This is a genomic window from Halobacteriovorax sp. DA5, assembly GCF_002903145.1.
In the GTDB taxonomy this organism is placed as follows: Bacteria; Bdellovibrionota; Bacteriovoracia; order Bacteriovoracales; family Bacteriovoracaceae; genus Halobacteriovorax_A.
On the sequence record NZ_PPDJ01000001.1, the window covers coordinates 230,687 to 457,304 of the forward strand.

The 226,618-nt window shown below is 36.3% G+C and carries 234 protein-coding genes, 1 tRNA gene and 1 riboswitch (2 of these 236 cut by a window edge); of the genes, 140 read left to right on the plus strand and 95 right to left on the minus strand.

Annotation, left to right across the window (positions count from 1 at the left end; translation table 11 throughout):
- Both lon and C0Z22_RS01135 read left to right on the plus strand, forming a co-directional pair.
- A protein-coding gene (lon, locus tag C0Z22_RS01130) for an endopeptidase La (protein WP_103216490.1) crosses the window boundary here: on the plus strand, positions 1–1,407 show its 3' portion. It extends 1,002 nt beyond the left edge of the window; 1,407 of the gene's 2,409 nt are visible here — the last part of the coding sequence; its start codon lies off the left edge, out of view; its stop codon occupies positions 1,405–1,407.
- A 128-nt stretch (positions 1,408–1,535) separates the two neighbouring features.
- Entirely contained in the window at positions 1,536–1,760 is a 225-nt protein-coding gene (locus tag C0Z22_RS01135) for a hypothetical protein (protein WP_103216491.1), read from the plus strand.
- A gap of 25 nt (positions 1,761–1,785) precedes the next feature.
- Here the strand turns inward: C0Z22_RS01135 and asnB are convergent, their stop codons facing one another.
- On the minus strand, positions 1,786–3,366 hold the full coding sequence (gene asnB / locus C0Z22_RS01140) for an asparagine synthase B (protein WP_103216492.1): 1,581 nt from the start codon (positions 3,364–3,366) through the stop codon (positions 1,786–1,788).
- Positions 3,367–3,494: 128 nt separating this feature from the next.
- Between asnB and C0Z22_RS01145 the strand changes: the two genes are divergently transcribed.
- Complete coding sequence (locus C0Z22_RS01145) at positions 3,495–3,956, plus strand: Lrp/AsnC ligand binding domain-containing protein (RefSeq protein WP_103216493.1); 462 nt, start codon at positions 3,495–3,497, stop codon at positions 3,954–3,956.
- On the opposite strand, the gene C0Z22_RS01150 is transcribed toward C0Z22_RS01145, so the two are convergent.
- The 11 genes from C0Z22_RS01150 to folE2 form a co-directional block, all read right to left on the minus strand.
- Positions 3,953–4,747: a sulfite exporter TauE/SafE family protein gene (locus C0Z22_RS01150; RefSeq protein WP_103216494.1), complete on the minus strand. Its 795-nt coding sequence runs from the start codon at positions 4,745–4,747 to the stop codon at positions 3,953–3,955. The genes C0Z22_RS01145 and C0Z22_RS01150 overlap by 4 nt on opposite strands.
- Before the next feature lie 854 nt (positions 4,748–5,601).
- Positions 5,602–5,670: a CRISPR-associated protein Cas5 gene (cas5, locus tag C0Z22_RS16350; protein WP_146037776.1), complete on the minus strand. Its 69-nt coding sequence runs from the start codon at positions 5,668–5,670 to the stop codon at positions 5,602–5,604.
- Positions 5,671–8,414: 2,744 nt separating this feature from the next.
- Positions 8,415–8,996: a hypothetical protein gene (locus C0Z22_RS01160; RefSeq protein WP_233189676.1), complete on the minus strand. Its 582-nt coding sequence runs from the start codon at positions 8,994–8,996 to the stop codon at positions 8,415–8,417.
- A gap of 9 nt (positions 8,997–9,005) precedes the next feature.
- The gene (locus tag C0Z22_RS01165; RefSeq protein WP_103216497.1) at positions 9,006–9,809 is read right to left on the minus strand and encodes a hypothetical protein; all 804 of its coding nucleotides are present in this window, start codon (positions 9,807–9,809) and stop codon (positions 9,006–9,008) included.
- Between the two features lie 154 nt (positions 9,810–9,963).
- Positions 9,964–10,458 (minus strand): hypothetical protein, encoded by a 495-nt coding sequence (locus C0Z22_RS01170; protein WP_103216498.1) that lies wholly within the window; start codon positions 10,456–10,458, stop codon positions 9,964–9,966.
- 255 nt (positions 10,459–10,713) lie between these two features.
- Positions 10,714–11,274, minus strand: coding sequence for a hypothetical protein (locus C0Z22_RS01175; protein WP_146037745.1), 561 nt, complete (start codon positions 11,272–11,274; stop codon positions 10,714–10,716).
- An 8-nt stretch (positions 11,275–11,282) separates the two neighbouring features.
- Entirely contained in the window at positions 11,283–12,068 is a 786-nt protein-coding gene (locus C0Z22_RS01180) for a hypothetical protein (protein WP_146037746.1), read from the minus strand.
- Between the two features lie 97 nt (positions 12,069–12,165).
- Positions 12,166–12,666, minus strand: coding sequence for a hypothetical protein (locus C0Z22_RS01185; protein WP_103216501.1), 501 nt, complete (start codon positions 12,664–12,666; stop codon positions 12,166–12,168).
- Between the two features lie 241 nt (positions 12,667–12,907).
- Entirely contained in the window at positions 12,908–13,402 is a 495-nt protein-coding gene (locus C0Z22_RS01190; RefSeq protein ID WP_146037747.1) for a hypothetical protein, read from the minus strand.
- Positions 13,403–13,744: 342 nt separating this feature from the next.
- A tRNA-Val gene (locus C0Z22_RS01195) sits at positions 13,745–13,820 on the minus strand.
- Between the two features lie 131 nt (positions 13,821–13,951).
- Complete coding sequence (gene folE2 / locus C0Z22_RS01200) at positions 13,952–14,890, minus strand: GTP cyclohydrolase FolE2 (protein WP_103216503.1); 939 nt, start codon at positions 14,888–14,890, stop codon at positions 13,952–13,954.
- A 240-nt stretch (positions 14,891–15,130) separates the two neighbouring features.
- On the opposite strand from folE2, the gene C0Z22_RS01205 reads away from it, so the two are divergent.
- The 3 genes from C0Z22_RS01205 to C0Z22_RS01215 are packed head-to-tail and all read left to right on the plus strand — an operon-like array spanning position 15,131 to position 16,761.
- Positions 15,131–15,340, plus strand: a complete 210-nt coding sequence (locus tag C0Z22_RS01205; protein WP_021266029.1) for a hypothetical protein — start codon at positions 15,131–15,133, stop codon at positions 15,338–15,340.
- A gap of 19 nt (positions 15,341–15,359) precedes the next feature.
- Complete coding sequence (locus C0Z22_RS01210) at positions 15,360–16,199, plus strand: hypothetical protein (protein WP_103216504.1); 840 nt, start codon at positions 15,360–15,362, stop codon at positions 16,197–16,199.
- Position 16,200: 1 nt separating this feature from the next.
- Positions 16,201–16,761: an AAA family ATPase gene (locus C0Z22_RS01215; RefSeq protein ID WP_103216505.1), complete on the plus strand. Its 561-nt coding sequence runs from the start codon at positions 16,201–16,203 to the stop codon at positions 16,759–16,761.
- Position 16,762: 1 nt separating this feature from the next.
- Here the strand turns inward: C0Z22_RS01215 and arsB are convergent, their stop codons facing one another.
- The 3 genes from arsB to C0Z22_RS01230 form a co-directional block, all read right to left on the minus strand.
- Entirely contained in the window at positions 16,763–17,773 is a 1,011-nt protein-coding gene (gene arsB / locus C0Z22_RS01220) for an ACR3 family arsenite efflux transporter (RefSeq protein WP_103216506.1), read from the minus strand.
- Position 17,774: 1 nt separating this feature from the next.
- Positions 17,775–18,191: an arsenate reductase ArsC gene (locus C0Z22_RS01225; protein ID WP_103216507.1), complete on the minus strand. Its 417-nt coding sequence runs from the start codon at positions 18,189–18,191 to the stop codon at positions 17,775–17,777.
- Between the two features lie 87 nt (positions 18,192–18,278).
- The gene (locus tag C0Z22_RS01230) at positions 18,279–19,613 is read right to left on the minus strand and encodes a dihydroorotase (RefSeq protein WP_103216508.1); all 1,335 of its coding nucleotides are present in this window, start codon (positions 19,611–19,613) and stop codon (positions 18,279–18,281) included.
- Between the two features lie 56 nt (positions 19,614–19,669).
- On the opposite strand from C0Z22_RS01230, the gene cysS reads away from it, so the two are divergent.
- The 3 genes from cysS to C0Z22_RS01245 all read left to right on the plus strand — a co-directional run bounded on the left by cysS (position 19,670) and on the right by C0Z22_RS01245 (position 23,899).
- The gene (gene cysS / locus C0Z22_RS01235) at positions 19,670–21,130 is read left to right on the plus strand and encodes a cysteine--tRNA ligase (RefSeq protein WP_103216509.1); all 1,461 of its coding nucleotides are present in this window, start codon (positions 19,670–19,672) and stop codon (positions 21,128–21,130) included.
- A 99-nt stretch (positions 21,131–21,229) separates the two neighbouring features.
- Positions 21,230–21,730, plus strand: coding sequence for a hypothetical protein (locus C0Z22_RS01240; RefSeq protein WP_103216510.1), 501 nt, complete (start codon positions 21,230–21,232; stop codon positions 21,728–21,730).
- A 48-nt stretch (positions 21,731–21,778) separates the two neighbouring features.
- Complete coding sequence (locus tag C0Z22_RS01245; RefSeq protein ID WP_103216511.1) at positions 21,779–23,899, plus strand: patatin-like phospholipase family protein; 2,121 nt, start codon at positions 21,779–21,781, stop codon at positions 23,897–23,899.
- Here C0Z22_RS01245 and lgt (C0Z22_RS01250) read toward each other — a convergent pair.
- Positions 23,889–24,668 (minus strand): prolipoprotein diacylglyceryl transferase, encoded by a 780-nt coding sequence (gene lgt, locus C0Z22_RS01250; protein ID WP_103216512.1) that lies wholly within the window; start codon positions 24,666–24,668, stop codon positions 23,889–23,891. The genes C0Z22_RS01245 and lgt (C0Z22_RS01250) overlap by 11 nt on opposite strands.
- Positions 24,669–24,725: 57 nt before the next feature.
- On the opposite strand from lgt (C0Z22_RS01250), the gene priA reads away from it, so the two are divergent.
- The 4 genes from priA to C0Z22_RS01270 all read left to right on the plus strand — a co-directional run bounded on the left by priA (position 24,726) and on the right by C0Z22_RS01270 (position 29,649).
- Entirely contained in the window at positions 24,726–26,762 is a 2,037-nt protein-coding gene (gene priA, locus C0Z22_RS01255) for a primosomal protein N' (RefSeq protein ID WP_103216513.1), read from the plus strand.
- 3 nt (positions 26,763–26,765) lie between these two features.
- A complete protein-coding gene (locus C0Z22_RS01260) occupies positions 26,766–27,365 on the plus strand; it encodes a LysE family translocator (protein WP_103216514.1) in 600 nt (199 codons plus the stop codon).
- A 99-nt stretch (positions 27,366–27,464) separates the two neighbouring features.
- Complete coding sequence (locus tag C0Z22_RS01265; RefSeq protein WP_103216515.1) at positions 27,465–28,931, plus strand: sensor histidine kinase; 1,467 nt, start codon at positions 27,465–27,467, stop codon at positions 28,929–28,931.
- Positions 28,915–29,649, plus strand: coding sequence for an ABC transporter substrate-binding protein (locus C0Z22_RS01270; RefSeq protein ID WP_158246761.1), 735 nt, complete (start codon positions 28,915–28,917; stop codon positions 29,647–29,649). The genes C0Z22_RS01265 and C0Z22_RS01270 overlap by 17 nt, the downstream gene beginning before the upstream one ends.
- Here C0Z22_RS01270 and C0Z22_RS01275 read toward each other — a convergent pair.
- A complete protein-coding gene (locus C0Z22_RS01275) occupies positions 29,646–30,992 on the minus strand; it encodes a D-alanyl-D-alanine carboxypeptidase (RefSeq protein WP_103216517.1) in 1,347 nt (448 codons plus the stop codon). The genes C0Z22_RS01270 and C0Z22_RS01275 overlap by 4 nt on opposite strands.
- Complete coding sequence (gene yidD, locus C0Z22_RS01280; protein WP_103216518.1) at positions 30,989–31,228, minus strand: membrane protein insertion efficiency factor YidD; 240 nt, start codon at positions 31,226–31,228, stop codon at positions 30,989–30,991. The genes C0Z22_RS01275 and yidD overlap by 4 nt, the downstream gene beginning before the upstream one ends.
- Positions 31,229–31,297: 69 nt before the next feature.
- On the opposite strand from yidD, the gene nth reads away from it, so the two are divergent.
- From nth to C0Z22_RS01295, 3 genes are read left to right on the plus strand one after another with little or no spacing between them, the layout of a single operon-like run.
- Positions 31,298–31,948: an endonuclease III gene (gene nth / locus C0Z22_RS01285; protein WP_103216519.1), complete on the plus strand. Its 651-nt coding sequence runs from the start codon at positions 31,298–31,300 to the stop codon at positions 31,946–31,948.
- Positions 31,945–32,622 (plus strand): alpha/beta hydrolase, encoded by a 678-nt coding sequence (locus C0Z22_RS01290; protein ID WP_103216520.1) that lies wholly within the window; start codon positions 31,945–31,947, stop codon positions 32,620–32,622. The genes nth and C0Z22_RS01290 overlap by 4 nt, the downstream gene beginning before the upstream one ends.
- A 4-nt stretch (positions 32,623–32,626) precedes the next feature.
- A complete protein-coding gene (locus tag C0Z22_RS01295) occupies positions 32,627–33,430 on the plus strand; it encodes a DUF2797 domain-containing protein (RefSeq protein WP_199177501.1) in 804 nt (267 codons plus the stop codon).
- Here the strand turns inward: C0Z22_RS01295 and C0Z22_RS01300 are convergent.
- Positions 33,407–33,775: a hypothetical protein gene (locus tag C0Z22_RS01300; protein ID WP_103216521.1), complete on the minus strand. Its 369-nt coding sequence runs from the start codon at positions 33,773–33,775 to the stop codon at positions 33,407–33,409. The two genes, C0Z22_RS01295 and C0Z22_RS01300, sit on opposite strands and share 24 nt — an antisense overlap.
- A gap of 63 nt (positions 33,776–33,838) precedes the next feature.
- Here C0Z22_RS01300 and C0Z22_RS01305 point away from each other — a divergent pair, with 63 nt between their 5' ends.
- Positions 33,839–34,690 (plus strand): alpha/beta fold hydrolase, encoded by an 852-nt coding sequence (locus C0Z22_RS01305; RefSeq protein WP_103216522.1) that lies wholly within the window; start codon positions 33,839–33,841, stop codon positions 34,688–34,690.
- Here the strand turns inward: C0Z22_RS01305 and C0Z22_RS01310 are convergent.
- Positions 34,687–35,352, minus strand: a complete 666-nt coding sequence (locus C0Z22_RS01310; protein ID WP_103216523.1) for a type 1 glutamine amidotransferase — start codon at positions 35,350–35,352, stop codon at positions 34,687–34,689. The genes C0Z22_RS01305 and C0Z22_RS01310 overlap by 4 nt on opposite strands.
- A gap of 425 nt (positions 35,353–35,777) precedes the next feature.
- On the opposite strand from C0Z22_RS01310, the gene C0Z22_RS01315 reads away from it, so the two are divergent.
- A complete protein-coding gene (locus tag C0Z22_RS01315) occupies positions 35,778–36,254 on the plus strand; it encodes a hypothetical protein (RefSeq protein ID WP_103216524.1) in 477 nt (158 codons plus the stop codon).
- Between the two features lie 7 nt (positions 36,255–36,261).
- On the opposite strand, the gene C0Z22_RS01320 is transcribed toward C0Z22_RS01315, so the two are convergent.
- Positions 36,262–36,450, minus strand: a complete 189-nt coding sequence (locus C0Z22_RS01320) for a hypothetical protein (RefSeq protein WP_103216525.1) — start codon at positions 36,448–36,450, stop codon at positions 36,262–36,264.
- Between the two features lie 182 nt (positions 36,451–36,632).
- Positions 36,633–37,889, minus strand: coding sequence for a M48 family metallopeptidase (locus tag C0Z22_RS01325; RefSeq protein WP_103216526.1), 1,257 nt, complete (start codon positions 37,887–37,889; stop codon positions 36,633–36,635).
- Between the two features lie 71 nt (positions 37,890–37,960).
- On the opposite strand from C0Z22_RS01325, the gene C0Z22_RS01330 reads away from it, so the two are divergent.
- The 3 genes from C0Z22_RS01330 to C0Z22_RS01340 are packed head-to-tail and all read left to right on the plus strand — an operon-like array spanning position 37,961 to position 40,343.
- Positions 37,961–38,680, plus strand: coding sequence for an MBL fold metallo-hydrolase (locus tag C0Z22_RS01330; protein ID WP_103216527.1), 720 nt, complete (start codon positions 37,961–37,963; stop codon positions 38,678–38,680).
- Positions 38,681–38,705: 25 nt separating this feature from the next.
- The gene (bcp, locus tag C0Z22_RS01335) at positions 38,706–39,179 is read left to right on the plus strand and encodes a thioredoxin-dependent thiol peroxidase (protein ID WP_103216528.1); all 474 of its coding nucleotides are present in this window, start codon (positions 38,706–38,708) and stop codon (positions 39,177–39,179) included.
- Between the two features lie 33 nt (positions 39,180–39,212).
- Positions 39,213–40,343, plus strand: a complete 1,131-nt coding sequence (locus C0Z22_RS01340; protein WP_103216529.1) for an endonuclease/exonuclease/phosphatase family protein — start codon at positions 39,213–39,215, stop codon at positions 40,341–40,343.
- Positions 40,344–40,374: 31 nt separating this feature from the next.
- Here the strand turns inward: C0Z22_RS01340 and C0Z22_RS01345 are convergent, their stop codons facing one another.
- Entirely contained in the window at positions 40,375–41,385 is a 1,011-nt protein-coding gene (locus C0Z22_RS01345; protein ID WP_103216530.1) for a phosphatase PAP2 family protein, read from the minus strand.
- A 163-nt stretch (positions 41,386–41,548) separates the two neighbouring features.
- Between C0Z22_RS01345 and C0Z22_RS01350 the strand changes: the two genes are divergently transcribed.
- Positions 41,549–42,646 carry a hypothetical protein gene (locus C0Z22_RS01350; RefSeq protein ID WP_103216531.1) on the plus strand — a complete coding sequence of 366 codons (1,098 nt, stop codon included), beginning with the start codon at positions 41,549–41,551 and terminating at the stop codon, positions 42,644–42,646.
- The gene (locus C0Z22_RS01355; protein WP_103216532.1) at positions 42,634–43,227 is read left to right on the plus strand and encodes a hypothetical protein; all 594 of its coding nucleotides are present in this window, start codon (positions 42,634–42,636) and stop codon (positions 43,225–43,227) included. The genes C0Z22_RS01350 and C0Z22_RS01355 overlap by 13 nt, the downstream gene beginning before the upstream one ends.
- Here the strand turns inward: C0Z22_RS01355 and C0Z22_RS01360 are convergent.
- The 3 genes from C0Z22_RS01360 to C0Z22_RS01370 all read right to left on the minus strand — a co-directional run bounded on the left by C0Z22_RS01360 (position 43,217) and on the right by C0Z22_RS01370 (position 45,966).
- Positions 43,217–44,170 (minus strand): thrombospondin type 3 repeat-containing protein, encoded by a 954-nt coding sequence (locus tag C0Z22_RS01360; RefSeq protein ID WP_103216533.1) that lies wholly within the window; start codon positions 44,168–44,170, stop codon positions 43,217–43,219. The genes C0Z22_RS01355 and C0Z22_RS01360 overlap by 11 nt on opposite strands.
- Before the next feature lie 98 nt (positions 44,171–44,268).
- Positions 44,269–45,639, minus strand: a complete 1,371-nt coding sequence (locus C0Z22_RS01365) for a hypothetical protein (RefSeq protein ID WP_103216534.1) — start codon at positions 45,637–45,639, stop codon at positions 44,269–44,271.
- A 99-nt stretch (positions 45,640–45,738) separates the two neighbouring features.
- Positions 45,739–45,966 (minus strand): DUF4911 domain-containing protein, encoded by a 228-nt coding sequence (locus C0Z22_RS01370; RefSeq protein WP_103216535.1) that lies wholly within the window; start codon positions 45,964–45,966, stop codon positions 45,739–45,741.
- Between the two features lie 142 nt (positions 45,967–46,108).
- Between C0Z22_RS01370 and C0Z22_RS01375 the strand changes: the two genes are divergently transcribed.
- From C0Z22_RS01375 to C0Z22_RS01405, 7 genes are all read left to right on the plus strand, one after another.
- A complete protein-coding gene (locus tag C0Z22_RS01375; protein WP_103216536.1) occupies positions 46,109–46,837 on the plus strand; it encodes a tetratricopeptide repeat protein in 729 nt (242 codons plus the stop codon).
- Between the two features lie 8 nt (positions 46,838–46,845).
- Entirely contained in the window at positions 46,846–49,056 is a 2,211-nt protein-coding gene (locus C0Z22_RS01380) for a LysM peptidoglycan-binding domain-containing protein (protein WP_103216537.1), read from the plus strand.
- A gap of 87 nt (positions 49,057–49,143) precedes the next feature.
- On the plus strand, positions 49,144–51,657 hold the full coding sequence (topA, locus tag C0Z22_RS01385) for a type I DNA topoisomerase (RefSeq protein WP_103216538.1): 2,514 nt from the start codon (positions 49,144–49,146) through the stop codon (positions 51,655–51,657).
- 5 nt (positions 51,658–51,662) lie between these two features.
- Entirely contained in the window at positions 51,663–52,583 is a 921-nt protein-coding gene (locus C0Z22_RS01390; RefSeq protein WP_103216539.1) for a DUF368 domain-containing protein, read from the plus strand.
- Between the two features lie 91 nt (positions 52,584–52,674).
- Positions 52,675–53,787, plus strand: a complete 1,113-nt coding sequence (locus C0Z22_RS01395; RefSeq protein WP_103216540.1) for a hypothetical protein — start codon at positions 52,675–52,677, stop codon at positions 53,785–53,787.
- On the plus strand, positions 53,775–54,299 hold the full coding sequence (locus tag C0Z22_RS01400; RefSeq protein ID WP_103216541.1) for an FMN-binding protein: 525 nt from the start codon (positions 53,775–53,777) through the stop codon (positions 54,297–54,299). The genes C0Z22_RS01395 and C0Z22_RS01400 overlap by 13 nt, the downstream gene beginning before the upstream one ends.
- Before the next feature lie 8 nt (positions 54,300–54,307).
- Positions 54,308–54,724, plus strand: a complete 417-nt coding sequence (locus C0Z22_RS01405; protein ID WP_103216542.1) for a hypothetical protein — start codon at positions 54,308–54,310, stop codon at positions 54,722–54,724.
- 6 nt (positions 54,725–54,730) lie between these two features.
- Here the strand turns inward: C0Z22_RS01405 and C0Z22_RS01410 are convergent, their stop codons facing one another.
- The 3 genes from C0Z22_RS01410 to C0Z22_RS01420 are packed head-to-tail and all read right to left on the minus strand — an operon-like array spanning position 54,731 to position 56,566.
- Positions 54,731–55,222, minus strand: coding sequence for a DUF501 domain-containing protein (locus tag C0Z22_RS01410; protein WP_158246763.1), 492 nt, complete (start codon positions 55,220–55,222; stop codon positions 54,731–54,733).
- Complete coding sequence (locus C0Z22_RS01415; protein ID WP_103216544.1) at positions 55,219–55,944, minus strand: hypothetical protein; 726 nt, start codon at positions 55,942–55,944, stop codon at positions 55,219–55,221. Before C0Z22_RS01415 ends, C0Z22_RS01410 begins: the two co-directional genes overlap by 4 nt.
- Positions 55,931–56,566 carry a DUF3943 domain-containing protein gene (locus C0Z22_RS01420; RefSeq protein ID WP_103216545.1) on the minus strand — a complete coding sequence of 212 codons (636 nt, stop codon included), beginning with the start codon at positions 56,564–56,566 and terminating at the stop codon, positions 55,931–55,933. The genes C0Z22_RS01415 and C0Z22_RS01420 overlap by 14 nt, the downstream gene beginning before the upstream one ends.
- Before the next feature lie 75 nt (positions 56,567–56,641).
- On the opposite strand from C0Z22_RS01420, the gene C0Z22_RS01425 reads away from it, so the two are divergent.
- Entirely contained in the window at positions 56,642–57,652 is a 1,011-nt protein-coding gene (locus tag C0Z22_RS01425) for a hypothetical protein (RefSeq protein WP_103216546.1), read from the plus strand.
- Between the two features lie 64 nt (positions 57,653–57,716).
- Positions 57,717–59,309 (plus strand): glutamate--cysteine ligase, encoded by a 1,593-nt coding sequence (gene gshA, locus C0Z22_RS01430; protein ID WP_158246764.1) that lies wholly within the window; start codon positions 57,717–57,719, stop codon positions 59,307–59,309.
- Here gshA and C0Z22_RS01435 read toward each other — a convergent pair.
- Positions 59,301–60,296 (minus strand): aspartyl/asparaginyl beta-hydroxylase domain-containing protein, encoded by a 996-nt coding sequence (locus C0Z22_RS01435; RefSeq protein WP_199177502.1) that lies wholly within the window; start codon positions 60,294–60,296, stop codon positions 59,301–59,303. The genes gshA and C0Z22_RS01435 overlap by 9 nt on opposite strands.
- A gap of 96 nt (positions 60,297–60,392) precedes the next feature.
- Positions 60,393–61,511 (minus strand): hypothetical protein, encoded by a 1,119-nt coding sequence (locus C0Z22_RS01440; RefSeq protein WP_146037748.1) that lies wholly within the window; start codon positions 61,509–61,511, stop codon positions 60,393–60,395.
- 140 nt (positions 61,512–61,651) lie between these two features.
- Between C0Z22_RS01440 and C0Z22_RS01445 the strand changes: the two genes are divergently transcribed.
- The 3 genes from C0Z22_RS01445 to C0Z22_RS01455 are packed head-to-tail and all read left to right on the plus strand — an operon-like array spanning position 61,652 to position 64,103.
- The gene (locus C0Z22_RS01445; protein ID WP_103216549.1) at positions 61,652–62,290 is read left to right on the plus strand and encodes a GNAT family N-acetyltransferase; all 639 of its coding nucleotides are present in this window, start codon (positions 61,652–61,654) and stop codon (positions 62,288–62,290) included.
- Position 62,291: 1 nt separating this feature from the next.
- Positions 62,292–63,539, plus strand: coding sequence for a diaminopimelate decarboxylase (gene lysA / locus C0Z22_RS01450; RefSeq protein WP_103216550.1), 1,248 nt, complete (start codon positions 62,292–62,294; stop codon positions 63,537–63,539).
- A gap of 9 nt (positions 63,540–63,548) precedes the next feature.
- Entirely contained in the window at positions 63,549–64,103 is a 555-nt protein-coding gene (locus tag C0Z22_RS01455; protein WP_103216551.1) for a hypothetical protein, read from the plus strand.
- A 15-nt stretch (positions 64,104–64,118) separates the two neighbouring features.
- Here the strand turns inward: C0Z22_RS01455 and C0Z22_RS01460 are convergent, their stop codons facing one another.
- Positions 64,119–65,006, minus strand: a complete 888-nt coding sequence (locus tag C0Z22_RS01460) for an IS1 family transposase (RefSeq protein ID WP_146037749.1) — start codon at positions 65,004–65,006, stop codon at positions 64,119–64,121.
- A 197-nt stretch (positions 65,007–65,203) separates the two neighbouring features.
- Here C0Z22_RS01460 and C0Z22_RS01465 point away from each other — a divergent pair, with 197 nt between their 5' ends.
- The 4 genes from C0Z22_RS01465 to C0Z22_RS01480 all read left to right on the plus strand — a co-directional run bounded on the left by C0Z22_RS01465 (position 65,204) and on the right by C0Z22_RS01480 (position 71,547).
- A complete protein-coding gene (locus C0Z22_RS01465; RefSeq protein ID WP_103216553.1) occupies positions 65,204–65,482 on the plus strand; it encodes a metal/formaldehyde-sensitive transcriptional repressor in 279 nt (92 codons plus the stop codon).
- Positions 65,483–65,485: 3 nt separating this feature from the next.
- Positions 65,486–66,433 (plus strand): CDF family Co(II)/Ni(II) efflux transporter DmeF, encoded by a 948-nt coding sequence (gene dmeF, locus C0Z22_RS01470; protein ID WP_103216554.1) that lies wholly within the window; start codon positions 65,486–65,488, stop codon positions 66,431–66,433.
- 152 nt (positions 66,434–66,585) lie between these two features.
- Complete coding sequence (locus C0Z22_RS01475) at positions 66,586–70,656, plus strand: tail fiber domain-containing protein (protein WP_103216555.1); 4,071 nt, start codon at positions 66,586–66,588, stop codon at positions 70,654–70,656.
- 111 nt (positions 70,657–70,767) lie between these two features.
- Positions 70,768–71,547, plus strand: a complete 780-nt coding sequence (locus C0Z22_RS01480) for a hypothetical protein (RefSeq protein ID WP_103216556.1) — start codon at positions 70,768–70,770, stop codon at positions 71,545–71,547.
- A gap of 50 nt (positions 71,548–71,597) precedes the next feature.
- On the opposite strand, the gene acnB is transcribed toward C0Z22_RS01480, so the two are convergent.
- On the minus strand, positions 71,598–74,159 hold the full coding sequence (acnB, locus tag C0Z22_RS01485) for a bifunctional aconitate hydratase 2/2-methylisocitrate dehydratase (RefSeq protein WP_103216557.1): 2,562 nt from the start codon (positions 74,157–74,159) through the stop codon (positions 71,598–71,600).
- A 166-nt stretch (positions 74,160–74,325) separates the two neighbouring features.
- Here acnB and C0Z22_RS01490 point away from each other — a divergent pair, with 166 nt between their 5' ends.
- The 4 genes from C0Z22_RS01490 to C0Z22_RS01505 all read left to right on the plus strand — a co-directional run bounded on the left by C0Z22_RS01490 (position 74,326) and on the right by C0Z22_RS01505 (position 79,253).
- Complete coding sequence (locus C0Z22_RS01490) at positions 74,326–75,219, plus strand: hypothetical protein (RefSeq protein ID WP_103216558.1); 894 nt, start codon at positions 74,326–74,328, stop codon at positions 75,217–75,219.
- 67 nt (positions 75,220–75,286) lie between these two features.
- Positions 75,287–76,717, plus strand: a complete 1,431-nt coding sequence (pepD, locus tag C0Z22_RS01495; RefSeq protein ID WP_103216559.1) for a beta-Ala-His dipeptidase — start codon at positions 75,287–75,289, stop codon at positions 76,715–76,717.
- The gene (locus C0Z22_RS01500; protein ID WP_103216560.1) at positions 76,717–77,070 is read left to right on the plus strand and encodes a hypothetical protein; all 354 of its coding nucleotides are present in this window, start codon (positions 76,717–76,719) and stop codon (positions 77,068–77,070) included. The genes pepD and C0Z22_RS01500 overlap by 1 nt, the downstream gene beginning before the upstream one ends.
- Positions 77,071–77,105: 35 nt before the next feature.
- The gene (locus C0Z22_RS01505) at positions 77,106–79,253 is read left to right on the plus strand and encodes a hypothetical protein (protein ID WP_103216561.1); all 2,148 of its coding nucleotides are present in this window, start codon (positions 77,106–77,108) and stop codon (positions 79,251–79,253) included.
- Positions 79,254–79,288: 35 nt separating this feature from the next.
- Here the strand turns inward: C0Z22_RS01505 and C0Z22_RS01510 are convergent, their stop codons facing one another.
- Entirely contained in the window at positions 79,289–80,182 is an 894-nt protein-coding gene (locus tag C0Z22_RS01510; protein WP_103216562.1) for a 1,4-dihydroxy-2-naphthoyl-CoA synthase, read from the minus strand.
- A 111-nt stretch (positions 80,183–80,293) separates the two neighbouring features.
- Between C0Z22_RS01510 and C0Z22_RS01515 the strand changes: the two genes are divergently transcribed.
- Positions 80,294–80,590, plus strand: coding sequence for a hypothetical protein (locus C0Z22_RS01515; RefSeq protein ID WP_103216563.1), 297 nt, complete (start codon positions 80,294–80,296; stop codon positions 80,588–80,590).
- A 15-nt stretch (positions 80,591–80,605) separates the two neighbouring features.
- Here C0Z22_RS01515 and C0Z22_RS01520 read toward each other — a convergent pair whose 3' ends face one another.
- Complete coding sequence (locus C0Z22_RS01520; protein ID WP_103216564.1) at positions 80,606–80,956, minus strand: NirD/YgiW/YdeI family stress tolerance protein; 351 nt, start codon at positions 80,954–80,956, stop codon at positions 80,606–80,608.
- 64 nt (positions 80,957–81,020) lie between these two features.
- Between C0Z22_RS01520 and C0Z22_RS01525 the strand changes: the two genes are divergently transcribed.
- Positions 81,021–81,431, plus strand: a complete 411-nt coding sequence (locus C0Z22_RS01525; protein WP_103216565.1) for a hypothetical protein — start codon at positions 81,021–81,023, stop codon at positions 81,429–81,431.
- Here C0Z22_RS01525 and C0Z22_RS01530 read toward each other — a convergent pair whose 3' ends face one another.
- Entirely contained in the window at positions 81,432–81,911 is a 480-nt protein-coding gene (locus C0Z22_RS01530; RefSeq protein ID WP_103216566.1) for a globin domain-containing protein, read from the minus strand.
- A gap of 124 nt (positions 81,912–82,035) precedes the next feature.
- Between C0Z22_RS01530 and C0Z22_RS01535 the strand changes: the two genes are divergently transcribed.
- The 3 genes from C0Z22_RS01535 (at position 82,036) to C0Z22_RS01545 (ending at position 83,966) form a co-directional block, all read left to right on the plus strand.
- Complete coding sequence (locus C0Z22_RS01535) at positions 82,036–83,055, plus strand: ABC transporter ATP-binding protein (RefSeq protein ID WP_103216567.1); 1,020 nt, start codon at positions 82,036–82,038, stop codon at positions 83,053–83,055.
- Between the two features lie 93 nt (positions 83,056–83,148).
- The gene (locus C0Z22_RS01540) at positions 83,149–83,694 is read left to right on the plus strand and encodes a YceI family protein (protein ID WP_103216568.1); all 546 of its coding nucleotides are present in this window, start codon (positions 83,149–83,151) and stop codon (positions 83,692–83,694) included.
- Positions 83,695–83,744: 50 nt separating this feature from the next.
- Positions 83,745–83,966 (plus strand): hypothetical protein, encoded by a 222-nt coding sequence (locus tag C0Z22_RS01545; protein ID WP_103216569.1) that lies wholly within the window; start codon positions 83,745–83,747, stop codon positions 83,964–83,966.
- Here the strand turns inward: C0Z22_RS01545 and C0Z22_RS01550 are convergent, their stop codons facing one another.
- Together C0Z22_RS01550 and C0Z22_RS01555 are read right to left on the minus strand one after the other, a co-directional pair.
- Positions 83,967–84,791, minus strand: coding sequence for an RluA family pseudouridine synthase (locus tag C0Z22_RS01550; RefSeq protein ID WP_103216570.1), 825 nt, complete (start codon positions 84,789–84,791; stop codon positions 83,967–83,969).
- A 3-nt stretch (positions 84,792–84,794) separates the two neighbouring features.
- The gene (locus tag C0Z22_RS01555) at positions 84,795–85,181 is read right to left on the minus strand and encodes a hypothetical protein (RefSeq protein ID WP_103216571.1); all 387 of its coding nucleotides are present in this window, start codon (positions 85,179–85,181) and stop codon (positions 84,795–84,797) included.
- On the opposite strand from C0Z22_RS01555, the gene C0Z22_RS01560 reads away from it, so the two are divergent.
- The 3 genes from C0Z22_RS01560 to lgt (C0Z22_RS01570) are packed head-to-tail and all read left to right on the plus strand — an operon-like array spanning position 85,130 to position 87,316.
- Positions 85,130–86,029, plus strand: coding sequence for a radical SAM protein (locus C0Z22_RS01560; protein WP_103216572.1), 900 nt, complete (start codon positions 85,130–85,132; stop codon positions 86,027–86,029). The genes C0Z22_RS01555 and C0Z22_RS01560 overlap by 52 nt on opposite strands.
- Positions 86,030–86,051: 22 nt before the next feature.
- Positions 86,052–86,519, plus strand: coding sequence for a DUF2489 domain-containing protein (locus C0Z22_RS01565; RefSeq protein ID WP_103216573.1), 468 nt, complete (start codon positions 86,052–86,054; stop codon positions 86,517–86,519).
- The gene (gene lgt, locus C0Z22_RS01570) at positions 86,519–87,316 is read left to right on the plus strand and encodes a prolipoprotein diacylglyceryl transferase (protein ID WP_103216574.1); all 798 of its coding nucleotides are present in this window, start codon (positions 86,519–86,521) and stop codon (positions 87,314–87,316) included. The genes C0Z22_RS01565 and lgt (C0Z22_RS01570) overlap by 1 nt, the downstream gene beginning before the upstream one ends.
- Here the strand turns inward: lgt (C0Z22_RS01570) and C0Z22_RS01575 are convergent.
- Positions 87,273–87,479, minus strand: a complete 207-nt coding sequence (locus tag C0Z22_RS01575; protein WP_103216575.1) for a hypothetical protein — start codon at positions 87,477–87,479, stop codon at positions 87,273–87,275. The two genes, lgt (C0Z22_RS01570) and C0Z22_RS01575, sit on opposite strands and share 44 nt — an antisense overlap.
- A 91-nt stretch (positions 87,480–87,570) precedes the next feature.
- Between C0Z22_RS01575 and serS the strand changes: the two genes are divergently transcribed.
- Positions 87,571–88,851 (plus strand): serine--tRNA ligase, encoded by a 1,281-nt coding sequence (gene serS, locus C0Z22_RS01580; RefSeq protein WP_103216576.1) that lies wholly within the window; start codon positions 87,571–87,573, stop codon positions 88,849–88,851.
- 4 nt (positions 88,852–88,855) lie between these two features.
- On the opposite strand, the gene C0Z22_RS01585 is transcribed toward serS, so the two are convergent.
- Positions 88,856–89,392 (minus strand): GNAT family N-acetyltransferase, encoded by a 537-nt coding sequence (locus C0Z22_RS01585; protein WP_146037751.1) that lies wholly within the window; start codon positions 89,390–89,392, stop codon positions 88,856–88,858.
- Positions 89,393–89,496: 104 nt separating this feature from the next.
- Between C0Z22_RS01585 and C0Z22_RS01590 the strand changes: the two genes are divergently transcribed.
- Together C0Z22_RS01590 and C0Z22_RS01595 are read left to right on the plus strand one after the other, a co-directional pair.
- The gene (locus C0Z22_RS01590) at positions 89,497–90,606 is read left to right on the plus strand and encodes a ParA family protein (protein WP_103216578.1); all 1,110 of its coding nucleotides are present in this window, start codon (positions 89,497–89,499) and stop codon (positions 90,604–90,606) included.
- A gap of 2 nt (positions 90,607–90,608) precedes the next feature.
- A complete protein-coding gene (locus C0Z22_RS01595; RefSeq protein WP_103216579.1) occupies positions 90,609–90,983 on the plus strand; it encodes a hypothetical protein in 375 nt (124 codons plus the stop codon).
- On the opposite strand, the gene C0Z22_RS01600 is transcribed toward C0Z22_RS01595, so the two are convergent.
- From C0Z22_RS01600 to C0Z22_RS01610, 3 genes are all read right to left on the minus strand, one after another.
- Positions 90,966–91,289 (minus strand): hypothetical protein, encoded by a 324-nt coding sequence (locus C0Z22_RS01600; RefSeq protein ID WP_146037752.1) that lies wholly within the window; start codon positions 91,287–91,289, stop codon positions 90,966–90,968. The genes C0Z22_RS01595 and C0Z22_RS01600 overlap by 18 nt on opposite strands.
- Positions 91,270–92,208: an HD-GYP domain-containing protein gene (locus C0Z22_RS01605; protein WP_103216581.1), complete on the minus strand. Its 939-nt coding sequence runs from the start codon at positions 92,206–92,208 to the stop codon at positions 91,270–91,272. Before C0Z22_RS01605 ends, C0Z22_RS01600 begins: the two co-directional genes overlap by 20 nt.
- A gap of 82 nt (positions 92,209–92,290) precedes the next feature.
- Entirely contained in the window at positions 92,291–94,177 is a 1,887-nt protein-coding gene (locus C0Z22_RS01610; RefSeq protein WP_158246766.1) for a 7TM diverse intracellular signaling domain-containing protein, read from the minus strand.
- Between the two features lie 53 nt (positions 94,178–94,230).
- On the opposite strand from C0Z22_RS01610, the gene C0Z22_RS01615 reads away from it, so the two are divergent.
- The 4 genes from C0Z22_RS01615 to C0Z22_RS01630 all read left to right on the plus strand — a co-directional run bounded on the left by C0Z22_RS01615 (position 94,231) and on the right by C0Z22_RS01630 (position 98,052).
- Complete coding sequence (locus C0Z22_RS01615) at positions 94,231–94,878, plus strand: DsbA family protein (protein WP_103216583.1); 648 nt, start codon at positions 94,231–94,233, stop codon at positions 94,876–94,878.
- Complete coding sequence (locus C0Z22_RS01620; RefSeq protein WP_103216584.1) at positions 94,875–95,432, plus strand: peptidylprolyl isomerase; 558 nt, start codon at positions 94,875–94,877, stop codon at positions 95,430–95,432. Before C0Z22_RS01615 ends, C0Z22_RS01620 begins: the two co-directional genes overlap by 4 nt.
- A 97-nt stretch (positions 95,433–95,529) precedes the next feature.
- A complete protein-coding gene (locus C0Z22_RS01625; protein WP_103216585.1) occupies positions 95,530–97,389 on the plus strand; it encodes a hypothetical protein in 1,860 nt (619 codons plus the stop codon).
- Positions 97,390–97,392: 3 nt separating this feature from the next.
- Positions 97,393–98,052 carry a Type 1 glutamine amidotransferase-like domain-containing protein gene (locus C0Z22_RS01630; protein ID WP_103216586.1) on the plus strand — a complete coding sequence of 220 codons (660 nt, stop codon included), beginning with the start codon at positions 97,393–97,395 and terminating at the stop codon, positions 98,050–98,052.
- On the opposite strand, the gene C0Z22_RS01635 is transcribed toward C0Z22_RS01630, so the two are convergent.
- The 3 genes from C0Z22_RS01635 to cmoA are packed head-to-tail and all read right to left on the minus strand — an operon-like array spanning position 98,047 to position 100,116.
- On the minus strand, positions 98,047–98,427 hold the full coding sequence (locus C0Z22_RS01635) for a YbaN family protein (RefSeq protein ID WP_103216587.1): 381 nt from the start codon (positions 98,425–98,427) through the stop codon (positions 98,047–98,049). The two genes, C0Z22_RS01630 and C0Z22_RS01635, sit on opposite strands and share 6 nt — an antisense overlap.
- Complete coding sequence (cmoB, locus tag C0Z22_RS01640; RefSeq protein WP_103216588.1) at positions 98,427–99,356, minus strand: tRNA 5-methoxyuridine(34)/uridine 5-oxyacetic acid(34) synthase CmoB; 930 nt, start codon at positions 99,354–99,356, stop codon at positions 98,427–98,429. Before cmoB ends, C0Z22_RS01635 begins: the two co-directional genes overlap by 1 nt.
- A gap of 7 nt (positions 99,357–99,363) precedes the next feature.
- On the minus strand, positions 99,364–100,116 hold the full coding sequence (cmoA, locus tag C0Z22_RS01645) for a carboxy-S-adenosyl-L-methionine synthase CmoA (RefSeq protein ID WP_103216589.1): 753 nt from the start codon (positions 100,114–100,116) through the stop codon (positions 99,364–99,366).
- A 168-nt stretch (positions 100,117–100,284) separates the two neighbouring features.
- On the opposite strand from cmoA, the gene C0Z22_RS01650 reads away from it, so the two are divergent.
- The 3 genes from C0Z22_RS01650 to C0Z22_RS01660 all read left to right on the plus strand — a co-directional run bounded on the left by C0Z22_RS01650 (position 100,285) and on the right by C0Z22_RS01660 (position 103,240).
- Entirely contained in the window at positions 100,285–100,929 is a 645-nt protein-coding gene (locus C0Z22_RS01650) for a hypothetical protein (protein ID WP_146037753.1), read from the plus strand.
- Positions 100,926–101,678: a response regulator transcription factor gene (locus C0Z22_RS01655; protein WP_103216591.1), complete on the plus strand. Its 753-nt coding sequence runs from the start codon at positions 100,926–100,928 to the stop codon at positions 101,676–101,678. The genes C0Z22_RS01650 and C0Z22_RS01655 overlap by 4 nt, the downstream gene beginning before the upstream one ends.
- A gap of 104 nt (positions 101,679–101,782) precedes the next feature.
- Positions 101,783–103,240, plus strand: coding sequence for a nitrogen regulation protein NR(II) (locus tag C0Z22_RS01660; RefSeq protein WP_158246767.1), 1,458 nt, complete (start codon positions 101,783–101,785; stop codon positions 103,238–103,240).
- An 8-nt stretch (positions 103,241–103,248) separates the two neighbouring features.
- On the opposite strand, the gene grxD is transcribed toward C0Z22_RS01660, so the two are convergent.
- Both grxD and C0Z22_RS01670 read right to left on the minus strand, forming a co-directional pair.
- On the minus strand, positions 103,249–103,638 hold the full coding sequence (gene grxD / locus C0Z22_RS01665; RefSeq protein WP_103216593.1) for a Grx4 family monothiol glutaredoxin: 390 nt from the start codon (positions 103,636–103,638) through the stop codon (positions 103,249–103,251).
- Between the two features lie 88 nt (positions 103,639–103,726).
- Positions 103,727–104,380, minus strand: coding sequence for an alpha/beta hydrolase (locus C0Z22_RS01670; protein ID WP_103216594.1), 654 nt, complete (start codon positions 104,378–104,380; stop codon positions 103,727–103,729).
- Between the two features lie 109 nt (positions 104,381–104,489).
- Between C0Z22_RS01670 and C0Z22_RS01675 the strand changes: the two genes are divergently transcribed.
- Together C0Z22_RS01675 and C0Z22_RS01680 are read left to right on the plus strand one after the other, a co-directional pair.
- Positions 104,490–105,119: a 50S ribosomal protein L25 gene (locus tag C0Z22_RS01675; RefSeq protein WP_103216595.1), complete on the plus strand. Its 630-nt coding sequence runs from the start codon at positions 104,490–104,492 to the stop codon at positions 105,117–105,119.
- Between the two features lie 69 nt (positions 105,120–105,188).
- Entirely contained in the window at positions 105,189–105,635 is a 447-nt protein-coding gene (locus C0Z22_RS01680) for a DUF962 domain-containing protein (RefSeq protein ID WP_103216596.1), read from the plus strand.
- A gap of 2 nt (positions 105,636–105,637) precedes the next feature.
- Here C0Z22_RS01680 and grxB read toward each other — a convergent pair whose 3' ends face one another.
- Entirely contained in the window at positions 105,638–106,285 is a 648-nt protein-coding gene (gene grxB / locus C0Z22_RS01685) for a glutaredoxin 2 (protein ID WP_103216597.1), read from the minus strand.
- Positions 106,286–106,367: 82 nt separating this feature from the next.
- Between grxB and C0Z22_RS01690 the strand changes: the two genes are divergently transcribed.
- Complete coding sequence (locus C0Z22_RS01690) at positions 106,368–108,254, plus strand: MFS transporter (RefSeq protein ID WP_103216598.1); 1,887 nt, start codon at positions 106,368–106,370, stop codon at positions 108,252–108,254.
- A gap of 16 nt (positions 108,255–108,270) precedes the next feature.
- Here the strand turns inward: C0Z22_RS01690 and C0Z22_RS01695 are convergent, their stop codons facing one another.
- Together C0Z22_RS01695 and C0Z22_RS01700 are read right to left on the minus strand one after the other, a co-directional pair.
- A complete protein-coding gene (locus tag C0Z22_RS01695; protein ID WP_158246768.1) occupies positions 108,271–110,271 on the minus strand; it encodes an alkyl/aryl-sulfatase in 2,001 nt (666 codons plus the stop codon).
- Positions 110,272–110,386: 115 nt separating this feature from the next.
- A complete protein-coding gene (locus C0Z22_RS01700; protein ID WP_103216600.1) occupies positions 110,387–112,378 on the minus strand; it encodes a transketolase C-terminal domain-containing protein in 1,992 nt (663 codons plus the stop codon).
- Positions 112,379–112,621: 243 nt separating this feature from the next.
- Between C0Z22_RS01700 and C0Z22_RS01705 the strand changes: the two genes are divergently transcribed.
- From C0Z22_RS01705 to C0Z22_RS01730, 6 genes are all read left to right on the plus strand, one after another.
- The gene (locus C0Z22_RS01705) at positions 112,622–112,861 is read left to right on the plus strand and encodes a hypothetical protein (RefSeq protein ID WP_103216601.1); all 240 of its coding nucleotides are present in this window, start codon (positions 112,622–112,624) and stop codon (positions 112,859–112,861) included.
- Between the two features lie 65 nt (positions 112,862–112,926).
- Positions 112,927–114,357: an aldehyde dehydrogenase family protein gene (locus C0Z22_RS01710; protein WP_103216602.1), complete on the plus strand. Its 1,431-nt coding sequence runs from the start codon at positions 112,927–112,929 to the stop codon at positions 114,355–114,357.
- 20 nt (positions 114,358–114,377) lie between these two features.
- A complete protein-coding gene (locus C0Z22_RS01715; protein WP_103216603.1) occupies positions 114,378–116,048 on the plus strand; it encodes a hypothetical protein in 1,671 nt (556 codons plus the stop codon).
- Entirely contained in the window at positions 116,048–116,767 is a 720-nt protein-coding gene (locus tag C0Z22_RS01720; RefSeq protein ID WP_103216604.1) for a glycerophosphodiester phosphodiesterase family protein, read from the plus strand. The genes C0Z22_RS01715 and C0Z22_RS01720 overlap by 1 nt, the downstream gene beginning before the upstream one ends.
- An 8-nt stretch (positions 116,768–116,775) precedes the next feature.
- Positions 116,776–117,429 carry a hypothetical protein gene (locus C0Z22_RS01725; protein WP_103216605.1) on the plus strand — a complete coding sequence of 218 codons (654 nt, stop codon included), beginning with the start codon at positions 116,776–116,778 and terminating at the stop codon, positions 117,427–117,429.
- An 8-nt stretch (positions 117,430–117,437) separates the two neighbouring features.
- Positions 117,438–117,968: an NUDIX hydrolase gene (locus tag C0Z22_RS01730; RefSeq protein WP_103216606.1), complete on the plus strand. Its 531-nt coding sequence runs from the start codon at positions 117,438–117,440 to the stop codon at positions 117,966–117,968.
- Here the strand turns inward: C0Z22_RS01730 and C0Z22_RS01735 are convergent.
- Positions 117,965–118,486, minus strand: coding sequence for an NYN domain-containing protein (locus C0Z22_RS01735; protein WP_103216607.1), 522 nt, complete (start codon positions 118,484–118,486; stop codon positions 117,965–117,967). The genes C0Z22_RS01730 and C0Z22_RS01735 overlap by 4 nt on opposite strands.
- Positions 118,470–122,426: a hypothetical protein gene (locus C0Z22_RS01740; protein WP_103216608.1), complete on the minus strand. Its 3,957-nt coding sequence runs from the start codon at positions 122,424–122,426 to the stop codon at positions 118,470–118,472. Before C0Z22_RS01740 ends, C0Z22_RS01735 begins: the two co-directional genes overlap by 17 nt.
- Before the next feature lie 203 nt (positions 122,427–122,629).
- Here C0Z22_RS01740 and C0Z22_RS01745 point away from each other — a divergent pair, with 203 nt between their 5' ends.
- Positions 122,630–123,982, plus strand: a complete 1,353-nt coding sequence (locus C0Z22_RS01745; protein WP_146037754.1) for a hypothetical protein — start codon at positions 122,630–122,632, stop codon at positions 123,980–123,982.
- 10 nt (positions 123,983–123,992) lie between these two features.
- On the opposite strand, the gene C0Z22_RS01750 is transcribed toward C0Z22_RS01745, so the two are convergent.
- Both C0Z22_RS01750 and C0Z22_RS01755 read right to left on the minus strand, forming a co-directional pair.
- A complete protein-coding gene (locus C0Z22_RS01750; protein ID WP_103216610.1) occupies positions 123,993–125,756 on the minus strand; it encodes an ABC transporter ATP-binding protein in 1,764 nt (587 codons plus the stop codon).
- A gap of 154 nt (positions 125,757–125,910) precedes the next feature.
- The gene (locus C0Z22_RS01755; RefSeq protein WP_103216611.1) at positions 125,911–126,282 is read right to left on the minus strand and encodes a hypothetical protein; all 372 of its coding nucleotides are present in this window, start codon (positions 126,280–126,282) and stop codon (positions 125,911–125,913) included.
- Positions 126,283–126,385: 103 nt separating this feature from the next.
- On the opposite strand from C0Z22_RS01755, the gene C0Z22_RS01760 reads away from it, so the two are divergent.
- A complete protein-coding gene (locus C0Z22_RS01760) occupies positions 126,386–127,012 on the plus strand; it encodes a helix-turn-helix domain-containing protein (protein ID WP_103216612.1) in 627 nt (208 codons plus the stop codon).
- Positions 127,013–127,043: 31 nt separating this feature from the next.
- A complete protein-coding gene (locus tag C0Z22_RS01765; RefSeq protein WP_103216613.1) occupies positions 127,044–127,649 on the plus strand; it encodes a helix-turn-helix domain-containing protein in 606 nt (201 codons plus the stop codon).
- Positions 127,650–127,652: 3 nt separating this feature from the next.
- On the opposite strand, the gene C0Z22_RS01770 is transcribed toward C0Z22_RS01765, so the two are convergent.
- Positions 127,653–128,480, minus strand: a complete 828-nt coding sequence (locus C0Z22_RS01770) for an Fpg/Nei family DNA glycosylase (protein WP_103216614.1) — start codon at positions 128,478–128,480, stop codon at positions 127,653–127,655.
- Between the two features lie 247 nt (positions 128,481–128,727).
- Between C0Z22_RS01770 and C0Z22_RS01775 the strand changes: the two genes are divergently transcribed.
- The 8 genes from C0Z22_RS01775 (at position 128,728) to C0Z22_RS01805 (ending at position 136,175) form a co-directional block, all read left to right on the plus strand.
- Positions 128,728–130,845, plus strand: a complete 2,118-nt coding sequence (locus C0Z22_RS01775) for an AAA family ATPase (protein ID WP_103216615.1) — start codon at positions 128,728–128,730, stop codon at positions 130,843–130,845.
- A 14-nt stretch (positions 130,846–130,859) separates the two neighbouring features.
- On the plus strand, positions 130,860–132,956 hold the full coding sequence (locus C0Z22_RS01780; RefSeq protein ID WP_103216616.1) for a UvrD-helicase domain-containing protein: 2,097 nt from the start codon (positions 130,860–130,862) through the stop codon (positions 132,954–132,956).
- Between the two features lie 72 nt (positions 132,957–133,028).
- Entirely contained in the window at positions 133,029–133,223 is a 195-nt protein-coding gene (locus C0Z22_RS01785; RefSeq protein WP_103216617.1) for a hypothetical protein, read from the plus strand.
- A 296-nt stretch (positions 133,224–133,519) separates the two neighbouring features.
- Positions 133,520–134,413, plus strand: coding sequence for a hypothetical protein (locus C0Z22_RS01790; RefSeq protein WP_103216618.1), 894 nt, complete (start codon positions 133,520–133,522; stop codon positions 134,411–134,413).
- Positions 134,410–135,015, plus strand: a complete 606-nt coding sequence (locus C0Z22_RS01795; RefSeq protein ID WP_103216619.1) for a DUF2441 domain-containing protein — start codon at positions 134,410–134,412, stop codon at positions 135,013–135,015. The genes C0Z22_RS01790 and C0Z22_RS01795 overlap by 4 nt, the downstream gene beginning before the upstream one ends.
- Positions 135,016–135,155: 140 nt before the next feature.
- Positions 135,156–135,578, plus strand: coding sequence for an HIT family protein (locus C0Z22_RS01800; protein WP_103216620.1), 423 nt, complete (start codon positions 135,156–135,158; stop codon positions 135,576–135,578).
- A 148-nt stretch (positions 135,579–135,726) separates the two neighbouring features.
- Positions 135,727–135,867 (plus strand): hypothetical protein, encoded by a 141-nt coding sequence (locus tag C0Z22_RS15955; RefSeq protein ID WP_158246769.1) that lies wholly within the window; start codon positions 135,727–135,729, stop codon positions 135,865–135,867.
- An 8-nt stretch (positions 135,868–135,875) separates the two neighbouring features.
- A complete protein-coding gene (locus tag C0Z22_RS01805) occupies positions 135,876–136,175 on the plus strand; it encodes a hypothetical protein (RefSeq protein ID WP_103216621.1) in 300 nt (99 codons plus the stop codon).
- A gap of 125 nt (positions 136,176–136,300) precedes the next feature.
- On the opposite strand, the gene C0Z22_RS01810 is transcribed toward C0Z22_RS01805, so the two are convergent.
- Positions 136,301–137,266 (minus strand): tRNA-dihydrouridine synthase family protein, encoded by a 966-nt coding sequence (locus tag C0Z22_RS01810; RefSeq protein ID WP_103216622.1) that lies wholly within the window; start codon positions 137,264–137,266, stop codon positions 136,301–136,303.
- 23 nt (positions 137,267–137,289) lie between these two features.
- The gene (locus tag C0Z22_RS01815) at positions 137,290–138,282 is read right to left on the minus strand and encodes a hypothetical protein (RefSeq protein ID WP_103216623.1); all 993 of its coding nucleotides are present in this window, start codon (positions 138,280–138,282) and stop codon (positions 137,290–137,292) included.
- A 197-nt stretch (positions 138,283–138,479) separates the two neighbouring features.
- Here C0Z22_RS01815 and C0Z22_RS01820 point away from each other — a divergent pair, with 197 nt between their 5' ends.
- The 3 genes from C0Z22_RS01820 (at position 138,480) to C0Z22_RS01830 (ending at position 140,641) form a co-directional block, all read left to right on the plus strand.
- Positions 138,480–138,779: a hypothetical protein gene (locus C0Z22_RS01820; RefSeq protein ID WP_103216624.1), complete on the plus strand. Its 300-nt coding sequence runs from the start codon at positions 138,480–138,482 to the stop codon at positions 138,777–138,779.
- Between the two features lie 52 nt (positions 138,780–138,831).
- Positions 138,832–139,800, plus strand: coding sequence for a cupin domain-containing protein (locus tag C0Z22_RS01825; protein ID WP_103216625.1), 969 nt, complete (start codon positions 138,832–138,834; stop codon positions 139,798–139,800).
- 91 nt (positions 139,801–139,891) lie between these two features.
- A complete protein-coding gene (locus tag C0Z22_RS01830) occupies positions 139,892–140,641 on the plus strand; it encodes a type 1 glutamine amidotransferase domain-containing protein (RefSeq protein WP_199177503.1) in 750 nt (249 codons plus the stop codon).
- Positions 140,642–140,657: 16 nt separating this feature from the next.
- Here C0Z22_RS01830 and C0Z22_RS01835 read toward each other — a convergent pair whose 3' ends face one another.
- Positions 140,658–140,951, minus strand: a complete 294-nt coding sequence (locus tag C0Z22_RS01835; protein WP_103216626.1) for a hypothetical protein — start codon at positions 140,949–140,951, stop codon at positions 140,658–140,660.
- A 202-nt stretch (positions 140,952–141,153) separates the two neighbouring features.
- On the opposite strand from C0Z22_RS01835, the gene C0Z22_RS16400 reads away from it, so the two are divergent.
- The 4 genes from C0Z22_RS16400 (at position 141,154) to C0Z22_RS01850 (ending at position 143,314) form a co-directional block, all read left to right on the plus strand.
- Positions 141,154–141,333: a MerR family DNA-binding transcriptional regulator gene (locus tag C0Z22_RS16400; protein ID WP_103216944.1), complete on the plus strand. Its 180-nt coding sequence runs from the start codon at positions 141,154–141,156 to the stop codon at positions 141,331–141,333.
- A gap of 17 nt (positions 141,334–141,350) precedes the next feature.
- Entirely contained in the window at positions 141,351–141,491 is a 141-nt protein-coding gene (locus C0Z22_RS15960) for a hypothetical protein (RefSeq protein ID WP_158246770.1), read from the plus strand.
- Between the two features lie 83 nt (positions 141,492–141,574).
- Positions 141,575–142,324: an ABC transporter substrate-binding protein gene (locus C0Z22_RS01845; RefSeq protein WP_103216627.1), complete on the plus strand. Its 750-nt coding sequence runs from the start codon at positions 141,575–141,577 to the stop codon at positions 142,322–142,324.
- Between the two features lie 69 nt (positions 142,325–142,393).
- Complete coding sequence (locus C0Z22_RS01850) at positions 142,394–143,314, plus strand: glutaminase (protein WP_103216628.1); 921 nt, start codon at positions 142,394–142,396, stop codon at positions 143,312–143,314.
- 4 nt (positions 143,315–143,318) lie between these two features.
- Here the strand turns inward: C0Z22_RS01850 and C0Z22_RS01855 are convergent, their stop codons facing one another.
- Both C0Z22_RS01855 and C0Z22_RS01860 read right to left on the minus strand, forming a co-directional pair.
- On the minus strand, positions 143,319–143,963 hold the full coding sequence (locus C0Z22_RS01855) for a hypothetical protein (protein ID WP_103216629.1): 645 nt from the start codon (positions 143,961–143,963) through the stop codon (positions 143,319–143,321).
- A gap of 99 nt (positions 143,964–144,062) precedes the next feature.
- Complete coding sequence (locus C0Z22_RS01860; protein ID WP_103216630.1) at positions 144,063–144,653, minus strand: HAD-IB family hydrolase; 591 nt, start codon at positions 144,651–144,653, stop codon at positions 144,063–144,065.
- 298 nt (positions 144,654–144,951) lie between these two features.
- Between C0Z22_RS01860 and C0Z22_RS01865 the strand changes: the two genes are divergently transcribed.
- A complete protein-coding gene (locus C0Z22_RS01865; RefSeq protein WP_103216631.1) occupies positions 144,952–146,316 on the plus strand; it encodes a HAMP domain-containing sensor histidine kinase in 1,365 nt (454 codons plus the stop codon).
- 8 nt (positions 146,317–146,324) lie between these two features.
- On the opposite strand, the gene C0Z22_RS01870 is transcribed toward C0Z22_RS01865, so the two are convergent.
- The gene (locus C0Z22_RS01870) at positions 146,325–147,161 is read right to left on the minus strand and encodes a protein-L-isoaspartate O-methyltransferase (RefSeq protein ID WP_103216632.1); all 837 of its coding nucleotides are present in this window, start codon (positions 147,159–147,161) and stop codon (positions 146,325–146,327) included.
- Positions 147,162–147,275: 114 nt separating this feature from the next.
- Here C0Z22_RS01870 and C0Z22_RS01875 point away from each other — a divergent pair, with 114 nt between their 5' ends.
- On the plus strand, positions 147,276–147,824 hold the full coding sequence (locus tag C0Z22_RS01875) for a GNAT family N-acetyltransferase (protein ID WP_158246771.1): 549 nt from the start codon (positions 147,276–147,278) through the stop codon (positions 147,822–147,824).
- Positions 147,825–147,829: 5 nt separating this feature from the next.
- Here C0Z22_RS01875 and C0Z22_RS01880 read toward each other — a convergent pair whose 3' ends face one another.
- Positions 147,830–148,837, minus strand: a complete 1,008-nt coding sequence (locus C0Z22_RS01880) for a cytochrome-c peroxidase (RefSeq protein ID WP_103216634.1) — start codon at positions 148,835–148,837, stop codon at positions 147,830–147,832.
- A gap of 160 nt (positions 148,838–148,997) precedes the next feature.
- Between C0Z22_RS01880 and C0Z22_RS01885 the strand changes: the two genes are divergently transcribed.
- The 5 genes from C0Z22_RS01885 to C0Z22_RS01905 all read left to right on the plus strand — a co-directional run bounded on the left by C0Z22_RS01885 (position 148,998) and on the right by C0Z22_RS01905 (position 153,556).
- The gene (locus tag C0Z22_RS01885; protein WP_103216635.1) at positions 148,998–149,609 is read left to right on the plus strand and encodes a hypothetical protein; all 612 of its coding nucleotides are present in this window, start codon (positions 148,998–149,000) and stop codon (positions 149,607–149,609) included.
- 40 nt (positions 149,610–149,649) lie between these two features.
- Entirely contained in the window at positions 149,650–150,843 is a 1,194-nt protein-coding gene (locus tag C0Z22_RS01890) for a DEAD/DEAH box helicase (RefSeq protein WP_103216636.1), read from the plus strand.
- Positions 150,844–150,930: 87 nt separating this feature from the next.
- A complete protein-coding gene (locus C0Z22_RS01895) occupies positions 150,931–152,241 on the plus strand; it encodes a sensor histidine kinase (RefSeq protein WP_103216637.1) in 1,311 nt (436 codons plus the stop codon).
- Positions 152,238–152,633 carry a response regulator gene (locus tag C0Z22_RS01900; RefSeq protein ID WP_103216638.1) on the plus strand — a complete coding sequence of 132 codons (396 nt, stop codon included), beginning with the start codon at positions 152,238–152,240 and terminating at the stop codon, positions 152,631–152,633. The genes C0Z22_RS01895 and C0Z22_RS01900 overlap by 4 nt, the downstream gene beginning before the upstream one ends.
- Positions 152,634–152,716: 83 nt before the next feature.
- Complete coding sequence (locus C0Z22_RS01905) at positions 152,717–153,556, plus strand: methyltransferase domain-containing protein (protein WP_103216639.1); 840 nt, start codon at positions 152,717–152,719, stop codon at positions 153,554–153,556.
- On the opposite strand, the gene C0Z22_RS01910 is transcribed toward C0Z22_RS01905, so the two are convergent.
- Positions 153,553–154,953, minus strand: a complete 1,401-nt coding sequence (locus tag C0Z22_RS01910) for a hypothetical protein (protein WP_146037755.1) — start codon at positions 154,951–154,953, stop codon at positions 153,553–153,555. The two genes, C0Z22_RS01905 and C0Z22_RS01910, sit on opposite strands and share 4 nt — an antisense overlap.
- A 137-nt stretch (positions 154,954–155,090) precedes the next feature.
- On the opposite strand from C0Z22_RS01910, the gene C0Z22_RS01915 reads away from it, so the two are divergent.
- Positions 155,091–156,005, plus strand: coding sequence for a universal stress protein (locus tag C0Z22_RS01915; protein WP_103216641.1), 915 nt, complete (start codon positions 155,091–155,093; stop codon positions 156,003–156,005).
- Here the strand turns inward: C0Z22_RS01915 and C0Z22_RS01920 are convergent.
- Together C0Z22_RS01920 and C0Z22_RS01925 are read right to left on the minus strand one after the other, a co-directional pair.
- Positions 156,002–156,382, minus strand: coding sequence for a response regulator (locus tag C0Z22_RS01920; RefSeq protein ID WP_103216642.1), 381 nt, complete (start codon positions 156,380–156,382; stop codon positions 156,002–156,004). The genes C0Z22_RS01915 and C0Z22_RS01920 overlap by 4 nt on opposite strands.
- A complete protein-coding gene (locus C0Z22_RS01925) occupies positions 156,372–157,547 on the minus strand; it encodes a PAS domain-containing protein (RefSeq protein ID WP_103216643.1) in 1,176 nt (391 codons plus the stop codon). The genes C0Z22_RS01920 and C0Z22_RS01925 overlap by 11 nt, the downstream gene beginning before the upstream one ends.
- A 262-nt stretch (positions 157,548–157,809) precedes the next feature.
- On the opposite strand from C0Z22_RS01925, the gene C0Z22_RS01930 reads away from it, so the two are divergent.
- The 3 genes from C0Z22_RS01930 to C0Z22_RS01940 are packed head-to-tail and all read left to right on the plus strand — an operon-like array spanning position 157,810 to position 160,377.
- Positions 157,810–158,385: a hypothetical protein gene (locus tag C0Z22_RS01930; protein ID WP_103216644.1), complete on the plus strand. Its 576-nt coding sequence runs from the start codon at positions 157,810–157,812 to the stop codon at positions 158,383–158,385.
- The gene (locus tag C0Z22_RS01935; protein WP_103216645.1) at positions 158,375–159,502 is read left to right on the plus strand and encodes a serine protease; all 1,128 of its coding nucleotides are present in this window, start codon (positions 158,375–158,377) and stop codon (positions 159,500–159,502) included. The genes C0Z22_RS01930 and C0Z22_RS01935 overlap by 11 nt, the downstream gene beginning before the upstream one ends.
- On the plus strand, positions 159,502–160,377 hold the full coding sequence (locus tag C0Z22_RS01940; protein ID WP_103216646.1) for a GNAT family N-acetyltransferase: 876 nt from the start codon (positions 159,502–159,504) through the stop codon (positions 160,375–160,377). Before C0Z22_RS01935 ends, C0Z22_RS01940 begins: the two co-directional genes overlap by 1 nt.
- Before the next feature lie 27 nt (positions 160,378–160,404).
- Here C0Z22_RS01940 and C0Z22_RS01945 read toward each other — a convergent pair whose 3' ends face one another.
- Entirely contained in the window at positions 160,405–160,878 is a 474-nt protein-coding gene (locus tag C0Z22_RS01945) for a hypothetical protein (protein WP_103216647.1), read from the minus strand.
- Between the two features lie 388 nt (positions 160,879–161,266).
- On the opposite strand from C0Z22_RS01945, the gene C0Z22_RS15965 reads away from it, so the two are divergent.
- Together C0Z22_RS15965 and C0Z22_RS01955 are read left to right on the plus strand one after the other, a co-directional pair.
- A complete protein-coding gene (locus C0Z22_RS15965) occupies positions 161,267–161,461 on the plus strand; it encodes a response regulator transcription factor (RefSeq protein ID WP_158246772.1) in 195 nt (64 codons plus the stop codon).
- 70 nt (positions 161,462–161,531) lie between these two features.
- Positions 161,532–162,455: an ATPase, T2SS/T4P/T4SS family gene (locus tag C0Z22_RS01955; protein WP_103216649.1), complete on the plus strand. Its 924-nt coding sequence runs from the start codon at positions 161,532–161,534 to the stop codon at positions 162,453–162,455.
- Between the two features lie 35 nt (positions 162,456–162,490).
- On the opposite strand, the gene C0Z22_RS01960 is transcribed toward C0Z22_RS01955, so the two are convergent.
- The 4 genes from C0Z22_RS01960 to C0Z22_RS01975 all read right to left on the minus strand — a co-directional run bounded on the left by C0Z22_RS01960 (position 162,491) and on the right by C0Z22_RS01975 (position 165,495).
- Positions 162,491–163,120 (minus strand): transposase, encoded by a 630-nt coding sequence (locus C0Z22_RS01960; protein ID WP_103216650.1) that lies wholly within the window; start codon positions 163,118–163,120, stop codon positions 162,491–162,493.
- A gap of 44 nt (positions 163,121–163,164) precedes the next feature.
- On the minus strand, positions 163,165–163,770 hold the full coding sequence (locus tag C0Z22_RS01965) for a hypothetical protein (protein WP_103216651.1): 606 nt from the start codon (positions 163,768–163,770) through the stop codon (positions 163,165–163,167).
- A gap of 160 nt (positions 163,771–163,930) precedes the next feature.
- Positions 163,931–164,713 carry a PfkB family carbohydrate kinase gene (locus tag C0Z22_RS01970; protein WP_103216652.1) on the minus strand — a complete coding sequence of 261 codons (783 nt, stop codon included), beginning with the start codon at positions 164,711–164,713 and terminating at the stop codon, positions 163,931–163,933.
- A complete protein-coding gene (locus C0Z22_RS01975; protein ID WP_103216653.1) occupies positions 164,713–165,495 on the minus strand; it encodes a BtpA/SgcQ family protein in 783 nt (260 codons plus the stop codon). The genes C0Z22_RS01970 and C0Z22_RS01975 overlap by 1 nt, the downstream gene beginning before the upstream one ends.
- Before the next feature lie 76 nt (positions 165,496–165,571).
- On the opposite strand from C0Z22_RS01975, the gene C0Z22_RS01980 reads away from it, so the two are divergent.
- Positions 165,572–166,504 carry a hypothetical protein gene (locus C0Z22_RS01980; RefSeq protein WP_103216654.1) on the plus strand — a complete coding sequence of 311 codons (933 nt, stop codon included), beginning with the start codon at positions 165,572–165,574 and terminating at the stop codon, positions 166,502–166,504.
- Here C0Z22_RS01980 and C0Z22_RS01985 read toward each other — a convergent pair whose 3' ends face one another.
- Complete coding sequence (locus C0Z22_RS01985; RefSeq protein WP_103216655.1) at positions 166,505–167,155, minus strand: thermonuclease family protein; 651 nt, start codon at positions 167,153–167,155, stop codon at positions 166,505–166,507.
- 175 nt (positions 167,156–167,330) lie between these two features.
- Between C0Z22_RS01985 and C0Z22_RS01990 the strand changes: the two genes are divergently transcribed.
- On the plus strand, positions 167,331–168,650 hold the full coding sequence (locus C0Z22_RS01990) for a trypsin-like serine protease (RefSeq protein WP_103216656.1): 1,320 nt from the start codon (positions 167,331–167,333) through the stop codon (positions 168,648–168,650).
- Here the strand turns inward: C0Z22_RS01990 and C0Z22_RS01995 are convergent.
- Positions 168,634–169,995, minus strand: coding sequence for a family 14 glycosylhydrolase (locus tag C0Z22_RS01995; protein ID WP_103216657.1), 1,362 nt, complete (start codon positions 169,993–169,995; stop codon positions 168,634–168,636). The genes C0Z22_RS01990 and C0Z22_RS01995 overlap by 17 nt on opposite strands.
- Before the next feature lie 163 nt (positions 169,996–170,158).
- Here C0Z22_RS01995 and C0Z22_RS02000 point away from each other — a divergent pair, with 163 nt between their 5' ends.
- The gene (locus C0Z22_RS02000; RefSeq protein WP_103216658.1) at positions 170,159–170,746 is read left to right on the plus strand and encodes a YkgJ family cysteine cluster protein; all 588 of its coding nucleotides are present in this window, start codon (positions 170,159–170,161) and stop codon (positions 170,744–170,746) included.
- Here the strand turns inward: C0Z22_RS02000 and C0Z22_RS02005 are convergent.
- Entirely contained in the window at positions 170,730–172,217 is a 1,488-nt protein-coding gene (locus C0Z22_RS02005; protein ID WP_103216659.1) for a RimK family protein, read from the minus strand. The two genes, C0Z22_RS02000 and C0Z22_RS02005, sit on opposite strands and share 17 nt — an antisense overlap.
- 82 nt (positions 172,218–172,299) lie before the next feature.
- Here C0Z22_RS02005 and C0Z22_RS02010 point away from each other — a divergent pair, with 82 nt between their 5' ends.
- Together C0Z22_RS02010 and C0Z22_RS02015 are read left to right on the plus strand one after the other, a co-directional pair.
- The gene (locus C0Z22_RS02010; RefSeq protein ID WP_103216660.1) at positions 172,300–173,388 is read left to right on the plus strand and encodes a GNAT family N-acetyltransferase/peptidase C39 family protein; all 1,089 of its coding nucleotides are present in this window, start codon (positions 172,300–172,302) and stop codon (positions 173,386–173,388) included.
- An 18-nt stretch (positions 173,389–173,406) separates the two neighbouring features.
- Positions 173,407–174,486 carry a hypothetical protein gene (locus C0Z22_RS02015; RefSeq protein ID WP_103216661.1) on the plus strand — a complete coding sequence of 360 codons (1,080 nt, stop codon included), beginning with the start codon at positions 173,407–173,409 and terminating at the stop codon, positions 174,484–174,486.
- On the opposite strand, the gene C0Z22_RS02020 is transcribed toward C0Z22_RS02015, so the two are convergent.
- From C0Z22_RS02020 to C0Z22_RS02030, 3 genes are read right to left on the minus strand one after another with little or no spacing between them, the layout of a single operon-like run.
- Entirely contained in the window at positions 174,472–174,819 is a 348-nt protein-coding gene (locus C0Z22_RS02020) for a 4a-hydroxytetrahydrobiopterin dehydratase (RefSeq protein WP_103216662.1), read from the minus strand. The genes C0Z22_RS02015 and C0Z22_RS02020 overlap by 15 nt on opposite strands.
- Positions 174,820–174,841: 22 nt before the next feature.
- Positions 174,842–175,153 (minus strand): NGG1p interacting factor NIF3, encoded by a 312-nt coding sequence (locus tag C0Z22_RS02025; protein WP_103216663.1) that lies wholly within the window; start codon positions 175,151–175,153, stop codon positions 174,842–174,844.
- 32 nt (positions 175,154–175,185) lie between these two features.
- Positions 175,186–176,076 carry a LysR family transcriptional regulator gene (locus C0Z22_RS02030; RefSeq protein WP_103216664.1) on the minus strand — a complete coding sequence of 297 codons (891 nt, stop codon included), beginning with the start codon at positions 176,074–176,076 and terminating at the stop codon, positions 175,186–175,188.
- Between the two features lie 82 nt (positions 176,077–176,158).
- Between C0Z22_RS02030 and C0Z22_RS02035 the strand changes: the two genes are divergently transcribed.
- From C0Z22_RS02035 to C0Z22_RS02050, 4 genes are all read left to right on the plus strand, one after another.
- On the plus strand, positions 176,159–176,572 hold the full coding sequence (locus C0Z22_RS02035; RefSeq protein WP_146037756.1) for a hypothetical protein: 414 nt from the start codon (positions 176,159–176,161) through the stop codon (positions 176,570–176,572).
- A 98-nt stretch (positions 176,573–176,670) separates the two neighbouring features.
- Positions 176,671–178,248 carry a methyl-accepting chemotaxis protein gene (locus C0Z22_RS02040; protein WP_103216666.1) on the plus strand — a complete coding sequence of 526 codons (1,578 nt, stop codon included), beginning with the start codon at positions 176,671–176,673 and terminating at the stop codon, positions 178,246–178,248.
- A 40-nt stretch (positions 178,249–178,288) separates the two neighbouring features.
- Positions 178,289–178,975 (plus strand): AraC family transcriptional regulator, encoded by a 687-nt coding sequence (locus tag C0Z22_RS02045; RefSeq protein ID WP_103216667.1) that lies wholly within the window; start codon positions 178,289–178,291, stop codon positions 178,973–178,975.
- Between the two features lie 38 nt (positions 178,976–179,013).
- Positions 179,014–179,706, plus strand: coding sequence for a transglutaminase family protein (locus tag C0Z22_RS02050; protein WP_103216668.1), 693 nt, complete (start codon positions 179,014–179,016; stop codon positions 179,704–179,706).
- Positions 179,707–179,718: 12 nt separating this feature from the next.
- Here C0Z22_RS02050 and C0Z22_RS02055 read toward each other — a convergent pair whose 3' ends face one another.
- Positions 179,719–180,264 carry a glutathione peroxidase gene (locus tag C0Z22_RS02055; RefSeq protein WP_103216669.1) on the minus strand — a complete coding sequence of 182 codons (546 nt, stop codon included), beginning with the start codon at positions 180,262–180,264 and terminating at the stop codon, positions 179,719–179,721.
- Positions 180,265–180,310: 46 nt separating this feature from the next.
- A complete protein-coding gene (locus C0Z22_RS02060) occupies positions 180,311–182,485 on the minus strand; it encodes an OsmC domain/YcaO domain-containing protein (RefSeq protein WP_103216670.1) in 2,175 nt (724 codons plus the stop codon).
- Positions 182,486–182,670: 185 nt separating this feature from the next.
- Here C0Z22_RS02060 and C0Z22_RS02065 point away from each other — a divergent pair, with 185 nt between their 5' ends.
- The 3 genes from C0Z22_RS02065 (at position 182,671) to C0Z22_RS02075 (ending at position 184,509) form a co-directional block, all read left to right on the plus strand.
- Positions 182,671–183,126 carry a hypothetical protein gene (locus C0Z22_RS02065; RefSeq protein ID WP_103216671.1) on the plus strand — a complete coding sequence of 152 codons (456 nt, stop codon included), beginning with the start codon at positions 182,671–182,673 and terminating at the stop codon, positions 183,124–183,126.
- 129 nt (positions 183,127–183,255) lie between these two features.
- Positions 183,256–183,849, plus strand: a complete 594-nt coding sequence (locus tag C0Z22_RS02070) for an OmpW family protein (RefSeq protein ID WP_199177504.1) — start codon at positions 183,256–183,258, stop codon at positions 183,847–183,849.
- A 93-nt stretch (positions 183,850–183,942) separates the two neighbouring features.
- On the plus strand, positions 183,943–184,509 hold the full coding sequence (locus tag C0Z22_RS02075; RefSeq protein ID WP_103216672.1) for a GNAT family N-acetyltransferase: 567 nt from the start codon (positions 183,943–183,945) through the stop codon (positions 184,507–184,509).
- On the opposite strand, the gene C0Z22_RS02080 is transcribed toward C0Z22_RS02075, so the two are convergent.
- Complete coding sequence (locus C0Z22_RS02080) at positions 184,506–185,453, minus strand: hypothetical protein (RefSeq protein WP_103216673.1); 948 nt, start codon at positions 185,451–185,453, stop codon at positions 184,506–184,508. The two genes, C0Z22_RS02075 and C0Z22_RS02080, sit on opposite strands and share 4 nt — an antisense overlap.
- A 99-nt stretch (positions 185,454–185,552) precedes the next feature.
- Positions 185,553–186,707 (minus strand): phosphatase PAP2 family protein, encoded by a 1,155-nt coding sequence (locus C0Z22_RS02085; protein WP_103216674.1) that lies wholly within the window; start codon positions 186,705–186,707, stop codon positions 185,553–185,555.
- A gap of 184 nt (positions 186,708–186,891) precedes the next feature.
- Between C0Z22_RS02085 and C0Z22_RS02090 the strand changes: the two genes are divergently transcribed.
- Entirely contained in the window at positions 186,892–187,218 is a 327-nt protein-coding gene (locus tag C0Z22_RS02090) for a hypothetical protein (RefSeq protein ID WP_103216675.1), read from the plus strand.
- Between the two features lie 36 nt (positions 187,219–187,254).
- Here C0Z22_RS02090 and C0Z22_RS02095 read toward each other — a convergent pair whose 3' ends face one another.
- Positions 187,255–188,028, minus strand: coding sequence for a hypothetical protein (locus tag C0Z22_RS02095; protein ID WP_103216676.1), 774 nt, complete (start codon positions 188,026–188,028; stop codon positions 187,255–187,257).
- 101 nt (positions 188,029–188,129) lie between these two features.
- Here C0Z22_RS02095 and C0Z22_RS02100 point away from each other — a divergent pair, with 101 nt between their 5' ends.
- The 8 genes from C0Z22_RS02100 (at position 188,130) to C0Z22_RS02135 (ending at position 196,730) form a co-directional block, all read left to right on the plus strand.
- On the plus strand, positions 188,130–188,966 hold the full coding sequence (locus tag C0Z22_RS02100; RefSeq protein WP_103216677.1) for a LysR family transcriptional regulator: 837 nt from the start codon (positions 188,130–188,132) through the stop codon (positions 188,964–188,966).
- A 78-nt stretch (positions 188,967–189,044) separates the two neighbouring features.
- Positions 189,045–189,647: a DUF899 family protein gene (locus tag C0Z22_RS02105; RefSeq protein WP_103216678.1), complete on the plus strand. Its 603-nt coding sequence runs from the start codon at positions 189,045–189,047 to the stop codon at positions 189,645–189,647.
- A 62-nt stretch (positions 189,648–189,709) separates the two neighbouring features.
- Complete coding sequence (locus tag C0Z22_RS02110) at positions 189,710–191,116, plus strand: HAMP domain-containing sensor histidine kinase (protein WP_103216679.1); 1,407 nt, start codon at positions 189,710–189,712, stop codon at positions 191,114–191,116.
- A gap of 118 nt (positions 191,117–191,234) precedes the next feature.
- Complete coding sequence (locus C0Z22_RS02115) at positions 191,235–192,638, plus strand: HAMP domain-containing sensor histidine kinase (RefSeq protein ID WP_103216680.1); 1,404 nt, start codon at positions 191,235–191,237, stop codon at positions 192,636–192,638.
- A 92-nt stretch (positions 192,639–192,730) separates the two neighbouring features.
- On the plus strand, positions 192,731–193,183 hold the full coding sequence (locus C0Z22_RS02120) for a hypothetical protein (protein ID WP_103216681.1): 453 nt from the start codon (positions 192,731–192,733) through the stop codon (positions 193,181–193,183).
- Between the two features lie 79 nt (positions 193,184–193,262).
- On the plus strand, positions 193,263–194,783 hold the full coding sequence (locus C0Z22_RS02125) for a S8 family serine peptidase (RefSeq protein ID WP_103216682.1): 1,521 nt from the start codon (positions 193,263–193,265) through the stop codon (positions 194,781–194,783).
- Between the two features lie 61 nt (positions 194,784–194,844).
- Positions 194,845–196,239, plus strand: coding sequence for a sensor histidine kinase (locus C0Z22_RS02130; RefSeq protein ID WP_103216683.1), 1,395 nt, complete (start codon positions 194,845–194,847; stop codon positions 196,237–196,239).
- 86 nt (positions 196,240–196,325) lie between these two features.
- Positions 196,326–196,730, plus strand: coding sequence for a hypothetical protein (locus C0Z22_RS02135; RefSeq protein ID WP_103216684.1), 405 nt, complete (start codon positions 196,326–196,328; stop codon positions 196,728–196,730).
- 7 nt (positions 196,731–196,737) lie between these two features.
- Here C0Z22_RS02135 and C0Z22_RS02140 read toward each other — a convergent pair whose 3' ends face one another.
- The 4 genes from C0Z22_RS02140 to C0Z22_RS02155 are packed head-to-tail and all read right to left on the minus strand — an operon-like array spanning position 196,738 to position 200,962.
- Positions 196,738–198,045 (minus strand): deoxyribodipyrimidine photo-lyase, encoded by a 1,308-nt coding sequence (locus C0Z22_RS02140; protein WP_103216685.1) that lies wholly within the window; start codon positions 198,043–198,045, stop codon positions 196,738–196,740.
- A gap of 1 nt (position 198,046) precedes the next feature.
- Positions 198,047–199,003: a DUF523 and DUF1722 domain-containing protein gene (locus C0Z22_RS02145; protein WP_103216686.1), complete on the minus strand. Its 957-nt coding sequence runs from the start codon at positions 199,001–199,003 to the stop codon at positions 198,047–198,049.
- A 21-nt stretch (positions 199,004–199,024) separates the two neighbouring features.
- On the minus strand, positions 199,025–199,558 hold the full coding sequence (locus C0Z22_RS02150; RefSeq protein ID WP_103216687.1) for a lipocalin family protein: 534 nt from the start codon (positions 199,556–199,558) through the stop codon (positions 199,025–199,027).
- Positions 199,559–199,576: 18 nt separating this feature from the next.
- Positions 199,577–200,962, minus strand: coding sequence for a TIGR01777 family oxidoreductase (locus tag C0Z22_RS02155; protein WP_103216688.1), 1,386 nt, complete (start codon positions 200,960–200,962; stop codon positions 199,577–199,579).
- Positions 200,963–201,044: 82 nt separating this feature from the next.
- Here C0Z22_RS02155 and C0Z22_RS02160 point away from each other — a divergent pair, with 82 nt between their 5' ends.
- The 4 genes from C0Z22_RS02160 to C0Z22_RS02175 all read left to right on the plus strand — a co-directional run bounded on the left by C0Z22_RS02160 (position 201,045) and on the right by C0Z22_RS02175 (position 204,454).
- Positions 201,045–201,950 (plus strand): MerR family transcriptional regulator, encoded by a 906-nt coding sequence (locus C0Z22_RS02160; RefSeq protein WP_103216689.1) that lies wholly within the window; start codon positions 201,045–201,047, stop codon positions 201,948–201,950.
- 69 nt (positions 201,951–202,019) lie between these two features.
- A complete protein-coding gene (locus tag C0Z22_RS02165) occupies positions 202,020–202,361 on the plus strand; it encodes a hypothetical protein (protein ID WP_103216690.1) in 342 nt (113 codons plus the stop codon).
- Between the two features lie 89 nt (positions 202,362–202,450).
- The gene (locus C0Z22_RS02170) at positions 202,451–203,953 is read left to right on the plus strand and encodes a hypothetical protein (protein ID WP_146037757.1); all 1,503 of its coding nucleotides are present in this window, start codon (positions 202,451–202,453) and stop codon (positions 203,951–203,953) included.
- Positions 203,954–204,052: 99 nt separating this feature from the next.
- Positions 204,053–204,454: a hypothetical protein gene (locus C0Z22_RS02175; RefSeq protein WP_103216692.1), complete on the plus strand. Its 402-nt coding sequence runs from the start codon at positions 204,053–204,055 to the stop codon at positions 204,452–204,454.
- A 30-nt stretch (positions 204,455–204,484) separates the two neighbouring features.
- Here the strand turns inward: C0Z22_RS02175 and C0Z22_RS02180 are convergent, their stop codons facing one another.
- A complete protein-coding gene (locus C0Z22_RS02180) occupies positions 204,485–205,117 on the minus strand; it encodes a hypothetical protein (RefSeq protein WP_103216693.1) in 633 nt (210 codons plus the stop codon).
- Between the two features lie 85 nt (positions 205,118–205,202).
- Positions 205,203–205,307, plus strand: a riboswitch (cobalamin riboswitch).
- 17 nt (positions 205,308–205,324) lie between these two features.
- Here C0Z22_RS02180 and C0Z22_RS02185 point away from each other — a divergent pair.
- The 5 genes from C0Z22_RS02185 to C0Z22_RS02205 all read left to right on the plus strand — a co-directional run bounded on the left by C0Z22_RS02185 (position 205,325) and on the right by C0Z22_RS02205 (position 210,135).
- Positions 205,325–205,720, plus strand: coding sequence for an acyl-CoA thioesterase (locus tag C0Z22_RS02185; protein WP_103216694.1), 396 nt, complete (start codon positions 205,325–205,327; stop codon positions 205,718–205,720).
- Between the two features lie 44 nt (positions 205,721–205,764).
- The gene (locus C0Z22_RS02190; RefSeq protein WP_103216695.1) at positions 205,765–206,331 is read left to right on the plus strand and encodes a pentapeptide repeat-containing protein; all 567 of its coding nucleotides are present in this window, start codon (positions 205,765–205,767) and stop codon (positions 206,329–206,331) included.
- Positions 206,332–206,356: 25 nt separating this feature from the next.
- On the plus strand, positions 206,357–207,847 hold the full coding sequence (locus tag C0Z22_RS02195) for a hypothetical protein (protein ID WP_103216696.1): 1,491 nt from the start codon (positions 206,357–206,359) through the stop codon (positions 207,845–207,847).
- 163 nt (positions 207,848–208,010) lie between these two features.
- Entirely contained in the window at positions 208,011–209,333 is a 1,323-nt protein-coding gene (locus C0Z22_RS02200; protein WP_158246773.1) for a HAMP domain-containing sensor histidine kinase, read from the plus strand.
- Between the two features lie 55 nt (positions 209,334–209,388).
- A complete protein-coding gene (locus C0Z22_RS02205; RefSeq protein ID WP_103216698.1) occupies positions 209,389–210,135 on the plus strand; it encodes a Bax inhibitor-1/YccA family protein in 747 nt (248 codons plus the stop codon).
- On the opposite strand, the gene C0Z22_RS02210 is transcribed toward C0Z22_RS02205, so the two are convergent.
- Positions 210,132–210,800 (minus strand): hypothetical protein, encoded by a 669-nt coding sequence (locus tag C0Z22_RS02210; protein ID WP_103216699.1) that lies wholly within the window; start codon positions 210,798–210,800, stop codon positions 210,132–210,134. The genes C0Z22_RS02205 and C0Z22_RS02210 overlap by 4 nt on opposite strands.
- A gap of 249 nt (positions 210,801–211,049) precedes the next feature.
- Between C0Z22_RS02210 and C0Z22_RS02215 the strand changes: the two genes are divergently transcribed.
- From C0Z22_RS02215 to C0Z22_RS02225, 3 genes are all read left to right on the plus strand, one after another.
- Positions 211,050–214,076, plus strand: a complete 3,027-nt coding sequence (locus C0Z22_RS02215) for a hypothetical protein (RefSeq protein ID WP_103216700.1) — start codon at positions 211,050–211,052, stop codon at positions 214,074–214,076.
- Positions 214,066–214,545, plus strand: a complete 480-nt coding sequence (locus tag C0Z22_RS02220) for a hypothetical protein (protein ID WP_146037758.1) — start codon at positions 214,066–214,068, stop codon at positions 214,543–214,545. The genes C0Z22_RS02215 and C0Z22_RS02220 overlap by 11 nt, the downstream gene beginning before the upstream one ends.
- A gap of 73 nt (positions 214,546–214,618) precedes the next feature.
- Positions 214,619–215,062: a hypothetical protein gene (locus tag C0Z22_RS02225; protein ID WP_103216702.1), complete on the plus strand. Its 444-nt coding sequence runs from the start codon at positions 214,619–214,621 to the stop codon at positions 215,060–215,062.
- Here C0Z22_RS02225 and C0Z22_RS02230 read toward each other — a convergent pair.
- Positions 215,059–215,277 (minus strand): DUF3820 family protein, encoded by a 219-nt coding sequence (locus tag C0Z22_RS02230; protein ID WP_103216703.1) that lies wholly within the window; start codon positions 215,275–215,277, stop codon positions 215,059–215,061. The genes C0Z22_RS02225 and C0Z22_RS02230 overlap by 4 nt on opposite strands.
- 60 nt (positions 215,278–215,337) lie before the next feature.
- Here C0Z22_RS02230 and C0Z22_RS02235 point away from each other — a divergent pair, with 60 nt between their 5' ends.
- A complete protein-coding gene (locus C0Z22_RS02235) occupies positions 215,338–216,465 on the plus strand; it encodes a DEAD/DEAH box helicase (RefSeq protein WP_103216704.1) in 1,128 nt (375 codons plus the stop codon).
- A gap of 28 nt (positions 216,466–216,493) precedes the next feature.
- On the opposite strand, the gene C0Z22_RS02240 is transcribed toward C0Z22_RS02235, so the two are convergent.
- Together C0Z22_RS02240 and C0Z22_RS02245 are read right to left on the minus strand one after the other, a co-directional pair.
- The gene (locus C0Z22_RS02240) at positions 216,494–216,823 is read right to left on the minus strand and encodes an SWIB/MDM2 domain-containing protein (protein WP_103216705.1); all 330 of its coding nucleotides are present in this window, start codon (positions 216,821–216,823) and stop codon (positions 216,494–216,496) included.
- 69 nt (positions 216,824–216,892) lie between these two features.
- Positions 216,893–218,551, minus strand: coding sequence for a SulP family inorganic anion transporter (locus tag C0Z22_RS02245; protein WP_103216706.1), 1,659 nt, complete (start codon positions 218,549–218,551; stop codon positions 216,893–216,895).
- 211 nt (positions 218,552–218,762) lie between these two features.
- On the opposite strand from C0Z22_RS02245, the gene C0Z22_RS02250 reads away from it, so the two are divergent.
- Positions 218,763–219,743 carry an alcohol dehydrogenase catalytic domain-containing protein gene (locus C0Z22_RS02250; RefSeq protein ID WP_103216707.1) on the plus strand — a complete coding sequence of 327 codons (981 nt, stop codon included), beginning with the start codon at positions 218,763–218,765 and terminating at the stop codon, positions 219,741–219,743.
- A gap of 112 nt (positions 219,744–219,855) precedes the next feature.
- A complete protein-coding gene (cdd, locus tag C0Z22_RS02255) occupies positions 219,856–220,278 on the plus strand; it encodes a cytidine deaminase (protein ID WP_103216946.1) in 423 nt (140 codons plus the stop codon).
- Between the two features lie 2 nt (positions 220,279–220,280).
- Here the strand turns inward: cdd and purB are convergent, their stop codons facing one another.
- The 4 genes from purB to C0Z22_RS02275 all read right to left on the minus strand — a co-directional run bounded on the left by purB (position 220,281) and on the right by C0Z22_RS02275 (position 224,119).
- A complete protein-coding gene (gene purB / locus C0Z22_RS02260; RefSeq protein ID WP_103216708.1) occupies positions 220,281–221,567 on the minus strand; it encodes an adenylosuccinate lyase in 1,287 nt (428 codons plus the stop codon).
- 15 nt (positions 221,568–221,582) lie between these two features.
- On the minus strand, positions 221,583–222,227 hold the full coding sequence (locus tag C0Z22_RS02265; protein ID WP_103216709.1) for a hypothetical protein: 645 nt from the start codon (positions 222,225–222,227) through the stop codon (positions 221,583–221,585).
- On the minus strand, positions 222,227–223,669 hold the full coding sequence (locus tag C0Z22_RS02270; protein ID WP_158246774.1) for a TolC family protein: 1,443 nt from the start codon (positions 223,667–223,669) through the stop codon (positions 222,227–222,229). The genes C0Z22_RS02265 and C0Z22_RS02270 overlap by 1 nt, the downstream gene beginning before the upstream one ends.
- A gap of 90 nt (positions 223,670–223,759) precedes the next feature.
- A complete protein-coding gene (locus tag C0Z22_RS02275; protein WP_103216711.1) occupies positions 223,760–224,119 on the minus strand; it encodes a hypothetical protein in 360 nt (119 codons plus the stop codon).
- 70 nt (positions 224,120–224,189) lie between these two features.
- Here C0Z22_RS02275 and C0Z22_RS02280 point away from each other — a divergent pair, with 70 nt between their 5' ends.
- The 3 genes in view from C0Z22_RS02280 to kdsA are tightly spaced (each overlapping or abutting the next) and all read left to right on the plus strand, a layout consistent with a single transcriptional unit that may run on beyond the window.
- A complete protein-coding gene (locus tag C0Z22_RS02280; protein WP_103216712.1) occupies positions 224,190–224,954 on the plus strand; it encodes a 3-deoxy-manno-octulosonate cytidylyltransferase in 765 nt (254 codons plus the stop codon).
- Positions 224,944–226,548: a CTP synthase gene (locus tag C0Z22_RS02285; RefSeq protein ID WP_103216713.1), complete on the plus strand. Its 1,605-nt coding sequence runs from the start codon at positions 224,944–224,946 to the stop codon at positions 226,546–226,548. The genes C0Z22_RS02280 and C0Z22_RS02285 overlap by 11 nt, the downstream gene beginning before the upstream one ends.
- On the plus strand, positions 226,538–226,618 hold the beginning of the coding sequence (gene kdsA, locus C0Z22_RS02290) for a 3-deoxy-8-phosphooctulonate synthase (protein ID WP_103216714.1). The gene runs 726 nt beyond the window's last position; 81 of the gene's 807 nt are visible here — the first part of the coding sequence; the start codon lies at positions 226,538–226,540; the stop codon falls past the right edge of the window. Before C0Z22_RS02285 ends, kdsA begins: the two co-directional genes overlap by 11 nt.

Sequence of the window (226,618 nt, forward strand, 5' to 3'; positions counted from 1 at the left end):
CTTGAATATCTTGCGGTAAGAAGTCTTGTTGGTGCAGAAGGAAAGGGAACGATCCTTTGTTTAGCAGGTCCTCCAGGTGTTGGTAAGACATCAATTTGTCAGTCACTTGCAGAATCACTAGGTAGAAAGTTTGAAAGAGTTTCACTTGGTGGTGTAAGAGATGAATCTGAAATTCGCGGACACCGTCGTACTTACGTAGGTGCAATGCCAGGTAAAATCATCTCTGCACTTAAGAAAGCAGGAACATCAAATCCAGTTATTCTTTTAGATGAAATTGATAAAATGACATCTGATATGAGAGGGGATCCAGCAGCAGCAATGCTAGAAGTTCTAGATCCAGCTCAAAATAAAAACTTTGGTGATCACTATATTGAAGTTGAGTACGATCTATCAAAAGTAATGTTTGTTATGACTGCAAATGATCTAGGACAAATCCCTGGACCGCTTAGAGATAGAATGGAGATCATTAACCTTGCAGGTTATACTCCAATTGAAAAAACTCAGATCGCTAAGAAGTACCTTGCACCACGTGCATGGAAAGATAACGGACTTAAAGATTACGAATACACAATTACTGATAACACAATCATGGAAGTTGTTCGTGGTTATACAAAAGAAGCTGGTGTACGTGGGCTTGAAAGACAGTTCAATACAATTGCTAGAAAGATTGCTACAGACGTTGTTACGAAAGATGTTGAGAAAGGTAAGAAGTTCTCAATCACTTCGAAACTAGTTCAAAAGTATCTAGGTCCAGTTAAATTTGATGATAATGTAATTGAAGAACAACCAGAAGTAGGTTTAGTAAATGGTCTAGCTTATACTTCAGTTGGTGGCTGTCTTCTACATATCGAAGTTATTGCAGTTCCTGGTAAAGGTGGTATCCAAATCACTGGTAAGCTAGGTGAGGTTATGACTGAATCAGCGAAGGCAGCAATGAGCTACGTTCGTTCAATTTCAGGTCGCTTAGGAATTGATTCTGAGTGGTTTGATAAGCATGATATCCATATTCATGCACCAGAAGGAGCAACACCTAAAGATGGTCCTTCTGCGGGGATTACAATGGTTACAGCGATTACTTCAGCAATCTCTGGAATTCCTGTAAGGCAAGATGTTGCAATGACAGGTGAGGTGACAATTAGAGGACGTGTTCTTCCAATTGGTGGCCTAAAAGAGAAGATGCTAGCTGCTAAGCAAGCAGGAGTAAAAACAGTTGTTATTCCTGAAAAGAATAAGAAAGACCTTCTTGAGATTCCACCGGAAATCAAGCAAGGACTATCAATTCACCCTGTTTCACATGTTGAGGATGTACTAAAGCTTGCTCTAAATCTATCTGAGCCAGAAAAGTTCATGCAGCATGTAGGGCTGAAGGTTATTGACTCTGGGAAAGGGATGGAAGTAGCTAACTAAGCTGCTTGCCTCCTATTAAAAAAATTAATACTTGTTAAATTTGGCCCTGCTTATGCGGGGCCTTTTTTATTTCAAGAAGTTATAGAAATAGCGAAATATCGCGTATAATAGGTGGAATAGGAGTTGATATGAATAAGAAGCTTTTAATTATTATTTTTCTAGTGACCACTAGTAATGCTTTTAGCTTACCTAAGAATTTCGGTTATCGTTCTAGGTTAAAAGCTTGCCTTGATAAGTCAGTGAACTCAGCCTGTACTTATCAAGTAAAAGAAAAATCTATAAGTGGAGAGTGCCAAGAGGCAAAGAAAGGCGATCGATTAATTTGTGTTAGCTTAGAAAAACTTAATAAATAAAAAACACCTCTTTTGAGGTGTTTTTTTATTCTCCAGATGCACCATAGTTAGGTAAAACTCGAGCTGATGGATCATCAACCTGGCAGTTCTCCCATTCCTTATTAGGCATCCAAAAGTCTGTAATAAGGCCGCAAAGCCCTGGAAAGTGCCCTTCAAAGAGGTCACGATACATAAGAGACTCTTTCGTAAATGGAGTTGCATATGGGTATTTTTCACTCGCTTTTGATAGCTCTTCTTCACTATATTTTTCTTCAGCAAGCGCCTTAAGCCAATCAACCATATCGTGCCCAACAGCGTCTGAGAAGGCCGCTTTTTCACGCCATAGGATTTCATCAGGAAGGTAGCCACTGTGGTCAAATGCTTTTCTAAGAAGGTATTTACCCTCTCCTGACCAGTTCATTTTAAGCTCAGGAGCGATTCCCATGACGTACTCGATAAAGGCCTTATCACTGAAAGGAACACGGGCCTCAAGTGAGTGAGAACTAATCGAGCGATCAGCTCTTAAAACATCGTAAATATATAATTCGTGAACTCGTTTTTGTGCTTCTTTTTGAAACTCTAATGGGCTTGGTGCAAAGTCAGTATACTTATAGCCAAAGAGCTCATCACTAACTTCTCCTGTTAGGACAACCTTAACATCAGTTTTCTCTTTGATGTATTTACAAACTAGAGACATTCCCATTGATGCTCTAATTGTCGTGATATCCCATGTTTCAAGTTTGTGAACAAGTTCTCCAAGATGCTCAAAGGCTTCTTCTTTTGTAAAGATGACTTCGTGGTGCTCACTGCCAAGGTAGTCTGCAACAATTCGTGCATACTTTAAATCAATTGGGTTTGTGTCAATTCCAACGGCAAATGTTTTAATAGGTCGATCACTAAGTTTGGCCGCAATGGCACATACTAGTGACGAATCGAGTCCGCCTGAAAGAAGGAAACCTACTGGTGCATCTGCATCAAGGCGTTTCTTTACTCCTTCAACTAAGTGATCATGAATACCTTGATACACAAGTTCTAAATCTTCTTTTGCACGAGACTTAATTTTTCGAACATCAAAGTATGGTGTAAATTCACCATCAGCATAGTAGTGTCCTGGAGGAAAAGGTTTAATGTCCTTACATAGACCTTGTAGTGCTTTTACTTCACTAGCAAATGCTATCTTTCCATCTTCAAGGCCATATCCATAGAAGAGGGGACGGATACCAATTGGATCACGGCCAGCATAGAATTTACCATCTTGTTCAATTGCAAATGCAAACTCCCCATCAAGTGATGTGAGAAGCTTTTCAATGCCATACTCCTCAAATATTGGAATTATAACTTCGCAGTCTGAATCAGACTTAAAGTCATAGCGGTCAATATAGTCAGTTCTTAAAGTGCGGTGATTGTATATTTCTCCATTAGAAACAAGGTGTGTTTTAGATTTTGAGATAAAAGGTTGTGAGCCGGCTTCACTTAAGTCCATAATTGCAAGACGATGAAAGCCCATTGTTCCTTCCGATAACCTATGGATTGCTCTTTGATCTGGCCCTCGGTGAGAGATTAGATCAAATTTCTCTTCAAATTCTTTTTCTTCAACTTTTCCCGTAAATACACTAAATCCGCACATGAAAACCTCCATATTTTTAGTAATATTCGGCTTTTTTTAATAAATTCTCAATATTGAACATGTAAAACTATGAGTTATTTAATAAATACTATAAAATGGTGATAAATTGATAGTTTTAGAGGTGAGATATGGCCAATAATTATGAAATTGATAGTATTGATAAGAAGATAATCAAATTGATGGAAAAGGATGCCCGTATGCCATTTCTTGAAATGGCCAGGAAAATAGGGGTTTCCGGCGGTACAATTCATCAACGAGTTGAAAAACTGAGAGAGGCCGGTGTAATCGTCGGAAGTACAATTAAGGTCGATTATACAAAATTAGGACATAATGTAGTTGTTTTACTTGGCCTTCACCTAGTGAATGCACGTGATATTCACAAGGTTATTGAGAAGCTAGAGAAGATGGATGAAATCGTTGAAGCTTATTATACGACAGGGGATTATGCTCTAATTGTGAAGATCATCGTTAAGGATATAAATCATTTTCACGAGTTTCTTATCGGTAAGATTCAAATGATTAAAGAAATTCAATCAACAGAATCTTTCATTAGTTTAAAACAAGTGATTAACAAGAGCTTAAACGTTTAGTGACCTAAATAAGTCAATGTCTTCTTCAGGGCTATTCCGATTAAGAGAAGAGCAAAGAGCTTTTTTAGTATTGATTGGTTGGCAACACTTGATATTCTTGCTCCAAGCTTAGTAAAAAAGAAGCTTGCGATTGAGATCCCAAGGAAGGCCGGTAAGTAAACATAGCCAAGTGAGTATTGTGGAGTAGGTTTACTAAGACCGTTATAAATATAAAATGAAGTACTAAAAAGAGCGATCGGAACCCCAATTGAAGCCGAGATAGCAACTGCATTTTTCATTTGGTAGCCTCTCCAAGTTAGAAATGGAACACTTATCGTACCACCACCAATTCCAAGGATTGCTGATTTGAGACCAATAATAAAGCCAGTAAAGTTAAAAAGCATATTAGAAGTTTCTTTTGGCTCTTCCACTTTAGATTTATAAAAAATCATCTTTAATGAAACAAGATAAAGGTAGCAGATAAAGATGAGCTCAAGTGTTTGGGCCTCGACTATATTGACCAAATAAGCTCCAGTACTGATACCGACAACAATTGGTAAAATAAATCTCTTTGTTACATCAGTAAGTAGATTTCCCATATTATAGTGTCTAAGTGTTGAAGAGGCGGCAGTGATAACAATTGTCGCAAGCGATGTTCCTAGGGCCATATACATTCTAATATCTGGTGAGAAACCTTGTTTATGAAATAAGAATAAGAGAGTAGGGACAATAACAACTCCTCCTCCGATACCAAAAAGGCCAGAAAGAGTTCCAACAAATGCACCAACAAGTAAGTATAGTAAGAAAATCATGCTATCAATATGCACTCATATATTGGGTAAGACAAGAAGTATACTTGTTCATTATTGTCAGAGATTGAGGAGAAATTATTGATTCTTCGAAACATATTTTTACTTAGGTCTGCGTCAACGCAAAAGTTGCCACATGCTTATTTTAAAGGCTTTTAATGAGAAAATAGAGGTTAGTGAGGACCTTATGAATCTATTTAAAAGTAAAACTAAAAATAACCAATCTCAAATAAACTCTATTGTTGATATTAAAACAACACAGGCCAATTTAGATATTCAAGTTAGTGAAGAGAAGAAGCTAATTGGAGAGTATGAAGAGATTAATAAATCTCTAAGAAAAGAAGTTGAATTACAAAAGATAAAGCTTCAAAAAACTGAAGTAGAGCTTAAGAGATTACAGAGTGCTTTAACTGATGAGCACGCTGATAAGGAAATCCTAGAAAAGAGAATTGTAAAAATTCAACAATTGAATGATAACCAGGAATCGAACTTAAAAGAACTAGTTGAAGAGAAGCAACTCATTTTAAGTTCAATTGTTCAGTTGAAAAAGAAGATTACAGATCTTAATAAATCACATTCCTCAAACTTAGATGAACTTGGTCGCATTAGAGTAGAATTAGGTAATTTAAGAGGTGAAGAGCTTGCACTGAAGAATAAGGCATCAGTTATTAACGGTGATAAAGCCTATCATCTAGATTCTCGTACTCACTTGAAGGTGGAGATTGAAGAAGCTAATAAGCGTATTTCAAAATTAAGACAGTCCATTGAAGAAGATAGTAACACAATTAAAAAATGTGATATGAATATTTCAGAATTAGAATCAGAAAGAATAAAACTAGATACTGAAATTAGTAAGCTTATTGAAAAAACTCAAGAGGTTGTCGAAAAGAAGCATAAGGAAACTCAAAGACTAGAAGAATTATCAGTTAAAGTTAAAGACGTTCGACAAGATAAGCAAAATTTAGAAAAGGATTTAGAATTACAGATTCTTGATCTTAAAATGATCTCTTCTAAGCAAGCAAAGATAAATCAAGATATTATTGCAGTTGAAACTAATATTAAAAAGCTAGAAAGAGAATCTGAAACACTACGCACACAAGAGATGAGTGAGCTCGAGATAGTTGCTAGCCTCGAATCAGAAATAGCTTCTCGAGAAAAGAAGAAGCAAGAATTAATTCAGGATATTCAACTTCTTAAAATTGAATCACAAAACTTTAAAGATAAGATCGAAGAAAATACGACAAAGTCTGAGAAATTAGAAGCTCAGATAAGTGAGCTTAGAGAAAAAGAAAGTATTTCATTAATTGAAATAGATCGTCTTGATAGAGAGTATAAAAAAACTAAGAAAGAACATGATGCTGTTCTTACTCAATCTCTTGCGCTTGAAAAAAGTGTTCAAAATTATCAGAGCGAAGTTGACCGCTTAGATGCGAGTGTTGAAGAACTTTTAACTAAAAAACAAAAAGCAATTCTTAATAATGAAAATCGTGAGATGAAAATTATCACGCTTCAAAAACAAATTGAAGAGGGGAGTTCTCAATTAAGTGAGATTCGTCTTGAGATTCAAGAATTAAATGGACGTGATGTTGAAGCAAGACAAACTTTAATCGATCTTGGTCTAGAGCAAAAAAATGTAGAGTACCAAAAGCAAGTACTTCAAGATCAGGCCGATAATTTAAGAAAAAGTATTGAACTTTTAAATGTGAAAATTGAAAAGTCTCAAGCAGCATATGAGTTATTAAACTCTGACTGTGAAGCCCAAAATAATCTTATTAAAGAACTTGCTGATGATGAGAATTCATTAAGTGATACTAATAATGAATTACTTTTAAAAATTGGAAGTCTTAAAGGGCGTATTCAAATTGGTGAGAATCGAATTGAAGCCAAGGGACTTGAAATTGAAGAGCTCGCTAAAGAAAACCAACGCCTAAATAATATTTCAGAGAGTCTATGTGATAAATTGAATAAAACGGTAAGAATGATTGAGTCATTGGATTCGAAAATATCAACATTTGAAAGTCAGATTAAAGCGTTAGACTTTCAGATAAAAACTAATCAAACATCATACGACGATGCTCTATTGAAAATAAAAGAGATGGATGCCATAACTTTAGACCTTAAGGATAGTGTTATTCGTAAAACGGATAGACTTAAGGCCATCTCATCTTCACGAAAGAAATATGAGCGATTGGCCAATAAGAAAGTATCATTAGTAGAGAATATGAAAATTGAGTTGAGTGAACTTAATTCTGGTATCGAAACTGAAACGAATCTTTACAATAATGCCCTATCAAGAAAGAGAGAGCTTGATGATGAGCTATCTTCATTAAATTTGGAAGTATCTCAGAGACAAGAAAAATCTACTAAACTTCAAGCTGAAATCTCTTCGATAGATGCAATGATTGAAAGTGATGAAAAAACAATTAAGCAGTTAGAGAGTTCAATTGTTGACCAAGGCATAGTTTTAGATAGATTAGAAAAGTCTAGATTAAGTCTATTGGAACAACATAAAGACTTAAATAATCAGCAAATTGTAAGCAATGAGGAATTAACAAAAGTTGAAAATGATTGCTACTCTTTAAGAGTATCACTGTCTGATTTAGAAAAAGAAATTAATACAATTGAAGAGAATTTAGAATCAAATATCTTACGCAAAGTTCAACTAAGTGAGGAAGCAAAGAAACTTGAAAATGATACTCGAATTGCTAAAGCAGATATTGTAAAGCTTAACTCAGAAATCGAGCAAAGTGTTAATGAACTTAAGCTTGTTGAAGAAGAACATAAAGTAAAACAAGACATATTACAGAAAGAATTAGCTGAAAAAGAGCTTGTCACTAAAGAACACTCAACTCGTCAAAATAAGCTAAATGTAGCTAAAACACTTTTAGGTGAAGTTGAGAGTAAACTGAGTAGTGCTATATCTGAAAAAGAGATGCTTGAAGAGGGAATTGAGAACTCAACTAAGTTTAAAGGTGAACTGTTACTAAAGAAAGATCAATTGTCTGAGGAAATCTCTAAGATCCGAGATGCAAATAGAGAAAGTCGTAATACACTAACAGGTTTATCTCTAGAAATTTCAAGTCTTAAGAATGAGTGCAGCCAACTTGAGATCAGCTATAATGAAGAACTGGAGAAGTCTAAGTCGATTGTTAGTTCAATTGATATTCTTAGAAGTCAGGCGAGAGACTTAAAAACTAGACAATTAAATGAGCAACAACAGCTAGAGAATTTAAAAGAGAATATTAAGCCAGCTGTTGATGAATTGGCATATGTTGAAAGACAAGTTGAAGCAGGAAATCTTTTAAATAAATTAGAGATGGCCCTTACTCGTGTTGAATTTGATGCAAATCTATTTGCTGAAGATGATGCTTTGATTTTAATTCGTGATGAGAATATTCTTGTTAAAGTTGCTGCTTATATAGAATCACTACCATTTGTTTTCTCGAAAATTAATGAAGTTAAAATAAATGTAACTTCAGAAAATGCTATTGGAATTAGTACTCTTGGTGATCTTCGCTGTGATACGGAGCTAACAAAAGAATTGTTAAGAGATAATGTTAAAGGGAAGTTTAAGAAAGGACTTCGTTTTAAAATTTCTAATGGGCAAATAAAAGTAGAGATTCTTACTCAGGAAAAAAGCCTAGGCGCAAGGGCCTAGGCTTAACACACACTACTGACAATATGGGATGTCATATTTTTTTGTGAATATCTCTTTGTATTCTCTGTCACCGCGTCTTCCGTTGCGGCTAACTTCTTTTTTAAGAGCGATCTCTGGAGTAGGATTTTGCCTATGAACAGTCTTTACCATTCGACAGTTTCTATCCTTGCGCCCGTAACAGATCTTCTCTTCTTTTTCGACTTCTAGAGGGTAAGTTAGAATTTCTTTTCCTACAACGATATCTTTATAGCGATCAGACTCTTTACTTCCACCAAGCCAAACTCTTTTATAAACTGGATACTTTGAAATCGATTGAATTTGATCATTGTTAATACAAACATCGAATACAGAAATATTTCTTCCTACATAAGCAATATCTCCATATAACTCTAGATCGTAGTTTTTCTTAACGTACTTTCTAATCGTTTTCCAGTCGTATTGTTTTAAATCTTTTAAATCATCAACTCCGCCAACAATTCCACCTGTACCAGCATCAACGCCACCATTATTTCCAGTAAATGCGCTAATTCCGCCTGTTCCTGCGAATGCATTAATTGCAAGGGCCAGAAATAATATAGTCATTATTGATTTCATTATAAAACCTTATTCCTTTCTCATTGTGTCTGTGGCCATGAAAGTGAATGTTTTTATATCACCTAACATGCCTTCTTTTTTTGTTACTTCAATCTTCTTGTAAAAAGCTTCTTGATCGATTTTTAACCATGCACGATATCCTTCAGGACTTAGTCCTTCTGCATAGAATGCAATAAGGTTCTTTTCTGCAAGATCGACATCTTGAGTTTTCACATATTTTTCAACTAAATTAAGTCCAAGTCTTTTTACAAGTTTCGGAGAGAATTCAATTTGTTTGTCACCAGTAGTGAACATATTTGTCTTTGTAAGCTTGAGAACGCCAAGGTCTAACATACGATCTGCAGTTTCAGCTCCACTTAAGCCATAACGATATTGAATATATTCGCTAGTTATAGGAGACATCGAGGCCAGACAATAGATCTCAGCAAAAACTTTATCGTAAAGCATTTCCTTGTTAGCTTCTTCACTATATTCAAGTTTTCCTGCTGTTGAAGTAGGAGATTTCTTTTGAATTTCGTTAGCAACTTTTTCAGGAAGGTTCTTTAAGAGAAGGCCACCATTTGGACTATCAACTAAGCATGAATAAAGTCTTACAAGAGTTTGATAACCAGGTCTATTTTCTTGGGCCAAAAGACGCTTAAGTGTTCTTTGGTGAATACCAGATTTTTCAGAAAGTTTACGAAGACCAATAGATTCACTTCTAAATTGCTTTAGATGCGATTCTAAATCTAGAGCTACTTGCTCTTTGAGACCAAGTGTAGGGGATGCCTTCTTTGGTAACTCATTGATTATATTGGAGTTCTCTTCTCTCATTATGCCTCAGTATTTTTTGGCGAGTTTAGCACTATTCATAATTTTATGCAGTTAAGCAGTAAAAATTACAAAGGCCGAAGCAATGCCTCGGCCAATCGTTCTATAAAGTAAGCGTCCCTTAGGGAAAGACGCTTACCAAGTCCCTGGCTTATAATTAGTTACAAGCTGGGATTTCGAAAGTTTTTGAGAAAAGCTCAACTTTCTTGTCATCTCTGTCACGTCCCGCAACACGAGTGATTTTTGAAACAGTGATATCTCTAACAACTTGTTGAGTTTCAGTTGAAGTAACTGTTTTACAGTTTCTGTCTTCTTTACCACGACATACTTTTCTTGTTACTTCTCTTGAGATTGGGAATGATAGGTACTCGTAACCAACTACGATATCTTCGTATCTGTCACTTTCTTTGCTTCCACCGATCCACTTTCTTTCGTAGATTGGGTACTGGCTTAGTGTATTGAAGTTATCACCGTCAACACATACATCAAATGCTGTAACGATACGACCAACAAATACTGAGTATCCTGAAGAGATTTCTAGGCTTGGGTTAGCTTTTACTTCAGCTCTGATTGTATCCCATGAATCATTTGCAGATAGTGCAAAAGATGAAACGCTTAGTAGTGCAGCAGCAAGTGCGATAATTTTTTTCATAAATTCCTCCGTTTGTTTGTTATCAAAAAATTGATTTATCAATTTCAATACTTTTTTATGTTGTTTTGATGGAATGAAATTAATTTGATTGATATGAGGTGACAATTTTTTCTAATTCACATGAGGATTTTGTCCGACATTGTCCAAATTAGTGGCCTTTGTCATGACAAATGGACAAATTTGTTGAGGTTTAGCAATCTCTTATAAAACAAGAAAGGCCGCATTAGCGGCCCTCTTATTTATTTAATCTGAATTTTACTGGCAATATGGAATGATGTATTCCTTGCTAAAAGAGTCTTGCTCGACCTCTCTTGGTCGATCACTATTTGGTTTATAGACAACTACTTTCTTTACTTTAACGTTTTTGATTGTCTCAGTAGATACATCTTTCATTACTTCACGACAGCGCTTACCATGGTTATTACATACCTTTTCGCGTGTTTTGTAGTTAATTGGATACGTTAGGTACTTGCTTCCTACTAGTTCAGTTTTAAAGCCATCTTTATCGGCTCCCATCTGATTTTTACCAACGTATTTTGTCTTATAGATAGGAAATTTTCTAGTTGTTTGAATTTCGTCTCCATTAATACATGTCTCAAAAGCGCTAACTGGTCTTGATACAAAAACAGTTGTTCCTTCAAGCTTAACGTCATCATTTCTCTTTGTGACATCGATAATTTTTTGCCACGAAGTTTGTGGTCCAAGCTTTGAGAAGTCGTCTTTAGTTGGTTTAGGGCCACCTGAAACACCTCCAACTCCTGCGTAAATCGAAAGAGTCGAAACTATTACTATAAATTTCTTAATATTGTTCTTCATATTATTTTTCATTTTTCATTCAAAGTGTCCGTTACCATAAAGGTAAAGGCCCTCTTTGTTCCTTTTGATTTGTCTTCATTTGCAATTGCAACTTTTTCTTCGAATGCCTTTGCATCTACTTGTAGCCATCGATCATAAGCTTCTTCACTTAAGCCTTCTGCAAAGAATGCGATGATATTTTCACCATATGATTCTGCATTCTGTACCTTACTATATTTTTCTACTAGTGATAGACCCATACGCTTTAGGGTCTTAGCACTAAAATTAGCTTGGTTTTCCCCTAAACTATAGTGACCACTCTTTGTGACTCTAAGGGCCTTCATTTCAAGCATCTTTTCCACTGTTAACATGCCACTCATTCCGTAACGATATTGAATTAATTCGTTAGTTATAGGTGCACATGCCGCCAGTATATAAATCTCTGCAAAAGTACGATCGTAACTCATTTGAGTTTCGATATCTTGGTGATACTGTATTTTTTCTGAGACTTTATTCGGATTACACTTTTCAATTTCCTTTCGAATAACATCTGGAACAAGATTTAAGAGGAGAGACTCGTTACTTGTGTTGTGAATGACTCGATAGATTTTATAAAGTGTTTGATATGTAGGCTTATTCTCTTTGGCCAGGATTCGATAGAGTGTTCTTTCACTAACTCCTGTTTTTTCAGATAAAAGACGAACTCCAATTTTTACGCTCTTATACTCATCTAGCTTTTTAGCTAGGTCTAAGCTTACTTGCTCAATAGGCCCAAGAGGCGCTTGAGATAGTTGTGGAGTGTTCATTTTATCCATAGATGGCTTGAATAGCATGAGTAGATGCCGTTATCTACTCATACTATAAAAAGTATAGCTTAAGTACCTTAGGGAAATACTTAAGCTATTGAATTTATTAGTTACAAGCTGGGATTACATATTCTTTAGAGAATAGTGTTTTCTCGATCGTACGATCGTTTTTACCAACGTTTCTTCTAACAACTTCTTTTACAGATACGTTCTTAACAAGATCTTGGTTTACAGTATAAGCAACTCTTTTACAGTTTTTGTCATCATTTCTACAAACTTCTTTGTATGAAGTGTAAGTAGTTGGGAAAGAAAGGATTTCGTAACCAACGATTACAGATGCATATCCATCTTCATCAGCTTCTGGGTGACCTTTACCAACTTTTACGATTTCGTAAATTGGGAATTCTCTAGTAGTAACAAATTGGTCACCATCTAGACATACGTCAAATGCGCTAACTGGACGTCCAACGAATACAGCTGTTCCAGTGAATGAAAGATCCCAATCAGCAGATACTTCAGCTTTGATTGTATCCCATGAATCGTTTGCAGATAGTGCAAAAGATGAAACGCTTAGTAGTGCAGCAGCAAGTGCGATAATTTTTTTCATAAATTCCTCCGGTTTATTAGACATTCAGTTTTAGTTTGAAGCCTTTAATTAATTAAGTTGTTTTGATGTAGAGGTTATATTTTTGATGAAATAAGATGTCTAAAAAACACAAAGGATATTTATTTTTTTTGTGACAACGGCAGTAGAAGTAGGGTTTTTAACTGTCATCCAAGGAGGATGTCAGTAGAAAATAAAAAAGGCCGAGCATAAACTCGGCCTCAAACTTTATATATACTTGAAATTATAGACAAGCTGGGATTTCGAAAGTTTTTGAGAAAAGCTCAACTTTCTTGTCATCTCTGTCACGTCCCGCAACACGAGTGATTTTTGAAACAGTGATATCTCTAACAACTTGTTGAGTTTCAGTTGAAGTAACTGTTTTACAGTTTCTGTCTTCTTTACCACGACATACTTTTCTTGTTACTTCTCTTGAGATTGGGAAAGTTAGTGTTTCGTAACCAACTACGATGTCTTTATATCTGTCACCTTCTTTACTTCCACCGATCCACTTTCTTTCGTAAATTGGGTATTGGCTTAGTGTAACAAAGTTGTCACCGTCAACACATACATCAAACGCAGTTACGATACGACCAACAAATACTGAGTATCCTGAAGAGATTTCTAGGCTTGGGTTAGCTTTTACCTCAGCTCTGATTGTATCCCATGAATCGTTTGCAGATAGTGCAAAAGATGAAACGCTTAGTAGTGCAGCAGCAAGTGCGATAATTTTTTTCATAAATTCCTCCGTTAGTTTGTTATCAAAAATTGATTTATCAATTTCTATATTTTTTAGTTGTTTTGATGAGGAAAAATTAAAATAGTTATTATTGGCCGTAAATTTTTTCTCTGTTTGAATGTTATTTCGTTCGACAATGTCCAATTGTGACAAATTCTTTATGACAAATTGGCTCGAAAGAAGACAAATGGATTGTATTGAGTTTGTTTTTGTAAAAATACTAAGTCGATAGTAATTAGGTTATCTATTTTTCGAGGCTGAATATTTAAGGAAGAAAAAAGGCAAAAAAAAAGAACTCTGTAGAGTTCCGATTTTTTTCTTTTGAATGTACCACAAAAAAAGTGGTGGGCGATGACAGGATCGAACTGCCGACATCTACCTTGTAAGGGTAGCGCTCTCCCAGCTGAGCTAATCGCCCTCCGATTTGAAGTGGAGTTAGAATAAGGATTTCACTCTCACTTGTCAATACTAAAATTTAAAAAGTTTTAAAAAAAATTAATTTTTTTTGAAATATAAAGGCCTCTTATTTAGAGGCCTTTGTTTTTATGATTAAATTTTTGGATTTTCTTTTCTGATATAACCAACAGCATTGTGGCTGTGAAGACTTTCTAAGTGCTCAACCTTTGCTTGCCAGTCTAGAATCTCTTCTGCTGAGTTTAGAACTTCTGAGATACGTCTTGTTGAGTGCTCAACAAACATTGGATTATCGCCATTGAGAATAGCAAATGCTTGCTCATCAAGTCTCTTAACAAGAGACTGAGTTTCAGTTGGAAGAGCAATTCTCATTAGATCTACTAAATCTTCTAAGTGAAACTTTGACTCTGCCTTATAAGTTACAGTAATCGTCGCTACAGATCTTTGTGAGTGAGCAGAAGCAATACCACTTCCTTCAGTTGTCTCTCCATTTCTATACTGTTCTTCGTACTGCTTCGACATTGAAAGAGAACATGGACAAGTTGATGAGTATTCGTATTCCATTGTTAGGTTGATTAGAGGAATACCATCACGTCCTTCAACACCTTCCATTGATACTTTATAGTATTGCCATCCCCAGTTTCCTGACTTTAGTGACTGTTGTTTAACAGGGTAGTTAAAGTCTAGAGTTAGGTGGGCCTGTGGAATTAGTGGTTCAGTATCGTAGTCGCGAAGATCTGTACGGTATCTTCTAAGTACTGTCGCAAAGAATTCATTGTTAACATTTTTCTCTAAGCCTTCCGCTTGAAGAATATTACAGAAGCGAGACATGTTTGCACCTGTCTTATGTGCTTCAAGAAATACGAACATCGACGCTTGTGCATCTGTTGATCTAACAGTTCCATCTCTGTGCTCAAAATTTAGAGGGATGCGAAATCTTTCAATACCAACTTTTGGAATGGCGATATGAACTTCATTAGCTGTCTTTTGAAAGTCATTTAAACCTGTTTCATCTTTGATTTGGCAATTAAGGATATCTTCGCGGCTATTTCTAAGTGCTTCAATATTTTTCATGTGAGTCCTTTTGTTCCTTATACAGAGGTAGGTGTGGTCCAACCCTTGGTTTCATTAATAATAGCACGTTTTAACGTGTTCAAGCACTTTTGGCAAACGAACTCCGTAGTAATTATAAGGCTATACACTACTTGTATAGGTTCTTTATGAACGTAAGTTATTGATTTCTGGGAAATAACCTCATTTAATAAGCTTATTTTTTTTAAATAAGGTAAAATGGAATGTGACGAGGAGCTTGATATGAAGGAAAGATCCCTAAGAGTCGAAAATTTCATCAGATACTTTGGTGAGATTGAGGACGTCAAAAAACAGATTGAGTGTTGCCCTAAATGTGGGGCCAAGTTCACTGTTACTCATTTGGCCGATCACGACAACCTCTATATCCATGAAGAGGTGACTTGTGAGAACTGCACTTATGGAACTGAGGAAACACTCCACATACTGAACTAATTTAATTAAGGAAGATTAAGTGAAGTACACATTAATTATTGCTGTCATCGCCAGCCTTACGGTTGGTTTTTTTGTTGGAAAATCCCAAAGACAAAATCCTGAAATTCAAATCAAAGAAGTCGAAGTCATCAAAGAAAAGAAAGTTGAAGTCATTAAGGAAGTTCCTGTCATTGATAAGGCCGGGGATGAAGCCTTGGCACAGGCCTTTACTTTATTCTTAGCGGCCCTTGGTCTTGAAAAAATTAAGGTAGATAAAGATGAAGTAAATGAGATCATGAAAGATCCAACGGGCTTTATTGCTCGAAATTCAATAAAAGAAAAATTAGCACCTAAAAAAAATAAGCCTGTGTTTCAGAATGAATCACGTTGGAGAAGAGAAAAAGAAAAAGCTGAGGTAAAACCAAAAGTCGCTGATTCAATATATAAGAATGTAAAATTCTCTCCGATCCCGGCAATTAAAGAGCCCCTTGTCTATTTAGCGCGAACTAAAGTCATTGAAGATGAAAAAAGATTCAAACGTATGAATGGTTCATATGCAGGAAATATTAAAATTTTAGAAGGCAAGTACAAAGGTCAAAACCACCGTATTGTCATCAATATTGAATATTTCAAAGATAGTGAAGGAAAGGGAACAGATGGCCAGTCAGAGATTCTTTTGTATGATGAAGATGGAAAGAATTACTCTCACTCTCGCGGTACCGGTGGCAATCGCAATATATTAGAAGGTAGCGATGGTTCATTTGTTATTCGTATCGTCGATAATACATTCCTTCACTTCATTAATGATCGTGGAATGAAGATGGCAAATTATTACGATGATGGAAAGCTCGTAGGAGTTGCCAAGCTTGTTGAGAATTAAAATGAATAGTCCTCTTCTCATTATCGTCTCAGGCTTACCTGCAACAGGAAAGACGACGATTTCAAAAGAACTCGCAAAAGAGTTCTCATTACCATTGATTGGAAAAGATATAATCAAAGAAAGCCTATTTAATAGCTTGGGAGTGAAGGATAGGGCCTGGTCAAAAGAACTTGGAAAAGCAAGTTACCCAATTTTATATTCTTTTATTAAAGCACAGCTTAATGCCAATAAAAGCTTGTTGGTAGAAAGTAATTTTTCGAATCAATTCGATACACCAATTTTAAAAGACTTTATCTCAAAGTATGATGCAAGGGTGCTTGCGATTTATTGTGAGTGTGATGGCTCCGTCTTATTTGAACGTTTTAAGACTAGGGCCTTGTCTGGGAAAAGACATCCAGGGCATCAAGATCACTTAAACTTCGATGAATTCAAAGACTCACTTTCAAAAGGTAAGATTGAAAAGTTAGAATTAGATTGTAAAAGCCTCACTGTTAATACGACTAATATTGATGATCTTGACTTAACTGAAGTGAAAGTAGAAATAAAATCTCTACTTTCTTAAATTAATAGCGCCACTTATTTGCAATCTTAACAAGACTAAGCATAACCGGAACTTCAATAAGAACCCCCACAACAGTTGTTAGGGCCGCTCCTGAATTAAGGCCAAAAAGGGCGATGGCAACGGCCACAGCAAGTTCAAAAAAGTTACTGGCACCAATCATAGAGCCTGGTGATAAAATATTATGTGGTAAGCACATCTTGCGGCCAATTCCCCAGCTTACAAAGAAGATAAAGTAAGTCTGAATTGTAAGAGGAATTGCTATCAGGACAATGTGAAGTGGATTAGCTAAAATCTTCTCGCCTTGAAAAGCAAAGAGTAGAACAAGAGTTGTAAGAAGGGCCACAATTGAAATTGGCTTAAGTCTGGCCATGAAAACTTCACTAAACCATTTCATACCAAATTTATTGATTAAGACTTTATTTGCGATATAACCTGCAAGTAGAGGAATCACGACAAAGATCACGACTGAACTTATGAGTGTATCGTATGGAATTGAAATACTTGTGACACCTAGTAAGAATTGAACGATAGGGATGAAGGCCACTAAAAGAATTAAGTCATTAATGGCCACTTGAACAAGTGTGTACTCTGGATCACCCTTTGTAAGGTAAGACCAAACAAAGACCATAGCGGTACATGGTGCAGCACCTAAGAGAATTGCTCCTGCAATATACTCTTGTGCGAGCTCTGGTGATAAAAAACCTGCATAGATTTTAGAAAAGAAAATCCAAGCAAAGAAGGCCATGGTAAAAGGTTTTATTAACCAGTTGATAATAACCGTAAGGCTTAGACCTTTTGGATTCTTTCCAACGTCAGCAATGGAATTAAAATCAATTTGTACCATCATTGGAAAGATCATAAGCCAAACAAGAATAGCAACAGGGATATTAACTGTGGCAATATTCATCTCACTTAGAACTGTGATCGATGTTCCAAGAACTTTTCCTAAAACGATTCCTGCGACGATACAAATCGTTACCCAAATACTTAAGTAGCGCTCAAAAAATCCCATCTTATATTCTCTCTTCTAAATTTATTATCATCGATTTAATTTCATCTCTTACTCGGCGATAAACCTGAAGTATTTCTTCTTCATCGCTAAAGTCTTTAGTGAGACGAGGAGGATCATCGAAACCAATATGAATGATCTTACCTCCAGGAAAGTAGGGACAGTTCTCATTGGCGTCACTACAAACTGTGATGACAATATCCATCTTTGCTTCAATTTCGTCCGTTGTATTTGATTCGTGATTTGAGATATCGACACCAACTTCTTTCATAACGGCCACGGCATAAGGATTAAGCCCATGCTTCTTTGTGCCAGCAGAGTAGAAGTTATACTTGTCGCCTTTTAGGGCCTTACCCCAGCCTTCGGCCATTTGCGAGCGACACGAGTTTCCTGTACATAGAAAGAGGATATTCTTCTTCATTACATTCCTATATTTTAAATAATATCCTATTATGACAAACTTCGTAATGAATCGAGTAGTTCTTAATTGTTAAGATTTGGTTATCGCTTACTTTGTCCTTACAATCGGCTGGGCCTGAACTTTAATGGCCTTTCCATGCTCCATAGCAACTTGTCCGCTAACGATTGTATAAGTAGGGCATCCTTTTACTTCCATTCCATCAAAAGGAGTCCAACCGACTTTAGATGCCTGGTCTTCGTTTCTGATAGTAAAGCGCTTGTTCATATCAAGGATTGTCAGATCACCATCCATTCCTTCTTGAATAAAGCCTTTGTTAAGCTTGAAAAGTTTGGCCGGATTCTCTGCTAAATACTTAACAATATCTTCTAGAGTTAGTCGTCCAGCTTCAACGTGAGTAAGCATTACTGGAAGCATTGTTTGCACACCAGGCATTCCCGAAGGAGAAGCTGGGTAGGGTTGAGCTTTTTCTTCTAGAGTGTGAGGAGCGTGATCACTTCCAAAAACATCAATCACACCACTTTTAAGTCCTTCCCAAAGTCCATCTGTGTGATCCTTTGTGCGAATTGGTGGATTCATCTGCGCAAGAGTTCCGATCTTGTCATAGATATCTGGAGCAAAGAGAGTTAAGTGTTGAGGAGTGACCTCAATTGTACAATGCTCTTTTTGATCCTTTAAAAATTCAATTTCATCTTTTGTTGTTAAGTGAAGGATGTGAACCTTACGTCCTGCTTTCTTTGCAACTTCGATAATCATCTTTGTCGATTCAAGGGCCGTCTGAGCATCACGCCACTTATAATGAGCGTGAACGTCTCCATTTGCATTATCACGGATGGCAACATTGGCATGAAGCCTTTCCTCACTCTCACTATGAACTGAAATATGGCAGTCTAAAGTCTTGAAGATTTCAACTAGTTTGTCAGTATCATAAAGGAGAAGGTCGCCTGTTGAGCTACCTAGAAAGATTTTTACTCCTGAGCATCCAACCATATCCTGTGACTTTACAAGCTCGTCGAGATTCTTTCCACTTGCTCCAATGAAGAAGCCAAAATTTGCATATGAAGTTTCTTTTGCAATATCAACTTTAACTTGGGTTGCCTCAATAGTTGTTGTTGCAGGTTTTGTATTTGGCATTTCAAAGAAAGTACAAATTCCACCAAGAACGGCGGCCTTTGAGCCATGAGCGATATCTTCTTTATGTGTTAGACCTGGCTCGCGGAAGTGGACTTGTGAATCGATAAGTCCTGGAAGAATATCGAGTCCCTGTGCGTCAATAACTTCGGCAGCGCTTTTTAGATCAGAATCATTAAATTTAGCTAATTTTACTATCTTACCGTCCTTTATTCCGATATCTTCTTGCCAGCTTTTTTGTGAAGAGTGTAGAGTGCCGTTTTTGATGATTAGGTCGAATTCACGGATATTCATGACAGTTTTCCCTTTTTCGGTTATTCTATCTGCATAAAAAAATAGAGGAGTTGATAGTGTCACTAGTAGTTTACAATACTTTAACAAAGAAGAAAGAAACTTTTACGCCATTAGAAGAAGGCAAAGTTAAGCTTTATCTTTGTGGACCAACTGTTTATGGACCGCTTCATATTGGAAACTTTCGTGGGCCTATCTTTTTTAACTTCGCAAGAAATTGGATGGAGCATATCGGTTACGATGTGAACTTCGTTTATAATTACACTGACGTTGATGATAAAATTATTAATAAAGCAAATGAGGAAGGTGTTGATTCCCTTGAAATCTCAGAGCGCTATATTAAATACTTTCAAGAAGACTTTGGGCGCCTAGGACTTCGTCCTCATACGCATAATCCAAAAGTAACGGATTATATTCCTGAAATTATTGAATACGTTCAAGGTATCATCGATAATGGCATGGCCTATGTTGTGGACGGAGAAGTTTTCTACGAAACAACAAAGCTTGAATCATATGGTGAGCTTTCAGGTGTAAATCTAGAGGAACTCAACTCGGGAGAGCGAGTCGAAGTTGATGAGCGCAAAAAAGATCCTAAGGACTTTGTTCTTTGGAAGCCTGCTAAACCAGGTGAGCCGTCTTGGGATTCTCCATGGGGTAAGGGGCGTCCAGGTTGGCACATTGAATGTTCGGCGATGATCAAGTCGATTCTTGGAAAATCTATTGATATCCACGGCGGTGGAATTGATTTAATTTTCCCACATCATGAAAACGAAATAGCTCAAGGTGTAGGATGTAATTCTTGTAAATACGTAAACTATTGGATGCATAATAACTTCATCAATATGAGTGGAGAGAAGATGAGTAAGTCCCTTGGCAATATCATCACTGCTCGCGCTTTCATGGATGAGTATCATCCAGAAATTTTAAAATATATTATGCTTTCAACTCACTACCGTTCAATGCTTGATGTGACTGATGAAAAAATTGATCAGGCTTTTGGTGGTGCAATTCGTGTTTACCGCGCACTTCAAGTGGCCAAACATGCAGCTACTTTTGAAGCTAATGAAAGTGCAAAAGTTAATAAGAAACTTGCAGAAGACCTAAAGCGTTTAGATGCAAAGATTGAGAAAGCATGTAATGACGATTTCAATACAAGTGAGATGATGTCTGCGGTTTATGAAGCAGTTAAAACTTTCAATACATTAAATCTTGAAAAGAAAGCAAAGGATGTAAACTCTGCACCTACTGCAATTGCATTTTCACAGTGGATTGCAAAGTATGGAAAGATGAGTGCTCTTTTTGCAATGGATCCTGAGATATTCTTAAATGAAATTAAGGAAGTTCAAATCAGAAGAAAGGGGATTGCCCTTGATAAAGTTAATGAGCTTCTGGCAAAGCGAGCGGATGCACGTGCTGCTAAGGATTGGGATGCAGCAGATGCGGCCCGTGACGAATTAAACGCTTTAGGAATTGATTTCCAAGAAAGTGGTGATGAAGTGACGTGGTCTGTTCGTGTCTAATGTCCGAACACCTATTGTAATTGTTTCTTAAAAGACCTTTATATTCTCTCCTTGTGGTAATTTTATTTATATACGCAATTGACACGAGGAGAGATTTTCATGAAAAATCTAGTAATTTCAACAGCTTTAGTACTTATTTCATCAAGTTCAATGGCCCAAATTAACTCAAAACAATTTGTAGACTGCTTTGTTAAGGCCACAAATGAAGTGATTGCAGACCTTCATGTGAATGGGTCAAAGAGTAAGAAGAAGAGGCTTTGTAAAGAGCTCTCGCAAGAGATGGTCGATCGCCTAATTGAAAAGTTCACTGTAATTGAAGGTGGAGAACTTAAGTATTACTCAGCAGATAGTATGGGTAAAGAGCGTATGATCGATATCTACGACTATATTAAAGATGATATGAATTGCTATGGTAACGCAGTCGAAGGACAAGGCGGATCTCTATTTGGAGCTCTGGCAAATACATTTGCTTATAATAAAAACTTAAAATTAACAGATCTGGCGCTGGATAAAATGGCCGGCCAAGATCTTTGGGATAAAGCATTTAGTCCAAGTATTTACAAAAATTTGAATGACTTAGATCTATCATATTGCAAGTAAGCTTAAGCTTTACTTGGCACAAATAGAGGAAGCAAATACAATACTAGAATGAAACGTTTTATCCTACTATTGAGCTTCCTCTTTTGTTTTCAACCTTTCGCAAAACGAGTCAATACGGCCCTTGTTGTAAGTGGTGGTGTTTCACTAGGCTCTTATGAGGGCGGATTCTTAAGTTATCTAACTGAATTTGAAAAATTAAATTATCAAGTACAGCGTACGCCACAAATTTATGCTGGAGCATCTGCTGGTAGTATGAACGCTTTGATTACTTTTCTTGAAGCCGGAAGAGTTCACGGTGGAGAGTATATTGTAAAGGACTCACTCTTTTGGCGACTTTGGGTGCCTTTAGGAATTGATCGACTAGCGGATAATAAGCAAATGTCCATGACTAACTTTTTATCTAAAAAGCCGATTCAATCAATGTATAAAGATGCACGCCAAATCTGGAATGAAGGCTTACGAGCTGATATCGATATTGTTTTTGGAATCACTCTTACTCAAAAGAAGCCTGAGATTATTGAAGTATACAAAGGTGGAAGAAAATTTCCTCAAATGCTAAATGAGGCCATTTTTAGAATTCGTGGTCAAGGTGAGGGGAAGCCTCCTATCATCGAAAACTATCCAATTGCCACAAATTCGACGAGACAAATCTACTTACCATTCACTAAGAATCAAAATGATAACTTAACAAAACTCTTACAGGTAATCGAGGCTTCTGGAGCCTTTCCTTTGGCCTTTAAACCGGTTGATATTGAGTATTGTAAGTACGAGGACTTTAAATCGAAGAAAAAGTGTCCATTGAGTTCAATTACAAAAAGAACATTTATCGATGGTGGGATGTTTAATAATATTCCATTAACAATCGTTAATAAGGTATCTAGGCACAAAGTCGCTAAGGATAATTTGCTTTTAATTATTGATCCAAGCGATGAACACTTACTTTATGAAACTCGTGAGTTTCAAGAGAATGGAAAGGAAGTCGCAAAGTATGTTCTTGATATTTTTGATAGCTTTATAGGAACGGCCCGTTCTCGTGAAACAATTGCTTTTTATGAGTCTCCTAGTTTTTCTAATTCTATGAGCTCAACTGTATCACTGCCTCTGGCCTCTTCTCCGATGTATGCCTTCTTTGGTTTCTTTGAAGAAGATTTTAGACGTTTTGATTTCTTAGTTGGTTATGCGGATTCTAAAAAGTTTACTAGTGACTATATTGCAAAGAATCACTTGGGACGAAAATTTAAGATGCCTAAAAGAATCCAATTTGATCAAGATGAAGCTTGTATTGTTGAAGTTGTTGAAAGAAAGGACTTTAATCATATCTGTCTTGAAGGACTTAATAAGAATTTAAAGACAATTTTAAAAATCTCTGTAGCAAAGGTTATTGAAAACTGTGAGCAAGAGCTAGAGCTAAAATTGTGTCATCGAACGGAATCATTTAAAAAGAGTCGTTTATATGAAAATCGATATGGGGAATTTAGATTCAAAGAAAAAGAAAATATAACTCAATACACACTTAGAAAACTAAAGGATGAAGACTTTCTCTTTAATGAGCTTCATAAAACAGAGAAGAGAATAAATCGAAGTGATGCGCCATATTTGGTTATAAACAAACTACATACATCTATTGAGTCTTATACTGATAAACTCAACGCTACCGAAAAATTTGTCGCAAAATTAGGTTCAAAAGCCTATCTTGATTCTATTTACTACATTCCTTATGAGTCGTACTTCTCAATTGATTTAGGAACTCTTGCAGAAATTTCGTACACTCGTGCAATTGACGACTTTTCAAGATCGATAAAGAGTTGGCGCTGGGGTGTTGGATTGATGCTAAATTCTGTTATGGACTTTCAAGAATCTAAAGATGATGACAATGTTTTTATTCCTAATATTGGAATTGAAAAGACAATGCTTAGCTGGTCTGATGAGAGTTTACAAATAAGCCTAGGTGTACGAGGAGGCTATATGTTTTCTAGTACCGATAAGTATGGCTCTGTCGAATGTAGTAGCTTCCGTGCAAATTTTAAATCTTGCTCTGGAGTTTATGGCCAATTCTATCCACTTTTTACCTTATATGAAAAAGTACGTATTAAGCCATTTGTTCACTACATTCATGCAACAGAAAATAAAGAAATTGGTACTGGTTTAGAACTTGGGCTTAACCTTTAGTAACAGGTTTATAAAGAACTAAGATAATACCAACGATAATAAGTGGGATACTTAGAATTTGTCCCATATTTAGGGCCATACCTTGTTCAAATGCCACTTGGTTTTCTTTAAAGAATTCCACAAAGAATCGCCATGCAAAACCACCAATAAAGATAATTCCTAAAAAGCGTCCAGATTGCCACTTATTGTGAAATTTTGAATAGAGGTAGTAAACAAGTCCTGAAACTGCAAAGAAGCCAAGTGCTTCGTAGAGCTGAGTAGGGTGGCGAGCAATATTATCTGCACGAACAAATTTAAACGCCCATGGAAGATTTGTAGGATGACCAAAGATCTCAGAATTCATTAGGTTTCCAAGTCTAATAAATCCACCTGTCATAAGGGCCGGTGCTGCAACAAGATCAAGAAGCCACATCAGTGGGACATCTTTAACTCTTTTCTTAAAGGCGTATATTGAAACGATAACACCAAGGAATCCACCGTGACTTGCAAGTCCACCTTTCCATACATAGAGAATCTCAAGGGGATTACTTAAGTAATAACCTGGCTCATAGAAGAGACAATGACCTAGACGTGCACCAACGACACAACCTACAATCATATAGTTTAATAATGAGCTCACTTCGTCTTTAGTAAAGTTTTTTTCTTTGATTAGGTAGCGGCGACAATAGCGCTCACCAATAAAGAAACCAACGATAAACATTAGTGAGTAATAACGAACGGCAATAGGTCCGATTCTAAATATTTCTGGATCAACATTCCATGTAATCATATACTTATTGTATGATGATAGTGTAGGTTTTACACTTACTTTTTACTTTAAAATCTTATGCAAGACGTTAATACACTAAACGCTCAACATTATTGCCAAGTCGCGGTTGATTATCCAAAACTACCAAGTGTTCTTACTTATAAGACGTTAGGAGAGGAGATTCCTGTTGGTACCCTTGTGGAAGTCCCTCTTGGTAGAAGGAAGGCTAAAGGTGTTGTCGTACCATTTACAATTACGCAAAAAGAATTAGAAGAAACGATTACTAAGTATAAGCTTAGGCCAATCAACGAAGTTCTCGCGCCAGAGTTTTCATTATCACAAAGTGAGATGAAGCTCTACGATTGGATGTCTCGTTACTATCACTACAATCTTGGGCAACTTGCTTGGGACTGCTTGCCAAAAATTTTAAAACGTCCTCGCGAAGTTGAAACTCAATTTGGTGATAACCAAGATTTTGAACATGAACTATCTCCGCTACAAAAGCCCATATATGAAAGTATCAATGCTAAGCTTGATAATGGATTTGATCGCTTTCTCGTTCATGGTGTTACAGGATCAGGAAAAACATTAATTTATCTTCACTTGATAAAGAATGTATTAAAGAAGGGAAAGAGTGTACTTTTCTTGCTACCTGAAATTAACTTAACGCCTCAGTTTATGGAGACGTTTAAAAAATATTTGAATTGTCCAATTCTTCCGTATCACTCGGGTGTAACACCTTCTCACAAGAATGCTATTTGGAAGTTTTTAAAGAAATCTGATCGACCAGTTCTTTTAATGGGAGTGCGCTCTAGTGTTTTCTTGCCTGTTGAAAACCTAGGCCTTGTGATCGTTGACGAAGAACATGATAGCTCATTTAAGCAAACAGATCGTTGTCCTTATAATGGGCGCGATGTTGCCATTAAGAAAGCACAGCTATTCAATGCACCTGTCGTTCTTGGTAGTGCGACGCCTTCATTAGAAAATTACTTCACTTTTTCAAAGCTTAAACCAGAGAATTACTTTTCATTGGAAAAGAGAGTTGCCGGCGGCTTTCCGGAGATTGAATTATTAGACTCTCGCTCTCATGGTGCTAAGAAAGATATGGATGCCTTATCGATTTGGCCATTTGAAAAGAAGTCTTTAGATATGATTAGTGAAGCTTTAGATAGAGACGAGCAAGTTCTCGTTTTTGTAAATCGCCTAGGTTTTTCAAATTATCTTCAGTGTCGAGGTTGTGGTTATAAATTCGAAGATCCTAATACTGGTGTACCACTAAGGTATTTTAAAAATAAAAATATTCTTTCAAGCTCTCATTCAGACTATCAAATTCCAAGACCAGAAATTTGTCCTGAATGTGGAAATATGAATCTGCTACAAAAGGGATTCGGTACAGAAAGACTGCAAGAAGTTTTACAAGAGTTTTATCCTACTAAGAAGATTGAGCGCTTTGATCGCGATGAGATCACAAATCTTGATAAGCTAGAAGATAAGCTTGAGCGTTTCCATAAAGGTGATATTGATATCTTTGTGGGAACACAAATGCTTTCTAAAGGTCACAACTTTAAAAAAGTTAATCTCGTTTTAATTTTAGGAACTGATTCAATGCTAAACTTCCCTGACTTTAGGGCCATGGAAAAAGCTTACCAAATGATTGTTCAAATTTTAGGACGAGCAGGGCGATATTCAAATCACGCTAAGGTTGCAATTCAAACGATGCTTCCAGATAATACAATGTTCGATTTTATCAAATCACATAGTTTTTCTGGTTTTTATGATTTCGAATTAACAACGCGTGAGTTTGGTCTATTTCCTCCTTATACAAAGATGGCAAATATTCACGTCTCTGGTAGAGATCGCGACAAAATAATTGGCAATCTCTCAAGTGAAATTCAAAAGCTTCGTGGGCTAATGGATCAGTTGGGAATCGATGGCCAAGTATGGGGTCCTACTCCTGCTATGATTGAAAGGCGTGCGAATATGTTCACATGGAGCATGTCTTTAATGTGTAAGAATGGGGGCGAGCTCAATCAAGTATTGCAGATTTTTCGCGCTCAAAATAAGATCGACTATTCTTTCTCTGTAAAAATCGATGTCGATCCAATGGATACTTAATTTATGCTTTCAAAAATAATTACTAGCTTCTTCTTTATCGTGGCCCCTCTTTGTTATTCACCTGGCCCTGCAAATATAACTTTGGCCGGCCTTGGGGGAACTTATAGTTTTAAGAAAACTCTACCTTTCATACTTGGGTTATGGCTTTCAACTATTTCAGGACTTCTACTTTGTCTATATGGTGCAACAGACTTCATCATGAAACATGAGAAGCTCATGAGATACCTTCCTGTTTTTGGAGCTTTATACTTATTCTTTATGGCCTATAAAAGCCTTACTAATGTAAAGAAAGTAGAGGTGAAGAATGAGGAAGAAAATAATAAAGGTCCTTCATTTCTAGAAGGGGCTATTTTTCAGGCCCTAAATCCCAAATTCCTAGTTTTCACAATTAGTGTTTACTCACCATTTTTAAATGAAGGGAAACTCTTTCTAACACTTTTTAGTGCCGTGCTTTTTTTTGGTGGAGCTAGTGCTCATCTGCTCTGGTTTTTTATGGGCAATCGTCTGGCCCACGTTTTAGGCGGGAAAAAGGCCCAGTACTTTTTTAGTATCCTGTTAATCGCAGTAGGGATTTGGATGATTTCAACTTCTATCTCTAAGTAGTTAATATTATTAGCTATGTTAGTCTAAGCTAATTGTCTTAAAACGATTTCTATTTACAAAGTACTTGCTAAATCTAAATAACGCATGTAGATATTGGACATGCACAAGTCACCTGTTCGCTTTTCATTTATTATTCCGATTGTTATGGGGGTAGTACTAACAATAAGCTTCTTTGTCATGGGCGCAGCTACTTACAGTATTCATAGTAATCAGGAAAGGGTTCGTTTTGAGAATGATAGAGAAATCATTTCAAGACAGATTGTAAATTCTCTAAAACTTCCTATCTGGAACTTAAATAAAGAATATATTCAGAAAATTTCTAATGTCTTTGTTAACTCAAGCGACCAGGCCGTTACTGCTATTACTGTTAGAGATGAGAATGAAAGTCTTTTGAGTCAGATTTCATTAGTTGAAGCAGCGGCCCCAAAATATGTAAGCCCTGAAATAGTCATTGAAAATTTTGAAGTTATATATGAGGGCAAGAAGATAGGAAGTGTTGAAATTAGATTTTCGAATCAATTAAATGCTATCTATGTTCACAATATCATGAAGATGATTGGGGTATGGTTTATATCGGGACTTGTTCTATCTTTGATTGTGACATCAATTGCTTACTATTATTTATTCTTTAATCCTCTAAAGCACTTTGTAAATAGAACAAGCCGTATTGCCAGTGGTGACTTCCGCCCAATACGTGAAAAATTTGTTCTTAATGAATTATCATTCTTTGCAAAAACACTTAATAAAACTCTAACCGAAATTATTTTAAGAGACGTAAAGCTAAAGAGATATAATGAAGAGCTTGAGGCGATAGTTACGACAAGAACTCAGGAATTATATGAGCAAAGAGAAAGAAGTCACGAATCAGAGAGACTCGCTGCCCTAGGGCAAATGGCCGCTGGGATCGCTCACGAGATTAATAACCCATTATTTGTCATTCTTGGAAATCTAAATCGATTAAAGAAATGTGTTAATGGCGAAAAGTGTGAATACATTCTTGAAAAGGTTGAGCTTGCTGCTGATCGAATTACTGATATTGTTAAGAGTATGTCGACAATGTCTCGTGATGGTCAAAAGGATTTAAAAACGATTATTAGGTGTGAAGAATTAGAATCAATTGTTTCATCTATTTGTCGAGGACGTTTGGCGGAAAAAGATATCCGTTTAGAATTCTCTTACGATAAATCTTCTATTGATAATTTAATTTATGCTAATAAAACTCAAATTAGCCAAGTTCTTGTTAATTTAATTAATAACTCGATTGATGCGATTGAGGAATTAGACGAACGATTAATTATCGTTTCTATAAAACAAGATTTCGAAAATCTTTATATCGAAGTCATTGATAGTGGAAAAGGGATTGATCCAAGAATCGAAAGCCGTATTATGGAGCCTTTTTACACGACTAAAGATGTAAATAAGGGAACAGGATTAGGACTTAGTTTATCTTATGAGATGATGTTAAATAATGATGGCTATCTTAGATATGATTCGAAGTCTGAAAATACGAAGTTTATCTTATCGTTACCTAGATATAGTGGAGAAGCTAGTGAATTACTTCACTAAGTACGCTTTAATATTTGCTTTTTCTACTTCTCTCTTTGCTGCCAAGGAAGTTCAGGTTGGTGCTTATCAATTCCCACCATTTTATATTTCTAAAAATGGAAAGAAGTCTGGACTCGTTTATGAGGTTATAAAAGAGCTTAATAAGGTTCAGAGTGAATATCGATTTAAGATTGTGGAAACATCTGCAAGACGTCGCTATCGAGACTTTACAACGAAGCGCTTTGATTTGATTTTATTTGAAAGTCCTAAGTGGGGATGGGAAGAACGTGGCATAAAATATGATATGACTCCTTCTTTTTTAAAAGGAGGGGAAAAATTTATCGCTAAAAAAGATAAGAATAGAACTCATGCTTACTTAAGGGATTTAAAAAAGAAGAGCATTTTGCTTTATGATGGTTATCACTATGGTTTTCTAGATTTTGATATTGATCAGAAATACGATGCGAAATTAATCTATACCAACTCACATGAAGGAAATATTTTAAGTGTCTTAAAGGGACGTGGAGATATTGCCGTCGTAACAGAGTCTTATCTAACTCAATTTTTGGAAGATAATAAAAATTTAAAAGATAAACTCATTATCTCTACTCACTACGATCAAGAGTATTCTCACCGAGCATTAGTCACTCAAGATTCTATTATCACAAGCGAAAAATTTTATCATTTCTTGAAACTAATTAAAGATCGCCCTTGTTGTCGTCAGTTTTCAAATCTTTAGTTTAACTCATACATTAATAGCTCACTAAAGCGTTCTTTAGAACGTCTCCAAGCTTTTGCTTCTTGTCTTAACTTCTCATTCTTTGCAGAGTTTGGACCCATTAGAAGTTGTCTCTTTTTTGGATTATTGATCATGACACAAAAAGTAACAGGATCTGCTTCAAAGCTTCTTCCGCAAATATTATAAACGAAGTCGAGGCTTCCTGTTTTATAGCGGTACTTCTCAAACCCTTCATTAGTTAAGTACTTGCGATGTAGAGAACCACTGTGACCAGTAATTGAAAGTAGATTAATGAAGTAGTTATTTCCAAATTTCTTATAAGCGTTCTTATTGATGAAATTAACAATATCTTGAGCTAACATTTCTATGTTAACACTCAGTCCAGAACTATTAGTAAGCTCGCCTTTAACAGGTAGCTTTAAGTCGCTAACCATTTTTTGAGCAGCATCTTTCAAATTATCTTTTTTTGTCGCTTTTAAGACTAGTGTTTCAATAAATAAGTTATTTGAGTACTCGAGAGATAATTTTACCATATCTAAAGAAGGCACAGAGTAGACAGTGTTTAAAATTTTAGACTTAGTAAAACTTTCTTCAAACGCCACGCCTTTTGTTTCAATGCCCGCAATCTTTAAGTGATGATTAAAATAATTAGCATTAAACTGTAGAGAGTCTCTTATAGGTACTTCTAGAAAGTAATCTTTGGAATTTGTATAAACCCATGATTCCTTTTCATTATTTTTGATATGACGAAAAACTTCTCCAGGCCCTAGTGGCTTAGGTGACTTTTTAATTTCTAGGCCATTGTGAGTTGGGAAAATATTTTTATCGTCACGTCCGATCGACTTGAAACGGTTAAAATTTATGTTAAGGCCTGAAATACTTTGGTTATATGGTTGGTCATCTAGTCCAACATTTCCTATACGATTTAGATCGACAAAATTATTAACAACAATGAGTTTTCCTTCAACTTTCTTTATTCCAGCTGCCTTTACTGCATCAATGAGATCATAGGCTTGTGCTGTTAGAAAGTAGGGGTCACCTGAAGTACTTAGGATAAGGTCTCCCTTTAGTGTCCCGTTTGAAATATGTCCTCTTGAGGCAATCGATGTTTTAAAACGATAGTCTGTACCTAATTTATCGAGGATGTAATAAGCCGAAAATATTTTAAAAATCGAAGCGGGGATAAAAGAGTTTTTTGAATCGAGGGATCTTGATTTACCACTATCCCATTGTAAGAAGTAACTTAATTCGTCACCCTTATCTAAAAATTCTTTCTTTAAATTGTCGATTGATGTTGTGGCAAGAGATGCTAGAGAAAAAAATATTAAAACTAAAAACTTCATTTGTGCTTATCCTTATGGCAACAGTCTAGAGTTACAGGATCATATCCGCCTTTTGACCATGGGTGGCAACTCGCAATACGTTTTGTTGTTTTCCAAAATGCTATGTGAAATGGCAGTTTGGAAAAGGCCTCAATGCCATATTGAGAGCATGTTGGAGTATAGCGACAATTTGCCCCGAGAAATGGGGAGATTGCTATTTGGTAAAAGCGGATTAATTTGATGAAAATGTATCTCATTACGCGTTATTTTAGCATTTTCATGGATAATTTGCTAAATTTTTATGGTTCAAATTAATAGGAAAGAAGATGTTAAAACAAGAAAGAGCAGACTATATTGTCGAGGCACTTGAGGAGCTTTATCCAGAGACTCCAACGCCTCTAGATCATACGAATGAGTTCACCTTACTGATAGCTGTCTTATTATCAGCACAATGTACAGATGAACGAGTTAATCAGGTGACGCCGGCACTTTTTGCAAAGGCCGATAACGCACGCGACATGATGAAGTTAACACAAGAAGAAATTAAAGAAATCATTAAACCTTGTGGACTTTCTCCAAGAAAGTCTAAGGCCATTTATGATCTCTCAAGAATTCTTGTTAATGAACATGATGGAGAAGTTCCGGCAAGTTTTGAAGATCTTGAAAAGCTTCCTGGTGTCGGTCATAAAACGGCCTCTGTTGTTATGGCCCAGGCCTTTGATGTACCAGCTTTTCCTGTGGACACTCATATTCACAGGCTTGCTCAGCGTTGGGGCCTAACAAAGGGAAAGAATGTCGAACAAACAGAAGAGGATTGTAAGAAACTCTTTCCAAGAGATCTTTGGAATAAACTTCACTTGCAAATTATCTTCTATGGCCGTGAATATTGTAAGGCGAGATCATGTTTTGGACTTGAATGTCCAATCTGCCGCTATGTATATCCAAATCGTAAATCAAAAGTAGAGACAAAGAAATGAGAGTAACAAGAATTAATGATTTTGATATTTTACTACAAGAAGGAAGTACAAATAAGTCAATCGTAGTACTTCATGGATATGGAGCAAGTTTTCAAGATTTAGCTCCTCTATATCAGTATCTAGATCCAAAGGATGAATTCAATTGGTATTTTGTCGATGGACCGATGAAAGTTGATATTGGAATGGGGATGAAGGGAAGTGCCTGGTTTCCAATCGATATGATGGGACTTCAACAAGCTTCGATGGAAGGACGAATCGAAGATTTCTTCTCTCAGAGTGTTCCTGATGGAATCGAAGATATGCGTGATCGCTTAGTTCATTTGATCAAAGAGATTAAAAAGAATAGCACAGAAGTATTCCTAGGGGGATTCTCACAAGGCTCAATGCTAAGTCTTGCCGTTGCATATAAAGAACCTCATTTAATTGAGCGTCTCTTCTTACTTTCATCTACTTTATTTGATGAAGCGCATATTGCAGAAAATACAAAGCATATTAAGCATATTCCAATTTTTCAATCGCATGGAAGTGTTGATCCTATTCTTCCATATTTTCTGAGTGAGAAGCTTAAGAGTTATCTTGAGAAGGTTAATGAATATGAATTCCATCCATTCCAAGGTGGCCATGAAATACCAATGCCAGTTATTCAAAAGTTAAAAGATTTTTTAGGAAAGTAGAAATATGTTAAGTGGAAATATTCGCAAAATGAAAACGTCTCTTGAGGACGGACTAGCTCACTATCATTTACCTTTAGGTGATGAGCTTCTTTATATGAATGATCTTCTTGAAAAGAAGATCAAGCTAAGTTTTGATGGTCAGATAAACTCTGTCTATTCTGGTGAGTTAATTAAGAAATCATATTCCCAAGGCTACTCTTATAAAGAAATGATTACACTTGCACAATGTGACACGTGTATCGTAAAGCCTGAGCTATGCCATTTTCATAAAGGAACATGTCGCGAGCCAGAGTGGGGAGAGAAGAATTGTATGATTCCTCACTATGTTTATCTTGCTGTATCATCTCATGTGAAAGTAGGGATCACACGTCACACGCAAATTCCTACTCGTTGGATTGATCAAGGAGCATCGTATGCTCTACCTATTTTAGAGGTACCTGATCGAAAAACTTCTGGAGAGATCGAGGTTGAGATTGCAAAGGCATTTTCGGATAAGACTAATTGGCGCAAAATGCTTATGAATGAAGTTGCAGATGAAGATTTAGAAATGCTTCGCGATCAGATCTATGATGACTTTGCAGACTTAATTGATAGTTTTGGTCTTGATGATATTGAAGAAGAGGTGACTCATATTGAATATCCAGTAATTGAATTTCCAAAGAAGGTTAAGTCTCTTGGTTTCGATAAGAATCCTGTTATTGAGGGGACTTTAATGGGAATAAAAGGTCAGTATCTTATTTTAGATACAGGTTGTGTGAATATGCGAAAGCATGGTGGTTACTTTTTAAATGTCGAGGTCGACGTCTAGGCCACATTCTTTAGCGTGGAGCTGAACCATATTCCTCACTTCTTTTGTTGAAACTAAATGGTCAAGAAGCGAAAACTTCTGCGTTAGAGGAATCGCACAACCATTGTCGCATTTAGCATCAGAAGTGATGATATTCACATGTTCTACTGGCTTCGTATTTTGAAAGCTTGCCATCCATTTGAAATGCTCAAGAATCTTATCTGAAATATTCTGAGCTATTTCACTACGTCTTTCTAAGTTGTATAGAAAGCGGCCAGTATCTTTTTGGCGGCCATTAACTAATATATGAATGACGCCTTTTTCTTTTAGATGTACACTGTTACTTAAACACTTTGGACAAAACATTACTTTTCCTTAAATTTAAGTATAATTATAAAAGCTAAATAAAAATTAATCAAAGGGTAAAATATGGAGCCAATTAAAAGAGCGATTCCTATGCGTGACGGTGTCAAATTGTATACCGAAGTCGTTGAGCACGGTGCTAAGTACTGGCTAATAGCGACTCATGGAATAGGTGAGCATTTAGGTCGACATAAATACCTACAAGAAATTTTTGGCTTTGATGTAAACGTTTTTCAATATGATCTTCGTGGTCATGGCCGAAGTGGTGGAGAAAAAGCATATATCGATCCATTTGAGCAGTATATGTTAGACCTTGAAGATTGCCTTAAGCATTTAAGAGAGAATTATAAAATGGAAGATTATATTCTCTATGGGCATTCGATGGGTGCTCTAATCACTTGTGGCTTCACTCAGAATAACTTAAAAGATGGCCCAAAACCTAGAGCTATAATTGTAAACGCTCCTCCTGTTGGAGTAGGTGGTCCCTTCGCAAAGTTTGTTAATAAAGTGAAAGGCAAGTTCTTTAGCAAGCTGGCCTCGATTAAAATGTCGATACCACTTGGTGGCCTTGTTGACTTAAATACATTATCTCACCGTAATCAAGTTGTTGAAGAATTTAAGAACGATCCGTTTAATCTTCAAAAGCTTCACACTAAACTTCTACTTGAAATGGTTTCCTGTAGTAAGAAGGTATTTTCAAAGCCTATTAATGATGAAGTGGAGAAATATATTTCTTATGGAACTGCTGATGAGCTAGTTAGTGTTCCTGAACTTGAAAGGTACTTAAAGGAAGTAGACACAAGTTTTACGATTACAAAGATAGAAGGCGCACGACACGAACAATATCAAGAAATTGAAAAGTATCGTACACCTTATTTTAACTATCTTAGGGAAATAGTTAAAAAACTAATTTTCTAACGAGTTTGAATATAGTCGATAAAATTTTTGATTACTTTACGTCCACCTTCGTAACCTGACTTTAGCTCTTCATCTGAAAGAGTCATCTCAATATGACTATCGACAAAATCTTGCGATGCCTCAGGGTGGCCTTGGAAGCTAAAGAATGGAAGAGTCTCATGAGCGATCCCATCAAGGAAGCAATCATTTGAAGTTGCTAGGTGAACAAAACCTTTTGGAAGCTCTTTCACTTCGTAGTGATGGGTAATAAAGAGACTAAATTCTTCACCCTTATTAAAACCAAATTTATCCATGAGAATTTTTGTTTTTCTGGTCCCTTCAAAAAGCTGATTATCAGGTTTAACCATATCAACTGTTGAGCCAAAGATGTCGGCAATCAGTTGATGGCCAAAGCAAATTCCCATAACAGGGATATCTTGTTCTAATTTTTCTTTCATACGTTTAGCAAGATCGACTTGCCAATCAAGTCTTTGGTAGACGTTTGAGTCTGAGCCGAAAATGATATAGCCACTGGCCTCTTCAATTTTATCTAGTGAGTCACATCCAAATTGAGATACCCAATGATATGTCGTTGGTATATTAAAATTTTGAATCATTTGATTCATACAATTGTAAGACGGATTGTTGATAGCACAGTCAATGATAGCAATAGGCTTCTTCATAATTTCACCTTCTAAGCTCGAATAAAAATGCGTTAATTAATGAGGGCATAATCTAACAAAATTGTTAAAAAGCTAAAAGAAGTTTGTCGAAAAAAGAAATTACTTCTTATGAAAATTGACACTTTAATAAGTTCCGTTACACCTCAAACTTTTGGCACTTTTCAAATTAAAGTTTGAAAAATCAGTATTTTTAAAGGTCAAATATTTAAATACAATGAAAAACATTTGAAATTTATAACTTACCAAGACTTGGTAGGGCCTAAATGTGAATTCAATACCTTTCAATTTTGTCTCGAATCTAAAAAAAAAATACTTTGTTGATATGAGTTAAAGGGCTAATTTTATATAGAATCTAACTAAAAACAGGTTAAAGTTAAGCTAAGAGTTAACCGATAAATAAATTAAGATTAATTCGGGGGGATATCTTGTCAACTGCCAAGAAATTAGATCAAGACAATATTGAGAAGCCAGCAACTTCTGCAGAAGTGTCAAAGGTTTCAGCTTCTTCTAAAGATGAAAATCCATCTAATGTTCTAGAGTTTTCTATTACGAATCAGATCAAAAGTGTTGATTTATCAAAGTTAGGTGAAAGTTCTGAAGAGAGCACTGGTAGTTTAAATAATCTTGATCTAAGTGCTAAGCCAGTAGGCGATATCACTCATACACAAATCTTAAATTTAGCAAAAAGTTCAACTGAAGTGGATGTGCTTGAGGCACAGGTGAAGTTAATCGCCCTTTTTGTATCTGAGGCCAGACTACTTGAGGGCGAGCTGAATAAGTATATTCACGCAATTCACAAACAAAGCCCACAGTCTAAGAAGTATCTTCTTCAAATGAGGAAAGTTGTTAAAGACTTTTCTAATATTGAAAAGATTCTTGAGAAGGCCAGGTCCGTAAAATAAGCTGGAATTAGCGACTTGCTATTTGAAGTAGCTTATCCTCTTTTGTCTTCTTTGAGTCACCCTCTTTTTTAGAATCTTTTTCATCTTTTTCAGGCCCTTGGTCTTCAACTGGAATACTCTTTAAGATCTCAGTTGCAGATACATTCATGTTAATACCAAGACATGCGATTACGGCCATTGCTAGTAAAAGTTTCATAATTTCCTCACGTATAGAATTATGCTTAGAATAGGAAGGATTTAGGCCTTAGACAAAGAGAATCGGTCCGGTGTAGTAATTTTTTTAAACATGTAAGATTGAGATGGGATTCTTACAATGGAGAGGACATTTTTAAGAGTGAGGGTAAGTTTAAGCGGTGCCAAACTTACCCTGAATATTTATTATTTTTTGATAAATGTTTCTAGAAACTTCACCCTTGTCAGTGCTGGTGGGTGAGAGTGGTAAAATGAGCTGTAAACTGGATCTGGAGTCAATGTACTAGCGTTATCCTTATACATCTTCACTAGAGCGTTAATAAGCTCCTGAGGATTTGAATGAATTGATGCAAATTCATCAGCTTCAAATTCATACTTTCTCGATGCCCAAGATGAGATTGGAGTAATAAAGAAAGTATAGATACCACTAACAAGTAAAAATAGAGTTAGGGCCATGTAAGTTTGAGTTGTATGTACTCCATGCATTTCGAAGAACCATGATGTTTGCATCAGCTGACCTAGGATAAAAAGACCAATGAAGCTGAAGACGAAAGCTTTAATCATCATTTTAAGGATATGCTTACGCTTGAAGTGACCTAGCTCGTGAGCAAGTACGGCCTCTACTTCTGAAGCGCTTAATGTATTAATCAGAGTATCAAAGAAGACGATACGCTTATTCTTTCCAAAGCCTGTAAAATAAGCGTTTCCATGTCCACTCCTACGTGAAGCATCCATCACAAAAAGCCCCTTACTTTCAAAATCGACACGCTTTAAAAGATCAAGAATTCGCTCTTTTACCTCTCCTTCTTCAAGTTCTGTAAATTTATTGAAAATTGGTGCGATAAAAGTTGGGTAAATCCACATAAGTAATAGTTGGAACACACTTAGAAATGCCCATGCATATGCCCACCAATACTGTCCTAAAGATTCCATGATCCAAAGAATTCCATAGATTAGTGGAGTTCCGATAATTAGTCCTAGCAGTGAGCCTTTAATCATATCCATTACGAAAGTTTTAAAAGTTGTTTTGTTAAATCCATACTTTTCTTCGATAACGAAAGTTGAGTAAAGGGCCTCTGGTAGGCCAAGTATTGAATTAATGAAACTGAATGCCAAAATGAAAACCGTTCCAGTTAATAGCGGTGATAATCCAAGTGTCAGAATTGATTTGTTAAGTGCGTCAAGTCCACCACCTAGAGTCCAAACAACAAGAATAATATAGCCCAGAAAGTTGAACAGTTGTCCCTTATTAAGCTTCTCCATAGTGTAGCGAGCAGCTTTCTGATGCTCTTCTAGTGAGATCTTGTCAGCGAATTCTTCCGGTACAGCATTAAAGTGTTTACCGATATGTTTAATATTTCTCTTATCTAGGTAAGCCTCAATTAATCCTTTGATACAAAGGACTGAAATAAATACTTTTGATGCGATCGTAAGATTGACCATATGCTTCCTTTTTTTTAACTTCTATATTTGTTATGACCTCTATATCATGACAAAAAAAAAGGTATTTGCCTATGAATGTTCACCAAATTTATACCGATTCACCTCTACGCAATTACAACTACATTGTCGAAATGGGCAATGCAGAAGTTGCTGTAGTTGATCCTATCTATCCCGAATTAATCAACGAATGGTTGGCCAATAATGATCGTCAACTTGCAGTGATTTTACTCTCGCATGGACACTATGATCACGTGGCAGGTGTTGAGGCATTAGTAAAAGAGCATGGCGCTCAGATCTGGGGCCATAAAGATAGTTTTGAAACAATTGACCGAATACTCGTTGATGGAGAAAGAATTTCAACCGCATTAGGGGAAATGGAAGTCATCGAGACTCCAGGACACACGATGGACCACTTATGCTTTCTATTTTTTGAATCAGCTAAGCAGGTTGAGATCATTACAATGGATACGATTTTTAATGCAGGCATTGGAAATTGTAAAAATGGCGGCAATCTTGAAGTCTTCGTTAAGACTATTTTAGCACTTAATGAAAGAGTCGAGGATCAGGTTATTTTATGGCCTGGCCATGATTACATTATTAACAATCTAAACTTTACCTTGGCCAATGACCCAGAGAATGAGGCAGCTAAAGAGTTACTTGAGCGAGTGCAATCTGAAGGTAGCATTGGATTTCAAACCAATTTTGAAACAGAAAGGAGAGTTAACCTCTTCTTGATGTCGAGTGATAAAGAAAGAATTAAAGACTTAAGAAAGAAAAGAGATAATTGGTAAATTAAAAACAATTAAAGGAGTTGATATGAGTTTTCCAAAAGTTGGAAATATGGCGCCAGCATTTACAATGCTTAACCAAGATGAGCAAAAAGTAAGCCTTAAAGATTTTAAAGGTGAGAAGAACGTTGTTCTTTATTTCTATCCAAAGGCGATGACACCAGGATGTACAACACAAGCTTGCGGTATTCGTGATTATAAGAAAGAGTTCGCAAAGGCCGATACAGTTGTTTTGGGTGTGTCTCCAGACGAGCCAGCACGTCTTGTGAAATTTATTGAAAAACAAAAACTGAATTTTGACCTTCTATCAGATCCAGAGCACAAGTCGATGGATAAGTATGGTGTTTGGGGACTTAAGAAATTCATGGGTAAAGAATACATGGGTGTTATCAGAACGACTTTTATTATTGGCAAAGACGGTCGTCTGAAATATGTAATGGATAAAGTGAAAACTAAGTCACACCATGAAGACGTACTTAACTGGATTAAAGAGAATCTATAGACTCTGTCTTTGAATTTTTAGAAGAGGAAGTATATGAAGGCCCTAATTTTATTTTTATTATTTTCAACGACTTATGCAGCAACAATTGAAGTGATGTCTTATAACGTTGAAAACTTATTCGATACGCAAAAAGATGAAGGAAAGAACGACTGGTCATACCTTCCAAAGAATACTAAAGGAAAAGTTGAAGCTTGTAAGAAGGTTTCATCTAAGTACCGTCGTGAAGAATGTTATTCTGCAGATTGGACTCAAGAGAAACTTGATCTTAAGCTATCTCAAATTAAAGACGTTGTTCTTAAAGAAAGAAAAAAACTTCCAGATTTATTAGTAGTTTCAGAAATTGAAAATGAAAACGTAATCGGACAACTTGCGAAAGTTTTAGGTTATAAGAAATTCTATACATCTAATTCACCGGACTACCGTGGAGTTGACCTTGCTGTTCTTTTTAATGAAACAAAAGATTTCAAGTATGTTTCAAAAAGAGAGCATGTTCTAAAGAGTGATTACTTAAAGAAGAGACCTTCTCGTAATATCTTTGAAGTACAATTTAAGTTAGGAAATAATGACTTATATGTTTTTGCTAACCACTGGCCAAGTTTAGGAAACCCTGATGAGGCAAGAGTAACAGCGGCAACAACTTTAAAATCTAGAATTGATGAAATCATGAAGAAAAATGCTAAGGCATCAGTTCTTGCTGTCGGTGACTTCAATACGATTCCAGAGCTAAAGGAAGCTGGCAATAAGCACCCAATGCGTGACGTTCTTTTAAAGGATGGAACGATAGTGGATGTTGAAAAGGTATTTCGCTCAGAAAAATCAAATGCAAAGAAAGTGCAAGAAATGCCACCGGGGACTTACTACTATGCTAAAAATTCTCAGTGGAATCACTTAGACCGCGTCTTTGTACCAAAGGTTATGCTAGGTGATAAGCATCCTATTAGAGTTGATTTAAAATCTTACAAGATTTATGCACCAGATTTTATTCGCCAACCTCAACCTCAAAGTGTTTATGAAGAAGACATTGAAGAGATGAGAGATCGCGGATTTAAAGTAGAGACAAAGAAAGTGCAAACAGCACCGAATCGTTATGATCACTTAGCAACTAAGAAAGCTAAGGCTGGATACTCTGATCACTTTCCACTTGTTTTCGAATTAAATTACTAAAAAAAGAAAGGCCCTTTAAAAGGGCCTTTTTTTATTTATCAAATACGCTGTTAAAATATAGTCTTGTACATTCTCTAACTGGATCAACACCAGCTGGGTTCTCTTGATAGAAATCCTTACACTTTTTCATGAAGTCTTGAGCATAAGTATCTTTCTTTTTTCTTCCGCGAAATTCAAAGTGAAAACCAACGTAATCAGGAGCAACAACTGGGTGAATCGACATATCCCACTTTTCGTTTCTTTCTGGGTTGTACTCACTTGCATAAATTAGTTTACCTGTTATGTGACCTACAAGAGCACCAATAGCAACATCACTTGCCCAGTGTGCACGGTCGTGAACACGTGACCAACCACCAATAGCTGCTGCTGTATACGCAAGAACAGGGATGAATTTTGATTCATCTTTGTAGTGTTCTGCAATTACTGTCGCAAATGTAAAAGCTGTCGTAGTATGTCCCGAAGGAAATGAAACGTTATCGTTATCCCAATTAAATCCAGTAAAATCATTCTTATCTTCTGTTTTGTTTGGTCTAACACGGCTAAAAGTCATCTTAGCAGCTCTTGTGATTAGTCCCGATAATACAGTTGCCTTAAGTGCAACTTTTGAGATTCTTTTGATCTCATCATTTTGAATAACAACACCTAGAGCGTAACCTGCGGCAGAAAGTTGGATAGGGTAACTTCCAGCTTTTTCACCCCAGAAAGCAATTTCTTCTGAAACTTCTGTACGATTGTCTTGAGCAAATTGCATTAACTCTTCATCGTTATTAAATAGTAAAATTGCCGTACCAGCAGTTGCTCCAATCAGTGCAAGCTCGCCATTTGTAAGGCCAACAGGAAGCGTTTGATAAGAAGGAGCGAAAGTATATTCACCGTAACGGTTAATAATTCCATCTTCGGCGTAGCGAGGTTGAAATACACTATCTTCTCCCATTCCTGGGCAGTGACCATCTCTTAAGAAATCTTCTACTAAGCATTCAGCTTGAGCATTAATTACGAATACTAGGCATGCCAATATTCTTAAAAACTTACGTCCTCTCATAAATTCTCCCTAAACAAAATTATATTTGTGCCATTATATCTTGATAGGTAAATCACTAGTGTGTTTTTGTTGTATTTACATAGGGGCTACAAATTTTAGACAGTTAGATGGCGGTAATATATTTCCTCAATTTTTACAGATAAAATTAAGTTAAAATAGTTGAATGAGGGGAATTTTAATTCTAATTTTAACTATTTACGGCCTATGTGCATATTCATCAAATGACTTTAAATACCAAGATCGTTCGAATGATTTTAAAGGGTTAGCTAAGTCCCTTATTGCTGAATATGAGTATCAGGACTTCAGTGGCTTTTATCAAAACTACTCAGAGCACTTCTTGGCCAATCAAGTTTTTACTAAAGGAAGTGAAAGGTTCTTAATTAAGCTTGGACTAGAGGCAGATTCTAATCATTTAAATAAATTTATAGAACTTGAAAGAGGAGAGGTTGTAAACTTCAATGTTAATAGCACTCCAGTATCTATCTATTTTGAAAATATCTCAAAAGTTGAAAAATATAAGATCGTAAAAAGTGTAAAGGGCTTTGTTGCAAAACAGATTAAGAAAGGTAGCTTTAAGAAGTACACTCTCTTAGATCTAATTATTCCAAAGGCCCACGCATTAGAGTGTGAAAATCAGCTTGAAGAGATTGTTAATATCAATGATCTCCAAGCTCCAATTGATAAGTTCAATAAAGACTATCTGATGTCACAAGCAAGTGGCTGTGTACAGAAGGCGCTTAGTGCTGCATGGGCAAGGACTGGCGGGCTTGTTCAAGATGTTGGAAGTGGGGTTTGGAATTTTATAAAATCTCCAGTTAAGTCAGCAAAGAAATTTTGGAATAGTGCAGTCGATACTTATGAGACAACAAAAGAATTCATTACGCAAATTGATGAAAGGTTGGCCGCTCTTGGGGATGCCCTTGGCGCTATGTCAGTTGAGTCGCAAGTTCAATTAGTTTGTGCACTTGTGGGGAATTTAGGATCTAACGTTCTTCTTAATGTTATTATGAAAGGTCCACTAGGTCTTGCTAATGCTATGACTTCGTTAGCGGACTTATCAAAAAGGGTGACATCATCAGCAAAATTTCTCCAACTTCTTGATCAGTTAAAGAATGTTGGAAAGTTAGGAAAGGATAAAGTCGGGGAATTGATTAATAAAGTTCTTACGACAAATAATAAAGAGGGTCTTGATAAGGTAAATTCTCTTTCATCAGCTAATTACGTAAACCTTACAGTGGAGTATGCAGCATGCGCGCTTTAATTATATCAATACTCATCACTTCTAATTTCAATATTGCTGCTTCAGGAAAGAAGTGCAAGGATCTAGATGAAAAGGTTACAAGAGCGATCGAGTCTCAAAAGATAATGAGTCAAAGAGGAATTAAAGGCGAGATTAGACAGGAGATGACAAGTCTTCTTGATCGAGGTGTTGAGATCGATCCAATGTTTTTTCAACAGATGATTTATCGTAAAGGGTTCAAAACAAGTGGCTTTAAAGACAAAGGCCTTCTTGTGGGGCACGCAAAGAAGCACGGTGATGAATTTAACTTTGTAAGTGATAAGCAATACTTAAAAAATGCAGAGAAGTTTGCTCGCTCTAGTGATGATAACATCATCTCATTTAGAAGTAAGAATGATATTTATCGCTACAATCCAGTTTCAAACGAGTTTCAAGTTATCGAGCGCTCTGGAAAGGTCATCGGTACCTATTATAGGCCAGATCTAAGAAAGCTAAATGCTGCACGAAAACGAGAGAATTTACCCCCATTTAAAAGTGTAACTGAATGGTTCATTAAGAATAAATGGGAGCGTTTTGTTTTAAATAGTGATTTTAAAAAATAGAGAATAAATCATTAAAAATTTTGAAAGCATAACTTTTTGTGAATGCTTCAAAGTTAGTAAATCTCTTTTCAAAACTTTTTTCTTTTGAATTCTCTTGATACAGGTAAGCTGTTGCAGCTTCTGCAAACATTTCTTCAGGTGAAACTGTCGAGTATGCAGAAGGGAAGTTATCATACACTAATAAATCATTAGTATTTGTTAATCTTAGTTTGGCTTCAGAAAGATTAATTTCTGGATAATGTTGGTCGTTATTATGCTGATATGTAAAGTATCTTTCATTTAAAGACCAACCAACAGAGCTGATGAAATCTTGATATAGCTTTGGATTTTCTTTTTGAACAAAGTGAAAGAACTCATGTGTAAGTGTTAGATTGATTTCTTCATCATTCTTTAATTGATCTTTATAGATAACAACTTGTTTCCACTCTTCATCATACTTACCTTTTGTAAGCCAGTTCGTTGGATGTGTTGTTTCAAAAATGACGAATTTTAAATTTTGCGTTGTCTCAGTAAAGCCAATGTCGAGTAACTCTTTAACAAGACGGATTTGTTTCAAACTAATTTCTGCAGCTGGGATGATTAGGACATTATAATCATCATAAATCTCAAGTTGTAATGAACTTGCCTCAGATCTCTCTTCGTCAGTAATATTGTCGCTAAACTCAAAATCAACAAAGTCGATAATGCCATTGTTATTGATATCACTTCCTACTTTTGATTTATCCTCTGGAAATTCATCAATGATATTGTCGTAACCATCACCATCAATGTCATTATCCATAGCATCTGGGATTCCATCGAAGTCTTGATCGAGAAAGATGAAGTAGTTATCATTTCTAATCACATCTTTTTCTATGAAAGTTTGATTAATTGTATAGCGAAGCTTTTCATTAATAGAAATGAGATTGAAAGTTATTGAAAATGCACTTTTTGCAAAAAGCATCGAAATAGCGAAAATCCCTAAGGGCCAGAGTTGGCCCCTTAGAGAATTCTTAAATATGTTTTTTTTATTGAAAATCATTTAGCTAGTTAGTCCATTTCTTAGTGGTAGTGAGCTGACCAAATATCTGCCCATGCTTCAATAAAACCACCATGTCCACCAACTAGTGCATAAGATAGGATCGCAGCAGGGAAGTATAGAGGTCCAAGTAGTGCCGATTGTTTAGCATGACCAGCTTCGTGTCCAGAAGCGAAACGGTATCCTGAGCAGAAGTCTAATTCAAAAAGTCCTGCAGACATTTTACCTGGAACAATACCAAGTCCACATACGTCAGCGTAGATCTGCATTTTTGAAGCAGCAATTCTGATACGTGGAAGATCAAATTCAATCATTCTTGCATAACGGTATGGTGTTACTGCTTCAAGGAAGTTTATGAATAAGTTAACTCCACGGCTTACTGGAACTAGTAGTACTTTAGTTGCAACAAATGCTCCACCAACCATTGTGTTAATTAGACCCCAAGAAAGGTTTGAGGCAACAACAAATAGGTGCATAAGAGGGTGATCTGGATTCGCTGGGTCAAATAAAAGTGACTTCTTTCCAAATACATTTTCGTAAGTCATTAGGGCCTTATCAAATTCAGCTCTTTGCTCTTGTGTTAGAGCTTCTTTTTTATACTCACTGAATTTTTCAAGTTTTTCAGCATTTTCTTGCTTCCCAGTATTAAGAAGATTGTTGATATTTTCACTTAATTCTGGAGAAAGAATATTTGCATCTCTCATCGCCTTTAGCTTAGTAAGAGTCTTCTTAGCATCTTGGTCGATGATTTTCATCATTCCGATATAGGCCATATGCTGTTGAAGAACTTCAAGTTTGAATGCTTCATCATTTTCAGTAAAACGTTGCATTTTATCAGAAGAGATCTCTTCGATATAACCGATTGAACGTTTTGAATAACCTTCACTTAGATTTCTCATATAAGTAAGAGAGTAGAGTGCAAGAACTTCATTCTGCGCCATTTGTTCTGGTGTATTAATGAGACGATTATTTTCATCTTTACGGTAAGAGTCTTTTCCAGCATCAAAAGTAATCGCGTGAATATCAAGTGTTAGATCTTTTACTTGCTTCATCCAATTACGAATTTTCTCTTTACTCTCATTATATTTTTCAACTGTACGAACTCTTCTTTTGCGATCGTTAGAGCCATAAGTTTGTTTCGAATCAGTCCATGTCTCAAGCTTTGGAGCACTATTAATGAGTTTCGCAATTTGCTCAGATTTAATCTGTAACTCATTTGCCATCATAAGTTTAGAGTCAGATAAGTTTGATTTTTCAGAGCTTTCAAGGCTTAGCTTGAAATCATTAAAATGATTGTTGATGCCTTTATTGGTAACGACCTTACAAGATGCCATTTGAAGGCAGGCCAATACACATAGGGTAGTATTAGCAACTTTTTTAATTGCTGGTGACATAATCTCTCTCCGTTTTTTGGTTTACGGTTTTTTGGGAGTTATATCATTTAATTTGATTGAGTTAGTCGGGTTTGAAAACTTCTCGTAGATGTACAAAATTTAGTCAATAAATTGAAGATCAATTTCTTGAGCTAATTTATTCAGTAAGTACTTAACTTCAGGCACAAGACTAGGGTGTGCTTGAACAATAATGTCGCGATGGCCTTCGTGCTTGTCGCCTTCGATTGTTGAGTAGAAACATAGGCCTTCATTTGCTTCAAGTTGAAAGTAGAAATATGCTGATTCTTTCTTTGGTACTCTTACAATTGTTTTAAATATCTCACTCATAAAATACTCGACAAGTTTGTTTTTTATTTAGTTATTTGGCTTGGCAGTCTTTGCCTATGCACGAAATTTCATTGACTTAAACGCTTTGTAACCTAAAATATTATTAAAGGCCACTCTTTTATCAAGTCATGGAGGACTACAAGTGAAAGATTTCAGGAAGAGATTTCCACTCACTTCAGTATTAATTTTAGCTTTGGCAACGACATCTTGTTCGTGGTCAAAAAGAAAAACTCTTTTTGATGAAGAAGGCTATCCAATTGAAGAAGATAAGCAAGTAGCAGCTAAACAACAAATGGTTCCAAAGGCCCAGTACGATCAACTTCTAGAAAAGTACGACAAGCTTTTAAAAGATACTAAAGCACCAAGCTTAGCAGAGCAATACAAGGCCAAAGGTGGCAAAGAGTCTGCCGAGCAAGTACAGCTGAGTATGATTGATGATCTACAAGGTGCAAAAGGTAATAATGTTGCTGAGACTGTAGATGTTTTTGCTAATGAAGTGGTAGCACAAAAGAAGCAAGAACAAACTGACGATGTTCTTCTACAAAAAGAATTAAATCTTTTAAAACAGGCCGAAGGTTTAATGGCCCAAAATCGCCTTGATCAATCGTTAACAATTTTAAAAGATCTTGAGGGGTCAAGACATAGCCAAATTAAAGTAAGAGCAAAGTTTTATCTAGCAGAAATGCTTTTTGCACAACAAGAATTTGATCTTGCTATGCAATTATATGAAGAAATTCTTAGACAACACGCTTTTTCAGGTCTTGTTATTAAGAGTTTAGGAAGACTAATTGTTTGTACAGATAAATTAAAATTAGCAAAGAAGAAAGAGAAGTATTATTCAATCCTTCACGATTTCTTTGGTGAAGCATAGGGCATAGTTTGAAGAAGAAAAATCTAAGCTTATTCTTTTGTATCGTATCTCTTCTCATGAGCATGGGACAAGTGCGTGCGCAAGATGATCTTAAGGATCTAGAGCTTTTAGATGATAAAGACCTTCTTATGCTTTTAGAGGAAGAAACAGATCAGCCTCAGCAAACGGATGTTTCAGATGAAGTCCTTTCAGACGAATTAAATTCAATTAAAAGTGATCAAAAGAAAACACTTCCTGGCGAGGAAGTTCTTACTGATGAAAATCTTAAAAAGATTGATGCTAATAATTTAGAGAACGCAGATAATCTTGAAGAGATTGATATACTTGCAAAAGATGTTGATACAAAAACACAAGAGTCTAATGTTGATATTGTAGAGCCTGAAAAAGCTGCACAAAAAAATGTTAGTAATCAAAATGTAACAATTGATAAAAATCTTTTTAATGTAGGAAAGGAAGAGAAAGAGCTTCTAGATCTTGCAAAATTTGTTGAAAAGAAAATTCCAGAAGAAGAGTGGAATGAGCTTGCAACAGCTGCAAAAGTCGATAAGTATATCGTGCAAGATGGCGACTGGCTTTGGAAGATTTCACAAAATCTTTTTGGATCAGGTTTTTATTATTCAAAAATTTGGTCGATGAACCCTCAGATTACAAATCCACACGAAATTGAGCCAGGACAAGTTCTAGTATTTTCTACTGGTAGTGAGAGTTCTTTTCCAAAAGTTGCCTTTGGTTCTTTTGAGGATGATGGAAGTCAAGTTCGTCGTTCTGAGAACGTTAAGGTTGCTTCATCTGGTGCATTCTCAGCATATGGTGACGATATAAAATCAGATTGGTTAAAAGAGAGAAGGACACTTGTAAACAAAGGTGCATTCTTTCAATCACTAACAGAGTCTTCTTATGATGATGTTCTTTCAATGACTGAGATTGAGTTAAATACTGATTATAAAAAGTATGCGCCACCAATTTCTCGTATCATTATTGAAGAGCCAGATACTCAATATGACAAAAATGGTATTTCTTCGATTGAAAGACAAGAGATCACTGTTTCTCATGGATTCTATTTAAATACTTTTCTTACAACTAATCATATTCAAGATTTAGGTTATATCTCAGATAAGCAAGACGAGTCGGTTTTAATTCACAAAGACCAACATATCTACGTTAAGTTTGATAAGAGTGTACAGGTTAGGCCAGGTGATAAGTTTTCAATTTATCAACCAGATGGAAAAGTATCTCACCGTATCTCGGATCGTGAAGGTTTACGCTATACAATTCTTGGTCAAGTTAAGGCAATTCGTGAGTTAGAAGATAATAAGTGGGAAGTTGCTGTTGACGAAATTGTTGAAACTATTGAGCGTGGAGCTAGGCTTACTGTTTATACTCCAAAGATTGCTAAGATCTTTAAGACTTATAACCCACGTCGTATTGAAGCTGCGATTATCGGTTCTTATAAGCAACAAGATCGTGGGCTTGCCCTTGGAAGTGTTGTCTATTTAGACAGAGGTCGAGTTGACGGAGTTGAGCTTGGAAATGTTTTTGAAGTTTACTCTTTTATGGATAGAGGAACAGGAAAACAAATTAGTTCACAACCTACTTATGTAAAAGGTGAGGCAACTGTTATTACTGTAACTGATAACTTTGCTACGGCAGTTGTTTCTTATAGTAACTCAGGGCTTGATCTTGGAGATATTGCTCTGACAAAATCTGAAGCGACAGCAAAGATGGCCGAGCAGTTACACAATAACACACGTGCAAAGAATCTTGGTAAGCAAGAAAACCTTGCTCTTGAAGAACTTGATGTTGAGCTAAACTTAGACAATCTTGGGGAAGATCTGCTTAAACAAGTTGATGAAATTCGTCTTGAAGAGGATGAACTTGAAGAACTTGAACGCCAAGAAAGAGAGAAGTCGATCATTAAGGAACAAGCTCGAGATCTTAAAGAACTAGAGAAGCTTGAGAAAGAATTGATTGATGCTGAAACAAAATTAAATGAGCAAAAGATCGACGAAGATACTTACTTAGAGCGTCAAGACCTGAATTTAATTGAGAAAGGTGTGAAGGCTAAAGATCCTAACGCACTACCTTCAATGAATGAAATTGAATCACAAGAAGGTCTAAAATATATGGATGAAGATCTGAACACTAAGGAAAACCCTTACGGATTGACTCCATATGACATCGAAGAAATTGAAGAACTATTGAATAGTGACTCAAATTAATCTATGCTAGCAAAAAATATGTTAAGATACCCTTGGTGCGTTCCTGTAACGCACCTTGTTTTTTTATAACAGGAGAAAGTGAACGTCATGACACAATCAGAAGTTGTGAGTGAAGCTACAACAAATGCTGCCTCTGACAAGGCCTCGAAAAAAGTAGCAAAAAAAACAACAAGTAAAAAGAAAACAACAAAGAAGAAGACTGCCAAAAAAACAGCAAAGAAAGCTGCTAAAAAAACGGCCAAAAAAACAGCAAAGAAAGCTTCTTCATCTAAAGAAAAAGACTACAAACTAGTCATCGTGGAATCACCTTCAAAGGCCAAAACGATTAAGAAATATCTTGGCCGTGGTTTTCAAGTTGTTGCCTCAAACGGACACATTAAAGACCTTCCAAAGTCTAAACTAGGTGTTGATATCAAAGAAAACTTCGAGATCGACCTTGTTCCTATAGCTGGTAAAGCAGCAAAAATCGAAAGAATTCAAGAATTAGCAAAAGATGCAAGTGAAATCTTCCTGGCACCCGACTTGGACCGTGAGGGAGAGGCCATTGCATTCCATCTTGCTGAAGAAATTGGTAAGCGTAAAAAGATTAGAAGAGTAATCTTCAACGCCGTTACTAAGAATGCTGTAACGAATGCCGTTGAGAATCCAGTAGAGCTAAATGTTAATATGTATGATGCCCAAAAGACTCGTCGAGTTCTTGATCGTCTAGTGGGTTATAAGATTTCACCAATCCTTTGGGATAAGGTTCAACGTGGTATTTCTGCTGGGCGAGTTCAGTCGGTTGCCCTTAGAATTATTGTTGAAAGAGAAGACGAAATTAAAGCTTTTGTTCCAGAGCAATGGTTTTCTATCCATGGTGAAATGGAAAAAAATGGAACTCTTTTTGAATTCAAATACTATGGTGAAGATGCCAAGAAGAAAACAGAACTAACTGATGAAGAGTTCACAAAACAAATTGTAAAAGATGTTAATGGGAAAGAGTTTGAAGTAATTGACGTTAAGAAACGTGAGAGAAAACAAAACCCAACACCTCCTTTTACGACATCAAAGCTTCAACAGGAAGCTGCCAATAAGTTAGGCTTCACGGCAAAAAGAACTATGATGGTTGCGCAAAAACTTTATGAAGGGATTGCAACAACTGACTTTGGTACAGTCGGTCTTATTACTTATATGAGAACGGACTCTGTTAGAACTGAGCCTGAATCATTAAATGCACTACGCGAATACGTAAAAGATCAATACGGTGAAAAGTATTTATCACCGGAGCCTATTGAATATAAGAAGAAGGGAAGTAGTAAGGTTCAAGATGCCCACGAGGCCATCAGACCGACATCTCTTGAATATACTCCAAATCAGCTAAGAGGTGATTTAGAGCCAGATGAACAAAAACTTTATGAGCTTATTTGGAATAAATTCATCTCTTCTCAAATGAGCCAAGCTGTTATTGATCAAACGGCCGTAACTTTTGAATGTGAAGGTCACTTCTTTAAGGCCAATGGTTCAATCATTAAGTTTCCAGGTTTTAGAACTGTTTATATGGAAGCTGCTGCAGAGAAAGCTTCTCGTCGTGGTGGAAATGATGATGAGGATGATAACGACACACCAAAGGCAACAGGTGAGCTACCAGTTATTGAGGTCGGCGAACAAATGCCAGCAAAAAATGGACCTGCTGAGCAGGAACATTGGACTTCTCCTCCTCCACGCTTTAATGAAGCCTCACTTGTTAAGGCTTTAGAAGAGCAGGGAATTGGACGACCATCGACATATGCTTCAATTATTTCAAATATTCAAGATCGTGGTTACGTTGAAAAGGTTGAAAACCGTTTCATGTCAACTGAGCTTGGAACTGTTGTTTGTAAAATGCTTATCGAATCATTCCCAGATGTCATGAACGTTGCTTTTACGGCCAATGTAGAAAAGCTACTTGATAAGATTGAAGACGGTGAAATTAAGTGGAAGAAGGTACTTAAGGAATTCTGGCAAGGTTTTGAAAAGACTCTTGAAAAAGCAAAAGAGGAAATGAAAAACCTCAAGAAGCAAGAAATCCCAACTGGAATTCACTGTGAAAAATGTGAAGACGGAGAGTATCTGATTAAGTGGGGACGTAATGGTCAGTTCCTTGCTTGTCGTAACTACCCGGATTGTACTTCTACTCACGATTTTAAAAAGCACCTTGACGGTAAAATTGAAATACTTCCAAAAGATTGGTTTAGAGATCCGTGCCCTGAGTGTGGAAAACGTCTTGAGGTTAAAAAAGGTAAGTTTGGTCGCTTTGTTCGTTGTGAAGAATATCCAAAATGTGAAACGACACTTCCATATACAATCGATGTAACTTGTCCAAAATGTAAAAAAGGAAAGTTTGCTGAGAAGAAATCTCGTTATGGGAAGATCTTCTACGGATGTACGAATTATCCTGAATGTGAAACAGCTCTTTGGAATGAGCCTAAAGTAATGGATTGTCCTGCTTGTGGATTTGGCGTAATGGGCGTTAAAGAAACAAAGAGATGGGGAAAACAGCTTCAATGTCCTGAGTGTAAACACTCTGTTGATTGGGAAGATACTCCATTTGCAAAAGAAGAAGCACAAGAGAATAAAGAGTAAATAATATGATCAATAAAAATATGGCCCTTGTTTTTTGCAAGGGCTTTCTTATGGGCATTGCCGACCTAATCCCAGGTGTATCTGGGGGAACAATTGCATTTATAACTGGTATTTATGACAAGCTTCTTGAGACTGTTGCGGCCATTGATAAAAATCTTATCAAAGATGTGGTGACATTAAATTTTAAAAATGTTTCAGAGAAGATCGATTTAAAATTCATTATACCTTTGGCAATAGGGATACTCGGTGCCATGCTTTCTTTAGCAAGGCTAATGCACTATCTAATCAATTATCACCCTGTTCCTACATGGGGATTATTTCTAGGTTTAATCTCAGCTTCAATCATTGTGATTGCAAGAGACTTAAAGGATCGTAAGAGCCCTGTGGCCCTAGCGATGGTGGCCCTAGGTGGAGCTATTGGTTTTGCTATTACACAACTTGTTCCGGTAACAACTCCAACTGACTTGTGGTTTATTTATATTTGTGGCCTTATCGGAATTACGGCCATGATCCTTCCTGGTATTTCAGGTTCATTCATTCTTTTAATTTTAGGAAAGTATGAATACGTAACAGGTGCTCTAAAAAATCCATTTCAAGAAGGTGCTCTCGTTATCATTGGTGTCTTTGCTCTTGGCTGTTTAACTGGTCTTGTGAGCTTTTCTAAGGTTTTAAACTTCTTTATGAAGAATTTCCGCGAGCGCACAATGGCATTTTTAGTAGGGATTCTTCTTGGAACTTTATCTAAGGTTTGGCCTTGGAGAGAAGTGACAAAGTCTGTTGTGATTCGTGGCAAGACGAAGGTCTTATCAGAGAGCCTTTATTTTCCAACGGCCCTGACAACAGAAGATATTCTTGCTGTTGCGCTAGTTGTCATCGGCTTCTTATTTGTCTTCATTCTCGAGCGTGGCGCGAATAGAAACAACTAAAAATATTGTCTAGTTTAGTGACTTGACCTTTTATTTAATTCTCATTAACATCCGTTTGGTAATTCAAACAAAAAGTTTAATAGGAGAATAAATGAAGAAGTTGTTTATCGCTTTAATTGCAGCAACTACAGTTAGTGCTGCTACAACACAAGAGTTAGAGAGAAGAATTGATATTCTTTCTAAAGAAGTACAAAGTATGCAAGCTAAGGGCCTATCGTCAAAGGTTAGCCTTGGTGGTTACGGTGAGATTATCTACACTGACAATAGTGAAGGTACTGCACAGTGGGACACGTTAAGAAACGTTCTTTACGTAGGTTATCAGTTTAGCGACAAATGGTCTTTCATGACTGAGATCGAAATTGAGCACGCTGATGAAATCTATACTGAATTTGCAGAAATTCGTTATGCTCACTCTGATCTTTTAAATTTTAAAGCAGGTCTTTTACTTACTCCAATCGGTATCGTAAACACTGAGCACGAGCCAACTCGTTTTATTGGTGTTAAGCGTCCAAGACTTGAAAATGCAATTATCCCAACAACAATGCGTGAAAACGGTCTAGGTATCTACGGTACTTGGAATAATCTTGAATATAAGTACTATATCATGAACTCTCTAAAGTCTTGGGATGGAACGAATGGTTTCTCTGAGACAGGTGTACGTGGTGGACGTCAAAAAGGTGCTCAAGCTCTTGCTGGTCACTGGTCACACGTTGCTAGAGTTGACTATGGTTTTGACTTTGGTCTAGATCTAGGGACATCAATCTATGTAGGTACAACTAACGGTGCAGCACAAGGTGAGCACAATATCTACGATGTTCATTTAGCATATAACTACAAAGGCCTAACAGTGAAGGCATTATATGTTTACTCAACTCTTGATGGTAAAGAATTCTCAGCAGCAACATCAAAAGTTGTAGCTGACGTAATGCAAGGTTATTATGTTGATCTAGCTTACAATATTACTCATGGTAAAACTTACTCAATTATGCCATATGTAAGATACGAAAGTTATAACACTCAAGATGAAGTTGACTCATCTGTTGGTGTAGCTGATAAAGCAAACGATAAAGAAAATATCACAGCTGGTATTATGTATAAGCCACTTGATAAAGTTTCTTTCAAAGCTGATTTCACAAAACTAAACAATGCATCTAATGCAGGTGAATCAGAAGAAGTAAACTTCGGGATCGGATGGGAATACTAAGATTTTCAAATCTATTCAATATAAAGGCAGTAAAGGGGATTTTCCTCTTTACTGTTTTTTTATTTCTGGCAAAGGGAGAAGCTTTTGCTGGAATCAAGGAAACTCTTTCAAAGAAGTATCCTGGTTGTTCGTTTGTTGAGAAGTCTAAATTCTTAACAGATAAAGAGTTTGAAACAATCAAATCGAAGTATCCTACACGTGATATTCGTCGTTTTTACTCGTTTTTTAAGAGAGAATGTAAGAATGAAACGTCTTATGACTTCGTCTTTACAGATACTGTTCGAACGAAGAATCAAGTTCTCCATGTTCACGTGGTTAAAAATAATATTGAAAGTTTAGCGATTGTTAAATTTGAAGAGCCTTCAGAATATAAGGTGAAATCAAATTGGCTATCTCGATTTAAATCTCAGAAGCCCGATTCAATTGATATTGTTTCGGGGGCAACGCTTTCTTCAAATAGTACAAAATTTTTAGTATGGTTGTCGCTATATCTCCAAAAAGATATAATCTAGTTTAAGCTATGACTCCTTCAGAAAAGAATAACCTATTTACCTCAAATTACTTCATTGTTGTTACTGGTACAATCTATTTTGTGGCCAAGTACTTTATGGAGATTCAAGGAGAGTGGGGAGTTGAAACTCATCCTCTTTCTATTTGGATGCAAAAACTACATATCTTGTCGGTACCTTTTCTACTATTCTTTGTCGGTACAATCTTTTCAAATCATATCTACAAAAGAATTCTAAGTGGTTATAAAAAATCTCGTACATCAGGAATTTTTCTTATAGGACTCTTTGTTGCTATGAGTTTATCGGGTTATCTAATTCAGGTAAGTGATAATGATCTTTTAAGGCAATGGTCGGCCTATATCCACCTAGGAGTATCTTTAGTGTGGAGTATTGGCTTTACTTACCATCACATAACAGCAAATCGTTAAATTGAATTAAGACTGTTTTAGTTTACGATCAACCATTTCACCAATTACGTGAGGGCGAACTAAGTGGTAGGCGTAAAACATATGAAGACACCTAAGGTGATAAAAGTCTCTAAGTCCTCCGATTCCAGTATCTGTAATCATCGGCATCATATTATCTGGTAATTCGAGATTCATTTCTTTAAAGAGTTTTACTCTTTCATCACGATATGATTCATGAATAGCTTTAACTTTCTCTTTAAGTTCTTCATCTGCATCAATCATTGCTTGAAGTTCTTTTGTAAATCCTTGTCCCTCAATCTGACTAATGGCCTTGTAAACAACAGGATCAACTAGCCAGTAGATTGTTGGAAATGGAACCTTATCAACAACTGGAGTAACCTTTATTGAAGCAGGCCTTGCATCAGCTGTTCTTGCTGAAACCTCAAGAATACCTCTGGCCTCTCTTTTTAGAAAAGCTTCAATTTGTTCAATATCTTTATCAGTTACTTGTGTGTTCAAAATAGAGATGCTCCTATTGTGTAAAAAATTGAGAATGAATTAATATCTTCTCGTGCACTTTGTTCTTGCAGAATTTCTACTTTCGTTCGGTTTGTACGATCGACTAAAGTCGCCTTGTATGATCGATAAGCGGCAACTGAAACTTCTGCAAAGAATGGAAAGTGATCAACTGTCTTTACTTGTTCAACGCCGATCGCAAGTGCTCCACCAAATGAATCATAATTAATCTTAAGTGACTTACCATTAGTATTAATATTAAAGTCATCTAGGTCAAGTGAGTTTAGAAGCCAGCTAGGGCCAAATTTGACATATGCTTTGAAAGTTTTGAATCCAATAAAGTCTAAAAAATCAATTTCGTAAACATCTGAGTTAATTCGTATCGTAGGAGTGATATTAAAGGATCTAAAATTTCCTTCGCCTTCAAGAACTCTATTCTCGTATGCGAAACGTAAGTCTCGTCCTCGCCCAAATGTTGTATGTGACTCAAGTCCAATCTCAATTCTTTCTAAGCGAAATGAAAATTGTGTATACATTCCAAGCGCTTTTGATTCTTCACGGTCTTCGATATCGTATTTATTTTCGTACTGATCGTCATCTAGCTCGTTAAAGATAGTATTTTGAAAAGTTACCCCTGCTCTTAGATAAAACTCATAAGGTCCTTTTTGTGCATAGGCAGAAGTTATAGAAAGTATGAATATTATGATCAGTTTAAAATTCTGCATGAAAGTAATATCCAATTGATTTCTTATCAATATTTGGCGCAATGACTGCGTATGATGTCCCTTCAAAAATTGAAGGAAATAAAGTCATCGGGTTAATAAGGTGACCAAAGAAATGCCCAACTTTACTATCTCCGTTAAGAAGTTGCATTGATAGTTTTTCGAATCCATAGCCCATAACCGCACCTAGTACAGGTGTTTGATAAAGGTCTTGAACAGAAGCTGGTTCAGTATAAACTTCGATGAGAAACTCAAAGATTGTGCTTGAAACAAAAGTTAGTGCCAGAGCATCAGCGTATCGATAATTTCGGGCTCGATAGTAAAGAAACATTTGAGAGCCTGTGTAAGGGTGAACCATATAGTTCCAAAAAGGCTCATCACGATCAAAAACTATTTTTCCAAAATTACTTCGGTAAACATCCCATGAACCTTCTTCTCTTACTGTATCCCATTGAGTTATTGGATAAGCGATTAAAGAGATACCAAAGACGAATCCAACATCTTTAAAAATTTCTTCTTTAGTATGGTCTCGATCTTGGTAGAAATACTCTGTTTTTGCAAAAGAAGTTCTTTGCAGTGACAGGGCAAGTAATGTAAAAGATATAGAAATAATAAAGCTTTTCACGATGTGTTCTTATATAAATTAAGCTACATTATGGCCAATAATACATTGCGATAATTAAGCCAGTTAATCATAAATATGAAAAAATTAATCTATTCTTTAATAATTTTATTTACCTCTGTTCAAGTTATAGCTCAAAACTCAAATTATCTTATTTTTAATGAGAAAACCGATGGTCCTTGGTTTCCAATTCAGCTCTATATTAACGGTTCATTTGATGTCATTCAAAATCCTTACTGGTTCAATCAGAAGGACTATTTTGAGAAACATAAGATTGTTTGGAACAAGGTAAAAGATCCTATTCATTCGATTAAGAAGAATGGTGGCCTTGATACTTTATTAAAGGAAGAGTTTCTAAGTAATCGCGTCCTACCTAATATTTTTTTACATACATTCGGTGGAGCTTACGAGACTAAGAAGCTCATGGAATATTCTGATTACTATGGAATTAAATGGGCCAAGACTTTTTCGTTTATTGTGACCTATGCGATGCACTTTGGTAATGAGGCCAATGAAACAACTCAACCTGAAGTATCTGCACTTGATCATATTGCAGACTTATATATCTATGACGTGGCGGCATTTCTACTTGGATTAAATGATCCATTTATGAATTTCATGGTTGATGAAATGGGGATGACAACTTGGCACTTCATGCCAGTCTATGATGTTGAGCATGAGGACTTTTTTAACGTTGGCCTAAATTATATTATGCGTCCTAAGCTTCTACACTTTAATAAGTTTAGGCCGCTCCTTTATATGGGAATGATGAATCTAGTAGGGCTTACTTACGATAACGGAGACCTTTCTCATTCTGTTGCTGCGGGGATGGCCTTTACTGATCCACTAGAGCAGAAGGGGCGCTTTGCTTATGGTTACTTTCTTGAAACCATGGGAAGACAAGCTGCGTCACTATTAATGAACAGTTCTGAAGACTTTAGGGTTCGTTTAAATCTATATCCTGCATTATTTCATTTCTATGCTGATAGCGCATCTAACTTCGCTCTAATGCTAGGGCAAACGAAGAATGATGACTTTGCCTTTGGAATAAATTATGAGCTGCCAATAAGTATTGGGAATCTTAACTAGGTTAAGATTAGCTTGCTTGCGTAATGCTGAAAGCGTACTATAGATGCGAAATATAGGACGATTTATGACGGTTAAAATTAATAAGCAAGCACTCAAAAACTATCAAGAAAAATACGGAAGTGATTCAATCCTTAATGTAAATAAAGGACTTGAGAAAGAGGGCCTTCGTGTAATGGTTGAAGATGGCAAGCTTTCAAGTTCCGATCATGACCCAAAATTTGGTTCAAAACTTCTTCATAAATGGATAACTACCGACTTTGCAGAAAGTCTTCTTGAGTTCATCACTCCTGTTTCAAAATCAAATGATGAAACTTTAAAAACTCTGGGAAATCTTCAACACTATGTTTTAGAACAAGATTCAAGTGAAGTCATTTGGCCATCATCAATGCCTTGTATCTTACCGGAAGATAAAGATATTAAGCTTGCTTACTACGGAGAGAGTAACTCTGGCCGTTTAAAGACTCTTTATCGCTCTGGTCTTGGCCTTCGCTATGGAAGATCAATGCAGGCGATTGCGGGACTTCATTACAATTTTTCAATGACAGATGAATTTTGGAAAAATTGGCATGAGTTAAGTGGAAGCTCTTTATCGCTTCAACTTTTTATTAATGAGGAATACTTAAATCTTTGTCGAAACTTTAGAAGTTATTCAAATATTCTCTTATATCTTTTTGGAAACTCTGTTTCTGTTCATGAGTCCTTCCTTAGTGGTAAGAAACATTCACTAGATGTGATTCATGAAGATGAGAAATATGGCAAAACTTTTGGCTCGAAAGAAGGGACATGCTTAAGGATGGGGGGACTTGGTTATACAGGTGCTTCTCAAAACGGTATTCGAATTTGTTACAACGGTCTTGATAGTTATTGCGATAGTTTAGAAGAAGCTCTGCAAATGAATTTTGCAGATTTTGATAAGATTGGTTTAAGGAATGAGAAAGGAGAGCTTCAGCAAATTAGTACTCACATTCTGCAAATTGAAAATGAATTCTATTCAATCATTAGACCTAAAAGAATTGCTCCTCCTGGCAAGAGTGCTCTTGCTAGCCTAAGAAGCAAGGGGATTGAATATATTGAGGTTAGACTTCTCGATCTCAACCCATTTGCAAAGAATGGAATTACCAAAGTTCAAATGGACTTCTTAGATGCGTTCTTATTGTCGTGCCTATTCTTGCGAGCGGATAGATGCAATCGTGAAATTTATAATGAGATTGAGAATAATAATCAGCTTATTGTTAAACAGGGAAGAAAGCCTGGCCTAGAAATTAGCGTTGATGGTGAGAAAAGAAATTACCAAGAATATCTAACAACATTCTTTAATCAAATGGCCGAAGTCATTGAAGCTATATCAGATGGTGAGCGTAAGAAAGCATTACTTTTTGCTATTGAAGAGCAACGTAAGTTAATTGATCCTGCTAACACTCTTTCACAAAAAGTATTTGATCTTGTTTCAAAGAAAGGTCATATTCAGGCGATGAAGGATCTTGCGCTAGAGCATCGTAAGGAGCTGGCCGCTGTAGAAGTAAATCATGTATTTCAAGAAGAATTAGAGCTTGAGAAGAATGCATCGATGCAGCGTCAGGTGGACTTTGAGAAATTAGACGACGTAGACTTTGAAGAATACGTCGCCGCTTATGTTGCTTCTAGTTTTTCAAAATAACGATTGAATAAAAGTTAGCACTAAGTAAATTAAACCAAATGCAATTGCTAGTAATGTTAGATTTACTGTATGTTTAATAATTTTATATAGCGCCAGGTTTGTTTCTTTTAGAGTTCTTACTTTTAAAAGAGTAGGTGTTACTGCTCCAAAGATGGCATTAACTAGTCCTCTTTGATCTCCCGGAACATTTGGAACGAGAGTAATTCTCATAATCAGCTTAAAGATAAAGTTAATGATTTTTCCTATGATATTCGTTGGGCGATCAACTTCAAGCATAAGGATAATTCTTTCATTTTCAGAATTGTTGAAAGCAAAGTGAAGATAGGTCTCATCAAATAGTAGGGCCTCTCCATCGCGCCAAGAATAGTCAGTTCCATCAATATTAATATAACAACGATCATCGTTAGGTGTTTTTAAACCTAAGTGGTAGCGAAGTGAAGTGGCAACTGGATCTAAGTGCTTTGTTAGTTTTGATCCTACTGGAAGAATTGAGTACATGGCACCGTTTACACCAGGAACTTTAGAAACAAGTTCAACTGTTTTTGGACACAGCTCTTTTGCTGACTTTAAAGTCGTTCCATACCAAGTAAGATAAAATTTAGACCAACCGTATTTATAAAAAGTTCTAAAACCAATGTCGTAATATGCACTTGAAGTTGGATCTTTTACTTTATCAAAATATCCATTTTCTCTAAGATTTACCGCCTCATCGCGAATTGTTTCCCAGTTATCTTGAACTAGTTTTAACTCTGGAAAGTCTGCAAGATTCATAATTGGCTTAGCTGCTCTCTTCTTAGTGAACATATAAAGTAGGCAGTTAAGTGGTGCAAAAATTGGCCAGCCTTTGCGGAGATAGAAGTTTAAGCTCTCATATCTTTCTGTTCCACGGTAAGCGTAGACATAGCCCATTGAGGCAATACCAAAAAGAAAGAGAAAAATAAGTACAGATATAACGCTAATAGTCTTATCCTCGTTTAAGTTTAACAATTAGAATCAAATATACCTCAAGGAGCCGCTTTCCTCCATGATTTTTCTCACTATGTGTAATGTGTCATTTTAAATTTTGCGCTCTTTGCAAACTGTTCACTCTAGCTCAGGATGCTTAACAACGCCTTTATAGATTGGCTTACATTTTCCAACGCCGACAAATTGGAATGTTGAACTAGTTACACTTGAGACTGGGGCCGTGGCCGTGTCGAGGAAGGCCTTGGTTTTTGAAATTTCTGGTTTTGAAAATGTTCCCTTAATTATCTGTTGCAGTTCCGGGCAATATTTTTCATCAATTACTGAAACAACGAGATCTTTAAAAGTTTGCTTCTCAATATTGGCACCACCTTGAGCAATGATTAAGTGCTCTTGTGTTGCCACTGCAACATCTTCAAAGATTATAAGATCTCCCGTAAGTGTTATTGCAGCATTGACTTGCTTAAGGTTTGTGTCTCCTCCTCGAAAACCTCCAATCGTTTGTCCAAGGCTGGCCGCACTTGTATAGAGAAGGCCTATTGGTCCTAAGGCCAAGACGGCCGCGGCGTCGATGATTCCAATATTGCGAGTGTCTAAAAAATTTGTAATAACATCATCAACCCTAAAGCCTTTTAAGACTAAGTTCTTTCCTGAAACACTTGCTTTGATATCACCATTCACTTGTGCATTGATGTTAATTAATCCAGAGAGCCCTAAAGATGCATCAAAGTATTTAATGACATTGTTAATATCAAGATCGTTATATTTGAAACGAATATCTTCTAGATTTACTAAGTTAAAAGTTAGGTTACCTCGATTCTTAGAACCAAAGTCAGGAATAAAAATTTGGCTTACTTCAATTATTGTCCCTTCTTTCTTATGAACAAAGCAATTCATACTTTTAAGTTTGAATTTTTGTAATTGAATTTCTTGTGCCCTCACTTTTATTTTGGAATTTAGCGCCTGCAAATAGCGATCGATATTTTTAGCATCGACATCAATTTCTAAAAAGTCGATATTAACAGATTTGATTTTTAATATATTCTTTTCATCTATTTGATAGCTCAAGTTATGGAGGGCCCAATGGCCTATACTGATTTTTTCAACTTGCTCTATTCTTACTCCCGCCATGGCAAGAGACTTTTTGATCACCCATTTATAATTTAGGATAAGAATGACTAGGCCAGTGATGAAAGTAAGTGCCAAGCTTATGAATATCTTTTTATATATTTTTTTCATGAGTAAATTGGTCGGTCATTGTTAAATAGTTTGTATTTGTCACAATTAAAACACATAAGAACATCATCTAAAATAAAAACTTTATTAATTGAATTAATAATCTCCACCACTTTTATGGATGAGCTATAATAGATTAAATTATGTTTAAAAAGTTAATTACTCAAACATTGAAGTCATCGTCTAAAACATATAAAGAGTATAATTCATACTGTCCTTATATTGTGGATCACAAGTCTAGGCCTGTACCTGACGAAATAAAAACACGATATGCTAGGTATGATGATGCTCAGGCCATTGCTCGTATTATTAATGAAAATAATATTGATCCAAACCTTGATTATTCTTTCTTTTTTGAAAGAACGAAAAAAGAGTTGGCCCGTGGTGGAAACTTAAAAGGTTTTCATCTGATTGTTGCCATTCTTGATGAAGAAATAGTTGGTTATGGAAGATCAATTCTCTATACACAAGAAATGGTCAATCAGTATAAGTACAAAGCACCTGTCGGTTGGTATCTTATGGGACTTACTGTTCTTCCAGAATATCGTGGCCGTGGTATTGGTGATCTCTTAACTCAAGAGCGACTTAAACACATTGGGCAAATTTCAACGAAAGCTTATTATGTTGTTAATGCAAAAAATAAAACCTCTATTAAGATGCATGAGAAGTACGGTTTTAAATTAAAAGAAGAAGGCCAAGGTTTCTTAAAAATATCATTTAATGGCGGATTAGGAATGCTGTATGAATGCAGCTTAATAACTAGAGAAGTAGATAAGGACTAAAATGGATTTTTTCAATTATAGAGAAAATGAATTATTTGCAGAGGATAATAAAGTAGCCGATCTTGTTCAAAAGTATGGAACTCCACTTTATATCTATTCTTTGAAAACATTTAAGAGACACTTTCTAGCTTTTCAAGAACCTTTAAAAGAACATCGTCATTTAATTTGTTATGCAGTTAAGGCGAATTCAAATATTAATATCTTAAAAGAACTGGCCGCAATGGGCAGTGGTTTTGATATCGTTTCTCGTGGTGAACTTGAAAGAGTATTGGCAGCAGGTGGACAAGCATCAAAGACGGTTTTTTCTGGGGTAGGAAAGTCTTATGATGAAATTGAGTTTGCACTTGAAAAAGGTATTAAATGCTTAAATGTCGAATCAGTAGCTGAGCTTAGAAGAATTAATGAAGTTGCTAAAAAAATGAAAAAGAAGGCACCGGTTTCAATTAGAGTGAATCCAGATGTCGATGCTAAAACGCACCCATATATTGCAACAGGTTTAAAAGAAAATAAATTTGGTATTTCATTTCAAAAAGCGCAAGAAGTCTATGACATCGCACATTCATTAGACTCGATCAGTGTCGAAGGCATTGACTGCCACATTGGTTCGCAGCTTACTAATATCGGTCCTTTTCTAGAGGCATTAGAGAGGCTAAAACAATTAGTTGATACTCTAAGAAAAAACGGTACGCCCCTTAAGCATATTGATCTAGGAGGGGGATTAGGAGTTAAATACCGTGATGAAGTTCCTCCTCATCCAAGTGAATATCTTGCTCAAGTAATTAAGAGCCTTGAGGACTATCCTGAGTTAGAACTTATCTTTGAACCTGGTCGAGCGATTGCTGCTAATGCGGGAATACTTGTGACAAAGCTTGAGTACATTAAGGAAAATGAGGGGAAGCATTTTGCTATTGTTGATGCGGCAATGAATGATTTAATGCGACCGGCCCTTTATCAAGCATGGCAAGAAGTCATCAAAGTCGATCAATCAGTTAGAGGAATAAAAGAAAATTTTGATATCGTTGGCCCAGTATGTGAGACAGGGGATTATCTTGCAAAAGATAGGGAGCTTGAACTAAGTGAGGGAGAGTTGTTAGCAATTCGCTCTTGTGGTGCTTATGGCTTTACGATGTCTAGTAATTATAATTCAAGACCAAGAGCATGTGAGTTGCTTGTTGATGGCGATAAAAATCGTTTAATAAGAAAGCGAGAAACTTACCAAGATCTTTACTACTTGGAACAATGTGATTAGGATCCAAATATGAATTCAAAAACTGTAACACTAACACCACTTTTTCCAACAACAGAATGGGCCTGGGATATTTCAAAGGATCAAGGTAATACGGTTCGTATTTTACATCCTTCAGGAAATGTTTTTATTTCACAAGTGATTTTAAATCGTCAGTCTCGTTTAGAAGGTAACGAACAAAAGATTTATGACCTTAATTTAAAAGATGTCGATCTTATCGCTTATATTATGGATTACTTCATTAACAAGGCCACAACGAAACTTAATCGCGGTAATGCCATGATTGTTGCTGGAAACCTTGTTAGTAGTTATCGTTTTCGTCTACCTTTAGGACCGGAAACACTTCCACTTGAAGATCAAAAGACTACCTTTGGTGAATACCGTAAGTTTGGTGAACACAAGCTCTTCATGCAAGGTGAGGAGTTAAATGTTTTCGTTATTGGAAAAGAAGGCAAGAATGAGTTCTATGCCGTAACACTCAATGATACAAAAATTGGGGACTTCAATATTCCTAAACTTGAGCTTTTAAAATTTCCTCGTTCATACTTTAGACAAAGCTTTGATTAATAATAACTGGCCCTTTCAAATGGTGTTAATCTCATAGCGTAGATACTTAAAATTATAATAGCTTATAAAGATATTTAGGTGCTGCTGAAGTCTTCTCGGAGACTTTGTGGAGCACCATGTTTTTCTCACAAGCCGATTAATTGAATCCCTAAACATCGCACAGGTGTGATTTAAGATGAATAGCGGATCATAACCTTTCTTCTTCAATTCTCCCTGACCTGCAACACATGACCTTCCACCTTCGTAAGTTTTATATGTGCAAGATGATAAGTATTTTGAAATAAACTTGGGATAGGTCTTAAACATATCTGAGCTAACGGTAGCGTCGATATCAATCGTTTTATAAATTTTTTCAAATAATTGCGTTAGCCCAACTTCGTGAAAGCTCGGTCTATATCCATATTTTTTACGTGATTTTTTTGCGAGGTGACCAAATGCTGGAATTTGTGAAACCTCGGCTCCAAGGATCAAACGAGTCTTCTTGTCTACGGCAAGAGAGATTGAAAGAGGCTTCATCTTTGTGTGCTCATGAGTGATCATATCGTCAAATTGCATGTGAGATATTTTATTATTTTCTAGATGCTTGATAAGTTTTGCATGATTTCTTAGCGCTCTTTTTTCGAGAATATCCATGCGCCTGGCGATGGTTTTACGATCAATACGTAGGACTCTTGCAATTCGCCTCATCGATGCTTTTGAACAAAGAAGGTGCTCTATCGTCGAAGTATCTCGCCTTCTGCGATGCCTATAGTGGTCACTGTAGGTTGCGTGAGAGAATCGTTTTCCACAATTTTTACAACGAAAGCGTTGAATCTTGCGAGAATCGTCCGCACGAAAATAACTTCCGTCTTTAATAATATTATTTGGAAATGAACATGTTTTATTAGGGCAGATAACTTTCATATGGAAAGTTATGCAAGAGGTAGTCTACTTAGTTCATGTTAAGTATTTAAAATTACTTACTTTGAAAACAATGCTTCTAATTTTTTTAGAATCCCATAACACCATTTTTAAGGACCAGTTTATGATTTTACAGGGCATTTCTTCGCTCTATCTTTATATATTATACTGGGGTATAGTATAGTGAGCGGAGGTTAACGATGGCCCATATTCATCAAAATAAGAAAAAAATTATCACGCGAATAAGACGTATCAAGGGACAACTTGAAGCGGTTGAGCGTGCTCTTGAAGAAGATAAGGATTGCTACAGCATTTTACAAACTCTGGCCGCGTGTCGCGGTGGACTTAATGGCCTAACTGGAGAGTTGATTGAAGAACATGTGAAGAACCATGTGATGGTTTCACCACTTGATCCAAAGACTCCTCAGGATGAAGCTGCAATTGAATTAGTAAATTTAATAAAAACTTATTGGAAGTAAAGTATGAAACATAAAGAACATTTAGAACCACATAATTATGTCCTAGAAGATGATCGTCTAGGCTCAAATGAAAAGAGAACGATGCTTGTTATTCTTTTAACATTTGTCACGATGGTAGCAGAGATTGGCTATGGTTATTTTACGGGGTCAATGGCCTTACTTGCTGATGGCTGGCATATGGGCTCTCACGTTGGTGCACTTGGGATAACTGTTATCGTTTACCGCTTGGCACGTTCTGAAAAAATAAATGAAAAGCTTAGCTTTGGTGCAGGTAAGATGATTCCTTTGGGAGGCTACACAAGTGCGCTTATGTTGGGAATTGTTGCTATTGTGATGGGAGTTGAATCTATTGGCCGCTTTTTAAATCCAATGGAAATTAAATTTGAAACGGCCATCCTTGTGGCCATCATTGGTTTAATTGTAAATATCCTAAGTGCAGTTCTTCTATGGGACTCCCATGACCATCATCATGGACATGATCACGGTCACAGTCACGATCACAGTCATGGCCATAACCATGTTCATGACCACAACCACCGCTCAGCACTTCTTCATGTTATTGCCGATGCTCTAACTTCTGTCATGGCCATTGCGGCACTCTTTGCTGGAAAGTATTTTGGTTGGAACTGGGCCGATCCTATTATTGGAATTCTAGGTGCCATCGTTATCTTAAAATGGGCATGGGGACTTGCTAAAGATACAGTCTGGGAACTACTTGATGGGAACTCTAAATTATTTGATGAGGAAGAGATTAGAAAACTTTTCTCTCACGATGATGATATAGAAATAGCAGACCTTCACCTCTGGAGAATTGCTCCAAATGCTCATGCTTGTGAAGTGATGATTTACAATTGTAATTTGAAGGGGAGTGAATACTACCGCGAGAAAATTTTAGCTAAGTACAATATTTCTCATCTCATTGTGGAAGAGCGTCTTTGTACAAATTCATAATTTTATAAGTATTTAAAATGCCGTATTTTTGGGGCAGCAATGCCCCATCTTTTTAGTCTACCTCTTATCATTTCAGTACTTTATTTGCCGATTTTTAATTTGTATTAAAATTCTCATACGAATTTAATTGAGCTCGTCGATAAAGAGGCGAAATGATGAAGATATTTAAGAAATCATACATTCATATTTTATGCCTACAGCTACTGGTTACTAGTTGTGTGCCTGAGATTCAACGTCGTGAAAATTCACGTGGAGAAGTTCAGGTAAGCAATATTAGTGTTCAAGGTGATAAGCTTAGAATTGTAGGTTCAAGTCTTCATAAGGTTGAAAATATTCGCATCACTGATAAGAGTGGGACGACTTCAGACTTTTCAATTGGATCGCAAAATGAGGGAGAAATCATTGCAGATGCTCTTTCAAATACTCTTCTTCCTCTAAATCAAATTCTTACGATGACTTTGCAAAGTGCAAATGGTGCAAGCACGTTTACGATTAATGTTGATCTTCCAGATCTTGGTGCTTCTCATGGGCAGATACTCCAATACAATGCCATCACAAGAAAGTGGGCACCTGCTAATCAACCAACTTCTAGCGTTACCTCTGTTAATGGAAAGTTAGGTGCGGTTAATCTCACAGTTGATGATCTTTACGATACAGATACAAGTGGAGCAATCTCAGGCTCTATTTTAAAGTTCAATGGAACAAATTGGGTTATTGGTACAGATGAAGGTGGTTCTTCAACAAATGCAACTTCAATTCACAATCGACTCGTTTCGAATATCACTCCTACTGATGGCCAGGCACTTGTTTGGAGCAGTAGTAATTCTTCTTGGGTTCCTTCAACTATCGCAAGCGGTGGTGGAGGTGGAACTGGAGAGGCCAATACAGTTTACTCAACTGGTGGAACTTCAATCTTCAAACAAAAAGTTGGTAGTCAGCTTCAGTTTAAAGGTCTTTCTCCATCTTCTGATATTAATATTACTGAAGGATCAAACTCTCTTGGTCTTCAAATAAGCACAGCAAATGGTGCAAACCAACTTCTAAGACTTGATTCTCTTGGAAGACTACCTGCTCTTGATGGTTCCCAGTTAACAGGCATCTCTGGTGGAGGTGGTGGAAGTGGTGAAACTAACACGATGTCGACAGCATCTGGTGCTTCTATCTTTAAGCAGAAGTCTGGTGTGGACTTTGTTATGCGTGGTATTTTAGGTTCATCTGATTTCGTTATTAATGAGAGTACAAATACAGTTGATTTTCAAATCAATACGGCCAACGGTGCCAATCAACTTCTAAGATTAGATTCTTCTGGTCGTCTTCCGGCACTCGACGGTTCTTTGCTAACTGGAATCGCAGCAGGTGGTGGGGATACAACTTTACAATCACGAGATGTTTCTGCTGCCGCACCTACAAATGGTCAGGCACTTTTATGGAATGATGTAAGTCAGCAGTGGGAGCCTGCCACTATTACTGCTGGAGGTGCTGGTGGTGAAGTTAATACGGCCTCAAGTGCAGGTGGCGAAGCAATTTATCAAAATAAAGTAGGCTCAAACTTAGTCTTTAAAGGGCTATCAAATACTACTGATATTTCTTTAACAGGAAATGCAAATGATATTCAAATCGGAATAAATACTTCAAATGGAGCGGGACAGATTCTTCGTCTTGACTCTTTCGGACGTCTTCCTGCACTAGATGGATCTCTTTTAACTGGTATTGCGGCTTCTGCATCAGGTGATGCTGTTAGCTTACAAACGAGAGATATTTCATCAACTGCGCCAACTGATGGCCAGGTTCTTACTTGGAATAATTCTGTTTCAGAGTGGGAGCCTCAAACACTTGCAGCTGCAAGCTCTGATGCGACAACTCTTCAGACTCGCAATGTTGCGACAACTGCTCCTGCCGATGGACAGGCGCTTGTTTGGAATAACGGAACTTCACAGTGGGAGCCACAAACGATTATTTCTGGTGGTGGGTCTGGTGAGAATAACACAATCTCAAGTGCTGGAGGAGTTTCACTTTTCAAGCAAAAATCGGGTGTTGATTTAATTCTTAAAGGTCTTCAAGGATCTACAGACTTCACTGTTTCTGGTAGTACGAATACTGTTGATCTACAGATCAATACATCAAATGGTGCAAATCAACTTTTAAGACTGGATGCCTCTGGTCGTCTACCTGCGATTGATGGATCTCTTCTAACAGGAATTGCTGGTGGAAGCTCTGATGCAACAGCAATTCAATCTCGTACAGTATCTGCTGTTGCTCCTGCCAATGGACAAGCTCTTTTATGGAATAGTACAAGCTCTCAATGGGAACCAACTACAATTGTTACTGGTGGTGCCGGTGGTGAAGCCAATACTGCTTCTAGTGCTGGAGGAGAAGGTTTATTCCAAGCAAAAGTTGGAACGAATCTCGTCTTTAAAGGTTTAACTGGTGGAAGTGATATTACTCTGACAGGTAATACTAATGATGTGCAAATTAATGTAACAACTGCAAATGCGGCCAACGAGCTTTTAAGACTTGATGCTTTCGGACGTTTACCTGCTGTTGATGGTTCACAGTTAACTGGTATTGCTACATCGGATAATACAATTCAATCTCGTGCCGTTGCTTCTACTGCTCCTACTGATGGGCAGGCCCTTGTGTGGAATAACACTGCTTCTCAATGGGAGCCGCAAACAATAAGTGCGGGAGCAGGTGGGGAGTCTAATACGATTTCTAGTGTCGGTGGTGCTAGCTTATTTAAACAAAAGACAGGTGTTGATCTTGAATTAAAAGGTCTGACAGTAACGAGTGACCTTGCTATTACTGAAAATGTAAATGATGTTCAAGTGGGAGTTAATACTTCTAATGGAGCAAACCAATTACTACGTCTTGATGCTTCTGGACGACTACCTGCTATCGATGGTTCACAATTAACAGGTATTGCTGCCGCAGGTGAAGTCAATACGGCCAGTAATCTCGGTGGTTCTTACGGGGTATTTGCACAAAAGAATGGTAGCGAACTTCAATTTAAAGGTTTTAACTTTAGCACTGACTTTAGTATTTCTGATGTTGGTGACTATTACGATATAACTCTATTAACATCAAATGCGGGTGGAGAGTTACTTCGTCTTGAATTAGATGGTAAACTGCCTTCCTTAGATGCAACAAACCTGTATAATCTTCCTGCAAGTGATACGACATTACAATCTAGAAGTGTATCTCCAAATCCTCCTTCTAACGGACAAGTCTTAACTTGGAATGGTACTTTTTCTGAGTGGGAACCTGCGGATCTTACAGTATCTGGTGATGATCTTGGAAGTCACATGGCCACGCAGAACTTTCAAATTGGGGCCAATTATATTTCTTATTCTGGCCTAGATGAAGGTCTCTATGTAAACCTTGGTGGTAATGTTGGGATCGGAACAAATACACCAGCGGCCGATCTTCATATTTCGGACTCTCATGCGGAAATGAAAATTCAAGATTCTAATGTTGGAATTTCTTCTGAAGTAAACTTCACACTCCTTGCGGATGGTTCAGAAGCCGGTTTTGCGCTTCTTAATTCAAATTATGACTGGGCCGCAGATTTTCCTGATGCTTCATGGTCTGATGTCATGCTATTTCACTCAGCACCTGAAACAGCTAATGGAATGCGCATGCATGCATTTGCTGGAGACATTAATCTATCAGTTGGGGATGCCATTCTTACTGATGTGCTAAATGTAAACGGAACAAATGGAAACGTAGGGATTCTTACAACTACGCCAAGTGGGTCCTTTGCCTTAGATGTAAATGGATCAGTTAGAGGGACAGCAGCCTTTGACTCAACATCTGATGAGCGTCTCAAAAAGAAAGTGACATCGATCTCTAGTGAAATCTCAATTTTAGATAAGCTCTCTCTTCTAGATGGAGTTTATTTCGAGTGGAGAAAAGATGAATTTCCTCAAAAGAACTTTAAAGAAGGAAGAGATATCGGTGTTATTGCTCAAAACGTAGAGAAGGTATTTCCTGAGGCCGTATCAAGAGATGAGAATGGTTATTTAAGTGTTGCTTACGCAAAATTAGTTGCGCCGCTTATTGAAGCCGTTAAGAGTTTATTTTCTATTTCAAAGGATCAGGGAAGAGATATTGCTTCTCTTGAGGCCAGAACTAAAAAGCTTGAAGAAGAGAATCAGATGCTTAAGCAAGCTCTTTGTGAAATGAATCCGAAAGCGAAGATTTGTCAAAGCAAACAATCTAAGTAGTCGTAATTACAAAAGACTCCCATGGTTTTACAGAAGATTTTATAGGCTCCCTTGAGTTTGGTGGCGATGCGTTATAAAAATCCATCTAGAACAAAAACACGGGACGATTCTATGAGATCTATTTATCTATCACTTTTGATAGCGTTAACAACATTTAGCGCACATTCTGCCATGGCCCAAACGACTAAGCAGAAATTCTGTAAAGAAAGAGAAAATAAGCACTTTGTTAGGAATCAGATGATGACAAAGATAAGTGCTCACATGGGCTTTAGAAATTACGGAGGCCTTCTTAATGGTGGTGTTTGTTGGTGGCACTCGCGCTTTCATCGTAATGCCCTTTATCTTGGAATCTTTAGGCCAGAGTATTCGAAACCATCAGAAGATGAAGCGAAGACTATCATAAAAGCAATTCGTCGAGGCCGTAGTGTCGTTGAGATTCCTGGTTATCGAAACTTAAGAGAGTTCTCAATTGATAATGATCACTTAATTCAAAATGAACTTGAGGCTTGGCAAAGAACTGATGGGTTTATTAATCAGCAGTGGGTGATTGGTTTACTTGGAACAGCTAAGCGAAGCGAAAATGGTATGAGAAAGATGATGGATGGACTTTATGATCGCGTTGTTAATCAAGGTGATGTGACTTATCAGAAATTACAAATTAAGGGAATCGATGCTCACGCTTGGCTTGTTGTGGATATGAAGAAGACGAGAACAGGTTATACTCTTTATGCAGTTGATAGTAATTTTCCTGGAGAGCTGCAAAAGGTTCGCTACAATTATGGAGATAAATTCTTTCACTATAATCGTTGGTATGGAGAGTTTGCTCCGTACACGGGAAGGAAAGTTGAGATCAAAAGAGTTAAGAAAGTAATTAAAGAATTTTGCGAATAAAAAAAAGGGAGCTATTAAGCTCCCTTTCTTTTTTATCTATGTTGCTTTTATTAAGCTTCATCAATTGAGAAATTTTCCATCTGATCAAAGTTTAGGTAACGATAGATTGAATCGTCCTTACCTTGAAGTGGTTGCATCATCTCTAGGTACTCATCTGGTTTTGGTAGGTAACCAAGTTTTGCAGCGATAGCAGCAAGCTCAGCAGATCCTAAGTAAACACGAGCATCTTTACCCATACGGTTATTGAAGTTACGAGTTGAAGTTGAGAACACTGTTACACCATCTTTAACACGTGCTTGGTTACCCATACATAGTGAACAACCTGGCATTTCAAGTCTAGCACCAGCAGCAGCGAACTTCGCGTAGAAACCTTCTCTTGTTAGTTGATCTTGATCCATTTTTGTTGGAGGACAAATCCAAAGTCTTGCATCAGCTTGACCTTGACCTTCAAGAACAGTTGCTGCCGCTCTGAAGTGACCGATATTTGTCATACAAGAACCGATGAATACTTCATCAATTTTATCACCTTGAACATCGCTTAGTTTCTTAACGTCATCTGGATCGTTTGGACAAGCAACGATTGGCTCTTTCATTTCATCAAGATTGATTTCGATAACAGCAGCGTACTCAGCGTTTGCATCCGCTTCCATCAGCTCACCATTTTCAATCCAATCATTAACTTCTGCGATACGTCTCTCTAGTGTTCCAACGTGTCCAAAACCGTTTGCGATCATTGACTGCATAAGAGCAACGTTTGATCTTAAGTATTCAACTACTGTTTCACGGCTTAGTTTAATTGTTGAACCAGCAGCACTTCTTTCTGCAGTTGCATCAGTAAGTTCGAATGCTTGCTCAAGTTTAAGATCTGGAAGACCTTCCATTTCTAGAATACGACCAGCAAAAATATTTTTCTTACCTTTCTTTTCTACAGTTAGTAGGCCTTCTTGAATTGCTTGGTAAGGAATCATGTTAACAACGTCACGAAGAGTGATACCTGGTTGTAACTTTCCTGTGAAACGTACAAGAACTGATTCTGGCATATCAAGTGGCATAACACCAAGTGCTGCAGCAAATGCGACAAGCCCTGATCCTGCTGGGAATGAAATTCCAAGAGGGAAGCGAGTGTGAGAGTCACCACCAGTACCAACAGTATCTGGAATTAGAAGACGGTTAAGCCAAGAGTGGATAATACCATCACCTGGTCTTAGTGCTACACCTTCTCTGTTTCTGATATATTCTGGAAGAGTTGCGTGAGTGATAACGTCACTTGGCTTTGGATAAGCAGCTGTGTGACAGAATGATTGCATTACAAGATCAGCATTGAACTTTAGACATGCAAGCTCAGTCATCTCATCTCTTGTCATTGGCCCAGTTGTATCTTGTGAACCAACTGTTGTCATTTTTGGAAGACATGAAGTACCTGGAAGAATTCCTGTCACTCCACATGCTTTCCCAACCATTTTTTGAGCAAGAGTATAACCTTGACCTTCGTGTGCAAGAGTTGTGTGTGGCTTAGCAAAGATTCCTGAATCATCAGCAGTTCCTTGTCCAAGAGACGCTCTTGCTTTATCTGTTAGCATTTTTCCGATAATTAGAGGAACACGACCACCAGCTCTATACTCATCTAGAATTGTTTCTGGAGCAACATCGTACTTTGCAAGTTCGCTACCTTTCTCATCAAGGATCTTTCCTTCAAGTGGACGAACTTCAATTACTGTTCCTGTTGTAAGCGCTGATACATCAAATCCGTGGATTGGAAGAGCACCAGAGTCTTGAGCAGTGTTAAAGAAGATCGGAGCAATTGTTTGACCGATAATAACACCACCACGTCTCTTGTTAGGTACGAAAGGAATATCGTCACCAATACACCATAGAAGAGAGTTGATTGCTGACTTTCTAGAAGAACCTGTACCAACAACGTCACCAACGAAAGTAACAGGAAGGTTAAACTTTTCTTTAAGGTCTGAGATTTGCTTTGGACCTTCTGGGAAAAGTGATCCACCCATAACATTTGCGTGAAGAGGGATATCCGCTCTTGTAAATGCAAATGGAGCAGGAGAGAAGTCATCTGTATTGATTTCACCGTCTACTTTGTAAACGACAGTTTTGATTGACTCATCAACTTGTGGCTTATTAGTAAACCATTCTGCATTTGCCCAAGATTCGATGATCTCTTTAGCAATAGCATTTCCACCATCTGCTAGTTTTTTAACGTCATCAAAAACGTTTACTGCAAGAGGAAGGTTTTTTAATTCTTTAGCAGCAAGCTTTGCAAGTGCTTCATCACTTCCTGCTACGATATCAGTTAGGCCTTGAAGGTTGAAACCACCAACCATTGTACCTAATAATTCAACTGCATATTCTTTTGAAATTAGTGAACAAGTGTGTGCACCTTTTGTAATACCAATTAGAAAGCTTGCCTTTACTTGTGCAGCAGGGTCAACACCTGGATTGATACGATCTTTTAAAAGATCTAAAAGCTCCTGAGTTGGCTCAGATTCAAGAAGTTTTACAACTTCTGTTGCTTGTTCTTTTGTTAATGCTAATGGAGGAATACCTTCTTTGGCCCTTTCCTCAACATGTGCGTGATAATCTTCTAGAAAATTAGACATAGATCCTCGACTTTTTGAGTTAAATTCAGTTTTTTGTATTTGATTTATACATGCTTTTTTATCATCTTTTCGGGCCTTTTGCTAGTCGTTATCAGCTTTAAGGAGGCTTGACTAAATTAACTTTTTTTAACTCAGTGCGTATCGTTTGGAAGACGATAGGTCAGACATGAAAAAGCAAGAATTCGAATTAGAGTTGGAAAAATTATGTGAACAAATCTTTTTTAAAGAGGAGTTGTTAGAATATATAAATGTACATAAATCTTATGTGCAGCATTTTTCTAAGCTCTTAATGAAAAGTCTTGGCTGTAATGTCCTAATGGGAGGGCCTGATTCAGGTATCTTTGGTGACATTGCGCTTCAAACAAGAAAACAAGTAAATTGGATTGAAGTTTATGCAGGGACAAAGGCGATTGTTGAGCTAAAGAATATCTATGGCCAAAAACGCTACTTGGCCATAAGCACTTCTAAGTTGTCTCACTTAGTGGCCATGTCAGATGAGAGTGATTTTACTCTCTTACTTAATGATGTCTTGCGACCAGGTTTTGTTGCAGGAATTGATTTTGACTTTTTGCGCTATAAAGGGGCCGCTTCCATAACGATTTCGAAATCTCGCGCAAGAGCAGCACAAAAGCATGGTGGAGCAATCTTTGAAAAAGTATTGCTCATTCATAATTTGGGGACAAGTGATTGTAAAAGATATGACTATAAGCCAGATTTAAAGTGTAATTCGATCAATCTAGCAGTGGATTATCGCCACTATAATATCATTTTGAATATTGAATCTGCTGCAGACGTGTCGACGGTGCGCAAACTCTACTTATCTCGAGGCTCTAACCTTAGAAATTACTTTGAAAAAGAAGGCAGTATCGATATCTATCATATGGATGTGAAGAGAAGCCCCCATTACGATGAAAACTTAAGTCTCGATAAATTTGATGGTGTTTACTTGAGTTGGCGTCCACATATTGTCGATAAGTACTTAATTGAAGAAGCGCAAAATCACCCTCAATTTCCACATTTTCCTTTTTCACAGGAAGATGATGGCGAAGAAGCAGCATAGCTTTTGGGCTTTGCTAAAATTGATCTTCATAGTAGATTGTTTATAAACATAACAAGTAGGTTATTTTATGAATCAATCACGTGTCGATCAATTAAGTCCAAAATATGTTTGGTCAAATTTTCAAAAATTACTAGATACTCCTAGGCCTAGCTACCACGAAGAGGCAGTACAAACTTTATTACTTCTATTTGGAAAGAGTTTAGGTTTAGAAACATATCGTGACGAAGTAAATAATGTCATTATCAAAAAGCCTGGTCAGCTAGGGGGGGAGAACTCTGCTCCTATTATCCTTCAAGGCCATCTTGATATGGTTGCTCAAAAAAATGAAGGTAACTCACATGATTTCAAAATAGATCCTATCACGACGATTATCGATGGTGATTGGGTACGTGCAAATGGAACAACTCTAGGTGCGGATAATGGTATTGGTTGTGCCTTTGCGATGGGACTTCTTGAAAGTAAAGATATTGCACACCCTCCATTAGAATGTGTTTTTACAGCTTGTGAAGAAGCAGGAATGCATGGAGCAATTGGGCTAAAGGGTGATCACTTCGAAGGTAAGATTATGCTTAATCTTGATACCGAAGAAGAAGATGAGCTAATTATTGGATGTGCCGGTGGTGTTGATTTAATTTTTGAAAAAGAATTTAATCAAATAGCTGCTAAAGGCGTACGTCAAAGAATTGCAATTAAAGGTTTAAAAGGTGGACACTCTGGAATTGATATTCACCGTGGCCGTCTTAATGCAAATAAGTTAATCCCAAATGTTTTTGCAGGCGTTGATGATATCCAACTTGTATCAATAAAGGGCGGCTCTTTAAGAAATGCCATTGCAAGAGAAGCTTTTGTTGACTTCTATACAAGCGAAGTGAACCTTCCAAAGATTCGTGAAAACTTTGAATCTCTTTGGGAGAAAAATCAACATGCAGAAGGTGGCCTAAAATTTGAATTGGCCACTTTAAATGAAGAAGCAAATGCTCTTTCAATTGAGGACTCTAAGCTAGTCCTATCTGCAATTAGTAATTGTCAACACGGTGTAAAAGCTTGGGATCAACACTTTGAAGGTGTCGTGGAGACATCGACAAACTTAGGTGTTATCACTCTTGAAGCTGGAAAGTTTAATATGGCAAATCTCATTCGTAGTGCGAGTGAAGAGGCGAGAGATAACTTTGCTCAAGAAATGATTTCAGCTCAAAAAGATCTCGATGGGAAGGCCATTCTTGAAGGAGCATATCCTGGATGGAAACCAAATCCAGAATCTAAGATTCTTTCAATTACAGGAGAGGTCTTTAAAGACTTAAGAGGTAAAGCTCCTAAGATTTCATCTATTCACGCAGGCCTTGAATGTGGAATCCTTTCTAAAGCGATGCCAGATGTAGACATCATTAGCTTTGGCCCGACGATTACTGGTGCCCATTCTCCTGATGAGCAAGTTTCAATTGCTTCAGTTGAAAAGACTTGGCTTTTATTTTTAGAAGTCGTTAAAAGGCTAATGTAATGCTCACTATTGGCATACAAAATAATATTCTAACTCTCTTTGTTTATTTGATCGTAGTTCAAATACCAATGATTATTACTTACATTTTTGCTAAAGATTTAGGAATTTCTAATCTGTGGTTATACTTTGTTTGTCTTATTATTGGACTGAGGATCGCTTTTTTTAAAGATCAGCACTTTAAAAAGAAAATCGAATCAAAGCTATTTAAACAACTTCAGTTAAAGAATGGTAAATCTCCTTCAAAAAGTGAGATTGTTAAGGCCTTGAATTTAACGATAAGCCTCAGAGATATAATTTTCTTTGGTAACTTAATTATCGTATTAATTTTAACGGCAATTTTTAATCAATTTTAAGTTCGATAAAATGACGTAATCTCGATAAGAATGGTGTGGAATATAAGTATATTTACACCATTCTTATTCTCATCTTTCTTCTTGAAGGCTGCCAAGAACGTAGTCGTACGATTAGTTCTGTCAATACTACTCAGCAACTTGTAAAAGGATCCCTTACAGCACATTTAGTCTCTAGAAGATTAAATGGGCAAAGAGTTGTTATTGAAGGGGAATGTACAAATAATCTTTTGATATCTTTTTTTTCAAATAACTTGGCAAGAGATCAGGCATACACTTCTCAATGCTTTGATGACAAGTATCGCAAGGTTTTATTCTTTCAAGATAATATCGAAGGTCGCCAGGACGTTTTTATTACTCAAGATGGTTATTCAATTACCATTTCAATTCCTAATGTGGTGACAAAGAAGCCTGGAAAAGTTGTCGTTGATACGCCGATGGCCGGATATTACTACGGGCGTACTATTTACGTTTCTGGTCGATGTAAGAAAAAAGGAACGGTCTTTATAAGAGGTAGCTATATTGCAGACTTTGTGAAAACTGCAGGTTGTTCTAACGGTATATTTCTTGCGCCAATCTATTTTTCAAAAATCAATGCCGAAAGTATTGAGACTTATCTTTATATTAATCAAGTTGATGAATATGGTAACAGTTCTGATTTTACTGTTAGGCCAATTAAATTTAGAAATGATGATCATTCAATTTTTCTAAGTGAGACTATCGTCGGTGTCTTTGATGATAACCTCGATATCATCGGTACTTGTAAAGGTTTTGATCGAGTTAGTGTTGATGGGAATATTATTGACTGTCTCAATGGAAACTTCAGTTATAAACTTGATATTTTGGCACGAAAGAAGTCTGGACAAATGCTTTACCAGGTTCCTATCGAAGGGTTAAATGGGGACTTTCGATCAAATCTTAGAATGTTGTTTTATTATTTTAAGCAAGCCGAAACTTCACCTCACTTTATTGCTCCTAAAGGAAAGTACGATGAAGGGGCAAGAGGTCGTCATATTATCAGTGGGACCTGTGGTCGCTCTTATCTCAATGGTCATGTAAGGTTATACACAAAAAAATCAGAGAATATTATTCTTAATGGCCATAACATCCCTCTAAGACAAGATGATGGCGCATTTATTGTTTATCCTGAAGAATATGATCTTGAGGGGGAGACAACCATCTTTGCAGAATGCCATGACTTCTATATTGATTATAAAACAAATAATTTTTCAACTTCATTTGATTATATTCCTTCAGATGATATTAGACTTGCCCCTAAAGGAATTGATATCTTTTCGATGGATCATCTAATCGAAGGCGACTGTTCTCAAGGGAGCTATGTTCGCTTACTTGATGTGAGCAATGAAAATGTTGAACAGGTTAATTGTCTTAATGGACATTACTCGATGATCAACTCTAGTTCTCATATGCTTTCTAGAAATCAATATGAAATTTATGAAGTAAATCTCTTTGAAAGTTATCAAGGTGCAAAGCAGGTGATTGATGTTAACTATAGCTACTCCGTCGCATTTCCATATCGCTTTATTCATGAATCTCCGGTTCCTAACTGGGGCTCAAAGGTGGCTCCGTTAAGGTTTTATTGGAATCATCAATACAAATCAGAGGTAAATGAGATTTACTACGGATACTACTCTAAAGAAAGTTATCTACAAGTTGAATGGAAGAAACTCCCGCAAAATACAAATCAACTACTTCTTGATGGCCATGATTTAATTAGATTAGGTTATAAAGAGTGTGAAGAGGTTCAAGTATACTTTCAATCAGTTGATAAGAGGAATCGAAAATCAGTCATTATCGAGACAAATCCTATACGTTTTGATTTTACCCCTCCTGATGAAAAAGAAGTTGCTCGAATTGATTATTCACCATTATTTAGAAAACAATTACCAAAATTCCACTTTAAAGATGCCGATGATAATTGTGTGAGTGCTGATAAACTATTTTATAAGTACACTCTTTATCAAGTGATCCTCTCTGGTGAAAATGAATCCGAAATATTGGACCGTAAAACGATCGATGAATTTACTGTATCAAGTCATTTCAGCGAGAATTTTTTTAAAAGAAAATATGATCTTGAAGGTTTCTATCAAATAGGGGTGACAATAATTGATCGAGGTCAAAATGCAACAAAAGAATATTTATCAACAATTTTCTCATGGAAGTAGAGAGAACGAGGGGGCATGGAGGCCCCCGTTTTATTTTAGTAATGCCAAGGAAATTGTGAGAAGTCTTTTTCACGCTTTTCAACGAAAGCATCACGGCCTTCTTGTGCTTCAGCAGTTCCGTAAGCTAGTCGAGTTGCTTCACCAGCAAAAAGCTGTTGACCAACTAAACCATCATCAAGAAGATTGAATCCAAATTTAAGCATACGCATTGCTGTTGGTGACTTTGAATTCATCTCTTTGGCCCACTCAAGCGCAACCTTCTCAAGGTCTGCATGAGGAACAACTTTATTTACCATACCCATTTGAAATGCTTCTTCGGCGCTATAGTTGAAACCACAGAAGAAGATTTCACGTGCACGTTTTTGTCCACATTGACGAGCAAGATATGCTGAACCGTAACCAGAGTCAAATGAAGCAACGTCTGGATCCGTTTGTTTAAAGATTGCATGCTCTTTTGAAGCGATCGTCATGTCACAAACTACGTGAAGTGAATGTCCACCACCAACTGCCCATCCAGGAACTACTGCAACAACTACTTTTGGCATAAAACGAATTAGTCTTTGCACTTCAAGGATGTGAAGTCTTCCAAGTTTTGCTGGGTCTGGAGTTCCGTCACCATCAACATATTTATATCCGTCTTTTCCACGAATTCTTTGATCGCCACCTGAGCAGAATGCCCAACCACCATCTTTTGGTGATGGCCCGTTTCCTGTAATAAGAACAACACCAACATCACTCCACATTCTTGCGTGATCTAAGGCGCGGTAAAGTTCATCAACAGTTTGAGGCCTAAATGCGTTGCGACACTCTGGACGATTGAATGCAATCCTAACTGTCCCTTGATCTACAGCGCGGTGGTATGTAATGTCCTTGAAATCGAAGCCTTCAACTTCTTTCCAAGCACTTGGGTCAAAAATATCTGAAACCATGTGATCTCCTTATTGTTTCGCTCAATATAAAATGCCTGAGCTAAAGTGTCATTCATAACTTTATGTGCGGCCAGTCTAAACAAAATGTCAGGGTTGTGAGTTAATGGATGGATGAAAAATCTCATTCTTATTACATTTCTATTCTTTTTAGCCTCCAATGTGAGTGCAGATGTAACTGTCGTTGTGGATGGTACTCGTTATTATTGTACTGAAGATGGCAGGCCACCTCAGGATCGTCAGTGGCGATGCGTTGCCCATTGTGCTTCAAGAACTTCTGATGGCGAATGTCGTAGGTATAAAGAAGATTTCTGTGGAATCAATGCGGCCTGTACTCCTTATTGCGACTCTCGTGCTTCAGATGGTGAATGTCGTCGCTACGGAGATGATATTTGTCGCTCAGAGGATTAGTAGGCAAATAGCTGACTAAGGCTTAATGACTTCAAGCTCTTCTATTTCAACATAGAAGTGCTTTGATTCGTTATCTGTTTCACCCTTCAGTAGAAAGAGGGTTTGATAATTATAGTCAGTATCTAGGCCAAATAACTTCTCAGGAATTCTCACGAGAATCATGCCCTCTTGGTCTTGAACGAGGTAGTAGTTATTTTTGAGCTTCTTATGAATTCGTGCTTTTAAAGCAACTTCTGCACCATCACTAGGGTTTCTCTTTAATATTGTCGAAGAGTATACACTTCCTTGTTTTTGGCCCAAAAATGTTTTTGAACTGCCACAAGAAGTTAAAATAAAAATTAGCGTGGTAAGGAATAATTTATTCATAGCAATTATTATATTTAAGTCGTTGGCCTTTGACTATAGGGCAAGAGCTAGAGATAATTAACTCATGAAATTAATCACTCTCTTTTTATTTACTCAATTATCATTTGCTAGTATTGGTGGGAAATGGATTGGTGAAGGTGTTGCAAAAACTCCAAAATCAACTCAAAAATGTTCTCAAATCTATTTTAAGCTTTTTTACGATGCTTCGAAATTTAAAATACAAGAGGGTGGATATAATTGTAATGGCCTTAGTGCTGAATATCCCTATTCTGTCTTTGAGGTAAGAGGGCCGCTTCTTTATTACAAAGGAGAGGTTTCTGGCTTCATTAACAATGACGAGCTTACAATTTATTCAAAAGAAGACGGCTTTACTTTACGTTTCTACTTCGTTGCAGAAGATGAAGTTGAAGTAAGTGAAACGTGGCAAGAAGGTAGTGATTATTTAACAATCAAATCAACACTTTTTAGAAAGTAGTTAGGCTGCCTTTTTAAAAGAGTCGACATGTTCTTTCTTCTCTAAAAATTCTTCAAACTCTCTACGCAGGGTCGCATCCACCATGCCGTCAGAAATATACTCTGCGATATAGTAGAAGCAATCGCGCCATGCTGTCTCTAGTTTAGGAGTCCAAGAATTCATATGAAAAAGCATTAATGTTTGAATGAAGGCTTCTTCAAATATTGGAAAATAAGTCTCTGAAACTTCGTATTTAATCTGGTTTCCGCCAAGTCCCTGCAGGTAGTATTTCAGGTATTCCGGGTTCTTTAAATTATTTATTGTTATACTTAGGGCCCTAATAAAGGATGCCTTTAGTTGCTCTCGATCAGCATGAGCAAATACTTTCTGCATACCTGGTTCGAGAATAACGACATTATCAAAGAAAGCATTTGTGAAATTTTTTAAATTGGGCTCAATTCTCGCAAATGATTCAATAATCAGATCCTTGTCAAAATTCATAAAGACTCCTTAGGGGTTTAATTTACTTGTCGTAGGCAACATTTTTTCTTTTGAACAAAGATTTCTTAAATTCTGCTTAAACCCTGTATTTACAGATTGTCTTCATTGGGAGAGTCTAGGGTTAATGAAAGTATTAGCGGTAAATAATTTAACTTATAATTTTGATCAAAAATCAATTTGTCAGTTTGATAAGATCTCTTTCGATCTCCATAAGGGTGAGGTTTTAACACTTCTTGGTCCTTCTGGAACAGGCAAGACGACTTTATTTAATATTCTTACGGGAAAGCTAACTCCCTTAAGTGGAGAAGTTGAGAAGGCCGAGAACTTAAAAATTGAGATGGTTTCAGGTGTTGATAATCTTAACTGGGACCTAACGGTTTTTGAAAATATTGAAAGTCATTTACTGGCCCATGAGCCAAGTGCTGATACGAATCGCGTACGTGATATGATTGAAATCTTTGGCCTTGAATATAAAGATCATAAGAAGCTCGATCAACTTTCGGCGGGACAATTGCAAAGACTTCTTTTTGCGAGATCAATGGTTGTCGCACCAGACGTTCTTTTACTAGATGAACCATTTTCTAATATTGATGAATTTCTAAAGGCTACCTTGTGCCATGAAATTTTTGAAATTTTCAAAGAAAATGAAATCTCATTACTTTTTGTCACTCACAACTTGAAAGAAGCTTATTCATTAAGTGATCGAATTATTTATCTTAGTGGTGCAAAACTTCAAACATATCAAAGGCCTCAAGACTTCTATGACAGGCCACTCTCAATTGATGCCGCTCGTTTCGGGGGAATGATTAATCTCGTTGCAGGACCAATCACAGAGAGGAAAGGTGAGCGTGTCGTTGTTAAGAACGACTTTGGTCAATTTGAAGTAACTGATAATCTCAAAACAAATAATCAATTTGTTTATCTGGCCTTTCGTCCAAAATACCTAAAGCTTGTTGAAGGTGAGGGACAACTAAAAGGACGAGTTAAGTCGATAATTAGGCACGGAGAGTATGACTTTGTTGAAGTTGCGACAATGAACGCAAAAATTCTAAGATTCCAATTGGCCGACTCTTCTAAAGTGAGCATTGGCTCACAAGTTAAACTAGCTATTGATCTTGAGAATGCCTTTCTTTTACCGGTTTAACCAAACTTTAAGAAAACTTAGTTATTAGCGCATCTCGTTTTCTCTTAGAATACTTACAACTATTAACGTTGTTATGTTTTTGGAGGATAGTGAATGAAGTTGCTGATTATCGGTTTTTGTATTTTACTTTCTATTCTAGCGTTCGCTAAAGAGATCGATACAGATAAAAGCTTTTTGAAATGGCATGCAAGTAAAGTTGGTGGCAAGCACTGGGGCCATGTTAAATTTCAAAAAGGAACGATTGAGCACAATGATAAAGGAGAACCTGTTAAGGGAATTTTTACTGTGCAGATGAATACAATCGATGTGCGTGATCTTGAAGGTGAGTGGAAGGATAAGCTACAAAATCATCTTCGCCAAAGTGACTTCTTTGAGATCGAAAAATATCCAACGGCGATGATGGAAACAAAATCAATTACAAAGATTGCAAAGAATAAATATAAAGTCGTTGCTGACTTTAAGATTAAGAAAATTACACGTCCACTAACATTCGATATGATCTATGATGGCAAGAAGGCCACGGGGAAAGTTAGCTTTGACCGAACAAAATTTGGCATCAAATATCGATCATCTTTATTGGGCACTGTGGCAGATAAGGTTATTCACGACAAAGTTGATTTAGAATTCAACGTTCAATAGCTTGATATTACATTCTTAAAATGAACACGTAGCATAAGTCTAAGTAATAGATGCACGTCAGTTTAATCTATGTTAAGTTTTGGCGTATGAAAGCCGGAAGAATCGACATCGCATTTTTTGAAAAAGACCAATACTTATTTCCAATCAATAGAAGAAGTAAGAATCCAATCGTCGACTATAAAAATGAACTCGTTAAAAAATCAATTGCGAAAGAGCTTAACTTGAAAGTTAAGAATATCTCGTTAGATAGTATTAAAAATACAAAGAAGTAATTAAAATAATCTCTTTTCTTCAGGAAGCTCAACAGTCACTAAATTTCCACTTCTCCACGGATCATCAAAAACTAATTTTGAAGCGATAAGGGCAAGACCTGTGTCGTTTCCATTACCTTTACCATAACGATTATCTCCCATAACTGGAAAACCAAGTTCAGTAAATTGGATACGAATCTGGTGTTTACGGCCTGTGATAAGATTAACTTCTACAAGAGCAGTTTTATCGAGGTATTTCTTCACTTCATATTCTAGAACAGCATCCTTTCCATCAATAACACTCTCAAGACGCTTAACTTTTTCTGGCTTCCCTTTGACTTCGGCCTGATACGTCTTTTGAATTTTGTGATTCTTAATTTGATCAGAAAACGCTCGAGCAGCTTTCTTTGTATATGCAATCATCATAAGGCCTGCTGTTTCTTTATCTAGCCTGTGAATGAGAAAAGGTTCGCGACCAGTGCGCTTGTGAACTTCGCGAAGAATTGTGTATTCATCGCCATACTTTGTCCCCTGACATAGAAGTCCAGCAGGTTTGAAGTAAACGCCATAGTGGTGAGTTTCATGCATACATTGAACTGAACTCATATCGAATTCACCGATATTTGGATCGACATATAATTTAATTGTTTGGCCGCGCTTTATTTCTGTCTTGGCCTTGCGAATACGTTCTGGCTTTGCAGTCTTTGTCCAACAAGCACCTTGTTTCATAAGATTTTTGATCTTAATTTTTGAAAGCTCAATTCCTGACTTCGCACATTTTTCTGCAAGTAGGTCCGCTGCTGTTGTATCTGTATTGGCCTTGGCCGTAATGCTAAATTTAGTCATAAATTAATATCCGTTAAAGTAAGGACAACCGCTGCATCCACTCTGGCAACAGTCATTAATATCGGCCTCTTCATCAATTCTAAGGTTTGGTGAAACAAGAGATAGGCTATATGTTTTTATACCGCGAACATTTCCAATTAATGTGAAAAGCTCAGGGCCTTGAAGTGGAGTCTCCATTGTTCCTAAATTAAGAGATAGGGCCAGGTGGTGAGCAATCGACTTCGTATCACAAAGAATATTGAACTCAGGTTCAATATTAGAAGTAACTAGGTATTTCTCTGCATATGATTCAATGATATATTCTTTCATAAATAATCCAAATCGATTAAGGTAGCGCCATGTTTTACGATTTCCCGATAAAATATCACGAACCTGTTTTCCGTCCTCCATCTGAAGGGCGTTCTCTCCTTATACAACAAACCATTGGTTGCTCCAATAATAAATGTACATATTGCAATATGTATCGATCTAAGACTTATAAAGAGAGAAACAGCGTCGAGGTAATCGAGGATATCAGAAAGGCGGCAGCTTACTATCGTCGATTTGAGATGCGTCCCTCTAAAGTATTTTTATGTGATGGAGATGCGCTTGGGGCACCAACTGAAGACCTCTACAAAAGTCTTTTGGCAATTGGCGAGGAGTTTGGGGATATTCGCGTCGGTGTCTACGCAACAGCTCAGAATATGCTGGATAAATCAGAAGATGAGCTTCGTTACCTAAAGGAAGCAGGGCTTGGAATCGCTTATCTTGGGATGGAGTCTGGTTGTGACAAGGTTCTCCATATGACGGTTAAGGGCAATAGCGCCCAAGATATGATTGATGGATCAAAAAAAGTCATGGATGCAGGGATGAAATTATCGGTGATTGCCATGCTTGGGCTTGGTGGGAAGAAACATACAGAGACCCATGTGGCCGAGACGGCGAGAGTTCTTTCTGAAATTTCACCAGATTACCTGTCATTTCTTACGACAATGGCGGTTGAGGGGACTCCGTATTACCGAATGGTACAACGAGGCTTTGAAATGCTTACGACTAAGGAGATACTAGGGGAGATGCACGACATTCTCTCTGGGATAAAAGCCTCTCGAGAAATTTTACTTAGAATTAATCACGTCTCAAATATGTATCCAATTGGAGGGAGTCTTCCTCAAGATCAGTCCACGATAATTCAGCAGGTTAAGCAGTGGTTTGTTGAAGCTCCAGAGGGAACATATCCACCAAAACCTTCACATATGTAGGATTTAGCAGTATAAATTGGCCATGACTCAAGAACAGTACAATATCGCATTTATCATTTTATCAGTTTTAGTATTTATCCTTTCAATGGGGGTAGGCTTTTTCTATATTAAGCTTAAAGAAGAGACGAGAAAGCGCATTGCTGAACATGACAAGATGGAAGCAAAGGAAAAAGAGCGCCAGGCATTCGTGCGCGATAGTCTTATTACAATTGCTCGTGCCTTTGTTCAAAAACAATGTGAGGCAAGTGAAGCCTGTATTCGTTTAAGAATGCTTATTGACCGCGTGGACTTTGTTGAAAACGAAGAGTATCCGATTATCTTTTCAATGTATGAGGAAATTAAACATTTCCCAACTCACCAATCTCGAAAAGAGCTATCAAAACAAGAGCGTTTCTCACAAGATAAAGAGAGATTTGCAATTGAAGACAAACACATGGATAATTTAACTAACGAGTGTAATAAGCTAATCACAAATCTCACGGTTAATTAATGCAATACTATGTCCACAATCTTAATCCAATTGCTCTCGATTTTTTGGGAGTTAAGATTGCTTGGTATTGGTTGGCCTACTTCTTTGGCTACTTCTGGACACTTTATTTAGGAAAATACCTCATAAAAAGAGAGGGACTAAGTGTCTCTTTTCATCACTATCTAAATTATTTATTCACTGGCTTCTTTATGATGCTTGCAGGTGGAAAGCTCTTTTATATCTTCTTTTATAATTTTAATTACTATGCACAAGACTTAAAGCGCGTTTTCTATTTTTGGCAAGGTGGCATGAGCTTTCATGGTGCACTTATTGGTGGAGCTCTTTGGACATATTATTACGCTAAAAAGCACGGACTTAAATTCTTTGCCCTAACAGATATTGTCCTAACAAGTGTAGGCCCGGCCATTATGTTTGGGCGAATCGCAAATTTTATCAATGGAGAACTTGCGGGGAGAGTGACAGATGTTTCTTGGGCAGTGATTTTTCCAAGACTTTACGACTCAAGCCCTCGCCATCCTTCACAGCTTTATGAAGCCTTCCTCGAAGGATTTGTCCTATTTCTCATTTTATTTACTTTGAAAAAGAATTTAAAAAGACCAGCTTTAAACTCTGGCCTTTTTCTTATCATTTATGGAATTGGTCGCTTCATTGTTGAGTTCTTTAGAACTCCTGATCCACAAATTGGGCTCTTCTTTAACCTGTTTTCTGTGGGACAATTCTATTGTCTAGCAATGATTTTGATTGGGGCCGCTATTATTTTTTGGCCTTCTCATTTATCGCGTTCTCATACTGCTTAAGTAGTTCTGGATCGATCTCTGTTGGAGTGATTTTGCGGAAGCTCTTACGGGCATTGATCATATTCTCACACTTGTGGACAGCACCGTCTCCTTCGACTGGAACGTTTTTACGCCCATCTTTCATCCAAGTAATTTCCTTTCCACAATAACGACATGATGCCATGAGTAACTCCCTGATTTTAAAGCAATTTAGAGTGTCAATTTTAGTGGTTTTAGGTTATTCTAACAACTATAAAAATAAACTGGAGTGCATAGTGTTAGATATCAAATTTATCAGAGAAAATGTTGATTTAATGAAAGAGGTAATTGCAAATAAGCGTATCGGTCTAGACCTAGATGAGCTACTGACAATTGACTCGAAACTCTCTGAATTAAAGACAAAGCAGCAGGATTTACAAGAGAAGAGAAATGCTCACTCAAAATTAATCCCTCAGGCATCTAACGAAGACAGGCCAAAACTTATTGCTGAAGGTAAGGAAATTGCCAACGAGCTTAAGGAAATGAATCCAGAAATTAGTGATCTTGAAGAAAAACTTAAGGCACTGATGTACGTTGTTCCAATGGTTCCATCAAAAGATGCACCAGTTGGTAAAGACGATAGTGAAAACGTAGTTAGTCGTGTTGAAGGTGATAAACCAAATTTCTCATTTGCACCAAGACACCACGTTGAAATTTTAGAAATGAATGAGTGGGCAGAGTTTAAAAATATCGCAAAAGTTTGTGGTTCACGTTCTTACTCTCTTAGAAATGACATGGTTCTTTTAGAGATGGCCATGCACCGTCTTGCTCTAGATATGCTAACTGAAAAGGGATTTACACTTGTTTCATCTCCATCGATGGCAAGAGAAGATGCACTATATGGTACAGGTCACTTCCCGACAGGAAGAGAAGATGCTTACTATATTCCTGAGCACGATATCTATCTTTCAGGAACAGCTGAAGTTCAATTAAATAGTCTACACGGTGGTGAGATTCTAAGTGAATCAGATCTTCCAATTTTATATGCAGGTTTCTCTCCATGTTTTAGAGGGGAAGCAGGAAGTTATGGAAAGGATGTAAAGGGCCTAATCCGTGTACACCAATTCCAAAAAACAGAACAATTCGTAATCTGTAAAGGTGATGAAGCAGAGTCTGAAAAATGGCACAAGTCACTTCTTGAAGCAGCAGAAGAATTCTGTAAGGCGCTTGAGCTTCCATATCAAATCCTTGAAGTTTGTACGGGTGATATGGGTGCAGGTAAATTCCGTATGTACGATATTGAATGTTGGGTACCAAGTGAAGAAAAGTACCGTGAGACACACTCATGTTCAGCACTTCATGACTGGCAAGCAAGAAGAACAAATACTCGCTACAGAGATGCAGATGGAAACGTTAAGCACGTATTCACTCTAAATAATACAATGGTTGCGACTCCAAGAATTCTTGTTCCATTTATTGAAAACCATCAACAAGAAGATGGATCTGTTTATGTTCCTGCGAAATTAAGAGCATATATGGGCGGAAAAGAAGTTCTTAAAGGGCGTAACCGCCAGTAGGTGATTAAGAGGGAAGGATCAGGCTTATGGTCTGAACTCCCTGCTCACTTCGTGATAACTTGAGCTCACATCCATGCGTCTTTGTCATGGATTGGGCCAAGGCAATCATCTTCGTATTCGTATTTAACATTTCACCTTCAAGAATTTTAATCCCTCGAGACTTTGCTTCTAAGATTAATAAACCTAGTAGCTCCTTTCCAATACCAAGTCCTTGATACTTATCAATGATTGTTATCGCAAATTCTGCAACTTTTGAATTATCTCGGTGAATATCAAAACGGGCAACCCCCATTGGATGAGCAGGGGAAGTAATCGTTGCCACGCCAATGGCATAATGAAATCTCTTATCAAATTCAGTTAAATTGATAAGCTCTTTTGCTGTTAAACCTTTCTTTGCACCAAAGAAACGATGATAGATAGACTTGGGCTCCATCTCGTGCAGACCTTCAAGAAGCATTTTCTTGTCAAATGGACTAATCTCACGAATCTGCGCCTTGTGTCCTTTAAAGTCGTAAATATGATCAAGAGCTAGAGCTTCCACATCCAAATAGTATCATAGCTTTATTTGTGAGTATGATTTTTTTGACACAGCCTCCACTAAATGCGTAAAATTATAAGTAAAGTACTTATGGAGGAGACTTAATAATGAATAATTTCTACCCACTTAAAAAAGTGGCCGATATATATGGTGACCCAAATCTAAAATTTGATATTCAAGATCTTGAATCTTCGGGGCAAATTCCAGCTTCTCGCAAGTATAGAAGTGGAGCAATTTTTAGAAAAGGTTGGCCGGTTAATTTACTTCCACAAATTGGTGAACAAATTGGTTATTTCAAAAAATTTGATAAGCCTACTTCTGTTTGTGTATTCACAACAAAAGGTGGAGTTCTTAAGTCGACTCTAGCACTAAATCTTGCACGCACAGCTGCTCTTCACGGACAGCGCGTTTGTGTCGTAGGCCTTGATATTCAAGGAGATGTGACGACGTCACTTGGTTATGACACTGAGTCTGATGACAGTGGTAGCCTTGATGAATTAATTCAAAAATTAGATCAAACAAAAGGTCTTTGTGATTACTTCTCTGGTGAGGCAACTCTTGATGAAGTCATTGTTCAGCTTGGATTACCAAATCTTTTTATTATTCCTGAGACACCTGAGCTTGTTGCCTTAAACGACTCTCTTAATAATATTAACCGTCGTGAATTTTGGTTAAAGGAAAGAGTTATCGATCCTTTAAAAGAACACTTTGATCTTGTGATTATGGACTGTTCACCAAACTGGAACAAGCTGACAACTAATGCTCTTGTAGCAAGTGATGCTCTTGTTTCTCCACTTGAATGTAAAATTAATAATTTTAGAAACTTCAGAGTTTTCTCTCACTTTTTAAAAGAATTTAAAGATGAAATGAGACTCGATTTTGAATCAATTTTTGTTCCAACTAAGTATTCTACGAATAAGAAACTTAGTAACGATATTCTAAATTGGTACTATCAGAATGTTGCAGGCTGTACGACTGTTGGTATTAAAGAGTCTGTATCTGCTGAAGAGGCAATGGCCCTTAATCTTTCAATTGCAGAACATGCAGCAGGAAAGCCAATTGCAAAAGATACAGTCGAGCTATTTAAGCAAATTCATCATGCGATTTCGAACTATCACACTAGAAAGTCTGAGCAAGAGGAACTTCCGGCCCATCAGGCAAGAGTTTTTGGTGGACTTGGGCAAGCTAACTTTGGAAATTTAAGTAATAGGTTTTAATTATGGCCATTGGTTTAAATGATATTACAGCTAAGAAGCAGGCCAAGAAAGTTGAAGTTGTTTCGGCCGTTGAGGAAGTATTAGAGAAGCAGCAAAGGCCTTGGGACGGAAAATTTCAGGCCCAAAAGAGTTCTGTTGCTAATCAGGCCGTAAAAAGAGCTAGAGAAATAACTGCTAAAAATGAATTGCACGCAAAAGAGCTTCGTCAGAATTTCACAAGTGCACAAAAAGAGTTAGAGATTAATCAGTATATTGAAAATCGTGAAAAAGAATTTGTTAATTTAGATTCATCTAAAAATATGCTCAAGTCGAGAACTCGTATCAAAACTCAGCGATCACTATTTAAAAGACTTAGAGATTCAATCTTTAGGTCTTAGCTTCATATCGATATTGAAGTTGTGAAACTCTTTATCGTTGAAACAATGAAGAATCTTAGGGGAGTATTTTTTTATTACATCTTTAGAATTTGCTCCTCTAAAGAGTTCATTGAAAGCATTAGAACATACTGCTTTTGTAAATTTGTGCTTTATTCCACTACATTTTTTTATAAAGTCACATGATTGAGGATAACCGCGATAGCATTTCATCGACTCAATATCACAAGTATTCTCATCGACGACTTTTGTGTCGCAAGATGAGAGAAGAAGAACTAAAACGAATAGACTAGACAATACCTTCATCAATTAAGACATCCTTAAATTTATTAATCACATCATGCTCATAGTGATTAAGTTGATTCATTGTAAGTTCTGTAAGTGCGTCTCGAGCATTCATTTTACTTACTGTAACCATTTTGTCGTATGTATTTACGAGTGAGATAATCATGATCGGCAAACTCAATGTCTTAAGTTTATTTGGTCCTGAACCATCTTTTACTTCTTCGTGGTTTACGATTAGATCAAGAACACCTTTTGTTACCCATGGTTTGTCTTTCAATGCACTAACTGCATCTTTTACGTGAAGGCCATAAACTCTTTTTTCATCATCGCTGAGTTCATCTTTTGGTTTCTTAAATAGCTCTTGGTCTTGGCTATTTAATCGCGTGATACCAACATCGTGTAGTAGGCTAGCTGTGGCTATATTTGAGATGTCACTATCATTACAACCAACTCTTATTGCAAGTCTCGTTGCAAGAGTCGCAACATTCATTGAGTGTTCGATAATTAAATTTGAATCGATTGTTTTCTTTTCGAAGAACTTCTTCAAAGCATCAGGGCCAGATGAGAGAACTTTTTTAAGCTGTGCTGCCGCTATCTCAGTCATTTGGTAATTTTCTTCTTTTTCTGGTGCATTGAGTGACTGCTCAATCGCTGTTTTACAAGCACCATCTACAATTTCAACTTTCTCTTCTAGAGGAAGATCAAAGTCTTGAACTTTTGAATCAAGAAGATCTTTAATATATTGCTGATATTTATCAACTTCATTTTCAAGAATGTAGAACTTTGCTACTTGTTGTTTATTTAGCTTTTCAAGCTTCTCTTGTGATATGGCCGTACCAGCATCTTGATATTTAAGATAAGTCTCTTTGAAGTAAATATACAAATCAAACGGTATAACGCTTTCTGGCTCAATCGTTGTGATTCTTAGAGGGTAGTAATTCATAAATCCTATTTCATTAAAACTAATAATAAAGTCTATTAATTTAATTTTATGGTGAATTAGGAATTTATACAACTATCTGAACTTATAGCTTCTGTGGACTATTAAGGGGGATATAAAGTGCGACTAGAGTACCTACGGGTTTTCGCTCAATTGTGAACTTTATCTTAAGTAATTCGCAATATGAGCGAATAATGAAGTAACCAAAACCGGAACCTTTTTCTCCTAAAGTTCCAAAACTTATTCCCGTATCAATCTTATTATAGATTTGTTCAAGCTTCTTTTTACTTATCCCTATACCGTTGTCTTGTATTTCTAGCTTTAAAGCTTGATCCACTTGCGTACATGAGATCTTTATCATTCCTTCATTTTGAGTAAATTTTATTGAGTTGGAGATGATATTTCCAAGAATCTGATGAGTAAGGATGGCGAGATTTGAATAAACTCTAAGCTCTTGTTTAATCTCAGGAACCTCGATTGAGATTTTCTTTCGTTCACATTGAGGTGTAAAGATAGTTTGAATATTATCCAGTAAACTCTTAATCTCTACATAATCAAGCTGTGGCTCATTATTAATTAATTCCTGTTCGGCCTTAACGTTATCGAGAATATCTTTAATGTGCATACAGGCCGAATAGACTTTTGGCCACGCTCTAGCTTCTTCAACGTAACCACGTCGAATATAACGGCTTGAATAACCAATGATAACAAATAAAGAATTTGCAATATCGTGTGAAAGAACTCTTAGTAAGCGAATATATTTCTGCTTATCTAGATTCTTTATAAAGCTAATTTCATTCTCTTTTTGTAGCCTGTTTATCTTAAGGCTTAAGGCAATTGAAAGAGTAAATGATTCAACCATATTTCCTAAGAGGATAGAGTTTTGAGTGAAGTCATTATCGGTAAAGAATCCATAGATAGTCGCAAAGTAAGCAAAGATTCCAACGTTCATGATGAGCCATGAAAGAAGATAGACTTTTGATTCAATCGTTGGGTTTGTAATATTTGTATATATCGAAATATAAATAATGAAGATCACAAGTGTTAAGATGTAAATATCGACAAGTGGTCCAATGATAAAATTATAAGAATCAAAGAAAGAGAAGACGATTGAGGTGATTAGAGTAATTGATATCAGAGCATAAACTTTTTCTGTCTTCTTAATAATAGGCTTCTTAAAGAAGTCGATACTCAAGAGATCTTTTGTAAACTTATATAAGTAGTTACATGAAATCATGGCATAGACACCAAGGTATTTAATATGGTTGTCTAAAGAAAGAACTCCTTGTGTGTATCCAGATAATGCTAAGACAGAGTTAATCATAAAAAAGATAAAGACTGAGTAGACAATATAGATTGATTCTTTATTTATCATTCCAAGAATCAGGTTATATATTAATAACGTACACATAAAGCCTAGATAAATAGATAAGCTAATGATCCTGGTTTGCTCTGTCTTTTGAATATATTTAGTATCAGCAAGCAAGGCCTTTGTATCAAACTTATGAAGACTATGAGTTTTGATAACAATCGTTTTTTTCTCTCCTGGATTTAGATCGATACTTAGCGATTTATGGAGTGTCGTATTTGAATTGATTTTATCTTTAGGAAAATTAGAAAGTTGCTTACTGTCTTGATTGAGAAAGTAAACTTCATTTAATCTAAAAGTGTGAGTATTAAAATACAGCTCTTTATGTACAGAATGCTCGAGTGAGTTTTTAAATTGAACGCGTAGATAAATATTTTTATTTGTGTATTCTAAGTTTAAAACACTTTTATCGTTCGTCGTGAATCCATCTGGTGTGTATTCTTTATTATCAGATAGCTTATATTCAACATATTTTGAAATATTATGATTTTGATCTTTGAAAGTCTCTTTATTAATTTGTACAATTGACTCTGTAGCGAGAATTTCTTTTGCTGGAATGAAAAGAAGAAGCAATAATAAGAAACGATAAATGAACTTGATCACGAAGAGAGTATAATTTTTTTGAACCAATCTTTAAATAACAATTGTGTATATAAATGAAAAAAAACTTAAATTTCTACTTTGATTTTACATCTCCTTACTCATACTTAAGTATGTTGCAGTTAGACGCAGGGCTTCTTTCTGAGAAATATGAAATTAACTTCTGTCCAGTGATGGTGGGAAGGCTATTTGCATTAAATGAGATGAGTGCTCCTGCACAAACTAAGAATAAAGCACTCTACTTATTTAAAGAGGCGTTAAGGACAGCGGATAAAATGGAAGTAAAACTTACTTCACCAAAAATGCTTCCGTTCAATTCTTTACCTTACTTAAGAATGGCCCTTGGACTTAGGGATGATAAATTAAAACAGGCAAACTTTATTCTTAATACATTTCATTTTGGTTGGAAATACGGTCATGATTTTAATGACTATGATCAGTTTAAAGAATTTATTACTGAAAAATGTTTGACACTAGAAGAGTATGAACGTTTAGATAGTGATCGTAATTTAAAGAAAGAATTAAAGCTTGTTATCAATGAAGCGTTTGATAAAGGCGTCTTTGGTGTTCCAACATTTGAAGTTGACGATGATTTTTATTGGGGGAACCACAATATAGACTTTCTCGCTAAAAATAAATTTTTAGATTATAATGAACACGAAGAATTTATTAACTTTAAAAAATTCTTCGAGGAAGAAAAATGAAATTGAAATTAAAACTACTTTTTATTATCTTAATTGGCCTAAGCGTTCATGCAGACACTAAGGTTATGATGCAGACAAATTATGGGGACATCACTATTAAGCTGTATGATAAAAAGGCACCCGAAACAGTAAAAAACTTTTTAAGCTACGTTAATTCTGGATTCTACAATGGAACTATTTTTCACCGTGTTATTGACGGATTCATGATTCAAGGTGGGGGATACGATACAAGTCTTAAGAAGAAAAAAACAGAAAAGCCAATTAAGAACGAAGCAACAAATGGCCTAAGTAATGTTCTTGGAACAATTGCAATGGCAAGAACTTCTGTGATTAACTCTGCAACTTCTCAATTCTTTATTAACGTAAAAGATAATAACTTCCTGGATCACTCAGGGCCGACTCCATCTCAGTATGGTTACGCTGTATTTGGAAAGGTTGTTAGTGGAATGGCAGTTGTTAATAGAATCAAGAAGTCAAAAACTGGAAGAAATGGTCCATTTCAAAATCTTCCAGCTTCAAATATTGAGATTAAGAAGGTTTACGTCCTACCTTAATCCTTAAAACAAACCAGAATACTCAGATATAGCATTTATAAATAGCAAATTCTTCGTAGGGAAGAATTTGCTGATTTAGTTAAGATATAATCTGGGTATGGGCTCATTAAAGATAAGTAGCAAAACAAATAATAAGTTATCTAGTAAATCGAATTTAAATTATTCTAAATTTAGTCAAATTAATGGAAAACATCCTCTGCAGCAAAGTTGTCCGGATTCGTTTATCACGTATCAAGTCCGAAAAAGACATGGGGGAAGTGTTGCTTACTTTAATTTTGAATTGGCAAAAGAGATGGGTTTAATTTCTGAAGGCCATGATAATACTTTGACTAAAGATTTGGCCCAAAGAATTCTTGAGACTTTCTCGATTGTGATTATCAATGAATACGATATTGAAAATGGGATCGAGTATCCAGAAGATGAGATTCTACCAAATCGCTATATGGCAACTCGCTACTTGCAGCTACAGCATCCAAATAAGCAGGGAAAGACTTCGGGTGATGGACGCTCGATCTGGAATGGTACAGTTGATCACAATGGGCTTACTTGGGATATCTCGAGTCAGGGAACTGGAGCAACAAAGTTATCACCTGCAACCCATATACAAAATAAATACTTTAAAACAGGTGATCCATCTATTTCGTATGGATGTGGCTACTCTGAGTTTGATGAAGGACTAGCAACTCTAATGTTCTCTGAAGTTATGCAAAAGAATAACTATGAGACAGAGAGATGTTTGGCTATCATTAAATTTAAAGACAATATTTCAATTAATGTTAGGGCCAATAGTAACTTAATTAGACCTTCTCATATGTTTAATCATCTAAAGCAGGCCAATTATGATGCTTTAAAAAATATTGTTAATTACTATATTGATCGCCAAAAGATTAATGGTGAATGGCAAAGAGTCCCAAAAACTGCGAAGGCAAGATATCGTTATTTTTTAAAGAAACAGGTGGAAGTATTTGCAAAGCTTGCTGCTAATTTTGAAGATGATTATATCTTTTGTTGGCTTGATTGGGATGGCGATAATATTCTTATGAATGGTGGTATCATCGATTATGGTTCGATTAGACAGTTTGGTCTTTATCATCATGAATACCGATTCGATGATGTTCAACGTTATTCCACTACCATTAAAGAACAAAAAGATAAGGCGAAGTATATTGTTCAGTCCTTTATTCAAATTGTGGACTTTTTAGAAACAAAAGAAAAGAAAGCGATAGCTGATTTTTCAACTAGTGAGTACCTTGAACAATTTGATGAAATTTTTGAAACTCAAAAGAAGTATAACCTAATTTCTAAAATTGGGATTTCTCCGAAGTATCATGATTGGCTGGTAAAGAAGCACTCACATAAGATTGAAAATTTACAAAAGCCATTCTATTACTTTGAAAAGGCAAAATCTAGCTTTGGTCTTTATGAGGTGAGTGATGGTATTTGCTGGGATGCCATTTTTAGTATGCGAGATATTCTACGTGAATATCCTCAGCTTATTTTAAGCCGTGGTGAATGGATTACACGAGATGAATTTATCAATATCGCTAAGTCTAGTTATGCGAGTCAATCTGATTTAGAGATTAATACATATCGTGCAAATAAAATCGATGCATTTCAAGATTCCTATATTGAATTATTACATCTTGTTGCTAAAAAATCTAAGAAGAGATTTGATGATATTCTTCTTGAAGTTGTTATGCGCTCATCGATTATAAACAAGTTTGAAAGAGTAACAGGTGATAGTATTGCTCGTATCGTCGATTCTATGATGAAGAAGTATAAGAAATTTGACCCACTTACTATCTTCAATGTTGTTCGTGACTTTAGAGAACACCAAACGTTTGACCCTGATAATGTAAGTCCAAAGAGTGATCGTGTGGCAAACGAGAAAAAACATTTAAAACCAATTGTAAAAGAACTTCTTAAAATTGTAAGAGACTATAGAGAAGGCATTTAAGAAATGAAAATTGGATTATATGGTGGTGGCGACTTTTGTGATAATGTCGAAATTGACGAACATATCTTAGAGCTTTGTAATAGTGAATCTCCAAGTATAACTTTTATTCCAGCAGGTTCCTACGAATCAGAATTAGATTTTATCGATTTAATTATGGCCTATAAGAAAATAGGTTTTAAAAGGTTTATCCATCTTCCTGTTGATCATGAATTTGACAGAACTCTCAAAGAAGAGGCACTTCAAAGTGACGTGATTCATCTCGGTGGAGGTAATACGTTTTATTTCTTAAAGCACTTAAAAGAAAGTGGGATGTTTGAAGAACTCATCGATTATGTCGAAAATGGTGGAATTTTAACAGGCCTTTCAGCTGGTGCAATTATTACGACTCCAAATATTATGACAGCATCATTTCCGCCATGGGATCGTGATGATAATGACGATGATGTCACAGACTTTAAGGCCATGAATATTATTGATTTCGAGTTTTTTCCTCATTATCGTAAATCAAAACGCTACGATGACGAGTTAAAGAGACATTCTATATTCTCTCGTTTTCCAATTTATGCTTGTCCTGATGGGAGTGGCCTAGTCGTTACTGATGAAGAAATTGTTGTTCATGGAGAGTGCTATATTTTTGAAAAGGGCCAAAAATATAAACTATAACTTTCTTTTACTCGGTCTTGTTAGCAAGAAAACAATAACTCCAATACCAATTAATGAAACGATAACTTTTATCGTCGGATTCACTTCAACGTAAATTAGCGTATATGAAAAGAGTGCTACGATCATTGAGATGGCAATGATTTTAGATTTTACACTCACAACTCCATATTTATTCCAGTCAGTAATAATTGGGCCAAAAATCTTATGATCTAGTAGCCACTGATAGTACTTTTCATTACTTTGCGAAAAGAAGTAGGCACTTAAAAGAAGAAAAGGAGTTGTTGGAATAAGAGGAAGAAAAATACCAATAAAAGCAAGAATCACAAATGCAATTCCGAAACTAAGGTAAATGGCCTTTCTGCTCTTATTAATCATTAAAAAGTCTTTATTGGTGAATTCGGCTTTTTCTTTGCTCTAATACAAAACCTTACTGGAGCAGGATAGCCTTCTACTGTTTTCGTTTGATCTTCAGTATCTAAGAAGTCCTCAAGGGATTGATGTGGTGGAGGACACCATTTCGTTTGTCTTTGTTCTTCAAAATTTGTCGTTGAAACAGAGACAACTTCCATATCAATGAAGCCTGTTCGATTAATCCAATTCTTAAGACAGCTTAGAGTTGGAAGAAACCATACATTTCTCATCTTTGAGTAACGATCTTCTGGGAATAGGCAGATTGTCTCCTCTCCTGGAATACCAATTGTTTCCATAATCATTTCTCCTCCAGGAACAAGAGATTCTCTGATGGAGATTAATTGCTCAAGTGGATGACGGTGATGATAGAGAACGCCCATCGAGAAAACAACATCAAAGAATGATCTAAAGTTTGGAAGATCTTCGATACCAAATAATTCAAATTTTAAATTATCATATTTCTTAAAGTGATTAATGAATTCAAATTGGGCCTGATTGTGTAAGACAGGATCAATTCCAAGAACTAACTTTGGTTCTTGTTTGGCCATCTCAAACATATAGTAGCCGTTATTACAGCCTACATCTAAAACAACCTTATCTTTTAAATTTGGAAGAGATTCTTTTAGTCTTTCCCATTTTTTATCTGAGCGCCATTCGGCATCAATATCAAGCTCACCAACTTGAAAAGGTCCTTTTCGCCATGGAATAAGCTTTGTCGCAGTCTCAAGGGTTTCGCTCGAGTTCTCTTGAAGAGATGGGATGACATCAAAGATCTCTTTGTATTCTTTCTGATATTTTGTGCGAAACATTTGAAGCTTGTCTGCTTTAAGTTGTCTTAAAGATTCAATATCAACACGATTACCAAATTTTTCTAAATACTCTAAACTATCCATTCTCTTCCTATTTGATACATAGGTAACAAGCAAAATTATACCATCTAAAAATCATTTCAGATTTCTTAAAGCCTGCTTCATCTAACATTTTAAGTTGTTGTTGTGGAGTTAGGGGCCTCAGGACATTTTCTAGGGCCTCTCGTTTTTGAGCAATCTCCATCTCACTATATCCATTTCTACGTTTGAAATCATAATAAAGATCAATCAAAAGATTATCAATTTGCTCATCTTGGCAGATAATTTTTTCGGCCAAAATAAAACAGCCATTATCATTAAGCCCGTTATAGATATTTTTAAGAACATTAAGGCGCTCTTCAACTGGTAGAAATTGAAGAGTGTAGTTCATGATTGCCATACCGGCATTTTCAATTTTTACATCAGTGATCGACTCTTCTAATAACTCAACATTATCTTGTAGACCGTGAGACTTAAGCTTCTGTGCTGCCTTTTCAAGCATCGGTCTTGAAGTATCAATACCGATAAACTGTGGAAGCTCTTTGTCGTTTTGGCGAAAGTAATCGGCCATTAAAAGCATCGTCGTTCCTGTCGAACAACCAAAGTCATAAACTGTTCCAGATTGATAGAAGCGTCTTGTTAGGTCGATGATGATTTTATGAATCTCATGATAATTTGGAATACTTCGCGATACCATGTCATCAAATACAGAGGCCACATCTTGATTGAATTCAAAATCTGATATTTTTTCAATTTTCTTTGCAAAAACTTCGTCTTTGCCAGCGTTTAAAAATTTATTTTCCATGTGGCGAAACTAGAATATCTTTTGGATATTGTCCAATCTAGTATAAAAAATACTCCTTCTTTCTTCTTTAATTTCAATGATTTACTGATACGCGTGATTTTTTACTATGAATAAGCAATATTTATTGGTATGTAAACAAAATATATATTAAAAAACAGCGCAGGTTCTATGAATAATGAATTGGATAGAGGAGAAGCTTTTAACGAAACGCTAAGAGTTTTATCCCATGATTACTCGGGTCATATGCATTTAATTAGGTTTTGTATTGATGAATTGATGCAGGATCAGGATGAAAATAACCCATTTGTTAAAAAATTAAATCAAGGTCTTGAACGCTTTGAGAATGATTTAAATCTTCTTAAGCAATCAACACCTTATTTCTTAGATGAAGAAGTTCCAATTAGCAAAATCGCTACTAGGGCCTTCGGTCAAGCACGTATCTACTTAAAGAAACATTTTGCAGATTTAACTTGGAATATTGCTAATGATGTAACCGTAAAAGGTTCACAAGCTAACGATTTATGTGAAATCTTGTTCTCTTTTGCCCACTTATTCTCAACTTTGGCAAAAAAAGAAGGAAGAGATACATTCCATATCACCTTAGAAATTAAAGACGAGTTAAGAAAATTAATTTTTATTAAGTCAGAATTAAACAAATACTTAAGACAAGAGTTAGATTCCATCTTAAACTTAGGTGACGAAAACGAAAAATCATTAAGAAGATACATCGGAATTCATAACTTTTTAGCAAAGGGAAAGGATTACGAAATTCTTGATGGGGACAACAATTTATCGGTGAGGTTTGAATTATGACAATGGCAACGGACAAGGAAATTTGGATTTTAGAGGATGATGAGGGATGTCGTTTTGTTTACGAACAAACTCTCGTTCACCGCTACAACAACTTAAGATTTTTTACTTCTATTGAAGAGTTTCAAAATGCTCTATCAAATACTGAAAAGAATCCAGCACTAATCATTGCAGATCTTATGCTTGATGATGGTAACTTCATGACTTACTTAAATCATTCAAAAGATCGTCGTTTAATGGTGATTCCATTTATCATCGTTTCAAGTATCGATGATATTGATGCACTGAGATTCTGTTTTATGGAAGGTGCACTTGATTACTTAACAAAACCATTTAAGAAAAATGAGTTAATCGTTAAGATTGAAAATGTATTCAATGGTAGTCCAAGAAGAATGGTTCAACCAATTGCTCACAAGTCGATGCTGCTAGATGGTAAAGAAGTAGAGCACTTAACTAGTAAACAAAAACAACTACTGGGACTATTTATTAATTCTCCACATCGTATCGTAAGTCGCGATGATATCTTAGATAATGTTTGGGGAGATACAACTGTTCACCCAAAAACAGTGGATGTTCACTTATATAACCTAAGAAGAAAGCTTCATGATTACGGTTATATTATTCGTTCAGAAGGTGGCGGTAAGTGGTCACTTATTCCTGATACATATGAAAAAGTTGCAAGTTCAGATGAGTCAAATGTTTCATCTAGTTCTAATGACAGTGATAATTCTGTTTCAGAAAATACATATTAATATTTTTTTACATAAATCGCCTCTAATAAAATAGAGGCGATTTTATATTTAGAAGAAGTTGATTTAAAACAATCATTATCGCTATGATTGAGACGAGACGCCAAGTGAATAAACCGAATAGTAGCTTTCGCAAGGAGCTATTAAATTCGAATATCCATTACTGTCACATCGATTTTGATGGAGATTGCATTTATGTGAATGATTTATATCTCGGTTATGGGTTAACTGTTGGCACTAATTTATTTCAATATACTCCTGATGAAAAGAAGGGGTTCTTTCTTGAACAAGTCGAAAGAGTAAAGAATGGTGAAGCTTGCCACTTCTTTTCTGAATCAATCAATTTATTAGGCGAAAGAGATCAGTGGGAGATTTGGCTACAGCCAGGTTATTCAGCTACAGGGACAAGCCCGTCATTTATTGAGGTTTACAGTCGTAATATTAATGCCGGAGCTGAGAATTTTATCTCGACTCTGTTCAAAAATTTCTATACCGCCACCGATGATGATTTATTCATTCTTAATAATCAACTTGTGATCTTAGATATAAATAAGGTGACAAAGCAAAGTCTTGTGGGAAACAAGTTTTCAGAAGTTATCTTTGATGATGAAGAGTATTTGTTCTTCTTAAATACTTTTGAACAAGCAAAACGTTTGGACGGCGTGGCCTTAAAAGTTACTCATCCTATTTATCGCAAGCGTCGTTCTAAAAAAAGATTTTGTCGTATTAGTGTAACCTATATTGTTATTCAAGGTGTTGGACGTTATATGGTTCAAATTCGCGATGTTCATCAAGAACATATCAATCGCGTAACTTTGAAAATGCAAGAAAAGCAATTTGAAGAATTTGAAAGATGGCGCTCTCTTGGACAAATGTCTGCAGGAATTGCACACGAAATAAATAATCCATTATGTATCATACGCATTCAGGCCGAACAGTTGAAAGATCGTTATGCTGGTAAGATCAAGGATTCCGATCCTTCTTATATGAAAAAGTTAGAGAGTATTATTAAGCAAGTGGATCGCATTGAAAATATTGCTAATAGTTTAAAGATTTACTCTCGCTCCTCAAACTCAATTACTAAAGAGATACATAACCTTGATAACTTAATACAGGATTCATTGGGATTATTTCAGGCCCAAACTGGTCGAGAAATTTATATTGATTTTAAAAATCCGTTTAGTGACTTAGAAGTAGCGTGTAAAAAAAATGAGTTCTATCAAATCATTTTAAACTTGCTCACTAACTCTTATCAGGCGGTTCATCAATTTGAATCTCTTGAGAAATGTTGGATAAAAATTTGGGTTGAAGAGTCAATGTTAGATCAGTTCACTATCTACGTACAGGATGGTGGTGATGGGATTAAAGATAATGTTGCTAAAGATATCTTCACACCATTCTTCACAACGAAAGATGTCGGTGAAGGAACAGGTCTTGGTCTTAGTATTTCGAAAAAGTTAGCATTAGAAAATAATATGATTTTAGATTTTGAAAAAGACTTTGAGTATACAACGTTTTCAATATCGCTAGGCCAAAACATAGTAAGGCCTAGCGTCGATGCTTAAATAATCAATTAGCTATTTAGAACTTCTTGTAGTTGTCCAGATTGGAACATCTCAGTGATAATATCATTACCACCTACAAGCTCACCCTTGAAGTAAAGTTGTGGGTAAGTTGGCCAGTTAGAGTAAACTTTTACACCTTCTCTAATATCCATATCTTCTAAAATGTTAAAAGTCTTATAAGGTTTACCAACAGAGTTTAGCATTGCAATTGTATTTGCTGAAAAACCACACATTGGCATATCAGGTGTACCTTTCATGAATAAGAAAAGATCAGCAGACCCAATTAGTGCTTCGATTTGCTCATTTAGTTCTTTTGATTTATCGGCACCAGAAACAGCTTCTCCTTGATTGATAGGAGTAGATTCTTTACCTAGAATGTTGAATGGATTATCGCTCATATTGATTCCTTTATTTCCTGAGTTTCATTTGCTCCTATCTTACCTAATAATGGTAGTTTTGGAAATAGCTTAGGGCAAGTGTCAGAAATTATAGATGTTCATTCAACCAGTTACGTAGCTGAATCACTTCATCAATATCAATTTCATGCTCCATTTCATAGGCATGGAATTGTGCATTGGCCCCTAGGCTTACAAGATGATCAATTCCGGCCTTTGTTTGATTAATGTCAATTACTGGATCAAGGCTTCCATGAGCGCAAAAAATGGCCGTTTCTTTGAGGCATTTTGACAATTGCTGAGGTCTTCTTTCTGGATAAATTCTAGGGGACATTAGAACAATTCCTCCTAGTTTGTGATCGAGTTGATAGGCCGTCTCAAGGCTCACGCAACCACCTTGAGAAAAGCCACCGATAAAGATGTCCGAGTAGTCGATATTGCTATTTTTTTCTACGATCTCATTAATAATCTTGGTTAGAGTTTTGACGCTGTTTTCAATTCCAGGGACAGGATTATTAGGTGGAATATCGTACCAACTGTAGCCGAAGTAATACTTCTTTGGAGCGTTTAAAAGCAGGTAGCTTAAACCTGTTACATTGATTTCTTGTGTGAATATTTTGTAAGACTCAAGACTGTCTCCAAGCCCGTGTAGGATAATCATAACCTTTTGGGCATTAGTTGGAGTGATGTCACTTGCAGGGATATAAAAAGAGTTTAGTAGTTGTGTATTTAGGTCAGTTTTCATAAGGAAAAAATAGGTGATTGTGTGTTTTTATTCAAGTTTATTCTAAATTTTTTTTATGAACGGTCGATAGAATACTATCTATTGAATCCACGGAACACAGGAGGAAAATGTGTCAACAACTAGTATTTTAAAAGTTGAAACAAGAAAACCGGGAAGATCAACAACTCAAATGAGAAAAGACGGATATATTCCAGGAACTATTTATGGAAAAGGTTTTGCAGGAGCTCAGTTTATGGTTCCAAAGCAAGGTCTTTCTAAATTCCTACACACTTCAGGAAAAGTATTTGAAGTAGAATTTGAAGGTAAGAAGCACCTTGTAACTCTAGCAGATGTTCAAAGAGGTCACCTCGGGACAGACTTTGTACATTGCTCATTCCATAAAGTATCTGCAAAAGAGAAAGTAGTTATTTCTCTTCCAATCCACTTTGTAGGTGAAGCTATTGGTACAAAAGCAGGTGGTCTAGTTAACTTCAATATGCATGAAGTTGAAGTAGAAGGTCTACCAAAAGATATGCCAGAATTCTTAGAATTCGATATCACTGGTCTTGAGCTTGATGGACACTGGGCACTTGAGCACTTCTCTCTACCAACGGGTCTAGCTTGGTCAATCGATCCAACTGCATCAGTTGTATCTTGTCACCTTCCAAAAGTTGTCGTTGAGCCAGAAGTTGAAGAAACTGAAATGGTTGTTGAGACTCACGCTGACGCAGCTGAAGAAAAAGAAGAAGCAGCTTCATAATTTAAAAATCAATTATGATATAATGAGGGGAGACCAAATGGTCTCCCTTTGTTTTTTGGAGCATACTCAATGAGAAGTTTAGAAACGTGGCTTGAGATGTACGGTGAATCTCATCAGAATAAAACAAATCAACGCATTCACGAAGTATGTGTTCCATTGATTACTTGGTCACTATTGGGAATGCTTTGGGCGATTCCAAAGCCTGCACTCTTTGGCTATTTTAATTGGGCATGGGCCTTTGTTATTCTTGCTAGTCTTTTTTATCTTTCACTAAAAAACTTAAAGGCCATCACTGTCGCTCTTAGCTTAGTGATTCCATTTATGCTCTTAACACAATTTTTTCTTGTTAATTTTTTAGCGGAATATTTTTTTATTACTTGGATTGTTGTCTTTGTTGTTGCTTGGGTTGGGCAGTTTATTGGTCACAAAATAGAAGGAAAGAAGCCTTCTTTTTTTGAAGATCTTCAATTCCTTCTTATTGGACCTATTTGGATTTTTCTAGGTAAGAAGTCCTAGCGCTAGTTGCGCCAGAAATCTTCGTGATAATTAAAGTTTGTTAGCTCTTTCACCTTTTGAAGGTAGATGTGAATTTGCGGAGGAAATTGATACTCTGGAAAGATGTACATTCCCCAAATATGTGATGCTAGAAGGATATCTAGAATCGTAAACTTGTCGCTTTCATAGTAAGGTAAAAGTTTTGCTGGAAGCTGAGTCAGCGTTTGTTCAAAGCTATGTAAGTATTCTGCTTTATTTTGCGCAAGTAAGTGAAATGGGCCACGCTTAGCAGACTTTTTATTAATAAAGTATTCTCTTGCCTCTGGAGTGAACTCTTTTGACCACGCCCAGTAAGGCATGCATAAGTTATGAACATCTTTTCCAAGTTGATCGAGGTAATCATTAAGCAGCTTAAAGCTTTCGCTATCTAATTTTGATAGATTCAAATCTTTATCGCTGTGAATTGCAAGGGCCTTGATAATATCAAGTGATTCGTTCATAATGACGCCATCAATTTCCATAATTGGTAACATCTTTGTGCCAGTAAGCTCGACAGGTGTCTTCTCATCATTGTAATCTAGTACAATTGATTCATACTCGATTTCGAAGAAACCAAGTGCCATGCGAACTCTTACACAAAATGGACAATGGATATAGTGATATAGTTTCATATAAATTCCTTTCGGGTTTATGCGTCATTACGTATTAGTAAATAATAGTACAATATTGTTAAGAATTATTTAAGGAAAAACAATGTCATTAGCAATGCTCTATAAAGAAAGAAAATTTTGGCCTCTATTTTGGACGATGTTCCTTGGTGCCGCAAACGATAACGTATTTAAAAATGCTCTAATTATCTTAATTACATATAAGAATGTCTCACTCTTTGGACTTGGTGCAGAATCATTAGTTGCCTTTGCTGGTGGTGCTTTCATTCTTCCTTATGTTTTATTTTCTGCTACATCTGGTCAAATTTCAGATCACTACGACAAGGCGCAAGTTATTAAGGTAACAAAATTTACTGAGCTTGCATTTATGCTTTGTGGAGCGATTGGTTTCGTTACAGAGAGTTACGGACTGTTAATGTTTACACTCTTTTTAATGGGTGCTCAGTCGTCATTCTTTTCACCAGTTAAGTTCTCGTCTTTAAGAACAATTTTAAAAGATGAAGAGCTAACGACAGGAACAGCACTTATTGGTGGAGGAACTTTTATTGCAATTCTTATTGGTACAATCATTGGAGGGCTTGCCGCTGCAGCACCTGATGCTACTGATACGGCCGCTTTTGCAATCCTAATATTTGCGGTACTTGGTGTTATTACAGCACGTTTTCAAAATAAAATTAACGATATTAATAATGATGTAAAAATTGATTACACATTTGTTAAACCAACATTTCAACTTCTCATTAACTCTGTAAAAGAGAAGAACTCTTTCCGTGCAATGATGGGAGTTTCATGGTTCTGGTTTCTAGGCTCATTTGTTCTTTCAGTTATGCCGGCCATTATTAAAAATGTTTTCTACGGAAGTGAAATGGTTGCCTCAATCTTTATGGCGACATTTACAGTAGGGATGGGGCTTGGTTCTTGGATTTGCTCAAAGCTATCTGGTAAGAGAATTGAAGTGGGAATGGTTCCTGTTGCAGCAGTGGGGATGTCGCTAGCTGTTTTTGATCTTTACTATGTTTCTACACAGTGGCCAATGTCAGTGACAGGCGCTTTGATGCCTCCTGCTGAGTTTTTTGCACAACCACTTGCTCTAAGAGCAATTATTGATCTTCTACTTATTACAATATTTGGTGGGAATTTCTATATCTCACAATTAACTTTTATGCAGCATAGTGCACCTCTTGAGAAGCTTGCGAGAACAATCGCGGCCAATAATATTTGGAATGCTATCTTTATGGTTGTTGCAGCTGTTTCAATTATTCTTCTTAAGAGTGCTGGCGCAACGGCTCTAGATAATCTACTCATTCTTGGTGGCCTTAATCTGATCTATGCAGGAATTTGCTACTACTTCTTCCATGAAGAAATGTGGCGCTTTGTTGTGCAGCTTTTTACGACTTTTCTTTATGATATTCAAATTGAAGGTGAAGAAAATATTCCAAAAGAAGGAAGGCTTGTTATTGCTGCCAACCACACATCATTTGTTGACTGGGGTGTTGTCATGAGTCTTTCACCAAGACCAATTCGTTGGGTAATTGATCACCGCTATTATAATATCCCGGGGCTTAAGCAATTCTTTATGCAGGGACATTTGATTCCAATTGCAACGAGAAGAGAAGATCCAAGGGTTCTTGATGAAGCATATACAAAACTTAATAGCACTCTAAATGAGGAGCGCTGTGTAGGCTTCTTTCCTGAAGGCTGGATTACTCGCGATGGTGAGCCAAGAAAGTATCAGCCGGGAATTAAAAAAGTTGTTGAACAAACTAATGCACAAGTTGTTCCAATTGTTATTAAAGGCCTATGGGGAAGCTTCTATTCTTTCTCTGGAAAAGGTGTTTTTAAGGGAATCCGTTGGAACTTTCTAAAACGTAGAAAGATCAGAGTCGTTATTCTACCTTCGATTCCACCGGAAAATTTTTGTTATAAAGATCTAGAAGAAAAAATGGTCGTAGAATATAAAAAGCCTCTGTAATACAGAGGCTTTTTTTTTAAGGTGTCACGATATTAAAGGTATTAGGAAAAGTATCTAGTGTTTCATTTAAGGCATCAAAAACTTTCTTATCACCACTATAATTAATATTCTTTTCATCAAGCTCAGCAAATGAGACTGCACCCATGGCAAGTTTCACAAATTGTCCATGCTTCAAGTTAATTGAAGCATTATCATCTGAAGCGAGTTGACGATTTTGCTCTTGAGGTCTTTTCTTTGAATAGTTAAGAACGCTATTTCTAAGGGTTAGGTAGTATCTTTCTTTCTTATCTGTAATATTTAATTCAAGTGTAAGGTCAGTACCATTGGCCTTTTCTGAATTGACTCTCACTGATAGATAATCGAGAAGTAATTCTGTATCCATTTGGGATAGAATAGCAGGTGAAGCTGTTGCTGGGGCAGGCATACCAACTCCATAGCGAAGCTCTTGGGCCCCTTGAACATAGAAGTTTCTCCAAGTGGCATTCTCGGCCTGATAAGCTAATTGCTCATAAGTGTCAGCAAGTAACTGCTTTGCCTTAACATTCTTTGGTTGGGCAAAGACGAGCTTATTTAAAACTTCCGCAACAAAGCGGTACTCGCCAATTTTATAATCCTTGATTGCCATCTCTAGGACATCTCCAGCACCACCCATATAAGCAATTGTTTTCTTGGCCGACTCAACATCAGGGAGAGGGTTTAGATGCGCAGGATTACCATCAAAGAAACCAAGATACTTATCATATACTGCTCGCGTGTTATGGCTTAGGCTTCCGTAGTAGCCACGATTGGCAAAATTTCTGGCGAGATTTCTATTTAACTTAATACTATCTGATAGCTCAGTTCCTGAAAGACCTTTATTTAAACGGTTTACGGACTGGTCATGAATAAATTTGTACAAGTCTCTTTGAGAGGCCATATGAGAGACGACTCGGTCATTTCCAAAAGTTGGCCAATGATGAGAATTAAAAAGGACTTCGGCCTTACTGTACTTTTCAAGCCCTCTTTGAATATGCTTTGACCATTTTAGACTATCTCTTACCTGTGCACCTCTTAAGGTTTGTATATTATGCATTGTATGGCTTAGGATTTCTGCTCCACAAAGTGCATTGTCTCTTGGGAAGTAGGCCATCATCTCTGTTGGAGCTTCCGCTCCTGGTGTAAACATGAACTCAATAGTTACTCCGTCTACGACTAAGCTTTTATCTCTATCAATTATTGTTGTGGGTTTAGCAATGGCGTATTCACCATTAGCAGTGTAGCTTCCTAGTCCTGTTCCAACAGAGCCTTGAGGCCCGAAGTCTAATGTACGTGCATACATATATTCAGCTCGTCGACTCATGGCCGTTCCTGCAATGACATTTTCACTTACTGACTCATAGACAAAATCCTTGGAAGCGATAACTTGAATCTTGCCGCTTTCAAGTTCACTTTTACTCGCAACTCCATAGACTCCACCAAAGTGATCGATATGAGAGTGAGTGAAAATAACTGCTGTCACAGGAAGATTTTCTACATTTTTTCTAACTAGCTCTAACGCAGTTTTCGCTGTCTCTGTTGTCATTAAGGGATCAATAACAATCCAACCTTTTTTTCCACGAATAAAGGAAACATTTGCAAGATCAATTCCTCTTACTTGGTAGATATGATCAGTGACACGAAAGAGTCCATTGATTGATGTTAGTTGCGATTGACGCCAAAGACTTGGGTTTACTGTTTCAGGAGGTTTACCCTGTGTGAGGGAAGGGAATTTTACTGGATCAAAAATTTCCTTCATTCCATCTTTAGATTTAATTGGACCATCAAGTTTTGCGATGAAGCCTTTTTGAGAGTCTTTAAAGTCTCGATCATCATCAAAGTTTAACTCTTGGGAAACTGCTTTGTGAGTATCAAGAGTGTGTCTTGATGCAGGCTTAGGGTCATTTGTGAATGAATACCTTTCACCTCGAGTACAACCTATTAGAGTCATTAATAACAGGGTGGGAAAAATGATAGTGAGTAGTTTTTTTGAATGAAACACGATTCCTCCTTTTAGCATAATTAAAATTTCTTAAAGGGAATATCGGTGTTAGAGCGGTTTTAAATGGCCTAAGAAAGGTAATAAAAAAGGCCTCATTTCTGAGGCCTATATTTAATTAGAATTGATTAATCATTGCATCTGCATCAAAACCAAATTTCTTATAAAGCTCAAGGGCCGTGTATGATGACTGACCGAAGTGTCCATCATTTCCAAGAGACTTCATATTGAATTCAAGTCCTTCTTGCTTAAGAGCATGACATAGCATTGCACCAGCACCTGCAGTCAGTTGGTGATCTTCAACAGTAACAATTTTATTTCCATTCTTTGTAAGTTGATCTTTAAAAGTTTCAACATCAATCTTATTAATGAATGGATTATTGATAACAGTAATATTCTTACCTTTTGCTTCAAGCTCTGTTGCTGCCTTTAGCGCTTGTTGAACGAGTGGCCCGTGAGTAACGATGATTCCATCAGTTCCTTGTCTAAGGACTTGCGCTTTTGCCCAACCATAGCTTGAGCCATCAATATATGAAACAGGATGCTTTTCACGTCCAAAGAAGAATACAGTTGTTTCTGGTGTTTTACCTTTGTTTACTGCTTCTTCGTATCTCTTAATCGCTTGATACATTAGGCTTTCAGCTTCTTCTTTAGTTGAAAGAGCAATGACTGTTGTATTTGGAATTCCTGCTACAGCAGAGAAGTAAGTTGTTGCTTGGTGAGAAGCACCGTCAGCAGCATCTTGAAATCCTGTGTGTGAGAATAAACAAATCACAGCACCTTGTGATAGTTGAGACATGATTAGAGGAAGGTTTCCTTTTGTTACACCAAATTGTGCAAAAGTATCAACAACAGGAATGAATCCTTGTTTTGCCATACCAACTGCAGTTGAAACCATATTCGATTCTGCAATACCAATATCAACATAGTGATTAGGGAATTCTTTATGGAAGCCTGAAACACCAGTTGAACCTGCAAGATCTGAAGTTACAGAAAAAACTGGAAGCCCTTCTTTTGCTGCTTTAATCATAGCATTTGCAAGACCTGGCTGAACCTTGTCTGAAGGGGCCGAAGACTTAGAAGCCTCTTTTGGAGCTGGCTTTGAAGATAGGATTTCATTTGCCCAATTTTTAAACTCTTCTGGACAAGTTTCACCAGTATAAATTTCATCAAGAAATGAAATTAATTTTTCATCATATGCTCCAAGAGGATAACCATGACCACCAGACTTTGCTTCTTCAGTTGATTTTACACCGTAACCTTTGATTGTTTTGATAACAAGAGCAATTGGCTTAAGTTCATTTGATTTTGCTTTTGCAATATTTTCTTCGATTGCTTGATAAACTCTTTCTAGGTCGTGTCCTTCTTCAACTCTTACAAGATCCCAACCCATTTCTCTAAGAGCAAGGAAGCTTCCTTTCATATCGAAGCTATCTTCAGTAATACGCCCACCAAGTTTTGTATTATTATCACTGATAATCATAACAAATGGATTCATTTTACCTTTTTGTGCAAGACCAGGAATTGCGGCCATCGCTTCACGAGCTTCACCTTCCATACAACCACCGTCAGAGATTGTACAAACAGTTACACGATCATTTCCAATTGCCTTATCTGCAAGAGCAAGACCTTGTGCCTGAGGAAGTCCTGAACCAAGTGGGCCATTTGAAATGAAAACACCTTCTGGATTTAAGTGAGCTTCACCGTGACCAGTAAGTTTTGATGTTATTGAACGGAAGCCTCTTAGACTTTCAAATGTAAGTCCATCAAAACCAAGATTTGCACGAAGAGCGTAAATTCCATTTTCCGCGTGACCAGCATCGTTTACGAAGTTAAATTTCTCAAACCAATTTGGTCCTTGTGAGAACATAATCGAGTGAAGAGCACTCATCATCTCTGCGAAGGCCGCAGGTCCACCCCAGTGGCAAGCTGCTCCACCAATAACTGCGTGTTGATTCATTAGGGCCACAAGAGCTCTTGTTGCTTTTGGGTCTGCAAGAGTGATTTCCTCTCCCGCTAAGTTATGAATTTTAGTTGCATAGATTGGGGCATTTGTTGGTGCCGTTGCAAGATGATTTTTTACTTTTAATGGGCTGATAGTTGCAGTCATTAACTTCTCCGAATTCGTTGATTTTCAATAACTTATAAAAGGTATCATGAGGGAATTTTTTCTGGCCAGAGAATATTTGCTGACCTATTAGATTGGCACTTTAGGCCAAATGTGTAAAACCTAAATGCTTGAAAATACAGTAACTATAAATTTATTAAGTTTTATTTTAGAATGACGATAAAATCTATAGAAATCGTTGTTAAACAGTTTTTATGTATCTGAAATAACATGAAGGTGATAGCTATGTGTGATGCGTGTTCAGCTGCAGGGCGTAACTGGTCTTTGGCCAACGGACCTCGCAGAAGTAAAATGATTAAGGCAAGACTATACTCAAGCTTCAATGGAAGAGAAGTTAAAATTAAACTTTGCTATCTGTGTTCCATCAAATTATTTATGGGTGGAGAAGAACTCTTTCTAAAAGATAATCCTTCATTAAGTTATGAATTATCGACTCAACACGCTGGTAGTGAATTTGATTTTTAAGCAATATTAATTGACCCATTATTTTTAGAATAGATACAATACCACCTTAGCAAGGTGGTTTTTTTATGCAAAATTTTTCGCAATTTCGTTCCTCGTTCGTGAATGATGAATTTCTCTATGGTGAAAGCTCTATTGAAGTCCTTAATAAATACGATCAAAGTATTTTAAATGAAGTTGATCTCTTAGCTTCTCACCAATACGAAAAGGTTATTCAATCTTCACAAAATGCATTCGAAGAATATAAAAATTTTGATAGTGCCCAAAGAAGTAAATTACTATTTAAGCTTGCTGACTTTTTAGAAGAAGAGGCTTCGTTCTTTTCTCATTTAATATGTATGGAAGCGGGAAAGCCAATATCATATGCAAAGGGTGAGGTTGCTCGTTGTGTGGAAACAATTAGGCTCTCTGCTGAAAAAGCTCGTCATCACAGCAGTGAAACGCCTGACCTTTCATATGGGCCTGGTGCAGATAAGATGGCCATTATTCGCCATGAACCGGAAGGGATTATTTTTGGTATCTCTCCATTTAACTTTCCACTAAACCTTGCACTTCATAAAATCGCTCCTGCACTTGCTGTCGGATGTAGCATTATTGTTAAACCATCACCACAAACTCCAATTACTCTACTTGCTTTTGCAAAGCTACTTTCAAGAGTTGGTTTTCCAAAAGGAGTTGTGAATATTGTTATTTGTGAAGATGCTCTTGCACAAAGATTTTTAGAAGATGAAAGAATTAGTGTTTTCTCTTTTACGGGAAGTGCAAAAGTTGGTTGGGCGCTAAAGGCCTTAAGTGGAAAGAAGAAGTGTCTTCTTGAGCTTGGTGGTAATGCGGCCGTTATCGTTAATGACGTTGAAGATATGGAAGCTGTGACAGCTCAAATCGTTAATGGCTCTTTCTTATATTCAGGACAAATTTGTATCTCAACTCAGAGAGTTTTTATTGCCAGTGAAATCTTTGATGAATTTGTTGAATTATTTCTTGAGCAGGTCGAGACAATTGGTTCAGGTGACCCAAAAGATGAGAGTGTGATTAATGGCCCTGTCATCAATGAAGGTGCTCTTGAGAGAATTCATCAGTGGGTACAAGAGGCCATATCAAATGGGGCCGAGCTTCTGTGTGGTGGGCATATTATTGATGAAGACCACCATATTTATGCTCCAACAGTTTTAACTAATACAGATTTGGATATGAAGGTTGTTTCAGAGGAAATCTTCGGTCCTGTTGTGATTTTAGAGCCTTATGACTCATTTTCAGAGGCCATTGAGCTTGTAAATGATTCAAAATATGGACTCCAAGCTGGTGTTTTTACAAACAGCTTAGTAAATATGAAGGAAGCAAGTCAAAGAATCGATGTTGGAGGAATTATCTTCAATAACGTCCCAGGATTTCGCATGGATGCCATGCCTTATGGAGGGATAAAAGATTCTGGACTTGGACGTGAGGGGATCGCGTATGCGATGGAAGATTACACTCGAAAGAAGTTAATCTTATTCTAAAAATTTAGAGGGGAGAGAGGATGAAATCACTACTTTTACTACTAATTAGTTTATCTGCATTTTCATACGCACCAGATTGGGGACGTGATGCTAAAATTGAAAAGGGTGAGAATCGCGAAAACCTCTACCAACTATCTCAAGATGAATACGAACAAGTAACTCAAGATGGACTAAAGCACGCACTGGTTTGGCCAGTTAGTGTAACAGGACTTCTTATTCCATATGAAGCTTTTAATAATTTCTTTGAACTACGCGACGAAAAATTTGTAAACTTTGTTTTAACGACACTTGGTGAAAAGAAGTTTGGTGTTAATAGTGTTGAATCTTTCTATCAATGGCTAGGACTTAATCCATATAATAATGAGGATGCAACGGGGATTTATCGTATCCCTTATCCAGAAGGGCACAAGCCTGATTATTATATGGGAGCTAGTATTGTTGATACTCAGTGGGGAAAAGGGCTAACTTTTAGCTGTGCCACTTGTCACTCAGCAAGCCTTTTTGGAACAACTGTTATGGGCCTAACAAATAAAACAGTGAAGGCCAATGAACTTTTTGTTAAAGCAAAAAAACTTCTTCCATTTATTCCGACGAAGACATTTCAAAAAGTAACAAATGCAACAGATGGTGAAGTTGCAATGCTTAAGAGAACAAAGAAGAATATCCACTCTGTTGGAGCAACATCACCAATGGTACTTGGACTTGATACTTCACTTCCTCAAGTTGCTCTCTCTCTTGCTCATCGTAAACAAGATGAGTACGCATCAAAGTCTAAACTTAATGAAGTCTTTCCAAGATTTAATCCTCTTGTTTCAACAGTTGCCGACTCTAAGCCAATGCCATGGTGGACGCTTAAGTATAAAACTCGTTGGCTATCAGATGGATCAATTGTTGCAGGTAACCCAATCTTCACAAACTTCCTGTGGAATGAACTTGGACGTGGAACAGATTTATATGAATTAGAAAAATGGTTACAAGATAATCCTGAAATTATTAAAGAGCTTACGGCAGCGGCCTTCTCAACAAAAGCACCACGTATTGATGATTTCTTTGATGTGTCACGTATTGATATTGAATCAGCAAAGCGAGGACAAAAGCATTTTGAGAATCGTTGTCAGAAATGTCACGGAGAATACCAGAAGAATTGGGATCTTCCTTTTTCTGCACTTATGTCCAAGAGTGAACAAATTAAGACGAAAAAGCTTATCTATCATGAAAAGACACCTGTTAAGGATGTTGGAACAGATCCTCTTCGCTATCAAGGTACAGCATACTTTGCTGAGGCTTTAAATGAATTAGCAATTTCTAAATGGATGAAAACTGTTGTGGAGCCACAAAAAGGATATGTACCACCACCACTAAACGGAATCTGGGCCCGTTGGCCATATATGCACAATAATTCAATTCCAAATCTTTGTGAGCTAATGACTCCGCCAGCGCAAAGAGTAAAAGAGTTCTATCAGATCCCAGCAGTTGATCCGATGCTAGACTTTGATTATGATTGTAATGGCTTTCCTGTTGGAATGGATATTCCTGAGGAGCGCAGAATTAGAGAAGCTTACTACAATACAAAGTTACCAGGGCTTTCAAACTCAGGTCACTACGAACGAATCTTTACGGATAAAGAGGGTAATGAACTACTTAGTGATGAGGATAAATCGGATCTTCGTATGTTCTTAAGAACATTATAATGACATTTTATCTCGATACTTATATTGCTCATCGTGGTTTACACGACGAAAAAAAACCTGAAAATACGATGGCCGCTTTTAAGGCGGCCATTAAACATAATTATGCTATTGAGTTAGACGTACACTTATCAAGTGATGGCCATGTGGTGGTCTTTCACGACGAAACCCTAGAGCGTCTAACGGGCAGCAATGGCAAAGTATCTCAATACACTCTCGATAGCCTAAAACAGCTCTATATCAAAGAAACAAAAGAGAAGATTCCTACTCTTAAGGAAGTCCTCGATCTTGTTAATGGACAAGTTCCACTTATCATTGAATTGAAGGTTATCGAACACAATGGAGAGCTTGAGTCTGAAGTCATGAAACTTCTTCAAGGCTATGAAGGGGATTATACGATTCAATCCTTTAATCCATTTTGTTTAAAGTGGTTTCGAAAGCACTATCCGGCCGTTATTTTGGGCCTACTTGTAACAAGAGATTTTAGTGATACAAGCCTTAATCCTCTCAAGCAAAAGATTCTTGAGAATATGACTTTTATTCCAGTTATCAGGCCAGATTATATTGGACTAGATATCGATACATACTCAAAGCTACAGCTTAGCATCATCAAGCATTTTACTTTTAATAATATTGTCTTTTGGACAGTAAGAACTAAAGAACAAATGAGGACAGCTAAGCGATTAGGTGCTAATATTATATTTGAGAATATTAAACCTTGAGTTAATTTATGAAAAAAATCGTAATTACAATTATCATACTTGCCATCGCAGCTGGTGGTTTCTACTTTTTCAATACAAAACAATCTAAGACAAATATTGCTAACGATAAAAACTCTCTAGAATTGATGACTTCTCAAGTTAATGTCGTCGAATTTGAGGATACTCCTGCTAAGAAAGTTGCTGCAGGAAGTGAGGAGGCCCAAGCACTTGGTGCCAATGAGGGAACTCCTAACCTAGATCTTGATGTTGTTGATGATGAAGAACTTGAAAGAAGGCTAGAGGCAAAAGAAGAAGAATTTGATCGCCTTGAAGAAGAGTGGCTTACAAATGTAAAAGAGTTATTTATTAATGACCTTGGGCTTACTGAGAAAGAATATAAAGATTACCTCAGTATGAGAGAGGGTCTTTTCAATGATAAGGTTTCAGCATTTGAAGAAATGCATGATCAATTAGAAGAAAAGTATGGTGAAAACTATACTTATAATCCAACTGAAGAAGAAATGGCGTTTGATCGTGAAATTCAAAAAAAGTATGACGATCTACTACTTCAAAAAATTGGAAAAGATGCTTTCATTAAGTATCTTGAACTAAGAGATCGCACAAATGAGAAAATCTTAGAGGCGACAAAGGCAAATGACGCCGCCATGCTAATGGAGTTTTAGGGGCCGTAATGGAAAAATGGATTATTAAAGAGAGAAAGAACGTTTACCGCGGAAATATCTTTTTGTATGAAACCATTGTTGCCAATCATCCTACAAAACCAATTGGTGCAGGCCCTTATGATATTATCCGTCTTGCTGATTGGGTAAATATTGTTGCCATTACCGAAGACAATAAAGTCGTTCTTGTTAAGCAGTATCGCTTTGGAAAAGATGTAATCACAATCGAGACTCCTGCCGGTGCAGTTGAGCGCGGAGAAGATCCTCTTGCTGCAGCTAAAAGAGAGCTAGAAGAAGAGACTGGCTATATTAGTGACGAGTGGGAAAGCCTAGGGCCTGTAAGTGTTAACCCTGCCTTTATGAGCAATACTGCTCACTTTTATCTCGCAAAGAATTGTCGCCCAGATGGGAAGCAAAATTTTGATGAAGATGAAGATATCGAGCTAGAACTTGTTGCTGTAAATGATCTAAAAGATAAACTACAGGAAATAGATCACTCTCTTTCGGAGCTTTGTCTAAGTCGATACCTACTTAAGTCTTAGTTTCTTTTGTTCTTGCTATACTTCTTAGGTCTTGTTTGTCTTGTTTGGCCTTGAAGTTCAAACCAATCACTTTCATCAATTTCGTGATAATAGTCTGCTTCTTCAACAAGCAGGCTCGAAGTCGTCTCAGGGATTGAGGCGATTTCAACACGGACACCTTCTGCTCTTAAGTGGCGAACTAATTCGATATAATCAGAATCACCTGAAAGGATAATAATCGTATCAACCTTCGAGGCAAGCTGTGTCGCTTTAATTGTCAGAGGGATATCGGCACTCTTATGACATGGAATTACTGATCCATAGTAGTGATTGTGCAGACGCTCAGTTAGTTTAGAAGAGATATTCTTTCCTTCTCTAAAATAGATGAGGCGATTTAGCCCTCGATTATCTAAGAGTTTTGGGATGAGCGTATCAAAATTAACCATGGTATTTGAGTTATTTGTTACGCTGTGAATACTTCTTTCGATATTGTTGCCATCGATTAGGATGGCAACAGTTTGATTAATGAAAATTTCCATAAAATGCTTCACTTCCGTTTGATTGAACGTAGTCAGCGTGACATTTCTTAATTTGTGCTTCGATCATTTCAATACTCATTCCTTTGAAAATCTCGTTTAGCTCATCTTCATCAACGTCAGATCTACCTAGAGCACAAGCAGCTAATTCTTCTTTAAACATAATAGAAGGATCTTCTGGCTTACGCTTGTCAACTAAGAATCTCAATAGCTCACTGATATCAAGACGCTTGGCCTCAAAATCATTGAAGTATTTCTTAAACCATACGTGAGTCCAAGCGATATTAACTACACCTGGGTCTTTATGGTACTTTAATAGGTAGAAAAATGCTGTACGTCCAAAGGTCTTTAATTTACCTTTTAGTTTAGCAATACTAATGATTGCGTTCTTATATGCATCCTTATAACCACGATCTAATTCACCGCGGTCTAGTTTATTATCTGCATTTCTATCAAAACGAATATAAGTCGATTCGATATTTAACATTGCGCCAATAACAAGTGTGAAGTCTTTCTTTCTCCACCAAATCTTATCAACATCTTCAACACTTCTTGAGAAGATCTCAACACCTTTGATAAATTCAACAACATGCTCTCTGCTGTTGTTCTTTACATACTCTTTCAGGCGAGGGAAGTACTTTGAAAGATTCAGCTCGCTCTCACCAAATAATTTATCAAAGAATTTTGTACGAATACACTTTGAGTCCATTACTGAGAAGCCTGCTTCATCAACTCTAGTGTCACACTCTTTCTTCTCATAAAGATTTTCTTCTAAAAGAGTCGTGATCTTAGCTGCAGTAAAGATAAGTTCGATAAACTCACTTACTTCATCTAGGTTAATGAATAGGTCACCACCAGAAGTTGCCTGGAAAAGATCCGATAGAAGAAGAATATTTTCACCAAAAGTTTTAAAGTCTTCAGTCCAAAGTCCCATTTCTTCAAGAGCGGCCTTAAGTCCAACTAGTGCGTTGTTAAGTTGGTTATCTGATAAACCTTTTGACTGTCTTGGAGGAGTTGTATCACCCTCTGTCTTATAACCCTCTAGCATGTGTGGAAGCACATTTCTAAAGAGCATGATCGAATTGAAACCAGTCTTGTTTCTTACGATATTCGCCTGATAAGTAGGGAATCCGTCTTTATTTCTAAAGTAGCGATAGTCACGAGCAACTTTAGTAAACTCTTCAATAAGAACAACATATGATTTCTTAGTGATGTACTTATACTCTGGAACTTCTCTCTCCGTTGGGTACTCACGACGATCAATATAAAGTGGCTTAGGCGAATTCATTCTCTCGTCAAAGAATTGGAAAGTTGAGTCTGAGAATAAAAGTGTCTCAAAAGCACTATCTGCAATATCTAGGATGCGATTAACAGCATCACTTGTAATCATTAGGTCAAAATTCTCACTTCCCGGAGGATCAAGCTCTGAACAAATCCACTTAGAACTACCTTGCTTATCGGCATCGTAAGCTGGGTTTGGTTTACATGGAATTGGATACATCAGCTCTGAGCGAGGGATTGGATCAAAAATACGCTGAGTAAAGTCGATTAGTGTACGCTTAAAATTTGAAACTTTAAGAAGTTCACTTTCATCCTTTGGATTATCCGACTTGCGATTAAGCTCTTTAATTAGCTCATCACCAAATGAAAGGATCTCTTTTGCTGTAAAGTAATTCTTCTTCTCTTCAATAGGGTGGAAGATTGAGCGAGTCTTACGTAGTAGCTCAAGAACTTTTGCAATATTTTGAACTGATTGAGTATCATCAGAGAAGTCCGTGAAGAAGGCATCATAAAGTACTTCTGCTAGTGATTCTGATTTCTCAGTTAAATAATAAAGATCATCACGATTTAGAATAAGGTTATTTCCACCTAGTACTAGACCTTTAAGTGCCATGGCCTCTGAGTAAAGCTTCCAGTTAAATGGTTCTTTAAACATTCCGCTTGATTCTTTAAGACGAGCAATAAGTGACTTGATAAGACCATCTTGGTTAACAAAGTCTTTATCCAGTAGGTAATTAGCTAGTTCCGTTTTAATCGAAAGGAATTGATTTACATATTCTTTTCTCGAGATAACTTTTCTCGCTGTCTTTGAGTCTTCGTCTTTAAACAGCTTAACATTCTCAATGTGCATATCAAGGAATGCTAGGTAGCGGTAAACGATTGCAACAACATTTACAGTTGATTTAAATTGCTTAAATGAAAGATAATCAACTTCTGGCGGAAGTCTTAGAATATTATCTTTATAGTTAAGAACAAGATTCTTAATGGCGATTCCCTTATCAAGGTCTTCTGGCTTACTAAAGAATTGTTCAATTAGCTTATTAATATCTGTAACAGTAATTACTTGGTCATTTTCAAGATCACTTAGAATAAGGTCTTGAACTGATCTAACTTGAGCTAAGAAAAAGTTGTTCTTTTCTAGTGGAGTCTTTTCTAGATATTCTTTCGCTAGAAACTTAAGGTCAAAGAATAGGGCCGCAAGTGGATCTGTCTTTGTCAAAAGTGTCATTAACTCTGGGAATAGGAGAGTTTCACGGCTACCACCAGTTGTTACTACTTTCAGTGCCATAAATGACTTAACAACATCTTCGATTAGGTCGATGTCATAAAGCTTGATTGTATCATTAGCGAACTTAAGAACATTCATCTCGTGGTCACGAGGGATTGAAATATCTTCGTCTAATAACTTCTTTGCATTCTCACTTAGGCGCCCAACTTCTGCACGGAATTGCTTTTTAATCTCAACTTTTCTATTGAAGTCTTTCTCTTCAATGTCTTTAACTAGATCATTTAAGACATTTACTGACTCAAAAGATCTAAGTGCAACGTTAACAACTCCAAGAGATAGCTCAACGTCAGCATAAGAGAAAACTTCTGGGTTTCCACGAATTAGATCTCTCTTTGCAAAACGAATAAGTGACTTAAGTTTAACGTTGGTATCTTTAGTCGTACCGAGAATTGTTGAAATAAAGTCATCATCTTCGTTAAAGAATTCATCAATGATATTGTTGATATCGGCAATCGTGATGATATTTTCTTCTTTTTGGTGCTCGTAAACATAGAGCTTAAGCTCTTCTAGGTTATTAGCAAGCTTGTTGAAGTATTCTGATCCATCTTCGAAGTATTCCTTTTTAAGGAAGAAGATATCGATTGTATTCTGTAGGAAAACTGGGAAGAAAGTAAAAAGTTGGGCAAACTCATCTGAGTCAACGTAGATACGTGAACCACCAAGAAATAGTTTCTTAGCAAATAGAAGAGAGTTTAGAAGTTCCTTACCAAGTTTGAAGTCTTTTAGGTCTCTTGTAATGTCGAGGATTAGACTTTGAATATCGATGGCCTGTGCAGGTCCAGGAATTTGTTGAAGGATTTCATTTAAGTTTGAAGAAAACGCATCGGCCTGTGCTCTTAAGATGGCAGAGGTCTTATAGTAATCTTCTTTTGATTTAACATCTTGTAGGTCTTTAACTGTTGCAACGATCTTAACAGCTGAACGGTTAAACTCTTTTAGGATTTGAAAGAAAGAATCAATCTTCGTGCGAGACATTTGTCCCGGAATATCTCTTTGTAAAAGAGTGTTTAATTTAAAAAGAAGATCAAGGCCTTCAATAATATCGTCAGCAGAACCTGCTGGGTTATCCATATACTTGCGAGCAAATTTCACGATATCTTCACGGAAGAAGAAACGATTATCTCTGGACTCAACATATTTGAATTTATTTAGTGTATCTTGAACGCAATTAAGGTCTTTTTCGATATTAACTTCGAATAATTTTTTGATACGATCCGTGTCGATTTTGCAACTAGTTGAAATTCCGTCATACTCGGCGATGTCTGCACCTTCGACAGGGTCATCGTTGACGAAACCACAAGACGAAACTAGTAGTGCTACCAGAAGGTAGGTAATGAAATCTCGTAATTTCAATAACTTATTGTGTTTAATCATAATTCCCTCACCCAAATTCTAGAAAATTTCTAGTTAAATGAAAAGGAATAACCGAATATTTTGAAATGTTTTTACGTAATGCGTTAAAAGTGTGCACAATTCCTAACACTATACTGTCAAAAGTGTTAACACCCAAGGTAATAGATACCAAATCCGAGTTAAAGACTTCTATTTACGAATCTTTTCTGATTTAATTAACTTTAATGAATAAATTCATCAAAAAAATTACATTACTATGCGTGTCGCTTTCTGGCCTTGCTGTCTACGCACAGCTAGATGGAAGTGTGTCATATGAGAAATTTCAACGATTAAATGACCCAGCTAAAAAGTCTGAGTATGACGATTGGGCCCAAATCGAAGGAAATTACGAGACAAGAGCGTGGAATGGTAAGGTTTATGGTGAATTTGCTGCTAGGGCCTATGTTACAAAAGAGCCTGCTTTCAACTTTTCAATGCCTGAAGCTTATATTGAGTTTAAAGATGAAGATAATCGTATCTCTCTTGGCCGCCAGCTTCTTAGATGGAATGAGAACGAAGATTACTGGCTACTTAGTACTCTAAATCCAAACCAAGGTTTCTACTTACTTTCTGAAAAGAAAGAAGGTCTAGTTGGTATTCAATACGATCGCAAATTTAATAAGAATTTAAATTTTTCAGTTTTCTTCTCATACTTCTTTGTTCCAGGAATGAATCCAGGGCTTGAAATTGAAGATGGGAATGTGTCGAGTAAGAGTGAGTGGGTAAGACTTCCACCAAAGTACACTGTGCTTGAAGGAAATGTTCTTCCTCTTTATTACACGATCGATATGCCTAATATCTATAATGATGTTGTAAAGAATAAGTCTCTTGGTTTTAGACTTTCTGGAACGAATGAGCAGAAGAGTTCTGAGCTTTCGGCCTTCTTTATCTATAAGCCACAAAATAGTCTTCAGATGAATGCTGATGCTCGCTTTGACCAAGATCGCGACGTTATTGCAGTTGATGCTTCACCGGTTGTTAACCACCATCTTTATTATGGGATTCAATATAAGCAGCAGTTAGGTGACGTGCAAATGGTTGCCGGTGTTGATATGAGTGATCCGACGGCGACTTTTGGAAACGACTTTAAGGTTGTTGACTTTAGCCGTGAAGAAAATAAGAAATTCGAATCTGAGTATTTCAATATTGAGCCTAACTACGAAAAAGAAAGTTACGCCTCTGTCTCATTTAACGTCAATCAAGGTTACTATATGTTTTCTTTAAACTATATCAACCTTCTGACAAATAATGAGCGTGGATCAGATGATTTCTTCTCTGATACTGCGAAATGGAGTAATGCTCTTGGTATGCGTGGGCGTTATTATTTTAATGACTTCATCAATGTGATGGGGGACTTAAAGTATGACTTTGATCGCGATGATATCATCCTAAAGGCTGAAGCGACTTATGCTTTTTGGCGTGGCGCTGCTAGTTTAAATTTAGGTGCCGAGCTGATTAAGTCGCCAAATAAGAATTCTTATTGGTCGGCTTACCGAGCTAACGACACCATCTATTCGTCTTTAAAATTTGCTTTCTAAAATTTGCTTTCTAAGCAGTTCCTGTCTGAACACTCCATAGTGCTTTATAAAGACCTTCTTGAGCAATTAGTTCTTCGTGAGTTCCACGTTGTTCAATCTTTCCTTCATTTAAAACACAAATCTGATCCGCATGAATAATTGTTGAAAGCCTATGGGCAACCATGACAGTAGTGCGTCCTTTTGTGATCGTTTTAAGAGAGCGTTGAATGGCCGCTTCTGTTTCATTATCAATGGCACTTGTGGCCTCATCAAAAATGAAAAGTTTCGGATCCTTTAAGATGGCACGTGCAATGGCAATACGCTGTCTTTGACCACCTGAAAGTTTTTGGCCGCGCTCTCCAACGATTGTCTGATAGCCGTTAGGTAGAAGCTCGATAAAGTCATGTGCCTCTGCAAGTTTTGCGGCCCTCATGGCATCAACTTCAGATGCTCCTTGCGAGCCGTAGATGATATTTTCTAAGACAGTCCCATGAAAGAGGTAAGTTTCTTGTGAGACAAACCCAATGTGAGAGCGCAGTGAATTCTGCTTTAGCTCTCTAATATTGTGGCCATCAAAATTAACGGAACCAATTTGTGGATCATAAAAACGCTGAAGAAGTTTAAGCATTGTGGACTTTCCTGAGCCTGTTGGCCCAACAAGTGCAATAGTTTGTCCTTCTTCAATTTTAAGATTGATATCTTTAAGGCCAGTGTTGTCTTCTTCATCGTATTTAAAGTTAATACCACTAAATTCAACAGCTCCTTTAAATTCTTCAAGCTCTTTATCACCATCAGTTACTTTAACTTCTGTTTCAATTAGCTCCATCACTCGAGATGTTGAGGCCATTGATCTTTGGTAAAGATCAAAAGTTTCACCAAGTCTTGTTAGTGGCCAAAGTAGTCGTTGTACTAAGAAGATTAGAACAGAGTAAGAACCAACTTCTAGCTTACCATCAAGAACATCGATACCACCGATGATTAGAGTGAATAGGAACCCACAAAGAACGGCCATTCTAATGATTGGACTAAAAGAAGAAGAGACGCGAATGGCATCTTTATTGGCCTTAGCATATTGATTTGATTGCTTCTCTAAGCGGTCATATTCGAATCTTTGAGCAACGTATGACTTAATCGTCATCATCCCTGCAATATTATTTACAAGCATACTCGCAAGTAGTCCGGCTTCACTTCTAACATTTTGATAGCGAGGTTGTACCTTCTTTTGAAAGTAGAAACTTCCCCAAAGAATAAATGGGACAGGTGTTAATGATAGTAGGGCAATTTGCGGAGAAAGATAAAAGAAGATTCCACCGATAGAGACAACTGTTGTTAGGGTTTGAATAATATCATTGGCCCCAACATCTAAGAAGCGCTCTAGTTGGTTGATGTCGTCATTTAGAATTGTCGCTAAATTCCCAGAGTTATTATCTTGATAGAAAGAGATGTGTAAGTTTTGAAGATGATCGTAGGCTTCCATACGAAGATCGTGTTGAACTTCTTGGGCCAGCCCACGCCACCATAGTTTTAATAAGTATTCAAATAATGACTCCAGGGCCCAAATCACAAATGTGAGAAAACCTAGAATGTAGATTTGTTCGACTTTGTCTGTCACTCCCATGCCTGCAAGAAATGAGTCTTCTTGCTTGACGACTGTATCAACGGCAAGACCGATTAAAAGGGGAGGAGCAATGTCGAATACTTTATTTAAAACTGAAAAGAACGAGGCCGTATAAATTTGGCCGCGCTTATTTTTAAAATGATTGATTAGTTTTTGTAATGGGGATTGAGTTTCCATTTAGACCTCGTATGCGTGTACTTTTATGTGTATGCATTATGGCCTATTATTCTCAATTTGAAAAAAGTTCCTCAGGTGTACTCAGATTATATTGAATCGAAGTGCTTTTTAAGTACACCTGAGGGGAATTTAGTCACCTTTCCTAGTGACTCACTTAGATTACTAAACTGCTGGCAAATTCAAAATTTCCCTTTCGTTCCTTATCTTTAGAAGAAGCGTCCCTCGCTTCTACAATAGTGCTTGCCTCTTCTTGGGCAGCTTCTGCAAAGTAGTTATCAATAGTTTGCTCATAGTCTTTTAGTAGTACTTCTTTAAGTTCTTCCTTAGATACTTTTAGAACACTACATACAGTATTTAGTGAACGTAGTGGTACTGAGCAAAGCCCACGTTCAATATTACTTATAAATTGCCCGTTCTTATAACCTAGGCGGTACGACAATCCTTGTTGTGACACCTTAGGTGATAAAGAACGTCTTTTGACTCTAATTAATTCAGCGATGTTCTCAAACACTCTTCTTTCTTTCATCCATAACCTCCAGTTTTATTATTTACCAACTATTGTTATTGGTACAACATGATGATAATATGTTTAGGCAATATTATTTACTTACAAATACGTAAGGTTTACTATGTCAATAAAATTAAAGGCTTACACATCTAATCATAAGAAAATCTTTAGGGAGGCGGAAATCGAGGCCCTCTATGGTGCCAAGTTTGAGTATTTAGATGAATTACCATTTGATCTTCCACCTGGAGAAATCCTACTTTTAGACCTCGATGAGATCACTGATGAGTTCATTGATATGGCCCAATATACAAGAGTTAAGTTCGTGACGCTGGTTGATACGCTTAAGCAGCACAACTTAAATCGTTTGCTTCCAATTGGTGGAAATTTATTTGCTGTTAAGGGCACACCATTTGAAGACTTCATGGAAATTCTCACAAGTCGCATTCATCAAATGGAGATGTTTAAGATACTTCACCTAGTTAGTCATACCGATGTTGAATTATTTCGCTTTATCCTAAGGGCCGGTAATGGAGAGAAGTCTAAATTAAGTGAACTTATTTTTGGCTCCACTAGTGAAAGTACGATGGACGTAAATTTAAGTCGTTTAAGAAAGAAGCTGCGTGATCCAAATATCGGCGATGACTTCTTTCGTATTATCACAAAGAGCGGAAGACTCTATGTGGTCAGTCGTTTAACGAATTACGAAATACCAAAACATTTATTAGAAAAAATTAAGATTCCTACCTAGTCGTTTCAAGTAAAATTACTTAGAGGTAGAAATGAAAATTTTGGCATACACAAGTGATAAGAGAAAACTCTTTCATGCGGATGCTATTGAAGAAGCGTTCGGACTTACCATTGAATACTTAGATGTCCTACCTTCTCAAACAGGAGTTGGAGAACTTCTTATTATTGAACTCGATACAATTCCAGATGAGCTCATTGAAGAAATCAAATATACCACTCTGAAATTTGTCTATGTGATCGATGACTTTACTCAGCCAAACCTTAATCGCTTTCTACCGCTTGGAGGAAACCTGTGTGTGCTAAAGAGCATGGAGGAGAAGGAGTTTATCGACGCCCTCTATGGCCGCTTTCACTTAATGGAAATTTACAAACTCTTTCACATCATAAGCCGAACTGACATGGAACTCTTTCGTCTCATCAATCGCGCGGGTAACGGAGAAAAGGGAAAGCTTACAGATATTCTCTTTGGTTCAACTAGTGAGAACACAATGGATGTGAGTTTAAGTCGTCTTAGAAAAAAACTTCGCGACCCTGAAATAGGAAATGACTTCTTTCGTATCATCACAAAGAAGGGAAGACTCTATTTAGTAAATCAATTAAATCACTATAAGATTGAAGATTATCTAATTGTGGAGTAAGTCTTATTTCTGACAGTGAGGACAGTAGTAAGTCCCACGTTGAGCAAGTGTGATCTTCTTAACTTCTGTCTCTTTACAAAGTCCACAAATCTTTTGATAGAACACCACAAGATTTTTTACACCTTCTCCTTTTTCACCAAAGGCATCTTGATAGCCACCAGAGAAAGTCGTGCCACCAGTACTAATAGAATCATCTAAAACAATTTTTACGGCCATAAAAACTTTTTCAAGCTCAAGCTTTGTAAGTGTCTTCATACGACGAGTCGGGCGAACTCCCGCACGTGCGCATATTTCGCTGGCCATGTAATTTCCCACACCAGAAAAAAAGTTCTGCTCTAAAAGAAACGGCTTTAAAACTTTATTAGGCCTTTCTTTTTTAAGCATCAAAAGATACTCAAGTGTGAACTCTGCTTTAGAAACATCAGGTCCTAAGCGCGTAAGCCAAGTCGCTTCATTTGGTGGAGAGTAGAGGTGAAAAACACCGAAGCGTCTTGGGTCGATGTAGCCCAAGTGTAGCGGGCCCTTTGCATTTGTTCCTATGAGTTTTATATGCGTGTGCTTTTCTGTAATTTCTTGCGTGGCAATTCGCCACGATCCCGACATCCCTAAACCTGAAATTGCACGCCATTCATTTCCGTCTTGATCAGTGAAAAAAAAGCGCAGAACTTTTCCTTGGCGCTCCACACGCTCAAGAGTCATGCCTTTTGGATTGAAGTCCTTATCTTTCACAATCGAATCACTCACGTCCGAGTATGCGACGTCTTCGATCTCCATTGGGAGAACGTGGGAGAGTTGTGATTTGATGGTTTCGACTTCTGGTAATTCTGGCACTTTGAGAATCCTCTTTTGTGTGAGGAGTAGCTTAACATTTTCGAAATTTATTTTGAATTTTTTTTGACTTTAAAATCTTGAGGTCCAGTTTAGGTTGGAATTGTAAGGTGTTCATTTTGTTATTGGCGTGGTTTGAGATGGTGTGTATGTGGTTGGAATTGTTGGGGTTCTAGTGGTGTACGGGGGTTAAGTTTTGGGTGGGGAATGGCGATGGGGGGGAGAGGTATGAGTTTAAATAGAAGGTTTTATGTATCTAAAAGGTTTTACTGTTTACAATTTTCGTAAATTTTATAAAGAAGGAAATACTGTACGCCTTGTCTCTCCTAATTCTGAAAAGAACAATAGAGTTTCGTCATCTTCAACTTTAATTGTTGGTAAAAATAATTCAGGTAAGACAACGATTACAAAGGCATTGTCACGCATAACTTCCAAATATGGAATAGATTTAAAAGGTAATGATTTCAATTTATTTTATATAAATGATTTACTTAAAGAATATAGATCTCAAAAATCAATAAAAAATTTGCCATATGTAGAATTCAAATTTGAAATAGGAGTCACACCTGAGGACTTTGTTCATAATATTAAAAATTTTATAGTAGTTGAAAAAGACAAAGTTAAGAAAAAAAAGAGAGACCAAGATGTCACTCTTAATATCATTTTGAAGTTAGTTATTGAAGAAGAAGAAGAGTTTAGGAATAAGTTAGGAAATATCTTTGGTAAATTTGAAGGTCACAATAATCGTATTTTAGAAAAAACATTAGAATTAATTGATAATACAAAATTTAAACCACTTTACTTTGATGAAACAGGTCAAACTATAGACGACAAGGGTTTTAAAATATCAAATTTGATTGAAGTAAAAGAAATTCCTGCAAATAGTAACTTAAAAGAGAACAGTTTATCATCAATTTTTAATAAAATTATAAGAGCGAGATATTTAGATGAAGAAAACTTAAAGCAGTTTGAAGACTTAAATGATGAAATCGATTCTATTAATCAAAAAGTAACATCAAAAATAGTAAATGATCAGAGTTCTACAGTTAATACTGTTTTGGATGAGATAGAATCTGTTAATCATTTAAGAGTTAATCTAAGTTCTGACTTAGATTTTGAAAAGTTAACAAAGAATTTAATACGCTACGAATATTCAGAAGGAGAGATGTTCATACCTGAAGGACAGTTTGGGTTAGGTTATACTAGCTTGATAAACATAATTGCAGAAATTATTGACTATGTTTACAAGGTGCCTTCTAGTGACGTTAATAGTAAGATAAATCTAATATGTATTGAAGAGCCCGAGGCATTTATGCACCCTCAAATGCAAGAATTGTTTATTATGCATATTGATAGTGCCGTTAGAAAATTACTGGAAAGCACTAAGAAAAGTCTTAATAGTCAGCTGGTAATCACTACACATTCAGCACATGTTTTGAATAGTAAAATACATACTAGTAATTCGTTTGATAATATAAATTACATATCGCTTTTGGGACGAGAGTCTGTAATTGTTCCTCTTAATGACGAAATTCTTCTTAATTCGAATTCAAAAAAGAAATCAAAGAAAAAGTCAAAGAAAAAGAAAGTGACTAGGAAGCATGAAGCAAGTGTAGAAGCTTTAATAAAAAAGAAAAAAGACGATCTTAATTTTCTAAAAAAACATATAAAATTTAAAGTTTCAGAGTTCTTTTTTGCGGATGCCGTTATTTTTGTTGAAGGTGTTACAGAAGAAACTCTTTTATCATATTATATAAGTCAGAACAGTGAACTTAATAAATATTACATTACAATATTAAATATCAATGGTGCGCATGGCTTAGTGTATCATGCTCTAATTAAATTGTTAAAAGTACCATGTCTAATAATAACTGATTTAGATATAAAAGTAGGAGATGATGATTCACGAGAAGATACACTAGCACAGATCAACAGTTTAACAGGTTGTACTACGACCAATAAAACAATCCTAAAATACACTGAAAATGACTTGGATACATTAAAAAGCTATGTTGAAGATGAAAATTTGTATTGTGTATTTCAAAAAGACCCTGTTGAAGGGTATTACGCTACTAGTTTTGAGGAAGCATATATTTTAAAAAACTTTAAAAATAATATTCTTCAAAGCGCTTTGAAAAACATAAAACCTAAAATATATCAAGAAATAGTAGGTGGAAATAATGATGTTAGTTTATTAGCGCAAAGTTCTTATAAGCTACAGAATAAGCTCTCTAAAAGTAAATCCATATTTTCTAATGAAATATTATATTTAATTCTTGCATCAGAAAGCGAGGAATTACCCACTCTTCCAGATTATATACAAGATGGTTTAGATTGGTTGGCGTGTAAGTTGAAAAGTATGGTTTGATAAAGGGGTTTTTAATGTTAAGTGAAATTTCTGTCGAGAACAAAAATGAAGAATATGAAATTCAAAATCAAATTAATAGTTGTTTGAGAAAAACGAAAAGTTTTGTATTTAACGCAGGAGCTGGTGCTGGCAAAACTTTTGCATTGATAAGTGCAATTAAGTATTTAATAAATTCTAAACATGATTTCTTAAATTATCACTCTAGGAAAGTGATGTGTATTACTTATACCAATATTGCAGTTAAGGAAATTCTAGAGAGGCTTGGTAGTACTGAGATAGTTAAAGTTTCCACAATACATGAAAGTATGTGGCGTATTATAAAAGATTATCAAGAAGAACTTTTGATTGTTCATACAAAAAAAATTGAAAATGAACTAGAGAGTTTAAAATATACTTTGGACATTGATAATGATGAAGGTAACTCTCGTGTATTTTCAAAATATAGAAAGTTAGACAACTTGAATAAGGAGGAATTTAACGAGATCATCAAACAAAAAAAAGAGATATTTTATAATAATTATAGAAAAGATAGTGCTACGTTCAGGGCCTCATTTGATGATTCATTGAGAGAATTTAGGGACCTATTAAGCAATGTCTCCGATTTTAAGAAAATTGTTAAAATAATTTATAAAATTGATCAATATAACAATGCTTTGGAGTGTATTCGGAACAAAGAGGATGGGTATAAATATGTTAGATACGAGTCTAAATACAACTCAGATATTTTACATCGCATGATATTTAGTCATGACACATTATTAGAATATGCATACGAGGTAATAAGTAGTAATGATTTTATTAAGCAGGTTGTAGTTGATAGCTATCCATATTTTTTGGTTGATGAATATCAAGATACTGATCCTTGCGTTGTTAAAATAATATCGTGTCTAAATGACTTTTCAAATGAGAATAATAGAGACTTTGTTGCAGGCTACTTTGGTGATAATGCACAAAATATTTATGATAGTGGTGTAGGTGATGATTTACAATCTTTACATAAAGATCTTTTAAAAATAGACAAAGGATTTAATCGTCGTTCATGTCGAGAAGTGGTGAATTTAGTAAGTAATATTAGAAATGATGATTTAAAGCAGAGATCCATCTATAGTGACTCTGAAGGTGGCAGTATTGAGTTTTACTATTCAAAATGCATTAATAAAAAAGAGGTAACTTTTAATTTTATTAGAAAAGTCCAAGAAGAGTTGTACGGTACTTTAAATACACGTATTAATTGTCTTGTTCTCACAAATAAGCTTATTTCAGAATTAAGTGGGTTTGATAGGTTATATGCAATGTTTTCCAACACTGACTTTTATCGAAATGTTCGTTTCGATTCTTTAAATACAGAATTAATGAGTCGAGATTATGATAAATTAGGAAATGTTGTGAAAATTATTTATAACCTAGTTAATGTTAATTTATATTTTCGAAGTGCTAAAATATCTGTGTCTAAGATTTTTCCTAAAGACGTAATAGAGAAGGCCAGCTATAAAGAGATTTTAGATATGGTATCTGAAATTTCGAGTGTTAGCGGAGAAACTTTATATGAATATCTAGGAGATCTTTTTAACGTATTTAATATGAATTCAAACTCTACACATTACTCATGTTTTAAAAAATATATTTTTAATTCTGATATTTCTTCTGTAGAGGATCTATTAAGTTACTTTTTAGATGAGCTTTATCCAAGTTCAACGGAAAATGATGTAGAAGATAAAATGAGTAGAATAATAGAATTATTAAATATTGATTTAAAAGAATATTGTAATTGGTTTGATTTTATTACTGAGAATTCAAATGATAATATTCTCTTTCATACGTATCATGGGACGAAGGGGAGAGAATTTGATAATGTCATTTTAGTTATGCAAAATGATTTTGGTGTTAGACAAAGAAATGTTTTCTCTAATTATTTCCATAGTGTAATAAATGAAAAACACCTTGTTGATGAAAATGACTTAAAAAGAAATAATTCAATAAAGAATTTGTTTTATGTAGCATGTTCTCGTTCAATACTTAATTTAAGGGTTTTATATCTTGATGACATAGAGCCTTTTCGTGAGGGAATTGAGTCACTGTTTAGTACAATCTCTTATTTCGACGTAGAGTGATTTGTGGAGCCGAGAGTTTTTCTATTTGGGAATTAGTTAATAGCGTAAGTTTTATAAAATGAAGGAGTGTATATGGTGTATTGTGGTCATGAAACTATGATAGGTAGAAAAATTGTTGCTAGAGTTGAGCACGCGGGTAGTATTACTAAAGGAAGGACATATACGGTAATTGATGAACTCTGGAGAGGTGATAGTGACCTAGAAAGAGTTACAGTTAAGTCTGATGATAACCTCAATTATGACCTTTATGAAGGAGAGTTTTCATAAATATTTTATGTCATTTAGGGAAACTGTATAGAGGTGTTTTCGTTTACGCACAGTCAGCGAAAAGGCACCTAGCCACTTTTTAACTGATAAATAGAACAAGAGTATCCTGTTTTCAAGTCGCCGGAGTTGCGCTATTAATTAGAGTCTGGCCAGGAATGAAAACCCCTAACGTTCAATTTTATATATGTAAAGAAAGCGATTGCTGCTTTGCGTGATTTGGTTGCTTGTTGACTACAAAAAAGCGAATGGATTTTTTAGAAATTGCTCTTTTTTATCTATATGTGATAGAGGTCTGTATGGCAAAAAAAAGAAAGAAGCAAGCTAATAAAAGAAGATCCTCGAAAAAACTAGTTCCAAAGAAATTCTCTTTCTTTGTAAAAAATGTTGTTTCAATATCCATCTTTCTTTTAGGAGTTGCTGTAACTGCAGTGATTAATAAGTCTGTAGACAACTCATTTGTATCGAAAGAAGATGAAGAGATTAGAGATGAATTCTCTGCTATATTAGCTTCGGTCAGAGGTGAGCATGAAGAAAAGAAGAGTATGCTTATTATGCAGCAAATGCTGGATTTAAATAAGAAAGTCTCACGTTTGAATAGCTTAGTTAAGGATTTCGATCGTGGTCGTGAAGAAGCTGCAATTAAAATGAGCTTAATTCTAAGAGGTATCTTATTTGGTGATGGGATTAGAAGACCTCTAATTGAAGTTCTGAACATGAAAAATAAGATTCGTTATGTCGACTCATCTACAGACCCAGAGACACTCTCAGACAGAACGATATGGCGTTCTCCGTTTTTAGGGATAATGTATTTAGATATGAAGGGTGGTAGTACTGGATATATGAAGTATGTCGCAAAAATTGAGAAAGGTTTTATAAAAAGGAGAACAAACTTTCAAATATGGTCTCAAAAAACGATTTTAGATAATTATAAAGGTATATCTGCGAATAGGAAGGGGATTGTTTTAGCAGTAGCTTTGCTCGAAGGCTCTTTACCTAGTAAAACTTTTTTCCCGAAAAAGTATAAAGAGTTAGCATACTCTAATTTTACGGGATGGAGCATGGTAAATGCTGTTACGAAGTACCGAAAGGATATGACTGATAATAGAGCAGACTTTGTTGCTATTAGAGCTATTGCTGAAGAATTTATCTTGTCTTTTTACGAATATACTCAAAAGGTAGGGCCAGAATGAAACAGACCTTTTTACATCTTACTCAAGATTTAAATTTGAAAAAAGGTGATGTTATCGATACTACAGTATGGATGAGTTCAAATTATTATAATGGGAAATGGAATTTAGCGACAAAGCCGATACATATAGCTAGCTTTGGGGAAACTATTGTGAATGTATTTAAACGAATAATTTCAAACTCTCAATTTGAAAAACTAAAGCCATTCTTTGACTTGATTATAAGTCAAATTGCAGATGGTAAATCTAAAACATTACTTCTTAAAGAGTATTTATTTGAAAATACTAGAACGGAATCTTATTCAAACTTACCTAGTCGTTTAAAGTGTATTTTTATGTATGAGAACAATGTTGATGCTTTGGCAATTCATAGAACCTGGGGCTTCAAAGGTAATTTTAACTTGTTAAAACTAGAACTTGAAAATGGAGTTATCCACAAGGCGGATCCAAAAATACTCGATTGTGATTTAGCAACACCTGATGAATGGTTGAGGAAGCATTCTGTGGATTACTGGGATGGGAAAAGTTTGTCTGAGAACCCTGTATTCGAGATTTTGGGAGAAGGGAAGTTTAAAATTGTAGCAGCAGAAGAGGTTGTGATTTGAGGTTTTTAAGAGCTCTTCAACCTTGTTTTAACTTTCTTTAATATTATCTCCTCTCATGATTTGGCAACTAGATACTATATTTATACTTAAAGGTAAATAAGTTTCTTGTCTAGAAACTAGGTTAATCTATTGGAGTCGTAATGAATAATTGTATATTTTGTAAAATTCTAAAAGGTGAGGCTGATGCCAGCTTTGTTTACAAGAGTGACAAGGTCACGGCATTTATGGACCTCAATCCAATTAATAAAGGTCATGTACTGGTTATCCCTAATGAGCACCACGAGAGATTTTCTTACGTAAATAGTGATATGGTCGGAGAGATGTTTAAAGTAGCTCAAAATATACTCAAGGCCATAGAGAAGTCTGACATACCTTGCGAGGGAGCGAACCTTTTTCTTTCTGACGGAGAAATTGCTGGCCAAGAAGTTCCACACTCTCATCTTCACATAGCACCAAGGTTCAGAGGCGACGGACATCGAATGGGCTTTTCAAGCACTGATCCTGATGAGTCATCAAGAGACAAGTTAAATGAAACGGCTAAGTTAATAACAGATAAACTTTAAAACAGTTCTCGAGTAATTCTCATTTTAAGTTCTAGGTGCTTTCCCTTAGAGGCCAATGAAGGATTGGGCAAGAGTGGTTATAGTCGAATTTGGGTAATGCTTTGATTTCAGAAACTTAGACAGTGCGAATCTATGATAAAATATCTTTATGAAAGACGGTGAGTTCAGATTTAGGCCCGAATCAAAAGATGAATTAAAAAAAGATATGATTGAATTAATTTTCAATCTTTGGGAGCTGTGGCTACTTGTTATAGTTCTAATTATTGTCTTTATCCGCTTTCTCATCTAGAGGAGTCTATGGAGTATAAGTATACACAAACGTTTATTGGAAAAATACATGCCGCTCTGGTTGCTCCGACAATTCCGCTGCTTATCATTTTATATTATCTAGAATACATTAAAGACAAGGAACCTAATCTTTGGGGACTCATAATTTCATTTATTGGCCTAGGACTTTTTCTAAAGGCCAAATTTTCAATAATAAAGAACAAAAAGCTTATCTCATTTGGTTGTGATCTTATGGACCAAAAGAACTCTTTATTTTACTTTGTTGGTTGGCTTCTAATGATTGCTGGGTACTTTTTATCTTGGAGTTAATTCAATAAATAGTTCAAGATGCTTTTTCTTTACCAAGTTTAACGAAAAGGTACCTGGAATGGATCAACGCCATTATCAAAAGCTCCTTTAAATAAGCTTTCAGTTACTTAGATGATCAAAACAAATTATTCCAAGAAGTCTGGATTAAGATCCTGCTCAAAGATCCACTCTACAACGTCGTTGTAGTGTTCGATTGACTTTGCCTTCTTCACTTTCTTATAAACTTTATGTTCGTTTTCAAAGATATCTTTGAAGTAAAGCCAATGGCCGCGCATCTTTTGTAGATAGTCTGATTTCGCATTATCCATCGAAAGATATTCATCACTCATTAGCTTATGCATTTCAATGAATTTTGCGAGATAAGTCTGTTCGTTAAATTTTGAGCCTTTGATTTGTGCCATGAGGGCAGGATTTGAAAGGCCCGCGCGTCCTACCATCCAGCGATTAATCTGCGGAAATCTTGCCTTATAAGTCTTGAAGTCTTCAACTGTATTGATGTCACCGTTATAGCAAGGAGGTGTATTTAAAAGAGGTAGGCACTCTTCAAAAGCATCAAGGTCAACACCGCCAACATAGATCTGTTTTCCGTAGCGAGCATGGATTGTGAAATCATTAATTTCTAATTTATTAATCATGGGAATGATCTCTTTAATTTCTGAGACATCCTCACGCCCAAGGCGAATCTTAACCGTAAATTCGATGGGACATTTTTCTTTAATTCCTGTTAAGAGCTTTTCTACTTTTTGAGGATGAAGAAGAAGTCCTGAGCCTTTTGTTCGATTGGCCACCATTGGATATGGGCAGCCCATATTCAAATTAACTTTCTTAACACCAAAGTCTTTATAGATATTGGCCACATAGAGGAATTGATCAATTTCCTTTGTAAGAATTTGGGCCGTTGTAGGAATGAGATTTTTTTCTGGAAGAACATCGTGGAGTTGACGTTCATTGAGTTCATTTGATTCTTTCGTCACGATATAGGGAGCGATGGCACTATCAGCGCCAGAAAAGGTCTGCTCCAAGGCATTGCGATAAACATAGTTGGTTACGCCGCGAATAGGGGCGAGGACCAGGTGATCATTAAAACTCATTTGTCTTTATTACTCTAAATTTATTATTTGTCATTCAAATGATTGATAATTTCAGGGTTAAGCATTTGATACGATCTTGAAATTGTCATATCACTTCCCACTGTGCTTCTATTTTTGTATCCGTATATCTCAGCACCATTACCTCCAACCTGAATGAGTGTACCGATATAATATGTTTGCTTGTATGGGTTTTCGATATCTTCCTCTGAAAGATCTGTATCGATTAGAAGAGCACCGCCACTTGCACCAGAAAATGAAACAGTTTCAAATGTAATACTTGAGATGTGATTAAACTCGTCTGATAAAGACCTATTAAGGTGGTTGTAAGTAATTTGGTCGTCGTAAGTTAAGACCTCTCCATTCTTTCCAAGGTAGTCATCAGTGCTATAACCGGCAGCGATAATTTTTGATTTCTCATTATAGAAAATCATATCACTTGGGTCGAAGGCCACTTCATTCTCATAAAGAGCAGGTGTAATCGTTGAAAATGGAATTTTGTACTTCATAGAAAGTAGAGCATTGTCATGGTCAAGGTTTAAGTCTTCTAGAGTAAGGTCTGCTGCGATTTTCTTTCCACTCTTTGTCGTCGTTATCCATGTGATATATTTGATATCATACTTTGACTTTGTCTTTGTATTTCCAAAGCAGTGTCCAGCGGAGCTAATTGTACGGCTAGATTGTCCCGGTTTGGCCGCAATTAATGTTCCCGAACAGCTCGCTCTATCTCCATTTGAAAAACGAATATCAATTCTTCCTACCGCATCTAAAATTTTTGGTGAGTTCTTATTCTTTTGCTTTCTACGATCGATCTTTTTAATTTTGCTTAGGTCTGTATTGATATCAAGATTGCCTCTCTTAATACGAAGGGCATTTGTCGCAACTTCAATAAGCTTAATATTTCCGATGATCTCAGCTGAAGGGTCGATGCTCTTCTTATTAAAATCGCAGTCACTTGCTAGTGTATTTAAAGTAAACACTGTCATTAAACTAATCAAATTTATAAGTGAAAGCTTCATATAAATCCCTTAATTATAGGTAGTTTAGCTATATATAGAGCAATTTGAATGCCAGAAATAGGGCTCCATTACCTCCTCTGGATATAGTGTTGCTACGATGGTAAGAAATAAAATAATCTTATTATATAATCACTTAATACTTATTTTTCTTATCCATAAGTTTTGATCATTATTAGATCAACAAAATGGAGGGAAGAATGAAATCTATCATTATCATGGCCTGTGCGGTCTTATCATTAAATACTTTTGCACAAGATATTTTCACAGCTAAGGGAAAGGCCCTGTACTTTCACACTCATTCACGAGTCACTAATATACTAGCAAGTAAGAATGCTGAGCTTGATGCATTTGAAATGGCGCTAAATTCTATCGTTGATATATGTGGAGGCGAGAATTTTAGACTACATGATGATGTTAAGTTTCATCATCGTATTGACTTCCAATCACCAAGTATTATGGCGACTGCTGAACAAAAGTTTTCTTGCATTAATTTCTAAAATTTTCAGTTTCGGTTATACTAAGAGAAATTAGTTTAACTAGGACTTAGATTTGGAAAGAGATTTGAAAGATGTGGGACACTTTGTTGATATTACAGAGATCAATGATGATCACTTTAATGAAGAATTAAAGGTTGGTGGAACAAATGCAAATATGTCAAAGCACTTTGATTTAAAAAGAGTAGCGGCACATTACTTTAAAATTCCTCCGGGGTATCGAACATCTGAGCCTCATGCAGAAAGCTTAGAAGAAGAATTTGTCTATGTGATCTCTGGCGAAATTGATCTTTGGTTAAATGGAAAGATTAAAAAAATGAGCAAAGGTGACTGCATCGGCTTTCCTGCGGGAACAGGTGTTGGTCACTGCTTTATCAATAATTATGATTCTCCTTGTGAGCTATTTGTTTCAGGGGATCGAACTAAACCTGATAACCAATACCACTTTCACTTAGATCCAAGTTTAAAAGCTGAGTGTGGTGATAAGTGGTGGGACGATATGCCCAAGCAAATTCTAGGGGGACATGACGGACTGCCTGGTATATTTGATGAGAGCTTAAGAGATGACTCTATTGAGGTCTATAATGGATTTGATAACCTAACGAATGATAGTTTTTCTTATCCAGGAGATACTGAAACGTTCTCAAATGGTGTTTGCTTAAGCCGAAAATTTGGGATGAAGAATATCGCAATTTGGCTTGAACGAATTCCTGTGGGGAAGAGGACGTCATGGCCTCATGCCCACTCTGTGGAAGAGGAGTTTGTCTTTGTTCTTGAAGGTGAGCCTCATGTCTACTTAGATGGCCAGGAAACTATTGTTAAACCATTTACTGGCATTGATTTTAAGGCCGGCTCAGGTGTTGCCCACACCCTTATTAATAAATCTAGCGACTACATCTACTATCTTTGTGCAGGGGAGTGTGAGCCTGACAATGACAAGATCTACTATCCTGAGCATCCTGCTCGTAATGAAGAAATGCGCCAGAAGGGTGAATTGTGGTTAGAAAAGGCTTTTCGTTCTTAAAAAAAAATCAACTTTTCAACCTATGTAAAGGAAATCAAAAAATGGCCACGCTATATTAACTCCATAATCAACAAACGATGAAGGAGAAAATATGCGTATGTTATTTAAAATTTCAGCTTTACTACTTACTCTTGGTCTAGGAACTAACACTCTGGCCAAAACAAATCAAAGGGTACTAATTGTCGTCACAAGCCACGATAAATTAGGTAATACTGGCAAGAAGACAGGTTTTTGGTTACCGGAATTAACGCATCCTTATTACGAATTAATTAAGGCCGGTATAAAAGTTGATATCGCCAGTCCACAAGGTGGAAGTGCTCCAATTGATATGAATAGTTTTGCCGAAAAGGATAGCTATAATGATCGCTTCTTAAAAGATGCGAGTCTTATGGCCAAGGTTATTCGCACAATTCCTCTCGCAAAGATTAATCCAAAAGATTATGCAGCTGTGATCTATAGTGGTGGCTCAGGTGCAATGTGGGACTTCGCCAATAATAAAGAAGTCAATCGCATCTCAAAAGAGCTTTATGAAATGGGTGGAGTTGTCTCAGCAATTTGTCATGGAACGGCCGCACTTTCAGATATCAAATTATCAAATGGAAAGTATCTTATAGATGGGAAGAAGTTCGCCGCTTTCACAAGAGAAGAAGAGGCTTTGATTGAGCAACTCGATATTATTCCTTTCTTATTAGAAGAGAAACTTTCTCAAAGAGGCGGAAAGCATATCTATGGTAAGGCCTGGAGTGAAAATGTTATCGTCGATGAAAGACTTGTGACGGGACAAAACCCCGCATCTGCCAAAGAGGCAACTCTAAAAGTGATTGAGCTGATAAAGAAGTAGGGGGCATTTCGACCCCCTAATTTAGTTTAATAGTCTCTCCATCTTCAGGAATGATAAATCTCTTACTTGCTTCTTTACCTAGTAATTCCTTTAATTCTCTTCGTGATAGGCGGCAATGATCAAGGGCATCCATATGGTTGGCAATAATTGATCCTGTGCTTATCTCGATTAATTTCTTTATGTCTTTTTTAGGAAGAAGTAGTGGAGAGCCAATATCAAATTGGGCAATACCTGTTGGCGCTACGATATAGTCAGGTTGTTCTTGTTTGATAAACTCGATAATTCGAGGTGTAAGAACAGTATCTCCCATAAGGTAGAGAGAAGGTTGATTTGGTAGTTTGATAAAATATCCAACTCCATGCTCAAGGAAAGGATAGAGAAAGCCTCTTACGTGTTGGGCCGGAATTTGGCGAATTGAACCATCAAAGAATTTATCTTCCTTTTCAAGTGGCCATGATCTGATTCCTTTTGACTCTAAGTATTTTGCATCTTTTTGAGTCGCAAATGTAGCAATATTTTATCTTCTTAAAAATTTTCTACCGGCACTATCAAGAGATACGATTCGCTATTATGAGAAGATCTCATTAATATCGCCTCCGCAAAGAGATATTAACGGTTATAAGATCTATACAAAGATTAACTTGAAAGAGATTCGTTTTATTTCTAGTGAAAAGAATTGGGCTTTACACTAAGTGAGATAAAACGTGGGATGGACTCTTTTATTAAAAAGGGGAGGCCTTGTGAAAATTTCAAAAAGAATCTTGAACAGAAGAAGGCCTTAATCAAAGATAGAATTAGTGAAGATAAGGCCAAGTTAAAGAAGATCGAAAAGTTTTTAAAACTAAATTAATCGATCTAACATACTGATATCTGGAAAAGGTGGCGCGTACCTTCTTGTCAATACTATTTGGTTAATATAGCCTTTGAATTGTTATGGTTAAGACAAAACACCTTCTAATACAATTTCTTATTCTCCTTGCATGGTCTAATTTGAGTATTGCAAGTGAGATTAAAACAATAGAGATCTCAACTCCTGAATGGAAAGATTTTACAAATAAGGATGGAAGTGGCCTCTACTTCGAAATTGTTAGGAAAGCTTATTCACTCTCAGATATCAAAGTTAACTATACCTTCGTTCCTTGGCCAAGAGCTGTTAAGTATGTGAATGAAAATCACAAAGATGCCATGCTTGGAGCATACAATACAGTCAAAGAGTCAATTTACCCTCAATATCCAATCGATGTTGAGTACACACTGGTCGTCTTCAAAAAAGGTACTTTAAAAGACTGGCAGGGCCAAAAGAGTTTAGCTGGTAAAAGAGTTTACTGGGTTCGTGGTTATGATTATCACAAATATTTAAAAACTAAGATGGATTGGAAAGAGCTTCAGGATACGGATAATGGTCTTAGGCTTTTAGAAAAGGGACGTATTGATTTCTTCATTGATTCTAAAAATACGATTATGCCGAAATTTAAGGCGCTAAAGCTAGACCCTTCCAAGTACGTAATGAAGCCTGTGATTACAAAGAACCTCTATGTTAGATACGCTCGCACAAAGAAGTCTGAAGAGCTAATTAAGATCTTCGATAAGAATATGGAAACTCTTCTAAAGTCAAAAGAGCTCGAAAAAATCTATCAAAAGTGGAATCATGAAATGCCTGATTTCTCAAATCTAAGTAAGTAGTAAGTAAGAGTTTCATAATATTAAAAATTAAAATTAAAAAAATAAGATTTTGAAGCTATATTACTAGTCATGGAAGAGAATTATACAGATATTTTAGAAAGGATTTATTCCGAGATTTCACCTATTATCGGAAAAGGTAAAGTTGCTGACTACATACCAGAGCTTGGAAAGATTGATCCTAATCAATTTGGAATGTCTATTTGTACTAATGATGGACACGAGTATATTATTGGGAATGCCCAAAAAGCGTTTTCTATTCAATCTATTTCTAAAGTTTTTTCTCTTGTTCTAGCTTATCAAAAACTAGACGCCAAACTTTGGTCACGTGTTGGCCTAGAACCATCTGGAAATCGTTTTGATTCTCTTGTTCTTCTTGAAAACGAAGAAGGAATTCCTCGCAATCCATTTATTAATGCCGGTGCAATCGTTGTTATCGACACACTTATTGATCTCTATAAAGATCCTGTAAATGAAGTTTTAAAATTTATTCGTGAGTTAAGTGGAAACGAAAATATCTTTATTAATGAATCTGTTAGAATGTCAGAGCTTGCTACTGCCAATCGAAACTATGCGCTAACGTACTTCATGAAAAGCTATGGCAATATCAATAATGAAGTATCGAAGGTAATTGATATTTATACAACGATTTGTTCCATTGAAATGTCATGCGTTGATCTGGCCAGATCGTTTAGGCTTTTTAGCTCAAATGGGCAAAACCCGTGGAATGGAAAAAAGATATTAACTAAGAGCCAAAATAAGAGAATGAATGCCATAATGATGACGTGTGGCCTTTACAACTCAGTCGGTGATTTTGCGTACCGAGTAGGGATACCTGCTAAGTCTGGAGTTGGAGGTGGAATTGTCGGCGTTATCCCAAATGAAATGTCTATCTCAACTTGGTCTCCTGCTTTAGATTCCACTGGTAACTCTCTGGCCGGTATCGAAGCTTTGGAATTATTTACAACTTATTCTGAGCAGTCGATCTACTAATTACTTAAAATTGTAGCAGACACTCTTTTGCTTTGAATGGAGCGAATTCTCCACCATTAAGTAACTCTTCAAAACATGGGGCCAAGTCGTCTTCAGATAGATTCTTATCTGCCGTTAGTTCCAAACAATTAAATGTATAAGTTGCAAAGTCCTTTGTCTCTTTTGCCATTGCTGTACAAAATTCAGCAGCAGGGGCACTAAAATTCGAATTAGCTGCGTAACTTAGGCAGTGATACCCATTAAACGTTGAGTAGTTTGCCAATACATCACACGTTTTTAAAATATTATTATCAAATTCTTTATTTACAGAAACTTCAACACAGGCAATAGCATTGACTGAATTCTCTTTAACTTTCTTTGCGATATTAATGCAGTTTTTAGTGGCATTCTTTGGAAATTTTTTACCCGCAGCTTTTTCTACACAAGTCATGCCATAGATTACTGAGTGGTTTGCAATTTCAGAGCAGACAGGAATAACATTGATATCGAGAGGCCCATCATTTTTAATGATTTTGTTACAAAGAACAGTGTCTTGCGCATGGTTTTTACCAATCTTCTTACATAGTTCTTTAGTCGCAACACTTAATTCACTTTCACTAGCAAATGCAAAAGATGAAAGAGCAAAGATGATGATGTATTTTCTAATCATAAAAATTCCTAGGCAATCAGTTTTTGTTTAATATAGATTAGAGAGCTAGGATAAGTACAGCGTAGAGTTGAATGTATGTATAATTTATTGACTGAAAACTTAGATTTTCGTCCAACACATATAGCGCTCATCAGCAAGTTCTAGTAGCTGCTGATCCTCGGCCGTATCACCATATGCGTAGATTTTATCGAAACTAGATAGGTCATACTTCTCTTTGACCCTTTGTGCCTTCATATGGCCTGTACAGTCCCCACCGTAATAGCCACCTGTATATTTGCCATCCTTAGATTCTAGGGAAGAGCAAATAAGATCAAAACCATTAGCCTCACACCAAGGAGCAAGATAGAGATCCAAAGAAGCCGACACTATAACAATTTTGTTTCCTAGCTTCTTATGGCGATCGATCTCTTCTTGTGCATTAGTTCTAATAACCTTTGGAAGAAATGATTGAGAAAAGTTTTGGCCTTGGTGCTTAAGAGTTGTGGTGCTTTGTCTTGAATAGGCATATCTAACGATAAGCGCACGCATCGTTGGGCCTGATAAGAGTTTTAACTTATAAGCAAGAATAAAAGGGGATAGTAGGAGCTTTCCAAGACGTAATTTCTTAGGACCTACTGAATAGAAAATAAATTCTGTAAATGTGTCTTTGAAGGTAATTGTTCCGTCAAAATCAAAGAGGGCCAAATTCATTTAGAAATTCTAAGGTAAGGTATTCGGCATGTCATGAAATAAAAAAGCCCTACTCAGTGAGAAGGGCTTTTTTGTTATGCCGCACACGCAACGATATGCTGTACGCAGAGTGGTCATTCTCCAACAAGAACTAGCACTAAATTTATATTAGCAGTAAAACAGATTCATAGTTTTAATTTTGGTTAATTTTTCATTAAAAGATCAGCTACTTATATGGTTAACCTTGAGATAAGAATTGCTCAATACTCTAGATTAAATAAGTCTTATGGGGTAGTATTCCACTAAATTTGGGGAAGATTTGAACGTCAGCAATAAAGCAGTCCATGCATACATAAATTACATCGTTGAAAATAATGATGATCCAAAGGTTTTCTTTGAAAATCTAGGGCATGACTATGACATTATTAGCGATGAAAAAAAGTATATGACGTGGAATGATTACCGTCTCATTACTGAAGCTTTAAATGATAAATATGAAAAGTTTTACGAGGCGATGACGAAACATGGACTCACTAATAAGTACGTAAAACGTGTCTTAGATATTCTTTCACGAATGATCAGCTTTCGCTTTGTGGGTGACTTTATCTTAAAATACTCATTTAAGACGTTCTATACAGACGCAGTTAAGATCGAGTTAATAGAAACAGGCAAAACCACATTTGATATTAAGCTGACCTTTGATCGTCCTGAAGATATTTTTCCAGTTTTTGTGGATATGTATCGAATCGTTTTCTTGGCCTTGCCAAAGCTAGTGTCTGATTCGATGTCATGGGATGTCGAAATAAGCCAAGATAAAAATATTCTAATTTATCACGTTAATGAGCACATGGGGGCGCCTTCAATCTTTGCATCCCTCCAAATTGTTATCCTAAGGTTATTTAAGCTCGATAAGTATTATAAGAATCTTATAATTGAAAATCTTCAACATACTAATGATCTTGAAAAAAAGAATTTAGAGCTTGAGACGGCCGAAAGGAAAATCCGCGAGGCCCATAAAGAGGTTCTACTTGCCAATAGAATCATAAGTCACGATATTGCTAATAAAATGCTCATTGTTGAACATGTGAAGAGATTAATCGCACGTGGCGAAATTGAAAAGGCCAGTCAAAAACTAGATATCTATTATAAGTCGGTTAAGGGAATAATTGAAAATACACGAAATGTGGTTGATGATAATTCTAGCTCATTTTTGATGACTGATGTTGTTGTTTGGGACTTATTAGAAGAATTAATTTTTGAATACCAAGATCAATCAGTAGCGAAGAATATTAAGTTAAGAATTGAATCAGAGATTGATAAGAGCTTTACTATCAGAACTAATAAAGAGGCTTTTAAAGATAGTATCTTGGGTAATATCCTACAAAATGCAATTAAATTTTCGCCTGAAGATTCTGAGGTTTGTTTTCGAATTGAAATGACTGATAACGAGTTCTTCCTTTCATGTAAAGATAGTGGTATCGGGATTGATTCAGGTCTTGTTAACGAAATTAATAGAAATGAGGATAAACTCTTTAAAAGTACTCTTGGAACTCATGGTGAACAAGGGCGAGGCCTTGGCCTTTTTATCATCAGAAAAGTATGTCGCGAGTTAGGTCTTAATGTAAGATTTGTTTCAGAGCTAGGTCGTGGTACAAAAGTAATTATTTCCAAAGAAATCGCTTAGTAAAATATTTATACCCAAACAAAAAGAGAATCGTGTTGTTTCATCATGTGATGGCAGGGGACATCCACTTCTTTTATATTTGGATAGATTTTAAGAGTATGATTTAGGGCCATCGAAAGATTAAATTCTGAAACTTTATGCTTTGAACTCGTTACGACTGGTACAAAGCTACAGGCAATTGCTTTGGTTGAAATAAAGCACCCTTCTACATCATCTTTTTTTAATACGTATAACACATCCGCCTCAAGACTTCCTTTCAGAACAAAAACGAGAGTAGCATCATCTCTTAATTGTTTATGAAAAACACTAGGTAGATCATAAGCTCCGGCCGTAAAGATTGCTTTGTCATAAGGAGCATCTTCAAGGAAGCCCTTTGTTCCATCTCCTTCAATTACTTTTACATTTTTAATGCCCATTTTATCTAATGATATTCTGGCCCTCTTAACTAGTTCTGGAATAATTTCAACACTTATAACTTTTCCTTCTCTTCCTACAATATGTCCCATCAAGGCAGCATTCCATCCACTTCCACAGCCAAGTTCAAAGACTTTTTGACCTGGCTCCAAATTTAATAAATCGAGGATTGTTAGAACGAAAGAAGGTTGAGAAATTGTTGAGACAACTTCTTGGTTGCCAAATATCGCCAGAGGGTGGTCGGCATAGAGTAGAGGAAGGTAGCGCTCCAAATTATCATCATCTAAGTCGACCCAGTTATCTGGATAATCCTTAAATTTAGAGATGAAAAGATGTCTAGGAATTCGGTAATAAGCATCGATCACTTCTTCTGATAGGCTAGTATTTTGAGCGATAAATCGATCTTGATGATTTTTAATTAACTCATTCATGAGTATAGATTATTGAAAAATTGAAATTTTCTCAAAGCAAGTTTGGTAAAGTAAGAACTTAAGAAATATTAGGACTTCGTTGTCATGATTTTTTGTTTCGTTTATATTTTATTAATGAAAATTGAAACACAAAGACTTCTTTTAGCAATTCCTGAACTTGGTGATGAAGTTGCCACTCTTGAATTTTACAAAAATAATGAAAACCATCTTGCTCCATGGGATCCCAAGAAACCCGATGACTTTTTCATGTTAGATTACTGGGCAAAGAAGATTCAAGATGCCAAAGATGAGTTTCAAAATAAGACATCGGTTCGATTCAATATTTTTTTGAAAGAAAGTGGTGAATTAATAGGTATGGTTAACTTCACAACACTTGAGCGTGGACCTTTTCAGAATTGTCGTGTTGGTTATAAATTAGGTGAGAAGTTTCAAGGCTTTGGATATATGAACGAAGCACTTTCTTGTGGGATCAATTATATGTTTAATGAACTAAATTTTCATCGAGTTGAGGCCAATTATATTCCTGAAAATATTCGAAGTAGTAAAGTTCTTAAATCCCTTGGATTTGAAGAACATGGCATTGCTAGAAACTACCTTATGATTGCAGGAAGCTGGCAAGACCATGTTCTCACTAGTAAAATCAATCCAAATTGGAAAGAATAACTAAGTTAAGGCAAACTTGGTATTTCTGATAATTGCTTCATAATCTCTTCTTTTGTTTCAAGAGTAGATAGAAAAGCGATAATATCGTCACGATCTTGTTTTGCAATATCGATTCCAAGCTGAACCTTACCCATGATGTAGACGGCCTGGTCAAGATTTGCAACACTTCCATCGTGAAAATATGGAGCAGTCTTAGTTACATTTCTAAGCGGTGGAACCTTAAAGAACTCTTTATCATCTTCATTCTTTGTAAAATTATAACGGCCGAGGTCCCTTTTTTCGGATTTTGTATACTTGTAAGGATCTTCAACAACTCCAAATTTCTGATACATCTCACCACCAACAAGTTGACCACTATGACATCCAATACAGCCATAATCGATGAATTTCTTAAGTCCTCTCTCTTCCTGTACTGTCAGACGCTTAACATTTCCATCAAGATAATCATCAAAACGAGATGGCCCAACAAGTGTTCTCTCAAATGCACCAATTGCTTTTGCAGATAAGTTAACAAGAGACTTCGCATCTTCACTTTCTAGTTTTACATTAAATGCTTTAAAGAAATCTTGAGCATAATTATTGCTAATTAACTTCTCTTTTAAGTGCTCTTCATTATCAAGGTCAAAAGGGACTTTGATAAAGAATGACTTTGCTGCTTGCTCCTCAACATCTTGTCTATTTCCATCCCAATGTTGTGAGATTTGACCTGCAGTATTTATTAACGTTTGTGCATTTCTAGGAGCAGAACGATCTTTTGTCCCTCTAGACTTTTGAAGGCCATCAGAGAAGTGTAGCTGTGGTAGGTGACATCTTGAACAGCTAACAGTCCCATCCTTACTTAAGCGCGTGTCATAAAAAAGCTTTTGCCCTAAGGAGATAACTTCTTCTTTTGGTTTATTTTCACCAAAATAAGTGAGCTTATTTAAGCTCTCTCCAAAAAACTCGGATAATGGTGGCCTTGTCGTTTTGCAGGATGTGAATAATACTAGACCAATTAATAATATTTGTTTCATTTTCTTCCTCTTATCAGGTTTATTAGTTATGTTTTCTAGTCCTTCGAAGCATTAGCATCTTTTGTTACATAATTTTTTAAAACTTAATAATTTCATATATTTACTAAGATGATTGACTAAAATACTAAAGTAAGTTAAATATTGAACCGATAAAGTACTTATGAAAAAACTAAGTATTCTTCTAATCTTAATTACTTCCACATCAGTTATGGCCAGAAATGAGGTCGATCATTATAAGTACTCACAAAAGTGTCCTTCTGGATATCTCTACAAGCTTACTGAAGTGAATGGTAAGAATAAGACGACTACATTCAGTTGCGTGGCAGACAACGGCGAAGTTCATCCTAAGTACTCATTTAAAATTGCAAATTGGAAAAGTGGTGATTATCTCTTAGAGGAAACAGTTGATAAGGTCAGAACAAAATTTACTTATAATAAAGAAGGGAGAGTTAACTCCGTCACACAATCTATCAATGGTGTGAATTTTTCTAATCAGTGCGAGTTTGTCTATAAAGGTGGAAAGCTTGCTCCGACTAAAGATCCTCAATGTAAAGAAATACAAAAAGAGTATGGTGGACTGACAGAATCAATCAAACACCAAGTCTTCTGTGAGCCAAACGCTTCTGAGTCAGAGTGTACGACAGCTGACGGCCGCGTTTATAGGCCTTCAACAAAAGAGACAGGTGTTCTTAGATACTTCTATGAAAATGGTCATGTCGTTGATGAACAAGAAGTTGTACCTGCTCGAAAATCAAGAGCTGTTTCTAAGTAATCTATTTCTTCAAGAAGAGTGAAATGCGAGATAAATCTCTATGGTAGATTTTAATTCTTTTAAGCTAAGCAAATGTATTCAAGATGCACTTGTTGATATTGGCCATGTTAAACCTACTCCTATACAAGAGAAGTCGATACCCGCTTTACTTGAAGGCCGTGATTTATTAGGAATCGCACAAACGGGAACTGGGAAAACCGCGGCTTTTTCTTTACCAATGATTGAAAAATTCATCTCAAATGAAGTAAAGCTTATGCCTAATCATTGTCGTGCTATTATTCTTGCCCCAACGAGAGAGCTGGTAACTCAAATTAACGAAAGTATTCTCTCCTTTTCAAAAAAGGGCAACGTTCGTTCCACCGTCATCATGGGCGGGGTCAGTAGTGCCCCACAAGTAATTGCTCTAAATGAAGGCGTGGATATTGTCGTTGCTACTCCTGGGCGATTCATCGACTTAATGGAGCAAGGATTCATTAAATTATCCCAAGTCGAAACCTTTGTTCTTGATGAAGCCGATATGATGCTTGATATGGGATTTTATGAAGGTGTCATTGATATCGCTAGCAAGCTTCCAAATTTGCATCAGACAGTTCTATTTTCGGCGACTATGCCAAAAGAAATCGAGACACTAGCAAATCAAATATTAAATAAACCTGTAAAAGTTGAAGTCGCTGCGCAATCTTCAACAGTAGATAAGATTGAACAATCTGTTTATTTTACATTGGCAGAAAATAAGAATTATCTCCTTTTAAGTTTATTAGAGGATAAAACAAAATCGCGAATTATAATTTTTTGTAAGGCCAAGTATGCCGTTTCTGAAGTTGTCGAACTTCTTGCACGCAGCGATGTTAGTGTTGGGGAGATTCATAGTAATTTAACGCAAGGTCAGAGGAATAAGGCGATTGAAGACTTTACTTCTGGTGCCATTCGAGTTCTTGTGGCAACCGACATTGCTTCTCGAGGTATTGATATCAATGATGTAGATCTTGTTATTAATTATAATATGCCGGAAGATGCAACATACTATGTTCACCGTATTGGACGAACAGCAAGGGCCGGAAGAGAGGGGGTGGCACTATCATTATGTAGTGAAAAAGATTTGCCTTTTCTTCGTAATGTTCAAAAGCTAATTGGAAAGAATATTTCTCAAGTATTAGATCATCCTTTTCATCATGATTATCCTTTATCTAAACCTAAGGCCAAGAAACGATACAAAGGTCGTCGAAGGCGCTAATATCATCCAAACTTTTCTTTAGATTTCTTAAACCCATGTCTTATGCATTTCTTTTATAATGAAATATCGTTAATAAAGTGAGGCGTCATGGTAAGCCTAATGGATGAGAAAGATAAAATTAAAATTATTAAAGAGATTTATAATATAAATCAGCACTTAAGTGGTGCAGATTACATAAAGAGTCTCTTAAAGAATATTGCTACTTATCTAGAGATTGATTTTATTTTTGTCGGTCGCCCTAAAGAAGGTGATCCCAATATTATTCTTACAGATTTTGCTATATCTAATGGGCAATTTATTGATAATTTAGAATATGACCTTGAGGGGACTCCTTGTCATGATGTAATTACGGGGAAACGAGTTTGCATGCATCCTGAGAATGTATGCGTAGACTATCCACAAGATCTAATGCTTCAGAATATGGAGGTCGATGCTTATATTGGTGCTCCTGTCTTACTTCCTTCTGGCGATTTTCTCGGTTTGATTGTTCTTTTGAATACAGCCCCCATAAAAGATCCAACCTTTGTGGCAACAGCTGTTGATTTATTTGCAAGTCGCATCGGTGTCGAGCTTGCTATGATGAACGCAAATCAAAAAATTGCTGACTTAAATGAGATTATTGCAAAAGAAGTAAGTGAGAAAGAAGAATTCATTAAAAAGTCTCATGAAACAATGCTTCAACAAGAAAAGTTGGCCGCGCTTGGTAGATTAACTACAGGCATTGCTCATGAAATTAGGAATCCTCTAAATCTCATTTTAAATGCAAGTAAAGTTGCTATGGTTCTTAAAGAGCGCTTGAGTGTTGATGATAGTAAAGTTTCAAAAGATTTGAGTAAAGCGCTTGATATAATTTCAACCCATAGCTTAAGAATTGAAAATATCCTAGATGTTATGTTGGATACCAGGGTTAATGGAAAGAAAAAGTATTCATTACATAAGCTTATTGAAGAGTCTTTCAAGTATGCCTATCATGCTTCTTCATTGAAAACGGATGGTGTTGATCTCAAATTTGAATACTCTCTAAATACAAGTGAAGATTTACATGTATTCACTAATGATATTCAATCAGTCTTTTTAAATCTTTTCGAAAACTCAATATATTCTCTAGATAAGAAGTTTAAGAATATAGATGGTCAGGCCATGTTGTCTGTTCAAACCTTTGATCAAGATCATTATATACTAATCGAAATTAAAGATAACGGTGAAGGGATTCCAAAAAAATTCCTAAATAATATCTTTGAGCCATTTTTTACGACAAAGTCAGGAAGGGAAGGTTCTGGGCTTGGTATGTCTATCATACAATCGATTATAGAGAAGAATAATGGTGAGATTTTTGTCGAGTCAAAAGAAGGCGAGTTTACAATTTTTAAGATTCGTTTTCCTAAGGAGATTTCGTGATTAGGGTTCATGTACTTTTAGTTGATGATGAAGAGGATGTGCTATTCATCTTTGAGCATATTTTTGAAGACTGGGTTAAGGCCAATAAAATGCTTCTATCTTTTTCAACTTCTGGTGCCCATGCTTTAGAGATTTTGGAGAGTGAAGAAGGTCAGGATATTATTTTGATATTAACAGACATCAATATGCCTGGTATTGATGGTTTTGAATTGTTAAAAGAAGTTAATCATAGATTTCCAAATATCGATACGATAATGATTTCAGGCTATTCAAGTAACGCATACAGAAATAAGGCAAAAGAGCTAGGTGCCCTCGATTACTTTGAAAAACCTGTGGATTTCGATAAACTCATTAATTTAATGAGTGAACGCTATCCTGAACTTAGAACTTGAAATACAGTGAATAATTTCAATGTTTAAGTGTTTCTTCAAAAGTTTTAGTTAACTCATCCAAAAATAAGTGCTAGTTTGAAAATATGTTCTTTCAAAAAGCCGATAAAAAATGGAAAAAGGTTCTAGCAGGACCGATCGATCAACAAAGTAAGTTTTTAAATAAGATTTGTCAGGTCAATAGTCGAGATGCTCTTGTTTTAAGAGAGAGGTTCTTTGATAATATTGAGTTCCCACTCATGACCGAGATCTTCAAATCTGTTAAAAAAATTATTGCTCGTGGTGAGTTTGATCCAAGTTTCCGTGATTTAATTTATGACAGGCTTCTTCGTATTATAGATATTGAACATCTTTATCCTGAAGAATATGAAGAGGGGAATGAGTGTAATGGTGACGATGATAATGTTATCTTTGGAGAAAATTATCACGTTTATACGGCCTGCTATGATGATCTTGATCTCTTGATTAGTTTTATCAATTCTAGAAGTGATATAAAAAGTGTATGTGATCTTGGTTCTGGAACAGGACGTGCTTTACTCTATATGGCCTTAATGATGGATAAGAAGCTTGATTATCTAGGTCTTGAGTTGGTTGAGGAAAGAGTTGAGTTCACAAATTCAGTTGCTAGCTATTTTAAACTAGATAATGTTAAATTTGAAACTTGTGATTTCCTAGAAAATCCTCAGGCTTTTGCCGGCCGTGATGTTTACTATCTCTACGATTCAGTTGGTACAGATAACGTTCCAAGGCTTATTGCTCACTTTAAGGATCTAATTGATTCTGGGGCCAAGTTTTATCTGCTATTTATTTCTGGTTGGGATGAAATTATGCTGAATTCACTGGACAATCTTGCTGGCCTTGAGAAGTTAGAATCTCATCAAAGCCGCAAGCAACAGGGACGCGTTGTAAATTTCTATCGTTCTTAGAAACGATATTCAACCCCAATATTAAAACTAGTTTCAAATTCATTACTTTCTTGTCCTGTTAGGCTGTATTGATGCCTTCTTTGGTTAAGTGTACCATTTTCGGCCTTGGCCTCAGCAAAGAAAGAAAAACCATTTTTTCTTCCAACATCGTATTGAGATCTAATTGTAGCACCACGGCCATCTTGATCGTTAAAATATGTCTTAACTGTTGTTTGCCAACTATCTGACTTATATGTAAATCCTAAACCTACTTCGTTAGCTGTTTCTCCAATTAGTGGTGTTTCAAATGAAAAGTGGTATGTCATGCGAGATTCAGTTAGAAGGCTCGCTGAGATTTTTCCACTAACTCCTTTATTGTTTAGGAATGCTGCAAATTCTGGCCATGTTACTTCGCCCACCGGTGTTTTGAATGCATACGTGTCAGTGTAGTGTTTATTTAACATAATTTCGTCACTAAAAGCGTTTACGGCCTCCCATGTTCTACCTGATAAGAGTGTCGCTAAGAAAGAAATATTCGAGATATACTCTTTTGTAGAATCAATTTCATCTGCATGGATGATTCCTTGCTGATGAAGTGCTTGCGCGTAGTGGGCGAGGTCACTCATATTCGAATTTGGATCGTATTGATAGTAAACTGTCGAGATGACTTTATTCAATATATAGTGAAGGGCATCACTTTGATCAAACCTGCGATTAATAATACTTTCTTCTGCAATCTCTTCTGCTAAACGCAGTTGTGAGTTAATGCCAGCTGCTGAAATAGCTGCTTCTTGCTCGGGACTTAATGTATCTACTGTGTAGCTAATAGCACCTCGATTATATGTTGACATGAATGCTAGATAGAATGCACCAACACTATCAAAAGAGTCGTTTCCAACCCATAGCTTGATATCTTTTCCGCCGAATTCTTTTATTGCCTCACCATGAGCAACTTCATGTACTAGGGTGTAATTTGTTCGAGTTATCCACCATGAAACAAGCTGATGGGCCATATTTATTGAAGCTCTAACCGCAGTATGCTCATTGTAGTGTTTATGATCAGTTATAACGTTGTAAAATACTTTACTAACGTTACGAATATTATGATACCACTCGATGGCACCTTCACGATTAAAGCGACTTTTTGAAAAGCTTAGTGTAGAGATTTTAAATTTTCCAACACTCTCAGCAATTTCTTCTAGGTCTTGATCGCTGAGGTCTATCCCATAATCAAATCCCGTCTCGTTAACTAGATTCTTTATCTCAAAACGCTCTTTGTCTTTTTGGGAAGCGTAGATATTGTCCTCGCTATTATTGTCAATAATTGCACAATATGTAGACTTCTGACCAAGAATTAGACATAAAAATAAGACGTACATCACGCTAAGGATGTGATTTTCAGTATTCATCAACTTCATGAGTATTATCATAGCAAGTCTAGCGCCAAGTTAACTGGCTCTAAAGTACAAGTGATAGCAGTCCAATCTTTGAATATATAGAGTTAATTTAAGTTTTATTAAATCCATTTGCCAAATAATATATACTTGGAGGCAGCATGAAAAAACTGGTTATCTGCTCAGACCTTCATGAAGGTTCTGAAAAAAATATTCGTTCAGGTTTTAATTTTGCTAAGGCCCTAGGATTAAAACCTTCTCTCTACCATATCGATACAATTTCTCCTCAGATAGAAAAACAATTTCACGCGTCTTCGGCCCTGTCGCGTCGAATTGAAGATCCTATTTGGAAAAAGAGAATTGAAGAAACATCTTTAGAGATGGTGAACGCAACCCTTGGACGTCTTGATATTGATAAAGAAGATATTGATTTTGAAAACTTCGAGGGATCAATAAATGAAGGAATTGAGCATTTGAAGGAAGACCCTGAAATGGAGGTCCTGTCTGTCGGTGCCAGTCATCACGGTGACCTACATCGATTCTTTCTCAATACATTTGCAGAAAAATCTCTTTTTAATTTGAATAAGGATGTTCTTATCAATAAATCTGGAGTCGATACATTTAAAAAAATAACTTATCTTATTCCTTATGAGTCAATCGATGAAGATGATTTGGCAAAAGTTGCAAATCTTGCAAAATGTAACAACGCTAAAGTTCATATGGATTGTATCGTTCCAATTAATTTTGTGAGCTATAATTTGGAAGTATTCCCTGATGGGCCTTTTCCTCGAGAAGTCCTTTCTAATGAGATGTCTGAGCTTCATAAGGGAGCCGAGGATGAGCTTCAAAAGGCACAGGCACTGTTAAAGAAACAAGGAGTAGAAGCGAGCTATACATTAAAGATGATTCTCAATGCTGAACCAGCACGTCGTCTTGAAGAGTTACTTAAAGAAGAAAAGTCAGATCTTGTAGTTTTAAAACCACAGCATTATATTTTTGAACACCTTTCTCTTGGTAGTGTTACTTTAGATATAATGAAAAGAACTGATTGCAATATTTATCTTCTACATGTTTAGCTTAAATCTTGTTCAATAGTTGATTTGAGTTCACTAAAGTCCACAGGCTTATTAAAGTAGTGCTTAATATCAAGTTTACTCACTTCTTCTAGTGTTTTTTGATCACCATAAGCAGACATCATATAGATGATGATATGTGGATATTTCTTTTTAACTTCTTTTACGAGTTCTATGCCATTCATATCAGGCATATTTATATCTGTGACGAGTACAGTTATGTCTATACCTTTATCACTAGCTAGTTTTGTAAGAGCTTCCTTTCCTGATAATGCAAATTGTGTACTTAGCTTTCCTGCTAGAACATCTTCTTCATATATCATTTCGATAAGTTCAAGTAGAGCTTCTTCATCATCAACAAAGAGTATATTAATCGCCATCGCTATGCCTCCACCTTTCCTTTGGAATACTTAAAGTAACTTCTGTCCAATTACCAATATCGCTTTTAAATGAAATATCAATTTTATCGTTATGTAGTAAGAATTTTGCAATTGCCAGCCCCAATCCACCACTCGTTTTTTGTGAGGTTGCAGAATAAAAGGGGAGAGTGACACTTTTTACATATTCTTGTGAGATGCCTATTCCCGTATCTTTAATTTTAAGTAATAACGATTGATTGTTATTATCAATTTCGATATTTATACTTATTTCTCTCTTGTTGTTTTTACTACTCTCTTGAAGTGCATTGATTGAGTTTTTTATTATGTTTTTTAGAGCTTGAATAAAGTTTTGCCCGGTTATGAATAGGTTATAGTTAGAGGTTTCTTCGGAAATTGATAAGTGTATATTTTGTTCTTTTATTTCTTGCATATAATCGATAGTTAAACTTTTTTCGATTAGTTTACTTACATTGAAAATTTCTTTGATATTAGATACGGAACGAAAAGTTAAATCAATTGTTTCTACGATATCATTTATTCGAGTATTGGCATCTTTCATAACAGACAGGAGCATATCAATTCTCTCTGGACGACGCTCTTTTCTAAAAATCTCAGCTCTAAGTATTTGGTAAGAATTTAATGTCAGTGTAAGTGGATTTTTTAATTCGTGGGCCATACCTTTTGTGAGCTCTAAAATGCGTTGAAAGTTCGCTCTTTCAATTTCACCTTCTTTTTTCTTAAGAAGTTCTTTTGCTTGCTTTTCAACGATCTCCATTAGCTCCATTTCTGTAAGTTTCTTAATTGTGATATCACAGATATAGCCTTCAATAGCAATTAGGTTGCCATTCTCATAAATACCGATGCCTTGCTCCCACACATAAATATAATGACCTTTCTTATGTTTAACTCGATATTCAATGGTAAAGAATGTGTGATTTTCAATAGCAAGTTGGACTTCATTCCAAACTCTAAGAGCATCATCAGGGTGGTAGATATCAGCGAACGATAATTCATTGTTATTGATTAATTCTTCAGGTTTATACCCAAGAATCCTTTCTACTCCTGAAGTTATAAATAGCATTGTCCACTGTTTATCATTTAAGCAGCGATAGGCAATGCCATCAATATTTTCTAGTAGAATGTCTAAGTTAAGTTTATTTTCCACAATGGTTTTTTCGGTATTGAGATAATTAGATTGGATTAAAGAATGTTTAAATATAGATTGAGTCTAAGTAGTTAATATTATAGGTAAGTGTGGAGGTGTATACTACCTGAACACCGAGATACTTATTTCAATACTTAAGTATTTTATAAAAAAATCATTTATTCTCTTTTCTACAAATATGATGAAAATACTTAAAACCCTATTCTTATGTATTTCGATTTTATGGAGTACTGCCCAGGCAAGCACTTTTGAATATCAGTGTATGGACGCCTATAAAGATAAAATTGAGACATTCTATCCTAAAGACCAGTCAAGTAATCAGACAGATAAAGATTGGGTATATAAGTTAAAAGGTTACTACTGGTTAGCAAAAGTTGTTGGTCATCCTATTGCTGTATTTATTGTGGCGTTTGTTCCATTCTCTATCCCAATTGTTCTTGGAATTACTGCTGTTGCTTCTTTCTTTGATCTTTTACAAAATGAAAAAGGAATTATTGGAACATATATTATTTTAAAAATGTCTGAGCTCTCTGAAGAAGAAATTGCTAATCAGGATATAGATTCTAAAATCGAAGAAGAAGTACTTGAGTTACAAGAGAATAAATATAGTCGTGACAATAATCTATTCTATACATTTGTAAAACGAGTCAATCGTAAATATAAGAATTCAAATTATTCATATGAAGAAGTTCGCAATACCGTTATTGAAATTGCTAGTGAAAGTAATGAACTTTGTATGCGTAAAGGAAAGGAGAGATATATCTCCTTAAATCGTCTAATTCGTTTAACTAAAAAGAAACTAAACGCTAAAAAAGGTCTAATAGAAAATGCGCTTTAATTTACCAATTATTCTAATTTTATTCTTAATCACTTTCAATACTCAAGCACAATTGTGTAGTGAGGAGCAAGAAAGAAGCTCTCTGGCCGAAATTACAAGCATCACTAAGAATATGAGTGATGACGGTGTATATATAACGAATCTCATGGATTTAAGACAAGAATATATTAGAGCTTATGTAACTAAAGTTAATCGCATCGAGCGTACTTGTTCTTCAAGGTCAGTTTATCAAGCTATTATTAAGCTCTACGAAAATATTAATTACCCAAGCGTTTATCTTAAATATGTACTTTCGAATCAGAGAAGAGATCTAAATATTAAAGAGTATATTATTGGTGATGAATGGAATCGTACTCATATTAGTGAAAATGATTCGCCAGATGTAGAAGCACTAAAGAGCTCAATCTTAATCACTGGACTCGGCGTAGTAAATACTGCCAATAAATTAACACTGAAGAATGTTGGTACAGCTTTTTATCTCGGCCAGTTTGCAGGAGAGCACCTTGTTGCTACTGCTGCCCATGTTATTGATCGTGAAAACTTTAAAGATATGCTTTTTCATTTTATTGCCGGACCAAAATTTTCTTTAAAAGCAAAAGAGCTTGTTTTCTATAGTGATGATTTAGATTTTTCGATTGTTTCAATCGACATGGAGGATAAAGAATCAATTCTTATGGAAACTGTAACAGCAGTGAAGTTAAATTTTGATAAAGTTGCCGTTGAGGGAACTCCTCTAACTACTGTCGGATTTGGTTTCTTTGATAATGAGAAACTTGGACTAGCACGTTACGAGAATTCTCATGACTGTCAGATTATTTTTGGAGATGATAGAGTAAGAAAGCTTGATAAGGTTTATTCAATTGCTACAGGTTGTGATTCTTCAGGTGGTGATTCAGGATCTCCATTAGTTGATCGTGAAACAGGTGAGCTGGTTGGTATCATCACAAGAATTCAAACTGAGAAAATTGGTTTAACTTCAAAACAATTAATAGAAGAAAAAGAAGCTAATATTTCTAGCATTTGGAATGATGGTAGTTTTGCAACTTCGATAAAGTATATCAAGGCAGAGCTAGAAAAAGTAGATCATCCAACTATTAAAAGTTTATTGGATTATTAATGAATAGAAAGCTCCTTGATTTGTTATATGATAATTCTGCTCTCGTGAAATTTTGCAAAAGCAAGGACATCCCTGTACCAAAAAAATACACTTCAACTCGTAAAAATGATATTAGAGAGAGTTTAAGTGATATTTCTAAATTCACACGTCATGATGAGAAGAAAAATAAATACCTTTATCAGTTCTTTGCTTCAAATGATATAGGTCTTAGAATAATAAAAGTTGATGTTCAAATTGCTCCAAAATGGTCTGTACTTGAAACTAGAGACATGGTCGAGGATGTGTTTAAAAATGTTAAACGCATTAAAAGAGCACACTTCTATGTTCCAGTAAAGTCACAAATATATAATCAATTGCTCGAGTTAGGCGGCCGAAGCCGTGGAGAGGAGCTTCTGGCAAGTGTTGATGATGGCCTAAAGTACCTTTCAAAATATGAGTTTGATAAGAATGTTAAAGTCGTAAAACTCAATAAAGAATTAAGAGATGAGGTTGTCGATATTGAGTACCTTGCTCACAAGTTTAGTGCAACTTCACGCTGTGAGAATTTTCCCCGTAAGATGTTTTTGGGTTTTGTGGATGGTCTTATTAAGTATGATGTGGATGCGTTAGTTGCTGTTGAGGACGGGAAGGCAATTGGTTTCATCGTTCCAAGTATTACAAGAACTAAGATAGGTCATATAATGTCAATTTCAGTTCATCCGGAGGCTCAAGGCCGTGGTGTTTCGAAACTGCTATACTATGAAGCATTGAAATATTTTAAGAAAAAGAAAGTTTCGATTTATGCGGGGGTCTCTTCAACCAACGAGGTTCTTGGTTTTTCGAAGAAGCTCAAGCGAAGAGCAATGTATGCATATCTTGAATTAGTGCGAAAATAAAAAAGCCTCCTTTCGGAGGCTTTGTATTTAGAAATGCTTTTCAAAGCAGTATCGATTGATATAGTTCTTGTCTTTAATAAAGTGCATAAGTGCAGCAACCTGTGAGCACTGTGCTAGTGTGATTGTTTCTTTTTGTTTTTCAAAACATTCAAGTCCTAGGCGAGTGATATCTTCAGTATAGGCTTGTGCCTCAGCATGAGCTAGGCATTGATCAAAATTAAATGCACCACCAAATTGTGTTCCACATATTGCGCGGGCCTTATTCTTGTCTCTCATGAAGATCATTTCTTCTGCCACTGACATACATTGTTCATAGGTGATTACTGTTAAGTATTTCTCCTGACAGCGATAGAGCATTGAAGAGATATCTTTTTCATATGGCATTTGAATCGCAAAATTCACACAGCCTTGAAATTCGTAGTCACAATTTGTCTGGTCTTCAAGGCAGCCTGCTGTGGCATTTAGAGTAAATAGAATGGTAAGTAGTGATAAGATCTTCATTTGCCCCTCTTTGTCCCTTTTTATTCAATATTCAACTTAATTAACTCTATTTAGACCATATGGCACCTCCTCCTGTAATTCTTACTTAAAAGGGGCGCGGGTACCAATCGAGATTTCAGTAGTTTAACTCTCTCCAAAGATCAAATAAGCTAATTATTTCAAGGCCATTAACCGATAGGAATACTACGGATTTTTTGTTTTTTAATAATTTAGTTTAATTAGGGGAGCATCTATCAAAACCCTTGAGGCAGAATTACTCAATTTAGCAAAAGAATGTCGTCTTTACTCTCGAGGTAAAAACCAATCTCTATGCCTTAATCGCGTCGCTAAAACCCTGGAGTCTTTAACAAAATCAGTCGATCAGTCGGCGATTTCATCTGATAATCCTTTGACTGCAAGAGAAGCTGAAGTACTAGATTTGGTCTTTCTTGGTTACACGAATAAAGAGATCGCCAATGCTCTTTCTATATCTGAAAAGACTATTGAATACCATATGAGCTCTATTTTCAAAAAGACTCAAGCAAGTAAGCGTACAGAGGCCGTCACTAATGCACTTAAATTCAGGTGGTTAGTAGCCTCCTAGGGAAGTCCCTAGGTGATTAATTTTAAGATAACAAATAAGCTTACAGTAGATATTAACTGTAGGAGAGAAGATGAACGATCAATTAGAAGCAGTACTTGGAAATTTATATAAATTAGTATGTGACGAATCTATTGATGAAGTTAGCATTGGTGCTTATCACGATGTATCAGTTAAAAAAAATGATAGCTGGCACCCTGTACAATGCTTCAATAGTAAAGACGAGTATGAAAGTGTCATCAACGCACTTAAAGATCGTTTTAGTATAACTAAAGATCAAGTGTCCTTCTCTAGGTATATAACAGAAGTTCTAACTGTTTCAGTTGTTCTTTCTCCGATATCGATTAAAGGCCCTTCGCTTAAATTAACAAAACTTCCTAAGAAAATTTTATCTCTTGAGGATTATGTCTCTTTAAATGCGCTTACAGAAAAAGGAAAAGATATTATTACAGAAATTGTTGGATCAAATAAAGGTATTCTTTGTGCAGGAGACTTTGGTTCAGGCAAGACAACTCTTTATAATACGATTCTAAATCTCTTACCAAAAGAGAAGACACTCGTTTCTATCGAAACAACGCCATCGATAGTTTTTTATCGAAATTTAGTCACAAGACTTATGCCACGTGGAAAAGATGCTGATTCTATTACCGAGGTCATGAGTGCAGCGGAAGAATCTAGAGGTGACTACATTACACTTAGCTACTTAGATGAAAGATTGAGTTATCCATATATTGATCTTGTTAGAAATAATTCTGTTGGAGTTGCTTGTGCTGGAGGTAGTGGTCCTGTTAATGTAATTGATCGTTTGATCAGACAGTCTGTTGTTTCTTCATATGGATATAACTTAGAAGAAGCTGCTTTGGTAGTTTCTGAGGTTTTCAAATATATCATCTTTCAAGAAAAGGAATCAGGAAGTGAGCGACGATTTATTTCTTCAATTCATGAGATAGCATTTGAAAAAGGTGAAATAAAACTTAAGCCTCTTTATGCCTCCTAAAAAGGGGCGCGGGTACCAATCGAGATTTCCACTTGTTACATTCCAATCTTAATGCCTTTTAATCTTTTTAGATAAAGTGCAGATATATTATGTTTTGGAGTAAAGTAGCTTTTCTTTAAGGAATTCCTGATACAATTATCAAAGTCAGTATCGTACTTCCTTTCTATAAGTTGTTTAGCTCCAGTATAATTTATATGAGGCCGATATTTAAATAGCTGTGCTTCAAAACTAGTAAAATGTAGTGATGTGTAAGGATAATCAATGCAAGCTTCAGAGATTCCTGCACGTATCGGATTTTGGTAAATATAGCGATAAACATTATAGAGATAACTTTGATTTGCCACGATTGACCATTTATAGCGATTGCTAAATTTGTGATTAATTCTATCTGTCTTTTTAGAAATTAAATAACTAATTCTCCAATTGAAATGCATCATAAAACGATCGATATTTTCATCAGGAGTAGTCAGAAGTAAATGATAGTGATTTGACATAAGAACAAAACAGTTTATTTCGACTTTTTCTTTCTCTAGAGCATAAATTAGAGACTCTTTACAAATATCCCAAACTTCATGCATAGGTATGCTAAACCAGTCTTTGTTATTGTTACGAGTTGTAACGTGGTAGGGGAATTCTCCTTGTCGGATTAATTTTTTCTTAGGCATTATTACCTCGCTAAAAAAAATGGCGCATTAAGCGCCATAAGTTGTTACTTAATTTTTTTATAAAGTTGATAATTGATACAAGTTATTAAAGGTATTGTGATAAAAAGTCCTAGACCGAGTGCTAGTGCTCCAAGCAGTGCTAGAGCAATATAAACAAATACTGCAGCTGTGATGATTTTATAATTGTTTGTAAATATTTTTCTACTTTCTTCTAATATCTCCCATGCACTAGACTTATCATTTTGTTTCTCTAGAGTTAAAGGCATAACAAAAAGATAAGAAGCGAAAAAGTAAAGTCCTGGAAGGATAAAGAGAATAAAACCAAAGAATGTAATCAATGATGACAAGGAGCCGCTAATAAAAATTAGATTGAATTTTTCTTTAGGAATTGCAATGAAATCATAAATTGTAATTTCTTTTTTCGTTTCTGATTTGATGATTGCTGTGTAAAACGATGCTAAAAAAAATGGTGTTAGTAAACCGGAGGCAAATGGGATAATTGAAAGTGCCCATAGTAATAATGAAAAACCTAATGTGAAGCTGCTGTATAACAATGCATTAGATTTATATATTTGCCATCCACTATCTAGAATTTCTGTTAATTCATTTAATGTTTTTGATTCTTTAAAATTAATTAGTAATTGATTCATTTTTACCTCACTTGTTTTTAGAGGTAATAAGTCTTACACCGATATTGCGCACTTTATTTTCATTTTGATATTAATATTTTTCAAAATGGGTCGCGGGTACAAATGAAGATTTCCACTAATAAGTAGTTAGGCACTTGTATTTGGATTGGTTAATTTTCAACTATAAGTCTTTGAATTCTCGATTGGTACCCGCGCCCCTCACAGATAAAATAGATTTTGCATATTGAGATGCTTTTTCGATATTGTTGAGGGCGAGGTATGCGCCTAGGAATGCGTCGCCAGCTCCGGTCGAGTCGACCACTGTTTCTAATGGGATTGGGATGTAGTATTCAATCTGTTTTTTTGATAACTTGCTAATCGTATCTTTTCCTCTTGTTATCAAAATTTCAATCTCGTGACTCTTTACATAGTCATAGAGAAAGTCTTCGAGAGGATGGTCATTAACTAAGCCGAACTGAGCGAGACTTGCATGTTTTAGATATTTTTCAATATCAATTTCACTAGCATCGTGGAAATCGAAAATGAATTTCGCTTTAGGTGAACAAGCAATAAGTTGATCAATAAACGGAAGGACCTGAGTATATAATGGACAAATGATGTAGCCTTCGAGGGCAGAAATCATGTTCCTTTCTTGCGTTGTTAATGCAAAATCTTCAATTACGCCTGATTGGTATTCTGTAAAATTCTTTTCTCCACTTTCAAGGGTTTCGATAAACTGAATTGGTGTCTTACCACTTCGTTCAAGTGGATGAGCTTGGATGTCTTCTTTTTGGCAATGACTGATGATCTCTTGACCATCACTTGCAGCAGGATAGATAAGGCTTGCTCTTAAATTTGAGTTTCTCTTAAAGTGGGTTGCTACATTTAAGGAGCAGCCGCCAAGAAATTTTTCGTTTGATGTTGAATATACATCAAATCCAGCATCACCAATGAAGGTATACATTATTGTCTAAGCCTTCTTACGATATCCATAAATGGTGCAATCTTTTCATAATCCATACGAGTGTCTGTCATAAGCGCGCTTCCAACGATAGCGCCGTCAAGAGCAGGATAGAGTTCATCTAGATTGTTATGAGAAAGGCCAGAACCAATAATGATTGGAAGATCTGGTGCGCCTTCTTTTGCCTCCATAATTTCTGAAACACTAGGAGCAATTCCTGTTTCGCGCCCAGATACTACGGCGGCAGCACTCTTGTATTCATAAGCTTCTCGAGCTGATTGGGCAAGAGACTTCTCTTCTAACATCGTCGCATACTTAACCTGAATATCAGTTAAGAGCTGGATGTCATCTGCCGCAATCTTTTTTCGATAATCAAGTAAGCCTTGTGGATCAATTTTCATCTCACCACCGTATTCTTCTCGTGCCATGTGATCGACAAAGTAGTCTGTACGAATAAATGAGTTTCCACCGGCCTTAGCAATAGCAAGTGAAGCTTCTGGATCATTGATTAAAAACTCTGAGCCTATAGGATAGTTACCTGCTTGTCTTTGAACAATGTTGGCCACAACACTCATGCTTGCGATGACTTCTTTTGAAGCCTCAACAGTATAAGGTCTGTCATGCTCATTTTCTAAAAGGGCAGCATCAACTCCACACTTTCTTAAGACTTCAAGATCTTCTAGAGCATAGTCGATGACTTTATTTAACCCAGGATGACTCGGGTAGCCAAGTAGAGGGCGAAGGTAAATAACTGCAATTATTGGTTTTGCCTTAAAGTCTAGCATTTAATCTCTCCATGCATGTGTATTGTCATAGTAAACGACGGGTGATTTAATAGTCCAGCAACATTTTGGGGGATCTATGTTACGTCTAATCACAATTGCGCTCGTGTCAATTTCAACATTTGCTATTTGTCAGAAATGGTCTGAACCACAGGTAATTGGTAGGCTTGATAATACTGTTTTAAATGAGACATCTGGAATTGCAATCTCTCAGATTTATGATGATCGAATGTATAACTTAAATGATTCAGGATCAGGCCCTGAGATTTTTTGGACAACTCTCACAGGGAAGAATACAAAGAAAGTTAAAATCAATAATTTCCGACCGTATGATATGGAAGATATGTCTCTGGGTCCATGTGGTGAGCAAAAGTGTGTTTACATCGCCGACATTGGAGACAATAAGAAGAAGAGAAAGTTCCTTTCTGTCGTAGCTCTTAATGAAGCAAAGCTTAAAGATGATGCCAAAGAGATTGATCCTGAATTTGTTTTGAGATTAGTTTATCCAAATAAAGAAAAGTACGATGCTGAAAGTATGGTTGTTCATCCAAGTGGTGATATTTATATTTTAACTAAAATTGTCGATGAAGAAAATCGTCGTGCAATGCCAGCGAAGCTATTCAAAATCGAAAAAGAAAAAATCCAAGAAGGTGTAAAGAAAGAAGAAAAAATGGAATTAAAGGAAGTTGCAATTATTGATCTTCCATTTCATTTGTATAACTACAATCTTTGGGGAAGGATTGCGACAGCAATGGACATCTCTAAAGATGGGAAAACTCTACTTGTTCTAACTTATGGGGCAGTTTTCGAATTTAATATTGAATTTAATTCGTTAGCGGAATTTAATTCTAGAAAATTAGAAGCAAAGACTGACTTTAGAATTGTTAGGACAAAAGATCTTCCTCAACAAGAGGCTATCGCATACGGGCCAAAGGATAACGAATTTATCTACACAACTGAAGTTGAATCAGGTGATGGTGTAAGTGAAATTGTTAGGCACGTTTGTGAATAACTACTTTGTAAATAATTTGTAGCCCAGTTGCATTGCTCTTTCAAAAGAACGGATGAAGAGTCTGCGATAAGGTGGTACAAGGTGGCCATCTTCAGGAGAATAAAGGATTTTCGTCTTAAGGTCACCAACGTAATTTGTTCCAACTCGATTTTGAACACTCATGCGAAACTCGTAAGGAAGCTGAACGTCTAGTGCGTAAAGACCAATTTCTTCGAGAAAGACTCTTTCAGAAATTTCCATATATTTGTACATGATTTCTTTATCAAAAGGTTCGATAAAATAAGGAACTGCTAGCCCCGATTTTAGCATCTCATAATTTATGTCCTGACCTTTATACAAGACTGTTCCAAGTAGACGGCGAGTATTAAGATCCCCATCTCTTCCAAGATCAATTGTTACCATACTTCCAATTGGCACAAGACTTCTTAGAAAGTCTCTAGCATCAAGAGATATTTGTCCTTGAGTATTACCATTAAAGTTTACTTCAGGAGTATCAATTCCTAGCATGCGGATATTCTTTTTCTTGCCAAGGAAGTCACTATAAACAGTCATGGTGTCGCCATCATGGATATAGAGGACCTTACCTTCAAAGGATATGGCATAGATCGATAATTGTAGAAGTGCTAGGAGTAGAAGTTTTATTTTTGTCATAATGCTTTGTAATAAAATAAAGTAGTTATGAATAGGTGCCAGATAAGATTTACTTGCTTCGGTGAGTGTCTAACTTGCTGAAAATACGATAACTGGCCAAGAGTTTTACATATAATTACTATCTGGATTTTACGAAGTTTTACTTACGAGTGCTCTCTTTTGCTACATTCTTTACATGAGAAATATTCCTTTATGTATTGCCCTGTTAATTTCACTTACTTCTTGTTCCCAAAGAGCGATGGAAGTTAAAACACAAGCGAATGCCATTATTGGTGGAGAGTCCCTAGCGATTCAAGCAGAGGAACTCAAATATACGGTTGCTATAACTAAAGAAAATGATCTGGCTAAGTCATTTTGTACGGGAAGCCTCATTTCCAAGAATCACATTATTACTGCTGCCCATTGTTTGATTGGCTCTTCTTTTAAGAATATGCAAGTTGCCTTTGTTTCTAACAGTACTAAATTTATTAATATCAAAGAAGTCCACTTGGCACAGGATACTTTGCTAAGAATGCATAACCTTGAATCAGTAAGAGGAGACTTTGGGCATAACTTTGATATCGCTATTCTTGAATTGGAAGAAGAAGCTCCACAGAGTGCTGAAGTTATAGAAATTCTTGATCCTTTGGAAAGTGATAAGGTTTTAAATAGAAAGATTAAGCTTACTGGCTTTGGTCAAGATGCTAATGGAGTTGTTGGTAGGGCCAAGAAGGTTGAAGTAAGAGCAATGGATATAAGGCGCAATCTTTTAGAGCGTTCAATTCTACTTTATGAAGACGACAACGGAGCTTGTCGTGGTGACTCTGGTGGTCCTGCCACGGTTATGATTGATGATAAAACTTACTTAGTTGGGGCGACTCAAGGGTATGCTAAAGCAGCTTTTGATGGTGTTGAGGATCTCGATTGCTCTTCAGGAAAGGGGATGTATACATTCTTACCAGACTATAAGGCATGGATTGAAAGTGTCATTAATAAAACAGAATATAACCCTTCTGATTTTGATTATCATCCATTTGAGTTTGCACAAAATGAAAGAGAAAACTCATCTGAATTAGAATGTGACAATTTAAGCTCTTTAAGCATTGCTCGTTGGCAGGGACTTTATACGTATGCCTCTCGAGTTATCGGTAATTTTAAATGTGATTCGATGAATGCTTGGTTCTCTAAAACAATTTCATATTCGGAGAAGCCTAGTAGTAAGGCGGAATTTATTCAAGGAAAATGGAGGATTGTTGGAAATTATTATTTCTTAAGATTCTTTTCTAACTTAGAAGAGGTAACAATAGATCAGTCTATGCGTATTACAAGGCGAGATCAAATGGTTTTAGGTGTAAGCTCAAATGTGATCTATTTAAATAATTACTATCATGACTTTGTGATCGGAGATAGTGTAAGAAAGCTTTCTCTTTCTGGAGGGAAGCTTTCAAGCGAAAATTACAAAGCCTTGGACGATAGAGCAGACTTTCTACTTAAAAAAGTTAGTGTGGATGAGTAAGGCGATAGAAGTTGTCTCTTGCTAGTCCACTGCTTAAAATTGTTCCCATTCTAAGAAATGTAACACCATCATAATTTCCAAAGTAAAGGGCATCGGCGATATTATCCCATGCTCTTTGCGAGTATAAAGTCCCTGCCAATGCATTCTCCCCGAGAATCCTTACTCCTTGTCGATTTGCTTCTTGAGCAACCCAAAACACAAGGGCCTTAGCATAACTTTGGGCATGTGTAGGTCCATCAAAATTATCCATCTCCAAGCAAGTGAAGTGAAAGTTGATATTGTAAAAATTCTTCTCGGCCCTAAGTTCGTTAACAAGACCAATGATACGGTTATAGCCATGACCTGTATTATCGCTATAAATATCATTATCTGTAGAGATTAAGCCTGCGTTTAACTCTGCTAAGCGATCCCCTCCAGGTGCCACACGCCAGTGGATTCCTGGTACTTTAAAACCTAGTTGAATATGTGAGTGCATTCTAAAGACGTCAATGGCCGCAGATAGTATGCGCTTTCCATGCTGTTTTAAGCTATTAGAATACCACTGATAAAAATCCTTCCCATATTGAGTATACTGTTCGTTATTTGAAAAAAAGAAATTCGGATTTGGTGGGAAAACTTGTGTGAAGTTTTGTAATCCAAAACCCCACGCATTATTTAAGGCATTAACACTCTTATATTTTTCTTTTATTGCATTTTGAAAGCTTTCAATTGCTGGATTTGAGTAGGCTTGAATTGCTCCTCTTGTCGGATATCCTGTGCCATAATCGTGGGAGTTATAAGAAGGGTAACGAAGCTCTCCTGCAGGGCCAAGGCTAATATTAATTTCATAAATTTGATTCATCTTGTGACCAAAGTGATAATTAAACGAGTGCATGACATCGTAAAATTCTCCGATGGCATTTTTAGTTGTCCACACAGATAGAAATTCTTTTGAGTAATTACCTTGCTCTGATTTTGACATGGCATCTTGTCCGTATTTTTTCCAAAGCCAATTTGGAATAGGGACGTTACATGTATCTCCAACATTACCACCACATTGATGGAATGAAAGAATTGGAACCCACTTTAGACCTGCTTGAATAATTAAATCACTTAAGAGCTGATAGTATTGCCAATCAAATTGGTTATCATTTTTTTCAACTAATCCCCACCAAATATCTGTACTGACACCTGTTGCCCCCAGGGCCTTTATTTCATGTAACTGTCTTTTAAAGTCTTCAATTTGATATTTGGAATAATCAGAGTTTAAATTATTTGGATCACCTACAAGTAGAGGTGCCATAACATTAAAAACTTTTGCATACGTCGTAAGACTTAGAAATAGGGTAGTGATTATGATTTTCATGGATGCTTTATACTCTAGAAAATTTATCTAGAGTAGTTGTGTTGTATAAATTACTAAACGCTAAACTCTTGAATTTATTGAGGCGATTTTGCATGTCGAATTTTATTGCCAATTAAATTTTTATGAATAGAATGGCCTTCGGTTTTTACATGTTGAAGGTTTTGTGAATTTAAATAAAGAGATCTCTAAGCATATCGAATCAATCTTTGAAGAGTCTGCAAAGACTTTCTCTAGCTATCAATTGACCAAGGAACTACCTTGCCTTAGTGGGTGTGGAGCATGTTGCTTGAGTCAGGAAATATCTGCTTCAACTTCAGAAATGTTACCTAGTGCATTCCGTCTACTTAATGACGAGGGAATTGAGAGAGTTGAAGAGTTGTTAGAAGAACTTGAAGGGACTCCTTCTAAAACTTGTGTCTTCTACCATCGTAACTCTGAAGATGGGACTAAAGGTTATTGTATGAATTATTCAACAAGGCCGGCAGTCTGTCGCTCATTTGGTGTTGCTGCTTACCGTGACAAGAACGGGGGCAAAACAATGAGTATATGTAAGCGCTTAAAAGAAGCGTATCCTGAGGAAGTAAAGAAGTTAGACCCAAACGAAGCACCTGTAATAGGTGACTTTGCTAAGCAAATATATCTCTTGGGACAAAGTTCAGATGCTAAGTTAATGCATATTAATGAAGCGCTTTATGAAGCTTTAAAGAAAGTGTGGCTAGGCCACACTTATGATTCTAGTGAAGATTCTTAGTTTCTTCAATTTTATGGATGAAATGCTTGATAACAATTTCATAAAGCTCGTCGCCAATTAATTCGTCTTCAACTCCAAAATCGAGGTTTGGATTATCGTTGACCTCAACGACATAAGCTTTCTTTCCGTCATCTTTAATATCGACACCAAAGAGTCCATCACCAATTTTTGCACAGGCCTTTGTCGCAGTATCGATTACATATTGTGGAACATCCTCGATCGCTAAGCACAGCGAATCTCCTGAGCTATCTTCTTCACCACTTGCGTGATTATAGATCTGCCAATGTTCCTTACTCATAAAGTACTTACAAGCATAGAAAGGCTTTTTGTTAATCACTCCAATTCGCCAGTCAAAATCTGTATAAAGGAACTCTTGAACTAAAATAAGAGCTGACTTATGTAGAAAGTCTTTTAGGCCTTCTTTTAATTCCTCTCTAGTTTCTACTTTTGTCACACCAATTGAAAAACTTCCATCTGGAATCTTTAAAACCATCGGTAACTTCAGCGTTTCAACAAGAAGGTTAAGTGTTGCTTCGTTGTAGTCACTAACAATTTCACTCTTAATCGTATTTATGCCATTCTTCTTAAAGAGGTTGTGTAGATAGATCTTATTCGTACACTTCAAAATAGCATTTGGATCATCAATGACAATAAGTCCTTCATCAACAGCAGTTTTTGCAAATGCATAGGTAGGATTTACTAGAGATGTTGTTGTACGAATAAAAAGAGCATCAAATTCGTTGATTCGTGCAAGGTCGTACTTAGAAATTGTTTCAACATAGAGTCCATTCTTATTACCAATCTCGATGAACTTCTTGATTGCTTCTGGGTTACTAGGAGGAAGCTTCTCTTTATCATCCACTAGGATTGCTAAATCATATTTGTATTGCTTCCTCGCATTTGGAAGACGCCAAATACGATTGTTAAATTTCTCTAGATGGTCAGCGAAGAATGTCTCTTGTGTTTCACTGAGATCAGAAATATGAACAGGTACGATTGAGTTAATCTTCCAAATCTTATTAAAGGCCAAGCGTACTTCAAAAATAGGGACAGGGTAGTTATTAAAAATTACCTTACCAATATTCCTAAAGAGCTTCTCTTTGGTTTCACCAAAGAAGACTCGAAAAGCAATTGAGCGAACTTCCTCTTTATTGTCGATATACTTCGTTGCCACCTCTTGTGCCAAACTTTGTAGTTCGTCGAGATCATAAGTGTAGTGCTTCTTCTTACAAAGATCATTAATAGTCTTTACCGTTGGCATAACCTTATGGCCTCGTGCCTCGGCAATAAGGGAAGTATAGTAACCAAGAGATAAGTACTTGGAAGAGTTACAAAGGTTTAAAACTCTTAAGTTTTTAAGTTGTTGGTACTCTTCTTTTGATAAGTAGTCCTTGGCCGTAATGACCTGGTCAGTTGGGAAGTAGGGTTGCCAATCTTTTAGACGGTCAACGATGACAACAAGTTTTTCCATCTTTTTTTATCTCCACATAAAAATAAAGATATTTTTTTACACAAGAATAATATAAATTATTAAAAAAAAGCGAGAGTTTTTTATGCATATTTTTAGAGATGCAACCTTAGAAGATCTGAACGCACTCCTTGCAATTGAAGAGGAGTCATTTGATGGCGATCGCCTGAGCGCCACGAATTTTAAATACGCCATTACCAAGTCTCATGGGGCCTTAAAAGTTATCCTTGTTAACAAGGTAATTGCTGGCTATATCCTAGTTCTTTTTCACAGAGGGACTTCTTTAGGACGTATTTACTCAATTGCTATAAGTAAAGGCCATCAAGGGCAGGGGCTGGCAAAAAAACTTATGTTATTGGCCGAGAAAGTGGGTTTGGAACACTCATGTTCATATTTGCGCCTTGAGGTTAAACGCACTAATAAGGGGGCCATTTCTCTTTATGAAAAGTTAGGATATAAAGAATTTAAGATAAAACATGACTATTATGAGGATCATCAAGATGCTCTTTGCTATGAGAAGAGGATCCGTAAAGCTCCGCTCAAGGCAAAGAGAAATATCCCTTATTATCAACAAACGACAGACTTCACTTGTGGCCCGAGTGCACTGATGATGGCACTGCGCTTTTTACGTCCAAAAATTAAGCTTAATCAAGAGTTAGAGTTAGATCTATGGCGTGAGGCCACAACCATTTATATGGCATCTGGCCATGGTGGATGTGGCCCTCATGGGATTGCTCTTGCAGCCGCGAATCGCGGCCTTAAAACTGAAATTTACATCAACAGAAAGTCATCTCTTTTTACTGACACAGTACGAGATAAGAAGAAAAAACAGGTGATTGAGCTAGTTCAAAGTAATTTTGAAAAGAAACTCAAGGAAGTAGGTGTAAAAACTCACTTTAAAAATTATGGCATCAGTAAAATCCGTGAGATAATAGAAGGCGGAGGATTGGCCTTAGTTTTAATTAGTGCCTATCGATTGACGGAGACGAAAGTTCCGCATTGGATTGTCATAACTAATATTGATGACGAGTTTATTTATTTTAATGATCCTGATTTGAAAGATAATCAAGATAAGGTCGATAATATAAACATCCCTGTAGGTATTGATGAGTTTGAAAAAATGGCAAAATATGGAAGTGGACAGTTGAAATGTGTTATTTCACTATTTCCATAAATTAGGTATTGGTGACTTATGAATAAGAAAATGGGTGTCCTAAAAGTATATCGAATTTTTGATATCGCTCACGAAGTCAAATTAGACAAAGCTTATGAAAAGCTCAAAAGCCTTACTATCTTAAAAAAATTTAGCTTAAATAGACCTTCTAAAAATATGCTATTTCAAGATCCTCCTTTGGTGGTTTTCTTAGGAGATCATTCAATCGAAAATATGAAAGTTGCTGTAACCGTTAAACTTTGGAGTTATGGTGCGCTTTCTTTTTCTGTTGATATCGAATGTCCTTTCTTTGTTGAGAAGAAGGAGCTTATTGAATGGGTAGAGAATTGGTCTCAGGGAGACTCTGTAGAGAACTTCTGTCGAGAACGAATCAACTTCTTTGTGGAGTCGTTAGGGGATTCTCTTATTAAGCCTAAGACTTGGGAACAAAGTGAAGAGTATAGTATTTTCGTTACTTCTCCAAAATATCATAATAAGGATTATTGGCTAGAAGACTCTTTTGTTTATCAGTTATTAGCAATGGAAAAGAACGTAAAGCTTAGTCCGGCCATGCTCGCTCCGGTTATCGATTGTACGATATCGTATGGACCGGATGATCTAGTGGCAATCGATTGGGATAATGCGTTCGTTTATTCTGAAGTTGATGGACATGATATTTGTGATGTTATTGAATTTGCAAATATACAGCTCCTAGAACTTCGCTACTTTGATGATCTTCTTGATAAGAAGCTTTCAGGTTTATATCGCCAAGTCGTGGAAAAAAATCCTTCTGTCTTTAGTAAAATTTCTGTCTTAGCTAAGGATGCAAGTCAGTTATATTTTGAAACAAGTGAACTTGTCGATCGAATTGAGAATTCCGTTAAGGTTATTGGAGATATTTACTATGCACGCTTATTTCGTATTTGTTTGAAGCGTTTACAAGTAGAACAATGGCAATCTCTTGTGGATCAAAAACTAAAAAACTTACTTGATGTTTCACAAATGTATATGGCAGAAGTAAATAACCATAAAAGTCATTTGATGGAAATTGTCATCATTGTTCTTATTGCTATTGAAGTTATACCATTCGTATACAATATTATTTTAAAGCTTATGTGACTTTAGGATCTGATCGATTTTACTCGCAAATATGAAGTCACTTTCCACGAGATCATCTATCTTATGTGTCCATAAGTCGACTCTTAGTTTTCCAAAACTTATATACAGATCAGGATGATGCCACTGCTCATCCGCAACCTTTGCTATTTCATTTGCAATGGCCATTGGTTGCTCAAACTTTTCACATGTTAGTTCAAGACACAAGCGCTTCTTATCATTTGAAAAGCTCCAACGTGGATCAATCTGGTCTTTTAGTTGTAGCTTTTCATCAAGTGGAAGAGGTGGAACTCCGCCTTGACATGGAATACAGCTTTTTTCACTTAATGTGCTCATCGATACTCCTCGATTTTATCTATTAAAAATTAATAAGGTCGTAGAGATCTATTGCTGGCTCTTCGTATGGGTGGGCCGCTCTTAATGCCGCGATTACTTCATCTACTTTATTATCAGGACAAATTGTTTCAACTTTTAATTCTACAACTTTTTCTAGCTCTCCACCTCTTCCTATATGTGGGGTGGCGTTTTGATTTGGCCTAAATTGTCCAATACCTTCAACCTCAAAAGAGCAGCGATCGTAATTTCCAATTGTCCCTGCGCCAGCATCAAATACTGCATTCTTAACCATTTCAGCATTTGCTTTTGGTACGAAGAAAACTAATTTTTTCATTATCCCTCTTGTCATTCTTGATTCAAGTAACTCTATTTAAGTTTTCGTAGTACTTTACCAAGTACTTTTGTAATTCTATTTTCCTGATCTTCTTTTCTTTTTACAAGATATATTGGTTGCTTAGTTGAATCAAGTTTAGAAATCTTTATTTCATGAAGTTTAAATTCACTTTTAACATTCTTATTATGTAGATCGACTAGAAAAGTCGGAAAATAACCAACAGCTAAGCTTGAGCGTGAAATTGATAAGGCGGTCTCTAGTAAGCTAACACGGTATTTGATAAATCGCTTGATTCTTCCATCTGGCCATCCATCAAGTCCTTGTGCCCTTGTCGGAGTGTCGTTTACAGAAGTAAGAGGAGCGACAAAAGGTAAAAGATCAAAATCAACTTTATCACTTATATATTGTTTGTTGAATTTTGATGTGCCATATAGTCCCATTTGAACATGTCCTATATTTAAATGATCAAGTTGATGATGAGGTACAGGAATATAAGTCAGTCCGTAATCAACATTACCATTGATAATAGCTTCTTCAATTTTTCCAGGTGTTAACTCACGAATTTCAACTTGTATATCGTCACCAAGTTGAGTCATGATATCTGGTGCTAAGTAAGTAGAAAAAACTTCAAAGGTACCAATCCGACAAATTGTTTCAACTTTAATTTGTTCTTGATTGGCCAGTTGTAAAAGCCTTTCTTCCTCTAGTAATAGTCGATCAATCTCTTGGGCAATTCGCAATCCCGCCTGTGTGATTTTTATACCACGCCCGTCTTTTGTAATGAGATCAACACCAAGCTCTTGCTCCAAGCTTTTGATTGATTTTGAAAGCCCTGCATGAGATATCCCAAGAATTTGCGCGGCTTCTCTCATATTTTTGGTCTGTACAAGCGATTTGAAATGTCTAATTTTATTGGTATCCATGAGTTACCAAAGATATAATAACATTCACTTTTATTCAATAAATTACTTTTGTATATTGCCTTCATCAGAAAGGGAGGAATATATGTATTTGAAATTATTGATGTTAAAACTAACTCTTCTTATGTCTATAGGGACAACATTTGGAATGAAGGCCAATGCCCAAGAGGCACCAGAAAATCTATTTTGCAAGAGTGCTTCTGCTGCGGCAGTAGGATGTTGGCCATCTTTTTTCAATTTTTTTTACGAGAATAATCAGTTTAGCTTCACTAAAGAGTTAGGCATGCCTTCAGGAGGAAGATGTGGATGGCCTCCTTTCGGTACACAAGTATTAGCGAAGGGAAGGATCGAATTTTATAATTCACAGGAAGCCCACATTTATACGAGTACAGATAAAGGTGAGTTAGAAATTGGAAGAGTTGTAATTGAGGGCAGAAGAGTTGAGTTATCACTTTATGATGAAGAGCAGATCGTCTTTGAAAACTGTCATTCATATTAAAAGTAAATCCTGACCAATATCATAAAAATAATTGAGTTTGGTTCATTAATTTGTTTTGTAAACTGACGAGGAGTAAGAGGTATTTAGGAGGAAATCTAATGGTTAGTCTAAGAGAGAGAATCAAGTACTTCTTTTCTGCGTCAGTTTATTCTGTTTTGTCTTCAGCAGTTTTTGTCGTTCTATTATTTGCTGTAACACTTCCGGCAATTAACTCAACAGCACGCATTGGAAAGAATGAAAGTGTTAAAGTTGCGATACATAATGCATATAGTATGGTTAAGTATCTTTATGATGAATCACAAGAGGGGAAGATTACAGAAGCACAAGCAAAGCTTCATGCTAAAAACCTTCTTCAGGCGCTACGTTTTGATGGAAAGAATTATTTCTTTGTAAGTGATAAGAATCTTAATGTTGTTGCTCATGGTGCAGACCCATATAAAGTTGGAAATAATATGGCCAAGTATCAAGACGGTAAGGGAACATTTCTTTATAAGGAATTTTTAAAGATTGGTCTTGAAAAAGGGGAAGGCCAACTAACTTATTATCGTGCTCTAAAGAAAGAAGGTGATGTAATTGAAAAAACATCTTATATCAAATATTTCGAACCATGGGGTTGGGTAATTGGAACAGGTGTCTATCTAGATGATGTTAATGTCGCAGTTTTTGAAGCTAAAAAGAGCACTCTAATTGGACTTATGATTTGTGTTGCTATTGCTCTTGGCCTTTCTTTGTGGAATGCGCACTCAATGTATGCAAATTTCATTGCTCCAATTAAGTCAGTCATTAGAAACCTTAAACAAGAATATGTAGAGCTAGAGAGAATCGCTAATAATATTAACTCTAGTTCGAGACAAATTCTTGATGTTTCAAGTAAGCAAACTGACTCTGTGGATAATGTTGCTGCGGCCATCACTGAAATAAAGTCTATGGTTGATTCAACAAGAGACAATGCTGATCGATCAAGTGGTCTTGCTAAACATACAGCAAATATTTCAAATGAGTCTAAAGAAAAAATTCTAAGACTTGTGCAGTCTTTTGATATCATCAAAAAAGATAACGAAGAGGTAATTCAAGTCATTAGAGACAATAGTGTTCAGTTAAATGATATCTCGAATACAATCAATGATATTCAAGAAAAGACTGAAGTTATTAGTGATATCGTTTTTCAAACAAAGCTTTTATCTTTCAATGCTTCGGTCGAGGCTGCAAGAGCTGGAGAGCACGGAAAGGGATTTAGTGTTGTGGCAGAAGAAATTGGGGGACTTGCTAAGGTTAGTGGAGAGTCAGCAATTGAGATCGCTACAATTATTGATGAATCAACTCGTCGAGTGAAAGAGTTAACTGATATGACGACAAAGACTGTTGAAAATCTCGTTCAAGTAACAGAGAAAGATTTGCTCGAAGGGCAAAAGTTAATGGCCGATTGTCGTGATGCTCTTGAAGAGTTGGTTGGTCAGTCAATGGAGTCCTCAAGTATGTGTAATGAAATCCTAGGTGCTCTTTCTGAACAAGAAAATGGTATCGCAGATGTTAATACTTCGATTAATACTCTAAATGAGTCGCAATGGCAGCTAAAGAGTTCACAGGAGTCTTCAGCTCGTGAAGTTGAAGATCTAGTTAAGAAGAGTGAACAAATTAAAACAGCAGTTGAGAAATTAGAAAAAATCGCAGCATAACAAGCTAGTAATTGATTCAAATGGCCCTTATAATAGGGCCATGAATCGAAAAATTTATCTCTTTGACTATTTCACTGTAATTGAATCCGAATCACTAAATGTTGAGTTTCATTCTCATATTGCTCAACAGTTGTCTTTCTCCCTAGATTCTTGTCCTTTAAAATATGAGACGGAAGAAGGCGTGTTTGAAAAGAGATTTATTTACCTGCCTTCTTTAATAAAGCACAGATTCCTAAGTGAGAGTTGCCACAATTTAACGATTCTAATTGATGAAGAAGCCAGCTTCAAACTTGATGTTGAACATATTGATACTAGAGTTCTAAAACTTGAAACGATCAATCGCAAGAGTGTTGAAAGCTTTCTTAAACAACTTGGCCTAATATCTAATAAAGAATTGGATGAGAGAATTATCAAGTTATTTCAAATGATTAAAGATTATGAGAACCTTGATGAAGTAAAGTTAAAGGATTTTGCAAACTCGCTTGCACTTTCGGAAAGTCGTCTTTTACATCTATTTAAAGAAGAGGTTGGTGTAACATTTAGAAAGTATATTCTTTGGCAAAAGCTTAAGAGGGCGGTTGATGCCCAAGCAGAAGGTCGAAATATTACGGATGTTGCCATCGCTGCTGGCTTTAGTGATTCTGCACATTTCTCAAAGTTTTTTAAACAAAGTTTTGGTCTTTCACCAAAAGAAATTTTTAAAAATAGCCAGTTTATACAAGAATAAAATATCCAAGATTCGTATTATCTTCTTAAGGAGAATATATGAAATCAAAGTTACTCGATCTTAATCACCCCGATATAATCAAATTGAAAGATGAAATTCTAGAGCTTTCTCGAGACGAATCTCAAATCATAGGAGCTTGCTACCGTTATGTTAGAGATGAGATTAATTTTGGCTATAACTCAAGTGATGATATTACAGCATCTCAAGTATTACGTGACGGCTACGGCCAGTGCAATACCAAGGCAACACTACTGATGAGTTTACTGACTTCCTGTGGGATTGAGAATAGGCTTCATGGTTTTACGATTGACAAAAAACTACAATACGGAGCAGTTACAGGATTTTTTTATGCAATCGCTCCTCGTGAAATTCTTCATAGTTGGGTCGAAGTTAAGTATCAAGGAAAATGGTATAATCTTGAAGGTTTTATCCTCGATATAGACTATCTGACAGCTATTCAAAAGATGGCCGGAAAGGATGTTCGTTCGTTTTGTGGCTACGGAGTTGCTTGTAAAGATTTACAGAATCCTGAAGTCGATTGGAAAGGTGGAAACTCAACTTATATTCAAAAGGAAGGGATCGTAAGAGATTTGGGATTATATGAAACTCCAGATGAGTTTTATCAAAAATATGGAACAAACCCTAAAGGAATAAAAAAATTCTTCTATAAATATTTTATTCGCTTCTTGATGAATAAAAATGTTAGTGACATAAGAAATAGACCTGCTTAACGCAGGTCTTACTTATAAAATTTCATTTAACTTTGAAGTGATTTTTTCATCAGTTGGAGCAATATCAGGAAAGTAGCGCTCTACAATTTCACCATTCGAATTTAGAAGAAACTTTTCAAAGTTCCAGTGAATATCATGCTCTTGGCCTGTGATAAGTCCTTTACTAGTTAGAAGTTGCTCAAAGTCAGGCTTATCATTTCTTACAGCATCTTTTTTTGTTTCAGTAAGGGCCTTGTATAGAGGATGTTGACCTTCACCTTTAACAATGATCTTTTCATTTACTGGAAATGTCACGTTGTACTCAAGAGAACAGAATTGCTGGATTTCTTCATTGCTTCCAGGTTCTTGTCCAAGGAATTCATTTGCTGGGAATGCAAGAATCTCAAGTCCCTTGTCTTTGTATTCAGAATATAATTTCTGTAATCCTTCATATTGTGGTGTTAGGCCACATTTTGAAGCAACATTAACGATGAGATATGCTTTTGCATTAAAGTCAGGGATCGTCTTTGTAAGACCTTTTGCATCTTTAAATTGAATTGTATTTAGATTTGTACTCATATTGGTAACCTCCTAAAGATTTTCTATAAGAGGTTACCATAAAGATTTATTTAAGAAAGTTGTGGCGTGCCAATTGAAGCTTTTTATAACTTTCAATTAACTTAAGGTGCTTATCGATTCCTTCAAGATTCATACTTGTTGGAGTTAATCCGTCGAATCGGTTTTCACCTGTTATTGTCTTATTAACTCGATCCATTAACTCTGATCCATACATACGAGTTAGGTTCTCAATGTAATCTTTCATCTCAAGATCGTCGCCAAGTTCAATATCAAGTGCAATATTTAATACTTGATAAAAACGTCTTCGCTCAATTGTATTGTCATTAAACGTACCAAGCATTTCTACTAGCTCTTTTGCATCATCAAATTGTTTTAATGCAAGGTATGTAAGTGCTTTTAACTCGCCAATTACTAATTGTCCCCAAACCGTACTTTCGTCAAATGCCACACCAATTAGTTCTGATACAGGCATATAGTTATCAAGAGAACTTTCTTCAAGTTGACCAACTAACTCTGACAAATCCTCTTCATCAAGTGCGTGTAGGTTTAAAATCGCTTCTCTGTAGTCTAGTGCCTGATTGTGGTTATCCCAAATAAGGTCTTCTGGAAGATAGATTTCAGAATAATTAGGTACCAATATTCGACAAGCCGCTGCTCCAAGTTCATTGTAGTCAGCAATATATACTTCTTTTTCGAGCTCTTTTAAAATCCCCATCAGGTAGTCATATTCTTCTTGAGTTGTTCCAGAAAAATTCCATTCATTAAATTCATACTGCGGCTTTCCTGCAAAGAAACGCCAAGAAATGATACCTGTTGAATCAATAAAGTGATCAACAATATTATTATGCTCTTTGATCGCAAATTCATTAAATGTTGGAGGGAATGTATCATTCATTCCTTCAAAACTTCGTCCTTGGAGAAGTTCAGTAAGTGATCTCTCAAGAGCAACCTCAAAACGAGGGTGCGCACCAAAAGAAGCAAAGACGCCACCATTTCTAGGGTTCATAAGAGTGACACACATAACTGGAAATTTTCCACCAAGTGAAGCATCTTTAACAACGATTGGAAAACCTGCTTCTTCAAGCTTGTTTATACCTTCCATAATCGTTGGATATTTTTCTAATACTGATTTTGGTACATCAGGAAGAGTAATTTCATCAACAATGATTTGTTTTTTTACAGCTCTTTCAAAAATTTCAGAAAGACATTGTACGCGGGCTTCATATTTTGTATTTCCAGCACTCATCCCATTACTTACAAAAAGGTTTGCAATAAGGTTGGCCGGTATATAAACAGTCTTTCCATCTGATTGTCTTTCATATGGAAGAGCACAAATACCGCGCTCATAATTTCCTGAGTTCGTATCAACTAAATGTGATGCTGAAAGCTCTCCATCGTTATCATAGGCACAGATAAGTGTTTCATCCATAAGCCCTAGTGGTAAAGAGTCATCTTCTGGAATCTCAAACCATTTCTCATTAGGGTAGTGAACAAAGTCTGCATTTGCGATTTCTTCACCAAGATAGTAATCACTGTAGAAATAATTTGTACTGATGCGCTCAAGGTATTCCCCAAGAGCAGATGCAAGGGCCGCATCTTTTGTTGCACCCTTACCATTTGTAAAACACATTGGAGAGTCTGCGTCTCTAATATGGACAGACCAAACGTGTGGGACTTGGTTACGCCAAGAAGCGATTTCAATTTTAATCCCTAGTCCTGCAAGAAGTTCAGTCATATTAGCGATTGTCTCTTCAAGAGAACAATCTTTGCCTGGAATCATCGTTTTAGTGTTTTCAACTTCATATTCAAGCTTAACATCGTTTCCTAAAACTTCTTTTGCTTCTATTTTAAAATCGATTTCATTTTGGATGACTCGCTTAACTGTACAGCGCTCCATTGATGCTAGAATCCCTTTCTTATCTTTTTCAGAAATCGTAGCGGGAAGTTCTGCATGAATGACAAATGATTGCTTATAGCGATTGTCAGGATCCACAATATTTTGCTGACTGATACGAATATCATCAGTTGGAATATCACGACTATTACAATAGACCTTCGCAAAGTAGGCTGCACACATGGCAGAGGATGCGAGGAAATAGTCATATGGGCCAGGAGCTGTCCCGTCACCTTTGTAGCGAACAGGCTGGTCTGAGATGATTTTAAAGTCGTCGAAGCTTGCTTCGATTTTTAGATTGTCGAGGTATTTTACGTTTACTTGCATGGCGCTATAACTACCATAAATAAGTATGTTATGGCCCTAACGATCTTCCATCCTATAAGAATTACTGCTATTTATCTCATTGTAAGTATGTGAAAATAAATAAATTTAACTTTCTTAAGTTGTCAATTGTTGCCATTTTGTGGTCTTTATTGCAAAAATGGCCGTGCAATTTAAAGGAGAAGTTAATGAAATCTATCATTCTAATGCTGGCAATGCTGCCTTGCCTTGTTTTTGGTTATAACCACCCAGATGCTAAAACTCTAATGACTGAATATCAAGATTTCCGTTCAATCGTTTTGCTATTGAAGCATGATTACTTAGTAGGTGATTGGTATAAGGCCAAAGATTTTGGTGACACTACGATTATGTGGAATTTAGGTGACGACATAACTGATCGTGAAGTTATTCGTTTCTTTAGAAAAAAAGCAGATGGATCAGTTTTTACAGTAACGTATCATCGTTCTGATTATATTGTTGATGGAAGAATTGTTCTTCGTCGTTTTGTTGGACCTGAGCCAACAGGTTGGATCAACCATACAATCGATTATGAAACAGGTGAAGAATTAGGCTCACAAGGTTGGTGGCCACTGTTTGATGATTCAGATCATGCATTCATGAAACTATGGGGAATCTATTACTAATAAATAGAAAATAAAGCCTACAAAAGTAGGCTTTTTTTTATTTTTATTTTTATCTCTGATCTGTCTCATAAAAAATTAAAAACTCTTTTGTTACTTTTTTATTATAAAAAAAATACACAAGGAGTTTTTGTGAAAAAAACATCAATCATTTCAATTCTATTTTTCTTAATGTTCAATTCTTTTTCATTCGCGCAGGAAAACGCGATGGTGCGTGTTAGAGCGCTAGGTGTAAGCCCTGATGTTAGTGATAATATCGGTGGTAATATTGCAATTAATAACGAATCAGTACCTGAAGTCGATTTCTCTTACTTCTTCCATCCAAACTTTGCTGTTGAATTAATTCTTGCAACAGCAACTCATGATGTAAATCTTAACGGAACAGGAAGCCTTGGAAGTGTTTCTCTTCTACCTCCAACATTACTTGCTCAGTACCATATGGATTTTGGTATGTTTAAACCATATGTAGGAGCAGGGATCAACTACACAATCTTTTATGGAGAAGTTCCTGGAGACATGGCCTCAACAAAGTACGATGATTCATTTGGATATGCATTACAGCTTGGTACAGATATCAAGGTTGCACAAAATATGTATCTAAACTTTGACGTAAAAAAACTTTACTTACAAACAGATGCAACAGTTGATACTGGATCTGGAGTTGTGAAGGCTGAAGTTGATATCGATCCTCTCCTTGTTGGTGTCGGTATTGGTTTTAGATTCTAAGACTCTAAAATGGGGGAGGCTATGTGGCGTAGCCTCCACTTTAAATTCTCTCAAATGATTTGCACCCGTTAATATTTCCTGTATCATTTTTCTATGATGGAATTTGAAATTAGAATCTTAGAAGGCAAAGAATTTGATAAGTATTATCAGGCACACAAAGAAACAGTCTTTGAAGAAGACCATAGTTATGTTCTTTGGGATATTCTCTCAGAAGAAGAATTAACTAATATCAAAAGACTAAAAGAGAATATGGGGAGTCCATATCAACTTTGTCTTGCGGCATTCGATAAAGATGAGAATTTCGTTGGCTGGAGTTGGGGCTTTCAAGAAAATAGTACAACTTACTATATGTGCAATTCGGCCGTACTACCTGAGTATCGTCGCCATGGTATCTATGGGGCCATGCTTGATAAGACTCTCGCAATCCTTGAAGCAGAAGGATTTCAGATGGTCTACTCTCGCCACTGCGCTACTAATAATGCCGTTATTATTCCAAAGCTTAAGGCCGGCTTTCTTATTTCTAAAATGGAACTAGATGATAAATTTGGTGTTCTCATTCATCTTCATCACTATTTCAATGAGAAGAGAAAGAGAGTTATGGATTATCGTGCCGGGCAAATTAAACCCGACACTGATATTAAAAAACTATTTAAAATTTAACGTACACAATAGTAATTCATTACTTTTGCATTTACTGACCATGGATCACGCACTGGTGACGGATTCATTAGTCCTGGATGATAAACCTTTCCGCCACGTAGGGCCCAAATATTTTGGTGGATAGAAATACCTCCGTTCCAGTCTCCGTAGGCATCAATGGCCTCAAGCTCTGATCCATTAGGAAGTCTTGCATACATATTGTCACAAGCTTGTTCTGCTTGTCTTAGTGAGTTTACTCTTCCGATTGAGCCATTATGCGTTCCAATGATTGTCAGTTTTCTACCATTTACTCTTAGAGTAGAAGGGAATTTTGTTCTTTGGAAATCTTCAAACATACGTGAAGCAATTTGAGACATCACAACAGAAGGTTGCCCAATTCCTTGATAGTTTTTAGTAGAACCATCTGAGCCTACAAGAGTAAGAGTTACTTGAATATTTCCGCGACAGTTTGGAGCAAAAGAGTATGATCCATAGGCCATGTAATCAACAAGTGCACCAGCATTATCAGGAATCCAACCAGGCCTTTGACCATTGTTGATTGAATTAAAAATATAACGAATATTATTCATTTGGACGAATTCTAGTTTTCTATCAACTACTGGAAAATCACGGTAGTAACCATCAAAGTAAGCCTTTAGTGTATTTTCAAGAGTTACATCAAGATACTTATGTTGAGTCGCTAGTCTTACGTTCTTGTCATATAAAGCATCGAAAGTAACAAGCATCTGTAGCGCTTCACTACCTTTTGCTCCAGATTGCATAAGCTCTGAGGCAAGGCCAGTCATCTCACTCATATACTCAGTTCGAGTTTGTGAGTAGGCTTGCTTATAAGCACACAGATCCGCTCCTCTTACAAAAGGGATTGATGACCAGATACGGGCCGCTTGAGCTTGTGCACTAATTCCAATAAGAGCTAGTAGAGCTAGGGATTTCAACTTCTTCATAATATCTCCAATTTGCCTGATTATAGGGGGATATCAAAATTTATCATAGTTACTCGATAAAATTTATACGTATAAAGGCCAGCTATGCTGGCCTCAGTTTTAGTTTTGTGATCTTAAGTAAGCTTCATAGATACATGCGCGGATTTTTTCTTTTCCTTCAGGCATCTTTTTACATTCGAATTCACCCTGTGAATTTTTTCTCTTAGGAGTCCATTCAAAATTAACCATGAATGTTCCTGATTCAGCATTCCAGCTTGGAAAAACCATTAGTCCACCTTGGCTATCATCACTTTCATGCATTCTGATAACAAGCTTTGTAATGAGATGACCTGCGATGGCCCCTGCAAATACATCTGATAGCCAGTGCTTTCGATCGTGTAGACGGCCGTAAGATGTTAGCGCCGCAACACCATAAGCAAGGTATGGCACAACTTTATTATCTTTGTAGATTTCTGCAAATACTGTCGCAAATGACCATGCACCTGAGGAGTGTCCAGAGAAGAATGATTTCCCTTCAGTTCCAAATTCATAGGCACCAAGGTCTTTATTAGGTCTTTGACGACCGAAAGTTTTCTTAAAGCCCTCCGTTACAATTTGTGTCGCAATTTGTGACGTTACAACATAAAGTCCTGCTTTCTTTAACTTTCCATCTTCAAGCACTACACCCATAAAGTAAGAACCTGCGGCAGCTCCGCCCATGATCAGGCGTTCGTGGTTATTTGTTGGGTATACTAACTTTTCAGTAAATCCATTTTTGTGGTCTTGAATGAAGTCCATCGTTTCTTCATCTGATGCAAACATTACAAGGCCCAGTGATGTTGATGCTGCTAACATAAGTGCTTCTTTGTCACTTAGACCAAGTGGTATGAAGTAGCCCTTCTTGTTATCACTAGGGTCGTATTTTCTTAGGAATTCAGAGAACTCTTTAGGATTCATCCCGCCACGAATAGTTTCGTTTCCAATTCTTCCTTTAATTCCTTCCATTTCATCGATATTTCTTTGCTCTTCTTCACTACAGCCTTGAATTGTATTTTTACAGCTGTAGATTTCATCAAGCATTCGCTTTGCTTGAGAGCGCATATCAATTTGATTTTCGTCTACTGAGACACAGCCTTCATAACGCCACTCGCAGTTCTCCTGTAGTGGATTGAATGACTTCTGTTCCCAGAAGTAGAGATTCTCTTGTGCCATAGCACTCGATACGAGAGTTGATAGGATTAGACCATTTGTAATTATTTTCTTTAAATTTTTCATGAGGCCAATATAGCTGAAACTGTAAAAAAAGCTTCATAAGTGTAATTAATCATAGGGCAGACTAAAAAATAGACACTAGTAAGTTATTAAAATATTTAGAAGAATAAATTACATACCTTAGAAAACTCATGGACGACTAAATAGAAAGCTTGCTATTTAGACAAAAACTTATGAGGAGAATTCGATGAAAAAATTATTACTGGTAGCAATGCTATCTCTATCTGCAGTTGCATCACCTGTTTCTAACTCTGTTATTGCTAAGGCAAAGAAGGCAGTAGAAGAAACTGCAAAATCATATTTTGGACCAAAAGCTTATGTTTACTACTCAAATAGTAGTGCAGAAGATAAAGAGGTTTTCTTTAACGTGCTTTGGACTGAAGAAACGACAGATGTTTTTTACGATGAAGGTGAGCAAATTTATGTTCCTGTAAAAACAGAATGTGAGCAGGAAATGGTTTATTTAGTAGATACTAAGAAAGTTCTACTTACTCAAAATGCTTATTGTTACTAAGAATATAAAAAGGGAGCTTCATGCTCCCTTTTGCTTTTAATAAATATAATCAAGATCTTTATCTCCAAATCTTATATCACTATCAAATTCGAAATGAGCAAGAAATAGTTTATTTTCATGTCTTAGAATGAAAGCAATTTCACCATTGGCGTAATACCAATCTCTTCCGAATAAAAGGCCTACAAATTGAATACCTGAATTGTTGATATCATCGACTAGCTTACTAAATTTTGGAATATGCTTATCAAGTGTATAAAGTACCTTCTTTTGCTGTTCTTTATCGACTTTAACTGGATACCAATCGCCCATATTAACAACTTTATGTTCAAAAATTTCTTGAATGATCTCTAGGCCGCCAACTTTTAGATCAGTAATATAAGCATCGACATTTCGATGTTTTTTTAGAAATTTAAGCTTCTTTGGTAGCTTCATTCTTTTTATATTTCTTTCATCAAAGAAGTTACACTCAATAGCACGGCTGTCCCCACCATCGAAATAGTAGGCACCACTTAAGTCATTGATAGGATATGCGATTCCAAAATCTGATTCCTCTGAATAAATCACCATTTCGCCGTCTTCTATCGATCTAACTGCGCCGTGACCTTTGTATGATCTATTACCGCTATTTTCCAGGATATATGTCGTATTAGGCTTATAGTCTAGAAGTGATACGCTATAAGTGTGACCTGAAACATCATCACTACAAAATAGTTTCGTGAATGTATTATAGTTAATTTGAGTTGCCATAGTTGTATTGGCAGTAAGAGTAATACAAAAAATAGAAATAAGATTTTTACACACAGTTTTCATACAATTTCTCCTTGTTGGCCATTGATAACAAGAAATATTTATATATTGAAATAATATAAAAGTATTTTGTGTATATCAAAATTGTATGGTAGCTAAAAGCTATGAATATAAATCTCAATTATATTGAAGTATTTTGTCATCTTGGACAGAACTTAAATTTTTCTCAGACAGCGAGGGAGCTAAATACATCTCAACCTGCGATCTCAAGAAAGATAAAACTTCTAGAAGATGAATTAGGTTATGAGCTTTTTGTTCGCTCAAACAAAACAACATCATTAACTCTAAAAGGACAGGCGTTTCTTGATCAAGTCCTGCCTAGTTTTAATACAATTAGTGGCGCCATTCATAATAAAGAACAGAAAATTGATCTGAAAGTTGGGAGTATCTTTGAGGCAGGTGAAAAATATCTCTTATCGGCCCTAAATGACTTACATGAAAATGAAAGAATTGGTCACTTTGATCTCCAGTTCGATTCGGCCATTAATCTTATCGATAAATTACAAGCAGGAGAGTTAGATATCATTATGACTCATATTATTCCTGCTCAAAAGAGCTTGAGCTTTTTTGAAGTTTTTCGTGACGGCACCTACCTCGTTGGCCCTAAGAAAGAGGATGGTAAGCGCAAAAGAAAGCTCGTCACATATCGTAATGAAGACCTTTATACAGAAGAATTCTTACACAAAACTTTAGGTAAAAATTGGAGATCTAAATTTGAAATCATAGGTTGTGTAAACTCACATAAGGCAATGCTTTCTCTTTGTGAAGCTGGTGGCCATTTTTGTGTCGTACCTGAATCAAGTTTCAATAATTCTGGTGGATTAAAAATTTATAAGAAGAAAGACAGTAGTCACGGAATATATATCTGTGTACGACAAAACTTTCTTGAAAATAGAGATACAAAAAGGCTTATTGAAGAATTAATCAATTGTTTAAAATAGCTTTTCTATTCTTTACCTTTCCTAAATTGACAGCTTCTAGTGTGCACTTGAATATAAATTCATTCATTTGGAGATTATATGGAAAATGTTTCAGCACTAAGAGATGCGGAAAAGGAGCTTTTTGAGTTAACTCAAAAGGTTGCGGCTCTACGTAGAGATCAAGCCTCGCAAGAAGTTAAAAATTATACATTTCGAAGCACTGCAGGTGCAGTGAATTTATATGATCTTTTTGGGGATAAGGATCAGCTCATTATAATACACAATATGGGACAAGGATGCCGTTATTGTACATTGTGGGGAGATGGAATTAACGGTTTTGTTTCTCATATTGAGAGCGTGTGTTCACTCGTTTTGGTATCAAAAGACAGGCCAGACGTACAACGTCGTTTTGCAAATGAGAGAGGGTGGCGTTTTAATATGTTATCTCATGGGGGAGGAGAATATATTAAGGATCAAAGCGTCGTTGCAGGTGAGGAGAATATGCCTGGAATTGTCTGTTACCAAAAAGTTGGCACTAAGGTGTATCGAAAAAATTCTGCGGCATTCGGTCCTGGAGATGAATTTTGCTCTATGTGGAATATTCTATCTTTGGCCGGTGTATCATCCAGTGACTGGACGCCGCAGTATAGTTATTGGAGTCGTCCTGAGCACATGGATGATGGGGGTGAGAATATACAGTAACTCTTGAATGTTCGATACGTAAGGTACATAATATTTGTGTATTCTGCTAAGAGGGAGATGGCGTGAGCCTTGATATCTATATTTATATTACACGTTATCTCACGATATTTTTCTTGGCCTTCTTCACTTATCAATTCTTTTCAGGATTGGTTAGCTCTTACACTATTAAGGAACGTTCTAGTCTTTGGTATACGCAGATGTGTCTCTTCTCTGCTATGTACTGTCTATTCTTCACTATAAATACCCATGTTACAGATATTAAGACGTCAAATGCCATTTTAAATCTCTTGTGGATTTTTGCATTTATCGCTTTCTATTGTTATATGCATGCAATTGAAGCATTCTTGGGTAAGGGCCTAAAACTTTTAAAAATTCCTAAGGTTGTTATTTTCGTCCTTACTATTGTTCAATTCATATCTTTGGGATCTTATTTCATCTTTGATAGTAGCTTTATCTTTACAGGCCAGATTATTGTAAATGAGTCATTCTTTTATCAGTCGGCCCAGATTGCAATGTCTCCGAATATCTTCGGACAAATTGTCGGCAGCCTAGGTGCTCTTTCAGTTTTCTTTGCAAGTGCTGTTATTTGGAAAGAGTTAGAGAAATCGAACTCGAAAGAATACTTATTAAAAATAGGGATTATCTTAACTATTTTATCGGTAATTAATGACACATGCCTAAGTCTAGAGGTTTCAGGTACCCTCATTCCAATCTATTATTTAGCAAATGCATTTGAAGCCGTTAGATTTAACTTCTTTTACCGAAAACTTGCTTTTGAAAAATTATATAATCTTGAAAATGAAGTCATTAGGCTCTCCAAGGTCGCCCAATTTGGTTTCGCTGCTGCAAGCATTGCTCACGATATAAAGAATCATATCTTTGTTATCAAGGTAAAGACTAGCTCGCTTCTTCGAAATAAAACCGAAGATAAGCAGAGGGCCTATGAGGAAATCTTAAAACACAATGATAAACTTCTTGAGATAACTGATCTCTATATGAATATTTTTAAAAATAATATTGCCTCAAAGAAAGAGGACTATTCTAGTTTAGAGATTATTCAAGATATTGAAGAATTAGTGTCTCCTAAGTTTGAGGCCACTAATGTGAAGTTTGAAATTGTGGCAGATGAATTTATTATTCACTGTAATAAAACAGAAATAGTCATCTCTGTGGTTAATCTCATCAGAAATGCTCTTGAAGCTGTACAAAGTCATGATGGTACAAATAAGTGGGTGAAGCTAATGTTTAAAGGGCATGATAAATCAATTCATGTCGTTGATAGTGGGGGCGGAATCGAGCCTCGTACTGCTGAGCATATTTTTGAATTTGGCTTTACTTATAATAAGGAGAGCAGCGGCCATGGAATTGGGCTTGCCATTACTAAGGAGCTCTTAAGTCGCTCCGGCTTTAATTTGTGGCTAAATGATAAATCACCCAATACAACCTTTACGATTGATCAGAGTGAATAAATTTATTGTAAGTGGTTAACATCCTTGGTGAATTTTAAGTTCTTTTCGTTATTCTAATAAATTATATTTTGATAGCAATTATACTAAGAAGTAAGTCATTACTTTTAGAGGAACGTTTGTGGAGCTTGACTTATATATTTCATTTACAAGATATTTAACGACTTTTGTTTTTTCATTCTTCGTTTATCAATTTTTTGCTAGTCTTGCGAATTATTATCAAATACGAGATCGCAATATTCTTTGGCCGGCAGCTATGTGTATTTCAACGGCCTGTTATTGTTTTGTTTTTGCTTTTAACACGCATTTCATTAATCAGAAGCTGTCTGATTTTATTCTCATCATATTTTGGATTTGTGCATACTCATCATTTTACTGTTACTTAAGAACAGTTGAAGTGTACTTTGGACATACCGTTAAAGGCTTTTCATTTGCTAAAACGTTTTGTCTTTTCTTTGTAGCAGTTCAAGTTATTTGTTCGTTTACAACCCTTGCTTTTGATTTTAATTTTCTTTTTGATAAGCATAATTATGTAAAAGATAATCTCTTTGCTCAAACAATGCACTTTTATGTTTCACCAAACCTCCTTGCGAAGGGACTTGGTGGACTTGGTGCCATTGTCGTTTTTTATTCATGCACAATGGTCTGGTTGGAGTTAAATCGACTAAGAAAGAGAGAGCGCCTCTTGCGTCTTGGTATTATCATTAGCTTTTTAGTCGTTTTAAATGATTCACTCCTAGGCCTTGAGGTAACGGGAGCGATTCTTCCTCTTTATTACTTTGGGAATGCATTTGAAGCGGTTAGATTTAATATTTATTATCGCCATTTAAGCTATCGAAAAATGTATAATTTAGAGTCAGAGGTAATCAGGCTTTCTAAAATTGCACAATTTGGTTTTGCTGCTGCAAGTATTGCTCACGATATAAAAAATCACATCTTTATCATTAAAAATTCCATTGATCGATTAATTAGAGGGAGAGTGTTAAATCATGAAGAGACATATCTCTCAATTGATAAACATACTGATAAGATAACTGAAATAACCAATCTCTATATGGATGTTTTCAAAAAGAATACCAATAGTGATAAGTCTGATACGACGATAAAAAATGTCGTAGAGGAGGCCTTAGAGTTAGTTACCATTAAGTTTAGAGAGGCCGGAGTTAAATTGGATGTCGATATCTCTGATTTTGACTTACGCTGCAATCCAACTGAGGTAACAATTTGTTTGGTTAATATCTTAAAGAATACACTTGAAGAAGTGTCGCCTGAAGGTAAGTACGAGTCACCTTGGGTTAGGATTAAAACAGATGCAAATAAGCGTAAGTTATCGATTGTTGATTGCGGCAGTGGCGTAATCAATGTAAGTAAGCAAGAGCTCTTCATGCTAGGTTATACGACTAAGGGGAGCGCTGGAGGACATGGGATTGGACTTGCTATCACTAAGGAATTACTGGGACGAGCCGGATTTAAGCTTGATTTAGACCGTAATGAGCTTAATACGACGTTTGTGATAGATTTTTGACAAGTAGGTTAAAATTACATAATAAGCTGATTAAATTTTATTTCTTCGGTATAAGATTCTCTATAAGATATTAAATTTTTAAGGAGAGTCATATGAAATCAATCACTTTAGCAATCTTAATTGCACTTTCGGCTTTTGGATCAAATGTATCAGCAAACTCGGATCTTGATAGCTTTGTTTCAGACCTAAAAAGCTTAGATGGTAAATCTGGTAAGGTTGTGATGAATGGTGAAGAAAGAGGTAACTGTACAGTTCTTGTTGAAAAAGATAGTGATGCTGTAAGAGTAGAATTTGATACTCCTGAACTATATGCAAATCCTGTTTCTGTTGCGCTTTTAGATAGTGCTGAACTTCTTGATAATGACACTCTTCTAGTATCAACAAATTCAAACCGTCCAGGTGGAGATGCTTGTGGTGATTTCGGTGGAGCTTCTAATTATAAAGAGACAATCTCAATTGATAACAATTCAGTATCAATCAATATTAGCTTCCGTTGTTTCCTATTTAAGAAGAATAAAATTAACTACACTTGTGAATTAAACTAAGAAGTGTCTAAAATTTAAACTTGGACATAGTTTTTTCAAAGAACAAATATAAAATTCAAAATTAAGATATAAAGGGATTATGAAAATAATCCCTTTTTTTATTTCCCTCGTTTCAGTTACTAATATCCTTGCAGCGGAGTCTTGCACTCTTGATGACAACGTCAAAATATGTATTGAAGGTACTAAGAAAAGTATTTCAAAATATTTTGAAAAGACTAATGGACTTTCTTCTGAAGAGTTCTATCTTGAAAATAGGTTAATAAAGCAAAGTTTTTATACGATTGAGGGAGAGCAAATCTCTAGTATCGATTATGAGTATCAAAATGATTCTTTATTCTATAAGACGGTCTTTAATACTCAAAATAATCATGTGCAGTCTAAGGTATTAATTCAAAAAATTAATAATCAAGATGTTATCTTAAAAGAGTACGGCTTTGATAAAAGAACACATATTCTAGAAAGTATCGACACTATCGCCGAAGGTGTAATTGTCGAGAGAAAAGTAATCAATCCTGAAGGTGAAGATTATAATTATAAATTTATCTATGATGACAAACGTATTATCGGATTTGATGTTTATAATGACGATAATGTAAAGATTGGTGATTATATTCAAAATAAGATGGGAGAGGTTGCAGGTGGCCCTCATGATGCGACTGTTAAGATTGCTGTTATCGACTCGGGTTTTGACCACAATCATCAGGACATACAAGATCATATTTTAGTTAATAATGATGAAACATTTAATAAGCGCGATAATGATAGTGACGGATTTATTGATAATATTTTGGGCGTCCATTTTGATGGTGATAGCGATATCAAGTTTATGAATCCATTTTCAGGATTCTTACCTCGAACGGGTGCTCCTTCTGTTCAAAAAGCTGCAGTTTACGGAATCCCATTTGAAACGATTAAGGCCAAGGGAACAACTGGTCCAATTACATCGCATGGAACGCATGTTTCTTCAATTGCATTACGTGGTTTAAAGTCGGCATCTCTTCTGGCCTTTGCTGGAGATTTTGGAGAGTCGAAATATCTCGATATGATTTCAGCAAAGCTACAGAAATCAGAAGTTGATTTCGTAAATATGAGTTTTTCATTTCCGCACCAGTCACTAGGGCTAGTTGATCGTAAAACATATCGAAGTATGCAAAACCTATTCTTGAACAATCCTGAGGTTGTCTTCTTTGTGGCCGCTGGAAATGATGGGCGCTTTCTGAATGGAAGCCGTGATTGTATGTATCCAGCTTGCTATACTTATCCTAATGTTGTGACTATTGGTGCTACAACAGATAGTGATTGGCGAAATGATGAAAATTATGAAATGGCAGATTATTCAAACTATAGTTCTAGCTTTGTTGACTTTTTTGCTCCAGGAACAAAAGTTGAGGCGGCCCTTCTTGGTGATATGAAAATACGTCACTCGGGAACATCGATGGCCTCGCCAATGGCCCTTAATATGGCGGCCCATCTTATGGAACAAAACCCTAATATGAGTGCATTAGAAATCGTTGAGTTAATGAAGGAACAGAGTATTAAGAAGAACTCAATTGAGTCAAAATTTGGAGTCATAAGACCTTTACCAACTAGCTTGAGATAATTTTAATAAATTCGAATGTTTTTAGGTGTTTTAATTATTTTAAATATAGTATATTTAATGTATGAGCATCGAAGAATATAAGGTACTTACTAGATATGTAACGACCTTCGCATTTGCGTTTTTCTTATACCAAGCTTCTATAGGGGTTTATACCTCTAGAAAGTTGCTTAGTCGTAAGGTCTTCTGGCATATCGCAATGTGTTTGGGAGCAGGCTCATACGCCATCCTAATTGCCGTCAATACTCACGTTTCAGATATTAAGCTTTCAAATTTTCTTCTACTCACTTACTGGTTCTTCGCATATTTCACTTATTATTGTTATATAAAGGCAATTGAAGGCTTTCTTGGTCAGGATATAAAGTTATTAAAGCCGGCCAAGATTTTTTGTATAGGTCATTCTATTTTCCAAGTTATAGGAGGTTTCCTTTACCTGTTAACAGATATCGACCTTATGTTTATTCCTCGCACAACTCCTCCAGCAACTCTTTTTACTCAAGCATTAAACTTAACTATATATCCAAGCGTTTTAGTTGTTGTTGTCGGATTTTTTGGAATTATAACAATTCTTTATACGACGGTTGTGATTTGGAGTGAGTTAAATAAGAGAAAGGGCAAGGAGTATCTCTTTAAAGCAGGTATTCTTATTACTTTATTTGTATCTTGTTGGGATACATTAATTGGTACTGAAACAATTGGATATCTAGTGCCGATCTATTACCTAGGTTATGTCTTTGAATCAATGCGTTTTAATATGTACTATCAAGACTTGGCCTTTACTAAAATGTACAATCTTGAAAAAGATATGGTTAAGCTTTCTAAAGTTGCTCAATTTGGTTTTGCTTCTGCAAGTATTGCTCATGACATAAGAAATCATCTCTTTGTCTTAGGTACGACTAACGATAGACTTGAAAAAATGGTAGATAAGGAACTTTCTCCTTATACGCAAAAGCTGCGTCGTCATATTGGAAAGATCCTTGAAGTAACTGACCTTTATATGAATATTTTTAAAAAGAATTATTCATCATCGAAAGAAAAGATCTCTGTTTCCCAAATAACACAAGATGCTCTTGAACTAGTTAGTGATAAGATTGCACGTCATAGTGTAAGAGTTGAAATAGAAATGGATGATTTTGCAATTGAGGGAAATGAAACGGAACTTAGTCTTTGCTTGGTTAATCTCATTAAAAACTCTTTAGATGAGATTAAAACTACGGATTCTCCATGGATTAAGGTCGTAGCATCTTCAACTGAGCGCTTTATTAAAGTTATCGATAGTGGAAAGGGGATACCGGCCAAGGTTCAAGAAGGTATCTTTGAGTTAGGACACTCGAAGAAGAAGTGCGGAAACGGACATGGAGTCGGCCTTGCTATTACTAAGCAGATTATTGAGCGCTCGGGATATAAGCTATTTATCGATAATGATAGTGAAAACACTACCTTCGTCATTAATTTTTAGATTTCGTTAAGATTCTATTAGTGTTTTATTTATTGAGATCATCATGCTAAAAGTTGGAAAACATATTTAGTATTAGGGAGCTCAATATGAAAACAATTTTTAAGTCACTCATTATGATGAGTGCAATCAGTGCGTTTGCACATTCTTCAAATTCAACATTTATCATCACTTCGGATTCAAAGCTTGGTGCTATCATTGGTTTTAGTGATTCAAGTTTTAATTATGAAGTTAGTGATGCTGTTAGAGCACGCCAATTTTGTTTTGTGGGTGATGCATCACAAGTATGCAGTCAAATTCATCAAGCAGCACAGGATATGAATGGGCGCTATTATCAAGGGGCACACGATCGTATTGAGATTCTTAGCTGTGAAGAAGATTTCGCGACAGACGAATACTCAAATGATGAAATCACTGTTGAATATAATCTAAGTGATGATTATGGTTCAGATTTTAAAGTAGTGCGTTCAATTACTGATTGTGTAACAATTTAATTGTTTCTTACTCACAGGCCTTATAGGCTTTTAGTGTTTCATGATAAGCAATTTTGTGATCAATAATTTCATTAGGGTACTCTGAAGTTCCGTACTCGGGTACCCATTTCTTTATATATTTAAAGTCAGGATCAAATTTCTTTTGCTGTGTATAGGGATTAAAAATTCTAAAATATGGAGCGGCATCACACCCTGTTCCTGCAACCCATTGCCAATTACCATTATTAGAGGCCAGCTCAAAGTCATTCAATTTACGTGCAAAGTACTCCTCCCCCCAACGCCAGTCAATGAGAAGGTCTTTCACGAGAAAAGAGGCAGCAATCATTCGCACGCGATTATGCATGTGGCCTGTCTCATTAAGCTCTCTCATTCCTGCATCAACGATTGGATAACCGGTTTTTCCTTCACACCATTTTTTAAATAGATTCTTGTCATTATTCCACTTAATCTGGCCGTACTTTTCTCTAAATGGCCCATCGATCACGTGAGGGAAGTGATACATGATTTGAATGAAAAATTCTCGCCAAATTAGCTCACTAAGCCAGACTTGATTTCTCTTAAAGCCCACTTGGGCACACTTTCGAGGAGAGACTGTTCCAAAGCGTAGATGTATACCAAGCTTTGAGGTTGCATCTAGTGCTGGGATATCACGGTTTTGATCGTAGCTATCGATGATCTTACCTTTAATCGTCTTCACTTGATCCTTGGCCTTCTCATTGTAAGTAAAACCTAGCTCATTTAAACTTGGAAAGCCTTTCGCTTTAAACTTGTGAAAGTTATTAAAGAATTTATGAGTCTCAATTGTTGCAATATCTTTTGGTGCAAGTGTACTAAGCCACTTATTTTTAAAAGGTGTGTAGACAACATAAGGTTTACCATCTTCTTTTAAAATATCATTTTTTGCAAAGATACAGTGGTCTTTGTAGCGTGAGAATTTTATATCTTCACTTTTTAGAATCTTTTCAACTTTGTTATCTCTTTTTATCGCATAAGGCTCATAGTCCTCATTTGTAAAAACTTCCTCAATAGTATAGGTTTCACATAAATCTTTGTATGCTTCTTCTGGAGTTGAGTGATATACAAGAATATCACTTCCTAGTTCAATTAGTTCTTCCTTGAGTTCTTGAATTGCATCGTGAATGAAGCTTACTCTTAGGTCATCTTCATCTTTTAACTTGGAAAGAATATTTTTATCAAAGATAAAGATCGGTATAACTGGTTTATTAGACTGAAGGGCATAGAGTAAACCACGATTATCTCTAAGTCTTAAGTCTCTTCTAAACCAAAATATATTAACTTCTTCTTTCTTTCTCATTCTATGCAATATTTTTTAGAAGCTTCAAGTCTTTTGGATAAGGCCCAAAAATGTATTGATCTTGAAGGTAAGTTTTCTTGTGTGTATTCGTTAGTATGTTCAAAAAGGAATTAACTGTTAAATAGTTAGATATTCCATTCTTATAGTCTTCCATCATTTTTATGAGAATATCTTTCTCATGCGCTGTGAGATCTTTCTTGAAATAGCCAAAAACATGAAAACACGCATTTAGTCGATTCTTTCTTGTAGGGAGAATATCGAGTGTTTCCATGAAGAGCTTAAAGTATTTTGAATAGACTTCACTAACATCAAGTTTTTCATGATTGGCAGCTATTCCACCTAGGAGTCTTAAGTTGTTCTGATTATGTTCCATAATAGAGTACTTATACATTTGATGAAATAGTTGTAGCTCTCTTATCGATCCATCGAGTTGTTGAAATCTTAAATGAGAGAATATTTTTTTTACAAAGTTTTCTCGTAGCTCCAGATTTTTAATTCTACCACTGTCAATAAATGGGAGAGTTGGCATCGTATCCATAATATATTGAGCATATAGTCCTGTTGATTTCGTAACGTAGTTTTCATCACTAAGGGTAATTGTTTTTACGTTGTCAGTTCCACAAGTAGGGGACTTTCTTGTAAAAATATGACCATTTATTTCCTCGTTAGCTATACGTGCATGAATATTTTGATAAACCTGATTTGCTTCTTCCGTAAGGTCTTTTTTAGTAAACTTTGATCTTAAGCGTACTTCATTAGATTGTTTATCAACTTTGAACAAATGTACTTCTTCTCGTGGAACTCCTAGACCCATTTCAAACTCAGGGCATACTGGTACAAAGTCTACAAATTTTGATAGTTCAGAGTAGACCCAGTCTTCACGACAATGACCACCATTATAGCGAATATTCTCACCGAGCAGACAAGAGCTTATGGCAATTTTAGGACGCAAAGACATTGGGTTCTCCTTATTTAGCAATTAGTGCTTTGTTTTAATTAGTTTAGAAACATCAAAGTGAAGATCTTTCGCCTTGGCAATAAGCTCAAGGTAGATCTTCTCATCAAGTTCTTTTGTTCTTGAAAGAATCCACAGATACTTTCTTGAACTATCTCCAACCATAGCGTATTCGTAATTTTCGCCTAGATCTAAGATCCAATAATTTCCTGCAAAGATTGGCAGCTTAATTCCACGTAGAAAGAATTGTACCTTTAACTTAGCATTAGTTTCTTTATCAACAACCCAAGCACGGGCCTTGGCAGTTTTTAATTCTCCTGTTGGTGAACCTTGGCGACACGTATTTAAAACTTCGATATCACCATCAGAACGTAGACTGTAATTTGCTGTAACTGCAGCACAGCCTTTTTGAAAACTCTGTTCAAAGCGAGCAATTTCATACCACTTACCAAGATAGCTTTGTAGATCAACATAATCGACAGTATCTAGTGGAAGTGACGATCCAGAGAAAGTTAGTGAACTTGATAAAATGGCAATAAGTAACATGAGCTTCTTCATTTCTTCTCCTCTTAAATTTTATTCAGCATGGTTATTAGTCTCACCAAAAATTTTGTATAATTTTTGGCTACGATAGTTAAAAATTTTATTAATATCTTTTTTGACAAAGGCACCTGCGACCATACTACCTAGTTGTCCCATGGGAACCATGTAGGAAACATTATCTGTCATTAAAGTACCGTTTGCGTATACCTTAAATCCATGGGTATGAACCCATTTTTTATAAGGGCCTTTTAACTGAGTATCAGTAAATTCATTATTTTGATCATAACTTGATATTTCTGTTTTCCACTTAAATGGCAGGCCATAAAGACTTAGTTGATAATCAATAATTGTTCCTGCTTCTATTTGTGGAGTACTTTTTCCTAGGACTTTAAAACTTAAAGAATCTGGCGTTATTGTTTCAAGATTTTTCTCGTCACTAAAGAAGCCGAAAACCTCATCTAGTGGCCTTTCTACCCATTGAACTTGTTTAAATTCTTTTTCTAAACCCACCAGATTTTGTAGCGCATCTTCCAGATTTTCAAATTTGAATGAATAGCCTTTATCTAAGAGATTCTTTGGGTAAACGTTTTGTCCGTCTAACACTAATGTCGACATTTCTCCAAGTGCTATCTTTAAAGCAAAACCTGGAGCAGGAAGGATTGTTGGTCGTTTTAAAACTTTTCCCATTACTCTTGTAAAATTAGAATTTGAATAGGCTTTTGGAGCAACCGCATTAAATGCACTTTCTTCGAAGTCATTTTCAACAAGAAAGCGATAGATTGCCACCATATCTGCGAGATGAATCCAGCTCATCATCTGTTTCCCACTACCAAGCTTTCCTGCGACTCCTAGTTTAAATGGGATGAGCATCTTTTCAAGAGCACCGCCATTGCTTGCGAGCACTATCCCTGTTCTTACATGATTAACCAAGATATCCTTATTAGTGAGTCTCTCTGTTTCTTTTTCCCATGCAATACAAGTCTTAGCGAGAAAGTCACTTCCAAAGCCTGCTTGCTCATCTAAGACTTGATCTCCACTTCGATTGCCATAGATTCCTATCGCACTTGCGCTAATAAATTTTTTAATCGAAGTTTTATTTTCGTTTATAGTGTTGACGAGTAGTCGAGTTGATAACACTCGAGAGTTTACGATTTCTTCTTTCTGTTTTTTAGACCATCTTCTTGCACCAATATTTTCACCAGCAAGATGAATGATAGTATCTACAGAATTAAATGCGTCTTTATCGACTTCACCTTTTTGTGGATCCCAGTAAAAGCATTTGATTGGAATATTAAAAGAAGCCTGTGCCTTCTCAGGATTTCGACTCAGTACTCGAATATCTTCATGGCCATGAATGGCCAATTCATGAATTAATTCACGGCCGATAAGCCCTGTTGCACCAGTAATTATAATTCCCATCAATTACTCCTTGTATAGGTCTTGTATATATAATATAATATACAACAGTTAAACACCTAATTGTAAGATATTGAGGTTAAAAATGAAGCAAAATGTAGCAATTCGAATAATATCAGGTATTTGTAATGTTCAGCCTCACACAATTCGCATGTGGGAGAAGAGATACAATGCTTTTAGCCCAATTCGCGATGAGGGCGGTCAACGTTTGTATGGCCCAGAAGACTTGGCCCGCGCCAAGATGATTGCTTCACTCATTAAGTCTGGGCAAACCATCTCCAAAGTAGCGAGGCTGTCTTTAGACGAGCTTAAAGAACTTAGTATTGCTATTAGTGAATCAAGTCTCTCTGAAGAAGATAAGGTTGCTCAATCAATTGATAAGCTCTTTTCAGCATTAGCTATATACGAAATTGAAAGTGTGAGAAATGAAATAGAGTTTCTAAGGTTAAGTCTTAGTGCCCAAGACTTTATCTTCTCAGTAGTTCTACCAGTTATGCAAAAAATTGGAAGACTTGTCTTTGAAGGAAGTTACAGTGTTACTCAAGAACATATTATTTCGACGATTATACGCGATCAAATGAGCCAGATACGTCTTCCTAATAATGATCTAAATGGACGTTATGTTCTTGCAACTCCGGAAGGAAATTTGCATGAGCTTTCAATTATGATTGCAGATATTCTATGTCGAACAAGAAGGGTTGGAACTTACTATCTAGGTGCCGCAAATCCAGCAGAGTGTCTTGCTGAAGCAATCAATGCCCTAAACTGCAAGGGGCTCATCCTAGGTGCTGTTTCATCTGATAGCTGGGATTACTTTAAGAGTATTATTCCATATCTTCAAAAAATTGACGACAGACTTGAGCGTCAGATTGAAGTCGTTATTGGTGGAGGCTATCCAATAGAGCTTCCTGAATTCAAAAATATTCAGCTTGTCGAGATTATTGGTGATTTCGAGACTTTTGATAATACTTTCCTCGCAAAAGTGGCCTAATTAACGCAATATGTTTTGTCATATTATTGTTTGATAGGTAAAACTTCCTCACTTTTATAAGGGGGAATTATGAAAAACGCACTTATGATGCTAGTGGCGCTATTTATTAGCACACAAGTATTCGCAATTAATGGATCAAATGAATGTCTAAGATTTGAAAATGATGCTGTTAAGGTTGAAGCAATTCAATTCACTGCTGATCTTTTAAATTACGATTCTGTAGAAGCTTTTTGTACAGCTGATCGTCTATGGGATTTAGAGGTTAGTCATGCACCTAATTTCTGGCCAGTAGGTGAGGAAGAGGATCACCATGTTAAGTTAATGCTACACTATGAATACCATAGCTGTACTATCTACTATAACCAAACTCAAAAGAAGTTAAGTCGTCAGCGTTGTTACAATACTTGGTAATCTAGACTATATATTTTCATATATTTAAGGCCCACGATTGTGGGCCTTTTTTGTCATTTTTTTCATGATTCTTCCGATAAATAAATATCATGATGAAATCGCATTCTAAAATACTTTCAATTATAATCTTGGCCTTCTTTAGTCTTCTGGCCAAGGCCGAAGAAAAACAAGTCTTTGAGTTTGATGATAATAAAGATGGAAAGATTGATAATATTTTTCGCTACCAAAGTCAGCGACTTGTTGAGCATCTGAATGATCGTAATTACGATGGAAAATTTGATTATCAGATGAAAGTTGTTGGAAATCTAACGACGATTGAATCTGATAATAACTTCGATTTAAAATTTGATCGAATTGAAATCATTGAGAAACTCGAGAAAGAATCGATTTATAAACTTTACCGTATTGAAAACGATAAGCGTCTTTTGGTTATTGAAAAAAGAATTCAAAATATTCAGCATAGCGAAGCGATAAATACGTGCTCATATGAGAGCTTTTTAAAATCCATCAACTCGCTTGATGATTTGATTTCTGATTTTGATCCAATTCTACTAAAGCTTAATAATGGTTTTTATGAATTTACACCCGGAGTACAAATACATAAGAGCTGTTTAGAAAACTTTGGTGATGATAATTTTGAAACTCTTATGAGAAACTCTCTTGATAAAGGAATGAGTTGTCTGTCAGAGCTTGGAACAAATAATAAAGAGACTGGAGCAAAAGCTGAGATCGCCAATATTATCAATCTCTTAAATATTCAATTAAGTGGTAAAGTAAAGCCGACATCAGTTATATGTCATCAAAATGATTATTCTTGGCAAGGAACAATTGCTAACGCATCTGTTGGTAACAACAAATTGAAAAACTTAGGGGTGGATGGCCCATATGTCTCACTTAATCCAAAAATGAAGTCAGGGTTTTTAAACTCAATTAAAAATGGTCCACCTAGAGATGAGCTTGAAGGAATTGTATTTCATGAGCTTCTACATAATTTAGGATATCGACATGGCCATGGAATTGATGTGAGTTATGGTTGTGAAGTTTGTTGTTTCTCTGATAAGAAATCTGCAAAAGTAGCGGCCTGTAATATCTGTCTTGGGGGTTATGATCCAAAAAATGAGATTGATCCAAACTATTTAAGAGATATGGCAACGCTATCAAGTGAAACGGGATTAGTAAGTGCAGAACTCTTTATTTATAAGAATATTAGTCGAATTCCTGTGAATCAAAAAAATATTGATTCTATCTTTCTTGGGCTGGCCACACGTGGTGCTGGTGTAATGCAAGAGTTTATGAAGCAAATGAAAGATCGAGGTCTTAAAGTGTCTCAAGATAGTGGCCGAATTAAGAAGCTAGTTAAAGAAGCGAATAATTATCGACCAGTTAATAACTTCATTGCTGAAGTGAATAAAGCATACGCTACAGCTATAATTACTGCTTATGTTGATAAAAAAGCCTTCTCAGCAAAGTTTAAGCTCTCTAAGAAGATAAAATCGCAAGATTTAAGAGATATTGCAGATCGAAATGAAAGGGATTCAGATGCCTCGGCCAAGCTTGCTAGAGGAATCGAGATGATCGAAGAGCTCTTTTAATCTATCTAATTATTGTATTGTGTAAATATTATTAATCGGATTTACATACACTTCTGCTCAGCCTATATTCCCGAAAAATCATTATTTGGGAGATTACTCATGAAAAAAATTATAATTCTAGCATTTTTTGCATCGTCTGTTTTTGCAAACACTCTAACTAAGCAAGAAGAAAGTAAAGTTGTTACTGAGATTGATAATATCTGTGGTGATACTTGGTGTGAAGGTGATTTTAATTTTAGATTTGATACTCTTAAGTGTAATGCAGAAACTAACTCTTGTGTTTTAGACTTTGTTATTCTTGATGAAGTTTGGGGAAATGATGATTCTTACACAGCAACAGAATATGCAGCAACATGTGAAATCAAGGGATATACAAAGTACGATCAAATGATTGAAGTATCTCGTAATGGTTGGCCAAGACTTAATCAAGATTTTTACTTTGCAGTTACTGATTGTGTGACTGAACAAGAAGAAGTTGTTTACGATAAATTAGGATACTAAAAAATAAAAGGCCTCTTTAAGAGGCCTTTTTTATTTCTTTAACTTGTAAGGTAAGCCAGTTTCTGGATTTTTTAGAACACCTTTAGTAAAAGCGCTCGGTATTTTCTTACCATTTGATAAAATCGTTACATTTACCTGATTGGCCTTTGGTAGCGAATCGTATACGAACGAGATCTCATTACCTTCAAATAGCTTAATATTCTTATCATCACTTGGCTCAAATACTGTGTCATATTCTTTATAAGCATACATTTCATCTAAGAAGCTAAACTCAATTGGACGGCCATATTGATTTGCCCAACCAAGCGCATACTTTGCACTTTGAACCAGAATTTTAATTCCACTTGTACACTCTTTGCCGTACTTAAAAAAACCAGTCATATCTAAGCTTTGAGCTTGTTTTAGTGAAAAAGTATAGCGAGTTAACCCACTTGATTGATTAGACTTCTTTTCAACTAGAGCAGTTGATTTATGTTTTGTTTCAAATTTCGCGCTATCTCCCCAAACTGGAATTTCATAGCGGCACCATTGCTCAAGAGTAACTTTAAAATTTAGCTCATTAGTAGGTGCATATAGATCAAAGCTAAATGGCCTTGCTGTAGTTTGAACTGCGGCAGCATTGAAGCTAAGAAATAAGGCCGCAATTGATAGTAATTTCTTCATAATATGTGTCCTTAATTAATTATTGTTGATTCTCAATACCACGGCCACATTAATTAGCCAGCTTAATTGTAATTCTTATTGCCTTTAAGTTTATCGAAATTTAGGATAGTTAGCGCTAGGAGGTGAAGTTGGTGTAATTCCAACACTGTCCCGCAACGGTAAAGTCCGATCCCAAGCTAGCAAAATTTTAATCCCGAGGAGGAATCTATGAATGAAGCGCAATTAAGCGAAGCTATTGCACGCGCGAAAACTACGGTAGTTAGGGCCGTCTTCCCTAATAGTACTAATCACTACGATACATTATTTGGTGGTAACACGCTTAAGTGGATGGATGAGGTAGCCTTTATCACTGCAACTCGATTTGGCCGCAAGAAATTTGTAACTGTCTCAAGTGACCGAGTTGACTTCAATATGCCTATTCCAGGTGGGCATTTTGCCGAGCTTGTAGGAGAGATTACGAAGGTTGGCAATAGCAGTCTTGTTGTTGAAGTAAGACTAATGCTTGAAGGTATGTACGAAGAGGGACAAGTTGAAGCAGTAAAGGGGAGTTTCACTCTTGTTGCTATTAATGATGATCGCAAACCTGTACCTATTTACTCATAAAATTTAAAATAGCCTCGTTAATAAATTTAGTTTAAAATGCTCTCATGCCATATTTTGAAGATGAAGTTTTTGATACTGATAATATTAGCGAGGTTAGTGATTTCAAGGGTAGTGAATTTATCTGCTGTGAGTTCAACGGCCTTGATATAAGTGAGATAGATATATCTGGGGCCAAGTTCATCGAATGTTCTTTCAAAGGTTCAAACTTAAGTAACTTGAAGTTGCTAGGAGCCACATTTCGTGATGTTACATTCAATGATTCTAAATGTATTGGTTTAAACTTCGCAGACTGTAATACTCTTTTCGAACTTAAGTTTAAAAATTGTATTCTAGATTATGCATCTTTTCAGGACTGTACAATTCATGGGGCGCAATTTACTTGCTCATCTCTTAGAGAGACAGACTTTTCTCAAGGGACATTTGAGGGGAGTGATTTCTCTGAAAGCGATCTTCAGGGAACTAATTTCTCAAGGGCCAATTTAAAAGGCTCTAAATTTCTTAATGCACGAAATTTTTATATCGATATTGCAAATACAAATTTAAAAAACTGTAAGTTTTCAATGCCTGAAGTCCTCAACCTTTTGAGTCCTTTTGGTATTGAAATCGAATAATATTTTTTTAAGCTAGGAAGGCAAAATGAAAAATCAAGGTAAGTTCTCAAGTCGAGTTAAGGATAAAATCCGCTCTCAGATCAACAGTGCAACTTCTCCAAAACACCTCTATTCTCAAAAGGATTTCATGTATGAGAGAAAGGGGCCATGGCCTCAACCTTCTCCTGTACACCCTTGGGGAGAGTCTCCTGCGGTTATTCATGTACCACTTAGAGAAACTCTTGATTGGTGGCTGTTTATTGGCTCTCGTTATGTGGCCACTCTAGCTCTCTCTCCATACTACTTTATAAAGGGTCTAATCTTTCCTGGCCTTAAAGAAGTAACAAATAAAGAATTCGAAGATCTTCTAAACTATTCCATGATGAGTAAATTTCTAACAGATAAATTGGATGATGAAGATTGGAAGTGTTTTAGTGATTATAATAAAGACGAAAAGAACTGGTTTATCGTTGACCTTGATGCAGTTCGTGTTGTTAAGCCTTTAGAAGGTATTCATGTGAGCGCTACAAAAACACTTCTTTACAAAGAAGGGAAACGTTTCAAAGTTCAAGCAATTTACGTTCAAAAGACAGAGACAGTATTTGATATTTCCAATCCTTGTGATGCTTGGGAGTTGGCGAAATACTTTGTTCTTCAAGGTGGTGCTCTATGTGCAACCCTTGTTGTTCATCCTCTTTTACATTTTCCTTTTGATTCAATTAACGCCATCTCAAAAACATCTCTTCCAAAAGATCATATTCTTTTTAGATTATTATCTCCACACTTCAGATTTACTCTTCCTCTAGAGAATGCAGTCTTGAATTATAAGAGTTCACTTCTACAAGAAAAGTGGTGGATGACTTATGCTCCTTACCCAGGAGGACCTGAAGGTTTAAGAGATTTACTAGTTGAAGGATATAAAGGTATTAAAGGTAATCTTTCATACCCGCCATTTTCTTATTCACTAAAATCGCCAAGTGTAGAGGGTAAGTATGGCATTTACTTAAAACGCTACTACGAAGTATTTTATAATTTCGTAAGAGATATTTTAGCTGATGTGAGTACCGATGACTTTTGGATTAGTAAGTGGGCCGATTACTGTAATCAGCATGTAAATGAATTTCCTTCGAGTAAAGAAATTTTCGAAGATGATAAATTAGTTCGAGCGGTCACGACTTATCTTTTTACCGTTACTGTTGCACACGCTACGGATCACTATAATTACGGAATCCTTGATAAAAGAAAAGTTCCACTGCGACTAAGACAAGCAGCACCGACAAAAGATACAAAGATGATCAAGAGATCAAAGCTGGTCAATGCTATCGATCAGATGAAATACTCAATGGCCGATAATCTATTCTTTTCACCGACTACTGTGACAAAGCTAATTAATGCTCGCTATAAGTTTAAAGATCCAAGGCAAAGAAAAATTGCTGAAAACTTCAAGAAGGAGCTTAAAAATTTGGATAAATCTTTAAAAATAGAGGGGATAGAGTACATGCCATTAAAGAAAATATCAGCAAGTATTCAATTCTAACTTGCCATAGATCGTTGGCAATATTTTTTGTTGCACAGCTTTTTTAAGGAAAATTACAAATAGCACTGAGCGCTTAAATTTATCTTTATTTTTAAGCGCTTATCTACTATTAATATCTTAATTATCTAAACAAAACTTGTGTTCGTGGTATTAATAAATGGTTATGAATCCAGTAAACCCTATTAATAAGATCATTAGATTCTTGGCCCTTAGGGAGCCTGATCTATCTGTAAGAGATCTTTCACAATTGAGCCTGTATATTTATACAGTTTTCTTAACTGCGCCCTTGATGTGGGGGCATTTGGTTATTTCATACTTCTTTTGTGACAACCCTCTTCTTTATCAAATTGGAATCGGAACATGTTTAATACATTTTTTTAGTCCCGTTTTTTATTACTTTTTTGGTTCTTTATCACTAGCTCTTAATATTACAATTTTAGCAGGCTTTATTCATGAGTTCTCTTGGTCGATTTTAACGGGAGGATTTTTTAGTGTTTCTCCTATCTGGTTTGCAGTTTTACCTATGATTGCAGGTTTGATTGGAACCAGGAGAGATTTACTCTTATGGTTTATTTTATCTATTCTGGCCGCAACTTATTTATTCATCTTGCACCTAAATGGTGTTGTTCTACATAGTTACTTGAATGAAACAGGAGAAGTTTTAGGTCAAGTTCTGATCATGATTGGCTTTATTCTTTTGAACTCTCTTTTTATGTTTGTTTACATGATTGATCGAGATCGCTTCTACCAAGCGATTGTTGAAAAAAAGGAACAGATTGATACTCTCTTAACATTAGTAGGACATGATATCAGTAACCCTCTTACTGTTGTTAATCTCTCTGCTAAAAGGCTTAGTAAGTTATTGGCCACTAATGATGATGCTGATATTCAAAAGTGCTTAACTCGTATTAATTCATGTACTTCGGGAATAAGCAATATTTTAACTCAGATTCGTGATCTACAATCAATTAAGCAAGGTAAGGTTGAGTTAAAATTTGAGAAAGTATATCTGAATCATATCATTGAATATCTCTATCGAGTTTTTGAATCAAAATTACATGATAAGAATATCACCTTAAAGTATGATTATAATGCAAACCAGAATGTTTACTTCATGGGGAATTCCACAGCATTAAAATATCAAATTTTTGGCAATCTATTATCAAATGCGATTAAATTTTCAGAAACAGGCCAAGAAATTGAAATATCCGTTACTGAAAGAAGTGATGGAGTTCAAGTTAATCTAATTGATAAGGGTGTAGGAATTGAGGAAGAGTTATTAGAAGTATTATTTGAAAATAATGCAATTCCTTCTAAAATTGGAACAAGTGGAGAAAAAGGAACAGGATTTGGAATGTCCATAGTTAAGACCTTTGTCGAACTTAGTCATGGTAGTATTTCTGTGCACTCAAAAACAAAAGCAGTATCACCTGACAATCACGGTACACAATTCTCTCTGTTATTTAAAAAGACTCTGTTTTCTTAGACCAAACCTCTGTGCTTTTGATATAATAAATTTAAATTATAACAAAAGAGGAATTATGAGGTCGACAAACCCGACACTAAGAAATGACGTCTTTAAGGCGGGAACTTTATCAGATGAAAGAATGTCTTTTTCTGGAGTATTTAATAAAGGGATGATTCTCTTTGCTCTAATGCTTATGACATTTATTTATACATGGAATGTAACTCTAGGTACTCTGGAGAATTCAATGCAACCACAAATGGGTATGTATCCGCTGATTGGTGGTATTGGCGGTTTTATTTTCGCTCTTATTACGATCTTTAAACCAAAGTTGGCCATGTTTACAGCTCCTGTTTATGCTCTATGTGAAGGCCTTCTTCTTGGGTCAATTTCTGCAATCTATGAATTTCAATTTCAAGGGATTGTCTTTAATGCTGTAACGATTACTTTTTCTGCCTTCATTACTTTATTCTTTCTTTATCGTTGGGGCCTTGTAAGAGCAACAGGGATGTTTAGAAAGGTAATCATGACGGCGATGTTTGCAATCATGGGTGTTTATCTCGTAAGTTTCATTATGTCTTTCTTTGGAACAACGATCCCAATGATTCACGGAAATGGCCCAGTGGGAATTGGATTTAGCCTTATTGTAGTAGGTGTTGCTGCATTTAGTTTAATTCTAGATTTCGACTTTATTGAAAAAAGTGTTGATCAGGGAGCACCAAAATATCTTGAGTGGTATGCGGGCTTCTCTTTAATGGTTACTCTTGTGTGGCTATATATTGAAGTATTAAGACTTCTTTCAAAATTAAATCGACGCGATTAATTTTTTATATTCATGGACCAACTTGCTCCAAAGAGTATTTGGTCCATGACTAACTTGTTGGCCGTTAGCTCACTTCCCGTTTCTCCATTTCTTTGCTCAAGCAATAGTCGATATTCATCAAATAGATTTCTATTCTCAGGTAATTGCTTTGCCATCTCTTCTAAAATATAAGCTGCTTGTGCAAATTCTTTTGCTACTTCAGTTTTCGATTCTCCTGCGATCTTATAGCTAGGATAGACTTTATTAAGATGATTTTTGAAATCAGTGAGAAGCTTTGTCGTATATTTATTCTCTGTTGGAATAGTGTGATTTGCCCAGCTCTTTACTTCTTTTATATTTGTTTGATGAGCATAGAACTCAAGTGTGCGATCGTAGTCGTATCCCCATTTTGATTTTTTTACAATAACACCCTGGCAAACAACTTTTAAAGCATCATCAGAAATATTTGAGACACTTACCTTTGAAATACCAGTGATCTTTTCAATGGATTCACTTTCCATATCGCGACAATCATACTGACAACTAAAAATGACTTCCTTTGGATAGGGAGCCGAAAAATCATTTTGGATATACTTCTTCGTAGCATAGTCCGCAAGACAAAATCCGGGACTTGGGATGGCCGCTAAGATATTTAGTGAAAGTATTCCAATGACTGCGGCCTTCATTACTTACCAGTCATTCCTTGGTAGAGCGCAAACCAGATGTAAATACTTAGAACAAGTAAGACTAGTTTAAAACTGATACGCCAGTAATTTAGTGGTTTTTTATTTTTCATGGGCGCGATTATATGTATCTCATTAGACTTAGGCAAGCTTCTAAGTTATTGGAATTATTTTTAAAATAGTGTTTTGGTCAAGTATGGGCGTTGAATTTCCGAAAAGTGAATGAATAATTAATCTTTATTAAGGACGTTCATGAAGTTTATTAAGAACCCTTCTTTTATCTTAATCTTTTCACTTCTATTAGGTGTTTTTCCTCAGGTCTATTTTGTAAAAAATAATCTACCTGAAATTGATTGGCGAACACCCGCTTCAACACAAAGTAGCGCTTATGAGATTTGGGGAGAGATGATGGAAGCATCTGTTGGCTATAATGCTAAAGCAATAGGTGTCAAAGGCTCTGGCCGACGCTCTATTACATGGGGGGCGGAGAAAGAAGGCTCCTCTTCGTATGTAACTAGAATTCTAGGTCCAGATGTTAGGGCATTTTTGGATATTCTTCCAACTGAAGAGTCGAAGCGTCGCAAATTTTTAAAAGAATTCTTCACAAAGTGGATGAATAATACCCCAGGACAATCAAGTCGTGTATGGGTAGATGAAAATGGAACTCGCTACGATCCTGCACAAGAGCTCTTCGATGAAAAAGGGCGAAGTAAGGCCATGGATATTTCCTTTCTGAATGGTTTTAATCCAGAAGAAGCGTCTTTGGATGAACTTGAGGAAATGTGGAATGAGTGGGGAAGTAAAACAAATAATAGTCCATTTAGTTATCTTTCGCCTCTAACGAGAAGGCAATTCTTTAAAGGTGAGTTTCCACATATCGAAACAGAATTGAAACCTTACTACCGTATGGTTCCAAATATCGGTATTTTTCAAAAATATATAGATGATATCGAGCCAACTTCGGTTGGTTGGGAAATTCTATTTAAACCTCAAAAATCATATGGTGAATTCCAAGAGATGATTGCGTGGTTTAAAAAGACAATGGGAAGAAATGGAGAGTTGTTTCAGGCCCCTGGACATCAACGTATGGTCGTTCCAGTTGGGAAAAAATTTAATCGTCAAAAAGCTGCAGAACTTACTAAAGTCGCTCAGGCCCTTATTGTTCTTGAGGGGATTGCCGGGCGCTCAGGAATCGAAACGGCAGACTATAAAGAAATTCTTGATGATTGGGAAATATCAAATGGAATTATCGATGGAGAAGAAACCAATAGAGGACCTTTAAGAGTTGATTATGAAGGTCGTTTTGTAAATGATTCGATTTCAATTGAATTTCGCTCTGGAACAAAGAATGCAAGAGTCGCACGTTTTATTCAAGCCTCACTTGCTTCACGTTTTTCTCGTAATGACTTTTCTGGAATTGAAAAGATTCGCTCTTGGACTCTCATTGATGAAGAGACGATACATTATGCAGAAGCTTCCGATTTAAAGCATCGCTTTGGTCTAACAATGGAACAAGCGAAGAGGGCCGCCGATAAACTTAATCAAGCATCCCTTGAAGGCTATAATGTCGTCCTTTGGAATTGGTATAATGAATGTCCGATTCTTGGGAAAACTAAGAAGACGATTCTTAAATATTTAACAAGGGATTATCTCATTGATGTTGGAAGCTTAAGACATACTAATCGAGAGAACTTGAAAAAGGCCATCATCTCTTTACAAAGAGAATGGGTTGCTTCTTCAAATATCACAGAAGACATCAGAAAGTACATGATGCCGCAGAGAAGTTTTTCTGACACAGAAAACTTTCATAAATTCAAACCAGGTACGAATATGCCAATAGACGTAAATAAAGTTGATCTTGGTATTGAGTATTCTGCAAAATTTCCCCTTAAGTATCAGGGTGATTTTGCTATGATTGAAAATGAAGATGGCGGTTATAATCGCCAAAGGCTTATGGACGGTAAAATGTCATGGCTTCAAACTCGTGTGGATATGTCACCTGATGAAAAAGAAGCATACCTTGAAAAACTTGCAACTGATCTTCGTGATCGTTTAGGTGGAGAAGGGGAAGTTGAAAGACTGTATGAAGATGGGCATGGCCACGGTCTTGATATTGCTTTTAAAATCCGTGACTCTAAAGATCGATCATGGAGAGTTGAGTGGGATGGTATTGGCCGAAATTATACTCCAGCAGGTGATGTCATTATTGACTCGGTTCGAGCTGGATCTATTGAAGTTGTCACACCTAAATTTGAACCAAATATGGATGAGATGCAGGCGGTATTTGATACTTTTCAAAAGAATAATGCACTTCCATATATTAAGGCCGGTGGTGGTCACTTAAATATTGATTTAACAGTCTTTGATGGTAAGCCTCACGAGTTTGCAAGATTTCTTGCTGTCTTCAATGAGTATCGCTCTGTGATTGCATTTATGTTTCAAGATTTAAATCGTGTTAAGAGTGCGGAGCCAGTTGCTATCTCAGATGAGTTTGCACAAAAACTTGCTAATTGGAATGGGACAGAAACTGAACTAAAAAAAGCACTTTATAATGAAGGCTATTTTAATAAACGTGTTGGACGTAAGGCCCGTTACACTCACTTAGATGTTTCGGCATATTTCCAAGATGTTATCCCTGAGAAATTTATTAGTGATGATTTCGATATATCTAATCCAAAAGTTCCATGGCGTCCTGCTTTTAGAGTTAATCCGAAAATCAGAAAGGCCGAGGTTCGTTTAATGAATGCTCCTCGTGATGCTTATGAGAGTGCTCTACAAATGAAGTTATTCAGGGCCATCTTAAATAAGGCCTTAAATACAACAGATGAGATTTCAGGGGAGTTACAAAATGTAAGTCATGAAGAATATCTTAAGAATCCAGCAAGGCTTATTGAAGATCTTAAGAAAATGACAGATGACTTAGGACTTGAAATGCGAGAATATCGTCCAATTATTGGTGAAGGTCTTGCAAATGTAGAGCAGTACACAAATATGAGGTTTTATCGTCCACTTAAAGATCAGCTTGTGAATAATCCTGTTTTTGATGGTTGGGAAAAAGCTGTTAGGCCAAGAGGGAAGAACTCTGCAATAGCTTCGGAAGGAAAGGCGTATACTGGGCCGATTTATCCCGAAGCTTTAGAGTTTCAAGAGCTTCGCGTGGAATCGGCCAAACAAGGTGAGATTAATCGTGCGACACTTGATCCTAACTTCTATGGTGGAAAGCAGTTTTCACGTAAGACAAATTGTGTGGAGGCAATTAGAAAATTAATTGCAAATTAAAATGAAGCTTAAGCAAATTTATACGACATTAATCTTAGAAGATGCAAAGCATGTAAGGGAAATGTTAGAGAGCGCTGGTATCAAAGTACATTCTTCTAGTGGCCACTTGAATCAGCATATTTACTTAAACTCTGCAGCTGCCCAAGAGTATTTGATTTCTGTTGAAGAATTATATTATATCGATGCTAAGTATATCTTAGAGAAAAACGGCATCGAAGTTTTAAACCTTGAAGAAAGTAAGTCACAAAAAGAAGTGGATTATATGCACGACTCATTAAGACTTGCTATCTTTGGTATGATATTTGTTCCTGTCGTTCTGAATCTTTTATCTCTTTATAAATTCGGATTAGGAATTAAGCACAAAGAAAAATTAAAATTCTTTCGTATCACACAAATAATTATTCTCAATGTCATCGGTCTCGCATTTTGGAGTACCATGCTTTATAATAAATATTACTTATCACAGTAGTTTGTAATTGTTATTTTATTTATCTTAATAGGAAGGCCATTATCTCTTCATCAAATGGAATCGAGGAGGAGAAATGAAGGTCCTATTTGTCTTATTATTTTCATTAATGACATTTGCTAATCAAAAAGTTTTATCAAAGCGTACTGTTACACTACCAGTTGATATTAGTACGGCCAAACTTAAGTGGACGAGCCTTGGTTATGGTGAAACTTTCTTTGTTAAAATTATTGTTCCGGAGCTTGCTGGTGAGACGATTATGAATCACCGTAACGTAGGTGAAGATGGACCATGTATGTTCACGTACGATACACAACACCTTGAAGATGTTATTGGCAACAACCCTGGCGTCGAAGATATTGATTTTGAAATAACTCTGACAAAGTTCTTTTCTAAAGATGCGCAAGGTCAATGTCGTGTGTCTCTTCAAGAAAATATTAACGCAAATATTCGTGGATTTAAGTTTACACACACTCTAAGTCATCAAATGCCAAATAGAGTTGGTGAGGATTGTTTCTAACGAAGGTCTTTGAATAGAAATTCAAGTCCATTTAATTTGATCTCGGCAAGCTCTTCTAGGAGTCTGCCGAGCTCTCCTTGTGGGAAGCCCTTTTGCGAAAACCACACGAGGTACTCATCAGGAAGATCAATAAGAAGTCGTCCCCTGTACTTTCCAAATGGCATCGTGGTCTGGACGAATTTTAAGAGATGTTCTTTATTAAATGCAACTTCCATATTCTTAGTATAATGGAATACACATTGACTGGCCCCTATAAACTCTGCTAAAAATGACGAATGGCAGAATTTACGCAATTGGGGCTATCCCAAACTATTGAAGAAGCTCTTTTAAAGAAGGGCTATACAAAACCAACTCAGATTCAAGCTGAAGGAATCCCAGCTGTATTAGAAGGCAAGGATCTTCTTGCGATCTCTCAGACTGGAAGTGGGAAGACTGCCGCATTTTCGACGCCTATTCTTGATTTAATCTCAAAGAGTAAGTCAAAACTTAAACCATTTCATATTAGATCACTTATTATTGCACCAACTCGCGAACTAGCGATGCAGGTCGAAGAAAGTTTTAAGGAGTATGGTAAGGGCCTAGCTCTTTCAACTCTTGCTGTTTATGGTGGAAGTGCAAAAAAGTTACAAGTTCAAAAGCTTGCGAAGGGGATTCAGATCCTCGTTGCAACTCCAGGACGCTTAGTTGATCTTATAAGAGATGAAAAAATCTTTTTAGATGAAGTAACGCACTTAGTTCTTGATGAAGCAGATCGTATGTTAGATATGGGCTTTAAGGATGATCTTGAATTTGTATTAAAGAGACTTCCTGAAAGTAAGCAGTGCCTTTTCTTTTCTGCTACGATGGCCAAAGAAGTAGAAGCTATTGCAAATAAACTTTTACAGAATCCTCATAAAATTGAAATTGCACCTGTTAAAGCAAGGCATGAGGGGATTCGTCAGATGGCCTATCTCGTCGAAGAAGAAAGAAAAGCTGACTTCCTATTAAAGTTTTTAAAAGATCGCCAAGTAAAAAGTATCATTGTCTTTGTAAAAACAAAGTCAGATGCCAATAAGCTTGAGAGGCATTTAAAAGCAAATCAAATAAAAGCATGTGCCATTCATGGTGATCGAGACCAGCGCCAGAGAATCTATAACTTAAAAGAATTTCAAAAAGGTAATATGCATGTTCTTGTTGCTACAGATATTGCGGCAAGAGGGCTTGATATCGATGGCGTAGGATATGTATTAAACTTTAGTCTTCCACAACAAGTTGAAAATTACACTCACCGTATTGGGCGCACTGGACGTGGGGGAAGAAGAGGTATTGCTATCTCTTATATCTCACCAAGTGAAGAAAAATATTTTAAAAGAATTCAAAAAGAACTTGGACTTGATATCCATATAAAAGGGCCTACTAAGTAGGCCCTTTTTTTATGCAATTTTATGAAAATTATTTTTCGATATTTGCACCAACAACAGCTGCCATTTGCATCATGTTGATCGTTTCACCTTCCTTCATATTACGAAGGTCAGTTACTTTACCAGACTTTGAAGTCGAGTGTGTGTGCTTAAAGATTGAAAGAAGAGTTGCATCAGCTACGATGAACTTACCTGCGTTCTCTGGCTTTCCATTTTCAGTCTTAGTTTGAAGACCTTTTTCTTTAATATAATCCCACAGTCTTTTAGTGATTTCAGTTCTTGGCAGTTCTGTCTCACCAAGCATTGCTGCTAAGTCTGATTTTAGTTTTACTGGTTTTTTTAATCCTTTTTCTTCACTCATAATTTAATCCTTTAATTAGTGTCTCTAATAATTGTTTAGGAAAAGACTTTCTTTGTACAGAAAAATCAATTACCCATCAAGTCTATCATCTGCGATATGAGTATTTAAATCCTCAATAACAGATAATTCAACTATATTTGATGCCTTATCCAATAGAATAAGACAGTCTTTACTTAAATTAAGAAGGTGTAGCTTCTTACCTTGCTGTGCGTAGCGCTCAGTAATATTCTGTAGGGCCTCAATACCAGAGTGATCCCAAACACGTGAGTTGTCAAAATCAATATACACATGCTCTTTGTCATCTTTAAAATCAAAAAGATCTTTAAATGATGTTACTGAACCAAAAAATAGTGGGCCATCTAATTCATAGATTGTCTTGTCGTCTTCATCTCTTTTCTTTGCATGCATTGTCTTTCCGTGCTCCCAAGCAAATACAAGAGCAGAAACAATAATACCAACTAGTACTGCAACAGCTAGGTCCGCTAAGATTGTCACGACAGAAACAAGAATAATAACTAAGAAGTCTGAAAGTGGAACTTTCTTAAATAGACGTAAGCTTGACCATTCAAATGTTCCAATAACAACCATAAACATTACACCAACAAGTGCTCCAAGAGGAATCATCTCAATCAAAGGTGCACCAAAAAGTACAAATCCTAGTAGTAAGATTGCCGCCGTGATACCTGAGAAGCGACCTCGACCTCCACCACGGATATTAATCATTGATTGACCGATCATGGCACAACCACCCATTCCACCAAAGAATCCGTTTACTAAGTTGGCAAGACCTTGACCAACTGATTCACGGTTACCTTGACCTCTAGTATCTGTAAGTTCATCAACTAATTGTAGTGTCATTAGTGATTCAATTAGACCAACTGCTGCTGCAAGGAATGCATATGGAAGAATTAGCTTTAGATTATCCATTGTTAATTCAACGTATGGAATTTTAAATGTTGGAAGACCTGCTGCAATTGTTGTGATTGTCTTATCTTGGTCTTGAACAAAATCAAGTACAGTTCTAACAAGGCCTGGATTTGCTTCATTTAAGAAGTAGCCAATAACAGTAGACGCGACGATACCAACGAGTGTTGCCGGTACGGCCTTTGTTAGTTTTGGTAGGAAAACACTGATCCCCATTGTTAAAGCGATCAATCCACACATTACCAGAAGTTGAGTTGAAGCAAGAAGTTCTCCACCAACCGTAAATTGAGAAAATTGAGCACGGAAGATAATGATAGCAAGACCATTAACAAATCCAAGCATTACTGGATGAGGAACGAGACGAATAAATTTTCCAAGTTTTAGTAATCCAAAAATAATTTGGATTAGTCCCATTATAATTACGGCCGCAAAAAGATAGCTTAATGCATTTTCCATTGCCGCATCAAAAGTCATTCCACTATCTTTGCTCATTTCCATTACTTTATAAACAAGGGGAGCAAAAATAACTGCAACGGCACCTGTCGCACCAGAAATCATTCCTGGACGTCCGCCAAAAATTGCTGTGATAAGTCCCATCATAAAGGCCGCATAAAGACCAACCTTTGGATGAACACCTGCTACGAAAGCAAATGCGATGGCCTCAGGAACAAGTGCTAAAGCAACTGTTAGTCCTGAAAGAAAATCATTTTTTAAGTTCTCTGGTTTCTTGATTGTTAAATCGATAAAACGATTTTTAAGCGAAGCACTCACATCTTCACTATGCTTGATTTTATCAGCTGACATGTCTCTCTTCCTATTTAAGTGTAAGGCTAAATACTATAGTATTTGACGCAACATTTAAAGGTTTTGTTCATTAAATCAAATTATCTTTTCGTTAAAATCACAATAAAAATTATTATTCACGGCGAATTGACCAATTCTCCACAAACTTTAAGCTACAAAATTCCATAATAGGCATGTGGTTATCACACAACTACTACATGGAGACTTATTTATGAAAACTTTTATTGTGAACGAAATCAATCCAATGAGCTTCTCTCAAATAGAGGTGGACTGTCCAAAAGCAAAGGGACGAGATCTCCTCATTGAGGTTAAGTCTGTCTCACTTGGTTCATATGATAATGAAATGAGACCAACACATATGGGAAAGACATTGGGCTTTGATGCTTCAGGTATTGTGGCAGAAGTTGGTGAAGGCGTTCAAGATTTTAAAGTTGGTGATGAAGTTTATTACACTAGTGATATGAAAAGAAGTGGTACTAATTCAGAATTTCAAATTGTGGATGAGAGACTTGTTTCACATAAGCCAAGTAATCTAAGCTTTGCACAAGCGGCAACGCTTCCTTTAGCATCAATTATGGCCTTTGATAGTCTATTTGATAAATTACAAGTTGATCCCGAACGTAGTCGTGGGCAAACAATTTTAATTATCGATGGAGGCAATAGTATTGGTGCCATGGCCACGCAACTGGCCAGCAAAATAACGAATTTAACAATTATTACGACTGCTGATGATATGGAAACGAAGGAGTTTTCAAAGAAGATGGGAGCAGACTTGACCATTAATAGCTCCCTTCCAATTGCTACACAATTAAAGCGAATGGGAATTGATAAAGTTGACTATATTCTTTGTGCTAGCTCTCCGAATCAATACATTCGTAGGCTAAGGGCAATAGTAAGTAAGAAAACTCGTATGGTATCTCTTTTTTCGACTCGAGATGAATTTTTACCTAACGATTTTGTGAGCGCTTTACCAGAAGTTGAGCAAGAGTTTGTTTTAGTTTCTTCAAGCGGAATAGTTGATCATGAAGAATACGGAAATTACTTAAGAGAAGTGACTCATTTAGTTGAAGCTGGGGCGCTTAAGCCTCTTGTTGCAATGGACTTAGGTGAGATCTCTACTGAAACACTAGAGAAAGGACATGGGCTGATTAATCAACGAGATGTTCTTGGAAATATAAGCTTAAGTTTTTAAGCCTCATCAAAACTCCTCCAGGTTTTGTCCGGCCTCTACTCTTCAATTTTATTAAAAGGAGGCCGGTTTTTTTCAAATAGACTTCGATGTGATTTCATTTATAATGATCTCTATGGAAAATAAAATTGATGTATCAGACAAAGTTAAGCAGGCATATGACATTGCAATTAAAGCGCGCTCAAATGCACATGCCCCGTATTCAAAATTTCAAGTAGGTTCGGCCTTAAAACTAAACGGTATTGATGATCCAATCCCAGGTTGTAATGTTGAAAATGCTAGCTACGGTGGAACAATTTGTGCGGAAAGGGGAAGTGTTCTATCAAGTGTTGCACAATTTGGTAAGAAGGATTTCGAATTTATCGTAGTTGTGACAGACCAAGAAGAGCCAGCAGTTCCTTGTGCTTTTTGCCTTCAAGTCATGTCTGAATTTGTAAAGGCAGACTTTCCTGTTTATCTAGGAAATCTAAAAGGAATTACGAAAAAAGTTCTATTTAAAGAACTTCTTCCGCATCCATTTACTGAATTTACTGTTTAGTTTTAGCTTCGAGAAAAAACACTTTTTGTATGGGCACTATAGATTTCGAGATCATTGAGATCTTTTAGTTGCCCAATAAGCTTCTTGTCGTCACTATCTGGAAGATTGTTTTCTAAAATCGTAAAAAAAGACTGGCGATCACTTGCTTCAAATGAAGCCTTTTGAACTACGCGGTATAGGTCTTCTCTTGTATTATTAGAAACTTCAATTAATTTATGTAAAACGAAGCTAGAAAGGTGTTTAAAGTTTTGAGTAACTTTAGATTTCATTGCTTCTTTATCAATGACGAGATCTTCTACAGTGCTATTCATACGCTCAATTGAGTAGAGTAGGATTCCAAACATATCAGGTAGAAAGAACCTTTCAGCACTTGAGTGGCTGATATCTCTTTCATGCCAAAGCAGGCAGTTATCCATTGCTACTTGGTTATATGTTCTAAGCATTCTTGCCATTCCTGTAAGGTTCTCACTTGAGATGGGGTTCTTTTTATGTGGCATTGTCGATGAACCTTTTTGACCTTTTTTAAAGCCTTCAAAAACTTCTGCAACATCAGAGTGTTGAAGATGGCGAATCTCGACACATAGTCTTTCTAAGGCGCAGCCAAATAGTGAGATAATTGTCGTTAGCTTTGCAATGCGATCGCGAGGAATGACTTGCGTTGAAACAGGTTCAACTTTTAGTCCAAGAAAGTTTAAAACTTCAGCTTCAATTGCCGGAGTTAAAATAGTGTAATTTCCAACTGCACCTGAGATTTGGCCAGTCAGTTCGTTGTCATAAAAATCTTTGAGATCACTGTAGCGTCTTTTGAACTCACAAAGATGTCCTCTCAGTTTTTGGCCAAAACTCATTGGCTCTGCAAAGATACCGTGAGAGCGCCCAATGCAGATTGTTTCCATATGCTCATTTGATTTTTCATCAAGTGTTTTAATAAGCATTTCAAAAGCTGGTAGAATACGATTGAGTGTTTCTTTTATTTGAAGTGTTAGAGCTGTATCAATGATGTCGGATGAAGTGACTCCAAAGTGAAAATACTTTCCTTCATTAGTCTCTAGTTGCTCAGTAATTGAAGTACAAAAGGCAATAACATCATGTCTTGTTTCACGTTCGATCTCCTTGATTCGCTCAGGATTAACAGTCACAAGATTTAACTTATTCGAAAATGCTTCTTTTATAATTCCGGCATTCTCAAGGGCCTTTGTCAGTGCAATTTCGACTTCAAGAAATTTTTCAAATTTAAATTGCTCGCTCCAAATTTCACTAATCTCTTTCTTTTCGTATCTTTCAATCATAAGTCTTCCAGTTAATTAAAATATAAATCCAACTCCAAGCTGAGCACTTACCCAACTCGCTGATGCTTCAGTCGTAATTGTTTCATCTGAGCTTTCTAATGCCATTAGGTTATAAATAAATCGTGCAGAGAAGTGTAGGCCACTACTTGCTCGATAAATTAGGCCATAGCTTGCATTAAAGCCAATCCCTGATAATTCAGTACCGAAAGCCTCTGAGTCACTTATATTATAAGTAAGATGTGCCTGAATTTCATCGTAAATAGACTTAATATTGATGAAGTCGTTGATTAGGATTGAGCGTCTACTTAGCCCTGCTCCGACTGAGTAAACACTTAGGCTTGCATCAAGGTTATCAAATTGTGTTACACTCGCAACATCAAGTGTATTAAGAGCGCCGTAGAGATTTAGTGAATACCTTTCGCTGTAAAATGTAATTGTACCACTGATTGTATTTGTCGAAGCAAATTCACTTAAGTTTGTAATTCCACCATAATTAAATTCAAGTGAGAAATTATCATCTTTGATATTATAGCGTGAAAGTTCATAGCCATAATCTTCATCAGTGATATTGATATCTTCAAAACTTGTTAAGTCTTGTGCAAAACTAGTTGAGGCTAGTGTTAATAAAAGTAGAGTAGAGATAAAACTTAATTTTTTCATTATTGTCCTCCTCCCTTAATAATGGCCTTATCAAAGGCTTGGTCAGGAAGATTTTCTAGACCTACAATTTGGGCCAGTTCAACTCTCTTGGCCAGGTATTGAAATTTAATAATCGACTCTCTCGTTAGTGAGTCAAAGTAGTCCTGCATCGCTAATTGGTACTCAAGATAACGTGTCTTACGATTTGTATATTGATAAAGAGCTGTCTCCATTCTCTTTTTTAACGAGTCATTACGGGATTTAATAATATTTAGATGCTCAACTGCAGAGTTTAAAAAGTTGAAGATATTAACAATGGCCTCTTCAACCTTTCTTCTTGTAAGACTTAAATCATACATGGCCTTTTCTTTTTCTAGTCTTGCATTTGCAAGTTTTCTACGATTAAAAAGTCCACCGTCCCCAAAGATTGTCCAACTTGCGTTTAAGCTGGCCACAAGATCAATATTTGAATTACCAACTGATGTCGTGTAGTAGTCATTTGTTACAGAGCTGCCGTCAAAAATTTGAGAATAAGTTCCAAAATTTACTGTAATTTTTGGAAGAGGAAGATTGTCTCTTACTGCAATTTCATACTCGCGGTTTTTAATATTTCTTTCGACTTTCTTATCAAGAATAAATGGTGAAACTTTTCTGGCCGTAGCGATGGCATTGTCTCTGCTATAAGTCGACTTTTCGTATTGATAATCGTCTTTGATGAAATAAAGTGTTCCTGGAGGATCATTTAAACGTTTGGCCATATCTTCTGAAGCGATATTTTCATTTGTCTTAGCGTCAGTATAGGCTTCTTGAGCTCTTAAGTACTCTGAGCGAGATTGGTAGTACTCGTGTTTTGTAATTTTCTTCTGTAATACTTTTTCTCGGTTCATACGATAAACAAGAGTAGCGCGTTGAAGGTATTGGCGAGCAATGATCTTCAAGTCTTTAGCGTGAATCAGTCTTACATATTCACGAACGAGTTCCTGTTTAAACTCACGAAGCGTTTCTTTGTCGCGGTCAATTTGACGCTCAAGTGATTCTTTTTCATTCTTATAATTAAGGTAGTCCTTACCCCAATTGAAAAGCGTATATTCTCCAAGCTCCAGTCCAACACTTCCGCTCGCTGTACGAGGTAGGCGAGTTAAGTCATTATTTCCACTCTTAAGTGTTCCAATTCGCTGTGGGTTTAGTTGCAAGTTAATTTTTGGATTAGGCGTCCAGAACTCTTCTTTTGTATCCTTTAATCTATTTTTTAGAATCTCAATATTTTTGCGACGGATAACATTGTCTTGGTAGCTTCTCATTCCTTGCTCGATTACTGTTCCAATATCGAGTGGACGATAAGCATTTTCATCAACTTTATCTTCACTGGCCTCTTGGATAAAGATTTCAGGAGATTGTTCTAATGCATAAGAAAAGCTTGATAGAAATAGGTAGGCGCAAACAAAGCCTATTGTTTTAGTCATAAGTGAAGTCCCTCTCATTTAGCTAATTGCTAATTTTGTGCGTCTGCTAAAATTATGACTTGCGTGATATGAGATGGCAACACTTGCTCGCTAGAGAGTCAATCCTGGACATCCACGGCGAACAATTTGTTCTTCGAGCTTAATAACTTTCAAGTTCGTAATCTTTAATTCTTGGATGACGCGGTATTGATTGTCTCTTAGCTTTGAGGAAATCGACTTTTTATTATCAGGTGTCGTCTTTAGAAGATTCTTGTTTCGATCTAAGAGAAAAAGCAGTCTTTGACGGTGTTCAACTTTTTCTTGTCTTTGGTTCATTAGTGAGTCGCAACGACGAGAAATACTTGGGTCAGTAATAATTGAATCGGAAATAGTTTGCGCATTAAGTCTATTCTCAATTGAGGCCGTATAAATAAAAACAATGGCACTGAGTGTTAAGGCGAAGTATTTCATGAGATTTATGATATCACACTTTGCAAGTATCACAGGTATTTGTTATTATTTACTGTCAAAAAGGTAAATAATGAACTTAAAAGCTTTGGTATTAATACCATCAAGATTCGCCTCGACTCGTTTCCCCGGAAAACCTCTAGCAAATATCGCCGGCAAGGCAATGGTCTCTCATGTTTATGATGGATGTGCTGGTATTGTTGAAAATTTTCCTGGTTCAAAAGTTTGTGTCGTTACGGATAATGATGAAATTGAAAAAATGTTAAATGAGTCTGGCCGCAATGTGGTTCGAGTCGATGATGATGTTCCGTCGGGAAGTGAAAGAATCTTCTTGGCCTACGATCGTTTTTTTAAAGATGAAAAGTATGACTTCGTTATCAATGTGCAAGGTGATGAGCCATTGATCAAAGCTGACTTACTAACTGAACTATTGCGAATTCATAATTCTCAAAATTTTGATGTAGCGACTGTTATAAAAGAGATGTCGATTGATAATGATCATGAGGATTACTTAAATCCAAATAAGGTGAAGGCCGTCTTTTCAAAAGAGAAAAATATTTGCCATTACTTTACAAGAAGCCCTCATCCATTCAATCGTCAAAAGACACCGGGGCTAAACTGGTATTTACATATTGGTATCTATTCATTCAAACCAGAAGTCCTTAAGAATTTCTGCTCTCTAGGTGAGTCGACTAATGAGAAGATTGAATGTTTAGAGCAATTAAGACTACTTGATAACGGCTACACAATTGGTGCCGCAATTACAGATATGACATTATGTGGAGTTGATACTCCGGAAGATATTCCATTCGTGGAGGGAGTGATAAATGGCAAATAGCCAAAAGAAGTATATTTTCATTACTGGTGGAGTTACAAGTTCTCTTGGAAAAGGCTTAGCAGCTGCTTCAATTGCATCTTTACTAGAAAGACGTGGAATTCGCATTAATATGCTTAAGATGGATCCGTATATCAATGTTGACCCAGGGACAATGAGTCCGACTCAACACGGAGAAGTTTTTGTAACGGACGATGGTGCTGAAACAGATCTAGACCTTGGACACTATGAAAGATTCACTTCTTTAACACTTTCAAAACAATCAAACTTTACGACAGGTCAAGTTTACCTAGAGGTAATTGAGAAAGAAAGAGAAGGGAAGTATCTTGGTAAGACGGTTCAAGTTGTTCCTCACATCACGGATGAAATTAAACGTCGTATTCATATTGCAGCAGAGGATGCAGATATTCTAATCGGAGAAATCGGTGGAACTATTGGAGATATTGAATCTCTTCCATATGTTGAATCAATTAGACAATTTGCTCATGACGTTGGACAAGAGAATGTTTTATTCGTTCACCTTGTTTTAATTCCTTATTTATCTGCAGCGGGAGAGTTAAAGTCCAAACCAGCTCAACACTCAGTTAAAGAGCTTCGTTCACAAGGTCTATTCCCACATATTATTATTTGTCGCAGTGATCGTGAGATTGATCAGTCGATTATGGATAAAATCTCACTATTTTGTAACGTACCAAAAGACAATGTATTCCAATCTTTAGACTTGGATTCAATTTATAAAGTACCACTTAACTTCCATTCTCAAGGGCTAGATGAAAAGATCACAAAGATCTTAGGGATTTGGTCTTCATCACCAAAGATTGATGACCTTGAAAAGGTTGCATATAACTTCGATCATCCACTAAGAGAGGTGAAGATTGGTGTTGTTGGAAAGTATACGGAATTAGTAGAGTCGTACAAGTCTCTGGATGAGGCCTTAAGACACGGGGCACTTGCTCATCAGCTAAAGCTTGTTCCTGTATATGTTGACTCGGAAGATATTGAAAAAGAAGGAGCAGATAAGCTTCTTAAAGATGTACAAGGTATTCTTGTACCAGGTGGTTTTGGAGAGCGTGGTACGGAAGGGAAAATTTCGGCCATTCGTTTTGCTCGTGAAAATAAAGTTCCATTCTTTGGAATATGTCTAGGAATGCAGCTTGCAATTATTGAATATGCTAGAAATATTTGTGGATTAACAGATGCTACATCAGAAGAATTTAATGCTGGTGGAGATCTTTTAGTTCACTATATGGAAGGTCAAACTCGCGATGGTGCTAAAGGTGGAAGTATGCGCCTTGGTAGCTATGAGTGTGAGCTTCTTGATGGAAGTCGCGCAAGACAGATGTATGGTGAAAAACTAATTCATGAAAGACACCGCCATCGTCTAGAAGTTAACAACTTCTATGTTGAACAATTAAAAGAGTGTGGTCTTGTTATTAGTGGAAAGAATCCTGAACTTAACCTCGTTGAAACAATTGAGATTAAGGATCATCCTTTCTTCTTTGCGTGTCAGTACCACCCAGAGTTTAAATCGAGGCCATATGCGGCCCACCCAGTATTTAGTGAATTTATTAAAGAGGCAGATAAATATGGAAAATAAAAAATTTGATCTATTCATGGGGACTTGTGTAATCGAGTCTGAACAAATGTGTATGGATGTTTGTGGACGT

What these genes read in the sequence shown, in the direction of transcription:
- C0Z22_RS01755 (WP_103216611.1), bottom strand. Translation starts at nt 126,282, where the DNA reads ATGAAAGAAAGAAGAGTGTTTGAGAACATCGCTGAATTAATTAGAGTC.
- C0Z22_RS01190 (WP_146037747.1), bottom strand. Translation starts at nt 13,402, where the DNA reads ATGAAAAAAATTATCGCACTTGCTGCTGCACTACTAAGCGTTTCATCT.
- C0Z22_RS02185 (WP_103216694.1), top strand. Translation starts at nt 205,325, where the DNA reads ATGAATGAAGCGCAATTAAGCGAAGCTATTGCACGCGCGAAAACTACG.
- C0Z22_RS02200 (WP_158246773.1), top strand. Translation starts at nt 208,011, where the DNA reads ATGAATCCAGTAAACCCTATTAATAAGATCATTAGATTCTTGGCCCTT.
- C0Z22_RS01260 (WP_103216514.1), top strand. Translation starts at nt 26,766, where the DNA reads ATGCTTTCAAAAATAATTACTAGCTTCTTCTTTATCGTGGCCCCTCTT.
- C0Z22_RS01185 (WP_103216501.1), bottom strand. Translation starts at nt 12,666, where the DNA reads ATGAAAAAAATTATCGCACTTGCTGCTGCACTACTAAGCGTTTCATCT.
- C0Z22_RS02050 (WP_103216668.1), top strand. Translation starts at nt 179,014, where the DNA reads ATGAAATCAAAGTTACTCGATCTTAATCACCCCGATATAATCAAATTG.
- C0Z22_RS01145 (WP_103216493.1), top strand. Translation starts at nt 3,495, where the DNA reads ATGGCCAATAATTATGAAATTGATAGTATTGATAAGAAGATAATCAAA.
- C0Z22_RS02225 (WP_103216702.1), top strand. Translation starts at nt 214,619, where the DNA reads ATGAAGGTCCTATTTGTCTTATTATTTTCATTAATGACATTTGCTAAT.
- C0Z22_RS01160 (WP_233189676.1), bottom strand. Translation starts at nt 8,996, where the DNA reads ATGAAATCAATAATGACTATATTATTTCTGGCCCTTGCAATTAATGCA.
- C0Z22_RS02085 (WP_103216674.1), bottom strand. Translation starts at nt 186,707, where the DNA reads ATGAAAAATTTAAAGAAAATAATTACAAATGGTCTAATCCTATCAACT.
- C0Z22_RS01700 (WP_103216600.1), bottom strand. Translation starts at nt 112,378, where the DNA reads ATGACTGCAACTATCAGCCCATTAAAAGTAAAAAATCATCTTGCAACG.
- C0Z22_RS01830 (WP_199177503.1), top strand. Translation starts at nt 139,892, where the DNA reads ATGCGTATGTTATTTAAAATTTCAGCTTTACTACTTACTCTTGGTCTA.
- gshA (WP_158246764.1), top strand. Translation starts at nt 57,717, where the DNA reads ATGACGGTTAAAATTAATAAGCAAGCACTCAAAAACTATCAAGAAAAA.
- C0Z22_RS01590 (WP_103216578.1), top strand. Translation starts at nt 89,497, where the DNA reads ATGAATAATTTCTACCCACTTAAAAAAGTGGCCGATATATATGGTGAC.
- yidD (WP_103216518.1), bottom strand. Translation starts at nt 31,228, where the DNA reads ATGAGATACATTTTCATCAAATTAATCCGCTTTTACCAAATAGCAATC.
- C0Z22_RS02250 (WP_103216707.1), top strand. Translation starts at nt 218,763, where the DNA reads ATGAAAACTTTTATTGTGAACGAAATCAATCCAATGAGCTTCTCTCAA.
- dmeF (WP_103216554.1), top strand. Translation starts at nt 65,486, where the DNA reads ATGAAACATAAAGAACATTTAGAACCACATAATTATGTCCTAGAAGAT.
- C0Z22_RS01775 (WP_103216615.1), top strand. Translation starts at nt 128,728, where the DNA reads ATGTATCTAAAAGGTTTTACTGTTTACAATTTTCGTAAATTTTATAAA.
- C0Z22_RS01740 (WP_103216608.1), bottom strand. Translation starts at nt 122,426, where the DNA reads ATGATTAAACACAATAAGTTATTGAAATTACGAGATTTCATTACCTAC.
- lgt (WP_103216574.1), top strand. Translation starts at nt 86,519, where the DNA reads ATGCAATACTATGTCCACAATCTTAATCCAATTGCTCTCGATTTTTTG.
- C0Z22_RS01975 (WP_103216653.1), bottom strand. Translation starts at nt 165,495, where the DNA reads ATGCTAGACTTTAAGGCAAAACCAATAATTGCAGTTATTTACCTTCGC.
- C0Z22_RS02120 (WP_103216681.1), top strand. Translation starts at nt 192,731, where the DNA reads ATGAAATCAATCACTTTAGCAATCTTAATTGCACTTTCGGCTTTTGGA.
- C0Z22_RS02055 (WP_103216669.1), bottom strand. Translation starts at nt 180,264, where the DNA reads ATGAGTACAAATCTAAATACAATTCAATTTAAAGATGCAAAAGGTCTT.
- C0Z22_RS01445 (WP_103216549.1), top strand. Translation starts at nt 61,652, where the DNA reads ATGTTTAAAAAGTTAATTACTCAAACATTGAAGTCATCGTCTAAAACA.
- C0Z22_RS01850 (WP_103216628.1), top strand. Translation starts at nt 142,394, where the DNA reads ATGGAAGAGAATTATACAGATATTTTAGAAAGGATTTATTCCGAGATT.
- C0Z22_RS01995 (WP_103216657.1), bottom strand. Translation starts at nt 169,995, where the DNA reads ATGAAAATCATAATCACTACCCTATTTCTAAGTCTTACGACGTATGCA.
- C0Z22_RS01680 (WP_103216596.1), top strand. Translation starts at nt 105,189, where the DNA reads ATGAGAAGTTTAGAAACGTGGCTTGAGATGTACGGTGAATCTCATCAG.
- pepD (WP_103216559.1), top strand. Translation starts at nt 75,287, where the DNA reads ATGAATCAATCACGTGTCGATCAATTAAGTCCAAAATATGTTTGGTCA.
- C0Z22_RS01690 (WP_103216598.1), top strand. Translation starts at nt 106,368, where the DNA reads ATGTCATTAGCAATGCTCTATAAAGAAAGAAAATTTTGGCCTCTATTT.
- C0Z22_RS01815 (WP_103216623.1), bottom strand. Translation starts at nt 138,282, where the DNA reads ATGAAGCTTTCACTTATAAATTTGATTAGTTTAATGACAGTGTTTACT.
- C0Z22_RS01290 (WP_103216520.1), top strand. Translation starts at nt 31,945, where the DNA reads ATGAGAGTAACAAGAATTAATGATTTTGATATTTTACTACAAGAAGGA.
- C0Z22_RS01370 (WP_103216535.1), bottom strand. Translation starts at nt 45,966, where the DNA reads ATGAGTGAGATATTTAAAACAATTGTAAGAGTACCAAAGAAAGAATCA.
- lgt (WP_103216512.1), bottom strand. Translation starts at nt 24,668, where the DNA reads ATGATTACATGGAATGTTGATCCAGAAATATTTAGAATCGGACCTATT.
- C0Z22_RS01855 (WP_103216629.1), bottom strand. Translation starts at nt 143,963, where the DNA reads ATGATTAGAAAATACATCATCATCTTTGCTCTTTCATCTTTTGCATTT.
- C0Z22_RS02090 (WP_103216675.1), top strand. Translation starts at nt 186,892, where the DNA reads ATGAAAAAATTATTACTGGTAGCAATGCTATCTCTATCTGCAGTTGCA.
- purB (WP_103216708.1), bottom strand. Translation starts at nt 221,567, where the DNA reads ATGATTGAAAGATACGAAAAGAAAGAGATTAGTGAAATTTGGAGCGAG.
- C0Z22_RS01990 (WP_103216656.1), top strand. Translation starts at nt 167,331, where the DNA reads ATGAGAAATATTCCTTTATGTATTGCCCTGTTAATTTCACTTACTTCT.
- nth (WP_103216519.1), top strand. Translation starts at nt 31,298, where the DNA reads ATGTTAAAACAAGAAAGAGCAGACTATATTGTCGAGGCACTTGAGGAG.
- C0Z22_RS01300 (WP_103216521.1), bottom strand. Translation starts at nt 33,775, where the DNA reads ATGTTTTGTCCAAAGTGTTTAAGTAACAGTGTACATCTAAAAGAAAAA.
- C0Z22_RS01305 (WP_103216522.1), top strand. Translation starts at nt 33,839, where the DNA reads ATGGAGCCAATTAAAAGAGCGATTCCTATGCGTGACGGTGTCAAATTG.
- C0Z22_RS01265 (WP_103216515.1), top strand. Translation starts at nt 27,465, where the DNA reads ATGCACAAGTCACCTGTTCGCTTTTCATTTATTATTCCGATTGTTATG.
- C0Z22_RS01930 (WP_103216644.1), top strand. Translation starts at nt 157,810, where the DNA reads ATGGACGCCTATAAAGATAAAATTGAGACATTCTATCCTAAAGACCAG.
- grxB (WP_103216597.1), bottom strand. Translation starts at nt 106,285, where the DNA reads ATGAAACTATATCACTATATCCATTGTCCATTTTGTGTAAGAGTTCGC.
- cmoB (WP_103216588.1), bottom strand. Translation starts at nt 99,356, where the DNA reads ATGGATAGTTTAGAGTATTTAGAAAAATTTGGTAATCGTGTTGATATT.
- C0Z22_RS02065 (WP_103216671.1), top strand. Translation starts at nt 182,671, where the DNA reads ATGAAATCTATCATTCTAATGCTGGCAATGCTGCCTTGCCTTGTTTTT.
- C0Z22_RS01725 (WP_103216605.1), top strand. Translation starts at nt 116,776, where the DNA reads ATGAAAAAAATCGTAATTACAATTATCATACTTGCCATCGCAGCTGGT.
- C0Z22_RS01350 (WP_103216531.1), top strand. Translation starts at nt 41,549, where the DNA reads ATGAGGGGAATTTTAATTCTAATTTTAACTATTTACGGCCTATGTGCA.
- folE2 (WP_103216503.1), bottom strand. Translation starts at nt 14,890, where the DNA reads ATGAAAAATATTGAAGCACTTAGAAATAGCCGCGAAGATATCCTTAAT.
- C0Z22_RS01320 (WP_103216525.1), bottom strand. Translation starts at nt 36,450, where the DNA reads ATGAAACTTTTACTAGCAATGGCCGTAATCGCATGTCTTGGTATTAAC.
- C0Z22_RS02275 (WP_103216711.1), bottom strand. Translation starts at nt 224,119, where the DNA reads ATGAAATACTTCGCCTTAACACTCAGTGCCATTGTTTTTATTTATACG.
- C0Z22_RS02235 (WP_103216704.1), top strand. Translation starts at nt 215,338, where the DNA reads ATGGCAGAATTTACGCAATTGGGGCTATCCCAAACTATTGAAGAAGCT.
- C0Z22_RS02075 (WP_103216672.1), top strand. Translation starts at nt 183,943, where the DNA reads ATGATGGAATTTGAAATTAGAATCTTAGAAGGCAAAGAATTTGATAAG.
- C0Z22_RS01360 (WP_103216533.1), bottom strand. Translation starts at nt 44,170, where the DNA reads ATGCTTTTTGCAAAAAGTGCATTTTCAATAACTTTCAATCTCATTTCT.
- C0Z22_RS02035 (WP_146037756.1), top strand. Translation starts at nt 176,159, where the DNA reads ATGTATTTGAAATTATTGATGTTAAAACTAACTCTTCTTATGTCTATA.
- C0Z22_RS01635 (WP_103216587.1), bottom strand. Translation starts at nt 98,427, where the DNA reads ATGATTAATAAGAGCAGAAAGGCCATTTACCTTAGTTTCGGAATTGCA.
- C0Z22_RS01135 (WP_103216491.1), top strand. Translation starts at nt 1,536, where the DNA reads ATGAATAAGAAGCTTTTAATTATTATTTTTCTAGTGACCACTAGTAAT.
- C0Z22_RS01890 (WP_103216636.1), top strand. Translation starts at nt 149,650, where the DNA reads ATGGTAGATTTTAATTCTTTTAAGCTAAGCAAATGTATTCAAGATGCA.
- C0Z22_RS01985 (WP_103216655.1), bottom strand. Translation starts at nt 167,155, where the DNA reads ATGACAAAAATAAAACTTCTACTCCTAGCACTTCTACAATTATCGATC.
- C0Z22_RS01525 (WP_103216565.1), top strand. Translation starts at nt 81,021, where the DNA reads ATGAAATTAATCACTCTCTTTTTATTTACTCAATTATCATTTGCTAGT.
- asnB (WP_103216492.1), bottom strand. Translation starts at nt 3,366, where the DNA reads ATGTGCGGATTTAGTGTATTTACGGGAAAAGTTGAAGAAAAAGAATTT.
- C0Z22_RS02285 (WP_103216713.1), top strand. Translation starts at nt 224,944, where the DNA reads ATGGCAAATAGCCAAAAGAAGTATATTTTCATTACTGGTGGAGTTACA.
- C0Z22_RS01605 (WP_103216581.1), bottom strand. Translation starts at nt 92,208, where the DNA reads ATGAATTACTACCCTCTAAGAATCACAACGATTGAGCCAGAAAGCGTT.
- C0Z22_RS01760 (WP_103216612.1), top strand. Translation starts at nt 126,386, where the DNA reads ATGTCAATAAAATTAAAGGCTTACACATCTAATCATAAGAAAATCTTT.
- C0Z22_RS01230 (WP_103216508.1), bottom strand. Translation starts at nt 19,613, where the DNA reads ATGAATATCCGTGAATTCGACCTAATCATCAAAAACGGCACTCTACAC.
- C0Z22_RS01870 (WP_103216632.1), bottom strand. Translation starts at nt 147,161, where the DNA reads ATGAATGAGTTAATTAAAAATCATCAAGATCGATTTATCGCTCAAAAT.
- C0Z22_RS02210 (WP_103216699.1), bottom strand. Translation starts at nt 210,800, where the DNA reads ATGAAGGCCGCAGTCATTGGAATACTTTCACTAAATATCTTAGCGGCC.
- C0Z22_RS02150 (WP_103216687.1), bottom strand. Translation starts at nt 199,558, where the DNA reads ATGAAGAAGCTCATGTTACTTATTGCCATTTTATCAAGTTCACTAACT.
- C0Z22_RS02270 (WP_158246774.1), bottom strand. Translation starts at nt 223,669, where the DNA reads ATGACTAAAACAATAGGCTTTGTTTGCGCCTACCTATTTCTATCAAGC.
- C0Z22_RS01535 (WP_103216567.1), top strand. Translation starts at nt 82,036, where the DNA reads ATGAAAGTATTAGCGGTAAATAATTTAACTTATAATTTTGATCAAAAA.
- C0Z22_RS01910 (WP_146037755.1), bottom strand. Translation starts at nt 154,953, where the DNA reads ATGAAGTTGATGAATACTGAAAATCACATCCTTAGCGTGATGTACGTC.
- C0Z22_RS01245 (WP_103216511.1), top strand. Translation starts at nt 21,779, where the DNA reads ATGAAACGTTTTATCCTACTATTGAGCTTCCTCTTTTGTTTTCAACCT.
- priA (WP_103216513.1), top strand. Translation starts at nt 24,726, where the DNA reads ATGCAAGACGTTAATACACTAAACGCTCAACATTATTGCCAAGTCGCG.
- C0Z22_RS01490 (WP_103216558.1), top strand. Translation starts at nt 74,326, where the DNA reads ATGAAAAAGCAAGAATTCGAATTAGAGTTGGAAAAATTATGTGAACAA.
- C0Z22_RS01715 (WP_103216603.1), top strand. Translation starts at nt 114,378, where the DNA reads ATGAAATCACTACTTTTACTACTAATTAGTTTATCTGCATTTTCATAC.
- C0Z22_RS02015 (WP_103216661.1), top strand. Translation starts at nt 173,407, where the DNA reads ATGAATAAGAAAATGGGTGTCCTAAAAGTATATCGAATTTTTGATATC.
- C0Z22_RS02010 (WP_103216660.1), top strand. Translation starts at nt 172,300, where the DNA reads ATGCATATTTTTAGAGATGCAACCTTAGAAGATCTGAACGCACTCCTT.
- C0Z22_RS01390 (WP_103216539.1), top strand. Translation starts at nt 51,663, where the DNA reads ATGATCAATAAAAATATGGCCCTTGTTTTTTGCAAGGGCTTTCTTATG.
- C0Z22_RS01820 (WP_103216624.1), top strand. Translation starts at nt 138,480, where the DNA reads ATGAAATCTATCATTATCATGGCCTGTGCGGTCTTATCATTAAATACT.
- C0Z22_RS02130 (WP_103216683.1), top strand. Translation starts at nt 194,845, where the DNA reads ATGAGCATCGAAGAATATAAGGTACTTACTAGATATGTAACGACCTTC.
- C0Z22_RS01520 (WP_103216564.1), bottom strand. Translation starts at nt 80,956, where the DNA reads ATGAATAAATTATTCCTTACCACGCTAATTTTTATTTTAACTTCTTGT.
- C0Z22_RS01225 (WP_103216507.1), bottom strand. Translation starts at nt 18,191, where the DNA reads ATGAAGAAGAATATCCTCTTTCTATGTACAGGAAACTCGTGTCGCTCG.
- C0Z22_RS01790 (WP_103216618.1), top strand. Translation starts at nt 133,520, where the DNA reads ATGGCAAAAAAAAGAAAGAAGCAAGCTAATAAAAGAAGATCCTCGAAA.
- C0Z22_RS01805 (WP_103216621.1), top strand. Translation starts at nt 135,876, where the DNA reads ATGGAGTATAAGTATACACAAACGTTTATTGGAAAAATACATGCCGCT.
- C0Z22_RS01345 (WP_103216530.1), bottom strand. Translation starts at nt 41,385, where the DNA reads ATGAGAGGACGTAAGTTTTTAAGAATATTGGCATGCCTAGTATTCGTA.
- C0Z22_RS01540 (WP_103216568.1), top strand. Translation starts at nt 83,149, where the DNA reads ATGAAGTTGCTGATTATCGGTTTTTGTATTTTACTTTCTATTCTAGCG.
- C0Z22_RS01240 (WP_103216510.1), top strand. Translation starts at nt 21,230, where the DNA reads ATGAAAAATCTAGTAATTTCAACAGCTTTAGTACTTATTTCATCAAGT.
- C0Z22_RS01555 (WP_103216571.1), bottom strand. Translation starts at nt 85,181, where the DNA reads ATGGAGGACGGAAAACAGGTTCGTGATATTTTATCGGGAAATCGTAAA.
- C0Z22_RS02095 (WP_103216676.1), bottom strand. Translation starts at nt 188,028, where the DNA reads ATGAAAACTGTGTGTAAAAATCTTATTTCTATTTTTTGTATTACTCTT.
- C0Z22_RS01425 (WP_103216546.1), top strand. Translation starts at nt 56,642, where the DNA reads ATGAAAAAATTAATCTATTCTTTAATAATTTTATTTACCTCTGTTCAA.
- C0Z22_RS02025 (WP_103216663.1), bottom strand. Translation starts at nt 175,153, where the DNA reads ATGAAAAAATTAGTTTTCTTCGTACCAAAAGCAAATGCTGAAATGGTT.
- C0Z22_RS01745 (WP_146037754.1), top strand. Translation starts at nt 122,630, where the DNA reads ATGAATAAATTCATCAAAAAAATTACATTACTATGCGTGTCGCTTTCT.
- C0Z22_RS01630 (WP_103216586.1), top strand. Translation starts at nt 97,393, where the DNA reads ATGAAAATTGGATTATATGGTGGTGGCGACTTTTGTGATAATGTCGAA.
- C0Z22_RS02020 (WP_103216662.1), bottom strand. Translation starts at nt 174,819, where the DNA reads ATGAGCACATTAAGTGAAAAAAGCTGTATTCCATGTCAAGGCGGAGTT.
- C0Z22_RS02100 (WP_103216677.1), top strand. Translation starts at nt 188,130, where the DNA reads ATGAATATAAATCTCAATTATATTGAAGTATTTTGTCATCTTGGACAG.
- C0Z22_RS02080 (WP_103216673.1), bottom strand. Translation starts at nt 185,453, where the DNA reads ATGAAGAAGTTGAAATCCCTAGCTCTACTAGCTCTTATTGGAATTAGT.
- C0Z22_RS01205 (WP_021266029.1), top strand. Translation starts at nt 15,131, where the DNA reads ATGAAGGAAAGATCCCTAAGAGTCGAAAATTTCATCAGATACTTTGGT.
- C0Z22_RS02170 (WP_146037757.1), top strand. Translation starts at nt 202,451, where the DNA reads ATGATGAAATCGCATTCTAAAATACTTTCAATTATAATCTTGGCCTTC.
- C0Z22_RS01835 (WP_103216626.1), bottom strand. Translation starts at nt 140,951, where the DNA reads ATGGGAGATACTGTTCTTACACCTCGAATTATCGAGTTTATCAAACAA.
- lysA (WP_103216550.1), top strand. Translation starts at nt 62,292, where the DNA reads ATGGATTTTTTCAATTATAGAGAAAATGAATTATTTGCAGAGGATAAT.
- C0Z22_RS01875 (WP_158246771.1), top strand. Translation starts at nt 147,276, where the DNA reads ATGAAAATTGAAACACAAAGACTTCTTTTAGCAATTCCTGAACTTGGT.
- C0Z22_RS01980 (WP_103216654.1), top strand. Translation starts at nt 165,572, where the DNA reads ATGTTACGTCTAATCACAATTGCGCTCGTGTCAATTTCAACATTTGCT.
- C0Z22_RS01455 (WP_103216551.1), top strand. Translation starts at nt 63,549, where the DNA reads ATGAATTCAAAAACTGTAACACTAACACCACTTTTTCCAACAACAGAA.
- C0Z22_RS01935 (WP_103216645.1), top strand. Translation starts at nt 158,375, where the DNA reads ATGCGCTTTAATTTACCAATTATTCTAATTTTATTCTTAATCACTTTC.
- C0Z22_RS01295 (WP_199177501.1), top strand. Translation starts at nt 32,627, where the DNA reads ATGTTAAGTGGAAATATTCGCAAAATGAAAACGTCTCTTGAGGACGGA.
- bcp (WP_103216528.1), top strand. Translation starts at nt 38,706, where the DNA reads ATGAGTTTTCCAAAAGTTGGAAATATGGCGCCAGCATTTACAATGCTT.
- C0Z22_RS01440 (WP_146037748.1), bottom strand. Translation starts at nt 61,511, where the DNA reads ATGAAAAAAATATATAAAAAGATATTCATAAGCTTGGCACTTACTTTC.
- C0Z22_RS01510 (WP_103216562.1), bottom strand. Translation starts at nt 80,182, where the DNA reads ATGGTTTCAGATATTTTTGACCCAAGTGCTTGGAAAGAAGTTGAAGGC.
- C0Z22_RS01480 (WP_103216556.1), top strand. Translation starts at nt 70,768, where the DNA reads ATGAGATCTATTTATCTATCACTTTTGATAGCGTTAACAACATTTAGC.
- C0Z22_RS01595 (WP_103216579.1), top strand. Translation starts at nt 90,609, where the DNA reads ATGGCCATTGGTTTAAATGATATTACAGCTAAGAAGCAGGCCAAGAAA.
- C0Z22_RS02160 (WP_103216689.1), top strand. Translation starts at nt 201,045, where the DNA reads ATGAAGCAAAATGTAGCAATTCGAATAATATCAGGTATTTGTAATGTT.
- C0Z22_RS01780 (WP_103216616.1), top strand. Translation starts at nt 130,860, where the DNA reads ATGTTAAGTGAAATTTCTGTCGAGAACAAAAATGAAGAATATGAAATT.
- C0Z22_RS01960 (WP_103216650.1), bottom strand. Translation starts at nt 163,120, where the DNA reads ATGCCTAAGAAAAAATTAATCCGACAAGGAGAATTCCCCTACCACGTT.
- C0Z22_RS01615 (WP_103216583.1), top strand. Translation starts at nt 94,231, where the DNA reads ATGAAAAAAAACTTAAATTTCTACTTTGATTTTACATCTCCTTACTCA.
- C0Z22_RS02190 (WP_103216695.1), top strand. Translation starts at nt 205,765, where the DNA reads ATGCCATATTTTGAAGATGAAGTTTTTGATACTGATAATATTAGCGAG.
- C0Z22_RS01560 (WP_103216572.1), top strand. Translation starts at nt 85,130, where the DNA reads ATGTTTTACGATTTCCCGATAAAATATCACGAACCTGTTTTCCGTCCT.
- C0Z22_RS01750 (WP_103216610.1), bottom strand. Translation starts at nt 125,756, where the DNA reads ATGGAAACTCAATCCCCATTACAAAAACTAATCAATCATTTTAAAAAT.
- C0Z22_RS01465 (WP_103216553.1), top strand. Translation starts at nt 65,204, where the DNA reads ATGGCCCATATTCATCAAAATAAGAAAAAAATTATCACGCGAATAAGA.
- cmoA (WP_103216589.1), bottom strand. Translation starts at nt 100,116, where the DNA reads ATGGAAAATAAATTTTTAAACGCTGGCAAAGACGAAGTTTTTGCAAAG.
- C0Z22_RS01405 (WP_103216542.1), top strand. Translation starts at nt 54,308, where the DNA reads ATGACTCCTTCAGAAAAGAATAACCTATTTACCTCAAATTACTTCATT.
- C0Z22_RS02155 (WP_103216688.1), bottom strand. Translation starts at nt 200,962, where the DNA reads ATGGGAATTATAATTACTGGTGCAACAGGGCTTATCGGCCGTGAATTA.
- C0Z22_RS01885 (WP_103216635.1), top strand. Translation starts at nt 148,998, where the DNA reads ATGAAAAAACTAAGTATTCTTCTAATCTTAATTACTTCCACATCAGTT.
- C0Z22_RS02180 (WP_103216693.1), bottom strand. Translation starts at nt 205,117, where the DNA reads ATGAAGAAATTACTATCAATTGCGGCCTTATTTCTTAGCTTCAATGCT.
- C0Z22_RS01895 (WP_103216637.1), top strand. Translation starts at nt 150,931, where the DNA reads ATGGTAAGCCTAATGGATGAGAAAGATAAAATTAAAATTATTAAAGAG.
- C0Z22_RS02060 (WP_103216670.1), bottom strand. Translation starts at nt 182,485, where the DNA reads ATGCAAGTAAACGTAAAATACCTCGACAATCTAAAAATCGAAGCAAGC.
- C0Z22_RS02040 (WP_103216666.1), top strand. Translation starts at nt 176,671, where the DNA reads ATGGTTAGTCTAAGAGAGAGAATCAAGTACTTCTTTTCTGCGTCAGTT.
- C0Z22_RS01720 (WP_103216604.1), top strand. Translation starts at nt 116,048, where the DNA reads ATGACATTTTATCTCGATACTTATATTGCTCATCGTGGTTTACACGAC.
- C0Z22_RS01330 (WP_103216527.1), top strand. Translation starts at nt 37,961, where the DNA reads ATGAATGTTCACCAAATTTATACCGATTCACCTCTACGCAATTACAAC.
- C0Z22_RS02045 (WP_103216667.1), top strand. Translation starts at nt 178,289, where the DNA reads ATGAATCGAAAAATTTATCTCTTTGACTATTTCACTGTAATTGAATCC.
- C0Z22_RS01905 (WP_103216639.1), top strand. Translation starts at nt 152,717, where the DNA reads ATGTTCTTTCAAAAAGCCGATAAAAAATGGAAAAAGGTTCTAGCAGGA.
- C0Z22_RS01650 (WP_146037753.1), top strand. Translation starts at nt 100,285, where the DNA reads ATGAATAATGAATTGGATAGAGGAGAAGCTTTTAACGAAACGCTAAGA.
- C0Z22_RS01915 (WP_103216641.1), top strand. Translation starts at nt 155,091, where the DNA reads ATGAAAAAACTGGTTATCTGCTCAGACCTTCATGAAGGTTCTGAAAAA.
- C0Z22_RS02215 (WP_103216700.1), top strand. Translation starts at nt 211,050, where the DNA reads ATGAAGTTTATTAAGAACCCTTCTTTTATCTTAATCTTTTCACTTCTA.
- C0Z22_RS02165 (WP_103216690.1), top strand. Translation starts at nt 202,020, where the DNA reads ATGAAAAACGCACTTATGATGCTAGTGGCGCTATTTATTAGCACACAA.
- C0Z22_RS02205 (WP_103216698.1), top strand. Translation starts at nt 209,389, where the DNA reads ATGAGGTCGACAAACCCGACACTAAGAAATGACGTCTTTAAGGCGGGA.
- C0Z22_RS01170 (WP_103216498.1), bottom strand. Translation starts at nt 10,458, where the DNA reads ATGAAAAAAATTATCGCACTTGCTGCTGCACTACTAAGCGTTTCATCT.
- C0Z22_RS01165 (WP_103216497.1), bottom strand. Translation starts at nt 9,809, where the DNA reads ATGAGAGAAGAGAACTCCAATATAATCAATGAGTTACCAAAGAAGGCA.
- C0Z22_RS01415 (WP_103216544.1), bottom strand. Translation starts at nt 55,944, where the DNA reads ATGCAGAATTTTAAACTGATCATAATATTCATACTTTCTATAACTTCT.
- C0Z22_RS01970 (WP_103216652.1), bottom strand. Translation starts at nt 164,713, where the DNA reads ATGTATACCTTCATTGGTGATGCTGGATTTGATGTATATTCAACATCA.
- C0Z22_RS02245 (WP_103216706.1), bottom strand. Translation starts at nt 218,551, where the DNA reads ATGTCAGCTGATAAAATCAAGCATAGTGAAGATGTGAGTGCTTCGCTT.
- C0Z22_RS02105 (WP_103216678.1), top strand. Translation starts at nt 189,045, where the DNA reads ATGGAAAATGTTTCAGCACTAAGAGATGCGGAAAAGGAGCTTTTTGAG.
- topA (WP_103216538.1), top strand. Translation starts at nt 49,144, where the DNA reads ATGACACAATCAGAAGTTGTGAGTGAAGCTACAACAAATGCTGCCTCT.
- C0Z22_RS01730 (WP_103216606.1), top strand. Translation starts at nt 117,438, where the DNA reads ATGGAAAAATGGATTATTAAAGAGAGAAAGAACGTTTACCGCGGAAAT.
- C0Z22_RS01400 (WP_103216541.1), top strand. Translation starts at nt 53,775, where the DNA reads ATGGGAATACTAAGATTTTCAAATCTATTCAATATAAAGGCAGTAAAG.
- C0Z22_RS01765 (WP_103216613.1), top strand. Translation starts at nt 127,044, where the DNA reads ATGAAAATTTTGGCATACACAAGTGATAAGAGAAAACTCTTTCATGCG.
- C0Z22_RS02265 (WP_103216709.1), bottom strand. Translation starts at nt 222,227, where the DNA reads ATGAAAAAATTAAGTTTTATCTCTACTCTACTTTTATTAACACTAGCC.
- C0Z22_RS01620 (WP_103216584.1), top strand. Translation starts at nt 94,875, where the DNA reads ATGAAATTGAAATTAAAACTACTTTTTATTATCTTAATTGGCCTAAGC.
- C0Z22_RS01150 (WP_103216494.1), bottom strand. Translation starts at nt 4,747, where the DNA reads ATGATTTTCTTACTATACTTACTTGTTGGTGCATTTGTTGGAACTCTT.
- C0Z22_RS01920 (WP_103216642.1), bottom strand. Translation starts at nt 156,382, where the DNA reads ATGGCGATTAATATACTCTTTGTTGATGATGAAGAAGCTCTACTTGAA.
- C0Z22_RS01860 (WP_103216630.1), bottom strand. Translation starts at nt 144,653, where the DNA reads ATGAATTTGGCCCTCTTTGATTTTGACGGAACAATTACCTTCAAAGAC.
- C0Z22_RS02005 (WP_103216659.1), bottom strand. Translation starts at nt 172,217, where the DNA reads ATGGAAAAACTTGTTGTCATCGTTGACCGTCTAAAAGATTGGCAACCC.
- C0Z22_RS01625 (WP_103216585.1), top strand. Translation starts at nt 95,530, where the DNA reads ATGGGCTCATTAAAGATAAGTAGCAAAACAAATAATAAGTTATCTAGT.
- C0Z22_RS01670 (WP_103216594.1), bottom strand. Translation starts at nt 104,380, where the DNA reads ATGAAAACTGACCTAAATACACAACTACTAAACTCTTTTTATATCCCT.
- acnB (WP_103216557.1), bottom strand. Translation starts at nt 74,159, where the DNA reads ATGTCTAATTTTCTAGAAGATTATCACGCACATGTTGAGGAAAGGGCC.
- C0Z22_RS01710 (WP_103216602.1), top strand. Translation starts at nt 112,927, where the DNA reads ATGCAAAATTTTTCGCAATTTCGTTCCTCGTTCGTGAATGATGAATTT.
- C0Z22_RS01310 (WP_103216523.1), bottom strand. Translation starts at nt 35,352, where the DNA reads ATGAAGAAGCCTATTGCTATCATTGACTGTGCTATCAACAATCCGTCT.
- C0Z22_RS01945 (WP_103216647.1), bottom strand. Translation starts at nt 160,878, where the DNA reads ATGAAGATCTTATCACTACTTACCATTCTATTTACTCTAAATGCCACA.
- C0Z22_RS01845 (WP_103216627.1), top strand. Translation starts at nt 141,575, where the DNA reads ATGGTTAAGACAAAACACCTTCTAATACAATTTCTTATTCTCCTTGCA.
- C0Z22_RS02125 (WP_103216682.1), top strand. Translation starts at nt 193,263, where the DNA reads ATGAAAATAATCCCTTTTTTTATTTCCCTCGTTTCAGTTACTAATATC.
- C0Z22_RS01395 (WP_103216540.1), top strand. Translation starts at nt 52,675, where the DNA reads ATGAAGAAGTTGTTTATCGCTTTAATTGCAGCAACTACAGTTAGTGCT.
- C0Z22_RS01955 (WP_103216649.1), top strand. Translation starts at nt 161,532, where the DNA reads ATGAACGATCAATTAGAAGCAGTACTTGGAAATTTATATAAATTAGTA.
- C0Z22_RS02230 (WP_103216703.1), bottom strand. Translation starts at nt 215,277, where the DNA reads ATGGAAGTTGCATTTAATAAAGAACATCTCTTAAAATTCGTCCAGACC.
- C0Z22_RS02145 (WP_103216686.1), bottom strand. Translation starts at nt 199,003, where the DNA reads ATGTCTTTGCGTCCTAAAATTGCCATAAGCTCTTGTCTGCTCGGTGAG.
- C0Z22_RS01965 (WP_103216651.1), bottom strand. Translation starts at nt 163,770, where the DNA reads ATGAATCAATTACTAATTAATTTTAAAGAATCAAAAACATTAAATGAA.
- C0Z22_RS01365 (WP_103216534.1), bottom strand. Translation starts at nt 45,639, where the DNA reads ATGTCACCAGCAATTAAAAAAGTTGCTAATACTACCCTATGTGTATTG.
- C0Z22_RS01795 (WP_103216619.1), top strand. Translation starts at nt 134,410, where the DNA reads ATGAAACAGACCTTTTTACATCTTACTCAAGATTTAAATTTGAAAAAA.
- C0Z22_RS02240 (WP_103216705.1), bottom strand. Translation starts at nt 216,823, where the DNA reads ATGAGTGAAGAAAAAGGATTAAAAAAACCAGTAAAACTAAAATCAGAC.
- C0Z22_RS01180 (WP_146037746.1), bottom strand. Translation starts at nt 12,068, where the DNA reads ATGGATAAAATGAACACTCCACAACTATCTCAAGCGCCTCTTGGGCCT.
- C0Z22_RS15955 (WP_158246769.1), top strand. Translation starts at nt 135,727, where the DNA reads ATGAAAGACGGTGAGTTCAGATTTAGGCCCGAATCAAAAGATGAATTA.
- C0Z22_RS01515 (WP_103216563.1), top strand. Translation starts at nt 80,294, where the DNA reads ATGAAAAATCTCATTCTTATTACATTTCTATTCTTTTTAGCCTCCAAT.
- C0Z22_RS01475 (WP_103216555.1), top strand. Translation starts at nt 66,586, where the DNA reads ATGATGAAGATATTTAAGAAATCATACATTCATATTTTATGCCTACAG.
- C0Z22_RS01325 (WP_103216526.1), bottom strand. Translation starts at nt 37,889, where the DNA reads ATGGTCAATCTTACGATCGCATCAAAAGTATTTATTTCAGTCCTTTGT.
- C0Z22_RS01575 (WP_103216575.1), bottom strand. Translation starts at nt 87,479, where the DNA reads ATGGCATCATGTCGTTATTGTGGAAAGGAAATTACTTGGATGAAAGAT.
- C0Z22_RS01705 (WP_103216601.1), top strand. Translation starts at nt 112,622, where the DNA reads ATGTGTGATGCGTGTTCAGCTGCAGGGCGTAACTGGTCTTTGGCCAAC.
- C0Z22_RS01655 (WP_103216591.1), top strand. Translation starts at nt 100,926, where the DNA reads ATGACAATGGCAACGGACAAGGAAATTTGGATTTTAGAGGATGATGAG.
- C0Z22_RS01355 (WP_103216532.1), top strand. Translation starts at nt 42,634, where the DNA reads ATGCGCGCTTTAATTATATCAATACTCATCACTTCTAATTTCAATATT.
- C0Z22_RS01880 (WP_103216634.1), bottom strand. Translation starts at nt 148,837, where the DNA reads ATGAAACAAATATTATTAATTGGTCTAGTATTATTCACATCCTGCAAA.
- C0Z22_RS01810 (WP_103216622.1), bottom strand. Translation starts at nt 137,266, where the DNA reads ATGAGTTTTAATGATCACCTGGTCCTCGCCCCTATTCGCGGCGTAACC.
- grxD (WP_103216593.1), bottom strand. Translation starts at nt 103,638, where the DNA reads ATGAGCGATAATCCATTCAACATTCTAGGTAAAGAATCTACTCCTATC.
- C0Z22_RS01340 (WP_103216529.1), top strand. Translation starts at nt 39,213, where the DNA reads ATGAAGGCCCTAATTTTATTTTTATTATTTTCAACGACTTATGCAGCA.
- C0Z22_RS02030 (WP_103216664.1), bottom strand. Translation starts at nt 176,076, where the DNA reads ATGGATACCAATAAAATTAGACATTTCAAATCGCTTGTACAGACCAAA.
- C0Z22_RS01545 (WP_103216569.1), top strand. Translation starts at nt 83,745, where the DNA reads ATGCACGTCAGTTTAATCTATGTTAAGTTTTGGCGTATGAAAGCCGGA.
- cdd (WP_103216946.1), top strand. Translation starts at nt 219,856, where the DNA reads ATGGAAAATAAAATTGATGTATCAGACAAAGTTAAGCAGGCATATGAC.
- C0Z22_RS02175 (WP_103216692.1), top strand. Translation starts at nt 204,053, where the DNA reads ATGAAAAAAATTATAATTCTAGCATTTTTTGCATCGTCTGTTTTTGCA.
- C0Z22_RS01530 (WP_103216566.1), bottom strand. Translation starts at nt 81,911, where the DNA reads ATGAATTTTGACAAGGATCTGATTATTGAATCATTTGCGAGAATTGAG.
- C0Z22_RS01735 (WP_103216607.1), bottom strand. Translation starts at nt 118,486, where the DNA reads ATGGAAATTTTCATTAATCAAACTGTTGCCATCCTAATCGATGGCAAC.
- C0Z22_RS01215 (WP_103216505.1), top strand. Translation starts at nt 16,201, where the DNA reads ATGAATAGTCCTCTTCTCATTATCGTCTCAGGCTTACCTGCAACAGGA.
- C0Z22_RS01565 (WP_103216573.1), top strand. Translation starts at nt 86,052, where the DNA reads ATGACTCAAGAACAGTACAATATCGCATTTATCATTTTATCAGTTTTA.
- C0Z22_RS01550 (WP_103216570.1), bottom strand. Translation starts at nt 84,791, where the DNA reads ATGACTAAATTTAGCATTACGGCCAAGGCCAATACAGATACAACAGCA.
- arsB (WP_103216506.1), bottom strand. Translation starts at nt 17,773, where the DNA reads ATGGGATTTTTTGAGCGCTACTTAAGTATTTGGGTAACGATTTGTATC.
- C0Z22_RS02195 (WP_103216696.1), top strand. Translation starts at nt 206,357, where the DNA reads ATGAAAAATCAAGGTAAGTTCTCAAGTCGAGTTAAGGATAAAATCCGC.
- C0Z22_RS01800 (WP_103216620.1), top strand. Translation starts at nt 135,156, where the DNA reads ATGAATAATTGTATATTTTGTAAAATTCTAAAAGGTGAGGCTGATGCC.
- C0Z22_RS01175 (WP_146037745.1), bottom strand. Translation starts at nt 11,274, where the DNA reads ATGAAGAACAATATTAAGAAATTTATAGTAATAGTTTCGACTCTTTCG.
- C0Z22_RS01500 (WP_103216560.1), top strand. Translation starts at nt 76,717, where the DNA reads ATGCTCACTATTGGCATACAAAATAATATTCTAACTCTCTTTGTTTAT.
- C0Z22_RS02280 (WP_103216712.1), top strand. Translation starts at nt 224,190, where the DNA reads ATGAACTTAAAAGCTTTGGTATTAATACCATCAAGATTCGCCTCGACT.
- C0Z22_RS01940 (WP_103216646.1), top strand. Translation starts at nt 159,502, where the DNA reads ATGAATAGAAAGCTCCTTGATTTGTTATATGATAATTCTGCTCTCGTG.
- C0Z22_RS01460 (WP_146037749.1), bottom strand. Translation starts at nt 65,006, where the DNA reads ATGAAAGTTATCTGCCCTAATAAAACATGTTCATTTCCAAATAATATT.
- C0Z22_RS01785 (WP_103216617.1), top strand. Translation starts at nt 133,029, where the DNA reads ATGGTGTATTGTGGTCATGAAACTATGATAGGTAGAAAAATTGTTGCT.
- C0Z22_RS02135 (WP_103216684.1), top strand. Translation starts at nt 196,326, where the DNA reads ATGAAAACAATTTTTAAGTCACTCATTATGATGAGTGCAATCAGTGCG.
- C0Z22_RS02140 (WP_103216685.1), bottom strand. Translation starts at nt 198,045, where the DNA reads ATGAGAAAGAAAGAAGAAGTTAATATATTTTGGTTTAGAAGAGACTTA.
- C0Z22_RS15960 (WP_158246770.1), top strand. Translation starts at nt 141,351, where the DNA reads ATGGACTCTTTTATTAAAAAGGGGAGGCCTTGTGAAAATTTCAAAAAG.
- C0Z22_RS01275 (WP_103216517.1), bottom strand. Translation starts at nt 30,992, where the DNA reads ATGAAGTTTTTAGTTTTAATATTTTTTTCTCTAGCATCTCTTGCCACA.